The sequence below is a fragment of the Silicimonas algicola genome, assembly GCF_003148765.1.
Lineage (GTDB): Bacteria > Pseudomonadota > Alphaproteobacteria > Rhodobacterales > Rhodobacteraceae > Silicimonas > Silicimonas algicola.
On sequence record NZ_QGGV01000004.1, the window covers coordinates 1 to 224,523 of the forward strand.

Sequence of the window (224,523 nt, forward strand, 5' to 3'; positions counted from 1 at the left end):
TTCGTCAGCGCCGCCGTCAGTGTCGTCTTGCCGTGGTCGACGTGACCGATCGTGCCGATGTTGCAGTGCGGCTTCGCGCGGTTGAACTTTTCCTTGCCCATCTCTGGTTCCTTTTTGTCTCACGGTGCGTGCGTGGCACGCACCCTACAGGGTGGTAGGGTGCGTGGTTTCCCACGCACCGCGGGTTATGCGTACTTGGACTGGATCTCTTCCGAGATGTTCTGCGGAACGGCTTCGTAGTGGTCGAACTGCATCGTGAACTGTGCCCGTCCCGAGGACATCGAGCGCAGGTTCGAGACGTAGCCGAACATGTTGGCCAGCGGTACCATGCAGTTGATGACGTTCGCGTTGCCGCGGCTGTCCTGGCCCTGCACCATCCCGCGACGGGAGGTCAGGTCGCCGATGATGTTGCCCGTGTATTCCTCGGGCGTCACGACCTCGACCTTCATGATCGGCTCGAGCAGCTTGGCGCCGGCCTTCTTCATGCCTTCGCGCATGCACATCCGCGAGGCGATCTCGAAGGCGAGAACCGAGGAGTCCACGTCGTGGAACTTGCCGTCAACGAGCGCCACCTTGAAGTCGATGACCGGGAAGCCCGCCAGCGGACCCGAGTCCATGACCGACTTGATGCCCTTCTCGACGCCAGGGACGTATTCCTTCGGAACCGTACCGCCGACGATGCGGCTTTCGAACGAATAGCCTTCGCCCGGCGCGGTCGGCGAGATCTCGAGCTGGACCTCGGCGAACTGACCCGAACCACCCGACTGCTTCTTGTGGGTGTAGGTGTGGTTCACCTGCTTCGAGATCGTTTCGCGATAAGCGACCTGCGGCGCGCCGATGTTGGCGTCCACCTTGAACTCGCGGCGCAGACGGTCGACGAGAATGTCGAGGTGAAGCTCGCCCATGCCCTTCATGATCGTCTGGCCCGACTCGATGTCGGTCTCGACGCGGAAGGACGGATCCTCGGCGGCAAGACGCTGGAGACCGGCAGACATCTTCTCCTGGTCGGCCTTCGTCTTGGGCTCGATCGCGATCTCGATGACGGGATCGGGGAAGGTCATGGTTTCCAGCACGACCGGCTTCGAGCCGTCGCACAGGGTATCGCCCGTGGTCGTGTCCTTCAGACCGGCCAGCGCGATGATGTCTCCGGCGAAGGCTTCGTCGATCTCTTCCTGCTTGTTCGAGTGCATCATGACCATGCGGCCGACGCGCTCTTTCCGACCCTTGGTCGAGTTCAGGAGCTGGTCGCCCTTCTTGAGCTGACCCGAGTAGACCCGCGTGAAGGTCAGCGAACCCATGAAGGGGTCGTTCATGATCTTGAACGCAAGACCAGAGAACGGCTCGGAGTCATCGGCGTGACGCTCGATGTTCCGGGTCTCGGTCTCGTCATCCGGCAGGAAGCCGACGTAGGCCGGAACGTCCAGCGGACCGGGCAGGAAGTCGACGACGGCGTTGAGCAAGGGCTGGACGCCCTTGTTCTTGAACGCCGAGCCACCGAGCACGGGGACGAACGACAGGTTCAGCGTGCCCTTGCGGACCAGCTTGCGCAGGGTCACCTCGTCGGGCTCCTCGCCCTCGAGATAGGCCTCCATCGCGGTGTCGTCCTGCTCGACGGCGTTCTCGATCAGGTTCGAGCGCCACTCGTCGGCGAGGTCCTTCAGGCTGTCGCGGATCGGCTTGCGCACCCAGGACGCGCCCAGGTCTTCGCCTTCCCAGACCCACTCTTCCATGGTGATCAGGTCGACGATGCCTTCGAGCTTGTCTTCGGCGCCGATCGGGAAGTTGACCGGAACCGGGATCGCGCCCGTGCGGTCCTTGATCATCTTCACGCAGTTGAAGAAGTCCGCGCCGATCTTGTCCATCTTGTTGACGAACACCATCCGCGGAACCTTGTAGCGGTCGGCCTGGCGCCAGACGGTCTCGGTCTGGGGCTCAACGCCCGCGTTGCCGTCGAGAAGCGCCACGGCACCGTCGAGCACGGCGAGCGAACGCTCGACCTCGATGGTGAAGTCGACGTGTCCCGGGGTGTCGATGATGTTGAAGCGGTACTTCGTGTCGGACGTGCCCTCGGCGGTCGGATCCTCCTGGCGCTGCCAGAAGGTGGTCGTCGCGGCGGAGGTGATGGTGATCCCGCGCTCCTGCTCCTGCTCCATCCAGTCCATGGTCGCGGCGCCGTCATGGACTTCGCCGATCTTGTAGGACTTCCCGGTATAGAACAGGATGCGCTCGGTCGTCGTGGTCTTGCCGGCGTCGATGTGCGCCATGATCCCGAAGTTGCGGTAGCGCTGAAGCGGATATTGGCGGGCCATCTGCCTGCTCCTTGACTCTGAATTACCAGCGGTAGTGGCTGAACGCCTTGTTGGCGTCGGCCATCTTGTGGGTATCTTCGCGTTTCTTGACGGCGGTGCCTCGGCCGTTGACGGCATCCGCCAATTCGCCCGCAAGACGCTCTTCCATCGTGTTCTCGTTCCGCGCACGGGCGGCATTGATCAGCCAACGGATCGCCAGCGCCTCGCGACGCTCGGGTCGAACCTCGACGGGAACCTGGTAGGTCGCACCGCCGACGCGGCGCGAGCGAACCTCGACCGACGGCTTGATGTTGTCGAGAGCCTCGTGGAAGACCTCGACCGGCGACTTCTTCAGGCGGCCTTCGACACGCTCGAAGGCGTTGTAGACGATGCGCTCGGCGACGGACTTCTTGCCGTCGGTCATCAGGTTGTTCATGAACTTGGTCAGAACCCGATCGCCATACTTGGCATCGGGCAGGACTTCACGTTTCTCGGCGGCGTGACGGCGGGACATTCTTTGTCTTCCTCTTACTTCGGACGCTTCGCGCCGTACTTCGAGCGGCGCTGACGACGGTCCTTGACGCCCTGGGTGTCGAGGACACCGCGCAGGATATGATAACGGACGCCGGGAAGGTCCTTCACCCGGCCGCCGCGGATCAGGACCACGGAGTGTTCCTGAAGGTTGTGGCTTTCGCCGGGAATGTAGCTGATGACCTCGAAGCCATTGGTCAGGCGCACCTTGGCAACCTTCCGCATGGCCGAGTTCGGCTTCTTCGGCGTCGTGGTGTAGACGCGCGTGCAGACACCGCGCTTCTGCGGGCAGGACTCGAGGTGCATGGACTTCGAGCGTTTCACTTTGGGCTGCCGGGGATTCCGGATCAGCTGCTGGATCGTGGGCATTGGGTGGTATTCCCCGTGTTGCAACACTTCAGTTCGTGGGGCGCGCGCCCCGGTTCATCTTCCCAGCGGTCCCGTGCGTCCACGAAAACGCGATAAGCCGCGAAGCTCCCAATTGGGGAACCTGCGGTGGGTTTCCAGAGGATCGGAGCAAGGCGCCCGGATCGTGACCACTACATTCCGTTAAAGGGCGGCCAGACCTGTGGCAGCACCCGGAGTGGGCGCCGTATAGAGGGAGTCGCATACCCTGTCAACAGCACCACCCCCGACATATGGGGTGCCTTACGCCACCCCGCCAGCCCTGCGTTCAGATCGCCGCGCCGGGGCCTTTCACCACCTGCTTCGCGGCGAAGGCACGGCGCAGGGCGCGCTCGCGCCAGAGGGTGAAAAGCCCTGTCGCGACGACGATCGACGCGCCGACCAGGGTCATCGCATCGGGCCAGTCGCCGAAGACGAGAAAGCCGAGGATGAGCGCCACGATCAGGCTGGCATAGCGGAACGGCGCGACGAAGCCGATCTCGCCCACGCGCATCGCCGAGACCGACGCGAGGTAGCCTACCATCACGAAAAGAACGGCACCCGTCAGAAGGCCCCAGTCCGCCGTCACCATAGGCTGCCAGTCGGTGAAAAGCGCTCCGACGCCCGAGAAAACCAGAACGCCCGCCGCCGTCGAGAAGGCGACGAGAAGCGATGGCACGTCGGGCGACAGACGGCGCGCAGCAAGGTCGCGCACCGTGACGAAGACCACCGAGGCGAGGCCGAGGACCGACCACTCGGTAAAGCCGTCGCCGCCGGGCCGCACGATCAGGTAGACGCCCGCGAAGCCGATGGCGATGGCCGCGAAGCGCTTCCAGCCCACCGGCTCTCCCAGAAACAGTGCGGCTGCCAGCGTGACCGTCAGCGGCAGGGCCTGGAGGATCGCCGAGAGGTTGGCGATCGGCATGTGGATCAGCGCCGTGATGAATGTCCAGGCGGCCGCGACCTCGGCCACGGTGCGGATTGCGATCAGGGTCCAGTCGCGGCGCGAGACGGGTTGACGCCAGGCGCCCACCGCCAGCACGACGCCCACGAGCAGGATGGTGACGCCGAGGCTTCTCAGCACGAGAAACTGGAACAGCGGCAGCGTCTCGCCCAGCACCTTCAGGCAGGTGTCGTTGATCGTGAAGGCTGCCATGGAGGCCGACATCAGGGCCGCGCCCTTCATGTTCGCTGAAAGCTGCACGCAAGCGCCCCTATGGTTTTGCGCAACAGGTGTCACTTTTCTGCCGCCGCCGCCAGTGAGAACCAGGCATTCCGTTGCTAGGGTTTGCGCAAAGACCGCGAACGGCGGCGCGACGACGAAGCGAGGGCAGATGGCGCAAGAATCCTGCTTGCTGGTCACCACCGTCAAGGACGAGGGAGCCAACATCCTGGAGTGGGTGGCTCACCACCGGCTGTGCGGCTTCGACCGCATCCAGATCTACCAGAACAATTCCACCGACACGACGGTCCAGACCCTGCGCATCCTCGACCGATTGGGGATCATCGAGTTCCACCAGAACAATCAGGGCGGCGACGCTTTCCAGATCCGCGCCTATCGCCGCGCGGCGCGATCCGAAGCCTTTGCCGCGGCCGACTGGTGCATGGTGCTGGATGGCGACGAGCTGTTGAACGTGAAGGTCGGCGAGCACCGCGTCCAGGATCTGATCGCAGCATGCCCCGACACGGCCCAGACCATCATCGTCAACTGGCGTATCTTCGGGTCGGGCGGAGAAGGGGAAATCAAGCACGACCTCGTCAGCGAGCAGTTCACCCGCGCCGAGGCGAAGACGGACATCCTCGAACGGCTGACGGCCTTCAAGCCGCTGTTCCGGACGGACAGCTTCCGCAAGCCCGGCATCCATCTGCCGCGAGATCCGGTGGGCGGAAGCGCGGACAAGGTCCTGTGCAACGCCTCGGGCCTCATGGACGGCGAGTTCCGCCGCAAGCACTGGCGGTCCTGCGATCCGGGGATGCGGCAGTTCGCGCAGGTGAACCACTACATCCTGCGCGACCTGACGAGTTTTCTTGTGAAGCACGCCCGCGGCAGCGCCAATGCCCCCCACCGCGACCTTGGGCTGAACTACTGGCGGACGCACAATCGCAACGAAGCGGTCGTCACCTCTCTCGCCGACCGCGCGCCGGCGATCCGCGACGAGATGCGGCGGCTGAACGAGCTCTCGGACGGGCGCCTGATGCCGCTTCGCGCGCGCGCCGTGCGGCAGCATCGCCTGAGGGTCGAGGAGATGCTGAAGGACGACGCCGTCGCAGCGCTTCGTGATGCCATCCTGGCCGAGATGGAGGCCGCGCCCGTGCCACCGGTCGAAGAAGCCGAGGTCCCTGCCTCGACGTCGCGCGCGATCGGCGTCACCCCGTTCCGCCTGCCGGACGCCGTCAAGCGTCAGGCGGTGTTCCACTCCGTCAGAGCGCCCGCGCCGGACACCGCCACGCCCGGCTCGTCTCGCAAGAAGACCGTTCGCGCCTGATCCGTGCCCACGGCTTCAGCGGACGGCAGGACAAGCCACAGCGCCCCTCCCAGAAGGGCGGCGACGAGGGCGGTCCAGAGGGCTGTCAGCATCGGTGTCTCCGGCAATTCTTGCGAAGGGATAGCTGCTGTCGGCGCGAGTTCCGTGCAGCGCCGGTGCATCCGGCACCCTCATTGGTGCAGCGCAAAGAAAACGGGCCCCGCCGAAGCGAGGCCCCACAGTTTCCACGAGGGTAACGTCAGTCCCGGCTTTCCGGGGTCTGCACGAGATCGGCGTCCACCGTCTCGGAGTCGTCGAAGCTGATGGGCGATGCCAGCGCCGCTGCGGCTTCCGCTTCGGCGCGAGCTTCGTTGATCACCTTCAGGTCGCGCTCGGCGGCGATGCGGCGCACGCGCTGCGTTGCTCCGCCCGTACCCGCCGGGATCAGGCGTCCGACGATCACGTTCTCCTTCAGGCCCACCAGCTTGTCCCGCTTGCCCTGCACCGAAGCCTCGGTAAGGACGCGCGTGGTCTCCTGGAACGAGGCCGCCGAGATGAACGACCGCGTCTGGAGCGACGCCTTGGTGATGCCGAGAAGGATCGGCTCGCCCAGTGCAGGACGGCGGCCATCGGCCTCCGCCTTGGCGTTCACGGCTTCCAGCTCGGACTTGTCGACATGCTCGCCCTTGAGCAGCGTCGTCTCGCCCGAGTCCTGGATCTCCCACTTCTGGAGCATCTGCCGGACGATGACCTCGATGTGCTTGTCGTTGATTTTCACGCCCTGGAGGCGATAGACGTCCTGCACCTCGTCGATCATGTAGTCCGCCAGAGCCTCGACACCCATGATCGACAGGATGTCGTGCGGCGCCGGGTTGCCGTCCATGATGTAGTCGCCCTTCTGGATGAAGTCGCCCTCAGCCACCGGGATGTGCTTGCCCTTCGGAAGCATGTACTCGACAGGCTCCATCGACTCGTCGGCGGGCTCGATCGAGATCCGGCGCTTGTTCTTGTAGTCGCGCCCGAACTTAACGTAGCCGTCGATTTCCGCGATGATCGCGTGGTCCTTCGGACGCCGCGCCTCGAAGAGCTCCGCCACCCGCGGCAGACCGCCGGTGATGTCCTTCGTCTTGGCACCCTCGCGCGGGATACGCGCAACCACGTCGCCCGCCCTGATGTCCGCGCCTTCCTCGATCGAGAGGATGGCGTCCACGGACATAGGATAGGTCAGCGGGTTGCCCTGATCGTTGCGCACGGGTTCGCCGTCCGCGTCGACCAGGATGATCTCGGGCTTGAGGTCGCTTCCCTTGGGCGCTGAGCGCCAGTCGGTCACGATCTTCTGGGTCATGCCCGTCGCGTCGTCGGTTTCGTCGCGGACCGAGATGCCCGAGATGAGGTCCACGAACCGTGCCGCACCCGCCTTCTCGGCGATGATCGGCAGGGTGTAGGGATCCCACTCGAACAGCTTGTCGCCGCGCGCGACCTTGGCGCCTTCCTTCGGGAAGACCTTGGTGCCGTAGCCCAGCTTGTGGCTGGCCCGCTCGGCGCCGGCCTCGTCGACGATCACAAGCTGCATGTTGCGGCCGATCACGATCTGCTCGCCGGCGGCATTCTGGATCAGGTTCGCGTTGCGATACTCGATCTTGCCCTCGGCCGAGCTCTCCATGAACGACTGCTGACCGCCTTGGGCGATGCCGCCGATGTGGAACGTCCGCATCGTCAGCTGGGTGCCCGGTTCGCCGATCGACTGCGCCGCGATGATGCCCACGGCCTCGCCGATGTTGACGAGCGTACCGCGTGCAAGGTCACGACCATAGCACATGGCGCAGACGCCTTCGTCGGCCTCGCAGGTCAGCGGCGAGCGGATGCGCACCGACTGGACCGCCGCCGTCTCGATGGCGTCGGCCTTGCGTTCGTCGATCAGCTCGCCCTTCGCCACGACAACCTCGTCGCTGCCGGGGGCGATGACGTCCTCGGCCGAGACACGGCCCAGCACACGCTCGGCCAGCGACGCCACAACCTCGCCGTCGTTGACGGCGGCTTCGGCGGTGATCGCCTTTTCGGTTCCGCAGTCAGTCAGGCGCACGATGCAGTCCTGCGCGACGTCAACCAGACGGCGGGTCAGATAGCCCGAGTTCGCCGTCTTCAGTGCGGTGTCGGCCAGACCCTTCCGGGCGCCGTGGGTCGAGTTGAAGTACTCGAGCACCGTCAGGCCTTCCTTGAAGTTCGAGATGATCGGCGTCTCGATGATCTCACCGGACGGCTTCGCCATGAGACCTCGCATACCGCCCAGCTGCTTCATCTGCGCCGGCGAACCCCGCGCACCTGAGTGCGACATCATGTAGATCGAGTTGGGCTCCATTTCGGCGCCCGCGTCATCCCTGCGCATGGCCGAGATGTCGGCCATCATCGCGTTGGCCACATCGTCCGAGCATTTGGACCAGGCGTCGACCACCTTGTTGTACTTCTCGCCCTGGGTGATCAGGCCGTCCATGTACTGCTGCTCGAACTCCTTGACCTGCTCGCGCACGTTCTCGACGATTTGCCACTTGGCTTCGGGGATGACCATGTCGTCCTTGCCGAACGAGATGCCGGCCTTGAAGGCCTCCTTGAAGCCCGTCGACATGATCTGGTCGCAGAAGATGACCGACTCTTTCTGGCCGCAGTAGCGGTAGACGTTGTCGATGACCTGCTGCACTTCCTTCTTGCGCAGAAGACGGTTCACGAGCTCGAACGGAGCCTTGGCGTTGAGCGGCAGAAGCGCGCCCAGCTTCACGCGGCCCGGCGTGGTCTCGTAGCGCTTGAACATCTCAAGCCCGTCCTCGCCGATCTGCCTGATCCGCGCGGTGATCTTGGTGTGCAGGTGCACTTCGCCCGCGTCGAGCGCGTGCTGAACCTCGTCGGCGTCGGCGAAGATCATGCCTTCGCCCTTCATGCCCTCGCGCTCCATCGAGATGTAGTAGAGGCCGAGGATCATGTCCTGCGACGGCACGATGATCGGCGCGCCATTGGCGGGCGACAGCACGTTGTTCGTCGACATCATCAGGACGCGCGCTTCCAGCTGGGCCTCGAGGCTCAGCGGGACGTGGACGGCCATCTGGTCGCCGTCGAAGTCGGCGTTGAAGGCCGAGCAGACCAGCGGGTGAAGCTGGATCGCCTTGCCCTCGATCAGGATCGGCTCGAACGCCTGGATGCCCAGACGGTGCAGCGTGGGCGCCCGGTTCAGAAGAACCGGGTGCTCGCGGATGACCTCGTCGAGGATGTCCCAGACCTCGGGACGCTCCTTCTCGACCAGCTTCTTCGCCTGCTTCACGGTCGACGACAGACCCTTTGCTTCCAGCCGCGAATAGATGAACGGCTTGAACAGCTCGAGAGCCATCTTCTTCGGCAGGCCGCACTGGTGCAGCTTCAGTTCCGGGCCCGTCACGATGACCGATCGACCCGAGAAGTCGACCCGCTTGCCCAGAAGGTTCTGGCGGAAGCGGCCCTGCTTGCCCTTCAGCATGTCCGACAGCGACTTCAGCGGACGCTTGTTGGCGCCCGTGATGACGCGACCGCGGCGGCCGTTGTCGAACAGCGCATCGACCGACTCCTGCAGCATCCGCTTTTCGTTGCGGACGATGATGTCGGGCGCACGCAGTTCGATCAGCCGCTTCAGGCGGTTGTTCCGGTTGATGACCCGGCGATAGAGGTCGTTCAGGTCCGAGGTCGCGAAGCGGCCGCCGTCCAGCGGGACCAGCGGGCGCAGTTCCGGCGGAATGACCGGAATGACGGTCAGGATCATCCATTCGGGCCGGTTGCCCGACTCGATGAAGTTCTCGACGATCTTCAGACGCTTGATGATCTTCTTCGGCTTCAGTTCGCCCGTCGCCTCGGCGAGGTCAGCGCGAAGCTGCTCGGCCTCGGCCTCGAGGTCGATGGCGGCCAGCATCTCGCGGATGGCTTCCGCGCCGATGTTCGCCGTGAAGGCGTCCATGCCGTACTGGTCCTGGGCGTCGAGAAACTCTTCCTCGGTCATCAACTGGCCGTAGGACAGGTCAGTCAGGCCCGGCTCGATCACGACGTAGTTCTCGAAGTAGAGAATCCGCTCGAGATCCCGCAGCGTCATGTCCAGCATGAGGCCGATCCGGGACGGAAGCGACTTCAGGAACCAGATGTGCGCGACCGGCGAGGCCAACTCGATGTGGCCCATGCGCTCGCGACGCACCTTCTGAAGCGTCACCTCGACGCCGCACTTCTCGCAGACGACGCCGCGATACTTCATGCGCTTGTACTTGCCGCACAGGCATTCGTAGTCCTTGATCGGTCCGAAGATGCGCGCGCAGAACAGGCCGTCACGCTCGGGCTTGAACGTGCGGTAGTTGATCGTTTCGGGCTTCTTGATCTCGCCGTAGGACCACGAGAGGATCCGCTCGGGCGACGCCAGAGAGATCTTGATCTCGTCGAAGGTCTGCGGCTGAGCGAGCGGGTTGAACGGGTTGGTTGTCAGTTCCTGGTTCATCTTCGAATCCTGTTTTGTCGGTTGCAGGTGTGGCGGGTGAAACCCGCCCTACCTCGACATTTTCCGGTGCGGGGCGGGGGTCACCCCGCCCGCCCGTTCATCACTCGGCTGCAATCCCGCTCTCGTCGTCGTCCACGGCATCCAGAAGTTCCATGTTGAGGCCGAGGCCCCGGACTTCCTTGACAAGAACGTTGAACGACTCCGGCACGCCGGCTTCGAAGTTGTCCTCGCCCTTGACGATCGACTCGTAGACCTTGGTCCGGCCTGCCACGTCGTCCGACTTGACGGTGAGCATCTCCTGCAGCGTGTAGGCCGCGCCGTAGGCTTCCAGCGCCCAGACCTCCATCTCGCCGAAACGCTGGCCGCCGAACTGGGCCTTGCCGCCCAGGGGCTGCTGCGTGACGAGGCTATAGGGCCCGGTGGAACGTGCGTGGATCTTGTCGTCGACAAGGTGGTGCAGCTTCAGCAGGTACTTCACGCCGACGGTTACCTGGCGCGAGAACTTCTCGCCCGTGCGTCCGTCGAACAGGTCGGACTGGCCCGACTGGTTGAAGCCCGCCTTGACCAGCGCCTCGTTGACGTCGGCTTCCTTGGCGCCATCGAAGACCGGGGTCGCGATCGGAACGCCACGGGTGGCGTTCGAGGCGACCTCGACGAGATGAACCTCGTCCAGATCCTTGATGCCCTCATCGTAGACGTCGTCGCCATAGGCGATCTTGAGCGCGTCACGGACCGGGGTCATGTCGCCCGACCGGCGGTATTGCCCAAGGGCTTCGTCGATCTGGATACCCAGACCGCGCGAGGCCCAGCCCATGTGCGTCTCGAGGATCTGGCCCACGTTCATCCGCGACGGCACGCCGAGCGGGTTGAGAACGAAGTCGACCGGAGTGCCATCGCCGAGGAACGGCATGTCTTCGATCGGGACAACCTTCGAGATGACGCCCTTGTTGCCGTGACGTCCGGCCATCTTGTCGCCCGGCTGAAGCTTGCGCTTCACCGCGACGAAGACCTTGACCATCTTCATCACGCCCGGGGGCAGGTCGTCGCCGCGGCGGACCTTCTCGACCTTGTCCTCGAAGCGGTGATCGAGAGCGCGCTTCTGCGCCTCGTACTGCGCGTTCAGCGCCTCGATCGCCTGGGCCTCTTTCTCTTCGCCGATGGCAAGCTGCCACCACTGGCCACGCGAAAGCGTCTCCAGCAGATCATCGTCGATCATGGACTTCGGCTTGATCTGCTTCGGCCCCTTAACGGCGACCTTGCCCATCAGCATGTCCTTAAGGCGCCCGTAGATGTTGCGCTCGAGGATCGCCAGCTCGTCGGCCCGGTCGCGCGACAGGCGCTCGACTTCCTCACGCTCGATCTGAAGCGCGCGCTCGTCTTTCTCGACGCCGTGGCGGTTGAAGACCCGAACCTCGACGATGGTGCCGAAGTCGCCCGGCGGCAGGCGCAGCGACGTGTCGCGCACGTCCGAGGCCTTTTCGCCGAAGATGGCGCGCAGAAGCTTCTCTTCCGGCGTCATCGGGCTTTCGCCCTTGGGCGTGATCTTACCGACGAGGATGTCGCCCGGCCCCACTTCGGCGCCGATATAGACGATGCCGGCCTCGTCGAGGTTGCGAAGCGCTTCCTCGCCAACGTTCGGGATGTCGCGGGTGATCTCTTCCGGCCCGAGCTTGGTGTCGCGGGCGGCGACTTCGAATTCCTCGATGTGGATCGAGGTGAAGACGTCGTCGCGCACGATGCGCTCGGAGATAAGGATCGAGTCCTCGTAGTTGTAGCCGTTCCACGGCATGAAGGCGACGATCACGTTCTTGCCCAGGGCCAGCTCGCCCAACTCGGTCGACGGGCCGTCAGCGACGACTTCGCCGCGGGTGACAGTGTCACCGACCTTCACCAGCGGACGCTGGTTGATGCAGGTGTTCTGGTTCGACCGCTGGAACTTGCGCAGACGATAGATGTCGACGCCCGGATCGCCCGGCTCGAGGCTTTCGGTGGCTCGGATGACGATACGCTGCGCATCGACCTGGTCGACGACGCCCGCACGGCGCGCCTGGATGGCGGCGCCCGAGTCGATGGCGACCTTCTCTTCGATGCCGGTGCCGATCAGCGGGGCTTCGGCCTGAAGAAGAGGCACGGCCTGTCGCTGCATGTTCGACCCCATCAGCGCGCGGTTCGCGTCGTCGTTCTCGAGGAACGGGATCAGCGAAGCCGCGACCGACACGAGCTGCTTCGGCGAGACGTCGATGAGGTCGACCTGCTCGGTCGGCGTCAGCGTGTACTCGCCCGCCTGGCGGGTGTTCACCATCTCGTTCTCGAACCGGCCCTTGCTGTCGAGCTTCGCGTTCGCCTGCGCCACGACGTGACGCATTTCTTCCGTCGCCGACATGTAGACCACGTCGTCGGTGACGGTCGAATCCTTCACGCGGCGATAGGGCGTCTCGATGAAGCCGTACTTGTTCACGCGGGCGAAGGTCGCCAGCGAGTTGATGAGACCGATGTTCGGGCCTTCCGGCGTCTCGATCGGGCACATCCGGCCATAGTGCGTCGGGTGAACGTCGCGGACCTCGAAGCCCGCACGCTCCCGCGTCAGACCGCCCGGTCCAAGGGCCGAGAGACGGCGCTTGTGGGTGACTTCCGACAGCGGGTTGGTCTGGTCCATGAACTGCGACAGCTGCGATGAGCCGAAGAACTCGCGCACCGCGGCCGCGGCGGGCTTGGCGTTGATCAGGTCCTGCGGCATGACGGTGTCGATCTCGACCGACGACATGCGCTCCTTGATCGCGCGCTCCATCCGCAGAAGGCCGACGCGGTACTGGTTCTCCATCAGCTCGCCGACCGACCGGACGCGGCGGTTGCCGAGGTGGTCGATGTCGTCGATGTCGCCCTTGCCGTCGCGCAGCTCCACCAGCGCCTTGATGCACGAGACGATGTCTTCCTTGCGCAGGGTTCGGTGGGTGTCCGGCGCATCGAGGTCGAGGCGCATGTTCATCTTCACGCGGCCGACAGCCGAAAGGTCATAGCGCTCGGAATCGAAGAACAGCGTGTCGAACAGGGCCGACGCGGCGTCGACCGTGGGCGGCTCGCCCGGACGCATCACGCGATAGATGTCCATGAGCGCGGTGTCGCGGTTCATGTTCTTGTCCGCGGCCATCGTGTTGCGGATGTACGGACCCACGTTGATGTTGTCGATGTCGAGAACCGGGATGTCGGTCACGTCGGCATCCATCAGATCCTTCAGAGTTCCGCCGGTGACGTTGCCTTCCTTGTCGGTCAGCCAAGTCAGCTCGTCGCCCGCTTCGGCATAGATCGCGCCATTCTCTTCATTGACCATGTCCTTCGCGACGTAGCGACCGACGATGTTGTCGAACGGCACGAGCAGCTCCGAGATGCTACCCTCTTCGATCATTTGCTTGACGGCGCGCGGCGTGACCTTCTTGCCCGCCTCGGCGATCACTTCGCCCGTCTTCGCGTCGACGAGGTCGTACGTCGGCCGGGTGCCGCGGACGCGCTCGGGGAAGAACTTGGTAACCCAGCCCTTGTTCTTCTTCAGCTTGAAATCGACGGTGTTGTAGTAGGCGTCCATGATCGCCTCCTGGTCCATGCCGAGGGCATAGAGCAGGGTCGTCACGGGCAGCTTCCGGCGGCGGTCGATCCGCGCGAAGACGCTGTCCTTGGCGTCGAACTCGAAGTCGAGCCACGAGCCGCGATAGGGAATGATGCGGCAGGCGAAGAGCAGCTTGCCCGACGCGTGGGTCTTGCCCTTGTCATGGTCGAAGAACACGCCCGGCGAGCGGTGCATCTGGGACACGATCACGCGCTCGGTGCCGTTCACGATGAACGTCCCGTTCGGCGTCATCAGGGGCATGTCGCCCATGAAGACGTCCTGTTCCTTGATGTCCTTGACCGACTTCGCGCCGGTATCCTCGTCCACATCGAACACGATCAGGCGCAGCGTCACCTTCAGCGGCGCCGAATAGGTCATGTCGCGCTGCTGGCATTCCTCGACGTCGTACTTCGGCTTCTCGAGCTCGTACTTGACGAACTCCAGCACCGCGGTCTCGTTGAAGTCCTTGATCGGGAAGACCGACTGGAAGACACCCTTGATGCCTTCGCCGTCCTGCGGATCGGACTGGTCGCCCGAGTTCAGGAACAGGTCGTACGAGGATTTCTGAACCTCGATGAGGTTCGGCATCTCCAGGACTTCGCGGATCTTGCCGAAGTATTTGCGGTAGCGTTTCTGGCCGAGATAGGACGTCGCCATGCGCGTATGCACCTTTCGTTTTCAGGGGTCCGACCAGCCGCCGGGGTTCGGCAGTCGACCCGAGAAACAGCCGGAACCCGACAATACCTGGCCGCCCTCCCACAGGCAGCCTCCCGTCAGGGTTCCGCACCTTAGGAAACGCAGTCGCCGAAACTGCCCTTCCTGAGACGCGGAAAGCCGGACCCGGATATGCCGGGTCCAGCTTGTCTTGGATGAGGGCGGACGGACCGCCCCCCGATCACTTGAGCTCGACTTCGGCGCCGGCCGCTTCGAGTTTCGCCTTGATGTCGTCGGCTTCCGATTTGGAGACCTGCTCCTTCACGGCCTTGCCGCCGGCCTCGACGAGGTCCTTGGCTTCTTTCAGGCCCAGACCGGTGATCGCGCGCACTTCCTTGATCACGTTGATCTTCTGGGCGCCCGCGCTCTTGAGAATGACGTCGAACTCGGTCTTCTCTTCGACAGCGGCACCGGCATCGCCGGCAGCCGGACCGGCCATCATCACCGCGCCGCCGGCGGCGGGCTCGATGCCATATTCGTCCTTGAGGATTGTTTTCAGTTCCTGGGCCTCGAGAAGCGTGAGACCCACGATCTCTTCGGCGAGTTTCTTCAGATCAGCCATTTCTGTCTTCCGTTTCCTAAGATGTGTTCCAACGCGAGGTGGTTCAACCCCACGCGGGCCTCATGTCGTCAAGCGGCTTCCGCACGCTCCTCGATGGTCGAGAGAATGCTCGCGATGTTCGAAGCAGGCGCGCCAATGGCACCGGCGATGTTCGCGGCCGGGGAACCGATCTGCGCCACGATCTGAGCGATGAGCTCTTCCCGCGACGGCAAGTCGGCGACGGCTTTGACACCAGCGGCGTCCAGCGACGTGTCGCCCATCGCACCACCCAGGATCACCAGCTTCTGGTTGTCCTTGGCGTACTTGTCCATGACCCGGGCCGCGGCCGTCGGATCTTCGGAATAGGCGAACACGGTCATACCCGAGAGAAGGTCCGAAACGGATGCGTTCGGCTTCCCCTGAAGGGCGATTTTGGCGAGCCTGTTCTTGGCGACGCGAACGGCACCGCCGGCGGCGCGCATCTGCGCCCGGAGGTCCGTCATCTCGCGAACCGTGAGACCCGCGTAGTGGGCAACCACCACGACGCCAGAGCTTTCGAAGATCTGGCCGAGCTCGTCGACCAATTTCTCTTTCTGGGCTCTATCCACAGTTTCACTCCAAGTTTGGAGGGGTGACCCTCCGGCTCTGCAATGCCGGGCAAGGCGCCCGACACTTCGGGTCCTTACGGGTCCGTCGCAATCGCGCCGTCGGGGGAAAGGCCCTCGAAAACGTATTCCTCTGTTCCCGTCTCAGGCAGGAATTACAGGCGCAATGCCAACCCACCGTCTCGGACGAAATGTCGGGGGGCTACGTGACCGCAACCCCCAGACCGCCGCGTCTTAGAGCGAATCGCAGGGGATGGAAAGATCAAATGTTACTGTGACGTCAAAGTCGCGGTCTCGTGACCGCGGCTGTGCCGCGCGTTCGCAGGACGCGAATCGAATTGTTGAGCGTCAGCATAGCGCCTACGTATCGCCTCCGCCAAGGTATGTGGGTCAGGGGGTTGCGGTCGGATGGATGTGTCGCGGAAGCTCGAGTCGTTCCCCCGGGAAATGCCGCCCGACCACGAGGTCACCCTGAAGAACCCTCGGCGCCTGGCGGCGTTGACGGCGACGGGACTGCTCGACACCGGCGACGAAGACGCCTTCGACCGGGCGGTGCGCCTGGCCACGCGGCTTGTCGGCGCGCCGGTCGGCCTTCTGTCCCTCGTCGACGGCCGGCGTCAGTTCTTCAAGGCGCACTCCGGGCTTCCGGGCGAGGTCGCGGCACGACGCGAATCCGCCCTCAGCCATTCGCTGTGCCAGTATGTCGTCACCACCGACCGGCCCCTCGCCGTGGCCGACGCACGGCAGCACGACCTGTTGCGGCACAACCTCGCCGTTCCCGACCTGGGCGTGATCGCCTATCTCGGCGTCCCGGTCCATGCGCCCGACGGCGAGACGCTGGGCTCCTTCTGCGCCATCGACACCCGGCCCCGGGACTGGACCGAGGGTGATCTCGAAGCGCTGGCGGACATCGCAGCCTTCTTGGAGGACGTGATCGCACTGAGGGAAGCGGCGCGCGGCCGCCAGATCCTCGTCATGGAGCTGAACCATCGTGTGAAGAACATCTTCTCGATGGTAGGCGGCATGATCGGCCTCTCCTCGCGGACCGCGGGTACGGCCGCCGACCTGGCCTCGTCGCTCCGCAGCCGTCTCGTCGCGCTGTCGAAGGCGCACGACCTCGTGTTGCCGGCCGGACGCGAGGGTCAAAGGGCGGAGGCGACACTGCAGACCATCGTCACCACCCTCATCGAGCCGCATCAGAAGAACGAAAGCTCGCAGTTCGTCATCGAAGGCCCCGCGATCCACCTGGGCGGCTCGGGCACCACCAACCTCGCGCTGGCGCTGCACGAGATGGCGACGAACGCCGCCAAGTACGGCGCGCTCGGCGACCCGGAGGGCACGCTGCGCGTCTGCTGGACGGTCGAGGACGAAACGCTGACCCTAACGTGGACCGAAGAAACAGCGAGCTCCGCGCCCGACGAAGACCTCGATGAAGGTTTCGGGTCGACCCTGATCGACACGGTCGTGCGCGGAAGCCTCGGAGGCGACGTCCGGCTCGATCGGAGGTCCAACGGCTACGTCTACACCCTGCGGCTTCCGATGGCGTCGCTGACCGAGGGCTGAGCGTGCCCGCGGGCTATCTGAACGACGTGTAGGGAATATACCGAACCGGATCGCCCGGCACAATGTCGCGGGCGTCGTCCCCGATCTCGACCAGCCCGTCGGCCCAGGCGAGGCCCGAGATGCGACCGGACCCCTCGCTCCTGAAGACCTCGGCGGAACCCTCCGGCGTCATCCGCGCCCGCAGGTATTCGCGCCGCCCCGGCTTCTTCCGCTTCGAGAAGGCGGCGGGGACGGTGAATCCCTGCGGCGTCCGCCACCCTTCCCCGCCCATCAGCGCGAAGGCGGGCCGCGCGAAGATCAACGTGCAGACAAGCGCCGCCACGGGATTGCCAGGAAGACCGAAGACCGGAACCCCCTTCCACATCCCCAGCGCCAGCGGCCGCCCAGGCTTCAGCGCGATGCGCCAGTCGCCTCGCGTGCCGGTCTCGCCCAAAAGCGCCGAGACGTGGTCCTCGTCGCCTGCCGAGGCCCCGCCCGAGGTCAGGATGGCATCCGCCGTCTTCGCGCCTGCGTCCAGCGCGGTGCGCAGGCGGTCCAGGTCGTCGGGCACATGACCCAGGTCCACCGCCTCCATCCGCCAGTCGCGCAGGAGCGCCAGAAGCATCGGCCGGTTCGCGTCGTAGGTCCGCGCGGGATCGGGTGTGGCTCCGCTCGCCACGATCTCGCTGCCCGTAGACAGGACGCCGACGCGAAGCGGACGGAACACCTCGACCTCGGTCACCCCCGTCGCAGCCAGCAGCGCAAGCTCGGGAGGACCGAGGCGCACACAAGGGGCCAGCGCCTCGTCCCCCTCGTTCACGTCCTCGCCCGCGCGCCGAGTGTTCGCGCCCGGCTTCACCTTGCCCCGGAACGCAACCTGCCGCCCGTCGGTCGCGGTATCCTCGTCCAGCACCACCGTGTCGACGCCATCTGGCAGAAGGGCCCCCGTCAGGATGCGGATGGCGTGTCCCTCCGGCACGCGGCGTCCGTACGGCGCCCCCGCCGCGGCGCGACCCTCGATCAGGGGCAGCGTGACGTCAGCAGGCCCGAGCGCCGCGTGGGCAAACCCGTATCCGTCGACGGCAGAGTTCGCCGCCGGCGGGTTCGCGCGCCGCGCGACGGCGGACCGGGCGAGGATCCGCCCCTCGGCCCCCGCGAGCGGACGAACCTCGGCGCCAACAACCGGATGCAGCCGCGCCCGCAACCGCTCCAGTGCCTCGTCGACCGGCGTCCAGTCGATGCCGGGCGGCAGGGCGAAACAATCGTCGCGGAGCGGCGGGGGTCGCAACGGAGAATTCGGCATCGAAAGCGCCTCGATCAGGGTCGTCGCCGCGCCGGCACCTAAAATCCAGGCTTCCTCCCTTGCTTCGGGTGGCGCGTCCATCAACTTTGCAAGAATGTCCGTTCGTAATCGCGAGAGCGCCACGGCAAGCAGCGTCACCTGCGCCCTATCGCGGATTTTGTCTTCGGACAACCTTACCGCCGATTCAATGATGCCTGGCCAAATCTCGGCGAGGACGACTTGGCCCTCGTCCCAACACTGGTCGAGAGGCCATACTGTGACGCCTTCGCGACGGCGGAGTCTTGCGAGGACGGGTAGCCCAGTAAGGACCTGCCCACCGACCGTGGGATGGAAGGCTAGTTGGAAGCAGCTGGACGCGGCCTTGGCGACGCGGTCCGTTTCTCGCTTCTCCGCAAAAGGCCCGAAGATCACACCCTGCTTCCGATAGGGTACGCCAGGAAAGTTATCCTCGCCGTGCTTGCCCCAGAACGGGCCGGGATCGGCAAACAGACAATTGATCTCCTCCGCAACTTCGAAGCGATTGTTTGCACCATCCTCGGTGTCGGTGATGCGCGCCTCGAGCCAGTCCCAGAGGGCGAACGGGTCGTTAGACCCGGTAACGGCGGACGCAAAGCCTTTGGGGTAGCCGAAGGGGAAGTCGAACCCCGCCAATACACGTCGTCCTTCAGTGCGCTCGGCGCCGAAGGTCTGGTCGAGCCAGCGCTCCGCCTCCATGCGACTTCTGAGATATACGGGCTCAGCAACTTCTCCCTGCCGGACCACACCCGCCCAAATCGCATCCTTTTGAGGACGCTTGGACTTCGCGCGGCCCGCCGACCAGTCCACGACGATGAAGGTATCGAACCCCCTCACACGCCCAGCTCCGCCGCGATGAAGTCCGCGATCCCCGGCGTGTCGTCGAGGTGGAACGTCGGCCGACCCTCTGCCTGCGCGTCGCTGTCGGACGCGATGGCGCGGATCGTCGGGTCGTCAGCGGCGATCAGGGGGCTTCCGGTCGCTGAGCGGTGCGCCTCGATCTTCGGGTGCCGGTCACGCTTGAACCCCTCGACCAGCACGAGGTCCACGGGCGACAACCGGCCCAGCAGGTCCTCGAGCGTCGGCTCGTCGTCGCCCCGCAACTCGTGCATCAGCGCCCACCTGTTCCGGCTGGACAGCAGAACCTCGGTCGCGCCCGCCACGCGATGCCGGTGGCTGTCCTTGCCCTCGTGGTCGACGTCGAAGCTGTGGTGCGCGTGCTTGACCGTAGAAACCGTCAGGCCCCGCCCGCGAAACTCGGTCACAAGACGCTCGACCAGCCCTGTCTTCCCGGAATTCTTCCATCCCGCCACGCCCCAGACCTTCATGCGCCCCCCAGCAGGCGCGCCGCCTCGGCGAGGTCCTCGGGGGTGTTGACGTTGAAGAACGGGTCGAAGCGATCCACGGCGAACTCCGCCGACGCCGTGCCGTGCCCGTCCGTCCACAGCACGACCTTGCGCACGCCCTCGGCCAGCGCGCGCCGCAGGTCGTCGCGCAATACGACCGGCCAGAGACCGAAGGTCGGATGGCGGCCGTTCTCGGTCGTCGCAAGCGCGATCGGCTTCCCCTCGCGCTCGACGGCGAGAAGAAGCCGCGGCACGAGGTCGGCCGGAAGAAAGGGCGTATCGGCGGCAGCGGTGACGATGTGGCTCGCCCCCTGCCCGGCCGCCCAGTCGAGCCCGGCCAGCACACCGGCCAGGGGACCCGCATACCCCTCGATGCTGTCGGACAGCACGGGCAGGCCGAGGTCCGCGAAACGCGTCGGATCCCCGTTCGCGTTCAACGCCAGCCCCCCCACCTGCGGACCCAGGCGGTCGATGACCTGCGACAGGATCGTTCCGGCGCCGAGCGGCAGCAGCCCCTTGTCGCCGCCGCCCATCCGCGTGGCGAGACCGCCTGCAAGGATCACGCCCAAAGGCGCCATCACTCCGACCTCCATCCCGCGATGCGGGCCCGGAACGCCCGCGCGTCAAGGCCCTCCGGCAAGGCCGCGTCGGGGACCGCCACCATCGAGATGCCGGAGCGGAACACCGTTCCACCCCGCACCGCAGCGACCGCATCGACCGCGGCCCAGGTCAGGTTCCGCTGCGACACCCGGTCGGTCAGGGTAATGCCTTCGGGCCCGAACACCGCTTCGGTTTCACCCGCCGCGTCCCAATGTCGGCCGATCACGTCCCAGAAACGCGCCATCCGCGTCCGCTGGAAATAGACGAAGACCGCCAGAAAGACCCCCGCCCCCGCAAGCCCCGCCGCGACGTGATACGGCGTCAGCCCCCACAGCGTGACCGCGCCCGCCAGCATCCCTACGCCGGCCCAGACCACGGCCCAGAACAGCGCACGCTGGATGAACGGCGTGGGCGGCACGACGCTTTGCCACCAGCCGGTCATGGCGCGGCGCCAGAGCGCGCGGTCATAGGCGAACGTCACCCGCACGGTCCGGTCGACGGCGTCGTCCCTCAAGTGTCCTCTCCCTTGCGCCCGTGCTTTCTGTCCTCTGCCTTGACGTGTGCCGGGTCCGCATCGCGGATCAGCCGGTCCTCGCCCGCCAGGCAGGTGAACCTGTTGCCCCGCATCCGCCCGATCAGCGTCAAACCCACCTGCCGGGCGATGTCGACCCCCCACGCGGTGAATCCCGAGCGCGAGACCAGCACGGGAATCCCCATGTGCGCGCACTTGATGACCATCTCCGAGGTCAGCCGACCGGTGGTGTAAAGGATCTTGTCCGCTCCCCCGACACCCTCGGACAGCATCCAGCCAGCGATCTTGTCCACCGCGTTGTGACGGCCCACGTCCTCCATGTAGACCAGCGGGCGGTCCTTCTCGCACAGCACCGTCCCGTGGATCGCCCCGGCTTCCAGATAGAGCGAGGGCGTCGTGTTGATCGTCTTCGCGAGCGCATAGAGCCACGAGGTCCGAACCGGGGCTTCGGGCAGCGTCAGCTCTTCGAGACCCTCCATCATGTCGCCGAAGACCGTGCCCACGGCGCAGCCCGACGTGCGCGTCTTCTTCTTCAGCTTCTCCTCATAGGTCGTGGCCCCATCGGTCCGCACCACGACGGTTTCGAGCTCTTCGTCGAAGTCGACGCCCTTCACCGTCTCGCCGTCGCGCAACATGCCCTGGTTGCGCAGGAAGCCGAGTGCGAGGTACTCCGGAAAGTCCCCTATCGTCATGGCCGTGACGATCTCCTGGCCGTTGAGGAAGATCGTCAGCGGACGCTCCTCGACGACCTGGATGGTCTGCCGGACGCCCGCTTCGTCGACGCCGTCGACCGTCCGGGTCAGACCGGCGCGCGCCGGGTCCGGCGCGATGAGGAATTGATGGGGGTCATCACGACCCATGATTTGCCGTCCGTTGTCCGGTGAGGTATCGCGTCCCGAGACTAAGGGCAGGCCATGACCTCCACCACCCGAAAATCCGCCTTCGTCCGGGGCACGCTCGACAGCGTGCCCTTCCTCGTGGTGGGCGTCCCCTTTGCCGTTCTCTTCGGCGTCGTCGCGACCGAGGCTGGCCTCGACGTGGCGCAGGTTCTCGGCATGTCGATCCTGGTGATCGCCGGCGCGTCGCAGTTCACCGCCGTGCAGCTCATGTCGGACAACGCGCCCGTGTGGACGGTGCTGGCCGCCGCTCTCGCCGTGAACCTCAGGATGGCGATGTATTCGGCCAGCCTTCAGCCCCACCTCGGCGCGGCACGGTTCCGGCAGCGGGCGCTGGTCTCCTATCTCAACGTCGACGGAAGTTACGCCCTGTCGATCCAGGAATACGAGGCCCGGCCCGCGATGACCCTGGGCGAAAAGCTGGGCTACTTCTTCGGCACAATGGTCCTGATGACGCCCTTGTGGTTTGCCGGATCCTGGGTCGGCGCGGTCGCGGGACAGGCCCTGCCCGAGAGCCTAGCGATGGACTTCGCCATGCCGATCCTGTTCCTCGCGCTCGTCGGCCCGATGCTGAGGACGCTCGCGCACCTGGGCGCTGCGGTCACATCCGTGTTGGCCGCGATGCTGCTGTCATTCATGCCGCAGGGCACCGGAATCCTCCTCGCCGGACTCGTCGCCATGGCCGTGGGCGCCGAAATCGAACGGAGGATGAAACGGTGAGCTATTCCGACGCGACCGTCTGGACCATCATCGCGATAATGGGGATCGGGACCTACCTGATCCGCTTCTCGTTCCTCGGGCTGATCGGCAACCGGCAGATGCCCGAATGGGTGCTGCGCCACCTTCGCTATACCCCCGTCGCCGTCCTGCCCGGCCTCGTGGCACCGCTTGTCGTCTGGCCGGACGCGACCGGAGGCTCGCCGGACCCGGCGCGCATGGCGGCGGCCCTCATAACGCTCGCGGTGTCCTGGTGGCGCTCGTCGATGCTTCAGGGCGCGGTCGTGGGAGCCGCGACGCTGGCGCTTCTGCTCTGGATCAGTTGAAGCCGAAGCCGGCGACGAGAAGCACGTTGTGGTTCTTGTCGGCATCGTCGTCGGTGATCTCGCGCGTCGTGGCACCCGGCAGCGCGCCGAAACTCTGCATCAGGGACTTCGGATAATATCCGACGCGAACGGACCCAAAGCCCTTCACCTCGTTCAGGATGCGCGAGATCGAAAGCGCGCATTGCGCCTTCGGTACGGCGCCATAGCCTTTAGCCAAGGCTGCGATCAGCCGTGCCTCGTCTGCGGTGACTGGCAGCTTCTGCTCGATCACCTTGTGCGTCTCTCGCGCGTGATAGTCGATGTAGACCGCCAGCGCCCGGTCGGTCATGCCGTAAACCACGTCGTTGCGTTCGGGTGCGAAGGGCAGCTTGAAGCTCCCGGCGGGGTCGAAGAGGATCCGCTCGCCCGGCGAAGCGATCAGCAAACCCGAGTGAACACCCGAACCATTGCGCAGGCCGACGACCGTATAAAGCGTCAGCTCGGTCGGACCCCGATAGTCATAGGCGAACTTCCGGACTTCGGAATCGGGCGCCCAGACCGGTTCGGCGGGGCCGCCGCATCCCGCGAGCGCCGCGAGGCACATCAGGATCGCGACGAGCCTCGGCGCGACCATCGTCAGGAATTGAATATCGCGAGGAAAATAAGGATCAGGATCGACAGGATGGCGACGTTCTTCGACCAGCGCACGAAGCCCTCGAAGGTCTTCTCATGCGTGCTGATGTCCATCTCGCCGTGCTTGTGCTCAGCCATCTTGGGCTCCCCGAAAACCATTCCGCGCCTGACTAGCTCAGGACGCGGGCGATGTCACCACCCGAGGCTCGGCGCGCTTTGACGCAGAGCCCCGAGCGATGCCTCAGGCGGCTTTGGCCGCCGGACCGAAGCGGCCATAGAAGGTCTGGCCGGAGTTGGCCATGTCGCGCAGAAGCTTCGGCGCCTCGAAGCGCGGACCGTGGTCGGCCAGGCTCTCGCAGATCTCCACCGCCCGCCCGGCGCCGATCATGTCGAGCCACGAGAACGGCCCGCCCGACCAGGGCGCGAAGCCCCAGCCAAGAATCGCGCCCACGTCGCCCTCGCGGATATCCTCGAGCACACCTTCTTCGAGGGCGCGCACCGCCTCCAGCACCTGCGCCATCATCAGGCGGTGCTGGACCGTCGACAGCTCCGGCTGCTCGTCCGCGACGGGATACCGGTCGCCGAGGCCCTGCCACAGCCCCGTCCGCTTGCCCGCCTCGTCATAGGCATAGAAGCCGGCCTTCGACTTTCGCCCCAGCCGGCCCTGGTCGGCCATCCAGAACAGCACCTCGTCCACTGCCGCGTCCGGATAGGCCTCGCCCATCCCTGCCCGCGTCGCCTTGGCGATCTTCACGCCAAGATCGATCGAGGTCTCGTCGACAAGCTGCAACGGCCCCACAGGAAAGCCCAGAAGCCGCGCCGCGTTGTCGACCAGCGCGGGCTCCACGCCCTCGCCCACCATGCGGATGCCCTCGTTGATATAGGGAATGATGCAGCGGTTGGCGTAGAAGAAGCGCGCGTCGTTCACCACGATCGGCGTCTTGCGGATCTGGCGGACGTAATCCAGCGCCTTCGCCACGGCTCGCTCGCCCGTCGCCTTGCCCTTGATGATCTCGACCAGCATCATCCTGTCGACCGGCGAGAAGAAGTGGATGCCGATGAACTGCTCGGGCCTGACGCTGGCCTTCGCCAGATCCGAGATCGGGAGGGTCGAGGTGTTGGTGGCGAAGATGCAGTCGTCACCGACGAGTGCCTCGACCTTCTTCGTCATCTCGGCCTTCACGCCCGGATCCTCGAAGACCGCCTCGACGATCAGGTCGCAACCCTTCAGAGCCTGAAGATCCGTCGTCGCTGTAATTCGGCCCAGAACCTCGGCTTTCTTCTCGTCCGTCACGCGGCGACGCTGAATGCCTTTGTCGAGGATACTTTCCGAGTAGGCCTTGCCCTTGTCCGCGGCATCCTGCGCCTGGTCGACCAGCACGACCTCGATCCCGGCATTCGCACTGACATAGGCGATCCCCGCCCCCATCATGCCCGCGCCCAGCACGCCGACCTTGGCCACCTTCTGATCGGGCACGTCGGGGCGGTTCGCGCCTTTCTCCAGCGCCTCCTTGTTGATGAAGAGAGACCGGATCATCGCGCTCGACGTCGGGTCCAGAAGAACGCTGGTGAACCACCGCGCCTCGATCCTCAGCGCCGTGTCGAAGGGCACCATCGCGCCCTCGTAGATCGCCGAGAGAAGTGCCTTGGCCGCCGGATAAACACCTTTGGTCTTGCCGTTGATCATCGCGTTCGCACCGACGAAGGTCATGAACCCCTGCGGGTGATACGGCTCTCCGCCGGGCATCTTGAAGCCCTTCTGGTCCCACGGCTTCACGATGTCCGCGTCCGACGCGCCCAGAACCCAAGCTTTCGCCTTCTCAAGAAGCTCGCCCGGTTCGACGACATCATCGACCAACTGAGCCGATTTCGCCTTCTTCGCGTCCAGCATCTTGCCTTCCAGCAGCACCGGAGCCGCCGCCATCGCGCCCACCATGCGCGAATAACGCGTCGTCCCGCCCGCGCCGGGGAACAGGCCCACGAGGATCTCGGGCAAGCCGATCCGACCCTTCGGCGTGTCGGCCATGAAGCGGCGGTGACACGCCAGGGCGATCTCGGTCCCGATCCCGGCGCAAAGACCGGATATCGCGCAGGCAATGGGCTTCCCGCCCTTGTTGGTCTTCGGGTCCATCCCCGCGCGCTCGATCTTCCGAAGGATGCGGTGTCCGTCCATGATGAAGTCGAAGATCGACTGCGCCGGGTCGTCCCCGCCCTCGGCCTTGACGTTCGCCAGCACCTTCAGGTCCATGCCGCCGGCAAAGCTGTCCTTGCCGCTGGTGATGACGATGCCCTTCACCGTCTCGTCTGCCAGCGCCTTGTCCAGAAACGACTCGACCAGCGCGAAGGCCTCGCGCGTCAGCACGTTCATCGACTTGCCGGGAACGTCCCAGGTGACGACCGCAACGCCGTCTTCGTGAAGGTCATAGGTGAAATCAGCCATGGGTCCGGCCTCCTGACACAGTGAATTGCTTGGGGGTCCGGTCGTCCCGGACGCTCAGTGGACGATCTTCTCGACGTCTTCCAGCGACAGCGGAGACGAAATGTATTCGATCATCTCGACCTCCAGCCGGTCCGGCCGCTCGAGAAGGAAATAGCGCACCACGCTGGTCGAAATGGCTTTGCCCTCGGCGTCGTACCCGAACGTCCGGCACAAGACCCGCATGCGGCCGTCCGAAGGCGTTTCCCGCGACTCGATGCGGATGCCGGCCGACACGACGCGGTTCTCGGTCAGGGCCTGACGGTAGCGGCTGACCACCCGCTCCAGCTCTGCTTCCTCCCGGACGACCACGACACCCGCCTTGGTGTAGACGACAAGCGGCACCGCGAAGCAGGACTTCAAGGTCTCCAGATCCATCGCCATGAAAGCCGCATTCACTCGTGACAGGAACCCGTCGGTGTGATCCTGCGTCACAATTTTCCCCGCCCGACGCGTTGACCGCGCCGATGATAGCCTGCCGCTCTCCAGGCAGGATGCAGACTAACCCTGTTGCACGCATTGGCAATACAATTGCGCTGTTACACACGTTCAACGATTGTCGCCGCACCCATCCCGCTGGCCACGCACAACGTGGCAAGCCCGGTCGACAGGTCGCGGCGCTCCATCTCGTCGAGAAGGATGCCGAGGATGATCGCGCCCGACGCCCCGAGGGGATGCCCCATGGCGATGGCGCCTCCGTTCACGTTGACCTTGTCGTGCGACACGCCGAAGGCCTGCATGAAGCGCAGAACCACGGCCGAGAACGCTTCATTTACCTCGAAGAGGTCGATGTCGCCGATCTCCATTCTGCTGCTGCGCAGGATCCTCTCGGTCGCGGGCACCGGACCCGTCAGCATGATCGTGGGATCGGTGCCGACCTTGGCCGTGGCCCGGATCCGCGCGCGGGGCTTCAGCCCATGCACCTCGCCGAACTCCTTGGACCCGATCAGCAACGCCGCAGCACCGTCCACGATGCCTGACGAGTTGCCGGCATGGTGGACGTGGTCGATCGCCTCGAGATGCGGGTACTTCATCAGCGCGACCGCGTCGAAGCCTGGCATGACTTCGCCCTGCTCCTTGAACGCGGGCTTCAGCGCGCCGAGCGCCTGCATGTCCGTGCCAGGGCGCATGTACTCGTCCGTCCCGAGGATCATCAGCCCGTTCCGGTCGCGGATCGGCACGACGGATCCGGCAAAGCGCTCGTCGGCCCAAGCGGCGGCGGCCCGCTTCTGACTTTCGACCGCATAGAGATCGACGTCGTCGCGCGAAAAACCGTACTGCGTCGCGATGATGTCGGCCGAGATGCCCTGCGGTACGAAATAGCTCGTCATCGCAACCGTGGGATCGACCGCTATCGCCGCGCCGTCCGAGCCCATGGGCACGCGGCTCATGCACTCGACGCCGCCCGCGATATAGCCCTCTCCCGCGCCGCCCTTGACCTGGTTCGCAGCGAGGTTCACCGCCTCCATGCCGCTGGCGCAGAAGCGGTTGATCGACAGACCCGGAATCCGCTCGTCCAGCTCGCTCGCAAGAACGGCGGTCCGCGCAAGGCAGCCGCCCTGCTCCTTGACCTGGGTGGCGTTGCCCCAGATCACGTCCTCGACCGCGTGGCCCTCGATCCCGTTCCGCGCCTTCAGGGCGTTGAGCATGTCGGCGGAAAGCTTGACCGGCGTGACCTCGTTCAGGCTGCCGTCGGTACGGCCCTTGCCGCGTGGCGAACGGATCGCGTCGTAGATATAGGCATCGCGCATCGGCCTTGTCTCCTCGGTCAGCTCTTCGCCGGCGGCCAGGCGCGCGGCATCAGGTCATAGGGATGTTTCCACCCGTCGAGCGCTTCGATCCGTCCGAGCCAGGCGTCGATCGCCGGCCAGTCGGCGCGGGTGAACCCGAAGGGCTCCGGATAGAAAAGGTAGCCACAGCAGGTGAGATCCGCATTGGTGACGCTGCGTCCGGCGATCCAGTCACGCTGCGTCAGCCGCTCCTCGAGAACCTTCAGCCCCGCAAGGCCACGGCCCTGCAGGAAACGGATGACTTCCGCCGGGCGCTTGTCCTCGGGAACGAAATTCAGCAGGAACCGCGCCGTGCCGAGCTGGCTCGAGAACTTGTGGTTGTCCCAGAGGATCCACCGCAGGATCTCGCGCTCCTCCTCCTTGCTCTCGCCTCCGAAACGGCCGGTCTTCTCCGACAGATATCCCTGGATCACACCGGACTGGGTCAGCCGCAGATCGCCGTCGACCAGCACCGGCGCCTCGCCCATCGCGTTGACGCTCTCGCGGTACGCGGGGCTTCGTGCGGCACCGTTGAAGAAATCGACGAACACAGGCTCCCAGTCCAGGCCCGACAGCTCCAGCGCCAAGGCCACCTTGTAGCTGTGCCCGCTCTCTCCGAAGCAATGAAGTTGGATGGTCATGTCGTGCGGCCTCCCCGGCGCTGTGTCTCTTTTGACGTCGGCCCATGCGTATTTAGAGCAAGATGAAGCCGCCAGCCTTAACTGCCCATTAACCCTGATCGCCGACCACTGGAGATGCGGTACAGGCTGGCGAGCCGATGACCGCGCAAGGTGAAGTCCTGCTGTCCCGGCCAGGTTTGAGCCCAGGGACGGCAGGCGACTTCAACTTGCCCTAAATACGCAACTCCACACTCACCGCTTCCGCGCCTCCAGCTCGGAATTGAAGAGCCTCAGGCGCGCGGTCAGGTTCTCGTGGTTCATCACGCTTGAGAAGTTCTCGAACAGGAACGACAGCGCCTCGCCTTCGTCCAGCCCCGCCTCCTGCGCGAATTTCTTGAGCCGGCGATAGCCGTCCTCGGTCATCGCGACCGGAAAACGGCGGGTCAGGCGCAGGCGTTTCGGCATCGGCTCTCCCCAGGGCGGGGATTGCCCCGCCTCGCTCAGAAGTTCGCCGCGTCGAGCGCCATGACAGTCTCGGCCCCGCTCGTGATCCGTGCGAGGTGCATCGCCGTCGCCGGAAGCTGGCGCGCCATGTAATAGCGGCCCGTCGCGATCTTGGTCCGGTAAAACTCCTCGTCCCCCGCGCCCGCGTCAAGCGACTCCTGCGCCGCCTTCGCCATCTTCGCCCACATGAGGCCCAGGCAGACATGTCCGAAAAGGTGCATGAAGTCGTAGGATCCCGACAGCGCGTTCAAGGGGTTCTTCACCCCCTCCTGCATGAAGTACATCGCCGCCGACTGAAGATCCTTCGACGCCGCCTTCAGCGGATCGAGGAACCCTTCCTTCAGCGCCGCGTCGACCTCGTTTTCCTTGACGAAGCCCTTCACCATCTCGAAGAACGCCATGATCGTCTTGCCGCCGTTCGACGGCAGCTTGCGGCCCACGAGGTCCAGCGACTGGATGCCGTTGGTGCCCTCGTAGATCATCGCGATCCGGGCATCGCGCACGAACTGCTCCAGCCCCCACTCCCGGGTGAAGCCCGACCCGCCCAGCGTCTGCTGCGCCAGCACCGTCGTCTCGAAACCCTTGTCGGTCAGGAAGCCCTTCATCACCGGGATCAGAAGCGAGATCATCGCCTCGGCCTCGGCGTCGCCCATGCGCTGCGAGCGGTCGATCATCTCGGCGCCCCAGTAGACCAGCGCGCGCCCGCCCTCGACGATCGACTTCTGGTCCATCAGGTTCCGCCGCACGTCGGGATGGACGATGATCGGATCGGCGGCCTTCTCGGGCGCCTGCGCTCCCGTCACGTCACGCCCCTGAAGCCTGTCGCGCGCGAAGCCGAGCGCATTCTGGTAAGCGACCTCGCCCTGAGTGTAGCCCTGCAGGGCCACCGACAGCCGCGCCTCGTTCATCATGGTGAACATGGCGCGCATCCCCTTGTGCGCCTCGCCCACAAGCCAGCCAGTCGCCCCGTCATAGTTCATCACGCAGGTGGCGTTGCCGTGGATGCCCATCTTCTCTTCCAGCCCGCCGCAGCTCACGCCGTTCCGGTCGCCCAGGCTGCCGTCCTCGTTGACGAGGAACTTCGGCACCACAAAGAGGCTGATGCCCTTGATGCCGTCCGGTCCCCCCGGGATCTTCGCCAGCACCAGGTGGACGATGTTGTCCGCCATGTCGTGCTCGCCGGCCGAGATCCAGATCTTCTGCCCGGTGATCCGGTACGACCCGTCCTCCTGCGGCTCGGCCTTGGTGCGGATCAGGCCAAGATCCGTCCCGCACTGCGGCTCGGTCAGGTTCATGGTGCCCGTCCACCGGCCTTCGTAGATTGGCGGAAGGTATGTCTCTTTCTGCTGGTCCGACCCGTGCGCGTACAGGGCGGACGCCGCTCCGTGCGACAGGCCCACATACATCTGGAACGCCATGTTCGCGGCCGAGAACAACTCGCCCGTCGCCGTGTTCAGAAGGTGCGGCATCCCCTGCCCGCCGTACCGGGTGTCGGCGTCGAGCCCCATCCAGCCGCCGTCCGCCATCTGCGTCCAGGCGTCCTTGAACCCCTCGGGCGTGCGGACCACGCCGTTCTCCAGCCTGCACCCCTGCCGGTCGCCGACGGCGTTCAGCGGTTGCAGCACGTTCGCCGCGATCTTGCCCGCCTCTTCCAGCACCGCTGACGTGAAGTCGCGATCCAGCTCATCGTAACCCGGGATGTCGCTGTCCGCGATCTTCAGCACGTCATGCAGGATGAACTGCTGATCCTTGATGGGCGGGGTAAAGGTCGGCATTCAGGTCGTCTCCCTTGGATGGTCAGGCGGCTCGCGTCGCCTGTGCGGCCTCGTCCATGCGGCCGCAGGTCTCGATCTCGGCGCTCAACTCGCCGATGACGGCATTCAGCTCGTCGCGCCGCGCGGTCAGCTCGTCCAGCTTCAGGCGGGCCACCTCGCGGGCGCGGGACTGCTGGTCGCAGCTCTGTCTCTCGGGGTCGTAGAGGTCGAGAAGCTGGCGAATTTCCTCGAGGCTGAAATTGTAGCGCTTGCCGCGCAGGATCAGCTTGAGACGGGCGCGGTCGCTGCGGGTGAAAAGGCGGCGCGTGCCTTGCCGAAGCGGCGAAAGAAGCTCTTTCGCCTCGTAGAACCGCAGCGTCCGGGGCGTCACGTCGAACGCCTCGCACATCTCGCGAATGGTCATATGGGTCTCGGTCATGAATCTGCTCCAGATTGCTGGCGGCGCTGACATGCTGTCCGAGACCCGTTCGTTCAATGAATGACTTAGGCTAACGCGAGGTAACGTAGCGTTACTGTAAAGGCAGAGAAATTATTGGAAACAGGGACGCGGCGTCACGGCAATTTTACCAAACGGTAAAAACACCGGCTCACGTCACGAGATGGATTTCTCGACGTCGTCGCGGGCCCGCCGCAGGTCCTCGATGACACGCTCCAGGGACTCGCGCTCGCCCTCCAGCGTCGCAAGCTGGCGGTCTGCGGCCTCGACGAAGGTGCGGTACTGCTCGCTGGTGCCGGCCTTGCCATAGATCTCCAGCCACTGCCGGATCTCCTCCAGCGAGAAGCCCCACTTCCGCCCGCGCAGGATCAGCGTCATCCGCGCCACCTCGCGCGGCGAATAGAACCGCGAGCGGCCTTCTTTCTCCGGCGCGATCAGCTCGATGTATTCGTAATACCGAAGCGTCCGCGGCGTCACGTCGAAGCGCGAGCACATGTCCTTGAAGGTAAGACGTTCAGACGGCACCCGGATCCTCCTGGCGGTGCAACCTAGTGCCTGCACCTATCCGGATCAATCGGCTTGCTCTCGCATCGGCGATGGTCCGTTATGCGGGGACCAAGGAGACCGCCCGTGACGGACGACTACGAAACCCGGAAGGACCGCGTGGCCCGCTTCATGCAGGCGCTGCCCCATTGCCGCGCCCTGAACATGACCCTGGTCGACATCGGCCCCGGAGAAGCGGTGATGTCGATGCCTTGGGACGAAAAGCTGGTCGGCGACCCCGCGACCGGCGTCATCCACGGCGGCGCAGTGTCCTCGCTGATGGATTCCTGCGGCGGCACGGCCGTTATGGTGCATCCCGACGGGCCCGGCGGCACGGCGACCCTCGATCTGCGGATCGACTATATGCGGCCCGCGACGCCCGGTCAGACGATCACGGCGCGCGCGACCTGCTATCACATCACCCGCACCGTGGCTTTCGTGCGCGCCGTCGCCACCGACGACGACACCGAGCGTCCCGTCGCCACCGCATCCGGCGCCTTCACGGTCACCGGCGCGGGGGCCTGAGCGATGCGGCCCCGTCCCGAACCCGTCCAGGTCGTCAAGCAGCGCCGCGACCGCGCGCTCAAGGCGCTGGTCGAGAACATCCCTTACGTCCGTTTCCTGAACATCCACTTCGAACGCCACGGCAACGAACTGACCGCCGTCCTCAACTTCCACGACGAGCTGATCGGCAATCCCGCCCTGCCCGCCATCCACGGCGGCGTGACGGCGGCCTTCCTCGAAACCTCGGCGCTGATCGGCCTTGCCTGGCAGAACCTGTGGGAGAAGATCGAAACCGGCGCCATCGACGCCGAGGCGCTGTCGGCCGAGACCTTGCCCCGGATGCCCAAGACCATCGACTTCACCGTCGACTACCTGCGCACGGGCCTGCCGCGCGATGCCTATGCCCGCGCCCGCGTCAACCGCTCGGGCCGCCGCTATGCCAGCGTCCACGTCGAGGCCTGGCAGGACGACGTGACCCGTCCCTTCGCGCAGGCGACCGGTCACTTCCTGATGCCCATGCCCTCACCGGGCTGACGCGACATGGCCGAGACGCGGCTGACGCACCGCCGGGTGCTGGCCATCGCCCTTCCCATCGTGCTCTCGAACGCCACCGTCCCGATCCTGGGCGCGGTCGACACCGGCGTCGTGGGACAGCTGGGCGAGGCCGCGCCCATCGGTGCGGTCGGCATCGGCGCGGTCGTGCTGTCGATGTTCTACTGGCTCTTCGGCTTCCTGCGCATGGGCACCTCGGGCATGGTCGCCCAGGCCCACGGCGCCGGAGACACCGCCGAGACAGGCGCGCTCCTGACGCGCTCGCTCCTCTTCGCCGTCGGGGCGGGCGTCACGCTCATCATCCTGCAAGTCCCCATCTTCGCCCTCGCCTTCTTCCTCGCGCCGGCCTCGGACGAGGTGGAAACCCTCGCCAGCGCCTATCTCGCCATCCGCATCTGGGGCGCGCCCGCGACGATTGCCCTTTATGCCGTCACCGGATGGCTGATCGCGCTCGAACGCACGCGCGGCGTCCTCGTCCTGCAACTCTGGATGAACGGCCTCAACATCGTGCTCGACCTGTGGTTCGTCCTCGGCCTCGGCTGGGGCGTCGAGGGCGTCGCGGTCGCCACGCTTATCGCCGAATGGACCGGCCTCGCCCTCGGCCTCTGGCTCTGCCGGGCGGCCTTCTCGGGCGACCAGTGGAAGGACTGGCCGCGCGTCTTCGACCGGGCCCGCATCCGCCGCATGGTCGGCGTGAACGGCGACATCATGGTGCGCTCGGTGGTCCTGCAGGCGGCTTTCACCAGCTTTCTGTTCCTCGGCGCGCGCCACGGCGACGCGACCCTCGCCGCGAACCAGGTGCTCCTCCAGTTCCTCGAGATCACCGCCTTCGCGATGGACGGCTTCGCCTTCGCCGCCGAGTCGCTCGTCGGCCAGGCCTATGGTGCGCGCTCGCGCCGCCGGGTGCGCGACGCCTCGATCCTGACCAGCCAGTGGGGCGTCGGCGGCGCGGTGGCGCTCGGCCTCCTCTTCTGGTTCGCCGGACCCGCTCTGATCGACCTCATGGCCAAGGCCCCCGAAGTGCGGATCGAGGCGCGAGACTTCCTGCCCTGGGCCGCCATCGCCCCTGTCATCGGGATCGCAAGCTGGATGTTCGACGGCATCTTCATCGGCGCGACCCGCACCCGCGACATGCGCAACGCCATGCTCCTGTCCGGCCTGATCTACCTCGTCGTGCTCGTTCCTCTGATCGCCGCCTTTGGCAACCACGGCCTCTGGGCCGCGCTCATGGTCCTGAACACCGCGCGCGGCCTGACCCTGTGGCGGGCCTATCCGGCGCTGGAACGCGCAGCCGAGACCTGAGCCTCACAGCCAGTCGTCGACCCGCGTGCCGACAGCGTCCGACACGTTGGCGAACCCGTCGTGCGCCAGCATCTCGTCCAGACCGCGCGCGATGCGCCGCGCCAGCGACAGCCCGCCATAGACCATCGCGGTGTAAAGCTGCACCGCACTCGCCCCGGCCCGGATCTTGGAATAGGCGTCCGCCGCACTCGACACGCCGCCGACCCCGATCAGCGGTAAGACGCCCCCCGTCTCGTGATAGAGCCTCGCCAGCACGCGCGTCGAAGGCCGGAACAGCGGTCGCCCCGACAACCCGCCCGCCTCGTTCCGGCGGCGCCCCACCAGCCCCTCGCGCGACAGCGTCGTGTTGGTCGCGATCACCCCCGCGACGCCGCTCTCCAGGGCGACCCCCGCGATGGCCGCGATCTCGGCGTCCGAAAGGTCCGGCGCGATCTTCAGGAACACCGGCACCTGCCCCGTCTCTGCCAGCACACCGGCCAGAAGCGCCCTCAGCGCCTCCGGCCCCTGAAGATCGCGCAGTTTCTCGGTGTTGGGCGAGGACACGTTGACCGTCGCGAAATCCACCACCGTCCGCGCGACCCGCATCACCGCCGCGAAATCCCGCGCGCGGTCCGCGCTGTCCTTGTTCGCCCCGATGTTCAGCCCAACGGGCACGCCCTCGGGCCGGTCCGCCAGACGTTCGGCGATGACCTCGATCCCGTCGTTGTTGAACCCGAAGCGGTTGATCGCCGCCCGATCCCGCCGCAGCCGGAACAGCCTCGGCCGCGGATTGCCCGGCTGCGGCCGGGGCGTCGCGGCCCCGACCTCGACGAACCCGAACCCCGCCCGCATCAAAGGCCCCACCGCCGTCGCGTTCTTGTCGAAGCCTGCGGCCAGACCTACCGGGTTCGGCAGCGCCAGCCCCGCCAGCGTGGTCGCCAGACGCGGCGACTCCACCGGCCCCGGCAACGGCGCGAACGGCGTCCGCAGCGCCGCAAGCGCCAAGCCATGCGCCCGCTCGGCGTCGAGCCGGTTCAGGACGCCGACGGCCAGCCGCTCGATCATCCGACCAGACCGTCGAACCGATGCCGCCCCTCCCGAAGCGGAAGGTCGTGAACGAACAGCACGTCGTCCATCGTCAGCGCGCGGTACAGATGCGGAAATAGCGCGCCGCCCCGCGACGGCTCCCATCTCAACTCCGCCCCCAGCGTCTCGGACTCGATCCCCAGCAGCTTCAGCCCGGTTTCGCCCGCGAAATGCTTCGCCGCCGTCTCCTCGACCTGCTCCGCCGTCGACATGTGGACATAGCCGTCCGCCACGTCGATCGGCGCGCCGTCGGTCTGACCGTCGCGGACGAAGGCCGCGTATTCCTCCGCGCGGAATATCTTGTAGATGATTGCCATGCCTGCCCACTTGCGCGGCACCGACTTCGTCCGTCCGACGAGTGACGCGGCGTCCGCCTGTCTCCCTTTTGACACCTAGGACGGATACCGGCAATCTCGACCGATATAAAACACCTCACAGGGGGATTCCCGAAATGATCAGCAAACTGCTTCTCGGCAGCGCGGCGCTCGCCGTCAGCGCCGGGGCGGCCATGGCCGACTTCAGCCTGACTATCCTGCATACCAACGACTTCCACGCCCGGTTCGAGCCGATCAACGCCTTCGACTCCGGCTGCGGCGCGGAAGATGCGGCCGAGGGCAAGTGCTTCGGCGGCTCGGCCCGCCTCGTCACCGGCATCGAGGCTGCGCGCGAGCGCGCGGGCAACACGCCCGTCCTTCTCGTGGATGGCGGCGACCAGTTCCAGGGCACGCTCTTCTACACGTACTACAAGGGCGCCCTCTCGGCCGAGATGATGAACAAGATGGGGTACGACGCGATGACCGTCGGCAACCACGAGTTCGACGACGGCCCCGAGGTCCTGAAGGACTTCATCGGCGCCATCGAGTTCCCGATCCTGATGTCGAACGCCGACGTGTCGGGCGAACCGCTCCTCGCGGACGCCATCCAGAAATCCACCGTGATCGAGAAGGGCGGCGAGAAGATCGGCCTCATCGGCCTGACGCCGCAGGACACCGACGAACTCGCCTCGCCCGGTCCCAACGTGATCTTCACCGATCCCGTCGGCGCCGTGCAGCAGGAGGTCGACAAGCTGACCGCCGAGGGCGTCAACAAGATCGTCGTCCTCAGCCACTCGGGCTATGGCGTCGACCAGCGCGTCGCCGAGGGCACCACGGGCGTCGACGTCATCGTCGGCGGCCACTCGAACACGCTCCTGTCTAACACCGTCGAAGGCGCGGTCGGGCCCTATCCGACCGTCACCAACGGAGTGCAGATCGTGCAGGCCTATGCCTACGGCAAGTACCTGGGCGAGCTGAACGTCACCTTCGACGACGACGGCAACGTGACCGAGGCGACCGGCGACCTCGTCGTCATGGACGCGAGCGTGGGCGAGGACGAGACGACCGTGGCGCGCATCGCCGAGGCAGCGGGACCCCTCGACGAGATCCGGAACAAGGTCGTGGCCACCACCACCGAGGCCATCGGCGGCGAGCGCGACGTCTGCCGCGCGAAGGAATGCCAGATGGGCTCGCTCATCGCCGACGCCATGCTCGATCGCGTCAAGGACCAGGGAGTTCAGATCGCGATCGCGAACGGCGGGGGCATCCGCGCCTCCATCGACGCGGGCGAGGTCACGATGGGCGAAGTTCTGACGGTCCTGCCGTTCCAGAACACCCTCTCGACCTTCCAGGTCACCGGAGCCACGGTCGTCGAGGCGCTCGAGAACGGCGTCAGCCAGATCGAGGAGGGCGCGGGCCGCTTCCCGCAGGTCGCCGGCATCACCTTCACCGTCGACCCGTCGGCGGAACCCGGCAGCCGCGTCTCCGAGGTCATGGTGGACGGCGCGCCGATCGAACCGGAAAAGGTCTACGGCGTCGTGTCGAACAACTACGTCCGCAACGGCGGCGACGGCTACAAGATGTTCGTCCAGGCCGAGAACGCCTACGACTTCGGCCCCGACCTGGCCGACGTCACCGCCGAATACATCGCGGCGCAGGGCGACTTCACGCCCTACACGGACGGGCGCATCACCGTGAAGGAGTGATCCTTCGCGCAAGAGAACAACGGGGGCCGCTGCCAGCGCAGCGGCCCTTTGCTTGAGGAGTTGGGCCCCCGCAATGCTGCGCTACGGCGAAAGGCAGCTTTGAGCACGGAGCAGGCTTGGAAAGAATTCAATCGGCGATGACTGCATCAACCTCGATCTCGACAAGCCATTCCGGATTCACGAACCGATTGATAGCCATGATCGTGTCGACTGGCCGAGAGTCTCGACAATACTCCTTGCGCGCCTCGACGGCGTCCTTCCAGTTATCAATGTCTGTCAAGATGACTCGCGTTCGAACGACATCGTGAAGTCCCGATCCCGCTTGTTCGAGCGCTGCCTTGATGATCTCAAAGCACTGCTTGGTCTGTGCGTACACGTCGCCAACTCCGACAGTCTTGCCGTTGGTATCGACGGGCGCTGTGCCGCCGACCGAGATGTAGGGTCCAACTCGGACCGCACGACTGAAGCCCACAATCTCCTCCATTGGGTTGCCATTGGAGATCAGTTGCCGCTGATGACCCATTTTTCCCTCCCCAAATGCTGAAGCCGACCTTACTCGAAATGGACTGAGGAGTCCCCTTCGTCCCGCAAAGCAGACCCTGAGCCCACCGAAACCCCACCCCAACCGCGCCAAAGGGCGAAGGCCCGTTCCCGCCCCCTGAACTCACCGCACCCTCCGGTAACCACCCTCCCGGTACCGATACCCGCACCGACGCGATACCGACGTGATACAGACGCAATACCGAAGCCCGTTTCCCGGCAAAACAAGGCCGTTAACCTGAATGTCCGAAAGGTTACGCTCTCAGGCGCGCCCCGCTGCGCTCGACAGCGACAGGGGATCGACGCCCAGCGTCTTGAGCGCCGCCGTCCACTTGCCCGGATCGTCGCGCCCGAACACGATGTCGGGCGTCGCGTCGCAGGTCAGCCATCCGTTCTGGAGGATCTCGGCCTCCAGTTGCCCCGGCCCCCACCCGGCATAGCCAAGCGCCAGAAGCGCCCTCTCGGGTCCCGCACCCCGCGCGATCTCCTCCAGCACGTCCAGCGTCGCGGTCATCCCGAAGGTGCCGCCGACCCGCAAAGTCGACGTGTTAGAGACGTAATCGCCCGAATGCAGCACGAACCCCCTGCCATTCTCGACAGGCCCCCCGAAATGCACCCGGATGTCCCGTTCCGGCGGCCCTGTGTCGATGTCGAGCTGCTGGAGAAGGTCCGCAAACCGCAGGTCCGGCGTAGGCTTGTTGACGATCAGCCCAAGCGCCCCGTCATCCGAATGGGCGCACACGAAGACGACGCTCTTCTCGAAACGCGGGTCGCCCATTCCGGGCATCGCGATCAGAAGCTTGCCGTCGAGCATATCGGTCGGGGCCGCGATCATGGCGGGAAACATGGGGCAATGGGCCGAGACCATCAAGTGCCGCCCCGCAACAGTCACGGGCCATTACCGGAATGTGATTTCCTTGAGCGCAACCCTGCGCCTAACTGTCGGCCATGATCCGCGCGCTTCTCATAGCCCTCTGCCTGCCTGCCGCAGCGGCCGCTCAAATCCCGTCCGAGCTGGCCCGTGCCGACCTCAACCTCGGCTGGCGCGAGGATGGCGTCCATGTCGCTGGCCTTCGCATCCGGATGCTGCCGGGGTGGAAGACCTACTGGCGCGCGCCGGGCGACTCCGGCATACCGCCCACCTTCAACTGGTCGGGGTCCGATAATCTCAAGGCGGTAAGGGTGCAGTACCCCGTCCCCGAGGTGTTTTACACCGACGGGATGCGCAGCTTCGGCTACCACGACGAGGTGACCTTTCCTCTCTGGATCGAGCCGCAGGACCCCTCTAGGCCCGTTACGTTGAAGGGCGAGATGGAGCTTGGCGTCTGCGACGATGTCTGCGTTCCCGTGACCCTGCGGATCGGCGGCGCCCTGCCGCCCGGCGGCCAACGCGGTCCCGACCTCTCCGCCGCGATCCAGGATCGGCCCGAGCGTGCGCACGGCCTGCGCTGCGACATTCTCCCCATCGAGGACGGCCTGCAGCTTTCGGTCGAACTCGACTCGCCCCGCCTCGGAACCGAGGACGTGGCGGTGGTCGAGACCAGCGATCCGACGATCTGGGTCTCCACACCCGAGGTCAGCCGCTCAGGCGGCCGGCTGCGGGCCGTGGTCGACATGGTCCCGCTCCAGGCGAAACCTTTCGCCCTTGCGCGGTCCGACGTCCGGCTGACCATCCTCGGCGGCGGTCGCGCGGTCGAAGCCCTCGGCTGCGACTAGACGCGCAAGCGCCGTCCGAAGCGCAGCGCGGCCACGGCCCAGACGACCAGACAGATTGCCCCGCTTCCCGCCACGAAGAGGCCAAGCGCCTGCCCGAGAGACATGTCTCCAAGTGCTGCGGGCAACGCGCCCTCTGCCAGGACAGGCAGCATCGTCACGGCGAACCAGGCCAGGATCGCAAGGCCCGCGACACCCACGGCAGTCCTCAGACCGGACGCCCTGTGGCCGCTCCGCGCCGCGCGGCGCAACGCCCGCACGTTGCGGCCAAGGTCGTGACCGATGGCGATGAGCGACGGCACCACCAGAAGCACAAGGACGAAGCCGAAGCCGAGTCCGTAGGTCAGCGTGATGACCGTCGGCTTCAGGAACAGCGCGTCCTTCGACGTCTCGTAGAGAAGCGGCGCAAGGCCAAGGACCGTCGTCGCAGTCGTCAGGAACACTGGCCTTAGACGGTCTGCCGCCCCGTCGACGATGGCGGGGAACAGGCCACGCTCCTCGGCGTACTCGTCGATCGTCGTCACCAGGACGATGGAGTCGTTGATGATGATCCCCACCATCCCGATCAGCCCGACGACCGAGAACATGGAAAGCGGCGTCTCCCAGATGTAATGCCCCCAGACCGCACCGACGAGGCCGAAGGGAATGATCGCCATGACCACGAGAGGCCGTGTCCAGGACGCGAAAACCCAGGCCAGCGTCAGGTAGATGCCTGCAAGGCACAGCACGAGGCCGGTCAGCGCATCGGACAGGAAGTCACGCTCGTCCTCGGCAAGGCCCGCCGTATAGGTCGAGATGCCGAAGTCCTCTTCGAGCGTCGGCAGAATCTCGTCGTTGATGATCGTCTGGATTTCCTGCGCCCGCTCCGGGTCGTCCTCGGACAGGTCGCCGTTGACGCTGACGACGCGAATTCCGTTCTCGCGCCGGACGGTCGAAAAGCCGGTCTGCCGGTCGACGGTGACAATGTCGGCGAGAGGGACATAGACGCCTTCTCCCGCCGCAGCACTGCCCGTGCGGATCAGCATGCGGTCAAGAAAATCCGATGTCAGCTCGCCCTCGGGCAGCTCCACGCGGATCGACGCGGATCGCGGGCCCACCGGATAGGTCGCCGCCTCGATGCCGTTCAGGCGCGCGCGCAGCAAGGTCCCCAGGTCGTCGATGGTCAGGCCAAGCGCCTGCCCCTGCGGCGTTAGCTGAAGAACCAGCTCCTCCTTGTCGTAGGCGAGCGAATCCTCCAGTGCCGAGACCTCGCCGAACCTCGACAGCCGCGTCTTTAGAGCCTCGGCCGCCTCCTTGAGCGTCGCCGAAGAGGCGCCCGACAGCTCGATGTCGATGGCGTCTCCGCCTGGCCCCGATCGCCCGCCCCGGAAGCTGATGGTCTCGAGAAGCGGATGCTGCGGCATGGCCTCCTGCAAGGCCTCGACGAAAGCGAAGCTGGAATAGGGCCGCAAATCCGCGTCGACCAGTTCGATCGAGATCGAACCGAGCTGATAGCTCTCCTTCGTTTCCTGACCCGACAGCCCCCGACCCGCGGACCCTCCGATCTCGGCAAGGGAATAGCGGATCGGGTTCTGGCCGTGCTCGGCCTCGTACGCGGCACCCACCTCTTCGACCGTCGCCTGCAATGTCCGCATGACCTCGATGGTGTCGGCCCGGGTCGCGCTGGGTACCATCGCGAAGTTGCCAGTCACCGACCCCTGCTCGGGCGCGTTGAAGAAGCGCCACTGCACGTCCCCGCGGATGAACAGCGTCATCTGGCTGGCGAGGACGAGGAACGACGCGGCCAGCACCGGGTAACGCGCCCACAGGACAAATCGCATGAAGGGACGGAACAGGCGCTCCCGGACCCACCTGAACCCCCGGTTCACCTGTCGGGACGGCCAGTCGTACCAGTGCGCCTGCGCGGTGTGGTGAAGCGCGTGGCGCATGTGGTGCGGCAGGATCAGGAAGCACTCGACCAGCGACGCGGTGAGAACGATGATGACGGTAAAGGGAATGTCGTCGATCAAGTCGCCGAAGCGTCCGCCGATAATCACGAGCCCGAAGAAGGCGATGACGGTGGTCAGCGTGGCAGAAAAGACCGGCATGAACATCCGCCGCGCCGCATTTTCTGCCGCCTCGGTCGGTCCTTCGCCCAGTCGCCGCGCACGGAAATCGGCATGTTCGCCCACGACGATGGCGTCATCGACCACGATGCCAAGCGTGATGATCAGCGCGAAGAGCGAGATCATGTTCAGCGTCATGCCGGCGGCGTACATGATTGCGATGGCGGCGGTCATCGAGACCGGAATGCCGGCCGCCACCCAGAGAGCCGTGCGCGCGTTCAGGAACAGGAACAGCAGGGCGACGACAAGGACCAGTCCCACCGCGCCGTTTTCCAGAAGGATGTTCAGCCGCGCTGTGATGGATTCCGCCAGGGTGCGGATCAGGTCGATCTCTACCCCCGTCGGAAGGGTCAGTTCCATCTCGTCCGCGACCGTCTCGACGATGCGCTGCATCCGGATCGCGTCGCCCGAAGCCGAGCGGTCGACACGGATCGAGATCGCAGGGTCATCGCCTACGAAGTAGGCCCTGTCGCGGTCGATGCCCTCGACCCGGACACGCGCGACGTCGCCGATGGTCAGCTGCGTCCCGTCGCTTTCGGACCGCAGGACGATGGCCTCGATCTGGTCCGCGCTTCGCTTGGCGACGCCGGTCCGCACGCGGGCCGCGCCGCTGACGTCGCCGGCGGGGTCGGCTGCGACTTCCGACTCAATGGCGTCCGAGATCTGCCGCATCGACACGTCGTGGCGGATCAGATCCAGCGTGGTCACTTCTACGATGGTCTCGGGAGCCGCAAGACCCTGGATGGACGTGCGTGTCACTCCCTCGGCGAACAGGCGCGTGACGAATTCGTCGGCGAAGTTGGCAAGCTGGTCGACGCCCACGGGACCCTTGATGATGACGTCGGTCACACGGTCGGTCCATCCGCCGCGCCGAAGCTCGGGCTCGTCCGCGTCCTCCGGCAGGTTCGTCACGGCATCGAGCGCGGTGGTGACATCCTCTTGCGCCTGGTTCATGTCCCAGCCCGGCTCGAACTCGAGGCCGATGGACGCGCTGCCTTCTCGCGCCCGCGAAGAGGTGGACGTCACGCCCTCTATCGCCTGAAGCGTCGGCGCCAGCACCTCGATGATCGCCGTGTCGACGTCCTCGGCCCCGGCGCCGTCCCACGATACGCTGATGTCGATGTCGTCGATGACGATGTCCGGAAAGAACTGCGCCCGCATCTTGGGCACGGCGTAAAGGCCCGCGCAGATGAGGAGCAGCAGGAGAAGGTTCGCCGCCGTGCGGTGACGGGTGAAGTAGGACAGGATGCCCCCCGCTGTCTTGCCGAGATCACGCGCCATGCCTAGCCACCCATCCGGCTCTCGATGCGCTCGACGACACGGACGGGCACCATTTCCTCGCGAAGCTGGGCGAGAACCCGCTGCTTGGCGTCGTCAGGCATCCCGGTGTTGGCCTCGACGAAGGCGACGAGGCGGGCGCGCCGTTCGGGGTCGAGGGACAGAAGCTCGGGCACCTCCTCGGAGGCGACCTCGGCCCCCGGACGGACCGGGCGCACCTTGATGCCCGCACCCAAAAGCGGGGTCCGTTCGGCCACGATCTCGCGGCCATCCAGGTCTGGGGCGCGCACGATCACGTCGTCTCCCTCGCGCCGAAGGACCTCGACCGAAGCGCTTTGCAGACGATCTTCTTCGCTGATGGCAAGCACGGTGCCCCCTGCGTCCACCGCCGTCGCGGGAAGGCGCGCCACGCCGTCCAGAGGGGGTTCGACGATGGTCACCGCGACAAAATCGCCGGGCCGCATTCCGGGCGCGCTGTCGAGACGCGCGAAAAGCAGACGTCCGGTCTGTCCTTCGCCCACTGCCGCGCTTTCGCGGCTGATGATGCCGCTGGCGGTCAGATCCACACCAAAGATGTCGACCGAGGCCGTCACCTCGGCGCCGATCACCCCGCCACCGTTCGCCACAAAGCGGGTGTATTGCGATGTCGAGATGCGGAAGGCGACTTCGAGCGCGTCGGGATCGATAAGCTGCGCCAGGCTCTCTCCAGACGAGACCAGGCGCCCTTCAGCGACATCGACTTCCGACAGGACGCCCGAGAACTCGGCCTCGATCTCGGTATCCGCCAGGCGCCGCCCTGCTTCGGCCACGGCGATCTGCCGCCGCTCACGAGCGATGCGCGCCGCATCAATCCGCGCTTCAGCCGTCGCCTGCGCCTGACGGCGCGACAGAACCGACTGCTGGGCCGAGGAAAGCGCCAGTTCGGCCGTCTCGACCGCTGCGGTGGATCCCACGCCGCGATCCAGCAGGTCCTGCTGGCGCGACAGGGCGCTTGCACGCAGCCGCACCTGGTCCTCGGCCGACGCAATCTCGTCGGCTGCAAGCCCAAGCGCACGCTCCGCGTCCCTCAGATCGGCCTCGGCCTCGGAAAGATCGGCCCGGGCGGTGTCGAGCGCCGATTGCGCGTCCGACGGGTCGATGCGAACGAGCACCTCCCCCGCCTCGACCTCGCCGCCCTCCTCGAACTTGTCCGACAACCAGATCACAGGTCCGGACGCGCTCGCCCGCAACTCGAGCGTCCGGCGCGACCGCACTTCGCCGAAGGTCGACAGGACCGGATTGATCGTCTCGGGCGAGACGGTCACGACGTTCGCCGCAAAAATCCTCTCGCGAGCCGGCCGCGCTTCGGGTTCGTCCGACCAGCTCGCCACGAGGGCCGACCAGACCATGGACCCCGAATAGGTCAGAAGACCCAGCGTCGCCGCGAGGAGGAACAGACCGACAAGAGAGCGTCTCAGGAATTTCACGTCCGTTACCCCGGATGACAGGAACGCCGCATCATGCAGTCCTTTCAGCGGTTTCGCAAAAGGACACAGGTAAAACGTGCGCGAGCGTCACTTCCGTCGCAGGTGTTCGTCCAAACGCGGCATGATCTCGACGAAATTGCAGGGCCGGTGCCTGAAATCCAGCTGGAAGCCCAGGATTTCATCCCAGGCGTCCCTGCAAGCGCCCGGACTTCCGGGCAGCGCAAAAAGGTACGTACCCTGCGAAACGCCGCCACAGGCACGGCTCTGGACAGCGCTGGTGCCTATCTTGGCCATGGAGACGTGGGTGAAGACCGTGCCGAAGGCTTCGATCTCCTTCTCGTAGACGTCGCGATGCGCCTCGACCGTCACGTCGCGTCCCGTCAGCCCGGTCCCGCCCGTCGAGAGGATGACGTCGATGCCATCGTTCGCGCACCAGTCGCGCAGCTTCGCCGAAATTAGGTCCCGATCGTCCGTGACGATGTCGCGCGCGGCCAGAACATGTCCCGCCTCGGTCAGCCGCTGGACCAGCGTGTCGCCCGACCGGTCGTCCGAAAGGCCGCGCGTGTCCGAAACGGTCAGGATCGCGATCCGGACCCGGATGAACTCTCTCGTCTCGTCGATGCGACTCATGCCCGCCGCCCTTCCAGCGCCAGCCTGACGGCAAGCCCGCCGAAGACCGTCGCGGTCACGATGCGAAGAATGCGTTCGATCCGCGCATCGCGCGCCATATGCCGTCCGATGCCGCCCGCAAAGACGCCGACGAGACCGTTCACGACGAACCCGCCCGCGGCAATGACCGTGCCGAGGACAAGAAACTGCGCAAGGACAGGCCGCGCGGGGTCGACGAACTGTGGCACGAAGGCGAGGATGAAGAGGATGACCTTGGGGTTCGTCAGGTTGACGACCAGCCCGTCTCGGAACGCCCGCGACGGCCGGACCGCTGGCCCGCCTCCCGCGCCGAGAGGCGACCGCAGCGTCCTCCACACGAGCCACAGAAGATAGGCGACACCCGCGTATCTTATGGCGTCGAACGCCGCCGGGTGTGCGGCGACAAGCGCGCCCAGACCGAGACCCGCAAGCGTGACGTGGACTATCGCGCCGGTCGAGATACCCGCCGATGCGGCCAGAGCCGGCACGGGTCCGCCGCGTGTCCCTTGCGCGAGGCAGAACAGCATGTCGGCCCCCGGTGTCAGGTTGAGCGCCAACGCCGCGGGAAGGAAGGCAAGGAGAAGGATCGGGTCGATCATGTGCGCAACCTCGCCTTGAGCGACAGGAGATCCGCCCAGGCCTCGCGCTTCGCCTCGGGGGTGCGCAGAAGGTAGGACGGATGAAACATGGGCAGAACGGGTCGACCGAAGGCCGTCGTCCAGTTGCCGCGCAGACGCGTGATGCCGCGCTGGCCCAGAAGCGCCATGCAGGCATGATTGCCGCTGGCGACGATCAGCTCCGGATCGGCCAATTCGACGTGACGCTCGAGGAACGGCAGCATCATCGCCATCTCCTCCGGCAGCGGGTCGCGGTTCTGCGGCGGCCGCCACGGCAGCACGTTGGTGATGTACAGCGCGCGCTCGGTATCAGGTGACGACCGCAACAGGCCGATTTGCCGGAACATCAGATCTAGAAGCTGACCCGCGGGGCCAACGAAGGGCTTGCCCTGAAGGTCCTCCTCGCGCCCAGGCGCCTCACCCACGATCATCACGCGCGCTCCGGGAACGCCGTCCGCGAAGACAAGCTGCCGCGCTCCGCGCTTCAGCTCGCAGTGGTCGTAGGCCTCCATGGCGGCACGAAGAGCGTCGAGGTCCGGGGCCGCCGCGGCCATGTCGCGCGACACGGCGACGGCATCGACGTCGAGCAGCGTCGACATGGCCATCGGCGACTGCGCAAGCGATGGCTTGGCCTCGGGCGGGTCCGAGACCACGACCGTGCGATCCACAGGCGCATCAAGGATCGACTCGTCCGCACCGCAGGCGATCTGCCATTCGAGGGCTGCTTTCATCTCCCAGAATCCCATGGCGCCACGCTATTCGCGGGCCGGGATCAGGGCAATGGGGCCTCAGTCGGCAGCGACACCGAGGATGAACCCGATCACCTTGTCCGCAGGCATTTCGCATGGCTTCAGAAGGGCGGTTCCGTCGGCGAGGCGGTAGAGGTTCAGGCTGACGTAATCGTTGCCCCCCAGTTCCTCGGCCACCAGCTTTTGCGACCGTCCCGTGACCATGACGGTCTTGGTGATCCTGTACCGGCGCCCCCCATAGCTGCCACCGTATGCTCCGGTCGGCAGCGCGTCGAACGCTCTAATAAACGCAGGCGTCGCCTTCACTTCCTGCCGATCCTCGGCTCGGTTCCGTCACGCAGTCGGGTGATGTTCCCCCGATGACGCCAGATGAGGATGACCGAGAGAACGATCAGCAGGACGACCTTGTCGCCGTGGCCGAGAAGCGCCGCCCCCATTGGGGTCGCCACAGCCGCGACGATGGCGGCAAGCGACGACAGACGAGACACGACGGCCGTCACGAGCCAGGTCACAGCCGCGACAAGGCCGACCACCGGCGACAGCGCGACGAGGATGCCCAGAAGTGTCGCCACGCCCTTGCCGCCCTTGAACGTCAGGTAAAGCGGCCAGACGTGCCCGGCGAAGGCGCCAAGCGCGGCAAGCTGGGCTGCATCCTCACCCCCCAACTCGCGGGCGAGAAGGACGGCGACCGTGCCTTTGAGAGCGTCGAGGAGAAGCGTGAGAAGGGCGGCGGCCTTCGATCCGGAGCGAAGAACGTTCGTGGCGCCGATGTTCCCCGATCCGATGGTCCGCGGGTCCGCCAGGCCGAACAGCCGCGACAAGACGACCCCGAAGGGCACCGATCCCAGAAGGTACGCCCCGACACCGATCGCGATCAGGATGCCGAGCGGTGTGACCAGTTCAGGCATGTCCCCATCTCCCGCCGGCCGGAGCATAGAATCGCGCTTGCGATTGGCAAGGCGTTTGAGGGTCAGGCTTTGTCGTGACGATAGACCTGCGTCCCCGCGACCCAGGTGCCGATGATGCGGCCTTGCATCCGCGCCTCGTCGAAGGGCGTGTTCTTCGACTTCGACCTCAGCGCGAAGCGGTCGAGGATGAAGGGAACGTCGGGATCGAAAAGCACCAGATCCGCTGGAGCCCCGGCCGACAGCCGTCCACAGTCGAGACCGAGACGCCGCGCCGGATTCAGGGACAGCGCGCGCCACAGGGTCGGCAGGTCCAGGTGACCGCCATGCACGAGGCGCATCGACGCCGGAAGCAGAGTCTCGAGCCCGATGGCGCCCGAGGCGGCTTCCTCGAACGGAAGGCGCTTCGACTCCTCGTCCTGCGGCGTGTGCATCGAGGAAATGACGTCGATCAGACCCGAGGCGACCGCTTCGACGGCCGCCAGCCTGTCGTCCTCGGACCGAAGCGGCGGCTTGACCTTGAAGAAGGTGCGATAGTCGCCGACGTCGAATTCGTTCAGCGTCAGGTGATGGATCGACACGCCCGCCGTGATGTCGAGGTCCGCTTCCTTGGCGCGCGCCAGCCGCCGCAGGGCGCGCGCCGTCGTAACCTGGTCGGCGTGGTAACGTGCCCCGGTCATCTCGACGATGGCGATGTCCCGGTCCAGACCCATCCTCTCGGCCATGGGCGAGACCGAGGGCAGCCCCTTCAGCGCTGCGAACTTCCCGCTCGTCGCCGACGCGCCATCCGACAGGATCGGCTCCTGCGGGTGGCCCACGACCAGCGCACCGAGAGAGGCGGCATATGTGAGGCAGCGCGAAAACACCTTGGTGTTCGTGACCACATGATCGCAGTCGGTGAAAGCCACGGCGCCGGCGTCGAGAAGAAAGCTGATCTCGGCCATCTCGCGCCCCTCGCGGCCGCGCGTCAGTGCCGCCATCGGAAGCACCCGGACCGGCGCGGCTTCGTTCGCGCGGCGGCGCACGAATTCCAATGTCTCGGGCGTGTCAATTGCGGGGATCGTATCGGGTCTGGTGACAATCGTTGTCACGCCCCCCGCCGCGGCGGCGAGACCGGCCGACCGGAAGCTCTCCTTGTGGCGTTCGCCGGGTTCGCTGACCTTCACGCCGATGTCGACGATGCCTGGGGCCAAGCAGCGGCCGCTGCAATCTACGGTCTGGGCGCCGTCCAGACCCTCGGGGCCGACGATCTTTCCGCCCCGGACGCCAAGCTCTCCCAACCGCTCCGTGCCCGTCTCGGGGTCGATGAGGCGCGCGTTGCGAAACAGGATCGGGGTCATGCCCCTTCAGGTGTCAGATGACGACGTAAAGCACAAGTGCGGCGGCGATCAGCAGCGCGCCAAGCGCGATGACCCAAGAACTCATGCGCTGTCGCGGCTCAGGGTCGATCCGCGTCTCGCGAGGCTCGATGTAGTCCTCCGCCTCGGCAGGCGCCATGCGCTGCGGCGGCTCGGGATCGGGTTCTCGGAAGCTGCCTACGAACCTCAGGCCGGGGTTGGGTTCGAGAACCTGCGTCCGTCCTTCGAACGCGGATGAGGGGATCAGGATGACAAGCCCCGACAGTGCGTCGAGCGCGGCCGCCTTTCCCGAAAGCGCCTCACGCGGGACGCCGTAGCCTTCCTGCAGGTAGGACGACAGGCCAAGCCCCTCTATCACCGACGACGGAAAGACCTCGACCTTTTCGGCATCGAGCGTCACGTCCGGACCCAGAAGCCGCTGAAGATTGCCCGGCGTGATGGCCGCGTCGCCTTCCGGCTCGAGGTCCGTGGTGAACACGCGCACGACGCCGCGTTCGCCTGTCGGGATCGTGAAGGGATCGCTCGTCATGTCATCACCTCTTTGCCGCGGGACGTCAGCCGGTCAACGGTCACTCCCCCGGATCCGGTTCCGTCGCTTCCGGCCGAGACGGATCCTTCCGAGCCTGGATGCCTCGCAAAAGGCGATAGACCACAGCTGCGTCCGCGATGTTCTCGAACCCCTTCCGCGTGGTCGTGCGGTCGCCGTCGCTGTCGCGCCCGACCAGGGTGTGGAAGAACACCGAGCGCCCGTCCTCGACCTCGATCGGCGCTCCGGTCGAGATCGTCAGCACCTCCATCTTTCGGTTCCACCAGCTTGTCGCCACGTAGGCGCGTCGGTCGCTGAGTGCATAGCGGACATGGCGCGGGGCCTGTGATTGAAGGTAAAGCGGCCCCGCCACCATCCCCAGTCCGGCGGCGAGGAACGGCAGCCCGAAGCAGAAGGCGACAAAGCGTCCAAGGACACCGACCACTCCGAAATGGAAGGGTCCGCCGACCAGAATCGCACCGCCCGAAACGAAGAGACCCGCGGCCAGAAAGGGAACGCCGAAGGCGGCAAGGAAGAGAAGGCCGGGCGTGAGGGTCCATCGACCCTCGGGCGACCCTTCCCAAACCAGTCGCTCGCCGGGCTCGAACCAGTCTTCCCAGCATTCGGCCATCTCAGACCATGACCTCCGGCGAAGACCTCGCGGCCCGCAGGTTGCGTGCCAAAAGGTCCATGGCAGCCATCCGCACCGCGACCCCCATTTCCACCTGGTCCTGAATGACCGACCGGTTGATGTCGTCCGCGAGGGTGCCGTCGATTTCCACACCCCTGTTCATCGGACCGGGGTGCATCACGATGGCATCGTCCTTCGCATGAGCCAGCTTCTCGGCATCGAGGCCGAAGCGATGGAAATACTCGCGCTCGGAGGGGATGAAGGCACCGTCCATACGTTCCCTCTGAAGCCGCAGCATCATTACCACATCCGCGTCCCTCAGACCCTCTCGCATGTCGTAGCAGACCTCGACGCCCCAGTCCGCGGCGCCGGCGGGAAGAAGGGTCGGCGGCCCGACCAGCCGAACGCGGTTCTCCATCTTCCCCAGAAGCCAGATGTTCGACCGCGCGACGCGGCTGTGGGCGACATCGCCGCAGATCGCCACCGTCAGCCGGTGCAGCCGCCCCTTCGCCCGCCGGATCGTCAGAGCGTCCAGCAGAGCCTGTGTCGGATGCTCGTGCCGCCCGTCGCCTGCGTTCAGCACTGCGCAGTTCACCTTCTGCGCCAGCAGCGCCACCGCGCCCGAACTCGGGTGCCGCACGACCAGCAGGTCGGGGTGCATCGCGTTCAGCGTCATCGCGGTGTCGATCAGCGTCTCGCCCTTCTTCAGCGACGACCCCTGCATGTTCATGTTCATCACGTCCGCGCCCAGCCGCTTGCCGGCCAACTCGAAGCTGGCCTGTGTGCGGGTGGACGCCTCGAAGAACATGTTGATCTGGGTGAGCCCGGTCAGCGCCGTGTCGTGCTTCACGTCGCGCCGGTTCAGGTCGACGTAGCGATCGGCGAGGTCCAGAAGCAGGGTGATCTCGTTCGGCGCGAGATGCTCGATGCCGAGAAGGTGGCGGGCGCGAAAGCTCATGGCCGCTGTATAGGCTTCAACGCCCGCACCGGAAAGACCCGCAGGCCTAGCCGCGCCGCTCCAGAAGGTCGGCCATCCGCTTGGTGTTCTGATAGATGCCCAGGCCCAGGTACATCAGGCCGCCGACGAAGATGATGTAGATCGCCCCGCCGATCAGGATGAACAGCGCGCCCAGAAGGCCATTCGGGCCACCCGGTCCGCCAGCCCCGAACAGCGCGGCAAGAGCACCCACAACCACCCCGATACACAACAGAATGACGATGACACCCACGAGTTTCTCGAACGAGTTGATGAAGAAGTCGCGCATTTGTCCGCTCCGGCGTTGATCCTGCACGAACCCTTAACCCGGAACGCCAGCCTGACAACGGGGGTCGGATTCAGCGCAGCCCGAGTGTGCCGCGCGGGACTCAGTAGCTGTAATCCGCGAAGACCCGCGTCACGTCCCCGTTCCAGTCGGTCTCGAAGTGGCGGATCAGCTCGTCCGCGGGAACCTCGCCCGAGACGATGGATTCCTTCAGCGCGTTCAGGAAGTGCGTCTCGTCCGGGACGAGGCCGCCCGCGCCGGGGCGCGCACGCGCCTTGAGCCCGGTTTCGGCGATGCTCACGACTTCCCGCGCCAGCTCGTGCATGCGGAAGCCGTCGACCTCGGCGTGCAGACCCTGGATCGACGCGGCGACGCGAAGACCTTCGCGTGTCTCGGCGCTCCACCCCTTCGCCACGTCCCATGCGGCGTCGAGAGCGCCGCCGTCGTACATCAGCCCGACCCAGAACGCCGGGAGGGCGCACAGCCTGCGCCACGGTCCGCCGTCCGCGCCGCGCATCTCGATGAACTTCTTCAGCCGCGCTTCCGGAAAGAGGGTCGTCAGATGGTCGGCCCAGTCACTCATCAGGGGCTTTTCGCCCGGAAGCGCCGGAAGTTCGCCCTTCAGGAAGTCGCGGAACGACTGTCCAAGCGCATCGATGTAGCGCCCGTCGCGGTAGACGAAGTACATCGGCACATCGAGCGCGTATTCGACATAGGCGTCAAACCCGAAGCCGTCCTCGAAGGCGAAGGGCAGCATCCCCGTGCGCGTGTCGTCGAGCGACCGCCAGATGCGGCTGCGCCACGACTTGTGCCCGTTCAGCCCGCCTTCCCAGAACGGCGAGTTGGCGAAGAGCGCCACGGCGACCGGCTGAAGCGCCAGCGCGACGCGGAACTTCTTTACCATGTCGGCCTCGGACCCGTAGTCGAGATTGACCTGAACGGTACAGGTCCGACGCATCATCGCCGTGCCGGTCTCACCGACCTGGCGCATGTAGCTGTCCATCAGCTTGTAGCGGCCCTTCGGCATCAGGGGCATCTCGTCGTGCATCCAGTGGGGCGCGGCGCCCAGACCGATGAACCCCACTCCGATGGCATCGGCGATGGATTTGACCTCGCGAAGGTGTTCGTTCACCTCGTCGCAGGTCTGGTGGATGGTCTCGAGAGGCGCGCCCGACAGCTCCAGCGCCCCGCCTGGTTCGAGGCTGACGTTTGCGCCGTCCTTCGTGAGCCCGATCAGGTGGCCGCCCTCTTCGACCGGGGCCCAGCCATAGCGGTCGCGCAGGCCCTCGAGCACGGCGCGAATGGACCTCTCGCCCTCGTAGGGCAGGGGCTTCAGGGTATCCTTGCAGAAGCCGAACTTCTCGTGCTCGGTGCCTATACGCCAGTCGGCCTCGGGCTTCGAGCCCGAAGCCAGGTACTCCGCGAGTTGTTCGTGGCGTTCGATCGGCGCGCCGCCGGACTGGGGTATGGACATGTGGGGACGGCCGCTTTTCTCTGCATCAGAGCCGAGGACTTGCGCGAAACGCGGGGCAAGTCAATGCAGCCGTCCGGATGGTCTGTGCCACACGATCGCCAGGCCCTCGTCGGGCCGACCGCTGGCGGCGATAATGGCCTCGTAGTCGACACCGGGAAGCGCCGCGAGCGCATCGAACAGCGCGTCCGCATTCTCGGCATCCCCCGGCACGGACAGGCTGTTGCCGTCGGTGTCCTCGAACTCCCAGAAGAAGTCCGACGTCGCGGAGCCGGCGTGGGTCCGCCTGATCGCGATCAGCCTAAGCGCGTCCAGCGAAACCGAACCCCCACCCGTCGGCCCGAACCAGGTGATCTGGCGCTCGTCGATGTCCACGACACCGGGTCCGCCGCCTTGCCGGGGAAACCGTGCGCGAAGCACGCCCTCCCATACCAGAAGCGCGCCGATCGCGACCGCGATCCACCCACCTATGCCGTAAAGCCCATATCCCGTCAGGACGAACCAGCCACCGCACAGGAACAGCAAAAGGCCCAGAAGAGCCTCGCGCCAGCGGACAAGGGCCTCGACGACCTCGGGACGGACGAAGCTCACGCCGGAATGCCGTGGGCGGACAGGCGGATGAACGGTTTCTCCATCATCCGCCCCTCAGCATGTCAGTTCAGCAGGCCCGCATGAACCATGGCGTCCCGGATCGCGGCTTTCGTCGGCTCGGTCACAGGCATCAGCGGCAGCCGTGTTTCGTCCGAGCATCGGCCAAGCAGGGCAAGTCCGCACTTCACGCCGGCAAGCCCCGGCTCCATGAAGATCGACAGGTGCAGCGGCATCAGCCGATCGGTGATCTCGAGCGCCATGCCATAGTCGCCGCGCCGTGTCGCCGCCTGCATTTCGGCGCAGAGCGCGGGCGCCACGTTCGCGGTGACGCTGATGCAGCCGACGCCGCCGTGCGCGTTGAACCCCAGCGCCGTCGCGTCCTCGCCAGAAAGCTGGACGAAGTCCTTGCCGCAGGCGATGCGCTGCTTCGGCACGCGCGACAGGTCGCCCGTCGCGTCCTTGACGCCGATGATGCGCGGCAACTCGGCCAGCCGCGCCATCGTCTCGACGCTCATGTCGACGACCGAGCGCGGAGGAATGTTGTAGATGATGATCGGCAGGTCGGCGGCGTCGTGCATCGCCTTGAAGTGCTGGTACAGCCCTTCCTGCGTCGGCTTGTTGTAGTAGGGCGTGACGACCAGCGCCGCATCCGCGCCCGCCTTCTCGGCGGCCTTCATCAGCCGCACGCCTTCCGCCGTATTGTTCGACCCGGCGCCGGCGATGACCGGCACCCGGCCGGCGGCGGCCTGGACTACGGCCACGACGACGGCGTCGTGTTCCTCGTGGCTCAGGGTCGGCGACTCTCCGGTGGTGCCGACCGGTACAAGGCCCGACGAACCCGATTCGATCTGCCAGTCGACCAGCGATTTGAGCGCGTCGAAATCCACGGAACCGTTCTTGAACGGGGTCACGAGAGCCGGCATGGATCCCTGGAACACGACGCACCTCCTAGCGTTTTTGCTGCCACGAACTGCGGCGGGCGGACACTATAGCGGGTCCCGGTGATTGCCAAGACGACGCCATCGTGCTTTCCTGTCATGGCTGAGGGGCAAGGACAAAACGGACGCTGCCATGTTCAAAGCCCTGGTCACGGCCATCACCCTGATCGGGTTCACGACGACGACGGGCGACGCCCAGACGCAGACCGAGATCGCCGCGTACAAGCGGGCGAGCGAGGTTATGCGCGGCGGCGACTGGCCCGCTGCCCTATCCTGGGCCGAGCCTGCGGGCTCGGTGGCGCAGGACATCGTCGAGTGGCACCGTCTCCGCGCCGGAAACGGCAGCTTCGATCAGGTCGTGAGCTTCCTCGAAACCCATGCGGACTGGCCCGGCCTGAAGCTTCTTCGGCGCGAAGCTGAAGATTCGGTGCCGACGCGATCCCGCCCCGACGAGGTCATAGCCTTCTTCGCCGCCGAACCGCCGCAAACCGGCGCCGGAGTGCGCGCCCTGATCGCCGCCCATCTGTCGCGCGGCGAAGACAACCTGGCCGAGGCCGAGGCGTTGCGGGCCTGGCGCACGATGATCCTGTCGGACGTCGACCAGACCGCGCTTCTGTCTCTCTTCGCGAACACGCTTGCCCGGCACCACGGCGACCGGCTCGACATGCTTCTCTGGCGCGGCGCGCGTGGCAATGCCGAGCGGATGTATCCGCTCGTCTCGCCCGGGTGGCAGGCTCTGGCGCGTGCCCGTCTCGCCCTCCGCGCCAATGCTGACGGCGTGGATACCCTGATCGCCGCCGTCCCGGCCGCTTTCGCCAAGGACGCGGGGCTGTCCTTCGAGCGGATGCAATGGCGTGCCCGGAAGGGCCGCAACGACGACGCCATCGCCCTGATGCTGGAAGTCTCGCCCGACCATCTGGGCGACGCCGGGCAGTGGGCCGGCTGGCGCCGCAGCCTCGCGCGCCGGCAGATGCGAGACGGGAACGCCGACGTCGCCTATCGCCTGGCGTCACAACATGGTCTTGCGGACGGCTCTGACTTCGCCGACCTCGAATGGCTCGCGGGCTATATCGCGCTGACCTACCGCGATGATCCCAAGACGGCCCTGACGCACTTCCTGCGCTTCCGGGGCGCCGTCGAAAGCCCGATTTCCCTCGGCCGGGCCGGCTACTGGGAAGGACGGGCGCACGAGGCGGCGGGCGACCGCGAAAGCGCGCGCCAGGCCTATGCCTTCGGCGCCGAGTACCAGACCAGCTTCTACGGCCTGCTCGCCGCCGAGGAGGCAGGACTTCCGCTCGATCCCGCCCTCGCCGGCCGTCAGGAATATCCCGCCTGGGAGGAGACCTCGTTCGCCAATACCTCCGTCTTCGCCGCAACCCGTCTCTTCATCGCGGCCGGGCAGAGAAACCTGGCCGAACAATTCCTGACCCACATGGCCGAGACGCTGGACGAGGACGAGATCGGCGCCCTGGGCGACTATGTCCTCGCCCGCAACGAACCGCACCTCGCCGTGATGATCGGCAAGGAAGCCGCCCGGCGCGGCATCGTCGTGCCCCGCTCCTATTACCCGATCGCCGCGCTTGGCGTCGGGGACGCGCCCGTGCCGCCAGAGCTGGCGCTGTCCATCGCGCGGCGCGAAAGCGAATTCGATCCCGTCGTCCAGTCGGGCGCGGGTGCCCGCGGTCTGATGCAACTCATGCCCGCGACCGCAAAGGCCGTGGCGCAGTATCTTCAGGTCGCCTACTCGGTCGACCGTCTCATTACCGATCCGGCCTACAACGCAAGGCTCGGCACAGCCTATCTGGACGAGTTGATGGAGATCTTCGGCGGCAACGTCGTGATGACCTCGGCGGGATACAACGCCGGCCCGGGCCGCCCCCTGCGCTGGATGACCGAGCGGGGCGATCCCCGAAACGGCGACGTCGACATCGTCGATTGGATCGAACACATACCTTTCGATGAAACCCGCAACTACGTCATGCGCGTGACCGAAAGCCTGCCCGTCTATCGCGCCCGCCTGTCGGGCTCGACCGGCGCAGTGACGCTGACGGCCGAGTTGGTCGGCAGACCCGGCCACGCGCGCTCGGCTCGAAAGGGCGAATTCATCCGGCCCCGCCCTCGGCCGAACGCGCTGATCGACTGATCACCGAAGGGCCCGGCCTTTCATGATGGCATCGGGACCGAACCGCGCGCGGATCGCGTCCGTCGCGCGCTCGGCGCCCGCCCTCTTCACCGCCTGAGGGTCCAGCAGGTCGCCGCCGGTATCGGCGTCGGCCGCCTCCGCGAGATGCGAGATGCCGACGCCGATCAATCGGTAAGGCCCTTCGTCGCCCACCTGCTCGAACAGGGTGCGCGCCGTGCGATAGATGCGATCCGCGATCTGCGTCGGCTCGGTCAGACTGGCCTGTCGCGACAGGATGCGATGGTTCGCGCGCTTCAACTTCAGCGTCACCGTGCGACCCGCTTTGCCCTTGGCCTTGGCACGGTCGGCGACGTTCTCCGCCAGGCGCCAGATATGACCGTCGAGGATGTCTGCGTCCGCGGTATCCTCGCCGAAGGTCGTCTCGTTCGAGATCGACTTCACGGGCGCATTGCGCTGCACGAGCCGCCGATCCTCGCCCCGCGCGAGGTGCCACAGACGATCTCCCATGCCCCCGAATCGCGCGACAAGCTGCGGCTTCTCCCATCTCAGCAGGTCGGCAAAGGTTCGGATTCCTGCCTGGTCCAAAGCCGCCTGGGTGTGCCCGCCCACGCCCCAGATCAATCGAACGGAGCGGTTGCGCAGGAAGTCCTGCGTCTCGGCCAGCCCGATCACCGAAAAGCCCCTCGGCTTGTCCAGGTCCGACGCGACCTTGGCGAGAAACTTGTTATGTGACAGGCCGACCGAGCCCGAAAGCCCAAGCTCGGTCTCCATCCGACGCAGCAGCGTGGCCAGCATGACAGCTGGCGGCTTGCCGTGCAGGCGCGCTGTGCCCGAAAGATCCATGAAGGCCTCATCCAGCGACAGCGGCTCTACAACCGGCGTCAGGTCGTCCATAAGGGCGCGGATCTGCCGCGAAACCTCGACATAGGCCGACATCCTGCCCTTCACGACTACCGCGTCGGGACAAAGCTTGAGCGCCTGAAACATGGGCATCGCGGACCGCACACCCCGGATGCGGGCGATGTAGCAGGCCGTCGAGACGACGCCCCGTCTTCCGCCGCCTATGATGACCGGCTGGTCCCTCAAGGACGGATCGTCGCGCTTCTCGACACTGGCGTAGAAGGCGTCGCAGTCCATGTGAGCGATCGACAGGTCGAAGAGTTCGGGATGCGACAGGACGCGCGGCCGCCCGCAGGCCGGGCAGCGCGTTCCGGCATCGAAGGTCGTCAGGCAATCGCGGCACAGCGCAGGCATGTTGGCCCAGTATCGCGCCAAAGCGCGTCAAGAGTAACAGAAATGTTCTGTTTATGTCCGCGACGGCGGTGAATGGCTTTTGATCAGAGAATCGTCTCTAAACCGACGTCATCCGTCATCTGGTGCCTGTCTCAAGTCAGCCTTCGAAGCGACGGGAGTGCAGGAAAGTCCCCCGTTGTCCTGCGTGTCGCTAGAGTGACAGCCTCCGCGAATCGGCAGAGCCGACAATCCCGCTCGTTGAACGGATCGTCACGACCTCTCATCTCTTTCGCGGGGACGTCGTGAAGGGACATCGACATGGACCAGTTCTTTGACACCATCGGCGGCGGCGGCATAGCCACGCTCCTGCTGGCGGCAGTCATCATCATCAGCGTCTTCAAGGGAGTGCGGATCGTTCCGCAGGCCGAGAAGCACGTCGTCGAACGGTTCGGACGACTGCGCACCGTGCTCGGACCCGGCATCAACTTCATCGTGCCGTTCTTTGACAGGGTCGCACACAAGATCTCGATCCTCGAACGGCAGCTTCCGACCGCCAGCCAGGACGCCATCACGACCGACAACGTGCTCGTTCAGGTCGACACCAGCGTGTTCTACCGCATCCTCGAGCCCGAAAAGACGGTCTACCGCATCCGGGACGTTGACGCGGCCATCGCCACCACGGTCGCAGGCATCGTCCGGGCCGAGATCGGCAAGATGGAACTGGACGAGGTTCAGGCGAACCGCGCCGCTCTGATCGCCACGATCAAGGCCAGCGTCGAGGACGCGGTCGATGACTGGGGAATCGAGGTGACGCGGGCCGAGATCCTGGACGTGAACCTCGATCAGGCGACGCGCGAGGCGATGCTGCAACAGCTTAACGCCGAGCGCGAGCGCCGGGCCCAGGTGACGAAGGCCGAAGGCCAGAAACGCGCGGTCGAGCTTCAGGCCGATGCGCAACTCTATGCGGCCGAGCAGGCCGCCAAGGCGCGCCGGATGCAGGCCGACGCCGAGGCCTATGCGACCGGCGTCGTGGCCGCGGCGATCCAGGACAACGGTCTGGAGGCGGCGCAGTACCAGGTCGCACTGAAACAGGTCGAAGCGCTGAACGCTCTCGGCAACGGGCCCACCAAGTCGACGATCGTTGTGCCGGCCAATGCCCTGGAAGCCTTCGGCGATGCCTTCAAGATGCTGCGGGGGAGGACGTCGTGATGCCGCTCTGGTCGCTCTGGTGGGCGTGGATGGCAGGCGCGCTTCTGCTCGCCATCCTCGAAGTCGTGGCGCCGGCCCAGATCTTCCTCGGATTCGCGGCAGGCGCGGCAGGAACGGGGCTGCTTTTGCTGTTCGGCCTGCCGGGCTTGGCGGGGTCGCTGCCCGCCACAATTCTGGTCTTCGCCGTCTTGTCTCTGATCGCCTGGCTGATCACGCGGCGCATCGCAGGCGTGCGCGAAGGCCAGGTCAAGCTCTTCAACCACGACGTCAACGACAACTGATCGAAACGGGGGGCGACACGGTTGTCGCCCCCCTTTTTGCCTAGCCTTCCAGAACCGCCCGCAACTTGCGCAGGGCGCTGTCCGCTTCTTCCTGATAGCGGATCGGATCCGAGAATTGCCCGTCTCGATTGAAAAGCAGGACGTAGGCCGAGTGATCCATGGTGTAGTCTCCGCCCTCCAGCGGCACGCGCGATGAGAAGACTCGGAACGACTGGATCGCCTTGTCGATCTCCTCACGCGACCCGGTGACGCCGACCACGCCCGGCGCCCATCCCACGTAGTCACCCAGGATGTCCGATGTATCGCGTTCGGGGTCGACGGTCACGAAGTACACCCGCAAGGCGTCGGCGTCCGGACCAAGTTCCTCTTTCCATGTCATGATGTCGCCCAGGGTCGTCGGGCACACCTCGGGACAGTGGGTGAAGCCGAAGAAGACTGCTGACGGCCCATCCTCGAGTGTCTCTTCGGTGAACGCCGTGCCGTCCGTGGCCTGAAGCGTATAGTCTCCACGCCCCAGGGTCGTCGCCACCTCTGCCTCGCGCGGGGCGATGACCAGGAACCAGCCCCCGACCATGACGACAAGGGCCAGTACGGCCGCGATAAGGGCCAGGATCACGTCCCGCCGCATATTCATGTCAGCCATCGGAGTGCCTCATGCCGTGTGCGCCGCTCATGCCGCGCGGACCGATATCGACCGTGACGGTGACCTCGCCCGCCTTCTCGAAAGTTAGCGACAACTCGAAGGTGTCGCCTTCGGTGAGGGCGTCCGTCAGTTCCATGAGCATCAGGTGGTAGCCACCCGGCTCCAGAACAACCGTCTGACCAGCGGGGATCGGCAATCCGTCGGTCACGGGGCGCATCCGCATCACGTCGCCATCCATCTTCATTTCGTGGATTTCGACACGGCCTGCGATGGGTGTGCTGGCGGCGACAAGCCTGTCATCCTCATCGCCTCCGTTCGTGATGGTCAGAAAGCCGCCGCCCACGGGCGCGTGCGGCGGTGTGGCGCGCGCCATTGCGGCGCTGATCGTCAGGCTTCCCAAGGTCGTATCGTCCTGGGCGAAGGTCGGGGCCGCGGCAAGCATCAGGGCTGCGGCAAGGGTCGGGATCCATTTGAACGGCATGTCGTCTCTCCTATCTGTCCGAATGTGCGTCGCTCTTGCGACGCGCGCAGTCGATCAGGCGGACGAAGGAGGCGCTCTGACGGGAGGTAGGTATGTCGGGATCGGACCCGCTTTTGCAGTTGGAATACCCTCCGCAAAATCGTCACGCACCGGCTCGACATCGTGCGAAACCGCACTTGGAGACGAAAGGGCCGCGCTGGCATGCGCCACGGCCCAGTCGCAGAGCCCATCCCCCGCCTCTCCCGGCGCTCCGCCACTGCCAAAATCCGAGCAAAGGACTGCGGACACTCCATCCGGACCGACCGAAGGCATCGTACCGGGCGCGAAGGCCTGCACGGCAAGCCACGGCAGGACGAGAAGCATCAGCCACGTCCGGCGGAGTATCGTCGTGATATCTGACCGAAGTCGGTTCATGCTGCCCCAGCTAATCCGAGGCGATGCAATTGGAAACGTGCCACGGCGCCGCGCTGCCTATTGGATGTCCCGAAACGCATCTTCAAGCCGACCGATCGCCGTCTCGAGTGTCGGCCGCGGAAGGGCGAAGTTGAAGCGCATGTGCCCGGCGCCCCCGGTGCCGAACTGCGTGCCCGGACTGGGCACCACACCAGCTTCAACGATCCGCCGAAGGATCTCGGGATCGCTCATCCCGAGAGGGGCGAAATCGACCCAGGCGAGATAGGTGGACGTCATGTCCATCACCGAGATGCCTGCCAGCGCGTTCATCCGGTCGGAGAACACGCGGAAGTTCTCGGCAAGATAGGCCCGCACCGCATCGGACCAGTCGTCACATTCCGTGAACGCGGCGGTCAGTGCCGCCATGCCGAAGCGGTTCGGCGTCGATTCGCGATCGAGGATCACGGCGTCGAGTTTCTTTCTCAAGGCCCGGTCCGGCGTCACCAAGAATCCGGTCTCGGCGCCAGCAAGGTTGAAGCCCTTCGAGGCGGCAGAGAGAACAACGAGGCGTTCGGCGATCTGCGGAGCAGCGACGGCCGTCGGAACGAAGGTCTCTCCTGGAAACAGAAGATCCATGTGGATCTCGTCCGAGATCAGGAAAAGCCCGCGTTCGAGACAGAAATCGGCGACCTGACGGATTTCCTCTGCACTCCAGACCCGTCCGCCGGGGTTGTGGGGTGAACACAGCACGACCAGCCGAACGTTCTCGGTGAGTGCAACGGAAAGACCGTCGAGGTCCAACTCGAACCGACCGTTCTCGATCCGAAGGGGGCTTTCCAGAACCTTGCGCCCCATCGCGTCCGCCTGACGGTAGAAGGCATGATACACGGGAGAGAAAAGTACGATGGCATCGCCCGGCGCAGTGCAGGCGGCAAGGGCGTCGCCAAAGCCGCTGATCACACCATGTGTGTAGCGGACCCAGGACGCATCGAATGTCCATCCATGTCGGCGGCGATACCAGCCTGCGACTGCATCGTTTGCCGCATCCGGCCCGCCAAAATAGCCGAAGTAACCCCGCTCGACTTCCTTCGACAGGGCCGTGCGGATCGCGGGTGCGGCAGGAAAGTCCATATCCGCCACCCACATCGGTATGGCGTCCGGATCGTCGACGCCGAAAACCTTCATGAGCGAATCGTACTTCGAGGCATGAGTGCCGCGCAAAGCAAGCTGATCTTCGAAGCCGTATGTCATTGATGCCCATGCCCTTTAAAGTGGCGGCGAACTTACCACCGCGCCCAAGGCCCGCAAGGCCCCGACGCTTGCGGGACGGCAAAGCATCGCCTAGATCAACGCAATGGCGATCCGTGACATCCTCATTCACCCTGATCCACGGCTGAAGACCGTGGCCGATCCTGTCGAGGCGATCGACGACGCCGTTCGTAGGCTGTCCGAGGATATGCTCGAGACGATGTACCATGCACCCGGCATCGGGCTGGCCGCGCCTCAGTTGGGCGTAATGAAGCGCCTGCTGGTGATGGATTGCGAGAAGGACGAGACGGCGCCTCCGCAACCGATGGTGCTTCTGAATCCGCGCGTCACCTGGGCGTCCGAGGAGATCAACGTCTACGAAGAGGGCTGCCTCTCCATCCCCGAACAATATGGCGAGGTCTCCCGCCCGGCCGAGGTCGATGTCGCTTGGGTCGGACTGGACGGAAGCGCTCAGAGTGCGCGCTTCGACGGTCTGTGGGCAACCTGCGTACAGCACGAGATCGACCATCTCGACGGACGCCTGTTCATAGATTACCTAAAGCCGCTGCGGCGCCAGATGATCACGCGCAAAATGCAGAAGCTGAAGCGCGAAAAGGCGCGGGCGTGATCCGTTCCATCCTGCGCTGGCCCGACCCGATGCTGTCTCGTCGCTGCGATCCTGTTGGAGAGATCGACGACCGGGTCCGTACTTTGGCCGAGGATATGCTCGAAACGATGTACGACGCTCCGGGTCGGGGGCTGGCCGCGCCGCAGGTCGGCGTGCCGCAACGGATATTCGTCATGGATTGCTCCTGGAAGGACGGCAGGCCCGAGCCGAAAGTGGTCATCGACCCCGAGATAGTGACATTTTCGGAGCGTCGCGCGACTGGCCCTGAAGGCTGCCTGTCGATCCCCGGCGTCACGGCGGACGTCGAACGGGCGACGGACATCGTTCTGCGCTGGACCGATCTCGAAGGCATATCCCATGAGGAGGCCTTGACCGGCTTCGAAGCGATCTGCGCGCAGCATGAATTTGACCATCTGAACGGCATCGTGACCTTCGACCGCGTGTCGCCCGAGATGCGGGCGCTTCTTGAAGCCGAGTACAACCATTGACCGTTCGGCCTTTCCTCCTCTGGCCGGACCGTCGCCTTCGAACCGCTGCATCGCCTGCAGGCCCCGTCTGTGACGACCACTGGGCCATATGGTCGGACATGATCGAGACGATGGACGCGATGCCCGGCTACGGTCTTGCCGCGCCGCAGATTGGCGTGATGCTGCGCCTTGCCGTCGTGGATTGCTCGGACGAACGGGGCCGCGCCCTTCGCCTGGCGGATCCCCTCATTGTCGTGGCCAGCGACGAGACCAGCGACTGGGACGAGGCTCCGCCGAACCTGCCAGGCGTTTCGGCCCGCGTCAGCCGCCCAGCGCGCGTGACGGTGGCGTTCACCGACGCGGAGGGCGACCGGGTGCGACAGGACTTCGAGGGACTCTGGGCGACGAGCGTACAGCATCAGATCGACCACCTGGACGGGAGGATGTTCTTCGATCGTCTCAGCCGCACGAAGCGCGAGATGCTTCTGAAGAAGGCGCTGAAACGGTGAGGCTGGTTTTCATGGGCACGCCGGACTTCTCGGTCCCGGCGCTGGATGCGCTCGTGGCGGCGGGCCACGACGTTGCGTGCATCTATACTCAACCGCCCCGCCCGGCAGGACGAGGCAAGAGGGATCGCCCGACTCCCGTGCATCGACGGGCGGTCGAGCTTGGGCTTCCGGTGCGCCATCCGGTCAGCCTGAAAGAGGCGTCGGAACACTCGGATTTCTCTGATTTAGAGACAGATATCGCCGTCGTGGTCGCGTACGGCCTTCTCCTTCCCCAGGCCGTGCTGAATGCGCCCGTGCGTGGATGCCTGAACATCCACGCGTCGCTCCTTCCGCGCTGGCGCGGGGCCGCGCCCATCCATCGCGCCATCCTGGCAGGCGATGCCGAGACGGGCGTCTGTATCATGCAGATGGACGCCGGCCTGGACACTGGACCGGTTCTCCTGCGCGACGTGACCGCAATCGGCCCCGAGGACACGACCGGCGATCTGCATGACCGCCTCGCGGATCTTGGGGCAACACTTGTCGTCAGGGCGCTCGAAGAGCTGGAGGCCCTTACGCCCGTTCCGCAGTCCGAAGAGGGCATCACCTACGCACGAAAAATCGACAAGGCCGAGGCCCGCATCGACTGGACGCGACCCGGACAGGACATCGACCGGCAGATCCGCGGACTCTCGCCCTTTCCCGGGGCCTGGTGCGACGTGAACGGGGAACGCGTGAAGCTGCTTCGATCCAGGCTGACCAACGGCTCGGGCGTCCCGGGCACCCATCTGGGCGGCTTTTGCATCGTCTGCGGGGAAGGTGCCGTCCAGATCGTGGAAGCGCAGCGCGAGGGCAAGCGGCCCATGACCGCAGTCGAGATACTGCGCGGAATGGACCTGCCCCAGCGTCTGGGTTAACCCGCGTCAGGAAGACGACCGGCCAAAATCCGGTCGATCAGCATACTCAGCAGTTCGGCGCGGCTATGAACGCCGGCTTTCCGGAACACCGCGTTGAAATGCGCCTTGATCGTTCCTTCGGCGCTTCCGCGCATCTCGGCGATTTCGGCAGTGCCCAAACCCTTGACCAGAAACATCGCGACGTCCGACTCGGCGGGCGACAGCTTCCAGTCCTTGAACTGGGCGCGGATCGCCTCGTGCACCTCGGCGGCGGCCACGGCCAGATCCTGTTCCAGCGCCACTTCGTGACGGAGAAGGGACACAAAGAATCGAGCCTCGAGAACCATGGCGGCGATCAGCGTCAGCGTCGCCAAAGTTTCGACCGCCATGTGGACGGTCAGGTGCGACATGCCCCCCTCGGCCGCGATGTCGGCGAAGACGTCGACGATGAAGAAGACGGCGCAGATCCCCTGCACCGCCATGAGGAGGACAAGCCCCCAGTTCCGCGTCGCCATTGAGCCGCCCGACATGCCGCCGGTTTAATCCGACGGAAGGACCTTGCAACCCGTTACCATCGCCCGCGGCAAATTCACGCTTGTCCGCCAGCTTTCGTACAGGACGGCCACGATATGAAGAACGACCGAGATCTCGGCCCAGGTCACGGCAACCTCGTGCAGTTCCTCGGGCCATTCCACGCCCCAGAACATGTTCGTCGTCATCAGGTAGCCGGACAGGCCGATGACCAGAAGCGTCGCGAGAATATTGTAGATCATCAGAGCGCCCAGCGGCGTGTGACCGACGTGACGATGCGTCTCGCCGCCCGCCATTTCGCGTATCTGGTCCAGCGAGCCCGACAGGCTGGGCGGAAAATTGGCGAAGCGCGCATACCGGGTGCCGACGACACCCCAGAGGACGCGTATCGCGACAAGCCCGAGGATCGCGTAGCCGATCCATTGGTGCAGCTTGCTGTCGTCGTCTACGAAAAGAGCGTTGGCCGCGAAACCGGCAACCAGCGTCCAGTGAAAGACCCTGACGACAGGGTCCCAGACCTTGATGCGTTCCATCCTGCGACTCCTGAAAAATGGCCGCAGACCGGGGGATGGTCGGTCTGCGGCCGCGCTGCCTGATCAGTCGTCGTTCTTGACTTCGACGATCTCGAATGCAGCGTCCAGGAACACCTCGAACTTGCTGCCGTCCTTCTTGGCATACGCCTCGTACATGCCGTCCTCGATCTTGATCTTGGCCACTTCGTAGCCTTGCTCGGTCAGAAGCTGGCGGATGTGATTGGTGTTGGCGTCGGTCAGCTCGACCGAGTTGGCCGCGAAGGCGCCGGTCGCAAGCAGGGCAGCGACCAGAGCGGGGGCGATGAGTGTCTTGAACATGAGTAATCCTTTCCAGTGAACGTCCGGCGGCAGGGGTTGGGGGAAGTGGTCGCCGGTGCCTGTAGGTCGCCGAGAACGGCGGAGGTGGAAACTAACCCGATGGGTCGGATGCGGGGCTTAGGTCCCTCGCTCACGTTTCTATACCTTCGGGTTAGGTTGGGTGCGCAGGATGCTGCCGGCGGTCGGCTGCATGACGACGGTCATGCTCTGCCCAGGTCCCGCGCAGCCTGATAGGCAGGGGCATGGACACCCCGATTCTCCACCAACGGCTGCCCGAGGCGCCCTGGCTTGACCCCGCGATGAGGCGGCTGCCGGGTATCAGGCCCCGGCCGGTCGAGGAATGGATCCTGAGAGATGAGGCCTTCACCGGTCAGATGGCGCTGCGAGATACCTTGATCGCGGAGGAGAGGTCGCGCGTCCACGAGCTTCTGCCAGGAGGAGAGGCTGCCGCGCGCGAACTTCTGGACATGGTCCTCGGCACTCTGTCCACGGATGCGAGCTATCAGATCGGCGCCCAAGTCGTGACCCGACCCGATGGGCGCATCGTGGACCTCGACACCACACTGCCCCTCGTGACGCTCGGGCGGCTGGTGCAGTCGGATTTCTGCATCCTCGAGGCTGGGCCGGAGGGTCACGTCATGTCAGGCGCCATCCTGTGCTTTCCCGCCGGATGGACACTGGCGCAGAAGATCGGTCGTCCGCTCGACGGCATCCACGGTCCGGTGAAAAGCTATGACGCCGATGTCGGTCGACGGGTGCAGCGGCTGTTCGACGCCATACGACCCGATCAGATCCTCTGGCGAGCGAATGCCCATCTCTACGATGACCCGACCCTTTTCGCGCCGCGGACCGAAGCGATGCCCCGGCCCTATGTCGGGCTTGGGGCCGCGAAATACGTCCGTTCGGAGCGCCAGACCCTTCGGCGGCTTCCCAAGACAGGAGCTGTCGTCTTCGGCATCCACACCCTGATGGTTCCGCTGGCCGGGCTGACCGAGGAACAGCGGGCCGAGCTTCATAGGCTCGAGACCCGGGCGTCGGTCAGACCGGAAGAAGCGTCGACAGGGTAAGGCCCGCCCCCGCCTGATCCAACGCCAGGAACAGGCCGGTCAGTGCAAGAACATGCGCCGTGGTCCGAAGGTTCTCGCCGCCCAGAATGTTGAGGCAAAGGAGGGCCAGGCCCACCGGCATCGCAAAGATCAAGACGATCATGTTGATGACATAGACCGTGGCCCTGGCCACGGGGTCTCCATGCTCCGGATGGCTGGAGGGCTCGAACACGTCTTCCATCGCGGACTGGTGCGTCAGCGAAATCGAGTCGGCACGGAAGATGCTCGTCTTCTCGCGGCGAAGACGGTCTTCCGGGGGCTCGAGGTCGGGAAAGAGATCGCGGCTTGTGACCGCGACGCGGGAAATCCTCAACCCTGCAATTCTATGGACTTTTGTCATCCTGTTGTTGGCGCCAAGCGCCCCTCTCTGGAGAAAGTCTCTTTGTCTGCAAACCGTCCGCCAGACGTGCGCCACGATTGTGAAGAGATTGGGGCGACTTTGTGGACATCAGGGCGACTTTGGCGCGAATGCGCAGCTTTCCTCCTATGTTCGGACGAGGGTCTGCAACAATAGGATTCAAAAAGCAAAATTGTATCTGCGTAAGGGCCAATGGCCCCGCGTAAGCGGGGCCATTCCAGGAACAATCAGACGTCAGTGGACGACTGCGTCCGCAGGCTTTGTCCGGTTGGACGACGCGACCCGATCGCCGATCATCAGCCCGTCCACGCCGGCGCTGACCTTGACCGTGTCGCCCTCGCCCACGTCGCCCGACAGCAGCAGCTCGGCCAGCTCGTTCTGTAGCGAGCGCTGGATCACGCGCTTGAGGGGACGCGCGCCGTAGACCGGATCATAGCCCTCGTCCGCCAGCCATTTCACCGCCGCCGCATCCAGTTCGAGAGCGACGTTCTGCTTTGCCAGACGCGACGTGAGCCTCCGAAGCTGGATCTCGACGATGGCGTCCATGTCCGCACGCGAGAGCCTGTCGAACACGATCATGTCGTCCAGCCGATTCAGGAACTCGGGCCGGAAGTGCGACCGCACGGCATCCATCACATCGCGCTTGGCGGCGGCGGCGTCGGCCCCTTCGGGAAGCTGGCTCAAAGCCTGCGACCCGAGGTTCGAGGTCAGGATGATCAGCGTCTGCTTGAAGTCGACCCTGTGGCCCTGACCATCCGTCAGAACGCCGTCGTCCAGCACCTGAAGCAACACGTTGAACACCTCGGGATGTGCCTTCTCGACCTCGTCGAACAGGACAACCTGATACGGTCTGCGCCGTACGGCCTCGGTCAGCACGCCGCCCTCGTCATAACCGACATAGCCCGGAGGGGCGCCGATCAGTCTCGAAACCGAGTGCTTTTCCATGAATTCGGACATGTCGATGCGGACCATCGCCTTGTCGTCATCGAATAGATACTCGGCCAGCGCCTTGGTCAGCTCGGTCTTGCCGACGCCCGTTGGCCCGAGGAAAAGGAACGACCCCAGCGGCCGGTTCTCATCCTGCAGACCCGCGCGCGCGCGCCGGACGGCGTTCGCCACAGCGGTGACCGCCTGCGACTGACCGATGACGCGCTTGCCCAATTCTTCTTCCATCTTGAGAAGCTTGTCGCGCTCGCCTTCCAGCATCTTGGACGTGGGAATGCCCGTCCAACGCTCCACGACCTCTGCGATATGCTCCGGTCGCACGGATTCCTCGACCAGAACGTCGGCATCCTCGACCTCGGCCGCCGCCAGCTTTTTCTCGAGCGCCGGAATTACCCCATAGGATAGTTCGCCCGCCCGCTGGAGGTTGCCTTCGCGTTTGGCCTGCTCCAGTTCGATCCGGGCACGGTCCAGCTCTTCACGCGCACGTCCGGCATCCGCCATCTTGTCGCGCTCGGCTTGCCACTGGGCGGTCATCTCGGACGACCGCTCCTGGAGGTCCGACAATTCCCGTTCGATCTTCTCGAGCCGATCCTTCGAAGCGCGGTCGTCTTCCTTGCGCAGCGCTTCGGCCTCGATCTGCATCTGAAGGATGTTGCGGTCGAGCTGGTCCAGTTCTTCGGGCTTCGAGTCGAGCTCCATCTTCAGCCGCGACGCCGCCTCGTCGACAAGGTCGATGGCCTTGTCGGGCAGGAAGCGGTCGGTGATGTAGCGCTGCGAGAGGGTCGCGGCGGCAACAAGTGCGGAGTCCGAGATCTTCACGTCGTGGTGCAGCTCGTACTTGTCCTTGATACCGCGCAGGATCGAGATCGTATCCTCGACCGTGGGCTCGCTTACCAGGAGCGGCTGGAAACGACGGGCTAGGGCCGCGTCCTTCTCGACGTACTTGCGGTACTCGTCCAGCGTCGTGGCGCCGACGCAATGCAACTCGCCCCGCGCCAGTGCGGGCTTGATGAGGTTCGCGGCATCCATCGCGCCGTCGGTCTTGCCGGCACCCACAAGGGTATGCATCTCGTCGATGAACAGGATCACCTCGCCAGCGGCTGCGGTGACTTCGTTCAGAACGCCTTTCAGACGCTCCTCGAATTCACCCCGATACTTCGCACCGGCGATCAGCGCGCCCATGTCCAGCGCCATCAATCTCTTGTTGCGCAGCGAATCCGGCACGTCGCCGTTTACGATGCGAAGCGCCAGGCCCTCGGCGATGGCGGTCTTGCCAACACCAGGGTCGCCGATCAGGACGGGGTTGTTCTTCGTCCGCCGGCTGAGAACCTGCATGGTCCGCCGGATCTCTTCGTCACGTCCGATGATGGGGTCGATCTTGCCCTGCTCGGCGGCCTCGGTCAGGTCGCGGGCGTACTTCTTCAGCGCGTCGAATGTATCCTCGGCGGACGCGCTGTCGGCGGTGCGGCCCTTGCGGACGTCGTTGATCGCCGTGTTCAGCGTCATCGCGGTGACGGCGCCGGCGTCGAGAGCGTCCTTCGCCTTCGAACTCACCACCGCCAGCGCGGTCAGAAGCCGCTCGACGGCGACGAAGCTGTCGCCGGCCTTCTTGGCGATCTTCACCGCCTCGTCCAGAACCTTGACCGTCTGCTGGTCCATGTAGGTCTGGCCGGCGTCGCCCTTCACCTGGGGAATCTTCGACAGCGCGAGGTCGACCGCTTCAGACACGCGCTCGGGCGACCCGCCCGCGCGGCGAATCAAGTTCGAGGCGAGCCCCTGCTCGTCGTCCATCAAGGCTTTCAGAAGGTGCTCGGGCGAAAGCCTCTGGTGGCTTTCCCGGGCGGCTATCGTCTGCGCGGCCTGAAGGAACCCGCGCGACCGTTCCGTGAACTTCTCCAAGTCCATCGTTCTCTCCTTATAAAGCGCCCTATCGTGGCGACACCCGCGTTGCGGCGTGCCCCTCTCGGGCCTCACGTCTCATTTGTGATCTGCATGGGGTCTGCGCAAGGGCATGGGAACCGGATTCCACCATCGGAGTTGCCCCATCGGATCGCAAAGCAAGGAGCGTCCCGGCTATGTACTCAACCCAGGTCGGACCGGTGGTCTACAACCCCGCCACTCGCGCCTTCGAGGCGCTTGTCACCCTCAACGAAGGTCTGGACGGCATTCGCATCCCTTGCAGCCTGCGCTTCCCGATCGACGCGCCCGCATCCGTCGTCGTTCCCGCCCTGATCCGTCAGGCGAAGGAAAAACGTCAAAGCAACCGGGCTCCGCTCGTATCGCGCCTCTCACGGCTCGCGGAAGGCTCGATCGCCGCCTGATCTTGCGTCCCCGCCCGTCGCGGTCTAACCCGCACGAAATCGGATAGGGGATGCGACCATGCTTCAGGCGGACGACAGGCTGATCGTGGCCCTGGATGTCGGCGACGCCCTTCAAGGGCTCGCCTTGGCCGAACGGCTCGGAGATAGCGTCAGCTTCTACAAGATCGGTCTGGGGATGCTGACGGGGGGAGGCCTCGCCCTCGCCAACGAGTTGAAGTCCGATCACGGCAAGCGCATTTTTCTCGACATGAAGCTCTTCGACATCGGGGCCACCGTCGAGGCTGCGGTGCGCGGTATCGCCCAGTTCGACCTCGACTTCCTGACCGTCCACGGCGACCCGAACGTGGTTCGCGCCGCGCGGGAGGGGGCCTCCGGGTCGAACATGAAAATCCTCGCCGTGACCATCCTCACTTCGCTCGACCGCCAGGACCTTGACGCCGCGCTCATCCGCAAAGGTTCTGTCCCGGAGCTTGTGATCGAGCGCGCGGGCCGTGCCCTCGAGGCTGGCGCGCAGGGAGTTATCTGTTCTCCGTTGGAAGCGCGCGGCGTTCGCGCCTTACCGGAGGCCGCCGGACGTCTGATCGTGACGCCCGGAGTTCGCCCGGCGGGATCGGACGTGGGCGACCAGAAGCGCGTGATGACGCCGGCCGAAGCCATCGCCGAGGGCGCGGATCACGTCGTCATCGGGCGCCCGATCCACCGCGCCGTCTCGCCTCGCGCAGCCGTTCAAGACATCCTGGCCGAGATGTCGGCACCCCAGGCGATGCAGCCGAACCGCTGAGGCGCCACGATCCAGAAGTCGCGTCAGACGTCCACTGTGTCGCTCTTTTGAACGATCATTGTCGCCGCTCGCGCGACTCCGAAGTCGCTACGCTTATAACTGTTTACGTTTTTCGAACAGTCTCGCTGCACAATGCGGTCTCAGCGCGGATTCACCACCGCGGGTCCCTATTTCCGTCACATTTCGTTGCATGGCTGGGATCACTGGACGGAACCAAACCGTGGACGAGGCCGAACGATGACTATGGTCAAGAAGATCACCGACGGGCAGGTCGCAACCGCTGGTGTGACCGGCCTCTGTGCGGGGGCCAATGTCCGCACTCCCTGCGGCGAACGTCACGTCGAGTTCTTGCGCAAGGGCGACTTGATCGTCACGCGCGACAATGGCCTGCAACCCGTCAGGCTGGTCTGGACACGGACCGTGAGCGGGGCGGAACTGGCGGCTGACCCTTCCCTCGCACCTGTCATGCTTTCGCCCCGCCTCGTCGGACCGATGATGCCTCAGAAGGCCCTGTCGGTCGGAAGCGCGCACCGTCTGCTGATCCCCGGATGGCGGCTCGAGGACGAGGAAGACCACGTGAGCTGCCTCGTTGCCGCACGCGATTTCCCCGGAACAGAGACACATGTGCCGCAGGGCGACGTCACCTACTACAACGTCGTTTTCGACAGCGCGCAGGTCTTCGCCGCGAACGGACTGCCTGTCGAAAGCTTTGCTCCGTCGCAGGAGTCGCTCCGGTTCGTCGCGAAGTCAGTGCAAGAGCAGCTTCGCGTCGCTTTCCCGGACCTGGGCCCCCGGTTCAAGGATTACCCAGCCCCGCGTTACAAGCTGCGCGAGCGGGTTTCCTACACTCCGCAATTCGCCTGACGCTCAGGCCTCCTCCAGCCGGTCATGCGCCGGGGGAGGGGCCGGGGTAAGCGCCGAAAGTCGAGCGTACAGATCCTCGTCCATTTCGAAGTTCATGGCAGCCAGCGACGGTGCCAGCTGTTCGGCCGACCGCGCCGACACGATCGGTCCCAGGACGCCTGCGTGTCGCGCGACCCAGGCAACGGCCAGCGTCGCGGGATGCACTCCAGCTTCTGCCGCGATCCTGGCAAGCTCCACTGCCGCGAGGTGCATCCATTCGGGAGCGTAGCGCGCGGCATAGAGCGTGTCCGTCCGAATTCGCCCTTCGCCGCCCGAACCGTACTTGCCGGTCAAAAGACCGCCGCCGAGCGGTGAATACGGACAGACCCGGACTCCTTCCGAAATCGCCATCGGCAGGATCTCGACCTCCGCCTGCCGCTTGACGAGGTTGTACATGGGCTGAAGGAAATCCACCTCGATCCCAAGGTCCGCCGCGACCCTTCGCGCCTTCATCACCTGCCATGCCGCAAAGTTCGACACCCCGACATATCGGACCGCACCCGACCTGACGTACTCCGCGATGCATCCAAGCGAGACCTCGAGAGGCGTCACCGGATCCCACTGGTGGATGTAGAACAGATCGACGGTCTCAAGCCCCAGCCGCCTGCGGCTCTCGGCGAATTCGGTGTGGATGACCTCGGGCGTGGCGCTCTTCTTGTTGCCCGCCTTCGTCGCCACGAACACCTCGTCCCGCTCCCCGGACACAAGACGCCCGAGAATTTCCTCGGACTTGCCGCCGGTATAGGCGTAGGCCGTGTCGAAGAAGTTGATCGCGGCCGCCCGGCAGGCGTCGTACATCGCGGCGCTTCCGGCGTCGTCCGCGTTGCCCCCGAACTGCATCGTTCCGAAACTGAACCGGCTGATTGGCGTGCCGCTGATGGTCTGCATCTTCTCTCTCCCTGAAATCGAAAGGCCGCCTCGAAGGCGGCCTTTCTGAAGCTCTTGTCGCGGATCAGTTCGGGATTTCGCCCGTGATCCCCTCGACGTAGAAGTTCATCCCCGCGAGCGTGCCGTCGTCCGCCGTCTCGCCCTCGGCCAGCCAGTCACTGCCGTCCTGCTTCTTCAACGGACCGGTGAAGGGATGGTATTCCCCCGCCGCGATGCTGTCGCGCAAAGCTTCCGCTTCGGCCTTCACCTCGGCCGGAACAGCGTCCGAGATCTCGCCGATCTTCACCATGCCCGGCCCGATCCCGTCCCAGGTGTTGTCGCTGGTCCAGGTCCCATCGATAACCGCCTGCACGCGGTCGATGTAGTAGGGCGCCCAGTTGTCGATGATGGACGACACGCGCGGCATCGGCGCGTATTCCGCCATGTCGGACGCCTGCCCGAAGGTATAGACGTTCCCCGCCTCGGCGGCCGCGGCCTGCGGCGCGGTGGAGTCGGTGTGCTGAAGGATGACGTCCGCGCCCTGCTCGATCAGCGCCTTGGCCGCGTCGGCCTCCTTCGCCGGATCGAACCAAGTATAGGCCCAAACAATGGCAAACTCGACGTCCGGGTTCGCTTTCTTCGCGTGGATGTAGGCCGAGTTGATGCCACGGATGACCTCGGGGATCGGGAAGGACGCGATATAGCCGACCTTGTTCGACTGGGTCAGCTTGCCCGCGATGTGCCCCTGCACGGCACGCCCCTCATAGAACCGCGCCGAATAGACGCCGACGTTGTCGGCGGTCTTGTAGCCCGTCGCATGTTCGAACTTCACGTCCGGGAACTTGGCCGCGACGTTGATCGTCGGATCCATGTAGCCGAACGACGTGGTGAAGATCAGGTCTGCGCCCTGCAAGGCCATCTGCGTCAGCGCCCGCTCGGCATCGGCGCCTTCCGGCACGCTCTCCTGATAGATCGTTTCGACCTGGTCGCCGAAATGCTCCTCGACCGCAAGCCGCGCCTGGTCATGCTCGTAGGTCCAGCCGCCGTCGCCGATCGGCCCGACATAGATGAACCCGACCTTGACCGGGTCCTGCGCAAGCGCGGGATTGGCGGCAATCAGCGCCGCTGCAGCAGCGGCCGAAGCCAGGAATGTACGTTTCTTCATTGGTGAACTCCCCATTGGTAACTGTATTGGCCTCACGACGAGGCGTGGAAGGATCGCCCGAGCGACGCGGGCGCGTTGGCAGCCGCCCGTCGCCGGTCGGACGAAATGATGACCAGCACGACGATGGTTATCAGGTACGGCGACATCGACAAGAGCTCGACCGGAATGGCCACGCCGGCGGCCTGAAGGTTTAGCTGCAACACCGTCACGCCGCCGAAAAGATAGGCGCCCAGCAGCACGCGCCACGCCCGCCAGCTTGCGAAGACCACGATGGCAAGGGCGATCCAGCCGCGGCCCGCCGTCATGCCCTCGGTCCATTGCGGAACGATGACAAGGCTCAGGAATGCGCCGCCCAGTCCCGCGCAGGCGCCACCGAACAGGACCGCCGCGAAACGCGTACCGCGTACCGAATAGCCAAGCGCATGGGCCGAGTCGTGGCTCTCGCCGACGGCGCGAAGGATCAGCCCTGGGCGGGTCGAGCGCAGGACCCACCAGACCGCCACGACGAGCAGAAGCGAGATGTAGACCATCGGATGCAACGCGAAGACCGGAATGTCGGAAAGCCCTGGAATAGTCACTCTTGGCGACGAGGGCGGGCGTACCCCGTTGTATCCCTGCCCCATCAACGACGACACGCCGAGGCCGAACAGGGTCAGGCCCAGACCCGTCGCCACCTGGTTCGACAGGAACACCAGCGTAAGCACGGCGAAGAGCGCCGACAGGATCGCCGCGCCGACCGCCGCCGCGATGAACCCCAGGGCAGGAGAGCCGGTCTCGACCGCCGTGATGAAACCTGCCACCGCGCCCACGATCATCATGCCTTCGACGCCCAGGTTCAGGACGCCCGACTTCTCGGTCACAAGCTCGCCCATTGCGGCAAGAAGGATCGGCGTCGATGCGACCATCAGCGAGGCGATCAGGACAAGAGGATCGATGGAGCCGAACATCAGGCGTGCGCCTCCCTGCCCAAACGGACCCGGAAGCTCGTCAGCACATCGAACCCGAGAAGGAAGAACAGAAGCATCCCTTGGAACGCCTGGATCGCCGCCGCCGGCAGGCCCATCGTCGCCTGTGCCGCCTCACCACCGATATAGGTCAGCGCCATCAGGAGACCCGCGAGCAGGATGCCGATAGGATGCAGGCGGCCCAGGAACGCCACGATGATCGCCGTGAAGCCGTAGCCCGTGTTGAAGTCGATGCTGATCTGCCCCGCCGGTCCCGCGACCTCGAAAAGCCCTGCGAGGCCCGCCAGCGCCCCGGAGATCCCGAGGCAGAACAGGATGAGCCGCTCGGGGTTCACGCCCGCGAACCTCGCCGCCCGCGGGCTCTGCCCCGCAAGCCGGATGTGGAAGCCCATGAGGTGCCGGGACAGAAGGATGTAGGCGAAGATCACCGCGATCAGCGCCGCCACCACCCCCCAGTGCATCCCCGATCCTGCAATCAGCTCGTTGTTCGCCGCCGCCTCGTACTGCCGCAGGTTCCGCGATCCGGGAAAGCCCGACCCGTCCGGGTTGCGCAGCGGCCCCAGCGCCATCCAGGCGAGGATCTGCTCGGCGACATAGACCAGAAGCAGCGACACGAGGATCTCGTTGGTGTTGAACCTCGTCTTCAGCACGCCGGGAATCATCGCCCAGAGGAGCCCTCCCAACGCGCCCGCGGCGATCATCAGCGGAAACACCAGCCACCGCGCCTCGAGCGGATAGAGCGCAAGTCCCACCGCCGCCCCGCAGATCGCGCCGATGATGTACTGCCCCTCGGCTCCGATGTTCCAGATGCCCGCCCGGAACCCCAGGCTGAGGCCCACGGCGATCAGGATCAGCGGTCCGGCCTTCACCAGAAGCTGGCCTCGATAGTAGAAGGCGTATTCACCCAGGATCGGATCCCAGAAGATCGTGCGGATCGCCTCGACCGGGTTCTTGCCGAGAGCGGCGAACATGATCCCGCCCGCGACCATCGTCGCCAGGACCGCCACCACCGGCGTCGCCCAGGCCCAGACCCGCGAGGGCGTGGGACGCTTCTCAAGCCGGATCATGGCGCGTCTTCTCTTTCCGGGTACGCAGCGCGCAGCGCCTACACATGCGCCACCTCCATCCCGTGCGCGCCGCCCATCATCAGGCCGATCTCTTCCATCGTCAGCGCCTCGGTCAGCCGCGCGGCGCTCAGCCGCCCTTCGTTCAAGGCGGCAAAGCGCCCCGCGATCTCCATGAGCTCGTCTAGGTCCTGGCTGATGACCACGACCGCCGCTCCTTCTCCCGCTAGGTCCAGAAGCGCCTGCCGGATGGCCGCGGCCGCACTTGCATCGACGCCCCACGTGGGTTGGTTGATGACCAGAACCTCGGGCTTCTGAAGTATTTCGCGCCCCACCACGAACTTCTGGAGGTTCCCGCCCGACAGCGACCGCGCCGCGTTGTCCGGCCCCGGCGTCCTGACGTCGAAGGCTGCAATGACCTCCTCGGCGTAGCGCCGCGCCCGTTTCCAATCCACGAACCCTCGTGAGACCAGGTCCTTGCGCACCCAAGCGGACAGCACGCCGTTCTCCACAAGGCTCATGTCCGGCGCCGCCGCGTGACCCAGACGTTCCTCGGGCGCGGCCAGAAGTCCCAACCGTCTGCGGGCGTTGGGGCCAAGTGCACCGATGTCGCGCCCCTTAAGCGCAACGGCACCCGGTGCCGTGCCGATTTCACCCGACAAGGCACCCAGAAGCTCATCCTGCCCGTTGCCCGCGACGCCGCCGATCCCCAGGATCTCGCCCTCGCGCACCTCGAAGGACACCTCCCGCAGGGCGGTCCCGAATTCCGACGGCGAGGCCACCGACAGCTTGTCGACCTTCAGCGCCACCGGGCCCGGCGCCCCCGCCCGGACGGCGGGCGCCGTAAGCTCGGTGCCCACCATCAATTCGGCCAACTCGCGCGCCGACTTCTCGCGCGGATCGCAGGAGCCAACGACGCGGCCCAGGCGAAGGACCGTCGCGCCTTGGCAAAGTGACCGAATTTCCTCGAGTTTGTGACTGATATAGAGGATCGACGTGCCTTCGGACTGCAGCTTCCGCAGGGTGTCGAACAGGATGCCGACCTCCTGCGGTGTCAGCACGCTGGTCGGCTCGTCCATGATCAGAAGCTTCGGATCCTGCAACAGGCAGCGAATGATCTCGACCCGTTGCCGCTCGCCCGCCGACAGATCGCCCACCAGACGCGACGGGTCCAGCGGCAGACCGTAGGTCTCGCTGACCTCGCGGATCGACGCGGCGAGCGTTCGCATCGGCGGCGGCGTCTCCATCCCCAGCGCGACGTTCTCGGCGACATCCAGCGCTTCGAAGAGGCTGAAGTGCTGGAAAACCATGGCCACGCCCGTCGAGCGCGCCTCGTGCGGGCTGGACGGCGCATAGGGCTGCCCGGCGAAGGTCATGCGTCCCTCGTCGGGCCGCACGAGTCCATAGACCATCTTCACCAGTGTCGACTTGCCGGCACCGTTCTCACCCAGAAGGGCATGCACCTCTCCTGGACCGACGGAGAAGCTGACGTCGTCGTTCGCCACGACACCGGGATAGGTCTTGCGCAGGCCGCTGACCTCAAGAAGAGGCCCCGCGCTCACGCGCCCGCTCCGGTCCGAGCCGTCATGTCCGTCCCCCGTGTCCCTTCCGCCAGTATGCGCGTCGCAACGCCCAAGGCAATTGCCTGCGGATGCTTGCCCAGCGCAGGATCCCCGATAGGACAGACCATGCGCGATATCGTGGCGTCGGGATGACCGAGCGCCGCAAGACGCGACCGGAACCGCGCGCGCTTGGTCGCCGACCCGATCAGGCCGAGCGCGCCGAAGGGCCGCGACAGGATGCGGTGGCAGAGTTCCAGGTCAAGCGCGTGGGAATAAGTCAGGACGAAGTGCTCCGCACGAGGTCCGGATAACGTCACTAACTCGGCAGGATTTTCCGCGACAAGGGTCTCGACACCGGCAGGGACGTCCTCAGGGAAGCGATCGCGCCCGCTGTCCGCCCAACACAGGCGCAGGCCCGGCAAGGGTGACAGGACCGACACCAGCGCCCGCCCGACATGCCCTGCGCCCCAGATCCAGACCTCGCGGGACGGGCGCGACACAGGCTCGATCATCCAGCCGGACAAGAGACCGGGCTTGGGCAGCAGACCCGATCCACGCACGTCTGCGAGAATGGCGCGGACCGCCAGCGGCATCTCGCCCGAAGCCCCCGGAATCGGCCGCGCGACGACCTCGCCGCCGAGTCCCGCCAGCCGCGCTTCGTCCCAGACCTCGGTCAGCAGACTCACCGCCCCGCCGCAGCACTGTCCCAGCGCGGGCCCGAGCGGCACCCGGTCGAACCTGTCGCGCCCCACCGCCAGCGCCTCTCGGGCGCGTCGGATGGCCTCGAACTCCAGGGTCCCGCCGCCGATCGTCCCCGAGGTCGACCCGGCCGTCACCAGCATCGCCGCCCCCGCCTCGCGCGGCACGGAACCCTTCGTCTCTGCGACGACAATCCGTGCGACGGGCGCCAGGCGCCGGATATCCTCGACGGCGAAACTCATCGGCAGTCTTCTTGGCGGAAATACTCCGGGGAGCGCGAGGGGCAGAGCCCCTCGCCCGACACGGCGCCGACGGCGACGCACCTCATGCCTGCACCCTGCGAACGGCGGCCAGCACCGCCTCGGGCGTCGCCGGCGCCCGCAAGGCGGGATAGCCCGAACCGCAGGACGCCACAGCGTCGGACAGCGCGAGAAACGCGGAGATCCCCAGCATCAGCGGAGGCTCTCCCACCGCCTTCGAGCGGTACACCGTCTCTTCGCGGTTCGCGCCGTCCCACAGCGCCGCGTTGAAGACTTCGGGCCGGTCGGAACACGCGGGGATCTTGTAGGTCGACGGCGCGTGCGTCCGCAGCCGCCCCTTGTCGTCCCAGACCAGCTCCTCGGTCGTCAGCCATCCCGCGCCCTGGACATAGCCGCCCTCGATCTGCCCGATGTCGATGGCCGGGTTCAGCGACGTTCCGCAGTCATGCAAGATATCCGTCCGCAGGATTCGGTACTCACCCGTCAGCGTGTCGATGACGACCTCGCTCACGGCGGCACCGTAGGCGAAATAGAAGAACGGCCTGCCTTGGCCCTTGATCCGGTCCCACTGCACCTTGGGCGTGGCGTAGAATCCCGTCGACGACAGGCTGACGCGCGCCTGATAGGCATCCAGCACGACCTTCTCGAAGGGGATGCGCTCGCTGCCCACATGCACTTCGTTGTCCTCGAAGCGCACCGACCCGGGATCGGCCTGGGCCCGCTCGGCCACAAAGACGGCAAGGCGGTCGCGGATGGCGTCGCAGGCGACCTGCACCGCCATGCCGTTCAGGTCCGATCCCGAGGACGCCGCCGTGGCGCTGGTGTTCGGCACCTTCCCGGTGTCCGTGGCCGTGATCTTGACGCGTTCGGGTCCGACGCCGAACCGGCTCGCGGCGACCTGGGCGACCTTCTGGAACAAGCCCTGGCCCATCTCGGTGCCACCGTGGTTCAGGTGGATAGAGCTGTCCTGGTAGACGTGAACCAGTGCGCCGGCCTGGTTGAGATGAGTCAGCGTGAAGCTGATCCCGAACTTGACCGGCGTCAGCGAAATCCCCTTCTTCAGAAGCGCGTTGGACGCGTTCCATTTCGAAATCGCCGCTTTTCGGCTGGAATAGTCACTGGTTTCCCGAAGCCGTTCGACCATGCCGTTCAGGATAAAATCCTCCACCGGCATTCCATAGTGCGTCGTCTGCGTCTCGAACTCGGCGCGTATTGGCGAATGCGCGCCACCGAACCGCTTGCCCGAGCCTGCGCTCCTGACCGCCACGTCGCGGTAGAAATTCAGCGTGCGAACCTCGGCCGGATCGCGACCCACGGAATGGGCGACGTGATCCAGCACGCGCTCGATGCCCAGCATTCCCTGCGGACCGCCGAACCCCCGGAAGGCCGTGGCGGATTGGGTATTGGTCTTCAGTCGATGAGATTCCACGCGCATGTGGGGGATGTCATAGGCGTTGTCGGCGTGGAGCATCGCCCGGTCGGCCACAGGCAGCGACAGGTCCATCGACCAACCGCAGCGGCAGAACTGCACGAACTCGACGCCCGCAATCCGTCCCTTGCCGTCGAAGCCCACACGATAGTCGATACGGAAATCGTGGCGCTTGCCGGTGATCGTCATGTCGTCGTCACGGTCGTAGCGCATCGAACAGGGTAGCCCCGTCAGTCTCGCTCCAATCGCACAGGAGACGGCCAGCGCGTTGCCCTGGCTCTCTTTCCCGCCGAATCCGCCGCCCATGCGACGGACCTCGACCCGGACGGAATTCATGTGCCGCCCAATGGCCTCGGCCACCTTGTGCTGAATCTCGGTCGGATGCTGGGTCGAGGAATGGACGACCATGTCGCCGCCTTCCTGCGGCAGCGCGACGGCGGCCTGACCTTCCAGGTAGAAGTGCTCTTGTCCGCCGATCTCCAGCGAGCCTTCCAGACGGCGCTCGGCCTCTGCGATGGCCCGTGCAGCATCGCCTTTCTGGTAAAGACGCGGTCCGTCCTCGAACCTGCTGTCCGCCGCAATGGCGTCATCGATCGTCAGGATGGCCGGCAGGGGCGCGATCTCCGCCAGACCCAGACGCGCGGCCCGACGCGCCGCCAGATGGCTCTCGGCGATGACGAGGAACAGCGGTTGCCCGATATACTCGACGGTGTCCGTCGCCAGCAGCGGTTCGGGCGAGGGCGAGGGCGAAACGTCGTTGGCGAAAGGCAGATCTCCAGCCGCAAGCACCGCGACCACCCCCGGCGCGGTCTTCACCGCCTCGAGGTCCAGCGCCAGAAGCCGCCCATGCGCCTCTTCGCTCATGCCAAATGCCAGGTGCAACGCACCCTTCGGCAGCGGGATGTCATCGACATAGCGTGCCTGCCCCGTGACATGCAGGGGCGCCGCATCGTGCGGCAGGGGTTTCGCGACACTCATGCCCGCACCTCGCGCACGCTGACGGTCTCGCCCGCCATGTCGTGGAAGTAGCGGACCAGCATGTTCCGCGCCGTCTCCAGCCGATACCCGGCCGAGGCGCGCATGTCCGACATCGGCTGGAAATCGTCACTGAACCGGGCCAATGCCGTCTCCACGGTCTCTTTTGCCCAAGGCTGGCCCACCAATGCCGCCTCGACTGCGGCTGCTCGCTTGGGAATGCCCGCCATGCCGCCGAAGGCGATGCGCGCCGATGAGACGACTTCCCCGTCCACCTCGACGTTGAAACAGCCGCAGACGGCCGAGATATCCTGATCGAACCGCTTCGACAGCTTGTAGCACCTGAGAGCCGTCGCCTTCTTGGAGATCGTGACAGCCTCGACGAACTCGCCCGGTCGCCGGTCCTGCTTGCCGTAGTCGAGAAAGAAGTCCTCGATCTTCACGTCGCGCCGGCCCGACCCATGCCGAAGATGAAGCGTCGCACCGAGCGCGATAAGGGCCGGAGGGTTGTCCCCGATGGGCGAGCCGTTCGCGATGTTCCCCCCGATGGTCGCCGCCTGCCTGACCTGTTCGGATCCGTAGCGTCGCACCAATTCCGCATAGGATGGATGATGCCGAACGAGAACCGGCAGAAGCGCTGCCATCGTCACGCCGGCGCCGATCCGCAGCGTCGCGCCCTCGTCGTCGATGCCCTGAAGATCGCGGCAGCGATTCAGGAAGGCGACCTCCGGCAGCTCCCGCAGCCCCTTCGTCACCCACAGACCCACATCCGTGGCCCCTGCAATCAGGGTCCCGTCGGGATGCGCCTGATACCACGCCGCAAGCTCGTCCGACGTCTCGGGTGCGTATGAAACTGTCTCTGATGCTGGCACTTCGTCCGACATCCATGCGGGCACCTTCGCCTTTGCCGCCGCCTCCGCCGCACGAACGATGGGGGCATACCCCGTACAGCGGCACAGGTTGCCCGCCACCACATCGTCGTGGTCGCGCCGCCCCTGCATGTGTCCCACCGCCATCGAAACGACAAAACCCGGCGTGCAGAATCCGCACTGGCTGCCGTGGTGATCGATCATCGCCTGCTGCACTGGGTGCAGCGCGCCCTCCGGTCCCGACACACCCTCGACCGTCCGCACCGCGCGACCGTGGACTTGAGGCAGGAACAGGATGCAGGCGTTCAGCGCACGCGCACCCGCCTCGTCCGTCACCATCACGGTGCAGGCGCCGCAGTCGCCTTCGTTGCATCCTTCCTTCGTGCCCGTGAGACCGCGCTCCTCGCGCAGCCAGTCGAGAAGCGTCCGCGTCGGCGGCGCGTCGACCTCAACAGTTTCCCCGTTGAGAAGAAACCTGACCTGCATGTGAAATCCCGCCGCCTTACCCGAAGTCCGTGCCGCGCGCCGTCGATGCGGCGTAGAGAACGCGCGAAGTCCCTGTTGCTTGCGATGAAAGCGCGGAAAGTCGCCCTTGGCAAGCCCATCACGCCTCTGTGACCCTTGGGGCGTCGTTCGACGTGCAAGCCTTTCGGCTGCAAAACTAGCGGAGGGAATCGCATGACGCGGATGACGGCCAAGGACTTCGACCAGGACCTACTGGACCTCTACGACTTCTACGCCCACGGAAAGATCACCAAGCGCGAGTTCCTCGACCGCGCCGGAAAGTATGCGGTCGGCGGGGTCACGGCCCTGGCGCTGCTCGAGATGCTCAGTCCCAACTATGCGATGGCGCAGCAGGTCAACTTCAACGACGAGACCATCGTGCCGGAGTACGTCACCTATCCTTCGCCCAACGGCACCGGCGACGTGCGCGGCTATCTCGTGAAGCCCGCGAACGCCCCGGCCAAGCTGCCGGCGGTCCTCGTCGTGCACGAGAACCGGGGTCTCAATCCCTACATCGAGGATGTCGCCCGCCGCGTCGCCAAGGCCGGGTTCATGGCGCTTGCCCCCGACGGGCTGACCTCGGTCGGCGGCTATCCCGGCAACGATGCCGAGGGCCGCGATCTGCAGCAGACCGTCGACGGCGAGCAGTTGATGAACGACTTCTTCAACGGCTTCGACCACCTGCTGGCCCGTGACGATTCCACGGGGAAATGCGGCGCGGTCGGGTTCTGCTATGGCGGTGGCGTCTGCAACGCGCTTGCTGTGGCCTTCCCCGAAATGTCTGCCAGCGTGCCCTTCTACGGCCGCCAGGCGAACGCCGCGGATGTCCCGAAGATCCAGGCGCCGCTCCTCCTCCACTATGCAGGACTGGACGAGCGTATCAACGAAGGCTGGCCGGCCTACGAGGCGGCGCTGAAGGAACACGGCAAAGTCTATGAAGCCTACATCTACGAGGGTGTGAACCACGGCTTCCACAACGATTCGACGCCGCGCTACGACGAGGCTGCGGCGAAACTGGCCTGGGACCGCACCATAGCCTGGTTCAACCAGCACCTGGTCTGAGGGGCAGAACGGGGGGCGCGGATCGCGGTCCGCGCCCTTCGGCTTGTCACGTCAGAGACGTCGCCAACTCGTCCAGTTGCCGCAGCGTCGTGCCCCACCCGTCCTGGAAGCCCATCTCCTCGTGCCGTTTCCGGATTTCCTCCGAACTGTGCAGCGCGGTCGCCTTGTAAAGCGTGCCGCCGTCCTTTGGCTCGAACTCGATGATGGCGGTCAGGAACGGCTCGCCACGCGGACGATACCCACTCCCCAGAGCATCCGTGGTCACCAGCCGACGCGCCGGCTCGACTTCCAGCACGCAGCCTTCAAGCGGCATGACCGTCCCGTCCGGCAGCGTCATCGTCAGGTTCGCCTTGCCGCCCGGCCGGAACTCGTACTCGATGTCGGTGATCTTGACGGGCTTGGGCGCGAACCATTCCGCGAAAAGCTTCGGGTCGGTCCAGCAGCGCCAGACGGTTTCGGGTTTCGCCTTGATGTGGCGCTCGATGTAAAGGTCCAGCTCTGGATTGAAGTCGGTCACGGGAAAACTCCTTTCAGTGACTGTCATTGGGATTATCGCCCTCGCGTTCCAGCCTCTCGGCCAGTTCGGTCAGGCGGTCGGTTCGGGCTTCCCAGAGAGCGCGCTGGCGCGAAAGCCAGTCCTCGGCACGCGCCAGTGTCGCGGCTTCGATATGCACGGTCCGGACGCGTCCGCTTTTCTCGGTACGAACCAGACCTGCCTTCTCCAGCACCTTGAGGTGCTTCAGGAAGGTCGGCAGCGCCATGTCATGGGGCGCGTGCAACTCGCTGACGCTGGCCGAGGCCCGCGCCAGTCGCTCGATAACCGCGCGACGGGTCGGATCGCCCAAGGCGGAAAAGTATGCATCAACTTGGTTAGCCATTTGGCTAACCTTTAGGCGTCTCCCATCGCCGCGTCAAGGCACCGCGTAAGGCTCGACCTCTTCGGGCGCGAGCGTCAACCCGGCCGTGACATCGCCAATGCGGCGCCCCGCCACTTTCCTATCGCCCGCGATCTCGGCCAGCGGCACCATGACGAAGGCGCGGTTGAACATCTCGGGATGCGGCAGCGTCAGCGCGGGCGAAGCGAACTCCTCCTCACCCAGAAACAGCAGGTCCACGTCGATCAGGCGCGGACCCCATCGCTCGCCCGGCGTACGGCCCAGTTGGACCTCTATCTCCTTCGCGGCCCGCAGCGCTTGGTGCGGCGTCAGGCTGGTCTGCCCCACCGCGCAGGCGTTGACGAACCAATCCTGGTCTTCCTTGCCCCAGGGCGCCGTCTTGTAGAAGGACGACACCTTCTGGATCTCCATCCCCTCCACCGCTTCGAGAAACGCCAGAGCCGCCCGGATCTGCGAAGACTTCTCGCCCACGTTGCTGCCCAGCGCGAATCCCACCGTCCTTTGCCGCAACCGCGTCAGCTCGACGCCGACGGTATCGAAGCTTGCCGAGATGGGTGCGCCCGGCTTCCGGATCCGCACCAAGACAGCCGTCGCCGCGTCGAACCGCGCCAGGATTTCAGCGATGACACGCTCGGCGAAGGTCTCGATCAGGCGGTAAGGCCCTTTGTCAGACACCGTCTGCGCCAGTTCGCACAGCGTCGCGTAGCAGATCGCCTCGCGATAGTCGTCGTGCTCGGACGCTCGCCGGGCATCGGTCTTCACCTCGATGTCGAGGAAGAACCGCTGGCCGAGGATACGCTCCTCCTCGTTCACGCCATGCCGTCCGACGATGCAGAGGTTCGTCACGAAGATCGTGTCGTTCATGCCCTGCCCTCCTGAAACGTCGCCTGCACCATTCTGACCGCCTCGACATGTGGGGCGACATCGTGAACCCGGATGACGCGTGCGCCCTTCGCAAGGCCCAGCGTATTCGCAACCAGCGTTCCCGTCAGCCGCGCGTCGACCTCGGCGGCAAGAACATGCCCGATGAACTTCTTGCGCGAGAGACCCAGCAGAACCGGACGCCCATACCACGCGCCGAGCTCATCCAGCCGGTTGAGGCAGGTCAGGCTTTGCGCGGGCGTCTTGCCGAAACCTATACCCGGATCGACCAGGATGCGCTCGGGCAAGACGCCGGCCCGCGTCGCCAGGTCCATCGACCGGTCGAGGAACATTCGCATGTCCGCCATCACGTCCCTGTCCGGATCGACGTCCAAACGGTTGTACATGAGGACAACGATCGCACCCGTCTCGGCCATCGCGTCGGCCATGCCTGCGTCGCGCTGACAGCCCCAGACGTCGTTGACGATCACCGCCCCCGCCGCCACGGCCGCCCGCGCCACCGACGCCTTGTAGGTGTCGATCGACACCGCCACGTTCGACCGCGCCGCCACCGCCTCGACCACCGGCATCACCCGCGCCATTTCCTCGTCAGCCGAGACAGCGTCCGAGCCGGGCCGCGTCGACTCGCCTCCGATGTCCAGGATGTCGGCCCCTTCGGCCTCCATCCGCGCCGCCTGGGCCAAGGCCTCGTCGAAGCCCTCGAACCGCCCGCCGTCCGAAAAGCTGTCCGGCGTCACGTTCAGGATGCCCATGACAAGGGGACGCCCGGCCATCGCGGCCAGGACCGCGTCGCGCCTTTGCGGGAAGGGGGTCATTGCGGGCGATCAGGCCCAGGTCGGATGAAAGCGGCCGCCCGGCGACAGGGTAAAGATCTCGACCCCGTCGTCCGTCACCCCGACCGAATGCTCGAACTGCGCCGACAGCGACTTGTCCCGCGTGATGGCGGTCCAGTCGTCGGCCAGCACCCGCGTCTCGGGCCGACCGAGGTTCACCATCGGTTCGATGGTGAAGATCATCCCCGGCTCCAGCGTGGCCCCCGTGCCCGGGCGCCCATAATGCAGCACGTTCGGCGGCGCATGGAACACCCGCCCCAGCCCGTGGCCGCAGAAATCGCGCACCACGCTCATCTTGTGGGCCTCGACATAGGTCTGGATGGCATGGCCGATATCGCCGAAGGTGTTGCCCGGCTTCACCGCCTCGACCCCCACCATCAGCGCGTCGTAGGTCACCTGGATCAGCCGCTCGGCGAAAGGCTTCAGCTTGCCCGCGACGTACATCCGGCTGGTGTCGCCGAACCAGCCGTCGACGATCACCGTCACGTCCACATTCAGGATATCGCCATCCTTCAGCGCGTCGCTCGAGCGGCCGGGGATCTTGCCGCCGGGGATGCCGTGGCAGACGACATGGTTCACGCTGATGCAGCTCGCGTGCTCGTAACCCTTGTATCCGATGGTGGCGCTTGTCGCGCCCGCCTCGTTGACCATCCGTTCGATGGCGGCGTTGATCTCGGCCGTGGTGACGCCCGGTTCGATCATGTCCGCCACATCGTCGAGGATGCGCGCAGCGAGGGCACCCGCGCGGGTCATCCCCGCAAAGGCGTCCGCCTCGTAGATGCGGATGCCGTCTTTCGTCAGACGGCCGTCTCTGTGATCGTCCACGGGTCGTTCCTTTCCTTCAAACGGCATATAGGCCGTTCAGGCGAAAAGTGCCAGCATCGACAGCCTTGGGCCCATCACACAGGACGACGCCTCAAGGACGCGCGCGCAGGCCGCGCCGGGACCAAAGCCGTTTGAAAGCGCATGGCCCGGGCCCTATACCCACAGGTCAAAGGGGACAAGGAACGACAATGGCCAATCCCACCGCCGCCATGCTGGTGATCGGAGACGAAATCCTGTCCGGCCGCACCCGCGACGCAAACATGCACCACCTTGCGGGCCGCCTGACCGAGGTCGGCATAGACCTGCGCGAGGTGCGCGTCGTGGCCGACGACCGGCCCGCCATCGTCGCCGCCCTGCGCGCCCTGTCCGCGGCCTTCGACCACGTCTTCACCTCGGGCGGGATCGGCCCGACGCACGACGACATCACCGCCGACTGCGTGGCCGAGGCGATGGCGGCCCGGATCGACGTGCGCGAGGACGCGCGAGCGCTCCTCGCCGCCCACTACGACCGGCAGGGACTGGAGTTCACTGCCGCGCGGATGCGCATGGCCCGCATTCCCGACGGCGCGACGCTGATCGACAACCCGGTCTCCGTGGCGCCCGGATTCTCGCTCGGCAACGTCCACGTCATGGCGGGCGTGCCGTCGATCTTCACCGCCATGGTCGCAAGCCTTCTGCCGACACTCACCGGCGGCGAGCCCCTGCGCTCGGTCACCGTCCGCATCGACCGCGGCGAAGGCGACGTCGCGGCGCCGCTGGGCGATCTCGCCGCCCGCTTTGACGACCTCGCTTTCGGCTCCTACCCGTTCCAGCGCGACGGTCGATACGGCACCAACATCGTGATCCGGGGCACCGACGGCGACCGCCTCGCCGCTGCCGAGGCCGATCTGCGCCGCCTCTTCCCCGGCGTCGCCGCATGACCCCCGACTCCCGGCGCCTCTTCGCGGCCCTGGATGCCACCTGGCCCCCCGCCCGGCTCATAACGGACGGACCCTGGACGCTGCGCGAGGGCCGGGGTGGCGGCAAGCGCGTCTCGGCCGCCACCGCGAATATCCCCGTAACAGAGACAGATATCGCGACCGCCGAGGCCGGAATGACCACCCTCGGTCAGCAACCCCTCTTCATGATCCGTCAACAGGATGCCGACCTCGACCACTGGCTGGATGCGCGGGAATACTCCGTCGTCGATCCCGTCGTCATGTACCTCTTCCCCGTCGCAGCCCTTGCCGATCCCCAGCCGATGACCGCCATCGTGCCGACCTGGCCCATGCTCGCCATTCAGCGCGATCTCTGGCAGATGGCCGGCATCGGCCCTAGCCGGATCGCCGTGATGGAGCGCGCCGCTGGCCCTCGCTGCGCCCTTCTCGCCCGCCACAAGGACACGCCCGCGGGCGTCGCATTCGTGGCCGCCGACGGCGCCATCGCCATGATCCACGCGCTCGAAGTCGTCCCCTCCGAACGGCGGAGCGGCGTCGCGCGACGCGCCATGAAGGCGGCCTCGCAGTGGGCCGCCGACAACGGGGCCGAATGGCTGGCCCTGGCCGTTACCCGAGCGAACGAAGGCGCCAACGCACTTTATCGCGGCCTTGGCATGACAGAGGCCGCCACCTATCATTATCGCCTCGCGCCAGGGGTCGGGCCGTGATCCGCGCGGCAGTCGTGACGGCACTCCTCTGCGCGTGGCCCGCCTTCGCGGCCGAACTCGACCTGCCCTCCGCCTCGATGACCGCGACCGACTCCACGCCCGCCGGCACCGTCCGCCTGCCCGAGGCGCCCTGGGCGCCCGGCGCCGCAGTCCCTGCGACCGAGGGCGCCATTCGCCGGTCGGTCTTCGTCGTTCCCGAAGCAGGGTTCACGACCCTTCAGCTCATCGCCCCCATGCGGGACGCGCTCGGGCAGGACGGCTACACCCAGGTCTTCTCCTGCGCCGACGCCCAGTGCGGCGGCTTCGATTTCCGTTTCCAGCTTGACCTGATCGGCGAGCCCGACATGCACGTCGATCTGGGCGACTATCGCTACATCCTCATGCGCAAACCCGGCGGTGACCCGCACAGCGTGGCGATGGTTGCCTCCTCGGCAGGGCGTACCGGCTTCGTCCATGTCACCGAGGTGTCGGACAGCGAGCTTCGCGACATCGCCGTCGATCCCATGCCACCCGAGACCGAAGTCGAACTAGCCGAAAGTCCCAATATCAGTGACGTTCCGGACATCCTCGAGACCATGACGAGCACCGGCCGCGCCGTCCTCGCGGACCTCCAGTTCGGCACGGGTGCGGCCACGCTGGACGACGAGGCCTATGCCTCGCTCACCGCACTCGCCGACTGGCTCGACGCCAATCCTTCGGCCCGCATCGTCCTCGTGGGCCACACCGATGCCGTGGGTTCACTCGCCGCGAATACCTCGCTGTCGCAACGCCGCGCCGAGGCCGTCGCCGACCGTCTGAGGCAGCGATACGGCACCGATGCGACGCAGGTGCAGGCGGCGGGCGCGGGGTATCTGGCGCCGCTGTCATCCAATCTCACCGCCGAGGGGCGCGCCGCGAACCGGCGGGTTGAAGTCGTGCTCCTGTCCCTCGAGCAATGAAAAGTGGGGCGCCGCAAGGGCGCCCCAGTTCACAAGGGCAGTCAGTCGGGGGAAAAGTCGTTCTGGTACGGTCAGACCGTCACCACTTGTCCGGTCCCTTCTCGGCGAAGGCATGGACGAGGAAGTCGATGAAGGCGCGGACCTTGGGCTGGGTGAAGCGTCCCGGCGGATAGACCGCGAAGATGCCCTGCGTCTCGACCGGCAGATCGGGAATGGCTTCCTCGATCAGCTTGTGTTCCATCGCGTCGGCATAAAGGAAGGACGGCAGGTAGGCGATCCCAAGCCCGGCGATCGCGGCGTTCAAGAGCGACTGCCCGTCGTTCACCGTCAGCCAACCGGCAGTCCGCACCTGGCGCTTTTCACCCGAGGGCGCCGTCAGCTTCCAGACGTTGCCGGACGAGTTGTTCGAATAATGCAGCAGCTTGTGTTCGTTCAGGTCGTCGATCTTCTGCGGCCGCCCGTACTTGTCGAAGTAGGAGGGCGCCGCGATCATCCTGCGGTTCGTCTCGCACAGCTTGCGCGCACGCAGGGTCGAATCTTCAAGCTCGCCGATCCGGATCGCAAGGTCGAAGCCCTCGCTGATCAGTTCGACATAGCGGTTGTTCAGCACCATGTTCACGGTGATATCCGGGAATTCCTGAAGGAATTCGCCAAGCACCGGCGACAGGTGGTTCACGCCGAAGTCGGTCGCGACCGAGATACGCAGCAGCCCCGAAGGCGCCGACTGCATCGAGGTGACCAGCGCATCCGCCTCGCCGGCATCGTTCAGCACGCGTCGCGCGCGATCATAGTAGGCCAGTCCGATCTCGGTCGGCGACACGCGGCGCGTGGTCCGATTCAGAAGCCGCGCACCAAGGCGCGCTTCCAGAGACGAGACATGTTTCGACACCGCGGACTTCGAGATCCCCATCTTCTTGGCGGCATCGGTGAACCCACCCTGATCCACGACGGTTGCGAACGCTTCCATTTCCGTCAGACGGTCCATCAGGTTTCATACCCTTGTATCTTTTGCCCCCAAGGCCCGTTCCTTCTGCAGGTCAATTCGGGCGAGAATGGGGAAAGACCCCGACAATTACCCGGTATTATCGGGATTGTTTTACGGATGTAGACGAGGACGGCGCCGGGAACCACGTGCGTCAGGGGCGCCTGCGCTTCGATCCCACGGGCAAGTTGGCAGCATCACGCAAGAAAAAGGGGGCGGATCTCTCCGCCCCCATAAGGGATAACAACCCACCAATTACACACGAGGGTTCGTTGGTTAGAAGCCGTAGACCAGCGACACACCGAGGGTGTTGTCGGTGCTCTCGAGGCCCGGCAGCGGATCGCTGTCGTATTCCGTGCGGTACGAGAAGCGCGTGGCGAGGCGATCGGACATCTTGAAGTTGACGCCCAGGTCGTTGGTCGCGGCGGTATTCTCGTCCGACACCAGGATGTCCGTGTCGTTGGTCAGGAACGTGGTCTCGCTGAACTTGTAATAGAACCGCGACGACGCGATGCCTGCGACCTCGGTCGTGTCGTCGCCGAGCTGGTCCTCGATGTAGCGAGCACCCGGACCGGCCTGGATCCGCCACGTCATCTGATCGGTGTTCACGATCCGGTAACCAGGGCCAAAGCCCAGGAAGGCGTCATACCGGTTCGACGCGAAGTCGTCGTAGCGGATCGAGCCCAGGCCGAACATGTAGAAGCGGTCGGTGAAATACCGGTTCGCGTCGTAGGTCGCGAAGACCTCTTCCTTGTTGCGGATGCCATCGTCCTCGGAAAATTCACCCGCGAAGCCCAGCGTGTGGTTCCAGGGACCGCTGCCATAGCGGAACCGGCCGCCGAACGACAAGTCGCCGGTGTCGGTGTTGCCCGAGGTGGCCGAAAGGCCGAGCGATACGCTGCCATCCCAGCCCTGGGCGTACTGGTTGTTGCCGAAACGGTTGGCATCTTCGGCTTCGGCGAACTCGTCGCTGACGTCTTCCTGAATGTCGTCGATACGGTCGTCGAGGTCTTCGATGCCGACGATAGCGCTCTGTCCGATGGCCGGAGCGGCGGCGAGCAGCGCCATCAACGATGCGGCGATGACGGTTTTATGGGTCATGGTAATCCATCCTGTCTGTCTGGTGGCCGTCCGAAAATGGACGGAAGCGATGTAGCCTCAACCTCAGATAGGGCGGGGTGATGCGTAAGGAAAACTCAAAACATACGACCGTGACATGATTATCACTTATGTATTTCAGGCCGGATTCCACCCAACACATGAGGCGCGTGAAAGTTCACATCTGACAAACAGCCATGAGAGGGGCCTGTTCCGACTCCAGTGCTTCACCTGCGCTCACAAGAGTGTGAGCCGCGACCCGCATCAGGTCGTCCGGGATTTCCTGGCGAAACACCGCCCAGATCGGGAAACGGAAGGTCGGAGTCCCGGCGACAAGGTGCAGCGCGCCCTCGTCGATGAAGCGCTTGACGTAGCGCGCCGGCAGGTATCCCGCGAAGGCTCGGTTCATAATGAACTCCGCCGCCAGCGTTCCCAGCGACAGCGTCAGTCCGGGGTTTGTCAATTCGGGCAGGCCCACCGCATGCGCCTGCAGAAACTCCGGACCCCAGTCGACAAAGACATATCGCTCCCCGAGGAGTCCATCCTCCCGCGAGGCTCCGGCCCAGGACGCGACCATGACCAGCTCGTCGTTCATCGCCTTGATGACGGTAAGGCCCGGCCTCTGCTGCGGCGTGTATGTCAGTGCCGCATCCGCCATGCCCTCGATCAGGAACCGCGTCAGCCGGTCCGGCCCGCCAAGCTCGGCCCGGATGCTCAACGTCGGACGAGCCGCGCGCAACGCGTCGATCCAGCGAAATCCCAGTCGGGGCCAAAGCGAGGACTCCGCCCCGATCGTCAGGCGTTCGGAAAATCCCTCGGGGATCGCGACCTGCTGCCGCGCCTCCTCCCACACCCGGATCATCGACAGCGCATAGCGCTCGAACTCGCGCCCGGCCGCGGTCATTTCGGCCCCCGCCTTCGACCGGGTGAACAACGGGCGTCCCAGCGACTCCTCAAGCCGTCGGATGCGCAGGCTTACCGCCGACTGCGTGACCTGCAGCCGCGCGGCGGCCCGAACGAAACTGCCGGTCGCGGCGACATCCAGAAAGGTGCGAACAAGGGCGTAATCCAAGGTGTGTCTCCATGAGGAAAGCTCACCTCATCCCTACAACCCATGCGCAGAGGCAATCAACCGCCCAACATCCCCAGACCCGCGCAGACCGCCAAAGTCAGGGGTATCCCGGCCCTGAGCTTCAACAACAGGATCGCCGCTACGCCCGTCAGAGCGACGGCGACCGGCTCGACCGTTCCGAAGTCAGGCAACCACACGCCCAAGTGATCCCAGCCGACCCGCGTCACCTCGCGGAACAGGACATGCAGCGCGAACCAGACCGAGAGGTTGAGAATGACCCCGACCACGGCAGCGGTGATCGCATCCAGCGCGCCCTTGAGCCGCCGCTGGGCTGTCAGCCACTCGACGTATGGCGCGCCTGCGAAGATCCACAGGAAGCACGGCGCGAAGGTCACCCAAAGCGTCATCGCGGCCCCCGCAAGTCCCATGACAGGGTCGATTCCGCCCCCCTCGCGCGCCGCCGCAAGGATCCCCACGAACTCGGTCACGAGGATCAGCGGACCCGGTGTCGTCTCGGCCAGCCCCAGCCCGTCGACCATCTCGGCCGCCGACAGCCAGCCCTTCGCCGCCACGGCATCCTGCGCCATGTAGGCCAGCACGGCATAGGCCCCGCCGAAGGTCACCGTGGCGAGCGTCGAGAAGAAGACGCCGATCTCGGTCAGGATCGCAGGTCCTCCCGTAACCTCCACCAGGATCAGCGGCGCCACCCAGATCGCGCCCCAGATCGCCACCGTGCGCGCCGTCTGGCCAAGGGGAACGCCTGCCGGCCCCGCCACCTCGGCCGCACCGCCTCGCGTCGAGGCATAGCCCCACAGGCCTGCGGCAAGGATCAAAAGCGGAAACGGCAGCGCGAAGACGAACAGCGCCACGAACGACAGCGCCGCCGCCACCCAGTGCGCGCGTTCCTTCAGCCCCTTGCGGGCCACGCGCAGCAGCGCCTCCAGCACGATGACGAGCACCGCAGCCTTGATGCCCAGGAACGCCGCCTGCACCATCGGCACGGTCCCCCACGCCAGGTAGACCCCCGATAGCGCAAGGATGACGACCGCGCCGGGAAGGACAAACAGAAGGCCCGCCGCCAGACCGCCCAATGTGCCGTGAAGGCGCCAGCCCGAATAGGTCGCAAGCTGCATCGCCTCCGGTCCCGGCAGAAGCATGCAGAAGGAGAGCGCGCTCAGGAACTGGCTCTCGCTCAGCCAGCCCTTCTCCTCGACCACTTCGCGGTGCATCAGCGCGATCTGCGCAGCAGGCCCGCCGAAGGACAGCACCCCGATCCGCGACCAGACCCGTACCGCCTCGCCGAGGCTCGGCGCGGGCGTCATTGCGGCCTCCCTGCCGGCCAGTCATGGCCTTCCTCGAACCCGTCCCGCGCCCAGCGGTACAGCGCGTCGTACATCCCCATGCCGGCCTCGAGCTGCGCGATATCGTCACTATACAAGCGGGAAAGCCCCACCGACAGCGCCAGAAGCCCCGCTGCCTGAGGCGCAAGATCGTGTCGATCCGTGTCTGCCGCCCGCACCACCAGTGCCAGCCGGTCCAACGCATTCGACCTCAGCCCGAACTCTTCCAGAAGCGTGTCGAAGGTGCAGGCCTCGCCCCGGTGGCTGTAACGCACGCCCTCGACATCGAAGGCCTCGGCCCCGAACCGCGCGGCGACCTCGGTCACGTCCTGGGACGGCACGAACAGAAACCGCGCCTCGCGGTCGATAAAACGCCGGATCAGCCAGGGACAGGCGATGCGGTCGATCTTTGGCCGCTGCCGCGTCACCCAAAGGCTGCGCGGGGCTGGCACATCCGTGACCGTAAGCAACCCGGCCTCGGCCCAGGCGACGAACCCGCCTTCCAGGACCTCGGCGGCGACACCCTCGGCCCGAAGCTGCGCCGCGACCCCCTGCGAGATCTTGCGGCCCCGGTGACAGATCGTCACGACGCGCGTGCCCGGCGCGATGCCGATTGCTGCACGATAATCCTGACGGACAGATCCCGGCACCATCCGGGGATCGGCGGCATAGTCCTCGTCGACGCGCAGGTCCAGAAGCACCGGAGCTTCCGGCGTTCCGATCAGACGCGACAGTTGCGTCGGCGAGATTTCCTGAAGTGACGGCATGGCCCTCTGAACCTCCCTGTCCCGCCGACAGGGGCGGGATGTCTAGGAAGCGAACTTGGGCCTCGGCCTCACGGGGCGTTCGCGCTCAACCCCTTGGCTCTTCTCTAGCATGGGTCGCGCGCCGGTCCACAGCTAGATTCGAGCCGCCAGACGGCTGCCCTGGTCGATCGCCCGCTTGGCGTCCAGCTCCGCCGCGACATCCGCGCCTCCGATGACATGGGTTGCGATGCCCTCCGCCTCCAGCGCCTCCGCAAGGCGTCTCTCGCTGACCTGTCCGGCGCAAAGCACGACCGTGTCGCACGCCACGACTTCGGTCGTCCCGTCCTGCCGCCGGATATGCAGCCCGTCTGCGTCGATCTTGTCGTAGGCGACGCCGCTCAGCATCCGAACGCCCTTCATCTGCAACGACGCCCGGTGAATCCATCCCGTCGTCTTGCCCAGACGCTTGCCGGGCCTCTCGGCCTTCCGTTGGAGCAGCACCACCTCGCGCGGACTGCGCGCGGGCTGCGGTCCCTCGGGCGCCAGCCCCGACCGGTGCGCCTCGGGGTCGGTCACGCCCCATTCCCGCATCCACTCCGGCAGGTCGAGCGTCGGGCTCTCCCCCGTGGTCAGAAACTCGGCCACGTCGAACCCGATGCCACCGGCGCCCAGCACGGCGACACGCTTTCCCGCAACCTCGCGCCCGGTCAGGACGTCGACGTAACTCACCACATGCCCGCCCGCGACCGGCACGCCTGGATCGCGCGGATGGACACCCGTGGCCACGATCACCTCGTCAAAGCCGCGCAGCATATCGACACCGGCCTCGACACCCAGCCGCACATCGACGCCCCGTTCCTCGAGCATCGTCCCGAACCAGTCGATCAGCCCGTGGAACTCCTCTTTCCCCGGCACCGCCTTGGCCAGGTTCAACTGCCCGCCGATCCACTCGGCGCGGTCGAACAGCGTGACCCGATGACCCCTCAGCGCCGCCACCAGCGCCGCCGACAGCCCGGCCGGACCCGACCCCACCACCGCCACCGTTTTCGTCACTGTTGCAGGCAAATAGACCAGCTCCGTCTCGTGCGCCGCCTGAGGGTTCACGAGGCACGTCGCCACCTTCAGCTCGAACGTATGATCCAGGCAGGCCTGGTTGCACGCGATGCAGGGCGCGATGGTCCGCGCCCGACCCGCCGCCGCCTTCTTCACGAAATCAGGATCCGCAAGGAACGGCCGCGCCATCGACACCATGTCGGCGCAGCCCTCGGCCAGCACGGCTTCGGCCACCTCGGGCGTGTTGATCCGGTTCGACGTGATGAGCGGTATGCCCACCTGACCCATCAGCTTCTGCGTCACCCAGGCGAAGGCCCGGCGCGGCACACTGGTGGCGATGGTCGGGATCCGCGCCTCGTGCCAGCCGATGCCCGTGTTCAGGATCGACGCCCCCGCCGCCTCGACCGCCTGCGCCAGCATCACCACCTCTTCGAAGGTCGAGCCGTCGGGCACGAGGTCGATCAGGCTGATGCGATAGATCAGGATGAAGTCCCGTCCCACCGCCTCGCGCACCCGCCGCACCACTTCGACCGGCAGCCGCATCCGGTTCTCGTAGGGCCCGCCCCAGCGATCCTCGCGCCGGTTGGTGTGGGTCACCAGGAACTGGTTCAGGAAGTACCCTTCCGACCCCATCACCTCGACGCCATCATAGCCCGCCTCGCGCGCCTGCACGGCGGCCGTCACGATGTCCGCGACCTGCTGTTCGATCCCCGCCTCGTCCAGCTCGCGCGGGACGAAGGGCGAAATCGGCGACTTGATCGCCGAAGGCGCCACGCACTCCGGCGAATAGGCGTAACGCCCGGCGTGAAGGATCTGCATCGCGATCCGCCCGCCCGCGTCGTGAACGGCCTCTGTCACGCGCGCATGGTTCGCGATGTCCCTATCCGAGAACAGCCCCGCCGCCCCCGGCAGCACGCCCCCCTCGCGGTTCGGCGACATGCCCCCCGTCACCATCAGCGCGACGCCGCCCTCGGCCCGCCGCGCGTAATAGGCCGCGACCCGGTCGAAATCCCCCAGCTCCTCCAGCCCCGTGTGCATCGAGCCCATGAGGACGCGGTTCGGCAGGACGACGTGGCCTAGATCGAGCGGCGACAGAAGGTGCGGGTAAGCAGTCATGGCGCGGACAATGCCGCCGCGCCATGACCCTGTCACCTGAAACCCGGCGTCAGACCCGGAACAGTCCCTATTCCGCGGGAATCGCCCGCTTCACGTCCACCGGAACCGCCAGCTTGTTCAGCATTTCCTTCGGCACGATCTGGAGGAAGAAGCCCTTCTCCTCCTCCCAGTTCTGCAACAGCGTCGCGGCCTTCCGGCTGCCGGTCTCGGCCAGGTGCATCTCCAGAAGCTCCTCGAGCTCCTGCATGTAATGCCCCTCCTGCACCGGGATCATCACCACTGTCTCCATGTTGATGACCGCCCGCGTCGCGCCCTCGGGGTCATAGAGATAGGCCATGCCGCCCGTCATCCCTGCGCCGAAGTTCGCCCCGATCCGGCCAAGGATCACCGCCACACCGCCCGTCATGTACTCGCAGCCGTTCGACCCGCAGCCCTCGACCACCACCTTCGCGCCCGAGTTCCGGACCGCGAAACGCTCGCCCGCCCGGCCGGCGGCGAAAAGATAGCCGTCCGTCGCGCCGTAAAGCACGGTGTTGCCGATGATGACGTTCTCGTCCGCGACAAGCGGCGAGGCCATCGGCGGACGCACCACGATGGTGCCGCCCGACAGACCCTTGCCGACATAGTCGTTGGCGTCGCCCGACACCTCCAGCCGCAGACCCGGCGCCGCAAAGGCGCCCAGCGACTGGCCGGCCGAACCCTGAAGCTTCACCGTCAGGTGGTCGCGCTGCAGGTTGTTCTTCATCCCGAAACGTTTGACGATGTGCGACGAGGTCCGCGTGCCGATGGTCCGATGCGTGTTCCGCACCGCATACGAAAGCTGCATCTTCTCGCCGTCGTCGAGGAAGCGCGCGGCGTCCTTGACGATCTCGGCGTCCAGCGTGTCCAGCACCGGGTTCCGCGGCTTGTCGCGGTCATAGCGGATCGCATGCGCCCCATCGACCGTGATCAGAAGCGGGTTCAGGTCCAGGTCGTCCAGATGCGCCGACCCCCGGCTGACCTGGCTCAACAGGTCCGCGCGTCCGATCACCTCGCCCAGCGACCGCGCCCCGATCGAGGCAAGGATGTCGCGAACCTCCTGCGCATAGAAGGTGATGAGGTTCACTACCTTGTCGGCGTTGCCGGTGAACTTGGCCCGCAGGCGTTCGTCCTGCGTGCAGACCCCCACCGGGCAGGTGTTCGACTGGCACTGGCGTACCATGATGCAGCCCATCGCGATCAGCGCGGCGGTGCCGATGCCGTATTCCTCGGCCCCCATCATCGCCGCCATGACGATGTCGCGGCCCGTCCGAAGGCCGCCGTCGGTCCTCAGCGTCACCCGCTCCCGCAGATTGTTCATCGCCAGGACCTGATGCGCCTCGGTCAGCCCCATCTCCCACGGCAGGCCCGCATACTTGATCGAGGTCGCGGGCGACGCGCCCGTGCCACCGTTGTGGCCCGAGATCAGGATGACGTCGGCCTTGGCCTTCGCCACGCCCGCCGCGATGGTGCCGACGCCCGAGGACGCCACCAGCTTCACGCAGACCTTGCAGCGCGGGTTGATCTGCTTGAGGTCGTAGATCAGCTGCGCCAGGTCCTCGATGGAATAGATGTCGTGGTGCGGCGGCGGGCTGATGAGCGTCACGCCCGGCGTCGAGTGCCGCAGCCGCGCGATCAGTTCCGTCACCTTCATGCCGGGCAATTGCCCGCCCTCGCCGGGCTTGGCGCCCTGCGCAACCTTGATCTCCAGCTCTTCGCACTGGTTCAGGTACTCGGCCGTCACGCCAAAGCGGCCCGAGGCCACCTGCTTGATCTTCGCCGACGGGTTGTCGCCGTTCGATTCCGGCAGGAAGTGCGCCGGATCCTCGCCGCCCTCGCCCGAATCCGACTTCGCTCCGATCCGGTTCATCGCCACGTTCAGCGTCTTGTGCGCCTCGGGCGACAAGGCCCCCAGCGACATCCCCGGCGTCACGAACCGCTTCCGGATCGAGGTGATGCTCTCCACCTCCTCGATCGGCACCGGCTTGCCCATCGGCTTGATCGCCAGAAGGTCGCGCAGGTGGATGGGCGGCATCGCGTGCATCTTCGCGGTGTATTGCTGCCACATGGCATAGGACGCCTTGCTGCACGCCGCCTGAAGCATGTGCATCGACGTCGCTTCCCAGGCGTGCGTCTCGCCGGTGGTCCGCGCCTTGTAGAACCCGCCGATGGGCAGGACCGAAGACCCCGAGAAGCCCAAGGCGTGAACCTCCTCGGCCTTCTTCTGGATGCCCAGGATGCCGATGCCGCTGATCCGGCTGTGCATTCCGGGGAAATACTCGTTGACCATGGCGCGCGACAGCCCCACGGCCTCGAAGTTCAGCCCGCCCCGATAGGACGAGATCACCGAGATCCCCATCTTGGACATGATCTTGAGAAGACCCGCGTCGATGGCCGCGCGATAGCGCGCCACGGCCTCGGTCAGCGACCCCTCGATCAGCCCGCGCCGGATGCGGTCCGCGATGGAATCCTCGGCGAGATAGGCGTTCACGATGGTCGCGCCACAGCCGACCAGCACCGCGAAGTAATGCGGATCGATGCATTCCGCCGACCGCACGTTGAGCGAGCAGAACGTCCGCAGGCCCTTCCGCGTCAGCCACGAATGCACCGCGCTCGTCGCCAGGATCATCGGCATCGCGATCTTGTCGGCGTCCTGATGGTGGTCGGTCAGCACGATGTGACCCGCCCCCGACCGCACCGCGTCCTCGGCCTCGCTCCGCACCCGCGTCAGCGCGGCCTGAAGCGCGCCGTTGCCGCCGTCCGCCGGGAAGGTGCAGTCGATCTCGACCATCTCGGACTTGAACAGCTCGCACAGCCGCCCGTACTGGACGTTCGCCACGAAGGGACTGTCCAGCACGATGATCTCGGTCTGGCTCGAATCCTGGTCCAGCACGTTCTTCAGGTTCCCGAAGCGCGTCTTGAGGCTCATCACCCGGTACTCGCGGAGCGAGTCGATGGGCGGGTTCGTCACCTGGCTGAAGTTCTGCCGGAAGAAATGGCTCAGCGGCCGGTACTTATTCGACAGCACCGCCGAGGGCGTGTCGTCGCCCATCGAGGCCAGCGTCTCCTTTCCGTCCTCGGCCATCGGCGCCAGGATCTGCTCCAGCTCCTCGACCGTATAGCCCGACGCGATCTGCCGCTGCCGCAGCGCCTCGCCCTCGAACATCGGCGCCTCGGTCAGCCCCGACAGCTCGACGTCCAGCTCGGCGATCTTGCCGACCCATTCGCCGAAGGGCTGGCTCGCCGCCAGCGCATCCTTGATCTCGACGTCGTGGAACAGCTTGCCCGCGACCATGTCGACGGCGATCATCTGTCCGGGCCCCAGCGCGCCCTTCTCGATCACGCTCGACTCCTCGACCGGGACCATTCCCGTCTCGGACCCGGCGATCAGAAGACCGTCACCCGTCACGGTATACCGCATCGGCCTCAGCCCGTTCCGGTCGAGCCCCGCGCAGACCCAGCGCCCGTCGGTCATCGCCAGGGCCGCCGGACCGTCCCACGGCTCCATGACCGCATTGCAATAGTTGTACATGTCGCGCCACGGCTCGGGCAGCTCGGTCGCCTGCTTCGACCAGGCCTCGGGCACCAGCATCGTCTTCGCCATCGGAGCGTTCCGCCCCGCCCGCACCAGCACCTCGAACACCGCGTCCAGCGCCGCCGAATCCGACGCCCCGTTCGCGATGATCGGCTTGATGTCCTCGGCCAGCTCCCCGAACGTCGACGACGCCATCCGGATCTCGTGGCTCTTCATCCAGTTGGTGTTGCCCTTCAGCGTGTTGATCTCGCCGTTGTGCGCCAGCATCCGGAACGGCTGCGCCAGCCACCATTGCGGGAAGGTGTTGGTCGAATAGCGCTGGTGATAGATCGCGAAGGCGCTCTCGAAGCGCTCGTCCATCAGGTCGGGATAGAAGACGGCCACCTGCTCGGCCAGCATCATGCCCTTGTAGATGATCGACCGGCACGACAGCGAACACAGGTACAGCGTCGGCACCTGGGCCGCCGCCGCCGCCTTCTCGATCCGCCGCCGGATGACGTAAAGTTCGCGCTCGAAGGTCTCCTCGTCGACGCCCTTCGAGTTGGAGATCAGGATCTGCTCGATCTCGGGCCGCGTCGCGTTGGCCTTCTCGCCCAGCACGCTGATGTCCACCGGCACATGCCGCCAGCCATAGATGTAGTATCCCATCCGCAGGATCTCGGTCTCGACGATCGTGCGGCAGGTCTCCTGCGCCCCGAAGTCCGTCCGCGGCAGGAACACCTGCCCCACCGCCAGAAGCTCTTTCGGCCGAGGCTGGTGCCCGGTGCGCTCGACCTGGTCATAAAAGAACGGAACCGGGATCTGCACATGGATGCCTGCGCCGTCCCCGGTCTTGCCGTCGGCATCGACAGCACCCCGGTGCCAGACCGCCTTCAGCGCGTCGATCCCGTTCTCGACCACCTTCCGGGACTTCGACCCATCGATCGACACGATCAGCCCCACGCCGCAGGACGAATGCTCGGTATCCTCGGAATAGAGACTGTTTTCCGCCATCCATGCACGCTTCGCCTTTTCGGCGGCGGCCCAGTCTGCGTCGAACTTGGTCATTGCAGGTCTCCCTCTGCGATCCCGAACTTCGCAAGTGTCTCCTTGCGGGTCAGGCGGGTACGGTCGCCGGCATAGGCAAAGCTGTCCGGCTTGTTGTCGATATAGATCTCGTTGGTGAACACGAACCCCGACGGGTCGTCGAACAGGCCAATGGGCATCTCGAGGTTCTCGGCCATCGGCCCTTCGGCCGTGACGTGGTAATACAGCGGCGAGCCGCAGCGCGAACAGAAGGCGCGCTCGGCCCAGTCCGAGCTTTGCAGCCGCCCGATGCTGTCCGCACCCTCCCAGGTCACCGACTCGAGCGGCACCGTCACGCCCAGCAGCGCCGACCCTGTCCAGCGCCGACACATCTCGCAATGGCAGGCGCCGAAGGTCTCCGGCACCTCGGTCGCTTCAAAACGCACCGCACCGCAAAGACATCCACCTGTCCGCGCGCTCATGCCCCACCCTCCACATGCGGTTTCCCGGCCTCGTACTCGGCCTTGGTGACGCGCTCATGATCCCCCGAAAGTTGGGCGCAGGCAAAAGCGCGGTCGGCATAGACCTCGCGCACCAAGGGCATGTCGCGCGCACCCTCGAAAATTCCTGGAACGAACTCGTATGGGCCGCCGTCGTCGCGCAGCCACAGGTGCGAACCGCAGACCGGACAGAAGGCCCGCTCGGAGAAACTCGTAGAACGGTAGGTGCGGACCTCGCCAATGACCGTCACCGCCTCGTCGGGCGCATCGAACCCCCACTGGGGACCGCCGGTCCACCGCCGGCACATCGAACAGTGGCACGCGCTGGCGGAATGCTCATGCGCCGTCGCCGTGATCGTCACGGCGCCGCACAGGCAATGTCCTTTCAGCACTCCGGCCATTCCGTTCATGTCTTCTTCATTGATCGGGTCAGCCCTGCTGACCTTGGTTCATTTCAACGCACCGACGCGATACCGACGTAATACCGACGTGATACCGAAACCTATTCCGCCGCCACCGCCGCCGGTTTCGCGACGTACGACAGGATCGAATCCGCCGCCTCGCGCCCGTCGCGGATCGCCCAGACCACAAGGCTCGCCCCCCGCACGATATCGCCCACCGCGAACACGCCTTCGAGGCTTGTATGGTGCGTCCGGAAGTCGGCCTTGATGGTGCCCCAGCGGGTCACCTCCAGCTCGTCGACGCCCCACAGCGTCGGCAGGTCCTCGGGCTCGAACCCAAGCGCCTTCACCACCAGGTCCGCGTCCTCGACATAGTCCGATCCCTCGATCAGCTCCGGCATCTGCCGTCCTGTCGCATCGGGCGCGCCAAGCCGCATCCGCTGGGTCATCACGCCCGTCACGCTGTCGCCCGCGAACCCCTTGGGCGCGGACAGCCAGACGAATTCCACGCCCTCTTCCTCGGCATTCTGAACCTCGCGCTGCGAGCCCGGCATGTTGGCCTTGTCCCTGCGATAGAGACACTTCACGCTCACCGCACCCTGCCGGATCGCGGTCCGCACGCAGTCCATCGCGGTGTCGCCGCCGCCCACCACGACCACGCGCTTGCCCGCTGCGTTCAACTCGCCCGTGTCGTATTCCGGCACCTCGTCGCCGAAGCTCTTCCGGTTCGAGGCCGTCAGGTAATCGATGGCCCGCACGATGCCCTTGGCCCCGCTGCCGGGTCCGCCCAGGTCGCGGCTCTTGTAGACGCCGGTGGCGATCAGCACGGCATCATGCTTGGCGCGGATGTCGTCGAACGACAGGTCCACACCCACGTCGCAGTTCAGCACGAAGGTCACGCCGCCCTGCTCCAGCTGCTCGACGCGGCGCATGACCACGTCCTTCTCCAGCTTGAAGCCCGGAATGCCATAGGTCATCAGCCCGCCCGCGCGGTCATAGCGGTCATAGACCGTGACCTGCACGCCCGCACGCCGCAGCCGGTCCGCCGCCGCCAGCCCGCCGGGCCCCGCGCCGATGATACCGATGCTTTCCGACCGCTCGACCTTCGGCGCGATGGGCATGACCCAGCCCTGCTCCCAGGCCGTATCGGTGATGTACTTCTCGACCGATCCGATGGTGACCGTGCCGTGGCCGGACTGCTCTATGACGCAGTTGCCTTCGCACAGCCGGTCCTGCGGACAGATCCGCCCGCAGATCTCGGGAAAGGTGTTTGTCGACTGGCTGACGTCGTAGGCCTCGCGCAACCTTCCCTCGGCCGTCAACATCAGCCAGTCGGGAATGTTGTTGTGCAGCGGGCAATGCGTCTGGCAGTAGGGCACGCCGCACTGGCTGCAGCGGCTCGACTGCTCCTGCGCCTTCCGGTCCGCATACTCGGCATAGATCTCGTGAAAGTCCGTCCGGCGCTCGCTCGCGTCACGCTTCTGGGGCATGTCGCGTGGTACGCTGACAAACTTGAGCATGGGATTCTCTGCCATCGTCCATCTCCCTGTGGCACGGCCCTCTTACGTCGGTTCGAAAGTAATTAAAAGTCATATGTGCTGACCTATATGCGAAAGTTTTCGCCTGTCGCGGCGCAACTTTGCACCTTTCGAAGTATAATTAGGTCCGGTATGCGACCAATTCTTTCTCTTTCCTCGGAGTCACAAAGGGTTAGAGTGCGGCCTCCTTGACTCACTTCGCGGATCCCGATGCCCCTCCTTCACCTCATGCTCATCGCACTCGTCCAGGGCATCACGGAATTCCTGCCCATTTCCTCGTCCGGGCACCTGATTCTCCTCCCCTATCTCACCGGGCTCGAGGATCAGGGACAGGTCATCGACGTCGCCGTCCACGTCGGCACCTTGGGCGCTGTCGTCCTCTATTTCTGGCCCGACGTCCGCCGTGCCATCTTCGGCACGCTCCAGTTGGCCACCTTCAGAACCGACACGGAGGACGCCCGCCTCGCCCTCAACCTCGCCATCGCCACCGTTCCAGTCGTCATCGTCGGCCTGATCCTCTCGGTCACGGGCGCCGAGGACGCGATGCGCTCGGTCAAGGTCGTCGCCTGGGCCACCATCGTCTTCGGCATCGTCCTCTGGTGGTCCGATCGCAGCGGCCCGACGACGCGCGTCGCCGAAGACTGGACGATGCGCCACGCCCTCGTCATGGGTCTCTGGCAGGTCATCGCCCTGATCCCCGGCACCTCGCGCTCCGGCATCACCATCACCGGCGCGCGCTTCCTGGGCTACGAGCGTTCGGACGCGGCCCGTCTGTCGATGCTGATGTCGATCCCCACGATCCTCGCCTCGGGCGTGCTGCTCGGCGCCGAAGTCGCCGCCGACATGAACACCGCCGCCGCCCGCGACGGCGCCATCGCAGCCGCCTTCGCCTTCGTCGCCGCCCTGGGCGCGTTGCACGTCATGATGCGGCTATTGCGCAGCGTCAGCTTCACGCCCTACGTCATCTACCGTCTGGTGATGGGGGCCGTGCTGCTGGCGATCGCCTACGCCTAGTGGCGCAGGTTCCGCTTCCCGCGCGTCAGGTCGGAATACTGGCCATCGGGCCGGAACTGCCAGAGGTAGGACGGGATGACCGCCTCGGCCGCCATCGGCGCAACGCCAAGCTCCGCGAAACCCCTGGCATTCTCGGACACCACGTTGTCGTGGCGCAACTGGATCAGCTGGTCGGACGTCACCGGAGCCTTGAACAGCCCGCCCGTCACGAAGGACAGCGCCCCCGTCACCGCCGCGATGATGCGCCCCGCCCAGAACGGCAGGCCGACAATCAGCGCTCGCCTGCGGATCACGTCCAGCATGGTCCGGATCACCTCGCGGAAGTCCATCACGTCCGGTCCGCCAAGCTCATAAATCCCGGGAGCCGCCTGCCCGGTGACGCCCGCCACAGCAGCTTGGGCGACGTCATCGACATAGACTGGCTGGAACTTGGTCGACGCGCCGAACAGCGGCAAGACCGGCGACATCCGCGCCATGCCCGCGAAGCGATTGAAGAACTGGTCCTCGGGTCCGAAGGCGACCGAGGGACGCAAGATGACGGCGGTCGGAAAGGCCGCGAGGACATCCTCCTCGCCCCGGCCTTTCGACCTGGCATAGGCGCTGTCGCCCTCGGCATCGGCCCCGATGGCCGAGATATGGACGAGCCGCGCCACGCCCTCCTCGGCCGCGATCCGCGCAATCCGCTCGGCGCCCAGGTGCTGAAGCGCGTCCATCGAGTTCCGCCCCCTGGTCTCGAAGGTCCCGACGCAGTTCACCACAGCTTCCGCACCCCGCGTCGCGGCGCGCACGCTGTCGTCGTCGCGGATATTGCAAAACACCGCCTCGACCTGTCCGACGGTGCCATAGGGCTTGACGAAATGAGCCTCGTTCGGGCGGCGGACGGCCACGCGGACGCGCCATCCCTGGCGCGCCATGCGGCGGGCGACATAGCGGCCGACGAAGCCCGAACCCCCGAATATCGTGACAAGTCTGGCCATCGTCTGACCCTCCGTCCGTTCCGCCCGAGGGTGTAGCCGCCGCACCCCCTCCGGGCAAGGCGCATTTCGCCGCGAATGCCGTTGACAGCCTTTCGAGTCATGCCTATTTCACGCGCTCACGACACCTGCCCAGGTGGCGGAATTGGTAGACGCGCTGGCTTCAGGTGCCAGTGTCCTTACGGACGTGGAGGTTCGAGTCCTCTCCTGGGCACCAGTCGTTCCCCACCGGCGTTTGCGGCGTAGACATAACGGCTGATCTCGCCCGCACGGGTCAGCCAGATCGACTCCCGCTGCCCTGCGATATGCGCCAGGGCACCGCGCAGCCGCCGAAGACGATGCGGCTGTCCGACGATGTAGGGGTGAAGCGCGACCCCCATGACCAGGGGCTGGTCGGCGGACTGAAGCAGCATCTCTTCGAAGGCATCCACGATCATCTCTGCGAACTGGGACGCGCTGTCCTTTCTGGCGACGATGGCCGGGATGTCGTTCAGCTCCTGCGGATAGGGGATCGACAGGATGCGGCCCGTACGGGTCGTCATCCACACCGGCTGATCGTCCATGCACCAGTTGAGCGTATAGGTGTAGCCGGCCTCGACGAGCAGATCAGGGGTGACCGGGCTCTCCGCGATCCAGGGGCTGAGCCAGCCTTGGGGTGCGACGCCCTCGGCGACCCGGATGGTCCTGGTCGCCTCCTCGATCATCCGACGCTCGGCATCTTCGGACATAGTGCTCTGCCGCTCGGAGTTCGTTCGACCGTGTCCGGCGATCTCGTCGCCACGAGCCCGCACAGCTGCCATCAACTCCGGGGCGAAATCGTACATGGCGCTGTTCGCGAGGACGGTCGCGGGCAGACGCAAGTCGTCGAACAGTCGAAGAAGTCGCCACGCCCCCACACGATTGCCATAGTCGCGCCAGGCATAATTTAGAACATCGGGCTGAGGTCCGGCGGGCGCAAGCTCGGCGCCGAGCCCTTCGCCGAAAGCGAAGTGCTCGAGGTTCACGCCCAAGTAGACCGCCAGACGCTTTCCCTCGGGCCAGGAAAAGTCGGCGCGGTCAGTGATCGCACTGTAGCCATAGCGCGCGTGCGTTGGCAGCGTCACAGCGGCGCTTCAGCAAGTCCGTGCCGGTCGAGCAGGATCTCGGCGCTGTCGTTCCAGACCTGGCTTTCGACGATCAGCCCGTCGCGGACGGTGAAGATGTCGATGTAGCGATTCGTCTCGAAGGCCGTGCCATCCGGCCATTCACCATAGAGATACCCGGTGTTGAAGACCCTGACCTCTCCCGTGGTCTCGTCGAAGGCGGCATCGGTGCGCAGGAATCGCTTCTTCACCCATTTGTAGCGTCTGGCGTTGAACGCCGCGCTGTCCGCGGGGGAGGTGAAGGTCCGCCCGCCCGTAAAGATCAGACGGAAACCCGGCGCGATGTGCCGCGCGGCGCCCTCCGGGTCGGGCACCATGGAAAGCTCGAGGTAGGTCTCAACCGTCCGGCGAGCGGCGGCGAGGAGGCTGTGGGTTTCACTCATGGTCATCGCCTCCGTTCGATCATTGAAGCGCGAGGGCTGCCGCTGCGACGGCGAGGACCGCAGACGCCGCGACACCGTCGATCAGCCGTGCGCCCGTCCGCATTGCAAGCTCGGCGCGCAGATGCGCCATCCCGGCACACCCCAGCACGACGGTCTCGGCGCCGTCGGCGAGGGCTCGTTTGATCTCGTCCGTCAGGATGTCCAGTGTCTCTGGCCTGCCTTCTTCGATCGTGAGCACGGGAAGCCCACTGGCCCGAACCGATACGCAGTTTTGCCCGAAACCCTGCGCATCGATGTTTCCCTCGATGACTGGCACGGAGGCCGCCGTCGAGGTTACGACCGAAAAGCGCTGCCCCAGAAGCGCGGCAGCGAGGTAGGACGCCTGCCCGATTCCCAACACCGGACACGACGCGACCTGCCGCGCTTCGGCAAGACCCGTGTCGTCGAAACACGCAATGACGATGACGTCGGCGCCGCCCTCCGCCGCGTCCGACAGACGCGTCAGCATCCCTGGAACCGCCGCAAGCCCGTCCTCGAAGCCTTGGATCGATGAGGGACCGTCGTCGTTGGTGACTCCCGACACGGTCGCCTCGGAGGCCGCCGAACGGGCAACCGCGACGACGCTTTGGGTCATGGCGTCGGTCGAGTTAGGGTTGACGTACACCAGGCGCATCACACGCCTTTGCCAGCATCCGACCCAAGGCGGGCCCTACGCCTTTGAATGATCAGGACGGTCGCGATGAAGCTTCCGATGATCGCGAAGGAGAACAGCGTCGTCAGCGTGCCGAGGGCATAGATGACGGGCGTCGTCACATTCGTCGTCATTCCGAAGATCTCCAGCGGCAGCGTGTTGTAACTGCCGGCGGTCAGAAGAGTGCGCGCGAATTCATCGTAGGACAGGGTGAAGCCAAAGAGCGCCACGCCCAGCAACGATGGCGCGATGATGGGGAGGACGACGTACCTTATCGTCTGCCAGGCCGTCGCTCCCTGGTCGCGGGCGGCCTCCTCGTAGGATTTGTCGAAACGGTTGAAGACAGCAAACATGATCAGCAACCCGAAGGGCAGCGTCCAGGTGAGCTGCGAACCGAGGCCGGAGGTCGCCCAGTGAATCTTCAGGCCGAGTTGGGAAAAGATCAGCCCTACGCCAAGCGAGATCAGGATAGAGGGGATTACGAGAGAGGCGATCGCGAGGTAGAACAGCACCCCCGAGCCCGCAAACCGCTTCCGGAACGCGAGCCCGGCCATGACCGAGATCACGACGGTCGTGACCATGACGATCAGCCCAAGCGCGAAGGAGCGTCGGAACGCCCCCCAGATGTCGCCCACAGCCTGCTCCTGGAACAGGTCCGCGAACCAGTGCAGTGACACGCCTCGCATCGGGAAGGTCAGCCCGCCGCTCGGCCCCTGGAAGCTGAGAATGCCGATGGTGATCGTCGGGCCATACAGAAACAGGACGAACAGGCCGAAGAAGGCGGAAAGGACGTAGAAGCTTCGCGGGCGCGGCTCCATCTCAAAGCTCCTTCCGGATGTTCACGAAGCGCAGAAGGATGCCGATCACGATCAGCACGGTGCACAGCAGCACAACGGCCGTCGCCGCCGCCGAAGGATACTGCAGCAGTCCGATGTCGTTCGAAATCAGCCGGCCGACGTTGGCCTTCTGCGACCCCGACATGAAGCGGACGGTGATGAAGTCGCCCATCACCAGCGTCACGACGAAGATGGTGCCGATCATTATCCCCGGCTTGGTCAGCGGCAGGATGACATGCACCAGCGTCTGCAAACCCGAGGCGCCGTTGTCGCGGGCAGCCTCGAGGAGCGACTTGTCGATCCGCATCATCGTGTTGAAGACCGGCACGACCATGAACAGCGTGTAGAGGTGCACGAAGGCGAGGATCACCGCGAAATCCGAGTAGAGCAGCCACTCCAGCGGCTGGTCGATCACGCCCCAGTCGATCAGAGTCTGGTTGGCGATGCCGTTGCGTCCAAGGAAGGGGATCCAGGATATCATCCGGATGATGTTCGAGGTCCAGAAGGGGATCGTGCATAGCAGGAACAGCGCGATCTGCATGGTCTGGCTGCGGATGTGGAAGGCGAGGAAGTAGGCCACGGTGAAGCCGATGGCGAGGGTCACGGCCCAGGTAATGGAGGCATACTTGAAGGTCGCGAAAAAGACCCGGTAGGTGACGTCCGATCCGAACAGGAACTCGTAGTTCTCGAATGAAAAGGCCGGGATGATCGAAAACTCGGTCGCCCGCCAGAAACTGACCGTCACGATCATCGCTATGGGAGCGACAAGGAACGCGAGGAGGACGAGCGTCAACGGCGCCGCCTGAAGCCAGCCGCCCACGTTTGCCCCAATCCCGGCTCCGCGACGCGCCGGCCTTGCGGCAGCAACATCGCCCGGGGCTCCGCTTATGGCCCTGTCTGTCAGCGTTTCGGTCATCGGCCCTTCCCGGCGAGAGGCTGGCGCGGGGCGACAGCCCCGCGCCAAAGATCATCAGGCTGCGATGAACTCGTTCCACTTGCGGACCATGTACTGGTTCTCGTCCATCACCGCGTTCCAGCAGGCGACCGCGCCCATGCGCGAGTAGAAGTCGCCGCCATCGCGGACCTCGCCCGCCTGGGCAAGAGTGTCGCCGGTGGGCGAGGTGATGACGTCGGTGGCTTCCTTGCCCTCGAACCAGTAGCCCCACTCGTTCTCGGACATGAACTCCTTCGAGGTCTCGGGCACGGCCGAGTAGTAGCCCTGCCGCATCAGATAGCCGCCGACCCACCCGGAGAGATACCAGTTGATGTAGTCATACGCTGCATCCAACTCCATGCCGCTCAGCGACTTTGAAAGCCCGATTCCACCGCCCCATGAGCGGTAACCCTCTTTCAGCGGCTGGTAGACGCAGGGGATCCCGCGCGACTTGACCGCAGTGATCGCGGGCGACCACATCGACTGGATCACCACCTCGCCCGATGACATCAGATTCACGCTCTCGTCGAAGGTCTTCCAGAAGGCGCGGAACTGGCCGTTCTGCTTGGCTTCCGTGAAGATCGCCATGGTCTTGTCGATCTCCTCCTTCGTCATGTTGCCCTTGTCGCCGTACTGGACCTCGCCCATGGCCTCGCAGACCATCGCCATGTCCATAATGCCGATGGACGAGATGTCGAGGATCGAGGCCTTGCCCTTGAACTCGGGGTTCAGAAGCTCGGTCCAGCTTTCGATGGGACGTCCGATCAGGTCGGGGCGGATCCCCAGGGTGTCGGCGTTGTAGATGGTCGGGATCAGCGTCATCCATCCCGTCTCGCTATCGGCGAATGTGGTGCCGTCGGGCCCCTCGACGAAGCCCACGCTATGCGGCGCCGTGCCCTGCGCAATCACGCTTTCGGGCGTCAGTTTCCCGTCGCGGAAGATGCCGACGATCTTGTCGTAGTTGGCGATCTTCGAGGTATCCATGGCCTGGAGGTTGCCGGTCGGCCAGACCTTCTTGCAGATCCAGTACTCGATGTCTGCGATGTCGAAGCTGTCGGGCTGAGTGGCCGCGCGCTGCGTCACGCTGTCGGAATCGAGGGCTGTCATTTCCAGCGTGAAGCCCAGGTCTTCCTTCACCTTCTGTGCCACGTCGTTCAGGTTCGACACCCCTGTGCCGAACTGGCGCAACGTGATGTTCTTGATCTCCTGCGCCCAGATCATCGGCGCGGGAAGCGCGGTTGCCGCCACGGCGGCGGCGCCGCTCTTCAGAAGCGACCGGCGGGTGTATCCTACTTTTGCCATTTTATTCTCTCTGTCCGTTCGTGAGTTGTTTGTCTGGAGGCCGTCAGGCCATGAGGCGGTAAAGCCGCCCTTCGTCCCAGGCGAGGCCGACGGCATCGCCTGGGGTTTTCGGATCCGCAAAGAACGCGCCCTCGGGGACCAGTGCCAGGACCTCGGCACTTCCGAGCTTCGCCGTCACCGCCACCCTGTCGCCCTGGTACTCGACCTGGGAGACCGTCGCGGGCCGACCGTCATCGGTCAGCCTCACCTCATCGGCGCGGAGCGCAAAGCGGCCGCCGTCGAGGTCCATGATGTTGTGTCCACCGATGAAGCGAGCGACGAACTCGGTCTTTGGCGCGCCGAAGACATCGCGCGCCGATCCGGCCTGCTCGATCACCGCGTTGTTCATCACCACGATCTCGTCGGCGAGAGCCAGCGCCTCGTCCTGCGAGTGCGTGACGTGGATGAAGGATATGCCAAGCTCCCGCTGGAGCCGCTTAAGCTCGCCCCGGACACGGATGCGGAGGAACGGGTCAAGCGCCGACAGCGGTTCGTCGAGCAGCAGGACGCGCGGTTTCGTCACAAGCGCACGCGCCAGCGCCACGCGCTGCTGCTGACCGCCGGAAAGCTGCGCGGGCAGACGCTCGGCGAGGTGCGTCATGTCCACGAGCGCCAGCATCTCGTCCGCGGCCCTGTGGCGCGCAATCTTCTCGACACCCTTCATCCGCAGCGAGAAGGCGACGTTGTCCCGAACTGAAAGGTGCGGGAACAGGGCGTAGCTTTGAAACATCATCGCCGTTCCGCGCTTTGCCGGCGGCAGGACCGTGATGTCCTGACCGTCGAGCACGATCTCGCCCTCGGTGGCACTCTCGTGCCCGGCGATCATGCGCAGCGTTGTGGACTTGCCGCATCCAGAGGGCCCGAGAAGGCAGACATAAGTGCCGTTCCGAAAGACGTGATTGATGTCCTTCACAGCCAGCGTGTCGCCGTAGCGTTTAGTCAGGTGAACAAGTTCGAGATCCTTGCCCGTCCGCATCGCACGCCCCCTCGTTCGCTGCCTCTGTGGAAAGGTTGGTGTGAGTCGGCTGCGGAAGTGCAGGCGAAAGCGAAGCCGAACAGGTCTCTGACAGAGAGTGCGCAAACCCTGGGCTGACAAGAAGGGTCGGTGCCTACAATTGCACCCTTTTGTGTATACAATCAGAGGGCGGATGATCGACGCGCCTTGCCGGCGTTGGTTAGGGCGGTCACGGTGAGATTACTCAAAGGCAAAGAAGGACGGCATGGACGGCGAAGAAGCGACGATCACCAGCGACAGGATCGCCCACGAACTTGCCGACGCGATCCACGAACATCGCATCGCGCCGGGGTCGAAGCTGAACGAGGATGAAGTCGGCGTCATCTTCGGAGTGAGCCGCACCGTGGCGCGGGCCGCACTCCAGTCGCTGTCGCACCAGCGCCTTGTCGATCTGCGCAGAAACCGTGGGGCCTTTGTCGCGCAGCCGTCGGTGCGCGAAGCGCATGAGGTCTTCGAGGCCCGCGCCCTGCTTGAACCCAGAACCGCCAGATCCGCCGCCGAGCGCATGACTGATGACGCAGTGCTTCGCCTCCGCCGTCACCTGGAGGACGAGCACTCGGCGCTCAGGGAAGACCGCCTGGGCCGGGCTCTGCACCTCTCAGGGCTGTTTCACATCGAAATCGCGCGCATCGCCGAGCAGACGACAATCGAGGAGATCATCAAGCAACTGGTCTCACGATCCTCGCTGATCATCGCGCTTTACTGGAGAAGAAAGCTGGCGGTCTGCGAAAGCCACGCACACAACGCCCTGATCTCGGCCTTGGCACAGCATGACGGAGAACTGGCAGAAGAGCTCATGAAAAACCATCTCCTCGATCTTCTCGCATCGCTCGACCTGAGCAACCCGGTAAGAACTCCCGGTCCCCTGAAGGAAGCCCTTCGCCGATGACGGCGCCAGAAATCCGGGTCGCCGGTATCGAAGAGGTGCGCGCCATGCTCGATTGGGCCGAGGCCGAGGGTTGGAATCCCGGTCTCGATGACGCCGAAGCCTTCCTTGCTGCCGACCCAAGCGGATTTTTCCTCGCGCAGGTCGATGGCGCGCCTGTCGCGGCGATCTCGGTCGTCAATCATTCGGACGCCTTCGCCTTCCTTGGCCTTTACATCTGTCGCAAGGATTTTCGTGGCCAAGGCATCGGCTTCGCTCTCTGGAAGCACGCTCTCGAACACGCGGGCTCCCGCACCGTGGGACTGGACGGTGTAGCCGCTCAGGAAGCGAACTACGCAAAATCCGGCTTCGTTCGTTCGGGCGCCACTGTGCGCTACGAGGGATGCATCGAACCTCTCGACGCGGTGACAGTCCGCGATCTGCGACCGACAGACCTGGCGGCCATCCTGACGCTCGATGCCGATGCGAACGGATACTCGCGGACGGCGTTCCTCGCCGCGTGGCTGACACCCACGGACCTCCGGAAAAGCGTCGTCCTGTCCAGTGGTGCTGCTCTGAGAGGCTTCGCCACCATTCGCAGATGCCACGCCGGGGTGAAGATCGGTCCGATTGTCGCGCCGGACCCGGAAGCAGCGTTTGCCCTGATGAGGGCAGTCCTGCTGCGACTTCCATCCACCCGTGTGATCGCGGACGTACCCTCGGGCAACACGGCATTTTCGACGCTTCTCACACGTGAAGGCTTCTCCGAGACCTTTGCCACGGCGCGGATGTATCGCGGACGTGACCCTGTTGAGTCGGATGCACTGAGGGCGATTGCGACAATGGAGCTGGGCTAAGGCGATCACGTCTGCCGGCATAACCGCACTGTTCGCGGCAGTTGACCCCTTAAACCCTGTCAGAGTGAACATTAGCTTCAAATTGATTTCATTCTGCGTCATATAAGAAATCTCGAATATGATAGTCCGGGAGCGGAGCGGTGCAACCGATGACCAGCAAGACGGATGCGACCTGGCTCGACCGCTTTGCCGGGCTCTCACGCCTTGAGCCCCCAATCAAGGAGCTCCTCCTGCGGCGAAGCCAGATCATCGAGGTACCTGCCGACACAGTGATCTTCGGTCCCGGCAAGTCGCCCGAGAACATGCTGTTCCTGCTTGATGGAACGGTGCGTGTGCAGCAGGTGTCGGAATCGGGGCGCGAGATCGTGCTCTATCGCATCAACGCCGGCGAAAGCTGCGTGCTGACGACCGCCTGCCTTCTCGCCTACGACGACTATTCCGCTGAAGGCTATGCCGAGACGGCGGTCCGCGCGGCCGCTGTGCCACGCCAGGTGTTCGACGACCTCGTCGCGCAATCGAAGACCTTCCGGCAGTTTGTCTTCTCGGCCTTTTCCAAGCGCATCACAGACCTGTTCCTCGTTATCGACGAGGTTGCGTTCCAGAGGATGGACGTTCGCCTTGCGCAGAAGCTGATCGAGTTGTCACATGGCGAGGACACCATAGAAACGACGCACCAGAAGCTGTCGGTCGAACTGGGCACCGCGCGCGAGGTGGTGTCGCGCCAGCTTCAGGAATTCCAACGGCGCGGCTGGGTCGAACAATCTCGCGGCACAGTCCGTCTTCTCGACCGGAGCGCGCTGAGCGACCTCGCCGCCTGAACGCGCGTCGAGCGTGACTTAGTCACGGAAGACCGGATCGCGACTCGTTAGAACGACAGGCATCGACAGGACACATGACCATGCAATCGCTTCGACTTCACCAGATGGACCCGGCCCCGTGACAATGGAAACCGCATTCACCCCCCTTCAGTCGCTGAGCGGCGGCGTCCTGATCGGACTGGCCGCCGTCCTCCTGATGGCCGTCATGGGCCGCGTCATGGGGGCGACCGGCATCCTCGCCGGCGTGATGAGCCCTTCGGATCGCTCGGACTTCGCCTGGCGCGCGGCCGCCGTACTGGGGATGGTCAGCGGTCCCGCCGCTGTGTGGGCTATGACGGGCGCCCTGCCCGCCGTGCAAGTCCCGGTTTCGACGCCAATGCTTCTTGTCGGCGGCTTCGTCGTCGGCGTCGGCGTCACGTACGGGTCGGGCTGCACCAGCGGCCACGGCGTCTGCGGCATGGCGCGCTTGTCGCCCCGGTCGATCGCCGCGACCCTGACCTTCATGGTGACGACCTTCGCCACCGTCTTCGTCGTCCGCCATGTCGTGGGAGGCTGAATCATGCGTATCCTGGCAAGCTACCTGATCGGTCTCGTGTTCGGCGTCGGCATCTCGATCTCCGGCATGGCGAACCCGGCGAAGGTCCTGAATTTCTTCGACCTGTTCGGGACCTGGGATCCGAGCCTGGCCTTCGTCATGGGTGGCGCGGTTGTCACGGCCTTCATCGGCTACCGCTACGCTCTGAAGCGTCCCAAGCCCATTCTCGAAGGTCGGTTCCAGCTTCCGACGCGTCGCGACCTCGACCGGCCCCTGATCCTCGGTTCCGCCACCTTCGGTGTGGGCTGGGGCATCGCGGGCTTCTGCCCGGGCGGCGCGATCCCCGCGCTCGGCACCGGGCGCACCGAAGTGGTCCTGTTCATGGCGGCGCTCCTCGCCGGCATCCTGACCGCAAAGACATTGCAACGCCGCCGCGCCTCGCGACTTGCGGCGACCTGACCCTGAGGAGGGAAGACATGACCTACCCTGTCAACATGAGCGTTCATCCCGACGTTTCGGCCCACTTCGACCCGGCGACCAACACGATCAGCTACATCGTGAAGGACCCCTCCAGCGACCATTGCGCCATCGTCGACAGCGTCATGGACATCGACTACGCCGCCGGGCGGATCACCTACGATCATGCCGACAGGCTGATCGACGAGGTGCGGAGTCGCGGTCTGACGCTGGACTGGATCATCGAGACTCACGTCCACGCCGACCACCTGTCCGCCGCGCCCTACATCCAGGAGAAGCTGGGCGGCAAGATCGGCATCGGTTCGAAGATCATGGTCGTGCAGGAGACCTTTGGGAAGATCTTCAACGAAGGCACCGAGTTCCAGCGCGACGGATCGCAGTTCGACGCGCTGCTCGAGGACGGCGACACCTATAGGATCGGCAACATGGAGGCCTTTGCCATCTACACGCCAGGCCACACGCCGGCCTGCATGACGCATGTCATGGGCGACGCTGCCTTCGTGGGCGACACTCTTTTCATGCCGGACGGCGGATCAGCGCGCGCGGACTTTCCGGGCGGAGACGCCGGAACGCTCTACGACTCGATCCAGAAGGTCCTGGCGCTGCCGGACGACATGCGGCTTTTCATGTGCCACGACTACGGCCCGAACGGTCGCGACATCCAATGGGAAACCTCGGTCGGCGACGAGAAGGCGCACAACATCCACGTCGGGAAGGGCGCGACGCGCGAGGAATTCATCAAGTTCCGGACCGAACGCGACGCGACGCTCGACATGCCCAAGCTGATCCTGCCTTCGCTGCAGGTGAACATGCGCGCGGGCGAAGTGCCTCGCGACAAGGACGGGAACCCGATGCTGAAGGTTCCGCTGAGCGGTCTCTGAGTTTCGGTCCCGGGCCTCACTGGCCCGGGACACCACCCCCATCCCGAGGAACCATCATGAGCGACGTCGACCTGAAGCCAGTGACCGCCAAGCTGTCCGTGTCGCCGCAGATCGGCGTCGAGGACCTTCCGGTCCTGAAAGACGCGGGGTTCCGCGCCATCATCTGCAACCGTCCGGACGGCGAGGGCCCGGACCAGCCGACCTTCGACGAGATCGCGTCGGCAGCGCAGAGCCTCGGTCTGGAGGCCCGCTATCTCCCGATCGTCGCCGGCAAGGTTTCCGACGAGGACGCGATCGACTTCGGACGGACCCTCGACGCCCTTCCCGGCCCCGTCCTCGCCTATTGCCGGACCGGGACGCGGTCGATCACGCTCTGGTCGCTCAGCCAGGCCGACCGTCTGTCCGTCGCCGACATCCTCGCAACGACCCAGGCTGCGGGATACGACATGGGCGGCGTGGTGCGCCGTATCGCGAACGGCGGACGCACCCCGACCGACCGGGCCGACGTGTCCTACGATGTCGTCATCGTGGGCGCCGGCGCGGCAGGGATCGCGGTTGCCTCAAGCCTCAAGTCCCGCAAGCCCGACCTCGACGTCGCCATCGTCGACCCAGCCGATATCCACTACTACCAGCCCGGCTGGACCATGGTCGGAGGCGGCATCTTCGACGCCAAGGACACGGTCCGCACCATGGGCTCGCTGATCCCGAAGGGCGTCGCCTGGATCAAGGCCGCTGTCGCGGCGTTCGAGCCGAAGGACAACGCCGTCATCCTGGACGGCTGCCGGGTCATAAAATACGGTCGTCTGATCGTTTGCCCTGGTCTGAAGCTCGATTGGAACAAGATCGAGGGCCTGGTCGACACGCTCGGCAAGAACGGCGTCACGTCGAACTATCGCTACGACCTGGCGCCCTATACCTGGCAGCTTGTGCAGGGCATGACGAAGGGCCGCGCGGTGTTCACCCAGCCTCCGATGCCGATCAAATGTGCGGGCGCGCCTCAAAAGGCGCTGTACCTGTCGGGCGACCACTGGTTCCGCCGCGGCGTTCTCAAGGACATAGACATTCAGTTCATGAACGCCGGCGGGGTCCTCTTCGGTGTGAAGGATTATTTGCCCGCGCTCGAGGAGTACATCCGCAAGTATTCTGCGACGGTCAACTTCTTCCACAACCTCGTCGCCATCGACGGACCGTCGCGGAAGGCGTGGTTCGCCGTCTCGAAACCCGACACGGCCGTGGAGAAGGTCGAGGTGGAGTTCGACATGATTCATGTCGTCCCGCCCCAGACTGCGCCAGACTTCATCCGCGTGTCGCCGCTTGCCGACGCCGCAGGGTGGATTGACGTCGATCAGGCGACGCTGAGGCACAAGACCTACGACAATATCTGGTCGCTGGGTGACGCAATGAACGCGCCCAACGCCAAGACCGCCGCCGCCGCCCGCATTCAGGCACCGATCGTGGCCGAGAACGTTGTCGCCGACATCGCCGGCAAGGCGCCCGTCGCCCAGTACAACGGCTACGGATCCTGTCCCCTCACCGTCGAGCGTGGCAAGATCGTTCTAGCCGAGTTCGGGTATGGCGGCACCATGCTTCCCAGCTTCCCCAAGGCCGTCATCGACGGCACAAAGCCCTCGCGCCTGGCGTGGCTTCTGAAGGAGAAGATCCTGCCGCCGGTCTACTGGCAGGGTATGCTGAAGGGTCGGGAATGGATGGCGAAACCGACACCGCTTCGCACCTCAGCCAAGTGACGGTCGCCGCAAACTCAAAGAAGTCAGGCAAGGGCCGCATGATCGCGCTCAGACGATACCTTCCCATAGCGGACTGGGGACGCAGCTACGACCGTGGGGCGTTCTCGAACGACCTCGTGGCTGCCGTGATCGTGACGATCATGCTGATCCCGCAGTCGCTGGCCTACGCGCTTCTGGCCGGCCTGCCACCCGAGGCCGGTCTTTACGCTTCGATCGCGCCGATCCTTCTCTACGCCGTCTTCGGCACCAGCCGCGCGCTGGCCGTGGGTCCGGTCGCCGTCGTCTCGTTGATGACCGCCGCCGCCTTGGGGCAGATCGCCGAGCAAGGCACGATGGGCTATGCCGCCGCGGCGCTGACGCTGGCCTTCCTGTCGGGCGCGATGCTGCTGGCCATGGGCCTGTTCCGTTTGGGTTTCGTTGCGAACTTCCTGTCGCACCCGGTCATCGCAGGCTTCATCACGGCCTCGGGCATCCTGATCGCCGCAAGTCAGCTGAAGCATATCCTCGGAGTCGCGGCCGAGGGGCACACTCTGCCCATCATGCTGGGTTCGCTCTTCGAACATCTGGGCGAGACGAACCCGATCACCCTTGTCATCGGCATCGCTGCGACGGCCTTCCTGTTCTGGGTGCGCAAGGGCCTGAAGCCCATGTTGAGGAACATGGGCGTCGGACCGAAGGCTGCCGACTTCGTCACCAAGGCCGGTCCGGTCGCCGCCGTCTTCGTGACGACGTTTGCGGTCTGGGCGCTAGGGCTCGAAGAGCGCGGCGTCAGGATCGTGGGCGAGGTGCCGCAAAGTCTGCCGCCGCTCACGCTGCCGCCGATGTCGCTCGACCTGCTCGAAGCCCTCGTCTTGCCGGCCTTCCTCATTTCGATCATCGGCTTCGTCGAATCCATCTCGGTCGCCCAGACACTCGCCGCAAAGAAACGACAGCGCATCGACCCCAATCAGGAGCTGATCGGCCTCGGCGCAGCCAACCTCGGCGCGGCCTTCACCGGCGGCTATCCCGTCACCGGCGGCTTCGCGCGATCCGTCGTCAACTTCGACGCCGGCGCCGAGACCCCTGCGGCCGGCGCATTTACCGCCGTCGGACTGGCCATCGCTGCCGTCGCGCTGACGCCGCTGGTCTATTACCTGCCGCAGGCCACGCTGGCCGCCACGATCATCGTTGCTGTCCTCAGCCTCGTGGACTTCTCGATCCTCAAGCGTGCATGGATCTACTCCAAGTCGGACTTCGCCGCTGTTCTCGCCACCATCCTCCTGACCCTCGTTGCGGGGGTCGAGGTCGGCGTGTCGGCAGGGGTCGGACTGTCGATCCTGCTGCACCTCTACCGCACCTCACGCCCGCATATCGCCGAGGTCGGCCGCGTGCCGGGCACCGAGCATTTCCGCAACATTCACCGCCACAAGGTCGAAACCGATCCGCGTGTCCTGACCCTTCGGGTCGACGAAAGTCTCTACTTCGCCAACGCGCGCTTCCTCGAGGATTTCCTGCACAACCGCATCGCGCGCGACCCGCAGATCAAGCACGTCATCCTGCAATGCACGGCCGTCAACGACGTTGACCTCAGCGCGCTCGAGTCGTTGGAGGAGATCAACCGGCGGCTGGCGGAGATGGGTGTGACCCTGCACCTGTCCGAGGTGAAGGGTCCGGTGATGGACCGCCTGCAGAAGGTGCATTTCCTGCAGGATCTGACCGGGAAGGTTTTCCTGACCCAGTTCGAGGCCGTGAAGGCGATCACCCGGCCTGCGTGACGACCATATCGGCCGGCAGACGATGCGCCGCAATGCGCCGGGCATTCGCCATGTCGTTGCCTTCGGCCCGCGCCTCGGCGGCGTCAGGATCAAGGCCGTGGTCCAGCCATCGTTGCACCAACCGCCGCTTCAGCACCGCCTCGGGGACATCGATCCAAATCGATACGTCCCAGTGCGAGGCCAAGTCGCGCCATCCGGGTTCGTCCAGCAGCAGATAGTTGCCCTCGATCACCACGACCCTGTCGTTTGGTGACACACGCGCCGCTCCCGGCACGGTGCAATCGCGCGTTCGGTCGAAGACCGGCACCGGCACCACGTCCTCCTGGGGCAGTCGCGCGATGAGGTCCGCGAAGCCTGCCAGGTCGAAGGTCTCGGGCGCACCCTTGCGGTGGAGCAGTCCCATCTCGACTAACCTGGGGTTCTCGAGGTGAAAGCCGTCCATCGGCACAAGCGTTGCGGGACATCCGCGTGCCCGCAGGTCAGACACAAGCGTCTCGGCCAGGGTAGACTTGCCAGAGGCGGGTGGGCCAGCAAGAGCCACAAGCCGCCGACGGTGTTCCCAGTCCAGCGCAGAAATCCTGTCCAGGATCACGCTGTCAGCTTCGATCATCGGTGTCTCCCGTTTCATTGCGCACCCTGGGTCTCAACCCCCTTGATGCCAAGCGGGAGGCTGGTGCATCAAGCCCCAGACCTTCAGGAGACAGCGCGTGGCCAACCATCTTCACAAGAACGATCTGCCGGATGGCCTCGACCTCGGGCGTTCGGTCGCCATCGACTGCGAGACGATGGGGCTAAATCCGCACCGCGACCGGCTGTGCCTCGTCCAACTGTCGTCCGGTGACGGCAACGCGCACCTCGTGCAGATCGACCGGGGGCAGACTTCGGCTCCAAACCTGGAACGGCTGTTGCGCGACCCGGATGTCCTCAAGCTGTTTCATTTCGGCCGCTTCGACATTGCGGTGATGTATCATGCCTTCGGCGCGTTGGCGGCGCCGGTCTACTGCACCAAGATCGCGTCCAAGCTGATCCGGACCTACACCGACCGTCACGGGCTGAAGAACCTGCTGGAAGAGCTTCTGAACATCGACATCTCGAAGCTCCAGCAGATGAGCGATTGGGGCGCCGCAACGCTGACCGACGGACAGCTTGCCTATGCAGCTTCCGATGTTCTCTACCTCCACCGCCTCAAGGAGAAGCTCGACGCGCGTCTCGACCGCGAAGGCCGCACCGACCTTGCGCAAGCCGCCTTCGACTTCCTTCCCACCCGCGCCCGGCTGGATCTCGCCGGCTGGCCGGAAGACGACATCTTCGCGCACTGAGCGAAACCGCCTATATGGACCCGCATGGATGCCGCCGACAGATACTCCCGCCTCGTTCACTGGCTGAAGATCGCGCTGCCTCTGGCGGCCCTGGCGATCCTGTCGACGCTATTCTTCGTTGCCGAGACCCTGAACCCCGAAGCCGCCATTCCTTATGCCGAAGTCGACGTCGACCGCATCCTGCGTGAGCAGGGGGTGACGCGGCCCTCTTTCGGCGGTGTCACCGCAGGCGGAATCGCCATCGCGGTCACTGCAGATTCCGTGCGACCTTCGCCCGACGCGCCGCAGACGATGGACGGCACGACGCTGAACGCCACACTCGACTTGCCGTCCGGCGGCCACATCGAGATCACCAGCCCCTCGGGCCGGGTCGATGGCACGACCCAGACGGCGGCGCTGTCAGGCGGGGCGCGGCTGGAAAGCTCGACCGGCTACACCGTGACGACCGACCGCATCACCGCTTCGGTCATCGACGGAAGCGTCGTTTCCGAGGGTGGCGTGTCCGCCACCGGCCCAGCAGGACACATCGAGGCCGGCAGGATGGAACTCAGGCGCAGCGAGGACGGTACCTATCGCCTTGTCTTCGGCGACGGCGTCCGGTTGATATATCGGCCAACTCCGTGAAGGATGCTTCCGTGAACCAACGTCTTCTCCCTCTCGTCCTGTGTCTCGTCGCGGGGACCGCCTTCGCGCAGGGTGCCGACATCGCGCTCGGCACGCAAACCTTCGACCGTACACAGCCGGTGGAGGTGACGGCCGACGAGCTTTCCATCGACCAGGCAAGCGGCCAGGCCGTCTTCGACGGTAATGTCCTTGTCGTTCAGGGCGAGGTCAGGCTGTCGGCCGGCAAGGTGACGGTCGAGTATTCCACCGAGGGTACAGCGCCGAACGGCGTGTCCCGTCTCATCGCCTCCGACGGCGTCACCTTCGTCACGCCCGCCGAAGCGATCGAGGCGCGGGAGGCAACCTATTCTGTCGCCGATGGAACGGTTCGACTGTCGGGCGACGTCATCCTGACCCAGGGTCAGAATGCGATCGCGGGCGAAACGCTGACCCTGGACCTCAACGCCGGCTCCGGGCGGATGGAGGGTCGTGTCCGCACGGTCTTCACGCCGGGGGGAAACTGATGCCCGCACCGGCACTTACCGTCTCGGACGGCGATCAGGGCCTGAAGGTCCGGAACCTTCGAAAGTCCTACAAGCGACGGCCCGTCATCCGGGACGTCAGCCTCGATTTGCACCGGGGCGAGGTAGTGGCGCTGCTGGGACCGAACGGCTCGGGCAAGACGACCTGCTTCTATTCCATCGCCGGCCTCGTCATGCCGGACGGCGGACAGGTCACCATCGACGGCCGCGACGTGACAACTTTCCCGATGTACCGCCGCGCACAGCTGGGAATCGGCTACCTGCCGCAGGAGCGCTCGATCTTCCAGGGCTTGAATGTCGAGGACAATATCCTCGCAATTCTCGAGATTGTTGAGAAAGACAGGACAAAGCGGCGCGAGCGGCTAGAGGAACTTCTGAACGACTTCTCCATCGCCCACCTCCGACGCACGCCCTCGGTCGCCCTTTCGGGCGGTGAGCGCCGCAGATGCGAGATCGCGCGCAGCCTTGCGGCGAATCCGAAGTACCTGTTGCTCGACGAACCATTCCCCGGCATCGACCCGATCGCCGTCGGCGACATCCGCGACCTGGTGTTCGAACTGAAGGATCGCGGCATTGGCGTCCTGATCACCGATCACAACGTCCGAGAGACGCTCGAGATCGTGGATAGAGCTTATATCCTTCACGACGGCGCAGTCCTGATGAGCGGAACCGCAGACGAGGTGGTGAAGGACGAGAAGGTTCGTCGGGTCTACCTCGGCCAGAGCTTCAGGATTTCCTGACAACCGGAACCTAAGGATTTGTTGACAGTTACGGGCGCTTTGTCGCCAAATGAGGGGAATGAACCACGCCGTCCTTGACCTGGGTCGTGTCACGAACACTGCAGCGCAAACCCGCTGCGAGGACGGTCGGCTTTCGTGACGTATGACAGTCCCGGTCCGCACTTCCGCGGGCCGTAACGGATGGGAGACGCAGATGCAGTACCAGATCACCGGCAAGCAGATCGACATTGGCGAGGCACTTCAGACCCATGTCAAAACCTGTATCGACGAGGTGGTCGGCAAGTACGCAGGACGTCCGACGGACGCAGGCATCGTCTTTTCGAAGAGCGGTCACGAGTACGTCTGCGAAGCGGTCATTCATCTCTCGACGGGCCTGACGGCTCAGGCCAAGGGGCATGATCACGAAATCTACGCCGCCTTCGACAAGTGCTGTGCAAAGATGGAAAAGCAGCTTCGACGCTACAAGCGTCGGCTGAAAGATCATCACAGGGAGCGGCCGGTTGAATCCTTCGGCGTGTCCTCTTATATCCTCGCCTCGTCGGAAGACGGGGGTGACGCGGAACCTGAAACGCTCCAGCCCATGATCATCGCCGAAATGCAGACAAAGATTCCCTCTTTGTCTGTCGGCGAAGCGGTCATGCAGATGGAGCTTGCGGGGGCGCCGGTCCTGATCTTTCAAAACGAAAAGCAGGGGTCCGGCGTGAATGTGGTTTATCGCCGGGAAGACGGTAACATTGGCTGGATCGATCCGAACTAGGGGATAGCTCGGGTACGGCGCCACTTGTCGGCGGGACGCGATAAGTTCATGGACATAGCGACCATTCTAAGGACGGAGGCCGTCAAGACGGTCTCCGCCATCAGCAGCAAGAAGCGTCTGTTCCACGAACTTGGCGACCTTGCCGCTCAGGTGTACGGACTGAAGTCCGCCGAGGTCGCAACGGCCTTGCAGGAGCGTGAGAGCCTGGGCCCCACGGGTGTCGGCGGCGGAATCGCGCTGCCTCACGCGCGTCTCGACGGTCTTCCGCAGGTTCACGGCCTCTTCATTCGGGTGGAAAAGCCACTCGACTTCGAATCCGTGGATCGCCAGCCCGTCGATCTGGTTTTCGCCCTCCTTGCGCCACAGGACGCGGGTGTCGAACATCTGAAGGCGCTCGCCGTCGTGTCGCGGACGATGCGCGACCCGGCCCTGTGCGCAAAGCTGCGAGCGAACTCCGACCCGCAGACTCTGCACACGCTCTTGACTGCCCAGCCCCGCGTTCAGGCCGCCTGACCCTCGGGCGTCCAGTCCGTGAAGCCGAACATCACGTAGTCACGCCTGTACGCCGCTTCGCAGGCCTCTCCGATCTGGCGCGTCACTACGTCCGACAAGCCGTGGACGTCTTGAACCAGAAATGAGCCCGCCACAGCCGGCATGGCAACGCCCACATCCCGGCAGAGATCGGACAGGGCTGCGTCGAGGTGGCTTTCGCGGACCACCCGGTCGGGCATCTGGAACTGTCCGATCGCGAACAGGAGCGTCGCCTGACTGGCCCAGGAGTTGTCGACTCGAACGGCCGTCTGTCCGCCCAGATTTCCCGCAAGGAACTTGAGGAACTTCAAGAAAGCTGCCCTGTGACGGTCCAGGGTCCAATCGGAGTCCGGCCAGCTGGACGGGAGAGGCACTCCATAATGTTCCACCAAGGCCGCTCGGATGTCGGCGTGCGTGTCGGCATCCGTAGGAAGAACGAAGCGGCAGAAGGCGTCGTGCGCTCGCGGCAGCGGATGACGCAGGACGGTGAAGGACCGATGTCCCGGATGCTGCCGCTTCCAGCGCCGCATGTCCTTCTGAGACATCCCCGTTTCTGTTTCTCCGTCCGGATCGACCTGGGACAGCCAATCGGGAATCGGGTCGAAACCGGCTCCCCGGATCGGCATGTAAAGAAGCGGCGTCGTCTTGCACACGCGGAAGAAACGAAGGCCTGGTCCCCTCTCGGGTTCGTGGATCGGCACCCGCCCCAGGTCGGGCATGAGCATTGTCTGCAACGCCTCTTCGGCGACGGTCGGGTTTGTCAGCCGCGCGGCGACAGGCGTTGGGTTCTGGACCTTCGCACGCACCTTGGCCGGATCGGGCGGGCCTTCCGCGCCGATGAAAGTCCCGAGTCCAGCCAGCACGTCGTCGTCCGACAAATCCTCGTAACCGATATGGAAAGCTGTCTGCCCGGTTACCTGCAGCGCGCGGGCGACACGAGACTGAAAGGCCGACAGTTCTTCGACGAACTCCACGTATTCCTCTGCGTCGAAGGGCACCTTGGCCGCGCGCGCCGTCGTCATGTCGCCCAGCCACCACTGTCCCGTCTTGCGCGCGATCTTGAGCGAGACATAGCTGTCGATCGGGCGCCGGGTGAGCACGATCTTCGCCGCCTTGGGGTCCTGAAGGACAAGGTCGATCGCCCGCGGATCGTGATCGTAAAACAGGCGAAAGCCCGGCAGGCCGCCTGCCGCCGTGCGCATTGCCGCAATGACGCGCAACGGATCTCTGTCCCGCGCGGTCATCGACAGGCCCCACATCGACGTCACTTCCGGCTTTCCGAAAAAGTGAGGATTGAACAGCTCTCCAAACGATTCGACGCCCGGCATGGCCGCGAGCTGCTCTTCCAGAAGATTCGATCCGGTGCGCATTCCCGCCAGCACCACGAAATAGTCGAAGCGTCGGGTCATCCGGCCTCCAGTCGGTCACTCGTCACGGGAACCTGTGCGACCTGCAGGCGCGATCCGGTTTCTCCGGCAAGGTGCGGGTTCATCCCGGCGTTGCGCAGGGCCTGAAGGAAATCGGCCAACCCCTCGACCGGTTGCAGGGCCGGCAAGCCCGTCAGCATGTGGTGTTCTGCACCTGAAAGGCTGTCGACGATCTCCTGCATCGGGTCCATCGGGCGTTCGAGGAACTCGGCCAGAGACCAGACCCGCGTTCGCGCCCTCGATCGACGTTCGTGCAACCGGGCCAGAAACGCCGCCTCGATCTTCTGAAGTCGCGCCGCCGCCCCACGCACCTCCGGGATCGGAAGTCCGGACCGAAGGAGAGGCAGCGCCCAGGCTCCGCTGACGACCGAAATCGTGGCGTTTCGATCGCGGGCGAGAAATGAGCCGATCCCCTGAGCGTCGCGGGGAGAGAACAGGAACGACTGGTGTTCGCCGCGCGTGTTCCAGACCAGGTTGCGCAGGAATGCCTCCGGGTCATGGTCCCGGACCGCTGCCTTATCGCAAAGCGCACCGGCGAACCCGGTCTGACCTCCGAAGAATTCCACACGTCCCTTGCCGAACAGATGTCCATGAACGCGGCTGCCTGTCGTCTGACCGATCCACGCTGCGAAATCCTTGAAGATATCGTCGAAGCCGTGAAAGACGGCATAGGGCGCTGCCGTCAGCCCGTTCTCGTAGCCTTCGCCGGGAAAGCGGCTCGCCATGACCAGCCCAGGCCGCCCGCGCGTCCGCCTCGTCACCGCCTGCGCGAAGGTCCGGTCGATCTGGCCCGCCGTCTCTCGCGGCGGAAGGTCGGGCCGGCCCATTTCGAGGAAGGCGCGGTAAAGTCTGTTGGCTCCGGGCCAGATCTTGCGCGCAAAGTATGCCGGGCTTTGGCGGAGAAGAAGGAGGTGGTCATCGTAGAAGACGTGTGGCTTCCCCTGGAAATCGAACTTCGACAGCGTCAGCGACCGGCTTTCGACTGTCGTGCCATAGTACCGGACCAGAGACTGAAAGTAGCTTTCGTCGGGAATCCATACCCGCCGGAAGTACCGGTCAAGGACGGGACGATCGGGATCGCTCAAGATCCGTTCCAGCGTCGCGCGGGTCAGGCACCACCATTGAGAACCCATATGCGGCTCTATTCCAGGGGGAATGCGTCTTTTCCGGCCTACGAGGCGCTGTAGTTCGACCCAGGCGTCGAACAGGCGCTGGTGCCTTTTCCAGGCGAAAGGAAAGCTGAGGGTGAAGCGTTCCTCGCTCAAGCCACCCTTGGTCCAAGGGACGTCCCCTATGGTCACGCTTTCAATGAAATCGGTTTTCGGATGCCGCGCCAGGAAGTCCGTCAACTGGTCGATCTGCTTGATCGGAAGGCAAGCGCCCGAAATCAGCGCCACGTGACCGATGTTCGGAGCCGTTGCCAGAAGTTGCTCCGTGGCGTTCCGGCTTGCGGACACCAGTGACCACGTCCCCCAATCGCAGACCTGCCTGGACGCGAAGGCGACGTTGTCCCTGTCGCCGACGGATTGGACGAAAGCCTCGTACCGCCGGACGGGGACGCGGCGGTCTACATGGATAACCACCGGGCAACCCGCGTCCGAGATAACTCGCGCTACCTGCGCGGCCCTGTGAAGCGCCTCGTGCGCCAGCATGACGAAGCCGACGCTCAAGCCCAGTTTCCCTTGGACATGAGGCCAAGCTGTTCAAGCTGCCGCCAGTTGATGTATCGCTCGGACCATTCGCACCAGAGACCGTTCTCGCCCTGCGTCTTCAGGTGATAGGCGTCGTATTCCCGGCCTCTGGCGAAGTGCTCCCGCCGGTGCGTTTCTTCGGCGGCCTTCGCGTCGAAATCGTTCAGAAACTTCGCGTGAAGCAGACAGCCCGACAGCTTTTCGCCGCCCGCCTCATCATAGACCTGGTTCAGTCCCCGCGGCAGCAGCATGTGGGTCGACGACACATAGGCGAAGCGGCGGTCCCACCTGACAAGCGGTATCTTGTTGAGCGACGGGGCGGCTTCGGGAGCCCCCTCGAAGAAGACGCGCGCCCGAGGTCCTCCCTGAATCCATAGGTTCCCGTACTTGGGATTCTTGCTGAACTGGTAGTTGCCGGCATCGAACCAGGCGGCAATCCTGAACGGATCGTCGCCGGGCTCATAGGGGTGTTCCGACGGTTGACCCTTAGGGTACATGTCCAGAAGCAAGGTTCCGAAAGACCTGATGCCAGACTGATCCAGCCAGTCGCACAACGCCGCGACGGGGCGACTGTCGCAAAAGGGATAAATCAGAAACTCGTCCGGATCGACCGTAAGCGTCCATCGCCCGTGTCCATGCCTGAAGCGAAGCCAGTTCAGCCAGTCGGTCCCGAACCGGCTTTTCCTATAGCTCGCCTCGGTGCGCCAGATCGAGACGTCAGGTTCAGATGAAAGCAGATCGATTCCGCCATCGTCAGAGCCGTTGTCGACGACGAAGAAATGTCCGATCCCGAGGCGACGGTAGTACGACAGAAAATACGGCAGACGCGGCTTTTCGTTCCGGATCGTCACGAAAGCCAGGACGGCGCCATTCGGAACGGATGACGTGCGGTCGGCGACGACTTCCAGCTCACGCCGTTTGCGGATGGCCCGGACCTGCCAGCGGCGTCGTTCGACCCGCAACCGGTATGCCGAGATCGCGCCCAGAGCCCCACTCCCCCAAGACCACGGGTCAGCGCGGTCCTCAGATCAAACCGAAGACCCGGTCGAAGTGCTTTTCCCAGGTCGGAAGCCTGTAGGCCCTCAGGGCCGCATGACGCCTGGACCGCTCTGCCAAGTCCTCGCTGGCCAACTCTCTGATGGCCCTGAACCATGCATACATGTCGCTTGTATCTGCGTAAATGGCCATGTCCCCTAGGTGGATCTCGGTCGTCCGTAGCGGCGCGGCGATCGTCGGAACACCCAATGTCGCCGCTTCGAACGGCGGCAGGCCATAGCCCTCGGCCAAGCTGGGAAAGAGCAGGGCCGTCGCACCTGTCAGATGCCGCTTCATCTCGCGATCCGGGAGCGGTCCAAGTTCGAAGACGGTGCGCCCCATCATCGGAGAGGTGTCCAGACGGTGGAACAACTCCTCGTTCTTCCACCCACGTGCGCCGATGATCCGCAGTTCGGGAATCCGCGCCTCATCCATCTTGCGATGCATCCGCTCCCAGATATCCAGAAGGAGCGCGTGGTTCTTTCGCGGCTCGATCGTCCCTATCGCGACAAAATACGGCTTTTCGGACACCTCGCGATCGATCGGCGGCGCGCCGATGTCGACCCCCAGAGGCGACACGACAACCGGTACGCGGTGGCCGGTGCCGATCATCCGTTGCTCGACCCTTTCGCGAACATCGTCGGACGGCACGACGATATGGTTCGCGAAGTTGATGACGGTCGTCAGCCGCTCGACGAACTTCGCCCGAGAGGCCTCGGTCTGGAATTCGGGGAAGTCGATGGGGATGGTGTCGTGGATCATTACCACCTTGGAATGATCCGGCATCTCCATCATCGCCCGCATCGTCTGCGGGTTGAGGTTCGTGTGACCGACGTTGAGATAGGCCAGCCCGTTCGGCATCCGCCACATGAACTTGCGGATCGACAGGCTTGGCATCCGCAGCGAAGCGATGGCGCGGATCGTCGACGCCTGATCGGCTCCGTCAAGATCCTCGCGGTCGAAGTATTCGGGAAGGCGACCCAGGCGATCCGGTTCGAAAAGAAGAAATCCGCGAGGCGTTCGGATGATGCCCCATCCCCCGCGCCGGATAACTTCTTCAAGGTAAGCACGTTCGACCCGATCGATGCCGGTCGCTGTCCCGTGTCCAAGTCGTGTAAACGACCTGCTCAGATCAAGAACCGGAGTAGCCAAGTTACGTGCTCGTTCTTCTTATCGCCCGTCGCAGGTCATCTTACTCGGCAGCGCGCGAGAGTGAGACAACCTCATTCAGATAGCGGGCAAATTCGTCATGCAGATCGTCACGCGCAAGCGCGAAACTGACCGTCGCCTGAAGAAACCCCGCCTTCGAGCCGCAGTCGAACCGCGTGCCTTCGAATTGCAGGCCATGCACCGGACGCTCGGCCTCGATCTCGGCAGCGATGGCGTCGGTCAACTGGATTTCTCCGCCGATCCCGGTCTTCGCCTTGTTGAGGTTGTTCATGACATCGGGCGTCAGGATATAGCGGCCGATCACCGCCAGGTTCGACGGTGCGTCGCGCTCCGGCTTCTCGACCATGCCCTTTACCTTGACCAGTCGACCGTGGGAATCCCCCTCGATGTCGAGAATGCCATAGGCCGAAGCCTTTTCTTCGGGCACCCGCATCGTGGCGACCATCGAGCCGCCGACCTCTTCGTAGGCTTCGGTCATCTGGGCGAGGCACGGCGTATCGGCCGCAATCACGTCGTCCGGCAGGATCACCGCGAAGGGCTCGTTTCCGACGAGGCGACGGGCGCACCAGACGGCGTGCCCAAGGCCCATGGGCTTGTGCTGGCGGATATAGGCGATGGCGCCGGAATCCATGTTGGTCGTCTTGAGGACCTCCAGAAGATCGGTCTTGTTCTTCTTGCGAAGCTCGCTTTCAAGCTCGGGGGCGTGGTCGAAGTAGTCCTCAAGCGCGGACTTGCCGCGCGAGGTCACGAAGATGAATTCCTTGATGCCTGCAGCGCGCGCTTCGTCGATCGCGTACTGGATCAGGGGACGATCCACGAGCGTCATGATCTCTTTCGGCACAGCTTTCGTCGCCGGAAGAAATCGCGTTCCCAGACCGGCGACAGGAAAGATCGCCTTCGTCACCTTACGCTTCATGCGTCTCTCACTCCACCGATGTCGCGCTTTTCACGCGTCTTATGACCAGCCCCGTTAACAATCTCACGGATCCCTCTCACATTTGCAACGCGACGCACTTCAACTTTCTTCCGGTAGGCAAATCGGCACCACTTGATCCACGGATCGGACCGTTCGGCACGACCGAACTGACCGCCTGTCTGAAGCCAGAACCCGGGGTCGACGTAACGCACACGATGGCGACGGTTGGTTAAAGAAAAGCTGAAGACACTGCATCGCTGGCCCGATGCGACCAGCTGACTGGCGTGCTCCACGAGACCGCGACGAGAGGCCAGCCTGCCTGTCAGAACCTCGTGCCCGGATGGAACCGCCATCATTGGAACGAAGGCATCAGGACTTTTCCCAATAGGCTCTAAGCTGGGCAAAGGCATCGAAAGCCCCACCTGCCACCCCTCTTTGAAGGTTCTCAGGATGCGACTTACGTCGCCGGGCTCGCAGCCTCCGTCGATCATGTGCCGCAACAGGCGCGCGCGTTCTCGGATCTCGATGCGGGCAACCAATTCGGACACATCGACACCTGGGTGCCGACGAAAGTAGAGCGCCGAACTTCGACCTATGTCGTGAAGGTCGAGAGGCACACGATCCGCCGTCCGTCGGACCGAGGCACCGAAGCCATGGTGAACTTCCGCCAACGGCGCCACCGCTGTGATATGGCCGGCATGGCAAAGGCGCATGGACAGGTCGGCGTCGTCCAGAAACCAGGCAAATGCTGGGTCGAACCCACCAAGTGACATCAGGATATCGCGTCGAACGGCCATGTTCGTACCGACCAGCTTCAACGCTCTTCCCGCCGAAAGCCTGGGCACGAACGCCTGTTCGCCTCTGTCCTCCTCGACATGTGTTTCCGCTTCCCGGTCGATCGACGTCACACGCGATTGAAAGCTCAGCCCGTTGCGGCCGCGTACGAATCCGACGGAGGCCGCCGCGCGCGTGGTGGCAAGGGCTTCGACGTGGTGCGCAAGCCAAAGAGGCTCCGGCACCGCGTCATCATCGATGAAGGCGCAGATCTCGCCGGCGGAGGCAGCGATCCCTGCATTCCGCGCCCTGGACAGGTTCGGCTCGTCGAACCTGACCCATTTCAGCGAGGAGACCTCGCCCGACGCCTGGCTTTCGGAGTCGGCCACAACGATCACTTCGAATGCGGGATAGTCGACCTGGCGCAGGGCCGTCAGACAGCGTCGAAGCCAATTCGGCCGGTGCCGGCTTGCAACGATGACGCTGACCCGGGGACCGTCCGACATCGGCCAGCCGTCATTCCTCGGCGAGCGTCACGCCCGGTGCGTAGGCAAGGAAGAACGGGTTCCGGAACGACGCCTTGCCATAGACAAGAGGGCGGTGGCTTTCCTTTTCGACGACCTGCCCACCGGCCGCGGTCAGAACCGCCTGTCCGGCTGCGGTATCCCATTCCATCGTCGGGCCGAGACGCGGATAGAAGTCGGCCTCACCCGCTGCGACCAGGCAGAACTTCAGGGACGAGCCTGCGCTGACAAGATCCGCGACGCCGTAGCGGGCGATATAATCGTCCGTCGCCTGATCCCGGTGCGACTTTGACGCGACAACGCGAAGGCCGGAATTGATCGGTTCAGAGACAGAAATGGCTCGGGTCTCGCCCATCTTCTCAAGATCGAAGCTCCCGCTCTCCTCGACCGCGCCGCCGTCCGCGCGGGTCAGGAACATACGTTGCTTGGCGGGCGCATAAACCGCGCCAAGCGTGGGCACGCCGTCCTCGACAAGGGCGATGTTGACGGTGAAGTCTCCGCGACGCTGCACGAACTCCTTGGTGCCGTCGAGCGGATCGACAATCAAAAAGGTTCGGGCGTCGAGACTGTGGGTTGCGGCCTGCTCTTCGGTCACGAGCGGCAGATCGGGAAATTCGGCGCGAAGGCCAGCCGAGATCAGGCGATCCGCGGCCTCGTCCGCTTCGGTCACGGGAGAGGCGTCTTCCTTCGACCTCACACCCATGTCGTCACGCTCATAGACTTCCATGATCGCGGCACCGGCCTCAATGGACAGGCGGCGCATTGCCGAAACCAGGGCTTCCCGGTCGTAAGTCATCACTTTTTCCATTTCGCGTGCTGTCCTTCACCACCGACACGGCTTATGATCGCGCGAACCTCGACAGACAACCCCGAAGCCCCTGGCGGGCACGTTGAGTACAGGCATGTTCCGACACGAACACAATCCATCGCTGGTCTATGGCGCCTATCGCCTGCTCGACCTGACGTATCACAACACCGTCCGTTCGGTCCGCAAGGGACACCGGGACGCTGTATTCGCCATTCTCTCAAGCATCCTGCAGACGCTTGTGATGGTTGCCGCGTTCTACCTCTTCATGTCCGTGATCGGGCTGCGACAGATGGCGATCCGCGGCGATTACGTCCTCTACATCATGTCGGGCGTCTTCGTCTTCATGGTCCACATCAAGGCGATGAGCAGCGTCGTGTCGTCCGAGGGTCCGACCGCTGCGATGATGCAGCATCTTCCGATGTCACCCACGATCTCGATCTGGTCGTCGGCCTTCAGCGCGCTGTACACCCAGATCATCGCAATGGCCGCCATCCTCGTCGGATATCATCTGCTGTGGCACCCACTGGTCGTCCACCAACCGGTCGGCGCCTTCGCGATGCTTCTGCTCGCATGGTTGTCGGGCGTTGCGATCGGCACGGTGTTGCTGGCCGCCAAGCCTTGGGTTCCGCAGCCAGTCGGCGTCGCGCAGCAGATCTATTCGCGTTTCAACATGTTCGCGTCGGGCAAGATGTTCGTCGCCAACGCCCTTCCCGCGAAGATGATCGCCATATTTTCATGGAATCCGCTGTTCCACATCATCGACCAGGGACGCGGCTACATCTTCATCAACTACAATCCCCTGAAGTCCTCTCTGACGTACCCGATCGTGGTCACAGCCATCCTTCTGATCATCGGCCTCATCTGCGAAAGCCAGACACGCAAGCACGTCTCGCTTAGCTGGACCGCCGGAAAATGATGCGCCTCGCTGTCGTCATCGCCTGCTTCGCCGCACCGGCGGCAGCGACGCAGGATGGCTGGCCTGCCCTCTATGACGTCTCGGGAGTTGCGGCGAACGACAGTCTCAATATCCGAAGCGAACCCGGAACTGGCGGCGATGTCATCGGGACGATCGAACCAGATGCGCGAGGGATCGAGGTTGTCAGGCCCAGTCAGCATCAGACATGGGGCCTCGTGAACCATGGCGAGACGACGGGGTGGGTTTCGCTCTCCTTCCTTGCGCGTCGACCGGGTCAGTGGCTGGGTCATGTGCCCGAGATACGCACTTGCTTCGGAACAGAGCCATTCTGGAACCTGTCGTTCGACGGCAATGCCATCGCCTGGTCGACCCCCGACGAAACGGCCGTCGGAGAACGTCTAGAGACATGGTCGACGCTGAACAGGCGCGATCTCCACGCTTTCGGTCTGCGGATCTCGCCGGACGATGAACCAGAGCGCGAGGGTGTCGCGATGCTTTCCCTCGCCTCGTGCAGCGACGGGATGAGCGACCGCGAGTTCGGCCTGAGGCTTGACCTTCTCCTCGGCACCTCCGACGAGCGAACTCTCCTGTCGGGATGCTGCTCCATTCAGCCGCCAGACGAGCGCCGGTGAACGGCAGGCGTCACCTCGCCGTGATCACGGCGCTCGCCGCCGCCTGCCCCGTCAACGCCGCCGACACTCTTGGCCAGATGACGGGCTTTCTCGACCAGGAAAGGCATACGTGGCACTTCATCGCCTTTGACCAGCGACAGAGACACGTCTCGAGCGCCAGCTTCCGCCAGACGCCCTACAAGGCGGAGCTGATCCTGCACGGACATGCCGAGCCGCATTTCGCCAGCCGCGGCGGGCTGTCCATCGAGGTGCGCTACAAGGGCACCTTCGACATGGGAGCGACACCCGTTGGACTGGACATCCTGTATCTGCCTGAAGGCCTGCGCGGTCCCATCTGGACCAGCAGCAACGCTGACGCGGCCCCAACGTTCGAGATCACGGACTTCACCGTCTGGGGAGAGGTGGGTCATGTCGAGGCTGTATTCTTCGCGCGACTCTGCCTGCGGCGCACGATCTACGCTCCGACCGATCGCAACACCTGCAAGACGCTCAACGGGCAGATCGCAACGGCACTTGTGGCGGAAGGGTCCTAGCCCGCAACGCGGAGGGTCACGTTGATGCGCCCTCCCTCGGGCAAAAGCGACGACGATCCGAACCGGATGCGGTCGATGCCGTGAAAGGCGAGACGCGCCGCCCCGGCAAGGACAGCCACGTCGCCGGAATCGAGCCACACGCTTTCGGTCGCGCCACCTCGCGAAGTGCCGCCGACACGGAACAGCGCCGAGTCTCCAAGCGAGATCGATACGACGGGCCAGGACGTGTCCGTCTCGTCTCGGTCCTGATGCATCCCCATTTTCGCGCCCTCGCCGTAGAAGTTGACGAGACACGAATCGGGTGGACGCGACGTGCCGGACACCGTGTTCCAGACGTCCAGGATGGACGTCGGTATTCCCGGCCAGCGATCCCCGTCCGGCTGCATCGGGTCATAGCGATATCCGGAACGATCCGTGACCCAGCCAAGGTCGCCCGCCGCCGTCATCCGGACGCTCATTCTGCGACCGCCGGGCGTCTCGTAGCGCCGGAACGGTGCAGCCGTCGCGACCTCTCGCAGGTCGGCGACCATCGCGTCCTGCGAAGGCTTGTCCAGAAGGCCTTTCCAGATCGAAACGCCCCTGACATCAAGAACGGACTCCGTCACCTTCCCGGCTCCTTCAAGTGACTCGCATTGCAGGCACTTCGCCGCCTCACCGCGCTTGCAGCACCGAAAGGCCCTCCCTATATAGCGCCGGGAAGCCGTGATGCCCCATGGCATCGCAAAATCACACTCCGGGATGGGACCGCGGCGCCGCAACGGGCCAACGTCCCTCATATCGCCGCAAGAGAGGACATGAGCATGGGTAAAGTTATCGGTATCGACCTCGGGACCACCAACAGCTGCGTCGCCATCATGGACGGATCGCAACCCCGGGTGATCGAGAACGCAGAAGGCGCGCGGACCACGCCGTCTATCGTCGCTTTCACCGAAAGCGAAAGGCTTGTGGGACAGCCCGCCAAGCGCCAGGCCGTCACCAACCCCGAGAACACCGTTTTTGCCGTGAAGCGTCTGATAGGTCGCCGCCTGGGCGACGCCGAGGTCGAGAAAGACAAGAAGCTCGTCCCCTACAAGATCATCGACGGCGGCAACGGCGACGCCTGGGTCGAAGTGCGCGGCGAGAAGTACTCTCCCTCGCAGGTCTCGGCCTTCATCCTTCAGAAGATGAAGGAAACCGCTGAATCCTACCTTGGCGAAAAAGTCGACCAGGCCGTCATCACGGTTCCGGCCTACTTCAACGACGCTCAGCGTCAGGCGACCAAGGACGCGGGCAAGATTGCCGGCCTCGAAGTCCTGCGCATCATCAACGAGCCGACGGCGGCGGCGCTCGCCTATGGTCTCGACAAGAAGGAATCGCGCACCATCGCGGTCTACGACCTCGGCGGCGGCACCTTCGACATCACCATCCTCGAAATCGACGACGGCCTGTTCGAAGTAAAGTCGACCAACGGCGACACGTTCCTCGGCGGCGAAGACTTCGACATGCGGATCGTCCACTACCTGGCGGACGAGTTCAAGAAAGAGCACGGCGTCGACCTGACGCTCGACAAGATGGCGCTTCAGCGCCTGAAGGAAGCGGCCGAGAAAGCCAAGATCGAGCTTTCGTCCTCGAACCAGACCGAGATCAACCAGCCGTTCATCTCGATGGATCGCAACACCGGCCAGCCTCTGCACATGGTCGTCAAGATGACCCGCGCGAAGCTGGAGTCCCTCGTCGGCGACCTCATCAAGAATTCGATCAAGCCGTGCCAGGCCGCGCTCAAGGACGCGGGCCTGTCGACGTCGGACATCGACGAAGTGGTGCTGGTCGGCGGTATGACCCGCATGCCCAAGGTCGTGGAAGAGGTGACGAAGTTCTTCGGGAAAGAGCCCCATAAAGGCGTCAACCCGGACGAAGTCGTGGCACTTGGCGCGGCGATCCAGGCCGGCGTCCTGCAGGGTGACGTGAAGGACGTCGTCCTTCTGGACGTCACGCCGCTGTCGCTTGGCATCGAGACGCTCGGCGGCGTCTTCACGCGCCTGATCGACCGCAACACGACGATCCCGACCAAGAAGTCGCAGATCTTCTCGACCGCCGAGGACAACCAGAACGCCGTGACCATCCGGGTCTTCCAGGGTGAACGCGAGATGGCGTCCGACAACAAGATGCTCGGCCAGTTCAATCTCGAGGATATCCCGCCCGCGCCCCGCGGCCTGCCCCAGATCGAGGTCACGTTCGACATCGACGCCAACGGCATCGTGTCGGTCAGCGCCAAGGACAAGGGCACGAACAAGGAACAGAAGATCACGATCCAGGCGTCGGGCGGTCTGTCCGACGAAGAGATCCAGAAGATGGTCCGCGACGCCGAGGAGAACGCCGAGTCCGACAAGAAGCGCAAGGACCTGGTCGAGGCCCGCAACGCGGCCGAAAGCCTTGTCCACCGGACCGAGCGCGACATCCAGGAGCATGGCGAGAAGGTCGATCCCTCGACGGTCGAAGCGATCGAGCTTGCCGTCGCAAACCTCAAGGAGCAGATGGAAACCGATGACGCGGGCAAAATCCGCGGCGGAATCCAGAATGTGACCGAGGCCGCGATGCGTCTGGGCGAGGCGATCTACAAGGCCCAGTCCGAGGGCGGCGAAGAAACCTCCGGCGACGAGGGTCCCCGCGGCGTGGACGACGACATCGTCGACGCCGACTTCGAGGACCTTGGCGACAACAAGCGCGGCTGAGGCGCATCCGAACGCGATCCAGGCCGGCCCAGCCCGATTGGGCCGGCCTTCGCGTTCAGAAGGGGATGAGACATGGCTAAGCGCGACTACTACGAGGTTCTCGGGATCTCGAAGGGCGCATCCGCCGAGGAGATCAAGAAGGCCTACCGCACCAAGGCGAAGGTTCTTCACCCTGACCGGAACGCCGATAAACCGGACGCGGAAGCGCAGTTCAAGGAAGTGAACGAGGCCTACGAGGTCCTCAAGGATGCCGACAAGAAGGCCGCGTACGACCGGTTCGGTCACGGCGCCTTCGACGGCAGCATGGGAGGCCCGCGCCCAGGACCGGGCGGCGCCTACGCAGGCGGCGATTTCGCTTCAGCCTTCTCGGATGTCTTCGACGACCTCTTCGGCGACATCATGGGCCGCCGTGGCGGCGCCGGCGGCCAGCGCGCGGTCCGCGGCTCGGACCTCCGCTACAGCCTTCGGGTGAGCCTCGAAGAAGCCTACAAGGGAATGCAGAAGACGATCAGCGTCCCGACCGCCTTGACCTGCGACACTTGCAAGGGCACGGGCGCCGAGGGCGGGACCGAGCCGCAGACCTGCCCGACCTGCTCGGGCATGGGCAAGGTCAGGGCAAGCCAGGGGTTTTTCACGGTCGAGCGCACCTGTCCGACGTGTCAGGGCTTGGGCAAAATCATCAAGAACCCGTGCAAGGTTTGCGGCGGCGCCGGTCGGATCGAGAAAGAGCGTTCTCTCTCGGTCAACATCCCGGCGGGCGTCGAAACCGGCACGCGCATCCGGCTGGCGGGTGAGGGCGAAGCGGGACTGCGCGGCGGACCCGCGGGCGACCTCTACATCTTCATCGAGGTGAAGGACCACGCCATATTCCAGCGCGACGGCGTCAATCTTTACTGTCGTGTTCCGGTCTCGATGACCTCTGCCGCACTTGGCGGCGACATCGAGGTGCCCACGATCGACGGTGGCCGCAGCCGGGTCAAGGTGCCCTCCGGCAGTCAGTCCGGCCGTCAGATGCGCCTGCGCGGCAAGGGGATGCCGTCGCTGCGGGGCGGCGCGTCCGGCGACATGATGATCGAACTCGCCGTCGAGACGCCCGTGAATCTGACGGGACGCCAGAAAGAGCTTCTGAAGGAATTCGAGAAGCTGTCGGAAGAGAACAACCCCGAAAGCGCGGGATTCTTTCGGACGGTGAAGAACTTCTGGGACGGCATGAAGGGCTGATCGTCCCCGACTTCGCGACAAAACTGGCCGATCTCGTGAACCGGGGTCGGCCTTTCGCATAATGCGCCGCAATTTCCCCGTAAACTTTGTAGAATGTGACCGAATGTGGTCTCAATTGGGGCGTTAATCGGTTCTGCACCTGTCCGGTGCTTGTCGCGAGTGAAGCCCATGACCCCTATCGAGCGCGTGTCCGCGAAATCCCGAGCCTTGGCCACCCTCGGTCTCGAGACGCATGTGAACCAGGGGGATTTGAAGGCCGCCTTCCGCAAGCTCGCTTTCGAAAAGCATCCCGACCGTGCGCAGGGGACGGGAGACGAATTCGCCCGGATCACCGACGCCTTCCGCTTCCTGTCGGACAACGCGGGTCAACTGGGAATCCCCGAAGCCCCGCCGGCGCCCCGCGTCGTGTCCACCCGCCGGGTCAGTCGTCCGACCGTCGAGCCGACGGAATCGGTGCTCGACGATCTTGCCATGGCTGAGTGCCGAGCAGCGTTCGAAGGCGACGTCAGCGGCACGGTCCATGTCGCCAGCCGGCTATACCGCACCGGCCGCCGGCTGACCTACTACGTCGCCACGCCAGCCGGTCAGGGGCTTAACCGCGTTTCGGTCCCGACGGGAGACCTGATAGACACGCGCCGCGTCTGCCCGGTCATCGTCACACTCGATTCGCGCGAGATTTTCGGCTGTGTCTATGAAGTGCCCGCGGCGGACTGCGCAAAGAGCTTCCCGGGCGCGCGCAGCGTCAGCTTCCGCTTCTCCCAGTAAGCCTTCCTTAACCGGACATCGCGCACATCTTCGGCATGGATCAAGCCCATGCCTTCGATGATGCGCCGCTTCCGCTCTTCACCGCGCCCGCTACGCCTGGCCGCCTGCCATCCTACCTGAAGGACCATCGCGCGCGGTTGCGGCAGCGATTCCTGGATGGCGGCGCGACAGCCATGCCGGACTATGAGCTGCTTGAACTCGTGCTCTTCCGCGCGATCCCTCGTCAGGACGTGAAGCCCCTTGCGCGAATGCTTCTGGACATGTTTGGGGATTTCAGCAGCGTCCTGTCTGCGTCGCGCGAAAGGCTTGCCGGGATCGACGGCGTCGGCGGCGCGGTGATCGTGGAGTTGAAGATCGTCGAAGCTGCGGCGCACCGCCTGGCACGCGCCCGCGTCATCGACCGCCCGGCGATCTCGGGCTGGGACGCGTTGCTCGCCTACTGCCGCACGACGATGGCGCACCGCGAGACCGAACAGTTCCGCATCCTGTTCCTCGACCGCAAGAACGTCCTGATCGCCGACGAGGAACAAGCGAGCGGAACCGTGGACCACGTCCCGGTCTATCCGCGAGAGGTCGTGAAGCGCGCGCTCGAACTCAACGCATCGGCCATCATACTGGTCCACAACCATCCGTCCGGTGACCCCTCTCCGTCAGAGGCCGACATTGCCGTTACCCGCCAGATCGGCGAGGCGGCGCGCGCTTTGTCGATCGTACTGCACGATCACCTCGTGATCGGCGCTGCACAGGAATTCTCTTTCCGGGCCGAAGGCTATCTCTGACGCACCCAGACCTCGACGCGGGCGTTGACGCGCCGTCCCCAAGCTGTGTCATTGCAGGCCATCGGCATCGCCTCTCCGAAGGCAATGGTTTCCAGTCGGGCTGGTTCTCCGTTGAGGGTGGCTTCCACGGCGCTCCGAACCACCTCGGCGCGTTTCTGGGACAAGCGCAAATTGTCGTCCTGTGCCCCAGTGCCGTCCGAGAAGCCTGCAAACACGATCGCCTCGCCATCGAACGCGCCGGCTGCAATCGCTTCGCCCAGGCGGCGGACGCTGGACGCGGACTGAGGATCGAGTTGGCTGGACCCCTCGAGGAAGCGGAACGTCAGGGTAAGGCGATCCATTGAAAGGAGGATGCCGACCATATCGCGAACGGCAGCCATCGCCGCGGGTTCTTCTCCGGCGGACAGGACCGCGTTCGCCACGCGGTCGCCTTGTCGGTCGAACCCGATGCGTTCGATGGACTGGTCGACGAAGCCAGCCGCGCGCACCACACGCTGTGCATCCTCGCTTCGCGCGAAAGCGATGAAATCGCGCAGGACCTTGGGCTGCCGGGCTCCAAGGCGCTGGAGGAAGAGAGGCTGCGTCAGAGGATAATCCTCGGCCTTGATGGTGGCGCGCGTGGCCGGCACGGCGAGGCCGCAGGCGCCGCCGATCACAAGGGGCACGGCACTCCCCATCGTGGAGAAGCTTGCGATTCCGAGAGCCTGGGGGTCGGCCGCCACGACCGAAGACAGCGCGGTGCCATCCGCGTGCAGCTGGGCGGAGGCAAAGGGTGCTCCGGGGTTCAGCAAGGACGGCAGGCGGTCTGCGTCCTGAGGAAGATGAAGCACCACGGGGATGTCAGGACCTCCGAGGTCCGCCCACGACGCTAGCCGACCCGACAGAAGCTCCGAGAGTTGCGTCGCCGACACCATGGCCCTTGCGTTGTCGGGCGCCACGACAGGCACGAAGGCGTCGAGCGCGATGACGTCTTGCCTGACGGCATCCTGGCCCGCGCGCGGCCCAAGGGACACGTCGACTTCGCGCGCAGCAAGCCGGGCAAGGGAATCACCGTCGACCGCTGCATCGACTACGGCGACGAGGCGGTCGGAGGTGATTTCGGTCAACTCCCAGATATGCCCGGAATCGTCACCGTTTCGGGAGGAAAGGCGCAGTCCTTGCCGATCGGCGAACGCCTGCATGAGGCGCGGCATGAGGCGATGCACCGCAGAACTGGTCCCTGCGACCCGCGCCCTCGCAACCAGTCCGGAGAGGTCGGGACAGTCGACACCCGCACAGGTGACGTCGCCGCTGTCCAGGGTTACGGCGCCGAAGCCCGTGTCGATGCGGAAGAACTCGCCATCGAAAGAAAGAAGCTCGCCTTCCATCGAAAGGCTGCCGTCGAGCGTCGTCAGCACGACAGACCCTGCTGAAACCGGCGACGCCAATCCAAGGCCAGCCATGAGAATGAGGCAACGCAGGATCATGGGTCCGACCCGTTCAGCGTTCTGCGATCCTGGTGTGGTCGAACAGGTTTTTCAAGCGCGTCACCTGGCCGACATGTCTGCACCCCGGCATCTCCATCTCGAACGCCCGCACGGTCGGCAGTCCCGAAGCGCGTGACTGTATGGCCGTCGCGCTGACCGTGCGGCCGCAATTCGCAGATGTGACCTCGGCAACGACGACGAGTTCTGTCGTCTCTGACCCGGAATAGACTTCGGCGGACGCTCCACCGCTACCATCTCCCAGACGATAAGACCTTTCTTCGCCGAGGGTGTCGGGGGCCTGCATGCGCAAGACTTGCGGTCCCGACCAAGAGAGCACGGCGTGATGCGTGATGCGTGCATCAGGCATGAAAAGCGATGCCGCCACAGGGGCTCCGTCGACCTCGGCAGCGACCCGGACATCAAGGGAAAGCGCGGGGATCGTCACGGAATAGGCGCCACGCCCGTCAAGCCTTCCGTCCAGACGAAATGTGCCGTCCGTAAGCGAAACGCCTCGGCCGCCGCCGCACGGAGCCAGGATGGCAACGGCGACCGCGGCATCACCGGCGGCCGACAGCGTCATTAGCGGGTCGCACGCGGCATCGACGCGACTGCCGGGTGAGTGGATGATCGGAACCAGGGTCGCTGCCGGAGGAACGGGAAGAGGCCGGGGAACGTCGCGTCTGCGAAGCTCTGGCGCCGCGTCGGGAGCCTCGTCCATCCGAACGACGGGGTCGCGGTCCGCCAGCACGGTTTGCATGATGTGGCCGGTCAGAAACGCGATGAGCAGCACGACAGCAACTGTCGCCGCCCTGCGCCGATCCGGCGGGAAAGGTATGCCCATCTCTGCCTCCGTCCGGCCCGCTCTGCGACGGGTCCGAGTTCTTCTCCGACAGACTAGGGAAAATCGGCAAGGACGCCCGCCCGCAAGTGCTGCCGGCGGGATTTCACCCGGTATTGAGACGATTGGGCCACAGGCCGAAGGTCAGAGAGCTCCGTGGCAATGCTTGAACTTCTTGCCCGATCCGCAGGGACAGGCGTCGTTCCGGCCCGGATTGCCCCAGGTCGACTGATCCGTCTCGTCGAAGCCCTCGACCGCCCCTGTCGGCGCCGGATCGGCGTCGTTGGAGACCGGGGTCGCCGCCGCTGCCTGTGCCTGCCTCTGGGCGACCATCTGCTGCAACATCGCCTGTTGCTCTTCTTCGGTCATTGGCCGGATATGCGCCAGCTTCTCGGAGACCTCGCCTCGCAGACCGTCGATCAGGCTGCCGAAAAGCTGGAACGCCTCGGTCTTGTACTCGTTCACCGGGTCGCGCTGCGCATAGGCACGGAAGCCAACGACGGACCGAAGATGCTCGAGCGTCAGGATGTGCTCCCGCCACTTCGCATCCATCGTCTGAAGCAGGATCTGCTTCTCGATCGACCGCATGTTCTCGGACCCGAAGGCATCCGCCTTTGCGGCCATGAACTCGTCGGACTTCTCATAGAGACGCTCACGGATGTCGTGGTCGTCGACGCCCTCTTCCTCGGCCCATTCAACGATCGGGACGGTGATGCCCACCTTCTTCTCGATCTCGGCCTTCAGCGCGACGGTGTCCCATTGGTCCGCATAGGACTTGGGAGGCATGTAGGTGTCGACCAGATCGTCGATGACCTCGTGCCGCATGTCCTGAAGGATTTCCTCGACGTCATTCGTCTCCATGATCTCGCGGCGCTGCTTGAAGATGACCTTGCGCTGGTCGTTCAGAACGTCGTCGAGCTTCAGAAGTTGCTTGCGGATGTCGAAGTTGCGGCCCTCCACCTTGGCCTGCGCGCGCTCCAGCGACTTGTTGACCCAAGGGTGCTGGATCGCCTCTCCTTCCTGCATCCCGAGAGTGTGCAGGACCTTGTCCAGACGCTCGGATCCGAAAATGCGCATCAGGTCGTCTTCCAGCGACAGGGAGAACGCCGAACGGCCGGGGTCGCCCTGACGGCCCGAACGGCCGCGAAGCTGGTTGTCGATCCGTCGGCTTTCGTGGCGCTCGGTGCCGAGGACGAACAGGCCACCCGCCTCCAGCACCTTCCGCTTGTCGTCGGCGTGCTCGGCCTCGATGCGCGACCGGATCACTTCGGGATCGGCGTCGGGATCCGCCTCCAAAGCTTCCAGCACCCGCAGTTCGACGTTACCGCCAAGCTGGATGTCGGTACCGCGGCCGGCCATGTTCGTCGCTATGGTCACCGCGTTCGGCTTGCCGGCATCTGCAACGATCTGCGCTTCCTGCTCGTGGTGCCGGGCATTCAGCACCTTGTGCGGGATGCCTTCCTTTTCCAGCAATCCGGAGAGGAATTCGGACCTCTCGATGGAGGTCGTGCCGACCAGCACCGGCTGGCCCTTTTCGTGCGCGGCGCGGATTTCCTTGACGATGCCATCGTATTTTTCGCGGGCCGTGCGATAGATCTGGTCGTCCTCATCCACGCGGGCGATATCGCGGTTCGTCGGGATCTCGACCACGCCAAGGCGATAGATCTCGCCGAACTCCTCGGCCTCGGTCGCCGCCGTGCCGGTCATACCGGCAAGCTTTTCGTAGAGGCGGAAGTAGTTCTGGAATGTCACGCTGGCGAGCGTCACGTTCTCGGGCTGGATCTGGACGCCTTCCTTGGCCTCGATCGCCTGGTGGAGACCGTCGGAAAGACGCCGACCGGCCATCATCCTGCCCGTGAACTCGTCGATCAGGACGATTTCGTCACTGCGGACGATATAGTCCTTGTCCTTCGTGAACAGCTTGTGCGCACGTAGACCCTGGTTGATGTGGTGAACCAGCGTCGTTGACTCGGGATCGTAAAGCGATTGCTCTTCCGGCAGAAGACCGGCGCTGTGGAGCCGCTGCTCCAGGAACTCGTTGCCCTCTTCCGTGTAGGTCACGTTTCGGGTCTTCTCGTCGAGCGTATAGTGCTCGGGCAGGACCTCGGGAATGATCTCGTTGATCGTCCTGTAAAGCTCGGAGCGGTCCTGGCTCGGTCCCGAGATGATCAGCGGCGTCCGCGCCTCGTCGATCAGGATCGAGTCGACCTCGTCGACGATGGCGTAATAGTGCCCTCGCTGCGCCATGTCGGCCAGCGACGCCTTCATGTTGTCGCGAAGGTAGTCGAAGCCAAGCTCGTTGTTCGTGGCGTAGGTAATGTCGGCCTTGTAGGCCTCGCGCTTCTCGGCTTCGTTCTGGCCGGGATAGACCACGCCGGTCGTCAGGCCGAGCTGCGCATAGACCTTCCCCATCCAGCTTGAGTCCCGCTTCGCGAGATAGTCGTTCACCGTCACGATATGGACGTTCTTGCCCGTCAGCGCGTTCAGGTAGGCCGGGAAGGTGGCGACAAGGGTTTTGCCCTCGCCGGTCTTCATCTCGGCGATGTTGCCCTGGTGCAGGAAGATGCCACCGACGAGCTGTACGTCGAAGGCCCGCAGACCCAGGGCGCGCCTGGCGGCCTCACGGCAGTTCGCAAAGGCTTCGGGAAGCAGGTCGTCAAGGCTTTCGCCCTTCGCCACACGCTCCTTGAACTCGGCCGTCTTCGCCTTCAGACCGTCATCCGACAGCGCCGCGAACTCGGGCTCCAGTGCGTTGATCCGCGCGATGAGAGGGTCTGTTGCCTTGATCCTGCGGTCATTGACCGTTCCAAAGACCTTCTTTGCAATCGTTCCGAATCCGAGCATTCAAACCGCCTTTTCGCGTGAACCTGACGAGATCGTGTGAGGGGATGCGCTTGCCCGTGCCACCGGCCCGCCATAGAACGGCGAAGCGATTGCCGCCTCACCACAACGTTCAGCGATGTAAGGGGCGGGTTTCAGACTGTCAACGTCGCGGACCCGCGCGGCTTCGAGCGAGGAAAACAAATGACCATCAGGCCAACCCTGCCGGCCCTGGCGACCGCCGTCGCCCTGTGCCTGCCTACATTTGCAGCAGCCCAGGACACTCCGGTCGCGGAAACCCCTTCCACCGACGCCCCGGCCGCCGAAGCGCCCGCGACCGACGCCCCCGTCGCCGAGGCCCCGGCGGGCGAAGCGCCGGATGCAGAGACCGTTGTCGCCACAGTGAACGGCACGGATATCACGCTTGGACACATGATCGTGCTTAAGCAGCGCCTGCCGGAGCAGTATCGCCAGCTTCCGCCGAATGTCCTTTTCGACGGGATCCTCGACCAGCTCGTGCAGCAGACCCTTCTCGGTCAAGAAGTCGAGCAGCTATCGGCTGGGTCGCAATTGACCATCGACAACGAAATGCGTGCGCTTCGCGCCAATGAAGAGCTGTCGCGTCTGGCCCAGTCCGCGGTGACGGACGAGGCCCTGCAAGCCGCCTATGACGCAAGCTATGGCTCGGCCGAGCCTGGGACGGAGTACAACGCGTCCCACATCCTGGTTGCGACCGAGGATGAGGCGAAGGCGCTCGTCGAGGAAATCAACGGCGGCGCCGACTTCGCCGAATTGGCCAAGACCAAGTCGACCGGCCCATCCGGCCCCCGCGGTGGCGAGTTGGGCTGGTTCGGCGAAGGCGCGATGGTCGAACCCTTCGAAGTTGCCGTCAAAGCCATGGAGCCCGGCAGCGTGTCGGCTCCGGTCCAGACGCAGTTCGGCTGGCATGTCATCAAGCTGAACGAGACGCGCCAGGCAACGGCGCCGGCCCTCGATGACGTTCGCACCGAGCTTATGGATCAGGTGCAGCGCAGCGCCATCGAGGCGCGGATCGAAGAACTGACCTCGGCGGCCGATGTGACGCGCAAATCCTCGGCCGACATCGACCCTGCGGTCCTCGACGATCTGAGCCTCCTGGGGGAATAGATGGCTGGAAAATATCCCGTCTCTCCGCTTGCGCCGAAGGACGGGTTTCCCGCCCTTCCCCCTATTGCCGGCGTCCGTTTCTCGACGGTCGCCGCTGGCGTCCGCTACGCTGGCCGCACCGACGTGATGCTGGCCGAGCTGGCGCCGGGCACCGTCATGGCGGGCACGTTCACGCGCTCGAGGACACGGTCGGCGCCCGTTCTGGACTGCGAAGCGAAGATCGGGGGTGGGTCTGATGAAGGCGCCGCCATTCTGGTCAACTCCGGCAACTCGAACGCCTTCACCGGCATCCGGGGTGTCGAGGCGGTGAGGGCGGTGACCGCCAAGGTGTCGGACGCCCTCGGCATTCCCGAGGGTCGGGTCTTCACCTCCTCTACTGGCGTCATCGGCGAGCCGCTCCCCCATGACCGCATCACTGCTGTCATTGCGGCCTTGCGTGACACCCTCACCGAGACGGGCATCGCGGACGCCGCACGTGCGATCATGACGACAGACACCTTCCCCAAGGGATCGGTCAGAACGTTCGAAGTGAACGGAAAAATAGTCACTATCGCCGGGATCGCGAAGGGTTCCGGCATGATTGCTCCCGATATGGGGACGATGCTGGTCTACATCTTCACCGATGCGATGACCGACCGTGCGCACCTTCAGTCGCTCGTCTCGCGGTCCACGGATCGCACGTTCAATTGTATCACCGTCGACAGCGACACCTCGACTTCGGATACACTCCTCTGCGCGGCCACCGGGGCGTCGGGCGTCGACGTTCGGGAAGACGACGCGTTCGCTCAGGCGCTCGAGGAGGTGATGGACGACCTCGCCAAGCAGGTCGTCAAGGATGGCGAGGGGGCGACTAAATTCGTGACGGTCAACGTCTTGGGCGCAGCATCGGATGCCGACGCGCGCCGTGTCGCCATGGCCATCGCCAACTCCCCTCTCGTCAAGACCGCAATTGCTGGCCAGGATCCCAACTGGGGCCGCGTCGTCATGGCCGTTGGCAAATCCGGCGCCGAAGCCGACCGGGACCGGCTTTCCATCCGCTTCGGTGATATTCTCGTCGCGGAGAACGGCATGGTCGCGGACGGCTATCGCGAGGCCGATGCGGCGGCGCACATGAAGGGTGAAAACGTCACTGTTTCGGTGGATTTGGGCCTCGGTCAAGGGACATCGACCGTCTTCACCTGCGATCTGACCGCGCAATACATAGCGATCAACGCAGACTACAGGTCGTGAAGACAGTCCTTGTTTCGGCCGTTGCGCTGATCGATCCCGACGGGCGGATTTTGCTGGCGCAACGCCCGGAAGGGAAAAGCCTGGCTGGTCTGTGGGAGTTCCCGGGCGGAAAGGTCGAACCCGGCGAAACGCCCGAGGCAGCCTTGATCCGCGAGCTTCACGAGGAGATCGGGATTGAAACCTGGCAAAGCTGCCTCGCCCCCCTGACCTTCGCAAGCCACAGCTATGACGACTTTCACCTGCTGATGCCGCTGTTCGCATGCCGCAAATGGCAGGGCACACCTACGGCGCGCGAGGGCCAGGTGCTGAAATGGGTTCGGCCGACAGCACTTCGCGACTATCCCATGCCGCCCGCCGATCTGCCTCTGATCCCGATCCTGCGCGACTGGCTCTAAGGCCCTATCCGAAAGGTGAGCAGATTTTGGGTGATTTCACCCAAGGCTTCGTGTAGCTCGGTAGATGCCTGCCTGGGGGGGACGTCGGCACATGCTCAAAACAATTCTGCTTGGCAGCTGCGTGTCAGCGCGGGGTATCTTCGTACAGACGCTCGCCGATGGCCGCGTGTCGGTCCGCATCGGCAACCGCATCGTAAGCGGCCAGCCCGTCTGACGCCCTCCTGAACGAAAAAGGGCCGCCGAACGGCGACCCCTCAAGCACTTCAGTTCCCGCCCGATCAGGCGAGCCTGCGCTCGACCTCTTCCCGCTCGAAGATCTCGATGACGTCGCCGGGGCGAATGTCCTCGTAGTTCTCGAACGCCATGCCGCATTCCTGGCCAGAGATGACTTCGGCCACCTCGTCCTTGAAGCGCTTGAGCGTCTTGAGCGTACCCTCGTGGATCACGACGTTGTCGCGCAGAAGACGCACGCCGGCAGACCGGCGCGCCACGCCTTCGGTGACGAGGCAGCCCGCGACCTTGCCGACGTTGGAGACCTTGAAGACCTCCTTGATCTGGGCGTAGCCGATGAACTTTTCTCGCACTTCGGCGGACAGAAGACCCGAGGCGGCCTGCTTCACGTCGTCGACGAGGTCGTAGATCACGCTGTAATAGCGGATCTCGACACCCTTCTGGTTCGCGGCCTGGCGCGCGGGCGCGTTTGCCCGGACGTTGAAGCCGAACACGGGGGCACCGGACGCCTCGGCCAGGCCGATGTCGGACTCGGTGATCGCGCCGACGCCCGAGTGCAGGACGCGCACGCGGACCTCGTCGTTGCCGATCTTCTCCATCGCCTGAACGATGGCTTCGGCCGACCCTTGGACGTCCGCCTTCACGACGATCGGCATCTCGGTGACGCTCTCGTCTTCCTTGGCCTTCAGCATCAACTGCTCGAGAGTCGTCGCGGCGCCGGCGGCTGCGCGCTTTTCTTTCGCCAGGCTGGCACGATAGTCAGCGATCTCGCGGGCCTGTGCCTCGGTCGAAACGACGTTCAGGACGTCGCCCGCCTCGGGCGTGCCGTTGAGACCCAGGACCTCGACCGGGACCGACGGGCCCGCGTCCTTGACGCGCTCGCCCTTGTCGTTCTCCAGCGCACGGACCTTGCCCCACTGTTCGCCGACGACGAAGATGTCGCCCTGCCGCAATGTGCCGTTCTGCACGAGGACAGTCGCGACAGGACCGCGGCCCACGTCGAGCTTGGCCTCGATGACGGCGCCAAGAGCGTTGCGTTCCGGGTTCGCCTTGAGTTCAAGAATCTCGGCCTGAAGGGCGATGGCTTCCAGAAGCTGGTCCAGTCCCTTGCCGCTGATCGCGGAAACCTCGACGTCCTGCACGTCGCCGGACATCTTCTCGACCACGACTTCGTGCTGAAGAAGGTCTGTCCGCACCTTGTCGGCATTGGCGGCAGGCTTGTCCATCTTGTTGATCGCAACGATCATCGGGACCTTGGCGGCCTTGGCGTGGTTGATGGCTTCGATCGTCTGCGGCATGACGGCATCATCGGCCGCCACGACCAGCACCACAATGTCCGTCACCTGCGCGCCACGGGCCCGCATGGAGGTGAAGGCGGCATGGCCCGGCGTGTCGAGGAAGGTTAGCTTCTGGCCGCTTTCTGTCGTCACCTGATAGGCGCCGATGTGCTGGGTGATGCCCCCGGCCTCGCCGGACACAACCTTGGCGCTGCGGATGGCGTCCAGAAGCGATGTCTTGCCGTGATCCACGTGACCCATGACTGTGATAACCGGGGGACGGGTCTGAAGATCAACCGCGTTGTCCTCGACCGAGTGGATGACCTGCTCTACGTCGGACGCGCTGACGCGCTGCGCCTTGTGACCGAATTCCTCGATGATGACCTCCGCAGTATCGGCGTCGATCGCCTGGTTCTGTGTCGCCATGATCCCGGCGTTCATCAGCGACTTGACCACGTCGGCCACACGCTCGGACATGCGGTTGGCCAGTTCCGACACCATGATGGCCTCGGGAAGCTGAACTGTGCGCATGACCTTTTCGCGATCCTGCTGACCGCCCATTGCCTTCTGGCGCGCGCGCTCCTGCTTGCGCTTCATCGCGGCGAGAGACTTCTGGCGTCCACCCTCGCCGCCGGCCAAGGCCTGATTCAGCGTCAGCTTACCGGAACGGCGGGCGTCATCGCGAACCACGCGGGTGCCTTTTTCGCGCCGGTCGTCGCGGTCGTCGCGCTCACGGCGGGGCGCCGCGGCCGGGGCCGTCTTGGCCGCGCGCGAGGCAGCGTCCTCGGCCGGAACTGCAGGCTGGGCGGCCGCTGCGGCTGCTGCCGCGACGCGCTCTTCTTCCTCGCGTTTCTTTTGCTCTTCCTCTTCGGCCTTGGCGCGAGCCTTCTCGGCGCGCTCGTTCTCTTCGCGCTCCTTGGCTTCGATTTCGGCGCGGCGACGCTCGCGTTCTTCGGCGCGGTCCCGCGCTTCCTGCTCGCGGCGGACGGCTTCTTCGGCGGCGACAGCGTTCGCTGTGGCGACAGCCCTCACACGGCGTTCCAGTTCGGCATCCGAGATGCCCGCAGGACGATTCGACGGATTGGTCGCGGGCGAGTGGACCGCACCTGTCTTCAGGGCAGCCTTTGCGGCACCCGGCTTCGGCACGACGACGCGCTTCCGCTTCGTCTCGACGACGACGTTCTTTGTCCGGCCGTGGCTGAAGCTTTGCTTCACCTGGCCAGGTCCGCGTCCGCGCAGTCCCAGTGTGTTCTTGCCGTCTGTATCGCTCATGTAATCTTCTTCAACTTCCCGCCGTCCCCTTGGACGGCAAATCGCGAACGCCGGATAGCCGGATGGCGTCCTCTCTGATCCGTTCAGTGAGTCCGCCGTGTCCGAGCGCCGCATGTATCACACGTTCGCGCCCGAAGGACAAACCCAATTCTGACGAGGTCAAGACCTCGAAAAAGCTGCCCCGGCCGCCCGGCGGATGGAGCTTCGACTTGCCACGTTCAGAGCCGTCGGTGGCCTGAAACAGGATGCGGGCTTCCTCGCGGCCAAGCCAGTCCTTGACCTTTTCGTATCCCGCTACGGCGGCACCGGCCTTCCGGGCCATCGAAATGCCGTCCGTCAGCCGCTTGGCAAGCAGGGTCTCGACATCGTCGACCAGGGTCTCCGAGACCTCGACCGGCTGCTTCGCGGCGCGTGAGAACAGGCGTTTCGTCACGGCGGTGTGCAGCGCAGACCGCTCAGACGCTATCCAGATGCCCCTTCCCGGGAGTTTTTCAAGGATGTCGGGGACAATTTTACCGTCCGGCGACACCGCAAAGCGGATCAGCCCACGCTTGGGCTGGACTTCGCCGGTCGCGATGCATCGGCGTTCAGGGTCGCCGTGCTCCTTGGGTTTGCCGCCTCGGGTCAATCGAGCTACCTGCCGGGGCCATCAGGCCCCGACCTCCTCGGTTTCGTCGTCGCCTTCGCCTTCGGCGTCTTCATCGGTTTCGGCCTCGAGTTGCGACGGGTCGATCCATCCAAGCTGGGTACGGGCCGTCATGACCATCGCCTGAGCCTCTTCAAGTCCCACGTCGAACTTCTCGAGCAGACCGTCGTCCTTCTTGCGCTCGCCGTTCTCGGTCGTCCAGCCACCAGCCAGCTCCCAGTCGGCGCAGGTCGCGAAATCTTCCAGTGTCTTGATCCCATCCTCGGCGAGAACGACGATCATCTGCGGAGTCAGACCTTCGAACTCGAACAGGCTGTCTTCGGCGCCAAGCTCGCGGGCGCGGGCCTCGGCCTTCTTGTTCTGCTCTTCCAGATAGTCGCTGGCGCGCGCCTGAAGCTCTTGCGCCGTGCTTTCGTCGACGCCGTCGATCACCAGAAGCTCGTCGCGGTCGACGTAGGCCACTTCCTCGAGGTTGGTGAATCCCTCGGATACCAGAAGCTGCGCAAAGAACTCGTCCAGATCCAGCGTGTCCATGAACAGCTGTGTCCGCTCTTCGAATTCCTTCTGGCGGCGCTGGCTTTCCTCTTCCTCGGTCATGATGTCGATATCGAGACCGGTCAGCTGCGACGCCAGCCGCACGTTCTGGCCGCGACGGCCGATCGCCAGCGAAAGCTGCTCTTCGGGAACCACGACCTCGATCTTGCCGGCGTCCTCATCGAGAACGACCTTGGACACTTCGGCCGGCTGGAGAGCGTTGACGAGGAACGTCGGCGCATCTTCGTTCCACGGAATGATGTCGATCTTTTCGCCCTGAAGCTCGTTCACCACGGCCTGCACGCGCGAGCCGCGCATACCGACGCAGGCGCCCACGGGATCGATCGAGTTGTCATAGCTGATGACGGCGATCTTCGCGCGCGAACCCGGGTCGCGGGCCACCGCCTTGATCTCGATGATGCCGTCATAGATCTCGGGCACTTCCATCTTGAACAATTCGGCCATGAATTGCGGATCGGTCCGGCTGAGGAAGATCTGCGGACCGCGCACCTCGCGGCGGACATCCTTGATGAAGCAGCGGATGCGGTCGCCAGGGCGATAGCTTTCGCGCCCGATCTTCTCGTTCCGGCGCAGGACGCCCTCGCCCCGACCGATGTCGACGATGACGTTGCCGTATTCCTCGCGCTTGACGACGCCGTTGATGATCGTGCCGGCGCGGTCCTTGAACTCCTCGAACTGGCGATCGCGTTCGGCCTCGCGCACCTTCTGAAGGATGACCTGCTTGGCCGACTGCGCGGCGATGCGGCCCATCTCGACGGGCGGAACCTCTTCCACGATCGTGTCGCCGGGCTTCGGCTCGTCCAGGTACTGCTTCGCCTGCGCGACGGTAAGTTGTGACTGATAATTCTCCAGCTCATCGTCCGGTCCGATCACGGTGCGGACACGGGTGAAGGTCGCGCGTCCCGTCTTTCGATCGATCGACACGCGGATGTCCATCTCGGCGCCGTAGCGGCTTTTGGCGGCACGGGCGAGGCTCTCTTCCATCGCCTCGACCACCAGGCCCGGGTCGATCATCTTCTCGCGCGCAACGGCTTCCGCCGTCTGGAGAAGTTCAAGCTGGTTTGCGGATGTGATCGCCATGTCTCAGGTCTCCTCGTCGCCATCCATGATGGTCTGTACTTCGTCGAATTGGGTCTCGTCGACGTGGCCGGCATCCTTGCGGGCCCGCAGCACGTCGCGGATAAGGTCGTCGGTCAGGACAAGCTTTGCGTCCGACAGCCAGTCGAACTGAAGGCCGATGACCGTGGGAACGCCGTTCACGTCGATCTCGATCAGGATCTCGCCGTTTTCGACACCTTGAAGCTCGCCCTTGAACCGCTTGCGGCTGTCGATGGGTTCATGCGTCTCGATCTTGGCTTCGTGGCCCTTCCAGACCTCGAAATCCTTCAGGCGCGTCAGGGGACGGTCGATCCCGGGGCTGGAAACCTCCAGCGCATAGGCGTCCTCGATCGGGTCTTCCACGTCCAGCGTCGCACTGACCGCGGTGGAGATCTTCGCGCAATCGTCGACTTCGATCCCGCCGTCGGGCTTGTCGGCCAATATCTGCAACGTCGGCGACTTGCCGCCCATCAGACGCAAGCGCACCAGTTCGAACCCCATGTCCTCGAGGACAGGGGAAACGATCTCGGAGAGCCGTCGGTCGATGCTGGTCTTTGCGATCAGGTCGGACATGGGTTCTGGCGTTCAGGCACAAAAAAACGGGCCAGCGGGCCCGTTGCGGTTTCCGGTGGAGCCTCGGGTTTGGAAGCCGACGCGCCGCTGTTGAAGGGCATATACGACCGGGCGACCCGAATGGCAAGTGACTTCGCAGCTCTCGAATCCCGGCCGTGAGTGTGGTCTCATCACTCAGAGGATGAGGAGGCCGGACATGGACGATGACACCGCGGGAGAAGAGGCTTGTCTCGCGCACAACCTTGTCGCAGGTCAGCCGGTGGATTCGGCCACTGCAAGGGATGTGGCACGGTTCCGCAAGGCCGAGCGCGAGCGTCTTTACGAGGTGCGTCGCTCTCTCCGCCAGACCGAGCGGGCCGAGCTGACGGCCGACTTGGTCAAAACCCTCGATTCCGCGCTGTCCGACGTCGGTGGCATCAGCATAGCCGTCTACTGGCCGATTCGTGGTGAGCCGGACCTGCGTGGCTGGATGGCCAAAGCGCACGAGAATGGCGCGTCCGTTCTTCTCCCCGTCGTGGTCCGAAAGTCGGCGCCGCTCGTCTTTCGCAAATGGTCGCCGGGCTGCGCGATGGAGCGCGGCTTCTGGAACATTCCCGTCCCCGCAGGCGACGACGAAGCGACGCCGCAGGTGGTGATCTCGCCCCTCGTCGGGGTCGACGAGCAGGGCTACCGGCTCGGCAACGGTGGCGGCTACTATGACCGAACGCTTGCAGCACTTGATCCCCGGCCCCGCATCCTTGGCGTCGGATTTCCAGGCTGTCGGATGAAGACGATCTATCCGATGCCCTGGGACATCCCGATGGACGAGGTCGTTCTCGGCGACTAGCCCGGGTTCAAGGTGAAATCCGCCGCAACCGGGTAATGATCGCTTGCCCAGACAGGACCAGTCTTCTCCCGGAACACCATCGGCACGCCAAGGGCCGTCGCGCCGGAGTATCCGATATGGTCGATGGCTCCGAACAGGTTCAGCCCCCGGTCCAGATGATACGTCGCCCCGGCCACGGGAACGAAAGTCAGCCCCGCGTCCTCGAGCATCCGATGCAGGTTCGAGCCCAGGCGAGCATTCAGATCACCTGCAAGAAAGACCGTCTCACCCGCCGCGATCCACGGCCGGATCCTCTCGGACACCAGCGCCACCGATCGCCGCCGATTCTCGCCGCTTGCATAATCGGTGTGAAGATTGACCAGTCTAAAGGCCGCGCCCGTGCGCGCGTCCCTGAACAAGGCCCATGAGGCGAAAGCTGGGTAAGAGCCATCGAAGGTGCGTGAATAGATCGTGTCCGGCGCCTCCGAGAAGAAGAACCATCCCTGATCCAACATCTGGAAACGCTCCGCGCGATAGAAGATCGGCTGCGTGGACGGGAAGGTGCGCCAGTAGCCCATGGCAGCGGCGCGGTACTCCGGGTTCCGCTCCAGCAGGAACGAACGCGCGAGGTTCTCGCTGTCGTCGTCACCGCCCCGGAACGTCTCCATCTCTTGGAACGCGATCAGGTCGGCGTCGAGAGCTTTCACCGCCCGGTCCATCGGATCCTTTCGCGCCTCCCACCCGGACAGGCCCCATCTGCCTTCACTCTGCCGCGCCGAGATGTAGTGGACGTTCAGTGTGGCGATGCGTATGGCCTCCGCAGGCTTTTCCGTCAGGTCCGGCCCACCCGAGTTGCGAACGCTCTGGCACGCAAAGGCGCCTGCCAGAACGGCAAGCGCCAGAAGGATAGACCTGAGAAATTTGCGGACCATGGCGCCAGTCTAGACAACCGGCGTCACCACGGTAAGCGCCAGAGGGTCAGCCGATGAAGTTCTGCGTCAGCCAGAACCGTCCGCAATATTGCGCATTCGGGTCGAAGGCGACTGCCGTGCTGACCTTGTTGACCTTGCGGTCGAGGATGTTCTTGCGGTGGCCGGGAGAGTTCATCCACAGCTCGACCGCGTGGCGCGCAAGAGTGGCGTAGCTGTGCGCCGGCAAGGCCTGACCTTCGTAGCTCGCGAACTGGCACGACCCCGAATTGAGGATTTTGAAACGGCGATTGTCGATCTGGTAGCGGTGGACCATCCCGATGTTCTCGGAGCCGGCGCGAAAGCTGACACCCGCGGCACGAACGCGCTGCTTCAGCGTCGAGGCACCGGGAACGGTGCTGCGGTGCGTCAACTGCTGCGTGCGCGCCATCCACTGGCTGTGCTTCGCCGCTTGCGAGGCCATTCCGTTTCCGGCGTCGCCGACCTTGGGCAGCCCAGCGCGGCAGCGGTGATAGTTCACCTCGGTCCGGATGGCATCGTCGAGAAGACCCTGATCGATGCGCCCGCCCGGCACCACGGTCGTCGCGGCGGCCTTGGACACGGACCGCGAGCAAGCCTCGGCGGTTGTGGGCGCAGCGACGACGAAGGCCAGTGCCGCGCATGCGGCCAGAGTTTTGAATGTCATCCCCAGGTGTCCCTTTTGTCGCTTCTGTCCCGGCCAGTAGATGACCCGGCAAATGAGGCCAAACCTAGGCAAGGTCTCGGCAGGCTTTTGGAATTGATAGCTATTGGGGAAACAGTGCGCAAAGCGGTTCGGCAACAGTCAGCGGCGTTCCGCCAAGACTGTGGCAGGTCTCAGCGCACCCCGGACAGCGCCAGGCGATCCGTGATCCGCACGAGTTCGGCGCTGATCCCCGGCTCGCTGAGCGCGTGTCCCGCGCGGGGGATGATCTTCAGGGACGACGTCGGCCATGCGGACGTCAGGCGGTACGCCGTGACCGGAGGACAGATCATGTCATAGCGACCCTGCACGACGGTGCCCGGAATACGCGCGATGCGGTGCAGGTTGGCTTCGATCCAGCCATCGTGCTCGAGGAACCCATGATTGACGAAATAGTGGTTTTCGAGCCTCGCGAAGGCGCGTGCGAAGTCAGCGGGACTGTCGCCCCCCGGCCCGTCGTTGCCGATCGAGGCCAGCGTATTCTCCCAACTCGCCCAGGCCCGCGCAAAGCGCGTCTCGGACGCAAGATCACCCGAGAACAGGCGCCGGGCATAGGCTCCGATCAGGTCTTCACGCTCGGTTTCGGGAATCATGTCGGTGAAGCGGCGCCAGACATCGGGCCAGAACGCACCCGCGCCCCCGCCATAGAACCAGTCGAGCTCGGCTCGCGTCATCAGAAAAACGCTGCGCAGAACCAGGTTCGACACGCGCTCGGGATGGGTGATGGCGTAGATCAGGGCGAGCGTTGCACCCCAGCTGCCGCCGAAGACGGCCCATCTGTCGATCTCCAGCGTCGTTCGGATCAGCTCGATGTCGCGGACGAGGTGCCACGTCGTGTTGTCCCGAACGCTGGCATGGGGCCGGGACCGTCCGCACCCGCGCTGGTCGAACAGCACGATCCTGAACTTGTCCGGGTCGAAATACCGCCGCATCGCGGGCGAGCATCCCCCGCCCGGTCCGCCATGCAGCACGACGACAGGCAGGCCTGCGGGATTGCCGCACTGTTCGACATAGACCTTGTGACCTTCGCCCACATCCAGCATCCGCTGATCGAAAGGCTCGATCGGCGCGTAAAGATACTGTGACGCAGTCTTCGTGCCTGACTGTCTGTCCATTCGCGACCTATATACTTCGGACGAAGCCGATTCACGTCCCCTTTCAGGAAATCTAGGTGCCGAGCTCAGAAATGTCCCACGCTTCGACCATAGACGCCGCCGAAATCGACAAGTTCCAGGCCATGGCCGCCGAATGGTGGGATCCGAACGGGAAGTTCAAGCCGCTCCACATGCTGAATCCCTGTCGGCTGGACTACATCACGGCCCAGATTGCCGCCGAGTTCGGGCGCGACCTGAACGCGCCCCGACCGTTCGACGGACTGCGGCTTCTCGACATCGGTTGCGGCGGCGGTCTTCTGTCCGAGCCGATGGCGCGACTCGGGGCGACGGTCGTCGGCGCCGACGCGGCCGAACGGAATATTCCCGTCGCGCAGGTCCACGCCCGGGAACAAGGTCTCGACATCGACTACCGCCATACCACGGCCGAGGCTTTGGCGGCAGAAGGCGAGGTTTTCGACGCAGTCCTGAACATGGAGGTGGTCGAACATGTCGCCGACCCCCTCGCCTATCTCACCGCATGCCATGACCTTCTGAAACCGGGCGGCCTGATGGTCTGTTCGACGATCAACCGAAACCCCAAGAGCTTCGCCATGGCAATCGTGGGGGCCGAGGTCGTGATGCGCTGGCTGCCGCGAGGCACTCACGACTGGAACAAGTTCATCACGCCGGATGAGCTGTACGACCTCTTGCGCCGCGCCGCTCTCGACCCCGTCGACCGCAAGGGCTTCGTGTTCAATCCGCTGTTCTGGTCGTGGAGCCTGTCGGACCGCGATCTTTCGGTGAACTATGTGACGACGTCTCTTCGTCCGGAGTCTCGAACCGAACCCTGAGCTCGCGCAGGGTCGGAAGCGCCGCCCTGACCCGATCGGGACCGATGGACCGAACCACCTCGGTCAGGATCGGGGCGATGGCCTCGAGCGCGGCGTCTCGCGCCTTCACTCCCGACAGGCTGATTCCCACGAACTTGCGCCGGGCGTCGTCCCAATCGGGCCGGACATGGACATATCCCGCCCACTCCAACCGGCTGATCGTGTTGGTCATCGCGCCCCGCGTGACATGAAACGTCCGCGCGAGCTGAGCCGGCGTCCGTTCGGCACCGGCACGGGCAAGATGGTGCAGGACCGAGAAATGGCTCAGCTCCATCCCCTTCGGCAAGACCTTCGCAAGGCGCGCCCGAGCAAGCTGGTCCGCCATGAAGATCTCGCTGAAAAGCGCGATGGCAAGCTGGTCTGAACTGTCGGTCTGATCCCGCATCAGGGTCCTGAATAATCTCGGTCGTGGGAAAGCGACGGAAGCCGTCGCCGCACATCATCGACCGCATCGAGGTCCAGATCAACCACGCGCACGGATGGCGCCGTGCCGCTGTCCGACAACACCTGACCCCAGGGGTCGACGGCCAGCGAATGGCCGTGCGTCCGCCGTTCGCGTCCGTCGGTGCGCGGATGCGTCCCGCATTGAGCCGGCGCAAGAACGAAGCACCCGTTCTCGATGGCGCGTGCCCGCAGAAGCACCTCCCAATGCGCGGCACCCGTGGCGGGCGAGAAGGCCGACGGCACGGTCAGGATCCGCGCTCCGGCCTTTGCGAGGTCACGATAAAGATGTGGAAAGCGCACGTCGTAGCAGATCGTCAGGCCAACCTTCACGCCTTCGACCTCGGCCACCACGGCGCGGTCGCCGGGACGATAGCCTTCGCTTTCGCGGTAGGTCTCGGTCTCCGAGATCGTCACGTCGAACATGTGGATCTTGTCGTACCGCGCCGCGATCTCGCCCTGGGGCGTGACAAGAAACGACCGGTTGACGAAGCGTCCGCCCTCCGCCTGCTTCAGCGCAAGCGACCCGATCAGCAACCAGACGCCGCGCCGCGCCGCCTCGTCGCGCAACGCGGCGAGCGTCGTGTCCTCGTCCTCGGTCCGCAGCACATCCGCCTGCCGGGGTCGACTGGCCGAGACGCAATTGGTGACTTCAGGCGTCAGGATGAAACGCGCGCCTTCGACTGCCGCCTCGGCGATCATCGGGCGGATCATGCTGATGTTTTCGCCAGGATCGTCGGTCGACGTCGTCTGAAGCAGAGCGACCCGCATCACGCGGCGAGAAGCGGGTCGAGTTTGCCGGCCCGGTCGAGAGCGTAGAGATCGTCGCAGCCGCCCACGTGCGTCTCACCGATGAAGATCTGGGGGACGGTGTATCGGCCCCGCGCGCGCCCCGACATCTCCTGCCGGCGGGCAGGATCCCGGCTGACGTCGATCTCGGTGAAGGACACGCCCTTGCCCGACAGCAGGCGCTTGGCGGCGTGGCAGAAGCCGCAAAGCGGCGTGGTATAGATTTCGACTGGCTTCATACTGGCGTTCCCGTGCAACGGGGAACATCTAGGTCTCTTTCTCGACCCTTGCCAGCACGAGAACGAAAATCTGATCGGCCCCCGCCCCCCAAAGTGCCTCGGCCGACGCCGCGAGCGTCGCGCCCGAGGTCATCACATCATCGATCAGGCACAGCGTCTTCCCTTCTACCTCGTTCCTGCGTCTTGGGTTCACGCGGATCGCGCCGGTCATGTTGCGGAAACGGTCATCTACCGTCATCCCATCCTGTGGGGGCGTGCGACGCTGCCGGATCAGGGCGTCGGGACAACAGGCCAGACCCGTTCGAGCGGAAAGCGCTCGCACAAGCTCTGCGGACTGGTTGTAGCGTCGCCTCAGAAGCCTCGACCAATGGACCGGTACGGGAACAAGCAGCGTGCCCGGTCGCAGTGCGTCACGACCCGCCCGCTCCATCCACGCAGCGGCCGGTTTCGCCAGGTCCGTGCGATCGCCATGCTTCAGGGACAGCACGATCTTGCGCCCCAGGTCGCGATAGGACAACGCCGCCCGTCCGGCGGCCCACGGGCGCGACATCGACAAGCAATCGTCGCAATGCTCGACCCCCGAGCTTTCGCCCGGCAAGGATGCGCCGCAGGTGTCGCACAAGAGGCCCGTCAGGAAGGGCGTGCGCTTCCAGCAGTCGGCGCAGAGGCCGCCCGTATCCTCGACGAGCCCCGTGCAGAGGATGCACTGGGCCGGAAAGACCCAGGACAACGCGCGTTGCAATCCGCCCATGCTTCACTACCTTCCGCTGCGATGACGTCCCGGCCCCCGCAGATGACCGACCGCAACGCACTTCTGCGGCAGCGCGCCCGCGCGGCGCGCGACCCCGTGCTGTTCCTGCACGACGAAGCGGCCCGCGAGATCGAGGAAAGGCTCGCCGAGATTAACAAAGCGTTCACGTCGCCTGCGCTCGTGGGCAATGTGAGGGAGCCCTTCCGCCGGTTGCTGCCCGACGCCCCGATCGTTCCGGACGCCGACCGTCTGGACTTCACGGGACCGCACGACCTGCTCGTCCACGCCTTCGGGCTGCACTGGGCCGACGATCCGGTGGGTCAGATCGTCCAGTCACGCCTTGCCCTTGTCCCCGACGGACTTTTCCTGGCCGTCCTCTTCGGCGGCCAGACCCTCCACGAGCTGCGTGCCAGCCTCGCCGAGGCCGAGACGCGCCTGACGGGCGGCCTTTCGCCCCGCGTCCTCCCGATGGCAGACGTCCGCGAACTGGGGGCCCTTCTCCAGCGCGGCGGTCTTGCACTTCCCGTGGCGGACAGCGTCAGGCTGACGGTCCGCTATCGCGAGCTTGCCGGGCTGATCCATGATCTGCGCGGCATGGGAGAGACCAACGCTCTTGCCGGCCGACACCGGCGCGTGCCGCCAAAGGCCCTCTTCACCCTCGCAGAACGTCTCTATTCCGAAGCTTTCGCAGAACCCGAAGGGTTTCTTCCGGCGACGTTCGAGCTTGTCTTCCTGACCGGCTGGGCCCCGTCGGACAGTCAGCAAACACCGCTCAGACCGGGCAGCGCCAAGGCTCGTCTTGCCGATGCGCTCAACACGCGGGAAACACCACTGGAAGACTGAGAGGATAGGGCGGCCGTCGTGTCGCGTTGACCTTTCACCCCCCGCGTCTATTTCAGGCGCCAATCAAGGGACGAGGGACGACATGACACCGACCGGCCAGCCGCATCTGCCACAGGATCACCCGCCCGTGCCCGCAGCGAAGATCGGCGTCCTGATCGCCAACCTCGGCACCCCGGACGGCTACGACTATTGGTCCATGCGGCGCTATTTGAACGAGTTTCTCTCGGACCAGCGCGTGATCGACTATGCGCGCTGGAAATGGCAGCCGCTGCTCCAACTTGTCATCCTGTCGAAACGGCCGTTTTCGTCGGGCGCGAACTACAAGCTGATCTGGAATGAAGAGAAGAACGAAAGCCCTCTGATGACCATCACCAGGTCTCAGGCCGACAGCCTGCGCCAGGTGCTTCGGGGCCGGCACGGCGACCGCGTCATGGTCGATTTCTGCATGCGCTATGGCAGACCATCGACCAAGGCCAAGGTGCGTGAGATGGTGGAAGCGGGCTGCACCAGGATCGTGTTCTTCCCGCTCTACCCGCATTATGCCGGCGCCACGACCGCGACCGCGAATGACCAATTTTTCCGCGCGCTGATGGACGAAAAGTGGCAGCCGGCCTCGCGCACCGTGGCCCCCTACTTCGCGAGGTCCTCCTATATCGAGGCGCTCGCCCAGTCCGTCGAACGAGCCTACGGCGCGCTCGAGACGAAGCCCGACATCCTGATCTGCTCCTACCACGGAATGCCGAAACGCTATCTGATGACCGGCGACCCCTACCATTGCCAGTGCCAGAAGACGACGCGCCTGCTGAAAGAGCGGCTCGGGTGGGGCGACGACGCCATCACCACCACGTTCCAGTCCGTTTTCGGGCCCGAAGAATGGCTGAAGCCCTACACCGTCGAGCACGTGGCCGACTTGGCGAAACAGGGTAAGAAGCGCATCGCCGTCGTCGCGCCGGCGTTCTCGGCGGACTGCATCGAGACGCTGGAAGAGATCAACGGCGAGATCCGCGAAAGCTTCGAACACGCAGGCGGTGAAAGCTTCACCTACATACCCTGCCTGAACGACGACGCCGCCCACATCGACATGCTGGCGGAAGTCGTCGACGAGAACCTGTGGGGCTGGATCTGAAACGAAACATCCCGCGCCGGGGCGCGGGATGCGGAACTTCTCACCGAAGGCGCGAGGTTCTCAGATAACGAGGACCTGCGTCCCGACGGGCGTCATGTTGAAGAGCTGTGCGATATGCTCGTTATACAGGCCGATGCAGCCGTTCGACGACCGGCGTCCGATCTTGCGCGTGTCGTGCGTGCCGTGGATGCGGTAGTAGGTCCAGCTCAAGTGCATCGCATGGGTGCCGAGCGGATTGTCCGGACCCGGAGGCACGTAGTCCGGCCAGTCGGGGTTACGCTCTTTCATCGACGGCGTCGGCCGCCAGTCGGGGCCCACCACCTTCTGTGTGATCTTCGTCCGGCCACGCCGCGTCAGCTCTTCGCTGATGGGCACGCTCGTCGGGAACAGGCGGTAAGTGTCGTTGGAGGAATTCCAGTAGTGCAGCGCGCGCGACGAGATGTCGACGAGGATGGCGCCACCGGCGACGCTGCTGAAGTAGGGTTGCCAATCCAGCGCGCGGAAGCTCGAGGCGTTGCGGCGAACGGATTCGGAAAGCGTGCCGCGATAGTCGGTATCGTCCTGCGCGACGGCGGGTAGGGCGACCGTCGCTGCTGTGGCAGCGATGAAACCGCGGCGGCTGAAATTCGTCTTGGTATCGGAAGACAAGAGCGCCTCCATATGTGTGTGTCGGATCGATGGGGAACATAGAGCGGCACACCGGCAGCGGCAAATCAAAGAAGCGTCACATCGTTTATTTTGCAACAGTCGGGGTTTGAACACGGCGGCGCTTGGCTGTAAGCACGGGCAAAACCGACCATAGGCAGGCAGTCATGCTACGCAAATTCCTCATCGTTCCGGCCCTCGCGCTCGCCCTCGCCGCCTGCGCCACGCCCGAGCCGCGTTTCGACTCGGATGGCAGACCCCTGCCGTCGACCTACAAGATCGCCTCTGGCGACACCGGCAAGATCCAGTACCGGATGCTCGACTCGGTCAACGCGCTTCGCCAGGCGCGTGGGGCGCAACCGCTCGAACTCAGCTCGCAGCTCAACGCCGCGGCGCAGACGCACTCACGCGACATGTCGGTCCAGAACCGCCCCTGGCATTTCGGCTCGGACGGCTCGAGCCCCCTCGATCGCGTGACCCGCACCGGATACCAGGGCCGCCTCGTGGGCGAGAACATCTCGGAAACCTACGAGACCGAACTCGAAACGCTTGCCGCCTGGATGGAAGTCCCCGAGACGCGCGACGTCATCCTCGACCCGCGCGCCCGCGACCTCGGCTTCTCGTGGTACCAGGAATCTTCCGGCAAGATCTGGTGGACGCTGATCACGGGCCAGCCCTCCGGCACCGCCGGTCCGACCAGCTGAAGACTCGAGGTCAGGGAAAGATGGTGATCCGCGTTCCGTCGCGGACCATCGCATAGATTTCCTCGATCTCCTTGTTCGTCACCGCGATGCACCCGTAGGTCCAGTCCGGCCTCGGATTGGTCACCTTGGGTCCCCATCCGTGGATGAAGATGTCGCCGCCGGGAGAGCGACCGACAGCAGCGGCCTCGGCCACATCGACCTCGTCCGGATAGCTGATTCCGATCGACAGGTGGTACTCGCTCTCCGGGTTGCGCCGATTGATGAAGTACGAGCCCTCGGGCGTGCGCCCATCGCCTTCCTGCAGCTTGTCGCCCGTCGGCGCGAAGCCGAGGTTGACATAGTACATCTTCAGCACGTTCGAGCCGTTCAGCAGGTACATCCGCCGAAAGCTCTTGTAGACGTGAACTTCCGTCACGGCTGGCCCGTCGTACGAGCGAAATTTGGACGCGCATCCCGTCAGTGCCACCACTGCGAAGATCAGCGCCGCAATTCTTGCGATTGCATGCATTGTTCTGACTGTCCCGAGTCTGCCTCCGAATTTTGATAGCCTATTTCGGGACGTAGGTGAATCGCTTTCAGCGTGTGAAGGCCGCGATGATCTCGACATGGGTCGACCACCTGAACTGGTCGACGACATCCATCCAGGCGATGCCGAACCCTGCTTGGACGAGACGCGCTGTATCGCGCGCGAAGGTGACAGGGCTGCACGAGACCATGGCGACGCGTGAGATGTTGGACGCCGCCAGCGACTCCACCTGACGCTCCGCTCCCGCGCGGGGCGGGTCGATCACGGCAGCCCCGAAATGCGACAGCGCCTCGGCATCCAGCGGGCGCCGGAAAAGGTCGCGCGTCTCTGTCGTCACGGCATGGAGACCCGGCGCATGACGCCAGCCACGATCCAGCGCCTCCAGCATCTCCTCCTCGGCTTCGACCGCGTGAACGTGACCGCGCTCGGCCAGGGGAAGGCTGAACGTCCCGCAGCCCGCGAAGAGGTCGACGATGTCGCCCGTGGCGCCGTCCAGGGCCTCGCGCACGCCTGCAACGAGAGCGGCCTCGCCCTCGGTCGTCGCCTGAAGAAAAGCGCCCGGCGGCGGCGTCACCTGCGCGCGCCCGAACTGCACCAGCGGAGGCCGCTCCATCGCCACGACCTCGCGATCCCATGACAGTCGGGCAAGTCCCGCCTCGGCCGCGACGGCTCCAAAGTGCGCCTGCAACGAGACGTCGATCGGCTTGCCACCCGTCACCGCGACGTCGAGACCGCTGTCCGTTTCGGTCACTGTCAGCCGCACCTCGCCCTTCCGGCTGCCGCCGAGGGTGACGATCCGTTCCAGCACCGGAAGCGCCTCGACAAGCGCCGGACGCACCAGAAGGCAATGCGGCACCTCGCGGATCGCGTCGCTGTAGGGTGCATGAAACCCGATGATAGCGCCGGACTTGGTCCTGCGGCCCGTAAACGTCGCCCGCCGCCGCGATCCGGGCGGGGACGTATGGACACGACGCACCTTCGCCTCGATCCCAACGGCCGACAGCGCCGTCTCGACCACACCCGCCTTCCAATCCGCCACGAAGTCATCCGAGGCGTGCTGAAGCGCGCACCCGCCGCAACCGCGATAGTGTGGACAGGGGGCCGACACGCGGTTCGAAGACGGTGTGACGATGCGCGGCGAAGCTAACCGGTCACCCGAAAGCTCACCCTCGACCACCTCGCCCGGCAGGGTGCGCGGGACAAAAACGGGACCCTCCGCGATGCCGTCCCCAAGGTGACCCAGACGCAGGATGGTCGCCTGCATCTACTCGGCCGCCTCCTGCACGCCAATAAAGCCGCCCGACTGGTGACGCCAGAACTTCGCATAGACGCCGTCCCGCGCCAGAAGCTCTTCGTGCGTTCCCTGCTCGACGATGCGTCCATCCTCCAGCACGACGATGCGGTCCATCTGCGCGATGGTCGACAGCCGGTGCGCGATGGCCAGCACGGTCTTGCCCTCCATCAGCGACGACAGCGACTCCTGGATCGCCGCCTCGACCTCGGAATCGAGCGCACTCGTCGCTTCATCCAGCACGAGGATCGGCGCGTCCTTCAGGATCGCCCGCGCCAGCGCGATCCGCTGCCGCTGCCCGCCGGACAGTTTCACGCCGCGTTCCCCCAGATGCGCCTCGTACCCCATGCGGCCCCTGTGATCCCTCAGCTCCAGGATGAAGTCGTGCGCCTCGGCCAGCTCGGCCGCGTGGATCACGTCCTCCTTGCTGGCCTCGGGCTTGCCATAGCGGATGTTTTCCAGAGCCGAACGGTTGAACATCGAGGTTTCCTGCCGGACCATCGAGATCATCCGCCGCAACCCGTCCTGGGTCACATCGCGAATATCGGTGCCGTCGATCAGGACACGCCCCTCTTCGACATCGTAAAGCCGCAGCAACAGAGACGTGACGGTGCTCTTCCCGGCCCCCGAGGCGCCGACCAGCGCGACCTTTTCGCCAGGCGCGATCTCCAGGTCGAACCCATCCAGCGCCGCCTTCGACGTGCCGTAGCCGAAATGCAGGTTCTCGAACCTTATCGCGCCCTTCGCGCGTCCCGGATTGATGGCGTCGGGCCGGTCGAGGATCGTGTGCGCGGGTGTCAGCGTGCGGATCCCGTCTTCGATCTCTCCGATATTGGTGAAGACCCCAAGGGCGGCGAAGCTGACCCATCCCGTCATCGTGGCCAGCCGCGTCGACACGAGCCCCGCGGTCGCGATGTCGCCGGCGGTCGCCGTGCCCTGCCCCCAAAGCCACAGGGCGATGCCGATCAGCGCCGCGGGAAGCGCGCCCGCCAGAGTGAAGATGAAGATGCGGAACGTCACCACGATCCCGGCCCAGGCCACGCCCGCCTCGCGGAACCCGGCCAGCGCGTCGTCGGTCGCCCGTTCCTCGGCCGTGCCGTAGGCGAACAGCTTGACGGTGGCGACGTTGGTGATGGTGTCGACGATCTGCCCCGTCACCACCGCGCGCCGCGCGGCACGGGTCTGCGAGCGCATTCGGATCCTCGGGATGAAGTAGCGGATCAGCACGACGTAAGAGAGCGACCAGACGACGACCACCGCCGCCAGGCGCCAGTCGATGAAGGCCAGAAGCGCCGCCGAACTGATGACAGCGGTCAGCGCGTTGCCGATGGCGTTCGTCACCTCGGTCACCACGTCGGTCAGGGCCCGTGCCGTCTGCTGGCTTTTCTGCGCGATGCGCCCGGCGAAATCGTTGTCGAAATAGGACAGGCTCTGCCCCAGGGTGTGCCGATTGATCCGCGACAGGACCAGCGAATAGAGGTTCGTGCCCAGGACCACGGTGTTGTACGCCGCGCTCAACACCATCGTGACCGGCCAGAGCACGACGAAGAACAGGACGAACCCGGCGAACACCATCCACTGCTCGGCCAAGAATCCAGGCCCCACGATCTGCGCCTGGTCGATCATCCAGCCGATCAGCCAGTAGCCCATGACGCTGATGACACCCCAGACGACCGAGGTGAGGGCCGACAGCCCGATCTGCGTTTCAGCCCCTTCCAGCGACCAGCGCATGAAGCGCCACAGCGTGCGCGGCGGCGGGCCGTCCGCCGGTCGAAATGGATCGATCCGGTCGGCGAGCCAGCGATAGGGCGCGGGAACGTGACCCAGGTCGCGCTCGAGATGGACGGGATCGGGAACCTTCACTCTGCTGCCTCTGTATTCAAAAATCCGCCCGACTGGCGGGACCAGAACCCTGCATATAGTCCTCCGCCCGACAAAAGCGCAGCATGACTCCCGTCTTCGACGATCCGGCCTTCGTCCAGGACGACGATCCGATCCAGTTGCGAGATGGTCGACAGCCGGTGCGCGATGGCGATCACGGTCTTGCCTTCCATCATGCCGTACAACGTATCCTGAATTGCCGCCTCGACTTCGGAATCTAGGGCGCTCGTCGCCTCGTCCAGCACGAGGATCGGCGCATCCTTCAGGATGACACGCGCCAGCGCGATCCGCTGCCGCTGGCCGCCCGACAGCTTCACGCCTCTCTCGCCGACCTGGGCGTCATAACCGGACCGGCCCTCGGGGTCGCGCAGCGTCAGGATGAAATCATGCGCCTCGGCGCGCCGTGCCGCCTCGACCATCTCGGACTCGGTGGCGTCTGGACGACCGTAAAGGATGTTCTCACGCACCGAGCGGTGCAGAAGCGACGAATCCTGCTGGACCATGCCGATGCGGGCGCGCAGCGAATCCTGCGTCACGTCGCGCACATCCTGCCCGTCGATCAGTATCCGTCCGCCCTCGACGTCGTAGAAGCGCAGCAGCAACTTCACGAGCGTCGATTTGCCCGCGCCCGAACGGCCGACAAGGCCCACCTTCTGACCCGGCTCGATGACCAGTGACAGCCGGTCCAGCCCGTCCGAACCACGTCCGTAATGGTGGCTCACCTCCTCGAAGACGATACGTCCCGACCCGGGCACCAGCGGCCGGGCGTCGGCCCGATCGACCAGGTGGATCGGCTGCGCGATGGTCTCCATCCCCTCGGCCACGACACCCAGGTTGCGGAAGAAAGACGTCAGAGCCCACATCAGCCAGCCCGTCATGGCGGACAGGCGCAGCACGATGGTCGAGGCGACGGCGACGACGCCCACGCTGGCGGCACCGGCAGACCAAAGCCAGATCGCCCATCCGATGACTGCAACCGTCAGGAAGCCGTTGATGACCGTCAGGCTCAGATCCATCGTGGTGAAGATTCGCATCTCGTTCTGGAAGGTGCGCCGCGAATGCTCGATCACGTCGCGCGCATGGTCGAGTTCCGCCGAGGTATGCGCGAACATCTTCACCGAATGGATGTTGCTGTAGGCGTCGACGACCCGCCCCGTGACGGCACTTCGCGCGTCCGACGATATCTTCGACGCAGGCCCCACCCGCCGAACCGTCCAGGTCACCAGGAGACCGTACAGCATCAGCCAGAACGCCAGCGGCACCGCAAGCTGCGAGTCGGCGTCGGACAACAGGATGAAGGCGCCGACGACATAGGCCGTCGCATAGGTCATGGCGTCGAAGACCTGGAACACCGCTTCGCCCGCCGCAGGAGGCGTCTGCATGATGCGGTTCGCGATCCGTCCGGCGAAATCGTTCTCGAACCAGCCGACCGACTGCCGCAGCACATGCGCGTGCGCCCTCCACCGGATCAGCGTGCCGAAATTCGGAAGAATAGTGTTGTTCAGCAGCCCGACGTCCAGAGCCTGGATCGCCGGTCGCACCAGCAGAAGAAGCGCCGCGACCCCCAGCATCTCCAGCCAGTGCTGATCCCAGAAGGTCGAAGGCTCGCTGACGGCCAGCAGATCGACCAGCCGCCCGATGTAGTAGATCAGCCAGATCTCGATCGCGGCCACCGCCACCGACATGACTGCCGCGACACCGAAGATCGGCCAGAACGGCCGGCTTAGACCCTTGATGAACGGCCAGAGCCGACGCGGCGGCGTGTCTTCGGCCGGATAGGAGACGTAAGGATCGACGAGGTTTTCGAAGAAGCGGAACATGAGGCGGAGGCCTTGACGAAGAAATGCGATGAGATGACGGCGGGGACCACAGGCCCATCCACCACAGGATCGGGCCGGTCAGATGCGGCTGTCGGGGATCCTGTCGGTCATCGTGCGCTCCATGTTCTGCAGGTTTCCGATAGCGCAAAGAGCGCCGCTTGTCACCCCGGCTTGTCGTCGAGAAGCGCCTCGCGGTCGAGGACGAACCCGCTCTCGATCCAGAGCCGCTCGAGTCGCTTCAACTCCGCGCCCAGCCGGTGCCCTTCGAACCGCGGCATCAGGTCGGCGGCGACGACGGGAAACTTCTTCGCGGCGCCATGCTCCGCCGTCTCCAATTCGTCCGTCAGGGGCCGCCCAAGGCTCGCCGCCCGAACAAGCATTGCGTCGCGCGCAGTCTCTGACCCGAAGCGATAGCCCGCCTCTCCCGGCGCAAGGCCTCCTGCCTCGACGATTCCGGACAGCCTGTCCGTTTCCTTCCGGGACAGGCGAAGAGCATCTGACGGATCGCCGCCAAGCGCGGCTAGCCGTCGCAACGCATCGGGCTCGACCCCCGCGAGACTTTCGAGCGCGACAAGCGGCGCCAGCGCGGTATCGTCCGAGCCCGGCAGTATGGCCGGCAGTACGCCCGTCACCCGCATCGCAGCCAGCGCCGGCGCCGGGTCAGGTGCCGCCAGAAGCCGCTTCATTTCCGCGCCGACCCTCTCGCGAGAGAGAGTTTCCAAACCCTCGACCGTCCGCGCTATGGCGTCGAGTGCATCGGGATCGAAGCCAAGAGAAGGATCGCCGTACCAGGCATGGAACCGGAAGTACCGAAGGCTCCGCAGGTAATCCTCACGGATTCGCGTCTCGGCGTCCTCGATGAACCGTACACGGCCCGCCCGCAGGTCACCCAGACCGCCGAGCGGATCCACGACCTCGCCCGAAGAATCTGCGTAAAGCGCGTTCATCGTGAAGTCCCGCCGCCGCGCATCGTCGTCCAGACTGTCGGAAAACGCGACGACCGCGCGGCGCCCGTCCGTTTCGACATCGCGCCGAAATGTCGTGATCTCATAGGGCACGCCCTCCGACACCACCGTCACGGTGCCGTGGTCGATGCCCGTCCCCACGGCATGGAGCCCCGCCTCTGCCGCCAGCTCCATCACCCTCTCCGGCCGAGCATCCGTCGAGAGATCCACATCGGTCACGGGCCGCCGCAGAATGGCGTCGCGCACGCATCCGCCCACAGCGAAGGCGTTATACCCCGCGTCGTTCAGAAGCGAGAAGAGCCGCGCCGCGCCCGGCGCGATCAGCCAGTCAGCCTCGATCCGCATCGTCGCTCATCCGGTCCGCCAGGGCGCGAAGCATCCGCGCCGTCGCCCCCCAGATGTAATAGGGTCCCCAGGGCACGGTGAAATAATAACGCCGCTCGCCCCGCCAGCGCCTGTACTGAATGCGATAGTTTGCGGGGTCCAGAACATGGGCGAGCGGAACCTCGAAGACCTCGGCGACTTCGCCCGCCTCGGGAACAGGCTCGAATCCGGGCAAAATGAGCGAAACGACGGGCGTCACCATAAAGCCTGTCACCGTCTCGTGCGGGGGAAGCGTGCCGAGGACGCGCACGCTCGACGACGGCAGCCCGATCTCCTCATGTGCCTCGCGCAGGGCTGCGGCGCTGGCGTCTGTGTCGACGTCTTCGACCTTGCCACCGGGAAAGGCGATCTGGCCCGGATGGTGCTTCAGCCGAGACGACCGCTTCGTCAGGATCAACCCCGGAGACGCCTCGTGATCGACCACGGCGATCAGGACCGAAGCGTCGCGCAGCGTGCGTCCGTCCGGAAGCCGGATCTCGGGGTTCAGGTCATAGTCCGATGAAGGCCGCCCCGCACGGGCCACGGCCGCCCGCAGGGAAGCCTCGGTGTCAGTCATCGTCCTTCGCCTCGAACCCAAGCGTCTTGGGGTCGAACTCGTAGTGCGCGCCGCAGAACTGGCAGTCCGCCGTCACGATACCCTCGTCCGTGGTCATGTGAGCGATATCCTTGGCCGAATAGATCGACAGCGTCTGGCGCACGCGGTCGGGCGAACAGGTGCAGCCGAACTCGACACGCTGCGGATCGAAGACCCGAGGCCCATCCTGATGGAACAGCCTGACCAGAAGCTCGGTCGGCTGGACGCTCGGTCCGATCAATTCGATGTCGTCGGCGCTGTCCAGAAGAATGTTCACATGCTCCCAGTCGCGCGCCGCATCACCATCCATGATGTCCTCGGCCGCAAGCAACCCGCCCTCGCCCGATCCACCGCCCTGCATCAGCGGCGAGGCCTCGGGCATCTGCTGAAGCATCACGCCGCCGGCCCGCCAATGCATCGGCTCGCCGGGCAACTGCGTCTGCCCGTAAGACAGTGCGAACCGTGTCGGAAGCTGCTCTGACTGTGCGAAATAGGTTTGGGCGCAGGCCGAGATCGAATCTCCCGCAATGGGCGTGATCCCCTGATAGGGCGTCGTGCCCGGTCCCTGGTCGATAAGCACGGCGAAATAGCCCTTTCCGATCTGCGGAAAGGGTTCGCCCGAGGGGTCGAGCCGCTGCTCGTCGAAGCTGGCATAGGCGCGGATGCGGGCCGGACCGCCGTCCTCGGTCGGGGCGAAATAGTCCGTCGCCACAAGGCGCGCGGGCCCGTCGCCCCGGACCTGCAGCGACAGCTTCCAGCGCAGCTTGATGGTCTGCCCGATAAGCGCTGTCAGCAGAACCGTCTCGGCTACCAGCGCCTCGATGGCGGGCGGATAATCGTGCTGCGCCAGAACGCGACGAAGGACGCCGTCCAGCCGCGCGACCCGCCCACGCGTGTCGGTGCGGTCAAGCTGGAAGGGCAGGACGGTATCGTCCCAGGCAATTCTCGTTCCAAGATTCATGGGGTTTCCCTGGCGGTCGGCACCATGCCATACCGCGACTATATAGGTGCCCCCGTACGAGGTCCAAGCGATGATCCCCCGCGTCGGCGATCCGGTCCGTCCCGGCATCCGCTATCGCCACCGCCCCGGCGTCTATGCCGTGCTCGTGCGCGATGGCCGCGTTCTTCTGACATTTCAGGCCGATCCGGTGCCCGAGTACCAGCTTCCTGGCGGCGGCATGGATGCGGGCGAAGCGCCGGTCGCCGCGCTGCATCGCGAAGTCCTCGAAGAGACCGGCTGGCGCATCGCCGTCCGGTCCAGGCTGGGCGCGTTCCGCCGCTTCACCTTCATGCCCGACTACGACATCTGGGCCGAGAAGGTCTGCCACATCTATCTCGCCCGCCCCGCCCTGCCCCGCAGCGGTCCGACCGAGCCCGGTCACAGCGCGATCTGGGCGGAGCCCGCCCGCGCCGTCAAACTGGTCGCAAACGACGGCGACCGTCTGTTCCTGGCGCGCGCCCTCGGTCTCTAGAGACGCTCGATCACCACCGCGGACAGGTCGTCGGGAAAGTCATCCGATCCCCGGTGGGCGGCCAGACGGTCGAAGATCGTCTCGACCAGCGCCGGTCCGTGAACACCCGATGTGTCGCGCAGGATCTCCGCCAGCCCTTCCTCTTCCAGCAAGACGCCACCCGGCCCCGGACATTCGGTCAGCCCGTCGGAATAGAGGATCAGCCTGTCGCCCGGCTCCAGCGTCAGACGACGGGTGCAGAACTCCCCCTCATCCAGAAGGCCGATCGGGGTGCTGAACATCTCGACACAGATCACGCTGCCGTCACGTCGCTGCACCATCGGACTGGGATGACCGGCCTGGCACAGGACAACCTCTCCCGTGACCATGTTCAGATGCGCGAGCGACAGCGTCAGATAGTGATCGTTGTCGCCATCCGATTGGAAGATGCGATTCAGCCGCGCCAGCGAGGCCTCGGGCTTCGCCATCCGGTAGCCGCCCTGTCCGTCCGGCTCCAGCGCCACGTTCCGTTCGGGCGCTCCATCGCCCAGGTATCCTGCAAGCCGCGCCGTCATCAGCGCCGAGGCCACGCCGTGACCCGAGACGTCGACGGAATAGAGCCCAAGCTCGCTGTCGTTGACCCTGAAGTGGCCCACGAGGTCGCCGCCCACATGCCCGCTTGGCCGGAACAGCATCGACACCTCGTATCCGCCTAGGACGAAATGCCGGTCCGGCACCAGACCTTCCTGGAACACCCGGGCGCCCCGCAGGTCACGGTCGATGGCGGTATAGGCGTCAGACAGCTTCCGCAGCGCCGCCGACAGCGCCGCGTTCTTCGCCGACAGGTCCTTCTGCGCGTTCACGACCCGCTCGCCCGCCCGCAGCCGGGCCCGAAGCTCGACCGCGTTGAAGGGTTTCGAGAGAAAGTCGTCCGCCCCGCTCTCCAGTCCCTCGGCCAGCACCTCGCTCTCGCTTCGCGCGGTCAACAGGATGAAATACGCCGGCCGCCCCTCGGCCAGTTCGCGGAAGGCGCGGCAGAAGTCGACGCCGGACATCCCCGGCATCATCCAGTCGCTGATGACGATGTCGATCGGCAGCGCTCGCACGAGGTCCAGCGCCGCCTCACCGGAGGCCGCATCGACGGCGTCGTATCCCCAGCGTTGCAGCGCGCGGACCAGCAGACGACGCTGCGCCCGGCTGTCGTCCACAACCAGCACCGGCTGAACCACCATCGCAGCCTTGGAGGGCCCCAGAACGTCACGGCTCTTCATGCCTTTCCTTGGCCTCTCCCGGGTTAAGTTCGGGTGAACGCGCCTGGCTACTCCCCCTTAACCTGACCCTGATTATCTGCCGCGCGGAAGGAGCGCGCCCATGATCGACGCCCGTCGCATCGACGAGTTGAGGGAGGAGGTCGGATGCGACGACCTGGCCGAGGTCGTCGGCCTTTTCTGCGAGGAGGTGGAGGAGGTTCTCGCCACCCTCGACCGCAGTGCGACCGTCGAACAACTCCACTTCCTCAAGGGCAGCGCGCTCAACATCGGTCTCTCCCAGCTAAGCGCCATCTGCCTCGCCGAAGAAGACCGTCTTCGCGACGATCCGCAGTCCCGGCCGAAGATCGAAGACATCCGCGCCGCATACTTCAAGGCTCGTCCCGCGCTGCTCGCCCTGCTCTGACAGCGATTCGCGCCGGAAGGCGATTGACCTCGCCTCAGCGGTATTGCGGACCGAGCCGCCCCAATGTTGCCTCTTCGATGACAATAGAGTGGCGGGGTCGAATAAACCTCGGGCGTATGATGCCGCACACTGGCCCCGGACCCTCGGCTAATCCAAATCTAAACTATAGTTAGACGGCCAAAGTATTCATCACTTTCAATGCGTTACGCTTTCGTCCGGCGCTCGCTCGCCGACCGTAAAAGCAATTGTGGCGTCCTGCCCAAGTCTCGCCATCATGGGTTCCTAGCGTCTGCCTCAAGGCTCACACACGCACCATTCAGGAGGAACAGAATGACCCGTACACTCACCGCAACGATCACCGCCGCGCTTCTCGCGTCGGTCGCGCTGATCCCCGCCGTGACCGTCGTTTCCATCGTCACCGCCGACGCCGCTTACGCCAAATCGGACAATGCGGGCGGCAACGGAAAAAGCGACCGCTCCGAGCGCGGCAACAAGGGCGGCAAATCCGGCGGCGGTGAGACCGCCTCGCGCGGCAACGGCAAGTCGGGCGGCGGCATCGAGGGCATGTTCCGCAAGCTGACCGGACAAGAAAAGAAGGCGGCCCGCGTGGCCCCCGCTCGTTCGAATGCAACCCAGACGGTGAAGGTCTCGAAAAAGGCCGATCCGATGCATCCCTCGAACCTCGGCAACATGAACGGCGCGCTGAACGCGAACACGAACGCCGTTCTCGCCCACATCCGCAATGGCAACACCAACGGGCCCGTCGGCCTCTTGGCCGGTCTCGCCGTGGCCAACGCCAATGCCGAAGGCGCGCAGGAGGTCATCGACCTCGCGGATGACTTCGCCGCCCTGCAAGCAGCGCTGGAAGCGAACGGCTACACCTCGGTCGAGGACTACTATGCCGATCTCGACGGCACCGCGGGCATCGATCCGATCACGTCCATCGACGAGGCGCGCGCGGCCTTCGACGCCGATCCCACGAACGCCGATCTTGAAGCCACCCTGGACCTGGCGCTCTCCGACGCTGGGTACGACTCGCTCATCGACTACGACGACGACCGCGCAGGCGAGGCCGGCATCGCCGAGATCGCCGAGCTCGCCGAGTCCATCGAAGGCCTGGGCGGCGACGTCGAAAATCGCGGCGACATCACGGCCGAAGAACCCCTACCCGAGGATATCGAGACCGCGAACGCGGCGCTTGAGGCCGAAGGCTCGGCGGAAAGCTCGATCCTCGCCTTCTGGAACAAGAACCCCGACTCGACCGACGAGATCTCGGCCGAGGAGCAGGCGCTCCTCGACAAGCTCTACGAACGGCTCGAGGCGGACAGTGCCCTGATCGACGAGGCCATCGGCGCGGGCGACGAGGCGGAAGAAGACGTCGGCTCGATCGAGGACGACGCCGAATGCGAACTGTCCGAAAGCTGCGACGACCCGCTTGACGAGGTCGTCGTCGTCGCCGAGTAGGCGCGCGCGGATACAGCGACACGGGGGCGGCTTCGGCCGCCCCTTTCCTTTGCGGCCCACGCCTTGTTCCCCTCGGGAAATCGTCGTAAACGCGCCCGGACTCCAGAACACGGGAAGCCCCATGTCCGCGCCCAAGAAAGTCGTCCTCGCCTATTCCGGCGGCCTCGACACGTCGATCATCCTCAAGTGGCTCCAGACCGAGTACGGCTGCGAGGTCGTGACCTTCACCGCCGACTTGGGCCAGGGCGAGGAACTGGATCCAGCCCGCAAGAAGGCCGAGCTTCTGGGGATCAAGCCGTCGAACATCTTCATCGAGGATGTGCGCGAGGAATTCGTCCGCGACTTCGTCTTTCCGATGTTCCGCGCCAACGCGCTCTACGAGGGCCAGTATCTTCTCGGCACTTCCATTGCCCGCCCCCTCATCTCGAAGCGCCTTGTCGAGATCGCGGCCGAGACGGGCGCAGACGCGGTCGCCCACGGCGCCACCGGCAAGGGCAACGACCAGGTCCGGTTCGAGCTTTCGGCCTACGCGCTGAACCCCGACATCAAGGTCATTGCCCCCTGGCGTCTGTGGGACCTGACCTCGCGCACGAAGCTCCTCGAATTCGCCGAGGCCAACCAGATTCCGATCGCCAGGGACAAGCGCGGCGAGGCCCCCTTCTCGGTCGATGCGAACCTTCTCCACACCTCGTCCGAGGGCCGCGTGCTGGAAAACCCGGCTGAGGAAGCGCCGGACTACGTCCTGCAACGGATCACCAGGCCCGAGGACGCGCCCGACCAGCCCGAGATGGTCGAGATCACCTTCGAGAAGGGCGATGCCGTCGCCATCGACGGCCGGGCCATGTCGCCCGCCACCATCCTGACCCGCCTGAACGAACTCGGCGGCAAGCACGGCGTCGGCATCTTGGACCTCGTCGAGAACCGCTTCGTTGGCATGAAATCCCGCGGCCTCTACGAGACGCCGGGCGGCACGATCCTCCTCGAGGCCCATCGCGGCATCGAGCAGATCACGCTCGACAGCGGGTCCGGGCACCTCAAGGACTCGATCATGCCGCGCTACGCCGAGTTCATCTACAACGGCTTCTGGTTCTCGCCCGAGCGCCGCATGCTTCAGGCGCTGATCGACGCCAGCCAGGAGCACGTCTCGGGCACCGTCCGCGTGAAGCTGTACAAGGGCTCCGCCCGCACCGTCGCCCGTTGGTCAGAGCAGTCGCTCTACTCCGAGGCCCACGTCACCTTCGAAGAGGACGCCGGCGCCTACGACCAGAAGGACGCCCAGGGCTTCATCCAGCTCAACGCGCTCAGGCTGAAGCTGCTGGCGGCCCGGGATCGTCGGCTGAAGCGCTGACGGCGGCTTTCATCGGTCCCGAAATATCCCGGGGTCCGGGGCAGAGCCCCGGTCCGCCGCAACCCGAAGGCGCACCGACGCAATACCGACGTGATACCGACGTAATACCGATCCCCGTCAGCCCATCTTTTCCGTCGCCATCCGCCCATAGAACGGCAGCGCCGCATCGGCCAGATCCGCCGCCTCGCCCTCGAGCCTAGGCAGAGAACCTTCAGCCCCGGCAAAGCCGGTCGAGCGGTGGACGGCGCCGTACCAGTGCGGCGCCCACGCCCCGTCGAACGGCTTGGGACCGGCAGGCCAGGCCAGCATCACGGGGTCGAAGGACAGCCCGATCCTGTCGCAAAGCCGCCTCAGCATCCTCTCGGGATCGCGGCGAATGTCGTCGCTGTCCAGCACCGGCCCCGGAAACCGCTCGTATAGCTCGACCTGCTGCTGGAAGCCGATGTCACGCAGGGTAGGCCTTTCGCGCTTGGCGACATAGCTCGCCACAACTCTGGCCGGATGACGGATCAAATGGACGTTGACGCACTCCTCCGCCCAGTCCAGCGGGAAGCCGTCGACCATGTGAAACGGCATGTGCTTCATGTACCAATGGGCCTTTCCGCCGGGGTTCGGCCCGCTGATTTCCCGAGCGATCGCAACAGGATCTGTCTCATGTGCGCCGATGATCTCGGTCCGCATCGGATGGTCGATCTCCGTCGCCGCGAGATAGGCCGCATAGAACGGCTCATCCCAGGCTGCAAAGTCCGCCCGGTTGCCGAAGGCGTAGAGCATCGCGGTCGACAGGTTCCGCGGCCCGCTCCACATCGCGATCTTCATCGCGCCACCAGGTCCTTGTACAATGCAAGGAGACGCTCGGTGACCGGCCCGAGGCCGCCTGCGCCGATGACTCGCCCGTCGATTTCACTGACCGGGGTCTGAGCGCCGAACGTCCCGGTCAGAAAGGCTTCGTCGGCGGAATAGGTCTCGACGAGCGAGAAGTTCTTCTCGAAGACCGGGATCCCGTTCGCCCGGCACAGCTCGATCACCTTCTTCCGCGTGATGCCGTTCATGCAATAGTCGCCCGTCGACGTCCAAACCTCCCCCTTGCGCACGATGAAGAAGTTGCAGGCGTTGGTCGTATTCACGAACCCATGTACGTCCAGCATCAGCGCCTCGTCCGCCCCCGCCTTCTCGGCCGCGATGCAAGCGAGGATGCAGTTCAGCTTTGAATGACTGTTCAGCTTCGGATCCTGTGTCATCGGCAATCCGCGCATGTGAGGCACGGTCGCAAGGCGAATCGGGCGCGCGATTTTCGGACGCGAATGTTCCATGATGATGACAACGGTCGGCCCCGACCGCGACAGCGCGGGATGCTGGAAGGGCCGCGTCTTCACACCGCGTGTCACCATCAGGCGTGCATGGGCATCCGTGGTCATCCCGTTCGCTCGCTGCGTCTCCTCCAGCGCTGCCGTCAGGCCGCGTCGGTCGAGGCCGATGTCCAAGTCGATGGCCTTTCCGGCCTCGAACAGGCGGTCGAGATGCTCATCGAGAAACGCCCATGTGCCGTCATACAGCCGCAGCCCCTCCCATACACCGTCGCCCAGCAAGAAGCCCGAGTCATAGACGCTCACCAATGCCTCGGCGCGAGGCTTCACGACACCGTTCACCCAGACCAGGATCGCGTCGTTTCGGGCGTCGTCTTCCGATGCATGGGTTGTCTGCTGATCCATTCGACCTCCGTTTTACCGTGACGCTAGTCATGGTCGGGGTTTGAAACAACTCTCACCATCGCGCGACATCACGCTCGCTTGAGTGGACGTCGTCGCGTCAAGGGCCGCAGGCTGGAAGACGAAAAGGAGAGGTTTAACCATGTTTGATTTTCGTTGGAGATCCGTTCTGGCAATCGTTCTCGTACTGTCGAGCGCCGCGTTCCACGGCTCCCGTGCCGCAGCGGCAGAGGCTCGGGCCTACTTCGCCGGCGGATGCTTCTGGTGCGTGGAGGCCGACTTCGAGAAGGTGAAGGGCGTCAGCGAGGTCGTCTCGGGATTCATGGGCGGAACGGTCGCGAACCCGACCTACAAGCAGGTGACTCGAGGTGGCACCGGCCACTACGAGGCTGTCGAGGTGCGCTACGACCCGAACGTCGTGAGCTATGCGCAGCTTCTGAACCTGTTCTTCCGCAGCGTCGACCCTACCGATGCCGGCGGTCAGTTCTGTGACCGCGGCGAGAGCTACCGAACCGCGATCTTTGTCTCGAACGCTCAGGAAAAGGCCGCCGCGGAGCAGGCAAAGACGAACGCGCAGTCGGATCTCGGCCAGAAGATCGTGACCCCCATCCGGGACGCCGCAGCCTTTTATCCGGCGGAAGCCTACCATCAGGATTACTACAAGGGGTCGAGCATCATCCTGACGCGTCGCGGGCCGAAGTCGCAGAAGGAAGCCTACAAGTTCTACCGTTCCTCCTGCGGGCGCGACGCTCGCGTGAAACAGCTCTGGGGCTCTGCCGCGCCGTTCGCCAGCTGACATTTCGCCTTTCACCCTTGAGTGCCCGCCGTTAGATTCAGGCAGAGCACTTGGGGGTGTGAAGAGTGACCGTCGCCAACGCCGCCGTCACGCCGATGATGGCGCAATACCTCGACATCAAGGCCGCACACGCCGGGGCTCTCCTGTTCTACAGGATGGGCGATTTCTACGAATTGTTCTTCGACGATGCGGTGCAAGCCGCCGAGGCGCTGGACATCGCCCTGACCAAGCGCGGCAAGCATCTCGGCGAAGACATCCAGATGTGCGGCGTGCCGGTCCATTCCGCCGAAGGCTATCTTCTGACCCTGATACGAAAGGGCTTCCGCGTCGCTGTATGCGAGCAGCTCGAAGACCCTGCCGAAGCGAAGAAGCGGGGATCGAAGTCAGTCGTGAAACGCGGTGTCGTTCGCCTCGTCACGCCGGGAACCCTGACCGAAGAAACACTTCTCGAGGCACGGCGCCACAACTTCCTCGTCGCGCTGGCAGAGGTTCGAGACGAGGCCGCGATTGCTTGGGTCGATATTTCCACCGGGGAGCTTCGCGTGATGGAGACGACGGCGAGCCGCTTCGCGCCCGAACTGGCGCGCCTGGCCCCGTCCGAAGTTATCCTGTCGGAGAACCGGTACTCGGACTTGTGCGACCTCATCGGCGACACGGGTGCCGCGATCACTCCGCTGACGCCGGCCAGCTTCGACAGTGCTTCGGCGACGAAGCGGCTCGAGGCGTTCTGGAGGGTCCAGAGCCTCGACGCCTTCGGCACGTTCACGCGGGCCGAAGTGTCGGCGCTCGGCGCGCTGATCGACTATCTCGAGCTGACGCAGAAGGGACATCTGCCGCTCCTTCGCCCCCCGCAGAGGGAAGCGTCGGGCGGTATGGTCCAGATCGATGCGGCGACACGGCGGAACCTGGAACTGACCCGTTCCCTTTCAGGGACGCGCGAGGGGTCCCTTCTCCAGGCCATCGACCGGACTGTCACGGCGTCGGGCGGACGACTGCTGGAGGGACGGATATCCGCACCGTCGCGGGACCTGAACGTCATCCGAGACCGCCTCGACGCGCTGGACTGGTTTCTCGCCGATGCTGCGCGCCTCGACCGTATCCGATCCGCTCTCCGCAACTGCCCTGACATCCAGCGTGCCTTGTCGCGCCTGGCACTCGACCGAGGAGGCCCCCGCGACCTTGCCGCCATTCGGAACGCACTCGCCGAGTTTCCTGCCATCGTTCAGACGCTCAAAGAGCAAGACCCCTCTCTGCTGTCGTCGTGGGAGAAGGCTCTACACGGCTTCGACGGTCTCTCGGCGACGCTCGAAGACCTTCTGGTCGCCGAACCTTCCCTTCTCGTCCGCGACGGCGGGTTCATCGCCGAAGGCTGCGATCCCGACCTCGATGAAGCGCGCCAGCTTCGCGACGAAGGACGGGGTGTCATCGCGACCTATCAGAGGCGATACGCCGACGAGACGGGCATCGGGTCCCTGAAGATCAGGCACAACAACGTTCTGGGATACTTTATCGAGACGACCTCGACCCATGCGGAACGGATGATGGCCGCACCTTTGAACGAGCGTTTCATCCACCGTCAGACGACGGCCAGCGCGGTTCGGTTTACGACGGTCGAGCTGAGCGAGATGGAAAAGAAGATCCTTAACGCTGGTTCTCGGGCTCTGGACATTGAAAAGGGTCTTTATGAAAGGCTTAAGCGGCAGGTTCTCGACCTTGCGCCTCAGCTTCAGCATGCCGCGCAAGCTCTGGCCGAACTGGACGCGGCGGCAGCTTTGGCTTTTCTCTCCCGCAGTGAGGACTGGACGCGTCCCGTCGTGGATGACACTCGCACGTTCCGAATCGAGGCTGGCCGTCACCCGGTTGTCGAAAAGGCGCTAAAGGCGGGCGGCTCTCCTTTCATCGCCAACGACTGCGACCTGTCCGCCGACCTGGGATCGAAACTCTGGCTGCTGACCGGTCCGAACATGGCAGGCAAGTCCACCTTTCTTCGACAGAACGCCCTGATCGCGCTTCTCGCCCAAGTCGGAAGCCACGTCCCGGCCGGGGCGGCGCACATCGGACTTGTCAGCCAGCTTTTCAGCCGGGTCGGAGCGGCGGATGATCTGGCGCGTGGACGGTCGACCTTCATGGTCGAAATGGTTGAGACGGCGGCCATTCTGAACCAGGCCGACGACAAGGCGCTGGTCATTCTGGACGAAATTGGCCGGGGCACGGCGACTTACGATGGCCTTTCCATCGCCTGGGCCACGCTGGAACACCTTCACGACGTCAATCGCTGTCGTGGTCTGTTCGCGACGCACTATCACGAACTGACCGAGCTTGCGGACCGGCTGGACGGCGTTGTCAACGCGACGGTGGCGGTCAAGGAATGGGACGGGGAGGTCATCTTCCTGCACGAGGTTCGACAGGGAGCTGCCGATCGCAGTTACGGTGTCCAGGTGGCGCGCCTTGCCGGTTTGCCCCGGTCGGTGGTCGACCGCGCGCGGGTCGTGCTGGACGCGCTCGAGAAAGGGGACCGAGAGGGTGGTGCGCGCAAGGCCACGCTGATCGACGACCTGCCGCTCTTTTCGGCCGCCGCGTCAGCGGCGCCTGCCAGAACGACACAGGAGTCGATCGTCGAGGACCGCCTCCGCGACGTCCGTCCCGACGAGATTAGCCCGCGAGAAGCTCTCGACGTGCTTTACCGGCTGAAGGCCCTGCTGGATTCCTAGGACGACGGCATCGAGCTGACGCCTACACGTGCCGGCCGGAGCAGCCGGTCGTGCAACATGAAGCCGTCAGCCTCGACCTGGATGATTTCGCCCGCCCTTGTGCCGGGAAGCGGCGCCTCGAACATGGCCTCGTGCTGCTGAGGGTCGAACCGTTCGCCCACCTGAGGGGAAATGGGTTCGATCCCGTGTTTTCTGAACACGTTCAGAAGCTCGCGCATCGTCAACTCGACGCCCTCGATGACCGCCTTGTGCTCTTCGCGACCCTCGTCGGAAATCGACTGCACCGCCCGCTTCATATTGTCGAAGACCGGCAACAGGTCGCGGGCAAGCTTCGAACCGCCGTACTGTTCCGCCTCGCGTCGGTCACGTTCGGACCGCTTCCGGGCGTTTTCGGCATCGGCCAAGGCGCGCATGAACTTGTCGCGCAGGTCGTCACGCTCGGCGATCAGCTTTTGAAGCCGCTCGTCATCCTCGGGATCCTCCAGTGCCTCTGGCGAATCGATGTCGATCAGCTCTTCCTCTTCGACGGTCTTTTTCGGGTCGTTCGTGCTCATTACTGGCCTCGGTCTGCAATAACGCGGCCCAACAGCTGCGCCGTGTAGTCTACGATAGGTACGATTCTTCCGTAGTTCAGGCGCGTCGGTCCGATGACGCCGATCGCTCCGATGATCTTCCGGTCAGCGTTCATATAGGGAGAGACGACCAGAGAGGAACCGGAAAGTGAGAAAAGCTTGTTCTCGGACCCAATGAAAATCCGCACGCCTTCGCCGTCCTGCGTAAGATTGAGGAAGTCCGCGATGTCGCGCTTCCGCTCGAGATCGTCGAATAGCGTCCTGATGCGTTCAAGCTCGGCCTCCTCGGCGCTTCCCGCCAAGAGGTTCGAGCGTCCGCGAACGATCAGCCGTTCCGTCTCGGTGCCCTCGTTTTCCCAGATCACCGTGCCGTTTTCGACCAGGTCGCGGGCCAGGTCGTTCAGTTCCTGCCGACGCTTGCCGATCTCGGCTGCAATCACGCGGCCCAATTCGGACAAGGTGTGTCCGGCGACTATGGAATTCAGGAAGTTTGCCGCCTCGCGAAACGAGCTGGCCGTCTGGCCCGCGGGCGGATTAAAGACGCGGTTTTCGACGTGCCCGTCGTTGAACACCAGCACCACGAGAGCGCGGTCCGGCGCCAGGCTCACGAATTCGATGTGACGCACAGGCGCTTCGTGCTTCGGCGCAAGAACGAGGCTGGCCCCGCGCGTAACGCCGGACAATGCAGCACCCACTCGATCCAGGATCGACGTGACCGAGGAGTCGCTTCCTGTGATCTCGGCATCTATGGCATCGCGGTCCTCGGACGTCGGATCGCCGACCTCGAGAAGTCCGTCGACGAACATTCGCAGACCGAGCTCTGTCGGGATGCGTCCGGCCGACACATGCGGCGACCCGAGAAGGCCCAGGTACTCCAGATCCTGCATGACGTTTCGGATCGTGGCAGCGCTGACCTTCTCGCTCATCTCGCGGGTCAACGTTCGCGAGCCGACAGGGTCGCCCTTGGTGAGATACGACTCCACCACCCGGCGAAAGACCTCGCGCGACCGATGGTTCATTTCTTCCAGCAGCTTTCCGGTGTCCGTCATTGGATCCCACGTCGCAGAAGCGGTGCAATTAAAGGGAAGGCGGGGGTGACGTCAATCGGGGTTGAAGCAATCCGACCGTCCGACTATCAACCGCCGACACTGAGGAGACACCGATGAGACCATCCGGACGGGCCGTGGGCGAAATGCGCCCGGTGTCTATCGAAACCAGCGTGACGCGCCATGCCGAGGGGTCTTGCATGATCCGCTGCGGCGACACGCATGTCCTGTGCACCGCCTCAATCGACGAACGCGTCCCGCCATGGATGAAGAATTCGGGTCTCGGCTGGGTCACGGCCGAATACGGCATGCTGCCCCGGGCGACGCACACGCGTGGCAAGCGCGAAGCCAAGAATGGCCAATCCGGCCGCACTCAGGAAATCCAGCGTCTGATCGGCCGCGCCCTTCGCGCCTGCGTCGATCGCCCTGCTTTGGGCGAACGCCAGATCATCATCGACTGCGACGTGATCCAGGCCGACGGTGGCACGCGCTGCGCCTCGATCACGGGGGGATGGGTTGCGCTTCGGCTTGCGGTGAACAGCCTGATGAAGGCCGGTCTCGTGCGGACCGATCCACTGACTGACCACGTCGCGGCAGTATCATGTGGCATCTATGCCGGTCAGCCGGTGCTGGATCTCGACTATCCCGAGGACAGCGAAGCCGGCGTCGACGGTAACTTCGTTCTCACAGGGCGCGGCCGTCTGATCGAGGTGCAGATGTCCGCCGAAGGCGCGACCTTCGCGCGAGACGAGATGTCGACGCTTCTCGACCTCGCCTCAGCCGGGATCGACACCCTCGTGGCCGCGCAAAAGACCGCGCTGGTCTGATGCGGCGCTTCGTCGACGACCGTCTTCTCGTCGCGACCCATAATCGGGGCAAGCTGGAAGAGATCGCCGACCTCCTGTCGGATCACGGCATTTCGGTTGTGGGCGCTGCAGACATGAACCTGCCCGAACCGGACGAGACGGGCACGTCCTTTGTCGAGAACGCCCGCATCAAGGCCCATGCGGCGGCGCAGGCGACCGGAATGCCCGCCCTCTCGGACGACTCCGGCATCGAGATCGATGCGCTGCAAGGGGCCCCGGGTGTCTATACCGCGGACTGGGCCGAAACTCCGAATGGTCGCGACTTCGGTCTGGCCATGACGCGCGCTCACGACGAGCTGATTGCGTCCGGGGCCCCTGAACCCTGGACGGCGCAGTTCTGCGCCACCTTCGTTCTTGCCTGGCCCGACGGACATGACGAAGTCTTTCCTGGGAAGGTCGAGGGACGTTTCGTCTGGCCGATGCGGGGCGATCAGGGACATGGATACGATCCGGTCTTCCAGCCTGATGGCCACGACACCACTTTCGGCGAGATGGACCGTTGGCAAAAGAACCGCATGAGCCATCGCGCGGATGCCTTCCGCAAGCTCAAGGCCGCCATCGGCCATGGATGAGAGGCCCGGCTTCGGGCTCTATGTCCACTGGCCCTTCTGCCAGTCCAAGTGCCCCTACTGCGACTTCAACAGCCATGTGTCGGCTTCCGTCGACCATGTGGCCTGGCGAGAGGCGCTTGCGTCGGAAATCAGGCGTAGCGCTGCCGAAACCGGATCACGCGTCATCGACACGATCTTCTTCGGCGGCGGCACGCCCAGCCTGATGCCGCCCGAAACGGTAGGCGCCGTCATCGAAGCGGCGAGGTCATCCTGGACCGCGTCGAATGACATGGAGATCACGCTCGAGGCGAACCCGACCTCGGTCGAAGCCGGACGCTTCCAAGCTTACGCCGACGCAGGTGTCAATCGCGTGTCCGTTGGCGTGCAGTCGCTGGTCGAAGACGACCTCCGCGCCCTTGGCCGTCTTCACAGCGTCGAAGAGGCGCGGGCAGCGGTGGCGACGGCTCAGCAGATCTTTCCGCGCGTATCGTTCGACCTAATTTACGCCCGGCAGAACCAGACGCTTGAGTCGTGGCGAAACGAACTGGCCCAGGCTCTTTCGATGTCGTCCGGTCACCTGTCGCTTTACCAGCTTACCATCGAACCCAGTACCGCGTTCGGCGATCGTTTTAGTAAAGGATCGCTCCGTGGTCTGCCCGACGAGGACCTGGGCGCGGACATGTTTGACCTCACGCAGGACATGACCGAAGCAGCTGGGCTGCCGGCATATGAAACGTCGAACCACGCGTCTCTGGGCCACGAAGCGCGTCACAACCTCATCTACTGGCGGTCTGGCGAGTGGGTCGGCGTCGGGCCTGGCGCGCATGGGCGACTGTCCTTGCCTGAGGGCCGGACGGCAACTGAGACGCATCTGGCGCCCTTGAAGTGGCTGGCTGCCGTGAGAGATGAAGGAAGCGGCGAAAGCCTTCGCATCCAGCTTTCGCCCGAGGATGTTCGGGAGGAAGCTGTCCTGATGGGGTTGCGGCTTGGCGAGGGCGTGTCTCTCGACGGTCTGAAAAACGTCAAGGCAATCAACGAGTTGACCGAACTTGGGCTCATCGAAGTTGCGTCGGACCGCGTTCGTCTGACCCGCAAGGGCAAGCCTCTCCTGAATGCGATCCTGAGGCAGCTTCTGACTTAGACTTCACCTGCGCCCGTCGTCACGGACAGGCGTCTGCACACTTCGTCCAACTCGGTCAGGTCACGGTATCGGATGGTCAGCGTTCCGTTCTCGGTTCCCGCCGCGTGATCGATTGTCACCTTCATACCAAGAGCGGCAGCAAGGTCGCGCTCGATTTGCCTTGTGTCAGCATCTTTTTCGGTCCGGTTCGCTACGCCTTTCGCCTTTGATCCCGAACCCTTCGCCAGACGCTCGGCCTGACGCACCGAGAGGCTGCTCTTTGCGATTTGCCGCGCGAGTGTGACCGGATCTTCAGCTGTCACGAGTGCGCGCGCGTGGCCTGCGGAGAGGGTTCCCTCGCGGACAAACGACAGGACTTCGTCGGGCAGATTGAGCATGCGCAGGAGGTTCGCGATGTGGCTGCGGCTTTTCCCCATTGCCTCGGCCAGCTTTTCTTGCGTGTGCCCGAAGCGGTCCATCAGTTGGCGATAGCCAGCGGCCTCTTCCACCGCGTTCAGATCGGCCCGCTGGATGTTCTCGATGATGGCGAGCTCCAAGACCTCGGTGTCGTCGAGCTCCCGCACGATGGCTGGCACTTCGTGAAGGCGCGCGCGCTGCGCCGCACGCCAGCGCCGTTCGCCCGCGACGATCTGATATCCGCCGGGGTTCCTGGGATCGGGTCGCAGGATCAAGGGCTGGATGATGCCCTTCTCCCTGATCGATGTGGTCAGCTCCTCGAGTGCGTCCTCGGTAAAGGTGCGGCGGGGCTGATCCGGATTTGGCAGGATGCGGTCGATGGCGACCGTTGCTTCGGCCTTCCGCGATCCTGAAGATCCTGCAGCAGAGGGTGCCTCCACATCCGCCATGAGGGCCGAAAGCCCACGACCTAATCCCCGACGCTCGACTTTTGCCTGTGCCATTGGCCGCTACCCTATGATGCGGAGTGCTCGATCTTCTCTACCACTTCTTGTGCCAGTGCGCGATAGGCCAAAGCACCTTTCGACGTAGGATCGTAGCTCAGGACTGGCATCGCGTACGATGGCGCTTCCGACAGCCTGACGTTCCGGGGAACCACGGTGTCATAAACCAATGCCCCCAAAGTTTGTCGCGCGTCGGTCTCGACCTGCTGGCTCAGGTTATTGCGGGCGTCGTACATCGTCAGAAGGACGCCCTCAATCCGAAGGTCCGGATTCGCCGATTGGCGAACTTCTCGGACCGTTCTCATTAGCTGCGACAAGCCCTCTAGCGCGAAGAACTCGCTTTGAAGCGGAATCAGCACCGAGTCCGACGCCACCATGGCGTTGATCGTGAGAAGGCTCAGGGATGGCGGGCAGTCTATTAAGACGAAATCTAGCTCGTAACCGTCGATGGCCGGCTGTCGCAGGGCATCATGAAGTAAAAAGCTTCGCTTTTCGATCGACATCATCTCGATATCTGCAGAGCTCAAATCGGTTGTCGACGGGGCGATAAGCAAACCTTCGACCGACGTCTGCCGGATGACCTTTTCGATCGGCGTCTCATCCAGGATCAGGTCATATGTCGTGTAATCGCGATCCTCTGCCGCAATTCCCAAGCCTGTGGATGCGTTTCCTTGAGGGTCGAGATCGACGAGCAGGACGTTGTAACCTTCTTCGGCCAACGCAGCGCCCAGATTGATTGCAGTGGTCGTCTTTCCCACGCCGCCCTTCTGGTTGGTGATCGAGATGATCCGCGGCGGCGGCGTCCTTGTCGGATCAGACACGCTCGATATCTCCGATTTTCAATATGACCGCTGCGGGATCAGTGGCGCTTACGGTCTTCTCGCAGCGGAACTTCCATCTATCAAGGGCAGTCGCGATTTCATCATCCGCCTTTGCGCCCTTCATGAAAAGCGCCGTCCCACCAGGAGCCATGTGACGTTTGGCGTATTCGAGCAGCTTGTCGAGCGATCCAAGGGCGCGGGCTGAGATGATGTCCGCATTCAGCGGATCGATCTCTTCGATGCGATGTGCGGCAACGTTAAACGCCACTCCCGTTTCGCGAGCGACGGCACGAAGGAAGGCGGCCTTCCTTTGGTCCGACTCGATCAGAGTAACTCTCATCTCCGGGCACGCTTCAGCCGCAATGATGGCAATCACCGCGCCCGGGAACCCCCCTCCACTCCCCAAGTCCGCCCAGACCTTGCCCCCGTCAGGACCGAGCTTCCAGAGTTGCGCGGAGTCGACAAAGTGTCGCTGCCACACATCAGCCAGAGTGCCTGAGCCAACCAAGTTTATGCGAGCTGTCCACTTCTGCAGGAGGTTTTCGTAAATACTCAGCCGAAGGTATGTTTCACGTGAAACATTATCGCTCCAGTCATAGTCTTCCGCCCTCATCACGCAGATTTCTTAGCACCCTGGCGAAGCTTCGCGAGGATGAGGGTGAGCGCGGCAGGGGTCATGCCTTCGACCCGCCCAGCCTGTCCGAGACTTTCTGGCCGCGTCGCTTTGAGCTTTTGGCGAAGTTCATTGGAGAGCCCAGTCATTCGCTCGTAGTCGAAGTCCAAAGGGATGAGATGAGCCTCGTCGCGCTTCAGGCTTGCCGCTGCCGAAGCTTGGCGCCCCAGATACTGTGCGTAGAGCGCGTCATTCTTCAACTGCTGGCGGACAGTAGGATCGACCTTCTCAAGCTCAGGCTTTATTCGAAGGAGAAGCGCGAAGTCGACGTCGGCGAAGGACAGGTACTGGTCTGCCGTCCGCCGTTCGCCTCCCGCAGCAACACGCACTCCAACCGCAGCAGCTTCACGTGCTTCAATCTCGGTTTCGGCCAAAAGCGTGCGGCCCTGCCCGATGAGCTCCATCTTTCGCACGAAACCGGCCTGCCTGCTCTCGCCGACGCAGTCGGCCGCAATTCCCAATGGCGTAAGGCGCTGATCGGCATTGTCCGCCCGTAGCGACAGCCGAAATTCCGCGCGCGAAGTGAACATCCGGTACGGCTCGGTCACGCCCCGTGTAATCAGGTCATCGACCATCACGCCCATGTAAGATGTATCGCGACCGAACGAGATCGGGCCCAAGTCCAATGCGCAGCCTGCCGCATTCAGTCCAGCTACCAGCCCCTGAGCCGCAGCCTCCTCATAGCCGGTAGTGCCGTTGATCTGACCTGCAAGATAAAGGCCTGGCACATCCTTCAGCCTGAGGGATGACGTCAGCGCACGGGGGTCGACGTAGTCGTATTCAATGGCATACCCGGGCTGAGCGATGATGGCGTCCTCAAGTCCATTGATCGAACGAACATATGCCTCCTGCACCTCCTCGGGAAGCGACGTCGAGATGCCGTTGGGATAGACGAGATCGCTGGTATGTCCTTCAGGCTCCAGGAAAACCTGGTGCGAGGCTTTATCGGCGAAACGGACTACCTTGTCCTCGATCGACGGGCAATAGCGCGGGCCCACGCCATCAATGTGACCGCCATACATGGCTGATCGGGCGAGATTGGTGCGTATGATGTCGTGGGTCTTCTCATTGGTATGAGTTATTCCACACGACACCTGAGGCGCGGTAACGCCCGTCGACAGGAATGAGAACAGCGAAGGCTCCTCGTCACCCGGCTGCTGCTCCAAACCTTCCCAGTCGATGGAACTCTTCTTGAGTCGAGGTGGCGTGCCTGTCTTCAGTCGGCCAAGAGGCAATCCGAAATTGTCGATCCTCTCGGCCAACCGCACAGACGCGCGGTCGCCTACACGCCCGCCGGCCCGAGAGACGTCGCCGATGTGAATGACACCACGAAGGAACGTACCGGTGGTCAGGATAACAGCGGCAGAGCGAATCTCGGATGCATCGGACAATGCGACGCCGGCAACGGTGTCGCCGTTCATAAGAAGGTCGGTAACCTCCCCCTCCACGACCTCGATTCCCGGATGCGAGTCGATTTCACGCAGCATGGCCCTCCGATACAGGTCACGGTCTGCCTGCGCACGCGGCCCCTGAACAGCGGGGCCCTTGCGACGATTTAGAAGGCGGAACTGGATCCCCGCCTCGTCGGCCACACGCCCCATCAGACCGTCCAAGGCATCGATCTCGCGAACGAGGTGGCCCTTACCCAACCCTCCGATTGCAGGATTACAGGACATGACGCCGATGCCGTCGCGACGCAATGTCACCAGGATAACCTTCGCACCACGACGTGCGGCAGCATGAGCCGCCTCGCATCCGGCATGTCCGCCCCCAACCACCACTACATGCGTCTCATGATGTTTCACGTGAAACATGGGCCTACTTTCCAATACAGAAGCTCGAGAATATCTCGTCGAGCACATGCTCGACGTCTACCCGACCCACCAGGCTATCCAGCGACCCGATTGCATACCGCAAGTCTTCGGCGGTCAGATCCACGCCGTCCGACGTCATTAACCGATCGCGCGCGATTCCCAAAGAGGTAGCGGCATTCACCACGGCACGCGCTTGCCGCTCACGAATGATTAAGCCCGCACCAGCCGACCGGCCCTCAAGGACGGAGGTGATGCGCTCGATGAGTTGATTGATGCCCGCGCCTGTCAGCGCCGAGAAGTCACCGGGTACAAGATCCGACTTCGACACGACCACGACATCCTCATCGCGAGGCTGGACTGCAGGCGCATCCTCGGCCGAGGCTTTCAAGATCACCCTCAGGTCCGCAGCGTCTGCCCGGCGCCGAGCGCGGTCAACGCCCATGGCTTCGATCTCGTCCTGCGCCTCACGAAGTCCAGCGGTATCGACCAGCGTCACCGGAAGCCCCGAGAGGTTCATCCTGACTTCGATCACGTCGCGGGTCGTGCCCGCGATCGACGAGGTGATCGCAGCCTCTCGTCCCGCCAAGGTATTCAGCAGAGTGGACTTGCCGACATTGGGAGGGCCGACGATCGCGATCTCGAAACCCTCGCGTACCCGTTCCGCTGCCTTCAGGCCCGACGCTTCCTCTATTAGCTCACGCTGAACACTTTCGATCAAAACCGTCACTTCGGGGATCACATCGACCGGAACATCCTCGTCTGCGAAATCTATCGTCGCCTCCAAAAGCGCTGCGGCGCGAATTAACCGCTCCCGCCAGGACTGCGCCCTAGCACCCAGAGCGCCGGAGAAAACGCGAAACGCCTGTTTGCGCTGAGCCTCGGTTTCCGCCTCGATGAGATCCGACAGGCCTTCAACCTGTGACAGGTCAAGCCGCTCGTTCTCGAGCGCTCGCCTAGTGAACTCGCCTGCCTCCGCCAGCCTCAAGCCACTCCGTCTACCCAGATCACGCAGCACCGCATCGACCACGGCGACTGAACCGTGCAGGTGCAATTCGACGACGTCTTCCCCCGTAAAGCTGTCCGGCTCGGGAAACGTCAGAACAAGCGCCTTGTCGAGGATCCCTTGAGCGCCCAGAAGCGTACGAAGAGAGGCACGGCGCGGCGCAGGCAATCGTCCCGCCATCTGCTCCAAGGCCGAGAATGCCTGCGGTCCTGACAGGCGCACCACGGCAACGCCGGAGCGACCCCGCGCGCTCGCCAGGGCAAAGATCGTGTCCATAAGCCTAACCTACTGTTCTAAAACAGAGATTCACGCGTTCATGGAGTCAAAGAATTCCGCGTTCGACTTCGTTTGCTTCAGCTTCGACAGCAGGAACTCGACAGCATCCGTGGTGCCCATTGGGTTGAGGATGCGGCGCAGCACAAAGGTCTTCTGAAGGTCGTTCTTGTCCACCAGAAGGTCCTCCTTCCGAGTGCCGGACTTGAGGATATCCATCGCAGGATAGACCCGCTTGTCGGCAACCTTGCGGTCCAGAACGATTTCCGAGTTACCCGTTCCCTTGAACTCTTCGAAGATGACCTCGTCCATCCGGCTACCGGTATCGATCAGCGCAGTCGCAATGATCGTAAGGCTGCCGCCCTCTTCGATGTTCCGTGCAGCACCAAAAAAACGCTTGGGCCGCTGGAGGGCGTTCGCATCGACACCGCCGGTCAGAACCTTGCCCGACGAGGGAACGACGGTGTTGAACGCACGGCCAAGACGCGTGATCGAGTCGAGCAAGATCACAACGTCGCGCTTGTGTTCCACCAGGCGCTTTGCCTTTTCGATGACCATCTCCGACACAGCGACGTGACGGGTGGCAGGTTCGTCGAACGTCGAGGACACGACCTCGCCCTTGACCGAGCGCTGCATGTCCGTCACCTCTTCCGGCCGCTCGTCGATCAGAAGGACGATCAGGTAGCACTCCGGGTGGTTGGTCTCGATCGAGTGAGCGATGTTCTGCAAGAGCACCGTCTTACCCGTCCGCGGCGGTGCCACGATCAGACAGCGCTGACCCTTTCCGATAGGAGCAACGAGGTCGATAACGCGGGCAGAGCGATCCTTGACCGTCGGATCCTCGATTTCCATCGTCATACGCTCGTCGGGATAGAGCGGGGTCAGGTTGTCGAAGCTGACCTTGTGGCGCGCCTTGTCGGGATCTTCGAAATTGATCGTCTCAACCTTCGTCAGCGCGAAATATCGTTCCTGATCGTTCGGCTCGCGTATCACGCCCTCGACCGAGTCCCCGGTGCGCAACGAATGCTGCCGGATCATGTCGGGAGAAACGTAGATGTCGTCAGGACCCGGCAGATAGTTCGCCTCGGGCGAGCGAAGGAAGCCGAAGCCGTCCTGCAGGACCTCCAGCACCCCGTCGCCCCCGATGATCCAGTCTTCATCCGCCCTCTCGCGCAGAATCGAGAACATCATCTCGCCCTTGCGCATGGTCGAGGCGTTCTCGATCTCGAGCTCCTCTGCCATGGACAGCAGCTCTTTGGGCGACTTCGACTTGAGGTCGGCGAGATTCAGACGGTCGGTCATTAGAATGCCTTTCGGACGCCGTGCCCCGGGCAGACGAAACGGTAGGGAGTGGGAGAGTTACGAACACGAGGACCGCGTCCGGTCGCGTAGATATGCAACTAACAAGCGCGAGTCAAGAAGTGTCAGAACTTCACGATGACCGAGAAAACGATGATGATCACGAGCAGCGTCGGGACTTCGTTCATCATACGGAACGCCCGACCGCTCCTCGTATTCGTCCCCGCCGCCAGTTCCTTGCGCCGGTACCCCAGCCAATGGTGAAACCAGGTCATCGCCAGGACGCCCGCCGCCTTCGTCCACGGCCAGACCAGCGACCAGTCGACGATGCCCGGTGTGAAGACCAACATGAGCCCGAAGACCCAGGTGGCGATCATGGCGGGGTTCATGATGAGGCGGAACAGCTTTCGCTCCATCATCGAGAAGGTCTCATGGATATGGCTGTCTCGCCCTGCCTGCTCGACATGATGCACGAAGAGCCTCGGGAGATAGAACAACCCCGCCATCCAGGAAATGACCGAGAGGACGTGAAGCGACTTCGTCCAGGGATAGAGGCTGGCCAGTATCTCGGACATGCGGCGTCTCCGTAAGCTCGGAGCCTCTTAAAAGAAAAAGAGAATGAAAGAAAAGATGATGTGATGATAGGGCACAGGGACAAGTGGAGTTCATGCGTTGCGCGCCGAGTTGTGCACAGGGAGCATGGCGACATCCCCACTTCACAACGCGGAACGGGAAAAACAGAAATTCATGAGGAATTCATAACTCTTAAAGTTTAGCTGCACACTCGCTGGCATGTGGATAACCGGGGGAAATCCCAGTGAACGTTGAGGAAGCGCACAGGGTCGGCGATGACGAAACCCACGGTGGAAAACACTCGGACTTTTCGACCGGCACATGCTAGATCGTTCGCTGTTCTGGGAATCCTTCGAGTCTCGGCGGTATCGTCCCTAGGTTCCAGGCCTCGCCTTTCACAGGTTTATCCACATGGTTCAGCCGCTTATTTTGGCATCAGGCTCGGCGATCCGCGCTGAACTTCTACTTCGCGCGAACGTCCCGATCGAGATCTTGCCCGCAACCGTCGACGAGAGCGCGATCAAGGCGTCGCTTCTAGCCGAAGGTGCGTCGCCGCGCGACATCGCCGATGCGTTGGCTGAAGCGAAGGCGCGAAAGATCGCGTCAAAGCGCCCGGAGGCGCTGGTCCTGGGCTGCGACCAGGTTCTGGAGTTCGACGGCACCATCCTCTCGAAGCCCGCGACGGCGGACGATGCTGTTGCGCAGATCCAAGGCCTCCGAGGAAAGCGGCACGACCTTCACTCGGCGGCTGTGGTGTACGAAGGTGCGACCCCCCTTTGGCGCTATGTAGGACACGCTCGGATGTGGATGCGCGACATCTCGGACGCCTATGCCCGCGACTATGTCGACCGCAACTGGGAGAGCATCAGCACCTCTGTCGGCGGCTACAAGATCGAGGAGGAAGGCGTGCGCCTGTTCTCGCGCATCGAAGGTGACCACTTCACGATCCTGGGCCTTCCGCTTCTGCAACTCTTGCCTTGGCTGACAGCCAGAGGCACCCTGCCGGAATGAGCACAAAGCGCATTCCTCTGGCCGGCGTCATCGGGACTCCAATCTCGCATTCGAGATCGCCGCGGCTGCATCAGCATTGGCTGCGGCGCTATGGGATCGCCGGCCACTACATCCCTATGGATATCGCGTCCCCCGACCTCGAAGACGCTCTGAGGGTGCTTCCGAAGGTGGGTTTCGTCGGCCTGAACGTGACGATTCCGCACAAGGAGCACGTCCTCACGATGGCCGACAGCGTCACCGACCGCGCCGCTCTCATCGGGTCGGCGAATACGTTGACCTTTCGCGAGGATGGCAAAATCGTCGCGGACAACACGGATGGTTACGGATTCATCGAGAACCTTCGACAGGGCGCGCCTGACTGGAACGCCGCCGACGGACCGGCGGCTGTCATAGGGGCAGGCGGAGCGGCGCGCGCCGTCATTGCGTCGCTTATCGACGCAGGCGCACAGGAGATCCGGCTGACCAATAGAACCAAGGCGCGGGCGGACACGCTGCGGCGCGAGTTCGGGCACAAGATCGAAGTCATTGACTGGGTGCAGGCGGGCAATGCGCTCGACGGCGCTGCAACCGTGGTGAATGCGTCTTCGCTCGGCATGGTCGGCAAGTCCGAAATGCGGATTCCCCTCGACGGACTGTCCCGCGACGCCGTCGTCACAGACCTTGTCTATGCCCCTCTCGAAACGCCGCTTCTTCAATACGCCCGCGCCTTGGGGTGTCGGACGGTCGACGGCCTCGGGATGCTGCTGCACCAGGCTGCTCCCGGCTTCGAGCGCTGGTTCAACATGAAACCCGAAGTCGACGACGCACTGCGCGACGCTGTTCTGAGGTGAGCCGACCGATCGTCATCGGACTGACCGGCTCGATCGGGATGGGAAAATCGACAACGGCGGCGATGTTTCGCGATCTGGACGTGCCTGTCTGGGACGCCGATGAGGCCGTCCACCGTCTCTATTCAAAGGGAGGCGGCGCTGTTCCACGACTTCGCGCGCTCTGCCCCGACGCTGTCGTCGACGGCGCAATCGACCGAGAGACGCTCTCTGACGCGATAGGGAAAGACCCTGACCTTCTCGCGCTTGTCGAGGCGGCAGTTCACCCGCTGGTCGCAGAGGATCGCGCAAAATTCGTGGCCGGAACGAACGCACCCGTTGTCGTGGTCGACATTCCGCTCCTCTTCGAAATCGGCGCCGAAGCTACAGTGGATATGATCGTCGTCGTCTCCGCACCCGCCGAGGAACAGCGACGGCGCGTCTTGTCGCGTCCGGGCATGACGCCGGACAAATTCGAGCTGATCCTGAACCGCCAGGTTCCTGACGCCGGAAAGAGGGCACGCGCGGACGCCGTGATCGAGACCACATCGCTTGAAGCCGCCCGCGCCGCTGTCCATGATGTGGTCGAGCAGGCAAAGGCATTCGGCAGATGATGCGCGAGATCGTTCTCGACACCGAAACCACCGGACTGGATCCCGAGACTGGCGACCGCATTGTCGAAATCGGCGCGGTCGAACTGCATGGGCACGTCCCGACGGGACGGACCTTTCACCAGTACCTCAACCCCGAGCGCATGGTTCCAAAAGAAGCCATAGACGTCCATGGCCTGACAGACGACTTCCTGCGCGACAAACCTCTGTTCCGCCATGTCGCGAAGGAGTTTCTAGACTTCATCGGTGACGCGAAGCTTGTGATCCACAACGCCGCGTTCGACATGAAATTCCTGAACGCCGAATTGCGCTGGCTCGGGCTTCCCCAGATCCCGTGGGAGCGCGCCGTCGACACCCTGGACATCGCTCGGCGGAAGTTTCCCGGTTCGCCGGCATCGCTGGACGCACTTTGCCGCCGCTACTCCATCGACAACTCGGCAAGAACGCTGCACGGCGCTCTTCTCGACAGCGAGATTCTGGCAGACGTTTATCTTGAACTGATCGGCGGGCGTCAGCCGGACCTTGTCCTAGCCCCAGTCGACCAGAAGCGGACGGGAAGCGATGTGACAGAAGCGTGGCGTCCCCAGCCGCGCCCCCGTCCCCTTCCCGCCCGGCTGACCGAGGCCGAGGTAGCGGCACACGAGGCATTCGTCGGGAAGATGGGGAGTGGGGCGCTTTGGCTGACGTTCAGTTCGCCGGCGTAGGCGTTTCGGTCTTTCCAGCCTGCGCCTGCTGTCTCTGGGCGAGCTGCTGACGGTAGAGTGCGACGAAATCGATCGTGTCCATGTTCAAGGGCGGGAAGCCGCCGTCGCGGGTCACGTCGCTGACGATCCGGCGGACGAACGGGAAGATCATCCGCGGGCATTCGATCAGAAGAAACGGGTGAAGCTGGTCGTCGGCTACGTTTTCGATCTGGAAGAGACCGGAGTACTCGAGCTCGAGCACGAAAAGCACGGCATCGGTGCCCTTGTTCTTCGAGGTGATGTTGAACTTGGTGACCACCTCGTACTGGTTCGCATTCGAGCCCTTGCGAGCGTCGAGGGCGACCTGGACCTGGATGTCGGGCTGCACCTGACCTTCGACCGGTTTGCGGGCCAGGATGTTCTCGAAGGACATGTCGCGGATGAACTGTCCCAGCACCTTCATCTGCGGCATCTGGGGTGTCTGCGGCGCGGCGCCGTTTCCATTTTCGGCCATGAGGCTCTCCGTCTGGATAAAATTCTTGTTCGGACCTCTATAGCGGCGTGGCAGCCTCCCCTCAATGGCGGGTCCAGCCAGAGGGTCCCTTCCGTGGCTCGATCTCCTCGAACTCACCTTCGATCACGTTCGGATCGACTGGGGCCTGCGGCGGCGTACCGTAGTTGAACCGTTCAATGACGACCCGTTTTCGAACGGCACGAAAGATGGATTCGCGGATGCCGGGCACGAGAAGGGCGAAACCGACTGCGTCGGTGAAAAACCCCGGCGTCAGAAGAAGTGCGCCCGAAAACAGGATCATCGCTCCATGCGCGAGAGGTCCGGTCGGATCGCTCAGACGTTCCATCGATCCGCGAAGCTGGGCAAGAACGGCCATGCCCTGGCTTCGGACGAGGAAGGTTCCCAAGACCGCTGTGCCGATCACGATGGCCAGCGTCCACCACAGCCCGATCAGTCCGCCGACCTGGATGAAAAGCGCAATCTCGATGAGCGGAACGAGAAGGAACGGAAGAAAGAGCCGCATGATGTCCTCTTGGTCGCAGGGGGTCCGGTGGACTCGCACCCAATCAGCACCTACATATGGACCCTGATGTCAGAATGCCAAACCCTGTCCCGAGAGAACGCATGAGCTCCTCCTTGATCCAGCTTCTGGTCCTTGCCGGCATTGCCGTGTTTCTGATCCTGCGCCTGCGCAGCGTTCTCGGCACCAGAGAGGGCTTTGAAAAGCCCGCAGTGACGCAAGCCCCCGGCCGTCCGTCTCGTCGCGCCGACTTCGACGTGATCGAGGGCGGACCCGATCACGACATCACCGACCACGTCGAGGATGGGTCGCAAAGCGCCAAGGCTCTGGCAGCCATGAAGATGGCCGAGCCAGGCTTCATGGTGAAGTCGTTCCTCGAAGGGTCCCGTTCGGCCTATGAGATGATCCTCATGGCATTCGAAAGTGGTCATCTGACGCCCGTCCGCGACTTCCTGTCCGACGATATCGAGCAGACGTTCCAGTCCGTCATCGACGCTCGGAAGGCAGAAGGTCTGTCGATTGACGCGAATTTCGTTGGCGTCCGTGAAGTTACGCTGAAGGAAGCCGAGTTCGACCGCCAGACGAGCGAGGGAGAGATCACCGTCCGCTTCGTGGGTGAGCAGACCTCGGTCGTGCGGAACGCCGCAGGCGAAATCGTCGAGGGCAATCCAAGCGAGATCAAACGTCAACGCGACGTCTGGACCTTTGCTCGCAAGATGGGCGTTAACGATCCCAACTGGCAGTTGGTGGCTACCGGCGAATGACCCCTGGCAGCGGTCTTGCTGCGTTCCTGCTCCTGACAGTGTCCGCCCTTCCCCTTCCCCTTTCTGCCGAAGTTAGCCTTCTGGAGTTCTCCGCCTTGAAAGGGTGGGAGTCCGACAACCACGAGGCGGCGCTTGAGGTTTTCCGGTCCACCTGCGAGGACATGACCTTCGGGGACTGGTCCGCCGTGTGCGCTTTGGCAGATCGTGCAACGGACGCCCGCACCTTCTTCGAAACCGTCTTCCGTCCCCTCCTCATCACGGACGGCTCTCCAGCGCTTTTCACTGGATACTACGAGCCCGAGCTTGTCGGATCTCTCAAAGAGAGCGAGCGCTTCAGCGTTCCCCTTTACCGTCGTCCACCCGAGGCGCCCGAAACAGGCGAGTGGTTCAGCCGCAAGGAGATCGAGGACCTGTCCGTCTTGAAGGGGCGCGGCCTGGAAATAGCCTGGGTTGAGGATCCCGTCGAAAAGTTCTTCCTCCAGGTCCAGGGGTCCGGACGGATCAGGCTGGAAGACGGAAGAAGCATTCGCGTCGGCTATGGCGGCAAGAACGGTCACCCTTACCGGTCGATCGGAGAAGAACTGATCCGGCGCGGCGTCTTCGAGGCTCATCAGGTCTCGGCACAAGTCATCCGGACCTGGGTTCGGGACCACCCCGAGGAAGGTGCCGATCTTCTGAACCATAACCCCTCGTACGTCTTCTTCCGCGAAGTCAGCCAGGTTCCCGCCCACATGGGTCCGCTCGGGGCGATGGACCGTTCGATCACGGGCGGCCGCACCATCGCCGTCGATCCCGAGTTCGTGCCCCTCGGGGCACCCGTCTGGATGGAGAAGGACGGCGCTTCGCCCATGCGGCGTCTCATGGTCGCGCAGGACACCGGCTCGGCAATCAGGGGCGCGCAGCGCGGTGACATCTTCTTCGGCACCGGTGGGCAGGCGGGACGACGGGCCGGTCGGGTGCGAGACGGCGGCAGGATGATCGTCCTCTTGCCGATCGAGGAGGCCCTTGCCCGGATCGACGGGTCATGAGCCGGCGTCCCCGGCGGCTGGCTCCAGAGGAGGAGAAGCTGTGGCAACGCGTTGTCCGCACGGCCTCCCCTCTTGATCCGCACAAACCTTCCAGCGCGCTGTCCATGAAACAGCGGCTCGAGTCACGGCCGAAGCCGCTGATCCCCGAACCCGATTTCGACATCAAGCCTTTCCGCGTCGGTGAGACCAGTCAGGCCGCGCTCTCTGGTCCCGCCCGCAGCGACGAGCCTGTCGACCGCCCGATGCGGATGGATCGCAAGGGATTCGGGCGCATGAAGCGAGGCAAGGCAATCCCTGAAGCGCGCATTGATCTCCATGGCATGACGGCCGCAGCGGCCGAAGTCGCGCTTCGGTCTTTCCTCTTGCGTGCGACCTCCGAGGGCCGGCGCCTGGTCCTTGTTATCACCGGTAAAGGCCGCCCTGCCCCCGAACATGACCCAGTTCCCCGGCAGACCGGCGTGTTGAAGCGAGCCGTTCCAGAATGGTTGACGCGACCGCCCCTGTCCCATCTCGTCCTGGACTGGACCGAGGCGCATAGACGTCACGGGGGCTCAGGCGCGCTTTACGTCTACCTCGCCCGCGCTCGGTAACCGACGCCGGGCGGTATCGACGGCTGTCCACAACAGGACGCCTGACGCCGCGAAGTAAACGACGATTCCCAGCATCTGTGTCGGGAAATCAAGCCCCTGGTCGATCAACACGCCCGAGAGGCCCGGACCGACAGCGGATCCGAAGACCATCAGGCTTGTCGCCGCTGCCTTGATCGACCCGATGTGCCGCGTGCCGAAGAACTCGGCCCAGAAGGCCGTCATGATGGTGGCCTGTGTTCCGTGCGCCACCCCGAACAGGACAAAGGCCAGGGCGGCCACGGGAAGCGTTGGCGCCAATGCCAGGACAAGAAAACCCAGAAGCCACGGCACCAGGACGACCCGGATAAGCACTGCCGAGCCAAGCAGGTCGATAAGATACCCCGCGACGAAGGTCATCGCGACCGACACGACGGTCATCAGCGGAACGAGCGCAAGGTATTCTGTCAGCCCCCATCCCTTCACGTCGGCGATATGGACCTGTTGGAAGAACAAGGCCGTGCCCCACGCGGGCGGGCCTAGAAGCATGGGCACGAGCATCCAGAAGAATGCGGATCGAAGGACTTCGGGGCGGGTCCAGTGCCGTCCGTCCATACCGGCCGCGTCGTCTGAATGAGCGAGAGACTGCGGCGTCCGTTCCAAGGTCAGAAGCCACAGGATCAGTGGGAACGTGACCGCGACAAGCGCAGCGGCAAGGAACCACAGGGCGCGCCACCCGTGGGACGGCAAGAGGCTCGCGAAGACCAGCGGCAACGTAGCCTGCCCGATCCAGAAGCCCATGCCGGCAATCGACAACGCAATGCCGCGACGCGCCACGAACCACCGTGCCATCGAGACCGACGCAAGTTGGAACATCATGCCTTGCCCCAGGATTCTCAGAAGGAAGATGGCCGCCAGCAGGCCCGCGACGGACCCGCTCGCCCCCATGACCACGCATGACAGAGCCAACCCGGGCACCACCAGCCAGGCCAGTTGACGAACGCGGAAACGGTCGCTGAGGGCGCCCGCGAAGAACATCACGACGGCAGAAGCCGTCGTCGCGGCAGTATACACCAGGCCCCACTCCCCGTCCGACAGCGCGAAGTCGGCCATGATCGACGCCGCGAAGACCGAAATGAAGAAGGTCTGGCCGTAGCTGGAATTCAGCGTCAGCACGACACCCACGGCCAGGAAACGGGCGTTGTCGCGAACGAAGGTCAGAGCGGTCATTGCCTTCGTCTCTGCCTCTTACCCGTCGATGAAAAGAGACCTTTCCTTGGCTCTACTGCGATAGTGGCGACAGTATCACCTCGGTGACGTTCCGGATTGTCACGACGGTCCCTGGGATGAGCCCGGTACGCCGCCTGTCCTCGTCCCTGAAGGACGAATCCAGGTTGGCCATTCGTCGAAGGATCGGGATCAGGGCAGGAGAGTCCCCAAAGGTGAAATGCCCGGTCCCGAAGGCAGAGATGTCCAGGAGGATAATGTCTAGATCGGCGAGCGCGGACGCGTCGGTAATGCTCCCCAACCGCCCGCTCTCGCCAGAAATGAGGGCCGAAAGTCCGAGCGCTGCATCGCGGTTGGATACGAAGATCACGAAGGGCTGGGGCAAGGGCGATATGCGCGCGACCTGCTGCCGGAAAACTTCCACGTCGATGTCCGGAGAGACCAGAACGACTCCACCGAGCGTCCGCGCGCCCCAGCCCGGATCCGCGATCTCGATCTGGCGCAGGGTCTCCATCGTCAGGTGCGCGCCCAGGGAGTGGGCCACGACCACGAGCCGCTTGTTGGTCACGGGCAAAGACCGAAGCAGGCGCTCAAGCGCATCGCGCGAATACAGCGTGCTGTCCCGGTCATAGGCGTATCCGAGCGGGCTGTTGGCGGAGGGCCAGGCGAACTCAACCGACACACCCGGCAAGTCGAGATCGTGGTTCAATTGCGCCATCCGCATCACACTTTCCGCGTAGGTCGTGTTGAAGCCGTGGATGAACAAGGTGATGGTCCGGTCGTCGACCTTCATTCGGGCAAGGTCCTGCGCGATGGCCGCGGCGAACTGTTCCTCTCCCCGAAATTCCTCGGCCTTCAACGCCATGAAGTGGCGAGCGGGGTCGGGAGCGTTGGTCGGCATCGCAAGCTCACCGGGCGTGTGAGCCTCCGGGATGCGTACCTGATAGCGGAAATGACGGGTCGTCTCACCACGACCTCGCGCAGGCCGACTCTCGATATCACTTCGGTTCGTTGCGACGTAGACCATCGTCGCCGTGCCCTCTGGTGTTCCTTGGGGCACCGACGCCACGGGCAATCGCGGAACACAGGCCGCAAGGATGAGAACGAAGAAAAGGGGTAGCAGACGCATCGAGAGGCAGCCTGACGAAGGGTGTGGCCACTCTGCCCCTTATGCGATTGTCGCGCTAGAGGACGAAGCGGCTCATGTCTGCGCTGCGGGCAAGTTCACCGAGGTTCTTCTCGACGAAGTCGGCATCGACCACAACTTTGTCGCCGGCCCGGTCCGGCGCGGTGAAGCTCAGCTCTTCGAAGACACGCTCCATGACGGTGTAGAGCCGGCGCGCACCGATGTTCTCGATCGACTGGTTCACTTCCGCCGCGATCTTGGCCAGGGCGGCGATCCCCTCTTGGGTGAAGGACACCTCGACCTCCTCGGTGTTCATCAGCGCCGTATACTGAAGCGTCAGAGCGTTGTCCGTTTCAGTCAGGATACGGACGAAGTCATCCTCGGTCAGAGCCCGCAGGTTGACCCGGATCGGAAGACGGCCCTGAAGCTCGGGAAGAAGATCGGACGGTTTGGCGATGTGAAACGCACCCGAAGCGATGAACAGGATGTGGTCTGTCCTCACCGGCCCGTACTTTGTCGATACCGTCGTACCCTCGATCAGAGGAAGCAGGTCGCGCTGAACACCTTCCCGACTGACATCTGCACCCCGAGTCTCTGCCCGCGCGGTGACTTTGTCGATCTCATCCAGGAACACGATGCCGTTCTCCTCGACCGCGAAAATCGCCGCTTTAGTGACTGTTTCGTCGTCGAGAAGCTTGTCTGCCTCTTCTCCGATCAGGATGTCGTAACTTTGCGCGACGGTCATGCGCTTCTTCACGGTGCGTCCGGGGAAGCCCTTTCCGAATAGCGATCCGAGGTCGAGAGCCATCCCCCCCTGCCCCGGCGGCATTCCGGGCATTCCCAGATTCTGGAACGGGTTCGACTGGTCCTTCATCTCAAGCTCGATGACGGTGTCGTCCAGCTCGCCGCGCTTTAGCTTGTCGCGGAACATGTCGCGCGTCTGTTCGCGCGCGCCCTCGCCCGCGATGGCGGCCAGAACACGATTCTCGGCGGCGGCACGGGCGTTGGCCTTCACGTCCTCACGCATATGTTCGCGTGTCATGGTGATAGAGGCTTCGACCAGATCCCGCACGATCTGTTCGACATCACGGCCGACGTAGCCGACTTCGGTAAACTTGGTCGCCTCGACCTTCAAAAACGGCGCGCGGGCAAGCTTCGCCAGACGACGCGAAATCTCGGTCTTGCCGACGCCCGTGGGTCCGATCATCAGGATGTTTTTCGGATACACCTCATCGCGGAGGTCGTCGGGAAGCTGCCGGCGGCGCCAGCGATTTCTCAGCGCGACAGCGACGGCCCGCTTCGCGTCCTTCTGTCCGATGATGAAACGGTCAAGCTCCGAGACGATTTCTCGCGGGGTCAGGTCGGTCATTTCGAGATTGTCTCCACGGTCAGATTGCCGTTGGTGTAGACGCAGATGTCGGCGGCAATGGCCATTGCCCGTCGTGCGACGGACTCTGCGTCGCCATCGCCGTCCATCAGCGCTCGCGCGGCGGCGAGGGCATAGTTTCCACCCGATCCGATCGCGGCGACGTCATGTTCGGGCTCGAGCACATCCCCTGCCCCCGTCACGATGTAAAGTTCTGCGCCATCCGTGACGATCAGCATGGCCTCCAACTTCTGAAGGTACTTGTCCGTGCGCCAATCCTTCGCCAGTTCAACGCAGGCGCGCTGCAACTGACCGGGCGTCGCCTCGAGCTTGGCTTCAAGGCGTTCCAGCAGCGTGAAGGCGTCGGCGGTCGACCCGGCAAAGCCCGCGACCACGTCATAGCCGCCCGGCGAGAGACGACGCACCTTGCGCGCGGTGCCCTTGATGACTGTCTGACCCAGGCTGACCTGTCCATCGCCCGCAACGACGACCGATCCTCCCTTGCGGACCCCGATGATCGTCGTCCCGTGCCAGCCGGGAAAGTCGCTGTCCGCCATGAATGCCTCCATTGTTTGGGGCTATATGCGTACCGGGGCTGGCGACTGCAACCCGGACGCCGACATGCAAAGGGCCGCCCAAAGGCGGCCCTGCGACACGGCACGAAGCCGGTCAGATGGATTCGTCTATCCAGCCCTTCAGTGCTGCCTTGGGTGCGGCGCCCGTCTTGTTCGACACGACCTGGCCGTCCTTGAAGAGGAACAGCGCCGGGATCCCGCGAACACCAAGCTGCGCAGGCGAGTTCGGGTTCTGGTCGACGTTGACCTTGGCGATCTTGATCTTGCCGCCGTATTCGTCCGACAGCTCTTCCAGAGCCGGGCCGATCATCTTGCAGGGACCGCACCATTCGGCCCAGAAGTCGACGACGACCGGAACATCCGAATTGCGGACCTCGGCGTCGAAGGTGTCATCGGTAACGGCAACGGTGGCCATGGCAGGATCCCCTTGTGACTAGGACAACGAACCTAGGAAGCGCTGCCCAGAAGGTCAAGATATGGTGGCGCGACCCAAAGCCGCCCTCACGATACCGTGGGGTAGCGGCATCAGCGTCGCTGTCGCGGTCCAGAGCACCGCGACCTCCACCTCGCGGGCAGGATAGACCTGCTCCAGTGCAAGAAGGTAGGCTCCCATCTGACGGAGGATTCCTTCCGGCGTGTCCTCGGGTCGCGACGGCACGATCGCGTTGGTCTTGAAATCGACGGCCTGCACACGCCTGTCGCCAACCAGCAGGCGGTCGATGGTCCCCGCGATCTCGCGCTCGAAGCCGGGCAAACGAACGGCGATCTCGGCCTCAACCAGCGCTTCGCTAGTGAAAAGGTCCGGCTGCAACGCGAGGTTCCGCAGTGCCTCGTCGAGCAGCTCGTCCACCTCTTCGGTATGCGCAGCATCTGGTCCGCGAGAGAGGAGGCTGTGCGCGAACGCCTCTGGGTGCAGCTTGCCGGGAAGATGCTCGAGGAGAAGGTGAAGCTGGCGTCCGCGACGCTTCGCGGCGTTCTCCGCCAAGGCGCCGCCGCCCAGGACCTTTGCGCCGCCAAGATTGGAGGGAGAAAGAGGCTGAAGCGGCTCGAACAATGGCGCAGGTTGGGTCAGGAAATGCGGCATTTCTCGAGCATCAGAGACCTTTTCGGACGTCGGCAGCTCGTCCAGAGTGGGCCACTCCCCATGTGCCAGACGGAGAATGGTTCCCTCCGGGGTCTCGACCTCGACCCCTCCCGCTGAAGTCACGCCTTCACGCACCAGCCGATGCCAGTCGACGTTTCGAGATGGCGCGCGCGCTTGCTCAACCCCGCAGACGATCAGCCACTTCTCGGCACGCGTCATCGCGACGTAGAGAAGCCGATCTCTCTCTTCATCCTCCGCCGCACGCACGCGGTCACGCGCTTGAGCGATCTCCTCCGTCTCGTGACCGCGCTTGAGCGGCGGCAGAGTGATGCCGTCCTCTGCCACGAGAAGATCGCTCGCGTTTGGACGCGGCGGCGCGGTGGTGTCGGGCAGGATGACGATGGGGCGCTCAAGACCCTTCGCTCCGTGAACGGTCATCACACGGATAAGATCGTCGGCACCATTAGCCTGACGCTTTACCACGATGTCTTCGGTACTCAATCGGTTCAGAAAACCGGTCAGGCTGGGCACATGATCTCGCTCGTACGCCAGCGCCTGGTTCAGAAGTTCGTCTATCCCCTCGCGCGCCTCCAAGCCGATGTGTCCCAGAAGCTTGCGTCGACCGTCATGTCGCGTGAGGATCCGTTCAAGCAACTCGTAGGGTCTCAGGAAGTCGATATCGTCCCTTAGAGACCGGAGAATAGTCACTGTTTCGGGAAAATCGTCGTTTCGACGCAGAAGCTCGCGCCAGAGCGTAGGGGCTGTCCGTCCGTGTGCGAGGTCGAAAAGCTGGCCTTCGCTCCACCCCAGGAGAGGAGATTTCAGTGCTCCCGCTAGGGCAAGGTCGTCGTCGGGAAGAGCCAGGAAAGACAAGAGCGCGGTGAGGTCTTTTACGGCCAGTTCCGCTGCGATCTTCAGACGATCCGCGCCGGCGATCGGCAGTCCCGCCGTCTTGCAGGCAGAGATGATCTGCTCGAACATTTCGCCCCGACTGCGCACGAGGATCATGATGTCCCCCGCCGAAACACACCGCACCCGTCCGGTCTTGTCGCTGATGGCCTCGCCTTCCAGAATCCTGCCGATGAACCTGGCGAGCGACCGGGCGAGGGTGACCTGTGCGCCATCCGGCAAGGGCCGGTCCGCCGGGTCGTGCCACGGGTGAACCTCGGGCTTTTCGGGCGGCGGAACGAGGGGCCACACATCGATGCGGCCCGGCATGTCGCTGTGGAACGCCAGGTGGCTGGCGTCGCTGCCTGTGCCGGTCACACCGTCAAGCGCGAGGGTCGCATCGACGGCGCTCAGGATCGCGGGCGAAGATCGGAAGGAGTGCCTGAGCTCCCGTCGGGACAGCCCTCCGGCCAGTTGCCGCCCGAAGGCGTCGGCCATCCGGTCAAAGCCAGCGGCATCCGCACCCTGGAAACTGTAGATCGACTGCTTCTTGTCTCCCACCACAAACAGTGTTCGCGGTCGGTCTGGCCGCGCGCCTGACGTCAGTTCCTCGGCGAGCGCCCGAATGACCTGCCACTGGCGCGGGCTCGTGTCCTGCGCTTCGTCGACAAGAATGTGTTCCAGCCGCGCATCAAGGCGAAACAGCACCCACGGCAGGGTCGGATCGGTCAGAAGCCGCTGCGCGCGACGGATCAGGTCGTCGAAGTCCAGAAGCGCGCGCTCCTCCTTGGCTGCATTGTAGGCGGGCAACAGGATGCGGGCGAACTCGTGCAACGCCGACATCCGGCGCGCGGCATTCAACGGCACCCAGGCGGCACGCGCCTCCTCGACGCGCAGCATCAGGTCATTGAAGCGGTCGAGGTGCGACTGGAAGGCGCCGTCCCTGAGCGCCCGCGTCGGCTGCCCGTTTATCTTGGCCCGGCACGCGTTTTCGCCCGACTGAAACAGAAGGAACTCGGTCAGTTCCAGAAGAGTGCGCACCGTCTCTCGCGAGCCGCACTCCGAAATCCGGGTGGCCAGCTTCACGTCGTTCGCGCCGCCGGTTGAAAGGAGGGGAACCAGCGACTTGAGGAACGCCAAGTCGCCCGGCTGCAAGGCGCGCGCTACGATGTCCGCTTCTGTCGTCCCCGGCGTCACGCCGCAGCGCGCCGAGATTTCGTCCCGGGACAGGGAGGGAGTGAAGCCGTCCGCGTTCGAGATGACGTCCTTCGCAAGAGAGGAGAGGCTGTCGGCGTTCATGCAGGCCGAGGCTTCGGCCAGGACAGCAGGATGCGATCGGGCGAGGTCGTCGAGGATCTCGGAAATCAAAGCCTCCTGCGCCGTATCGTCCATTTCGACGAACTGGGGTGACGTGCCCGACTCCAGCGGAAATTGGCGCAGGATCGACGCGCAGAGGGAATGGATCGTCTGGATCTTCAGCCCCCCCGGTGCTTCGATGGCGCTTGCGAAAAGTGTTCGCGCCCGGGCGAGGTTGCGGGGCAGGGCCTCGCCAAGGTCGGACAGCGCTAGTCTCAGGCTTGCATCGTCGAGCATCGCCCAGGCCCCAAGCGTCTTGAACAGACGATTCTGCATCTCGCTTGCCGCGGCCTTGGTATAGGTCAGGCAGAGGATGTTCTGCGGTTCGACACCGTTGAGAAGAAGTCGAGCGACGCGGTTCGTCAGCACGCGCGTCTTGCCCGATCCAGCGTTTGCCGAAAGCCAGGTCGATACGGCCGGATCGGCGGCAAGGTTCTGTACGAGCGTCGCCTCGTCCGTCATCCGATCTTCTCCGGAACCGTCGGCTGCGACGGGTCCCATTCGCCTACGCGGGCAAGGTGATCGTAGTCGCCGTCATAGGGAACGAAATCCATCCCGCGTCTCGACGCGAAACCGGTCCCGGCCCGCCCGTAGGCGGTGACGAGGTCGACAAGCTCGCTTAGCACGTCTGCCGTTGTGAATTCGGGAGTATCGATCCCATGTAGGAGGATGCTTGCCTCTTTCGGGCTTCGCCCCGTTCCGATATGGACGATTTCCGCCACGATATCGGGGTCCACGCCCGGAAAGCCGCTGCCCTCGGCCATGACGGCCTCGACGAGAAGCTGCCTGTCGAAGTTGCGAACGTCCTTTGAATCGGGCGGAGAGCCCGTCTTATAGTCGTAAATGACAAGCCCCCCGTCGCGAAGGCGGTCGATGCGGTCGGCCTTGCCGACGATTTCGACCGCTGTCCCGGGAATGACGAATCTGCCCCGCGCCTCGCGTGCGACGCCTGTTGATCGCGCCATGCGGCGGAGCTCACCGTCGATGAGCCAATCGGAGTTCTCGGCAAGTTGACCCCACCAGTGCTGCCGCACCGCGGGCATCGGCACGTTGTGCGACAGCCGGTCTTCGGCGATGTCGCGCAACCGTTTTGCGGCGGTGTCCGCATCGGCAAAGTCCGCGTCCAGAGCAAAGAAACGTTCGAAGATTTCGTGGAAGACCGTCCCCTTCATCCGCGCGTCGGGTCGCGTCAGGAACGGCGGCAACGGGTTCAGGCCCAGAATCCGTCGCGCATAGACGGCGTAGGGGTCGAGCACGAGGGTGCGCAACTCGGTCACCGAGTATTTCTTCGCACGGGCCGCAACGGGCGGGGCGGGGCAGGGGCGTCTTGGAGCCTGGGTCCGCCTGACGGTCGGAGAATCCAGGGCCGCGGAGTGCGACAGGAAGACGTCGCCGCGCAGACGCATCTGGCGAAGCGCCTCAGGTCCGTTCTGCTCGGGCAGTCCCGAAAGAAGGTTCGTCAGACGATTGAGCCAACGCGACGGGACGGTCTCGCTCTCTTCGGTTCTGGCCGCGCGGGACAGGACAACCTCGGGTGCTGCGACGGCCTGCTGATAGTCATGCGCCGCAAGGCCGATCTCGCGTTCCGGCAAGAGAAGCCCCAGGGCCGCGCGCATCCTTCTGTTCAACCACGGATCGGGCGATGGCTGCTCGGGCCACACGCCTTCGTTGAGACCGCCGAGGATCACCCGTTCCGCACCCTGAACGCGCGCCTCGAGGGTGCCCCAGATCATGACGCCTGTATGCGCGCGGTCCAGTTCACGCGCGCTTTCCGCCGCCAGGGCCTTGTCGAGAAGCCGGCCGTAATCGAACAGCGCGATGTCGCCGGTGAAGCTCGTCTCGGCCAGGAAGGTGTCGATGACGGCGCGGACGGCGCGCCCGGTGGCATCGTCCCAGAGGGACGGGGGGTGGCTGCCGAATCCGGACGCAATCTTCTCGGCCAGTGAGACATGCAGCGCGGCGAGTCCCGCAAGGTCACGCGGGGGCGCATCTGCCAGCGCGTCGAGGACCCCTGAGAGCCACCTCGTCCATGCCTCGGGCAAACCGGCGCCTTCGGCCAACGTCCCGACGCTGTCCAACGTGACAAAGGCAATGTTCTTCCGACGCAGCGCCACTTCAAGCGACTGCGCCGCAAGCATGTGAGGACCGCGTTCGGGCCCGGCGGCAACAAACGGATGCTTGAGCAGCGCGATTAGGTCGGCGGCGTGGACGGGCTTCGCGATCAATTGAACGGTCTGACGCAGGAAACGCCCCGACGCCGTCAGCGACAGGGGCACTCCCGCGCTGTTGTCGGGCACGATATCCCATCTCTCCATGGCAGCTGCGACGCGTCGTCCCAGCATCAGGTCGGGTGTGATGAGCGCCGCTGTCCGACCTTGATGAACGGCTTCCCTCAATGCAACGGCGATGGCTCCGGCTTCGTCCGCAGGCTGGGGCGCCTCGATCAGGGCAAGGCCCGACGTGGCAGACAAGAGATCACCCAGATCAGGCCCTTCGGACAGCCATTGGTCGGACACATGGGCGGGGCGAAGCGATAGCGAGATCAGGCGGTTGCGCGCGGGGTCGGGCGGCGTGCCAAGAGGCAGGACATCGCCGGCCGTCAACTCCAACGAATGCAAGAACATCGCGAATCTGTACTGGGGATGATCGTCCGAGCCGGGGCGCGACAGCAAAGACGACCAGATGTTCTCCGGCAGGTCCCGATCGAACCCCGGCAACACGACGGCGCCGAGGGGGAGCCCGGCGACAGTCCGCATGAGTTCGGCTGTCGGCGCCCTCGATCCCGTGGAACCAGCGACGATGACGGGATAGGGCGGCGGGGTCCTCCGCCATGCGTCGCACAGCATGAGGATGGCTTGGCGGCGCCTCGCCTCCGCGTCCATACCGTGTTCGGAAATACTGTCGAGATAGGTTCCGGTCACCTTCAGGAAGGCGAGGCTGCGCGCCCAGTGTGCCGACTCGTCGCCGACGTCGATGGCGTCGAGAGCCTCCACCGGCACGCCTTCGCCCTGCATCTCGTCCAGAAGCCGCGCCAGGCTGTCAGCCAGGTCAATCGCTGCGGCGCGTGGCGCAAGGGTCGGATCGCGGTCGATCAGCGCCTTCACCAGTTCCGCCATTTCCAGTCTGCGCCGCAAAGAAGAGACCGCGGACGGCAGGTCGAGGCCGGGAAGGACCCGATCGACCTCGGTCACCAGTCCGATTCGGGGCAGTAGAAGGGGTCCTGCCTTTGCGAAAAGTGACGAAAGCCTGCGCTGCATGCGCCGCGTGTTTACCAGGATGCGAACACGGGCCAATTCCTCTGGGGAACGCCCTGCGTGATAGGCCAAAAGCCTTTCGACCAGAAGCTTCGGAAAGTCGGCTCCGGGCGGAACGCCGAAGACGCGAGGCGTGTCGCGGGGCTCAAACATTGCTCAAGAGGCGTTCCGCTTTGGCAAGGCCCGCAGCATCCCCGGCCTCGCAGAAGACCCCGTCATAGACGACGCCATGCAGCCCGCCATCCTCCGCCAGAAGGTCCCAGTAGCGGTTGAGTGAAAAAACCTCGTCTCCGATTTCGTCCAGCCTGTCGGTCCGGATGATCTGGAGGCCCGTGTAGACATAATCGCCCCTCCGCTCGAGTCGGCCGCCATTCAGGCCGAAATCTCCCCGGGCGCCGGCAGCGGGCGAGACCAGAAGCAAGGCGTTCATGTCAGCCTTCCAGGCTTTGATCAGCGTGGCGGCCGGATTGCGCCCGATCCAGATCGCGTCCGAGTTGGCCGTCATGACCGGGCCGGGACCAAGAAGGGGCAGCGCCGCCTTCAGACCGCCGCCCGTCTCCAGGATCTGCGGATCTTCGCGGCTTATAACGACACCGGAAGCTTCGAGATGCGGGGCGATGCGGTCGTGCAGATGGTGCGTGTTCGCGACGATGCGCGTAAGGCCCGCCTCTTTCAGGATGCCGATGGTATGGTCGATCATCGGGCGCCCGCGAAGGGGAAGCATCGGTTTGGGCGTGTGGCGCGTCACATCCCCCATCCGCGTCCCGAAACCGGCGGCAAAGATCATGGCGGCCCGTGGTCGCGTCATGCGGGAACGCCTTCGGGCAGCGCGGCGAGAGTGGCCTCTCGAACCGCATCGAATTGCGGATGGTCCAGAGCCTCGACCAGATAGCGACGGACGCGCGGAACCTTCGGCAAATGTTGCGGACGCCCCTGCGCGGCGGCGCGATGGAAGATGCCGAGGATGCGAAGGTTGCGCTGCGCGGAATAGGCGGAGAAAGCAGGAAGCAGTGTCCGCATGTCGTCCCCGCTTCGGCGGGCATAGTTTTCTATGACCCTGGCGCGCCTGTCGCGCGGCACCTCGGTACGTGCGTCTGTGAGCAGGGACACCAGATCGTAGACGGGATGGGCGAGGAAGGCGTCCTGGAAGTCGATCAGACCCATCCGCCGCACGCCCTGCCGGTCCGGAAGCCACAGGATGTTGTCGGCGTGGAAATCGCGCAGCGAGACGGTGACGGGTCCGTCCAGCTTCAACAGGATGGCTTGAAGACAATCGCGGAAAAGCGCGAGCGCGTGACCGTCTGCCCCGGGATAGAAGTCGTCGGCAAGCGACGTCATGGCGGCAAGATCGCGCGGGTCGGGGCAGGGCAGGTCGGGCGGAATACCGTTTCGAAGCGTCAGAAGAAGGTCGACGGCGGCAGTGTCGAACTCGGCTTCGAATGCAGGGTCGGACGCCAGCAGTTTCGTCGCCGAGTAATTGCCGAAGTCTTCGCAGAGAAGCAGACCGTCGTCCTCGCGTCCGAACAGGATCGCTGGCGCTGACACCCCGGAGACAGTCAGCCAGTCGCCGACGCGCACAAAACGCCGCGCGACATCCCGGTCCGAGCGTGAATCCATCAGGATCGCACTCTGTCTGCCCTCCTTCAGGCGGAAATAGCTGCGTGGGGACAAGTCGCCCTCAACGGCCTCGAACGAGGCGCGGCTCCATCCTGCGTCCGTGGCGAAATCGCGCAGCGCTTCGTCCGGCTCAGGCATCGACCGTCCCGAGGCGCCCGACCCAGGTCCAGCGAGGGTCGCGCCACGCAAACGAAGCGCGCCGGCCGTCGCCCTCGATGGACATCGTGACGCTCAAGGCGTCTTGCGGTACATCCGAGCCAAGGCGGTCTGGCCATTCGACCAGAACGACCGCGTCTTCGAACGCCGCGTCGAGACCCAGTTCCGCGACCTCGCCCGCCTCGGACAGCCGATAGAGGTCGGCGTGCCAAATCTCGGACTCGCCGTCGTCGTAGGTCTGAACAAGAGTGTATGTCGGCGAGGGCACATCCTCGACCTGACAGAGACGCGACATCCGGGATTGAATCACCGCGCGCGCAAGACTTGTCTTGCCGGCGCCGATCGGACCGTCCAGCAAGACGACGCAGCCCGGACCAAGCTTTCGGGCTAGTGTTTCGCCTAAGGCGCGGGTGTCCTCGTCGGTGGCGAGATAGACGGATGCGGTCGTGTCCATGACCCCGCCAAGATGGAGTCGGGGACGCCGGGCCGCAAGACGCGATCAGACCGCGTGTCGGAAACGTACCTCGACCGGACTGGAGGTCTGGACGCGGAAGATCGCCAAAGTCTCGCCGCCCTTCTGCGGTACGAAGCGGCAGGCCAGGTGGCGGCCATCCAGCATGGTGACGTTCGCTGTCCACTCCTCGCGATCATGCGAACGCTGTGCGTAGTCGCGGAAATCGCCCCAGGCCGGGCTCGGCTGGCTCAAGGCGTGCCAGCGCCGCATCACATCGCCGATTTCACGGCCGACAAGGCCGTCCGCACCATCGTCTCCCCAGAGGTCGCGGTAGGCGCGGTTGGTCAGCGCCAGGCGTCCCGCGGCCGAGAAGGCGGCAACGGCGTCATCCATCGCGTCGATGATGGCCTGCGACCGCTCCAATTCGGCACGGAAGCGGCGGGTAAGGGACATCTCGGCGCTGATGTCCTCGAACAACAGGGCAACCGCTCCGTCCGGATGCGGGCGACCGGTGACGTGGTACGTCTGGCCGTCCGGCAGCGACCAGGTTTCGCTGTAGGTGCCGTCGGCTGCAGCCGCCTCGAGTTCCGCGATGGACGTGCGCCACGAGCGATAGTCGCGCGGTTCCGGCATGACGCGGTTCTCCCGCAGCCGGTCGAGGAACCCGACGAGGCTGGGTTTGGACGTCAGGAAATCGGACGGCAGGTTCGTGAGGTCCAGAAGTGCTGGATTGAACAGGACAAGGCGACGCTCGCGGTCGAAGATGGCAAGTCCGGTGGCCAGTTCAGCAAATGTCTTGGTCAGGGTCTGGGTGAACTCGCGACGCCTGTTCTCGGAGCGGACGGCCTCGTCGGCCGGGATGGCGGTGCACAACAGGTCAGGGCCGACGGGGGCGACGTGACAGTCGTACCACGCTTCGTCGTGACCATTGGCATCATGGAGCGATATTCTCTGTCCGTCGCGAGAAAGGGCCGTCGTGCGCAGCGACGGAAAGAGCGTGGGCAGCGGCCAGACCTTGTGCGGCGCTCCCTGTGAGGTTTCGATCGCGGTCATGTAGGCTCGGTTGGCCCAGGTGATCTCGCCGTCCGCATTCTGCCGCCACAACAGGAAGGGCGCGGCGGCGGTATTGGCGCGAAGGGTCTCGAGCTCGGACTCGATGGCGCGCTGCACGTGGATGTCGTCACTGGAAGGCGTACCATCGACAATTTGTCTCAGTTTAAGACGTATCGATTCGCCGACAACATGGCGTGTGGCCTGAAGCCGCCCGTCTCGCGATTCGGCCGTGATGTCGCCTTCGCTGTCCGGTGGGGCGATCAGCCTGCCGGGATTGTCGAAGCCGCGGGTCAAAAGCAGCCTGAGCCTGTCGATTGCGGCGTCGGGTCCGTCGATATGGACAAGGGCGTGCCCGCCGGCAAAATTTGCGTCGGTGACGGCGCCATCGCGGATCAGGAACAGAAGGGGGGCCGCGTCGTGGTCACCCTTGATTGCACTTCGATTCGACAGGAATAAAAGAGCGGCATAGGCCGCGAGCCCGGCGCCAAGCACGTAGCCGGCCACGGTTACGATATTGAACAACAAGTGACTTCCCCCGGTAACGACGCGCCCAGACTGCGTGGCGATGGTTAACGGCTGGTTAACGCGGGGCAGACGAGGGAACGCTCACGCCTCGATGGGGCGGTTCTGACCGAGTGCCGCGCGCTCGGAATCCTCGGCGCGTGCGAAGGTCTGGCGTTTCCAGCGTGTTTCGACGACGGCGCCGGTCCTATTCCCCGCGCCCTCGTCTCGGTCGAGAGGGTCGCTTGCGTTGGCGAAGCTCAGTTCCGCGCCGGACCTTTCCAGAAGCGTCTTCGCTATGAAAAGCCCAAGTCCCATCCCTTCGTATGCCGGACGCCGAGGATCACGGCGGCGTTTCCGCACGAAAGGGTCGCCGATCCGGCTCATGACCTGTGGAGAGTACCCAAGTCCATCGTCCATGATCCGCACGGTGATGACGTCGTCGTCCCATTCGACGTCGATCCAGACTTCGGATCGCGCGAAATCGACGGCATTCTGCACCAGATTTCTCAGGCCGTGGATGATCTCGGGGCGCCGGTCCACGACGGGCTGTCGTCCGTCATCGTCGCCGAGGATGGCGTAGTGCAGGGTCTTGCCACGGTTGGCATGAGGTTCCGCCGCCTCCCGCACCACCGCACCGATCGGGGCGCGTCGCATGTGAAGGTCGTCCTTCCCGATTCGGCCCATGGACCTCAGGATGTCCCGGCAGCGGTCGGCCTGGTCGCGGATGAGGCGCGCGTCCTCCTGCAACTCGGGGTGTTGATCCAGTTCCTCAATCAGCTCTGCGCTGGCGAGCTTGATGGTGGCGAGCGGCGTGCCGAGTTCGTGCGCCGCCGCAGCGACCACACCGCCCAGGTCGGTCAGCTTCTGCTCTCGCGCCAGCGCCATTTGCGTCGCGGTCAGAGCCTGCGACATGGCGTGTACTTCGGACGTGACGCGGCCGGCATAGACGGACAGGAACAGGATGCCGATGACGATGGCGACCCAGAACCCCCAGACGAAGACCTTGGGCATCTGCATGACGAAACCGGTGGTCGTGACGAGCGGCACGTTCCAAAGGGCCAGCGCCGTGACGAGGGTGACCGATACGGCTGCGACGATTGCAGTCGTGCCGGGCCGCAGCGCCATTGCCGAAATGGCGACGGGGGCGAGGATCAGAAGCGCGAAGGGATTGTTGAGGCCGCCGGTCAGGGCAAGAAGAAAGGCAAGCTGGACGATGTCAAAGAGCAGCATCGCAGCAACCTCGAATTCGGCCAGCCGCTTGTTCTCGGGATAGATGAACACCGCCACGAGGTTCGCCACGATAGACGCGCCAATGGCAAGGAAACAAAGGCCTACGTCCAGGTTGAGCGCGAACAGACGCTGCGCGATAGTGATGGCGGCGAGCTGTCCGAAAATGGCGATCCACCGCAGCACGATCAGCGTGCGCAGGCGGACCCAGTCCGACCGTCGCAGGTGGGGCGCAAGCTCGGGATCGGCGGCGAATTCCGATTTCATGTCCGGCATCCTGCGCGCGCCGCGAGGCGGGATCAATCCGGAGAGACTGGTTTGACCGTATGTGTAGGGCAACCTAGAGTGCGCGACGCGAGGGAAGAGGGTGAACCATGAGCGAGTTCGAGGACATAGGTCCCGACAAGTCCCTGTTGATTGTCGATGACGACGAGCCGTTCCTGAAACGGCTTGCGCGGGCGATGGAGAAGCGGGGCTTCGAGGTCGAGACGGCCGAGACCGTCGCGGCGGGAACGGCCATCGCCTCGGCGCGTCCGCCGGCCTTCGCGGTTATCGATCTGCGGCTGGAGGACGGCAACGGGCTTGACGTTGTTGAGCGCATCCGGGAACGCAGGCAGGACGCGCGGATCGTTGTATTGACTGGCTATGGAGCCATCGCGACGGCTGTGGCTGCGGTCAAGATCGGGGCGACGGACTACCTCTCGAAGCCTGCCGACGCCAATGATGTCACGGCCGCGCTTCTGGCGCGGGGCGACAGCCTGCCGCCGCCGCCGGAGAACCCGATGAGTGCGGACCGGGTGCGGTGGGAGCATATCCAGAGGGTCTATGAACTGTGCGACCGCAACGTGTCCGAGACGGCACGGCGGCTGAACATGCACCGGCGGACGTTGCAGCGGATCCTGGCGAAACGGTCGCCGAAATAGCTTCGGTATCGCGTCGGTATCACGTCGGTATTGCGTCGGTGCGCCCGGCTTCCTCGAAGGTGCTCACCAGCCAGTCCAGGAACAGGCTCAACGCACGGCTGCGGGACCCCGAGCGGACGAGAGCGTAGTAGCTGGACTGGCGGCTGATCTCGACCGGGATGCGAACGACGCTGCCTTTCCGCAGCGCGTCGCGATAGACGATTTCGGATCCGTAGGCGGCGCCGATCCCCCGCAGGGTCGCCTGGAGCTCGAGACCGGGCGCGCCGATCTCCCGGATGCGCACGCCCGATAGCCCGGACTCGGCCAACACCTCGCGTTCCCACGGAGTATCCAAACCCAGCCAATCGGCGCTGTACCAGTCGGTGACACGCGCGGCGAGGGAGGGCGCGGCGACGGCGATGAACGGCGAGACCATCAGGGGGATCGCGCGCGGATCATCAGGCATGGGGCCGGTGGTGCTGCGGACGGCGACGTCGAAGCCCTCTGACTCGATGTCGATGACGCGGGCGGTCGGCGCGAAGGCGATCTCGATGCCCGGATGCTGACGCCAAAACTCGCCGATCGCCGGCAGGATCACGGCGTCTGTGATGAAGGTCGTGGTCGTGACGCGCAGACTGTCGCCCGTCGAGCGGCGCGCAAGGTCCACAGCGGTGGCGATGCGGCCGAAACCGGCCGAGGTGGCGTCGGCGAGGCGGCGGCCTGCCTCGGTCAGCTCGATCCCGCTCGGCGCACGCACCACGAGCGCGAGGCCAAGATCCTTCTCGAGAGCGCGAACCTGCTGGGCGATGGCGGCGTGGGTCACGTTCAACGACCGGGCGGCGGCGGAAAAGCTGTCGTGGCGCGCCGCAGCGTCGAAGGCGCGGAGCGCCGAGAGCGAGGGAAGGGACTTCCAGTCGAGGTCGGACATGTTAGCTGAGCTTACAACGCCGAATTCTTCCTGACTAGCTGGCAGGACGAGCCAGGGTGTATCCGGTGTGAAGAAGCATTCAGTAGAGTCACGATCATGCTACCCAACCTGACACCAAGAGAGACCCTGAGAGGGAGTGCGCGTTCCGACGAGCTGGAAGCTGCGCTTGCATCCGCACGCCTGCGTCAGGACATCTTGCCCGATGAGGAAACACCCGCACCCGCGCGTCGCCCAGCCTTCCGCCTTTTCGACTGGTTCAGGATGTCAGATCGAACCGCTTGAGCACCTTGTCGACAACCGTGCCGTCGGCCATCCGGTAGCCCTCGATCCGGCCGTAATCCTCGAACCCGCGGCTTTGATAGTAGGCGAGGCCGCCGATGTTGTCGGCGCGGATGTTGGCGTTGATCCAGCGGTAGCCAAGGTCGCGGGCCGCCGTTTGCGTCGCGCGGAAGAGGGCGGACCCGATGCCGAGGCCCGTCTTGCCGGGCTGTGCGAATGTGGCGATCTCGGCCGCCTCGGGCGGGAGGTAGCCGGCGGGTTCGATCCACTGGAAGCCCAGCACCTGACCGCCGTCGCTTTCGGCGACGTGCCATGCGGATCGGTCGTGCGTCATCCATCCCCCGATCTCGTCGGCCCTCACCGTTCCGGTCAGGGCGGTGGTGCCGCCGATCCGGATGACGTCGTTCAGGATTTCGGCCATTCCGCCGGCATGGAGACGGCCCGCCCGCGACACGATCACCTGCATTGCGCAATCAACTCCTCGTGCCGGGCGACGAAGGCTTGGCGCACGTCCCGTGGCGGGCGCAGCGTGACCTCGATGCCCTCCATCAGCTCCAGTCGGGAGGGTTTGAAATACCGGTCTGCCTCGGTCTTCGAGAAGCCCGCGATGCGCGTCGCTTCGAACCACGCCGACACGCGATCCGCCGCCTTGATCCGGGCCTTTTCGGCCTCGGGGGGATGAGCCGGAAGGCCGAACCTGATGTGGATGGCCGCCGCGAGACGCTTGTCGAGATCGGCATAGCCCGGACCGACGGCGGCCTTCACGGGAGAGATCATGTCGCCGATGACGTATTCGGGGGCGTCGTGGAGCAGCGCGAACAGCCGGTTCCGCGCCGACGCGTCGGGTTGCAGGCGACCGTAGATCTCTTCGACGAGCAAGGAATGCTCGGCGACGGAATAGGGGAAGTCGCCCCGGGTCTGGCCGTTCCAGCGCGCGACGAAGGCCAGGCCGTGGGCGATATCCTCGATCTCGATGTCGAAGGGCGTCGGATCGAGAAGGTCGAGTCGCCGTCCCGACAGCATCCGCTGCCAGGCGCGGGCTGGAGTCCTTGTCGTTGCCATGGGGGGATTTGCGATGGCGGCGCCGCCTTGGTCAAGCGCCGAAACAGTCCGCAAAAGACCGCAGTCTTTCCCTCATTCCGGCAAAGTTGCGCGTTTTCCTGACGGCGTATCGGTTCCGTGTCCGTCGGTCCATTCCACCGGGCGACAACAGGCGGTCCTTCGTGCGAGTGCTTCCAGGGGAGGTCACGCAACGCCTTCGGCTCCGCCGGAAAGGAAAGACCGATGCCCTGTTTGAAATCGCTGGCGGTCGCTGCCGCCTTTCTGCCCACAGTCCTTCATGCCCAGGTCAACTGCGCCTCGCGCGATCTTGTCGTCGACAAGCTGGCCGTGAAGTACGGCGAGGCCTTCGCCGGCGGCGGCCTGCAGAACACCCAGCACATCTTCGAGGTCTGGATGTCCGAGGAGAAAGGAACCTGGACCATCCTCATGACCCGCGCCGACGGGATGACCTGCGTCATGGCGTCGGGGACCAACTGGCGGGGCGGCGATCCGAGCGTAAAGACTCCGGCAGGCATACCAGGCTGACCTTGGTTGCCGGGCGAGGGGCCCGGTGCTAGATGACCCGCGAACCAGAACGGAGCGGGTCATGCCCAAGGATTACGTCGTCAAGGACATCTCTCTGGCCGGGTATGGCCGCAAGGAAATCGAAATCGCCGAGACCGAGATGCCGGGTCTCATGGCGCTGCGCGAGGAATACGGGACACGCCAGCCGCTGAACGGCGCGCGCATCGCCGGGTCGTTGCACATGACGATCCAGACCGCCGTGCTGATCGAGACGCTGAAGGCGCTGGGCGCCGATGTCCGCTGGGCGTCGTGCAACATCTTCTCGACCCAGGACCATGCCGCCGCGGCCATCGCCGAGAGCGGGACGCCGGTGTTCGCGATCAAGGGCGAGACGCTGGTCGACTACTGGGCCTACACCGACATGATCTTCCAGTTCCCCGAGGGCGGCGCGAACATGATCCTCGACGACGGGGGCGACGCGACGCTGTACATCCTGATGGGTGCGCGGGTCGAGGAGGGCGAGGACGACCTGATCGCCGTGCCGGCGAGCGAGGAGGAGGAGGCGCTGTTCGCGCAGATCCGCAAGCGGGCGAAGGAAAGCCCCGGCTGGTTCGTCAGGCAGCGCCACATGATCCAGGGCGTGTCGGAAGAGACGACGACCGGCGTTCATCGTCTCTACAAGATGATGGAGAAGGGCCACCTGCCGTTCCCGGCGTTCAACGTGAACGACAGCGTCACGAAGTCGAAGTTCGACAACAAGTACGGCTGCAAGGAATCGCTGGTGGACGGCATCCGCCGCGCGACCGACACGATGATGGCGGGCAAGGTCGCCGTGGTCTGCGGCTATGGCGACGTGGGCAAGGGCTCGGCGGCGTCGCTGCGCGGTGCGGGTGCGCGGGTGAAAGTGACCGAGGTCGACCCGATCTGCGCGCTTCAGGCGGCGATGGACGGCTACGAGGTGACGCTGCTGGAGGATGAGGTCGCTAGCGCCGACATCTTCATCACCACGACCGGCAACAAGGACGTCATCCGCATCGAGCACATGCGCGAGATGAAGAACATGGCGATCGTCGGCAACATCGGCCACTTCGACAACGAGATCCAGGTCGCCAGCCTGAAGAACCACAAGTGGACCAACATCAAGGACCAGGTGGACATGATCGAGATGCCCTCGGGCAACCGGATCATCCTTCTGTCCGAGGGGCGGCTTTTGAACCTGGGCAACGCGACGGGGCATCCGTCGTTCGTGATGTCGGCGAGTTTCACCAACCAGGTGCTGGCGCAAATCGAGCTTTGGACCAGGGGCGACGAATACCAGAACCAGGTCTACATCCTGCCGAAGCACCTGGACGAGAAGGTGGCGCGGCTGCACCTGGGGCGGATCGGGGCGAAGCTGACCGAGCTGAAGCCGGACCAAGCCGAGTACATCGGCGTCGCGCCCGAGGGACCGTTCAAGCCGGAGCATTACCGGTACTGACGGATCGGGGGCTCTGCCCCCGAACCCCCGGGATATTTCTTGACCGATGAAGACCTTAGCGGATCAGGATAGCCCTGAAATCGTTGACGTTCGTGCCGGTCGGACCGGGGGCGAAGATGTCGCCTGCGGCGTCGAAGGCGGTCCATGCATCGTGACCGGCGAGCAGGGCGCCGGGGTCGCGGCCGATCTTCCGCAGCCTTGTCCAGGTCGTCCCGTCCGCGAAGGCGCCGGCGTTGTCCTCGGACCCGTCGATGCCGTCGGTGTCGGCGGCCAGCGCCGAGACGGCCAGGCCTTCGATCCCGCCGGCGAACGCGAGGAGGAACTCGCTGTTGCGCCCGCCGCGTCCGCCGTCGCCTCGGATGGTGACCGTGGTCTCTCCGCCCGAAAGAATGACGACAGGGGTCTCGAACGGACGATTGCGGGTCGCGACCTCGCGCGCGATGGCGGCATGGACGCGGCCCACGTCGCGCGCCTCGCCCTCGATAGCGTCTGAGAGGATGACGGGGGTGATGCCTTCGGCACGGGCGGCGTCGGCGGCCGCCTCGAGCGAGAGAGCGGCGGAAGCGACGACCGTGACCGTATTGTGCGCGAAGACGGCATCGCCGGGGCGCGGAGCGTCTGGCGAAGTCTCGAGGAAGCGCGCGACGCGGTCGGGCAGGACGATGCCGTAGGTGGAGACGAGGCGCAGCGCGTCGGCGCGGGTCACGGCGTCGGGTACGGTCGGGCCGGAGGCGACCTGGGCCGGATCGTCGCCCGGCACGTCCGAGACCACGAGGCTGACGACACGAGCCGGATGCGCGGCCGCGGCGAGGCGTCCGCCCTTGATGCGGCTCACCTGCTTTCGGATCGCGTTCATCACGGAAATCGGAGCGCCGGAGGCCAGAAGCGCCTTGTTCAGTGACTGTTCGTCTTCGAGCGAGAGGCCTTCGGGCGGCGCGGGCAGGAGGGCAGAACCCCCGCCGCAGACGAGCGCCACGACGAGATCGTTCTTCGTAAGCCCGGACACGGCGGCGAGAAGCGCCTCGGTCGCCACAATACCGGCGGCATCGGGGACGGGGTGCGAGGCCTCGAGAACCCGGATGTGACGCGTCGCGCAGGCATAGCCGTAGCGCGTGACGACGACGCCTTCGAGCGGATCGCCCCAGAGGTCTTCCAAGGCGGCGGCCATCTGTGCCGCTCCCTTGCCGGCGCCGATGACAACGATGCGGCCTTTTGGGCGGTCCGGCAGATGCGGGCGCAGCGCCTCGAGCGGATCGGCGGCGCGGACGGCGGCGTCGAAAAGGCGGGTCAGGAAGGACTTGTCGTCGGGCGTCACGGGATCAGAACAACCCCAGGACCGCGCCCATGATGGCGCATCCAAGGGTCGCATAGCCACCATCGATCAGCGGGAGGGTGAATGGCCGGCCGGGGTAGGCGTTGTTGATCATGATCCAGGGCGAGATGAAGAAAAGCCCTATGCCGAGACCGCCGACCAGACCTGCGCCCACCGTGTCGATCCCGCTGGTGACGAAGGTGTGCCGCATCATTCCTGCGACAAGGATCATGGCGATGGCTGACAGGACGAAGGGCGTGGCGCTGCCGTTGCCCTTGGGACGGCCCGCGTCGTCGGTTTCGATCCCGACGGCGGCGATCCAGGGTTTCGAAAGCGCCATGTACCATGCCGCACCGACCGCGAAGCCCGCGGCAGCGGCGACGAGAACGGCCAGAATGCCCATGTCGGTGTCCCTCCCCAAGGCGTTCGGCCGGACTATGCCGGAGGCGCGGGCGCGTGACTACAGCTTTTCGGGCTCGAGTCCGGCCATGCCGCAGACGATCTTCCATTCCTCTTCGGTGACGGGCTGGACCGACAGGCGGGTGTTGTTGGCGAGGACCATGTTCTTCAGCCGAGGCTCGGCTTTGACGTCGTCGAGCGTGACCGGGGAACGTACAGGGCGCACCGCAACCACGTCGACGCAATCCCACCTGTCGTCGTCCGTGGTGCTGTCCGGATGCGATTCCGCCGTCACGCGCACGATGCCGACGACGGCCTTCTCGGTCTGCGAGTGGTAGAAGAAGCCAAGGTCGCCGGTCTTCATGGCGCGCATGTTGTTGCGGGCCTGGTAGTTGCGGACGCCGTCCCACTCCTGGCCGATATCGCCTTTTCCGACCTGGTCTTCCCAGCCCCAGGTCGAGGGTTCGGTCTTGAACAGCCAGTAGGCCACTGCGGTCATTCCTTTCGCATGGGACGCGCGAGAAGCGCGTCGGTCGCATCTATGACGCCCATGTCGCCGCGCGTCACGGCGGCGACGGCATGGGTGATCGGCATGTCGTCGGGCGTCGAGGTCTCGGCCAGTGCCTGCGCGGTCGCGACGCCTTCGACGGTGACGGACGAATCCAGCGTTTCTCCACGCCCCAGCGCGCAGCCGGCGGCGAAGTTGCGGGACTTGTCGGAGGTGGCGGTGAGGACCAGGTCGCCAAGGCCGGAGAGGCCGGCGAGGGTTTCGGGACGCCCGCCGCCGCGCACCGTGAACCGCGTCATTTCGGCGAAACCGCGCGCGATTAGCGCGGCGCGGGCGCTGTCGCCCAGGCCGGCGCCGATGGCCATGCCGGCCGCGAGCGCGATGACGTTCTTCAGTGCGCCGCCAAGTTCGGCGCCGGCCACGTCGTCGGTGCGGTAGACGCGCAGGGCGGGACGCGACAGCGCCGCCTGTTCGTCCTCGGTCACGTCCGGCATGGCGAGCACGAGGGCGGTCGGCAGCCCGCGCGCGATGTCGACGGCGAAGCTGGGGCCGGTGAGGATGCCGGCGCGCGTGCCGGGCAGGGTGTCGGTGACGACCGAGACGGGGCCGAGGCCCGTGCGACGCTCGATCCCCTTGGCGCAGGTGACGAGGCTGCGCGAGGCAAGGGTGTGCGCGTGGCGCTCGAGGAAGGCGCGGACGGTCTGGGCGGGGACGGTGAGGAGCGTGAGCTCGGCGTCGGGCATGTCAGAGGTGACGGCGAGGGACGGGGGCAGGTCGAGGCCGGGTAGGCGACGGCCGGTCCGGCGCGAGGCTGTCATGGCGCCGGC

At 64.7% G+C, this 224,523-nt stretch carries 221 protein-coding genes and 1 tRNA gene (1 of these 222 only partly in view); 75 read left to right on the forward strand and 147 right to left on the reverse strand.

The window, feature by feature from the left end; all coding sequences use genetic code 11:
- From C8D95_RS09910 to C8D95_RS09930, 5 genes are all read right to left on the reverse strand, one after another.
- A partial coding sequence (locus C8D95_RS09910) for a GTP-binding protein (RefSeq protein WP_249033317.1) occupies positions 1 to 101 on the reverse strand: 101 nt, incomplete at its 3' end.
- A gap of 84 nt (positions 102 to 185) precedes the next feature.
- Positions 186 to 2,309, reverse strand: a complete 2,124-nt coding sequence (fusA, locus tag C8D95_RS09915; RefSeq protein ID WP_109759033.1) for an elongation factor G — start codon at positions 2,307 to 2,309, stop codon at positions 186 to 188.
- A gap of 22 nt (positions 2,310 to 2,331) precedes the next feature.
- Entirely contained in the window at positions 2,332 to 2,802 is a 471-nt protein-coding gene (rpsG, locus tag C8D95_RS09920; protein ID WP_109759034.1) for a 30S ribosomal protein S7, read from the reverse strand.
- A 14-nt stretch (positions 2,803 to 2,816) separates the two neighbouring features.
- Entirely contained in the window at positions 2,817 to 3,188 is a 372-nt protein-coding gene (gene rpsL / locus C8D95_RS09925) for a 30S ribosomal protein S12 (protein ID WP_109759035.1), read from the reverse strand.
- A 304-nt stretch (positions 3,189 to 3,492) separates the two neighbouring features.
- Positions 3,493 to 4,407 (reverse strand): DMT family transporter, encoded by a 915-nt coding sequence (locus C8D95_RS09930; protein WP_109759036.1) that lies wholly within the window; start codon positions 4,405 to 4,407, stop codon positions 3,493 to 3,495.
- Between the two features lie 148 nt (positions 4,408 to 4,555).
- Between C8D95_RS09930 and C8D95_RS09935 the strand changes: the two genes are divergently transcribed.
- Positions 4,556 to 5,689 carry a glycosyltransferase family 2 protein gene (locus C8D95_RS09935; RefSeq protein WP_164721772.1) on the forward strand — a complete coding sequence of 378 codons (1,134 nt, stop codon included), beginning with the start codon at positions 4,556 to 4,558 and terminating at the stop codon, positions 5,687 to 5,689.
- Positions 5,690 to 5,927: 238 nt separating this feature from the next.
- Here the strand turns inward: C8D95_RS09935 and rpoC are convergent, their stop codons facing one another.
- The 4 genes from rpoC to rplJ all read right to left on the reverse strand — a co-directional run bounded on the left by rpoC (position 5,928) and on the right by rplJ (position 15,630).
- Positions 5,928 to 10,166 carry a DNA-directed RNA polymerase subunit beta' gene (gene rpoC / locus C8D95_RS09940; RefSeq protein WP_109759037.1) on the reverse strand — a complete coding sequence of 1,413 codons (4,239 nt, stop codon included), beginning with the start codon at positions 10,164 to 10,166 and terminating at the stop codon, positions 5,928 to 5,930.
- Positions 10,167 to 10,266: 100 nt separating this feature from the next.
- Positions 10,267 to 14,424, reverse strand: a complete 4,158-nt coding sequence (gene rpoB / locus C8D95_RS09945) for a DNA-directed RNA polymerase subunit beta (protein WP_109759038.1) — start codon at positions 14,422 to 14,424, stop codon at positions 10,267 to 10,269.
- Between the two features lie 238 nt (positions 14,425 to 14,662).
- Positions 14,663 to 15,043, reverse strand: a complete 381-nt coding sequence (gene rplL / locus C8D95_RS09950) for a 50S ribosomal protein L7/L12 (protein WP_109759039.1) — start codon at positions 15,041 to 15,043, stop codon at positions 14,663 to 14,665.
- Positions 15,044 to 15,111: 68 nt separating this feature from the next.
- Complete coding sequence (rplJ, locus tag C8D95_RS09955) at positions 15,112 to 15,630, reverse strand: 50S ribosomal protein L10 (protein WP_109759040.1); 519 nt, start codon at positions 15,628 to 15,630, stop codon at positions 15,112 to 15,114.
- A gap of 405 nt (positions 15,631 to 16,035) precedes the next feature.
- Between rplJ and C8D95_RS09960 the strand changes: the two genes are divergently transcribed.
- The gene (locus C8D95_RS09960) at positions 16,036 to 17,190 is read left to right on the forward strand and encodes a sensor histidine kinase (RefSeq protein ID WP_109759041.1); all 1,155 of its coding nucleotides are present in this window, start codon (positions 16,036 to 16,038) and stop codon (positions 17,188 to 17,190) included.
- 13 nt (positions 17,191 to 17,203) lie between these two features.
- On the opposite strand, the gene C8D95_RS09965 is transcribed toward C8D95_RS09960, so the two are convergent.
- The 5 genes from C8D95_RS09965 to fdhD are packed head-to-tail and all read right to left on the reverse strand — an operon-like array spanning position 17,204 to position 21,825.
- Positions 17,204 to 19,324 carry a molybdopterin-binding protein gene (locus C8D95_RS09965; protein WP_109759042.1) on the reverse strand — a complete coding sequence of 707 codons (2,121 nt, stop codon included), beginning with the start codon at positions 19,322 to 19,324 and terminating at the stop codon, positions 17,204 to 17,206.
- A complete protein-coding gene (mobB, locus tag C8D95_RS09970; RefSeq protein WP_109759043.1) occupies positions 19,321 to 19,815 on the reverse strand; it encodes a molybdopterin-guanine dinucleotide biosynthesis protein B in 495 nt (164 codons plus the stop codon). Before mobB ends, C8D95_RS09965 begins: the two co-directional genes overlap by 4 nt.
- The gene (mobA, locus tag C8D95_RS09975) at positions 19,812 to 20,414 is read right to left on the reverse strand and encodes a molybdenum cofactor guanylyltransferase MobA (protein ID WP_109759359.1); all 603 of its coding nucleotides are present in this window, start codon (positions 20,412 to 20,414) and stop codon (positions 19,812 to 19,814) included. Before mobA ends, mobB begins: the two co-directional genes overlap by 4 nt.
- Entirely contained in the window at positions 20,411 to 20,947 is a 537-nt protein-coding gene (locus C8D95_RS09980) for a hypothetical protein (RefSeq protein WP_109759044.1), read from the reverse strand. The genes mobA and C8D95_RS09980 overlap by 4 nt, the downstream gene beginning before the upstream one ends.
- Positions 20,944 to 21,825 carry a formate dehydrogenase accessory sulfurtransferase FdhD gene (gene fdhD, locus C8D95_RS09985; protein WP_109759045.1) on the reverse strand — a complete coding sequence of 294 codons (882 nt, stop codon included), beginning with the start codon at positions 21,823 to 21,825 and terminating at the stop codon, positions 20,944 to 20,946. Before fdhD ends, C8D95_RS09980 begins: the two co-directional genes overlap by 4 nt.
- 54 nt (positions 21,826 to 21,879) lie before the next feature.
- Between fdhD and C8D95_RS09990 the strand changes: the two genes are divergently transcribed.
- Together C8D95_RS09990 and C8D95_RS09995 are read left to right on the forward strand one after the other, a co-directional pair.
- Complete coding sequence (locus C8D95_RS09990) at positions 21,880 to 22,581, forward strand: AzlC family ABC transporter permease (protein ID WP_109759046.1); 702 nt, start codon at positions 21,880 to 21,882, stop codon at positions 22,579 to 22,581.
- Positions 22,578 to 22,904: an AzlD domain-containing protein gene (locus C8D95_RS09995; protein WP_109759047.1), complete on the forward strand. Its 327-nt coding sequence runs from the start codon at positions 22,578 to 22,580 to the stop codon at positions 22,902 to 22,904. The genes C8D95_RS09990 and C8D95_RS09995 overlap by 4 nt, the downstream gene beginning before the upstream one ends.
- Here the strand turns inward: C8D95_RS09995 and C8D95_RS10000 are convergent.
- The 10 genes from C8D95_RS10000 to C8D95_RS10045 all read right to left on the reverse strand — a co-directional run bounded on the left by C8D95_RS10000 (position 22,897) and on the right by C8D95_RS10045 (position 31,621).
- Positions 22,897 to 23,517: a hypothetical protein gene (locus C8D95_RS10000; protein WP_109759048.1), complete on the reverse strand. Its 621-nt coding sequence runs from the start codon at positions 23,515 to 23,517 to the stop codon at positions 22,897 to 22,899. The genes C8D95_RS09995 and C8D95_RS10000 overlap by 8 nt on opposite strands.
- 2 nt (positions 23,518 to 23,519) lie before the next feature.
- Positions 23,520 to 23,654 (reverse strand): aa3-type cytochrome c oxidase subunit IV, encoded by a 135-nt coding sequence (locus C8D95_RS10005; protein ID WP_109759360.1) that lies wholly within the window; start codon positions 23,652 to 23,654, stop codon positions 23,520 to 23,522.
- A gap of 103 nt (positions 23,655 to 23,757) precedes the next feature.
- Positions 23,758 to 25,956: a 3-hydroxyacyl-CoA dehydrogenase NAD-binding domain-containing protein gene (locus C8D95_RS10010; RefSeq protein ID WP_109759049.1), complete on the reverse strand. Its 2,199-nt coding sequence runs from the start codon at positions 25,954 to 25,956 to the stop codon at positions 23,758 to 23,760.
- Between the two features lie 54 nt (positions 25,957 to 26,010).
- Complete coding sequence (locus C8D95_RS10015) at positions 26,011 to 26,376, reverse strand: hypothetical protein (RefSeq protein ID WP_164721774.1); 366 nt, start codon at positions 26,374 to 26,376, stop codon at positions 26,011 to 26,013.
- A gap of 155 nt (positions 26,377 to 26,531) precedes the next feature.
- On the reverse strand, positions 26,532 to 27,743 hold the full coding sequence (locus C8D95_RS10020) for an acetyl-CoA C-acetyltransferase (RefSeq protein WP_109759051.1): 1,212 nt from the start codon (positions 27,741 to 27,743) through the stop codon (positions 26,532 to 26,534).
- Positions 27,744 to 27,760: 17 nt separating this feature from the next.
- Positions 27,761 to 28,402 carry a glutathione S-transferase family protein gene (locus C8D95_RS10025; RefSeq protein WP_109759052.1) on the reverse strand — a complete coding sequence of 214 codons (642 nt, stop codon included), beginning with the start codon at positions 28,400 to 28,402 and terminating at the stop codon, positions 27,761 to 27,763.
- Between the two features lie 231 nt (positions 28,403 to 28,633).
- A complete protein-coding gene (locus tag C8D95_RS10030; protein ID WP_109759053.1) occupies positions 28,634 to 28,846 on the reverse strand; it encodes a hypothetical protein in 213 nt (70 codons plus the stop codon).
- Between the two features lie 35 nt (positions 28,847 to 28,881).
- Positions 28,882 to 30,660 carry an acyl-CoA dehydrogenase C-terminal domain-containing protein gene (locus C8D95_RS10035; RefSeq protein ID WP_109759054.1) on the reverse strand — a complete coding sequence of 593 codons (1,779 nt, stop codon included), beginning with the start codon at positions 30,658 to 30,660 and terminating at the stop codon, positions 28,882 to 28,884.
- A gap of 22 nt (positions 30,661 to 30,682) precedes the next feature.
- On the reverse strand, positions 30,683 to 31,078 hold the full coding sequence (locus C8D95_RS10040) for a MerR family transcriptional regulator (RefSeq protein WP_109759055.1): 396 nt from the start codon (positions 31,076 to 31,078) through the stop codon (positions 30,683 to 30,685).
- Positions 31,079 to 31,252: 174 nt separating this feature from the next.
- Entirely contained in the window at positions 31,253 to 31,621 is a 369-nt protein-coding gene (locus tag C8D95_RS10045; protein WP_109759056.1) for a MerR family transcriptional regulator, read from the reverse strand.
- Between the two features lie 150 nt (positions 31,622 to 31,771).
- Between C8D95_RS10045 and C8D95_RS10050 the strand changes: the two genes are divergently transcribed.
- The 3 genes from C8D95_RS10050 to C8D95_RS10060 are packed head-to-tail and all read left to right on the forward strand — an operon-like array spanning position 31,772 to position 33,997.
- Entirely contained in the window at positions 31,772 to 32,164 is a 393-nt protein-coding gene (locus tag C8D95_RS10050) for a PaaI family thioesterase (protein WP_241239923.1), read from the forward strand.
- A gap of 3 nt (positions 32,165 to 32,167) precedes the next feature.
- On the forward strand, positions 32,168 to 32,677 hold the full coding sequence (locus C8D95_RS10055) for a PaaI family thioesterase (RefSeq protein WP_109759058.1): 510 nt from the start codon (positions 32,168 to 32,170) through the stop codon (positions 32,675 to 32,677).
- A 6-nt stretch (positions 32,678 to 32,683) separates the two neighbouring features.
- The gene (locus tag C8D95_RS10060; protein ID WP_109759059.1) at positions 32,684 to 33,997 is read left to right on the forward strand and encodes an MATE family efflux transporter; all 1,314 of its coding nucleotides are present in this window, start codon (positions 32,684 to 32,686) and stop codon (positions 33,995 to 33,997) included.
- A gap of 3 nt (positions 33,998 to 34,000) precedes the next feature.
- On the opposite strand, the gene C8D95_RS10065 is transcribed toward C8D95_RS10060, so the two are convergent.
- A complete protein-coding gene (locus tag C8D95_RS10065) occupies positions 34,001 to 35,041 on the reverse strand; it encodes a quinone-dependent dihydroorotate dehydrogenase (protein WP_109759060.1) in 1,041 nt (346 codons plus the stop codon).
- The gene (locus C8D95_RS10070) at positions 35,038 to 35,379 is read right to left on the reverse strand and encodes a DUF952 domain-containing protein (protein ID WP_109759061.1); all 342 of its coding nucleotides are present in this window, start codon (positions 35,377 to 35,379) and stop codon (positions 35,038 to 35,040) included. The genes C8D95_RS10065 and C8D95_RS10070 overlap by 4 nt, the downstream gene beginning before the upstream one ends.
- Positions 35,380 to 35,513: 134 nt before the next feature.
- On the opposite strand from C8D95_RS10070, the gene C8D95_RS10075 reads away from it, so the two are divergent.
- Positions 35,514 to 37,082, forward strand: a complete 1,569-nt coding sequence (locus C8D95_RS10075; RefSeq protein ID WP_109759062.1) for a bifunctional metallophosphatase/5'-nucleotidase — start codon at positions 35,514 to 35,516, stop codon at positions 37,080 to 37,082.
- Between the two features lie 127 nt (positions 37,083 to 37,209).
- Here the strand turns inward: C8D95_RS10075 and C8D95_RS10080 are convergent, their stop codons facing one another.
- A complete protein-coding gene (locus C8D95_RS10080) occupies positions 37,210 to 37,605 on the reverse strand; it encodes a RidA family protein (RefSeq protein WP_164721775.1) in 396 nt (131 codons plus the stop codon).
- Between the two features lie 279 nt (positions 37,606 to 37,884).
- Positions 37,885 to 38,457: a YqgE/AlgH family protein gene (locus C8D95_RS10085; RefSeq protein ID WP_241239750.1), complete on the reverse strand. Its 573-nt coding sequence runs from the start codon at positions 38,455 to 38,457 to the stop codon at positions 37,885 to 37,887.
- 113 nt (positions 38,458 to 38,570) lie between these two features.
- On the opposite strand from C8D95_RS10085, the gene C8D95_RS10090 reads away from it, so the two are divergent.
- Positions 38,571 to 39,338 carry a protein-disulfide reductase DsbD domain-containing protein gene (locus C8D95_RS10090; RefSeq protein WP_109759063.1) on the forward strand — a complete coding sequence of 256 codons (768 nt, stop codon included), beginning with the start codon at positions 38,571 to 38,573 and terminating at the stop codon, positions 39,336 to 39,338.
- Here C8D95_RS10090 and C8D95_RS10095 read toward each other — a convergent pair.
- From C8D95_RS10095 to dapA, 15 genes are all read right to left on the reverse strand, one after another.
- Positions 39,335 to 42,721: an efflux RND transporter permease subunit gene (locus C8D95_RS10095; protein ID WP_109759064.1), complete on the reverse strand. Its 3,387-nt coding sequence runs from the start codon at positions 42,719 to 42,721 to the stop codon at positions 39,335 to 39,337. The two genes, C8D95_RS10090 and C8D95_RS10095, sit on opposite strands and share 4 nt — an antisense overlap.
- A gap of 2 nt (positions 42,722 to 42,723) precedes the next feature.
- Positions 42,724 to 44,184 carry an efflux RND transporter periplasmic adaptor subunit gene (locus C8D95_RS10100; protein ID WP_109759065.1) on the reverse strand — a complete coding sequence of 487 codons (1,461 nt, stop codon included), beginning with the start codon at positions 44,182 to 44,184 and terminating at the stop codon, positions 42,724 to 42,726.
- Between the two features lie 87 nt (positions 44,185 to 44,271).
- Positions 44,272 to 44,814, reverse strand: a complete 543-nt coding sequence (gene moaB, locus C8D95_RS10105) for a molybdenum cofactor biosynthesis protein B (protein ID WP_109759066.1) — start codon at positions 44,812 to 44,814, stop codon at positions 44,272 to 44,274.
- Positions 44,811 to 45,431 carry a LysE family translocator gene (locus C8D95_RS10110; protein ID WP_109759067.1) on the reverse strand — a complete coding sequence of 207 codons (621 nt, stop codon included), beginning with the start codon at positions 45,429 to 45,431 and terminating at the stop codon, positions 44,811 to 44,813. The genes moaB and C8D95_RS10110 overlap by 4 nt, the downstream gene beginning before the upstream one ends.
- Entirely contained in the window at positions 45,428 to 46,195 is a 768-nt protein-coding gene (locus tag C8D95_RS10115; RefSeq protein ID WP_109759068.1) for a uracil-DNA glycosylase, read from the reverse strand. Before C8D95_RS10115 ends, C8D95_RS10110 begins: the two co-directional genes overlap by 4 nt.
- Before the next feature lie 42 nt (positions 46,196 to 46,237).
- The gene (locus tag C8D95_RS10120) at positions 46,238 to 46,504 is read right to left on the reverse strand and encodes a hypothetical protein (protein ID WP_241239751.1); all 267 of its coding nucleotides are present in this window, start codon (positions 46,502 to 46,504) and stop codon (positions 46,238 to 46,240) included.
- The gene (plsY, locus tag C8D95_RS10125) at positions 46,501 to 47,106 is read right to left on the reverse strand and encodes a glycerol-3-phosphate 1-O-acyltransferase PlsY (protein WP_109759069.1); all 606 of its coding nucleotides are present in this window, start codon (positions 47,104 to 47,106) and stop codon (positions 46,501 to 46,503) included. Before plsY ends, C8D95_RS10120 begins: the two co-directional genes overlap by 4 nt.
- A gap of 62 nt (positions 47,107 to 47,168) precedes the next feature.
- Positions 47,169 to 48,443 (reverse strand): dihydroorotase, encoded by a 1,275-nt coding sequence (gene pyrC, locus C8D95_RS10130; RefSeq protein WP_109759070.1) that lies wholly within the window; start codon positions 48,441 to 48,443, stop codon positions 47,169 to 47,171.
- A 13-nt stretch (positions 48,444 to 48,456) separates the two neighbouring features.
- On the reverse strand, positions 48,457 to 48,990 hold the full coding sequence (locus C8D95_RS10135) for a hypothetical protein (RefSeq protein WP_109759071.1): 534 nt from the start codon (positions 48,988 to 48,990) through the stop codon (positions 48,457 to 48,459).
- Between the two features lie 40 nt (positions 48,991 to 49,030).
- Complete coding sequence (locus tag C8D95_RS10140) at positions 49,031 to 49,618, reverse strand: hypothetical protein (RefSeq protein WP_109759072.1); 588 nt, start codon at positions 49,616 to 49,618, stop codon at positions 49,031 to 49,033.
- A gap of 1 nt (position 49,619) precedes the next feature.
- Entirely contained in the window at positions 49,620 to 50,576 is a 957-nt protein-coding gene (locus C8D95_RS10145) for an aspartate carbamoyltransferase catalytic subunit (RefSeq protein ID WP_109759073.1), read from the reverse strand.
- 46 nt (positions 50,577 to 50,622) lie between these two features.
- The gene (locus C8D95_RS10150; RefSeq protein WP_109759074.1) at positions 50,623 to 50,883 is read right to left on the reverse strand and encodes a hypothetical protein; all 261 of its coding nucleotides are present in this window, start codon (positions 50,881 to 50,883) and stop codon (positions 50,623 to 50,625) included.
- Between the two features lie 100 nt (positions 50,884 to 50,983).
- Positions 50,984 to 52,354 (reverse strand): glutamate--cysteine ligase, encoded by a 1,371-nt coding sequence (locus tag C8D95_RS10155; RefSeq protein ID WP_109759075.1) that lies wholly within the window; start codon positions 52,352 to 52,354, stop codon positions 50,984 to 50,986.
- 60 nt (positions 52,355 to 52,414) lie between these two features.
- Entirely contained in the window at positions 52,415 to 52,942 is a 528-nt protein-coding gene (locus tag C8D95_RS10160; RefSeq protein ID WP_109759076.1) for a hypothetical protein, read from the reverse strand.
- A gap of 62 nt (positions 52,943 to 53,004) precedes the next feature.
- Entirely contained in the window at positions 53,005 to 53,880 is an 876-nt protein-coding gene (gene dapA / locus C8D95_RS10165; protein WP_109759077.1) for a 4-hydroxy-tetrahydrodipicolinate synthase, read from the reverse strand.
- 133 nt (positions 53,881 to 54,013) lie between these two features.
- On the opposite strand from dapA, the gene C8D95_RS10170 reads away from it, so the two are divergent.
- Entirely contained in the window at positions 54,014 to 56,023 is a 2,010-nt protein-coding gene (locus C8D95_RS10170) for a lytic transglycosylase domain-containing protein (protein WP_109759078.1), read from the forward strand.
- Here C8D95_RS10170 and C8D95_RS10175 read toward each other — a convergent pair whose 3' ends face one another.
- On the reverse strand, positions 56,024 to 57,277 hold the full coding sequence (locus C8D95_RS10175) for a DNA polymerase IV (protein ID WP_109759079.1): 1,254 nt from the start codon (positions 57,275 to 57,277) through the stop codon (positions 56,024 to 56,026). It lies immediately after the preceding gene.
- Between the two features lie 297 nt (positions 57,278 to 57,574).
- Here C8D95_RS10175 and C8D95_RS10180 point away from each other — a divergent pair, with 297 nt between their 5' ends.
- On the forward strand, positions 57,575 to 58,465 hold the full coding sequence (locus tag C8D95_RS10180; protein ID WP_109759080.1) for an SPFH domain-containing protein: 891 nt from the start codon (positions 57,575 to 57,577) through the stop codon (positions 58,463 to 58,465).
- Positions 58,465 to 58,746: a hypothetical protein gene (locus tag C8D95_RS10185; RefSeq protein WP_109759081.1), complete on the forward strand. Its 282-nt coding sequence runs from the start codon at positions 58,465 to 58,467 to the stop codon at positions 58,744 to 58,746. Before C8D95_RS10180 ends, C8D95_RS10185 begins: the two co-directional genes overlap by 1 nt.
- Positions 58,747 to 58,786: 40 nt before the next feature.
- On the opposite strand, the gene C8D95_RS10190 is transcribed toward C8D95_RS10185, so the two are convergent.
- From C8D95_RS10190 to C8D95_RS10200, 3 genes are all read right to left on the reverse strand, one after another.
- Entirely contained in the window at positions 58,787 to 59,389 is a 603-nt protein-coding gene (locus C8D95_RS10190; protein ID WP_109759082.1) for an SCO family protein, read from the reverse strand.
- Positions 59,382 to 59,870 carry a copper chaperone PCu(A)C gene (locus C8D95_RS10195; protein WP_109759083.1) on the reverse strand — a complete coding sequence of 163 codons (489 nt, stop codon included), beginning with the start codon at positions 59,868 to 59,870 and terminating at the stop codon, positions 59,382 to 59,384. Before C8D95_RS10195 ends, C8D95_RS10190 begins: the two co-directional genes overlap by 8 nt.
- A gap of 471 nt (positions 59,871 to 60,341) precedes the next feature.
- Positions 60,342 to 61,514 (reverse strand): MalY/PatB family protein, encoded by a 1,173-nt coding sequence (locus C8D95_RS10200; protein WP_109759084.1) that lies wholly within the window; start codon positions 61,512 to 61,514, stop codon positions 60,342 to 60,344.
- A 103-nt stretch (positions 61,515 to 61,617) separates the two neighbouring features.
- Between C8D95_RS10200 and def (C8D95_RS10205) the strand changes: the two genes are divergently transcribed.
- From def (C8D95_RS10205) to fmt, 4 genes are read left to right on the forward strand one after another with little or no spacing between them, the layout of a single operon-like run.
- On the forward strand, positions 61,618 to 62,139 hold the full coding sequence (gene def, locus C8D95_RS10205) for a peptide deformylase (RefSeq protein WP_109759085.1): 522 nt from the start codon (positions 61,618 to 61,620) through the stop codon (positions 62,137 to 62,139).
- Positions 62,136 to 62,627, forward strand: coding sequence for a peptide deformylase (gene def, locus C8D95_RS10210; protein WP_282957632.1), 492 nt, complete (start codon positions 62,136 to 62,138; stop codon positions 62,625 to 62,627). Before def (C8D95_RS10205) ends, def (C8D95_RS10210) begins: the two co-directional genes overlap by 4 nt.
- The gene (def, locus tag C8D95_RS10215) at positions 62,624 to 63,115 is read left to right on the forward strand and encodes a peptide deformylase (RefSeq protein WP_109759086.1); all 492 of its coding nucleotides are present in this window, start codon (positions 62,624 to 62,626) and stop codon (positions 63,113 to 63,115) included. Before def (C8D95_RS10210) ends, def (C8D95_RS10215) begins: the two co-directional genes overlap by 4 nt.
- The gene (gene fmt / locus C8D95_RS10220) at positions 63,112 to 64,011 is read left to right on the forward strand and encodes a methionyl-tRNA formyltransferase (protein WP_109759087.1); all 900 of its coding nucleotides are present in this window, start codon (positions 63,112 to 63,114) and stop codon (positions 64,009 to 64,011) included. The genes def (C8D95_RS10215) and fmt overlap by 4 nt, the downstream gene beginning before the upstream one ends.
- On the opposite strand, the gene C8D95_RS10225 is transcribed toward fmt, so the two are convergent.
- From C8D95_RS10225 to C8D95_RS10235, 3 genes are all read right to left on the reverse strand, one after another.
- A complete protein-coding gene (locus C8D95_RS10225; RefSeq protein WP_109759088.1) occupies positions 64,008 to 64,520 on the reverse strand; it encodes a helix-turn-helix transcriptional regulator in 513 nt (170 codons plus the stop codon). The genes fmt and C8D95_RS10225 overlap by 4 nt on opposite strands.
- A 9-nt stretch (positions 64,521 to 64,529) precedes the next feature.
- Positions 64,530 to 65,054, reverse strand: a complete 525-nt coding sequence (locus C8D95_RS10230; RefSeq protein WP_109759089.1) for a cytochrome b/b6 domain-containing protein — start codon at positions 65,052 to 65,054, stop codon at positions 64,530 to 64,532.
- Positions 65,055 to 65,117: 63 nt separating this feature from the next.
- A complete protein-coding gene (locus C8D95_RS10235; protein WP_109759090.1) occupies positions 65,118 to 65,372 on the reverse strand; it encodes a PepSY domain-containing protein in 255 nt (84 codons plus the stop codon).
- A gap of 242 nt (positions 65,373 to 65,614) precedes the next feature.
- On the opposite strand from C8D95_RS10235, the gene C8D95_RS10240 reads away from it, so the two are divergent.
- On the forward strand, positions 65,615 to 66,439 hold the full coding sequence (locus tag C8D95_RS10240; RefSeq protein ID WP_109759091.1) for a heme-dependent oxidative N-demethylase family protein: 825 nt from the start codon (positions 65,615 to 65,617) through the stop codon (positions 66,437 to 66,439).
- Here C8D95_RS10240 and C8D95_RS10245 read toward each other — a convergent pair.
- Complete coding sequence (locus tag C8D95_RS10245) at positions 66,411 to 66,818, reverse strand: hypothetical protein (protein ID WP_146202989.1); 408 nt, start codon at positions 66,816 to 66,818, stop codon at positions 66,411 to 66,413. The genes C8D95_RS10240 and C8D95_RS10245 overlap by 29 nt on opposite strands.
- Positions 66,819 to 67,070: 252 nt before the next feature.
- Positions 67,071 to 69,686 (reverse strand): ATP-dependent chaperone ClpB, encoded by a 2,616-nt coding sequence (gene clpB / locus C8D95_RS10250; RefSeq protein ID WP_109759093.1) that lies wholly within the window; start codon positions 69,684 to 69,686, stop codon positions 67,071 to 67,073.
- A 170-nt stretch (positions 69,687 to 69,856) separates the two neighbouring features.
- On the opposite strand from clpB, the gene C8D95_RS10255 reads away from it, so the two are divergent.
- The 3 genes from C8D95_RS10255 (at position 69,857) to C8D95_RS10265 (ending at position 71,747) form a co-directional block, all read left to right on the forward strand.
- Positions 69,857 to 70,102 (forward strand): hypothetical protein, encoded by a 246-nt coding sequence (locus tag C8D95_RS10255; protein ID WP_109759094.1) that lies wholly within the window; start codon positions 69,857 to 69,859, stop codon positions 70,100 to 70,102.
- A 58-nt stretch (positions 70,103 to 70,160) separates the two neighbouring features.
- Positions 70,161 to 70,883 carry an orotidine-5'-phosphate decarboxylase gene (gene pyrF, locus C8D95_RS10260; protein ID WP_109759095.1) on the forward strand — a complete coding sequence of 241 codons (723 nt, stop codon included), beginning with the start codon at positions 70,161 to 70,163 and terminating at the stop codon, positions 70,881 to 70,883.
- Between the two features lie 237 nt (positions 70,884 to 71,120).
- On the forward strand, positions 71,121 to 71,747 hold the full coding sequence (locus C8D95_RS10265) for a Hint domain-containing protein (protein WP_164721776.1): 627 nt from the start codon (positions 71,121 to 71,123) through the stop codon (positions 71,745 to 71,747).
- A 3-nt stretch (positions 71,748 to 71,750) separates the two neighbouring features.
- Here C8D95_RS10265 and C8D95_RS10270 read toward each other — a convergent pair whose 3' ends face one another.
- The 8 genes from C8D95_RS10270 to xdhA form a co-directional block, all read right to left on the reverse strand.
- The gene (locus C8D95_RS10270; RefSeq protein WP_109759097.1) at positions 71,751 to 72,674 is read right to left on the reverse strand and encodes an aldo/keto reductase; all 924 of its coding nucleotides are present in this window, start codon (positions 72,672 to 72,674) and stop codon (positions 71,751 to 71,753) included.
- 64 nt (positions 72,675 to 72,738) lie between these two features.
- Complete coding sequence (locus tag C8D95_RS10275; RefSeq protein ID WP_109759098.1) at positions 72,739 to 73,818, reverse strand: BMP family ABC transporter substrate-binding protein; 1,080 nt, start codon at positions 73,816 to 73,818, stop codon at positions 72,739 to 72,741.
- A gap of 32 nt (positions 73,819 to 73,850) precedes the next feature.
- Positions 73,851 to 74,765 carry an ABC transporter permease gene (locus tag C8D95_RS10280; RefSeq protein WP_109759099.1) on the reverse strand — a complete coding sequence of 305 codons (915 nt, stop codon included), beginning with the start codon at positions 74,763 to 74,765 and terminating at the stop codon, positions 73,851 to 73,853.
- Positions 74,765 to 75,850, reverse strand: coding sequence for an ABC transporter permease (locus tag C8D95_RS10285; protein ID WP_109759100.1), 1,086 nt, complete (start codon positions 75,848 to 75,850; stop codon positions 74,765 to 74,767). Before C8D95_RS10285 ends, C8D95_RS10280 begins: the two co-directional genes overlap by 1 nt.
- A 38-nt stretch (positions 75,851 to 75,888) precedes the next feature.
- A complete protein-coding gene (locus C8D95_RS10290) occupies positions 75,889 to 77,409 on the reverse strand; it encodes an ABC transporter ATP-binding protein (protein ID WP_109759101.1) in 1,521 nt (506 codons plus the stop codon).
- Positions 77,406 to 78,350 (reverse strand): xanthine dehydrogenase accessory protein XdhC, encoded by a 945-nt coding sequence (gene xdhC / locus C8D95_RS10295; RefSeq protein WP_109759102.1) that lies wholly within the window; start codon positions 78,348 to 78,350, stop codon positions 77,406 to 77,408. Before xdhC ends, C8D95_RS10290 begins: the two co-directional genes overlap by 4 nt.
- A gap of 82 nt (positions 78,351 to 78,432) precedes the next feature.
- Positions 78,433 to 80,775: a xanthine dehydrogenase molybdopterin binding subunit gene (xdhB, locus tag C8D95_RS10300; RefSeq protein WP_109759103.1), complete on the reverse strand. Its 2,343-nt coding sequence runs from the start codon at positions 80,773 to 80,775 to the stop codon at positions 78,433 to 78,435.
- Positions 80,772 to 82,127 (reverse strand): xanthine dehydrogenase small subunit, encoded by a 1,356-nt coding sequence (gene xdhA / locus C8D95_RS10305; protein WP_109759104.1) that lies wholly within the window; start codon positions 82,125 to 82,127, stop codon positions 80,772 to 80,774. Before xdhA ends, xdhB begins: the two co-directional genes overlap by 4 nt.
- A gap of 192 nt (positions 82,128 to 82,319) precedes the next feature.
- Between xdhA and yghX the strand changes: the two genes are divergently transcribed.
- Positions 82,320 to 83,207: a YghX family hydrolase gene (yghX, locus tag C8D95_RS10310; RefSeq protein ID WP_109759105.1), complete on the forward strand. Its 888-nt coding sequence runs from the start codon at positions 82,320 to 82,322 to the stop codon at positions 83,205 to 83,207.
- A gap of 46 nt (positions 83,208 to 83,253) precedes the next feature.
- Here the strand turns inward: yghX and C8D95_RS10315 are convergent, their stop codons facing one another.
- From C8D95_RS10315 to map, 5 genes are read right to left on the reverse strand one after another with little or no spacing between them, the layout of a single operon-like run.
- Entirely contained in the window at positions 83,254 to 83,724 is a 471-nt protein-coding gene (locus C8D95_RS10315) for an SRPBCC family protein (RefSeq protein WP_206508380.1), read from the reverse strand.
- 13 nt (positions 83,725 to 83,737) lie between these two features.
- Positions 83,738 to 84,085, reverse strand: a complete 348-nt coding sequence (locus C8D95_RS10320; RefSeq protein WP_109759107.1) for an ArsR/SmtB family transcription factor — start codon at positions 84,083 to 84,085, stop codon at positions 83,738 to 83,740.
- Between the two features lie 33 nt (positions 84,086 to 84,118).
- The gene (gene folK / locus C8D95_RS10325; RefSeq protein ID WP_109759108.1) at positions 84,119 to 84,967 is read right to left on the reverse strand and encodes a 2-amino-4-hydroxy-6-hydroxymethyldihydropteridine diphosphokinase; all 849 of its coding nucleotides are present in this window, start codon (positions 84,965 to 84,967) and stop codon (positions 84,119 to 84,121) included.
- Complete coding sequence (gene folP / locus C8D95_RS10330) at positions 84,964 to 85,800, reverse strand: dihydropteroate synthase (protein ID WP_109759109.1); 837 nt, start codon at positions 85,798 to 85,800, stop codon at positions 84,964 to 84,966. The genes folK and folP overlap by 4 nt, the downstream gene beginning before the upstream one ends.
- Before the next feature lie 9 nt (positions 85,801 to 85,809).
- Positions 85,810 to 86,643, reverse strand: a complete 834-nt coding sequence (map, locus tag C8D95_RS10335; RefSeq protein WP_109759110.1) for a type I methionyl aminopeptidase — start codon at positions 86,641 to 86,643, stop codon at positions 85,810 to 85,812.
- Between the two features lie 188 nt (positions 86,644 to 86,831).
- Between map and C8D95_RS10340 the strand changes: the two genes are divergently transcribed.
- From C8D95_RS10340 to C8D95_RS10350, 3 genes are read left to right on the forward strand one after another with little or no spacing between them, the layout of a single operon-like run.
- Positions 86,832 to 87,563 (forward strand): competence/damage-inducible protein A, encoded by a 732-nt coding sequence (locus C8D95_RS10340; protein WP_109759111.1) that lies wholly within the window; start codon positions 86,832 to 86,834, stop codon positions 87,561 to 87,563.
- Positions 87,560 to 88,288, forward strand: a complete 729-nt coding sequence (locus tag C8D95_RS10345) for a GNAT family N-acetyltransferase (RefSeq protein ID WP_109759112.1) — start codon at positions 87,560 to 87,562, stop codon at positions 88,286 to 88,288. Before C8D95_RS10340 ends, C8D95_RS10345 begins: the two co-directional genes overlap by 4 nt.
- Positions 88,285 to 89,226, forward strand: a complete 942-nt coding sequence (locus C8D95_RS10350; RefSeq protein ID WP_109759113.1) for an OmpA family protein — start codon at positions 88,285 to 88,287, stop codon at positions 89,224 to 89,226. The genes C8D95_RS10345 and C8D95_RS10350 overlap by 4 nt, the downstream gene beginning before the upstream one ends.
- Before the next feature lie 79 nt (positions 89,227 to 89,305).
- Here C8D95_RS10350 and C8D95_RS10355 read toward each other — a convergent pair whose 3' ends face one another.
- The 10 genes from C8D95_RS10355 to C8D95_RS10400 form a co-directional block, all read right to left on the reverse strand.
- Positions 89,306 to 90,211 carry a LysR family transcriptional regulator gene (locus C8D95_RS10355; protein WP_109759114.1) on the reverse strand — a complete coding sequence of 302 codons (906 nt, stop codon included), beginning with the start codon at positions 90,209 to 90,211 and terminating at the stop codon, positions 89,306 to 89,308.
- 273 nt (positions 90,212 to 90,484) lie between these two features.
- Complete coding sequence (locus C8D95_RS10360; RefSeq protein WP_109759115.1) at positions 90,485 to 91,309, reverse strand: DUF481 domain-containing protein; 825 nt, start codon at positions 91,307 to 91,309, stop codon at positions 90,485 to 90,487.
- Positions 91,310 to 91,484: 175 nt separating this feature from the next.
- On the reverse strand, positions 91,485 to 92,378 hold the full coding sequence (locus tag C8D95_RS10365; RefSeq protein WP_109759116.1) for a LysR family transcriptional regulator: 894 nt from the start codon (positions 92,376 to 92,378) through the stop codon (positions 91,485 to 91,487).
- 56 nt (positions 92,379 to 92,434) lie between these two features.
- A complete protein-coding gene (gene chrA / locus C8D95_RS10370; RefSeq protein WP_109759117.1) occupies positions 92,435 to 93,700 on the reverse strand; it encodes a chromate efflux transporter in 1,266 nt (421 codons plus the stop codon).
- Positions 93,697 to 94,485: a chromate resistance protein ChrB domain-containing protein gene (locus C8D95_RS10375; RefSeq protein ID WP_109759118.1), complete on the reverse strand. Its 789-nt coding sequence runs from the start codon at positions 94,483 to 94,485 to the stop codon at positions 93,697 to 93,699. The genes chrA and C8D95_RS10375 overlap by 4 nt, the downstream gene beginning before the upstream one ends.
- A gap of 132 nt (positions 94,486 to 94,617) precedes the next feature.
- Positions 94,618 to 96,633 (reverse strand): NADPH-dependent 2,4-dienoyl-CoA reductase, encoded by a 2,016-nt coding sequence (locus C8D95_RS10380; RefSeq protein ID WP_109759119.1) that lies wholly within the window; start codon positions 96,631 to 96,633, stop codon positions 94,618 to 94,620.
- A 67-nt stretch (positions 96,634 to 96,700) separates the two neighbouring features.
- Positions 96,701 to 101,233: a glutamate synthase large subunit gene (gene gltB / locus C8D95_RS10385; protein WP_109759120.1), complete on the reverse strand. Its 4,533-nt coding sequence runs from the start codon at positions 101,231 to 101,233 to the stop codon at positions 96,701 to 96,703.
- A complete protein-coding gene (locus C8D95_RS10390; RefSeq protein ID WP_109759121.1) occupies positions 101,230 to 101,673 on the reverse strand; it encodes a GFA family protein in 444 nt (147 codons plus the stop codon). The genes gltB and C8D95_RS10390 overlap by 4 nt, the downstream gene beginning before the upstream one ends.
- Positions 101,670 to 102,101: a GFA family protein gene (locus tag C8D95_RS10395; protein ID WP_338143042.1), complete on the reverse strand. Its 432-nt coding sequence runs from the start codon at positions 102,099 to 102,101 to the stop codon at positions 101,670 to 101,672. The genes C8D95_RS10390 and C8D95_RS10395 overlap by 4 nt, the downstream gene beginning before the upstream one ends.
- Before the next feature lie 92 nt (positions 102,102 to 102,193).
- A complete protein-coding gene (locus C8D95_RS10400) occupies positions 102,194 to 103,627 on the reverse strand; it encodes an NAD(P)-dependent oxidoreductase (RefSeq protein WP_109759122.1) in 1,434 nt (477 codons plus the stop codon).
- A gap of 213 nt (positions 103,628 to 103,840) precedes the next feature.
- On the opposite strand from C8D95_RS10400, the gene C8D95_RS10405 reads away from it, so the two are divergent.
- Positions 103,841 to 104,644 carry an undecaprenyl-diphosphate phosphatase gene (locus tag C8D95_RS10405; RefSeq protein ID WP_109759123.1) on the forward strand — a complete coding sequence of 268 codons (804 nt, stop codon included), beginning with the start codon at positions 103,841 to 103,843 and terminating at the stop codon, positions 104,642 to 104,644.
- Here C8D95_RS10405 and C8D95_RS10410 read toward each other — a convergent pair.
- On the reverse strand, positions 104,641 to 105,621 hold the full coding sequence (locus tag C8D95_RS10410; protein ID WP_109759124.1) for a complex I NDUFA9 subunit family protein: 981 nt from the start codon (positions 105,619 to 105,621) through the stop codon (positions 104,641 to 104,643). The two genes, C8D95_RS10405 and C8D95_RS10410, sit on opposite strands and share 4 nt — an antisense overlap.
- Positions 105,622 to 105,748: 127 nt before the next feature.
- On the opposite strand from C8D95_RS10410, the gene C8D95_RS10415 reads away from it, so the two are divergent.
- Positions 105,749 to 105,835: transfer RNA gene (locus C8D95_RS10415), tRNA-Leu, on the forward strand.
- On the opposite strand, the gene C8D95_RS10420 is transcribed toward C8D95_RS10415, so the two are convergent.
- The 7 genes from C8D95_RS10420 to C8D95_RS10450 all read right to left on the reverse strand — a co-directional run bounded on the left by C8D95_RS10420 (position 105,798) and on the right by C8D95_RS10450 (position 111,921).
- Positions 105,798 to 106,721, reverse strand: coding sequence for a polysaccharide deacetylase family protein (locus C8D95_RS10420; RefSeq protein WP_109759125.1), 924 nt, complete (start codon positions 106,719 to 106,721; stop codon positions 105,798 to 105,800). The genes C8D95_RS10415 and C8D95_RS10420 overlap by 38 nt on opposite strands.
- Positions 106,718 to 107,143: a nuclear transport factor 2-like protein gene (locus tag C8D95_RS10425; RefSeq protein ID WP_109759366.1), complete on the reverse strand. Its 426-nt coding sequence runs from the start codon at positions 107,141 to 107,143 to the stop codon at positions 106,718 to 106,720. Before C8D95_RS10425 ends, C8D95_RS10420 begins: the two co-directional genes overlap by 4 nt.
- Positions 107,144 to 107,162: 19 nt before the next feature.
- Positions 107,163 to 107,816: an aspartate/glutamate racemase family protein gene (locus tag C8D95_RS10430; protein WP_109759126.1), complete on the reverse strand. Its 654-nt coding sequence runs from the start codon at positions 107,814 to 107,816 to the stop codon at positions 107,163 to 107,165.
- Positions 107,816 to 108,652, reverse strand: a complete 837-nt coding sequence (locus C8D95_RS10435) for an ABC transporter permease (protein WP_109759127.1) — start codon at positions 108,650 to 108,652, stop codon at positions 107,816 to 107,818. Before C8D95_RS10435 ends, C8D95_RS10430 begins: the two co-directional genes overlap by 1 nt.
- A gap of 1 nt (position 108,653) precedes the next feature.
- On the reverse strand, positions 108,654 to 109,490 hold the full coding sequence (locus C8D95_RS10440) for an ABC transporter permease (RefSeq protein ID WP_428842849.1): 837 nt from the start codon (positions 109,488 to 109,490) through the stop codon (positions 108,654 to 108,656).
- Positions 109,491 to 109,640: 150 nt separating this feature from the next.
- Positions 109,641 to 110,906: an ABC transporter substrate-binding protein gene (locus C8D95_RS10445; protein ID WP_109759129.1), complete on the reverse strand. Its 1,266-nt coding sequence runs from the start codon at positions 110,904 to 110,906 to the stop codon at positions 109,641 to 109,643.
- 43 nt (positions 110,907 to 110,949) lie between these two features.
- Positions 110,950 to 111,921, reverse strand: a complete 972-nt coding sequence (locus C8D95_RS10450; protein WP_109759130.1) for an ABC transporter ATP-binding protein — start codon at positions 111,919 to 111,921, stop codon at positions 110,950 to 110,952.
- A gap of 244 nt (positions 111,922 to 112,165) precedes the next feature.
- Between C8D95_RS10450 and C8D95_RS10455 the strand changes: the two genes are divergently transcribed.
- The 8 genes from C8D95_RS10455 to C8D95_RS10490 all read left to right on the forward strand — a co-directional run bounded on the left by C8D95_RS10455 (position 112,166) and on the right by C8D95_RS10490 (position 119,892).
- Positions 112,166 to 112,849 carry a GntR family transcriptional regulator gene (locus C8D95_RS10455; RefSeq protein WP_109759131.1) on the forward strand — a complete coding sequence of 228 codons (684 nt, stop codon included), beginning with the start codon at positions 112,166 to 112,168 and terminating at the stop codon, positions 112,847 to 112,849.
- Positions 112,846 to 113,682 (forward strand): GNAT family N-acetyltransferase, encoded by an 837-nt coding sequence (locus tag C8D95_RS10460; RefSeq protein WP_109759132.1) that lies wholly within the window; start codon positions 112,846 to 112,848, stop codon positions 113,680 to 113,682. Before C8D95_RS10455 ends, C8D95_RS10460 begins: the two co-directional genes overlap by 4 nt.
- Before the next feature lie 149 nt (positions 113,683 to 113,831).
- On the forward strand, positions 113,832 to 114,500 hold the full coding sequence (locus tag C8D95_RS10465; protein WP_109759133.1) for a Crp/Fnr family transcriptional regulator: 669 nt from the start codon (positions 113,832 to 113,834) through the stop codon (positions 114,498 to 114,500).
- A 124-nt stretch (positions 114,501 to 114,624) separates the two neighbouring features.
- A complete protein-coding gene (locus C8D95_RS10470; protein ID WP_109759134.1) occupies positions 114,625 to 115,056 on the forward strand; it encodes a YeeE/YedE family protein in 432 nt (143 codons plus the stop codon).
- A gap of 3 nt (positions 115,057 to 115,059) precedes the next feature.
- On the forward strand, positions 115,060 to 115,494 hold the full coding sequence (locus tag C8D95_RS10475; protein WP_109759135.1) for a DUF6691 family protein: 435 nt from the start codon (positions 115,060 to 115,062) through the stop codon (positions 115,492 to 115,494).
- 17 nt (positions 115,495 to 115,511) lie between these two features.
- Positions 115,512 to 116,393, forward strand: coding sequence for an MBL fold metallo-hydrolase (locus tag C8D95_RS10480; protein ID WP_109759136.1), 882 nt, complete (start codon positions 115,512 to 115,514; stop codon positions 116,391 to 116,393).
- A 56-nt stretch (positions 116,394 to 116,449) separates the two neighbouring features.
- A complete protein-coding gene (locus C8D95_RS10485; protein WP_109759137.1) occupies positions 116,450 to 118,138 on the forward strand; it encodes a bifunctional protein tyrosine phosphatase family protein/NAD(P)/FAD-dependent oxidoreductase in 1,689 nt (562 codons plus the stop codon).
- Between the two features lie 38 nt (positions 118,139 to 118,176).
- On the forward strand, positions 118,177 to 119,892 hold the full coding sequence (locus C8D95_RS10490) for a SulP family inorganic anion transporter (RefSeq protein WP_109759367.1): 1,716 nt from the start codon (positions 118,177 to 118,179) through the stop codon (positions 119,890 to 119,892).
- Here the strand turns inward: C8D95_RS10490 and C8D95_RS10495 are convergent.
- Positions 119,876 to 120,502, reverse strand: coding sequence for a nucleoside triphosphate hydrolase (locus C8D95_RS10495; protein ID WP_109759138.1), 627 nt, complete (start codon positions 120,500 to 120,502; stop codon positions 119,876 to 119,878). The two genes, C8D95_RS10490 and C8D95_RS10495, sit on opposite strands and share 17 nt — an antisense overlap.
- Before the next feature lie 97 nt (positions 120,503 to 120,599).
- Between C8D95_RS10495 and C8D95_RS10500 the strand changes: the two genes are divergently transcribed.
- The 6 genes from C8D95_RS10500 (at position 120,600) to C8D95_RS10525 (ending at position 124,366) form a co-directional block, all read left to right on the forward strand.
- Positions 120,600 to 121,211, forward strand: a complete 612-nt coding sequence (locus tag C8D95_RS10500; RefSeq protein ID WP_109759139.1) for a ribonuclease D — start codon at positions 120,600 to 120,602, stop codon at positions 121,209 to 121,211.
- 24 nt (positions 121,212 to 121,235) lie between these two features.
- The gene (lptC, locus tag C8D95_RS10505; protein ID WP_109759140.1) at positions 121,236 to 121,835 is read left to right on the forward strand and encodes an LPS export ABC transporter periplasmic protein LptC; all 600 of its coding nucleotides are present in this window, start codon (positions 121,236 to 121,238) and stop codon (positions 121,833 to 121,835) included.
- Between the two features lie 11 nt (positions 121,836 to 121,846).
- Positions 121,847 to 122,338: a lipopolysaccharide transport periplasmic protein LptA gene (gene lptA, locus C8D95_RS10510; protein ID WP_109759141.1), complete on the forward strand. Its 492-nt coding sequence runs from the start codon at positions 121,847 to 121,849 to the stop codon at positions 122,336 to 122,338.
- Complete coding sequence (gene lptB / locus C8D95_RS10515) at positions 122,338 to 123,096, forward strand: LPS export ABC transporter ATP-binding protein (RefSeq protein WP_109759142.1); 759 nt, start codon at positions 122,338 to 122,340, stop codon at positions 123,094 to 123,096. Before lptA ends, lptB begins: the two co-directional genes overlap by 1 nt.
- 193 nt (positions 123,097 to 123,289) lie before the next feature.
- The gene (gene hpf, locus C8D95_RS10520) at positions 123,290 to 123,853 is read left to right on the forward strand and encodes a ribosome hibernation-promoting factor, HPF/YfiA family (protein ID WP_109759143.1); all 564 of its coding nucleotides are present in this window, start codon (positions 123,290 to 123,292) and stop codon (positions 123,851 to 123,853) included.
- Positions 123,854 to 123,901: 48 nt separating this feature from the next.
- Positions 123,902 to 124,366 carry a PTS sugar transporter subunit IIA gene (locus C8D95_RS10525; RefSeq protein WP_109759144.1) on the forward strand — a complete coding sequence of 155 codons (465 nt, stop codon included), beginning with the start codon at positions 123,902 to 123,904 and terminating at the stop codon, positions 124,364 to 124,366.
- On the opposite strand, the gene C8D95_RS10530 is transcribed toward C8D95_RS10525, so the two are convergent.
- From C8D95_RS10530 to cysQ, 7 genes are read right to left on the reverse strand one after another with little or no spacing between them, the layout of a single operon-like run.
- A complete protein-coding gene (locus C8D95_RS10530) occupies positions 124,354 to 125,793 on the reverse strand; it encodes a nodulation protein NodH (RefSeq protein ID WP_109759145.1) in 1,440 nt (479 codons plus the stop codon). The genes C8D95_RS10525 and C8D95_RS10530 overlap by 13 nt on opposite strands.
- On the reverse strand, positions 125,790 to 127,481 hold the full coding sequence (locus tag C8D95_RS10535; protein WP_109759146.1) for a DUF5927 domain-containing protein: 1,692 nt from the start codon (positions 127,479 to 127,481) through the stop codon (positions 125,790 to 125,792). Before C8D95_RS10535 ends, C8D95_RS10530 begins: the two co-directional genes overlap by 4 nt.
- On the reverse strand, positions 127,478 to 128,488 hold the full coding sequence (locus tag C8D95_RS10540; protein WP_109759147.1) for a glycosyltransferase family 2 protein: 1,011 nt from the start codon (positions 128,486 to 128,488) through the stop codon (positions 127,478 to 127,480). The genes C8D95_RS10535 and C8D95_RS10540 overlap by 4 nt, the downstream gene beginning before the upstream one ends.
- Positions 128,489 to 128,525: 37 nt before the next feature.
- Positions 128,526 to 129,689 carry a glycosyltransferase family 4 protein gene (locus C8D95_RS10545; RefSeq protein WP_109759148.1) on the reverse strand — a complete coding sequence of 388 codons (1,164 nt, stop codon included), beginning with the start codon at positions 129,687 to 129,689 and terminating at the stop codon, positions 128,526 to 128,528.
- A gap of 40 nt (positions 129,690 to 129,729) precedes the next feature.
- Positions 129,730 to 130,623 (reverse strand): UTP--glucose-1-phosphate uridylyltransferase GalU, encoded by an 894-nt coding sequence (gene galU / locus C8D95_RS10550; protein ID WP_109759149.1) that lies wholly within the window; start codon positions 130,621 to 130,623, stop codon positions 129,730 to 129,732.
- Positions 130,620 to 131,903: a glycosyltransferase family 2 protein gene (locus C8D95_RS10555; protein ID WP_109759150.1), complete on the reverse strand. Its 1,284-nt coding sequence runs from the start codon at positions 131,901 to 131,903 to the stop codon at positions 130,620 to 130,622. The genes galU and C8D95_RS10555 overlap by 4 nt, the downstream gene beginning before the upstream one ends.
- A 10-nt stretch (positions 131,904 to 131,913) precedes the next feature.
- The gene (cysQ, locus tag C8D95_RS10560; RefSeq protein WP_109759368.1) at positions 131,914 to 132,717 is read right to left on the reverse strand and encodes a 3'(2'),5'-bisphosphate nucleotidase CysQ; all 804 of its coding nucleotides are present in this window, start codon (positions 132,715 to 132,717) and stop codon (positions 131,914 to 131,916) included.
- Between the two features lie 106 nt (positions 132,718 to 132,823).
- Between cysQ and C8D95_RS10565 the strand changes: the two genes are divergently transcribed.
- From C8D95_RS10565 to C8D95_RS10575, 3 genes are read left to right on the forward strand one after another with little or no spacing between them, the layout of a single operon-like run.
- Positions 132,824 to 133,645 (forward strand): ABC transporter permease, encoded by an 822-nt coding sequence (locus C8D95_RS10565; RefSeq protein WP_109759151.1) that lies wholly within the window; start codon positions 132,824 to 132,826, stop codon positions 133,643 to 133,645.
- Entirely contained in the window at positions 133,642 to 134,277 is a 636-nt protein-coding gene (locus tag C8D95_RS10570) for an SH3 domain-containing protein (protein ID WP_109759152.1), read from the forward strand. The genes C8D95_RS10565 and C8D95_RS10570 overlap by 4 nt, the downstream gene beginning before the upstream one ends.
- A complete protein-coding gene (locus tag C8D95_RS10575) occupies positions 134,274 to 134,810 on the forward strand; it encodes a hypothetical protein (protein ID WP_109759153.1) in 537 nt (178 codons plus the stop codon). The genes C8D95_RS10570 and C8D95_RS10575 overlap by 4 nt, the downstream gene beginning before the upstream one ends.
- On the opposite strand, the gene C8D95_RS10580 is transcribed toward C8D95_RS10575, so the two are convergent.
- Entirely contained in the window at positions 134,807 to 135,415 is a 609-nt protein-coding gene (locus tag C8D95_RS10580) for an alpha-ketoglutarate-dependent dioxygenase AlkB family protein (protein ID WP_241239753.1), read from the reverse strand. The genes C8D95_RS10575 and C8D95_RS10580 overlap by 4 nt on opposite strands.
- 195 nt (positions 135,416 to 135,610) lie before the next feature.
- On the opposite strand from C8D95_RS10580, the gene dnaK reads away from it, so the two are divergent.
- The 4 genes from dnaK to radC all read left to right on the forward strand — a co-directional run bounded on the left by dnaK (position 135,611) and on the right by radC (position 140,286).
- A complete protein-coding gene (dnaK, locus tag C8D95_RS10585) occupies positions 135,611 to 137,521 on the forward strand; it encodes a molecular chaperone DnaK (RefSeq protein ID WP_109759155.1) in 1,911 nt (636 codons plus the stop codon).
- Positions 137,522 to 137,593: 72 nt separating this feature from the next.
- Positions 137,594 to 138,742 carry a molecular chaperone DnaJ gene (gene dnaJ, locus C8D95_RS10590; protein WP_109759156.1) on the forward strand — a complete coding sequence of 383 codons (1,149 nt, stop codon included), beginning with the start codon at positions 137,594 to 137,596 and terminating at the stop codon, positions 138,740 to 138,742.
- A 168-nt stretch (positions 138,743 to 138,910) separates the two neighbouring features.
- Complete coding sequence (locus tag C8D95_RS10595; RefSeq protein WP_109759157.1) at positions 138,911 to 139,507, forward strand: J domain-containing protein; 597 nt, start codon at positions 138,911 to 138,913, stop codon at positions 139,505 to 139,507.
- A 35-nt stretch (positions 139,508 to 139,542) separates the two neighbouring features.
- Entirely contained in the window at positions 139,543 to 140,286 is a 744-nt protein-coding gene (gene radC, locus C8D95_RS10600) for a RadC family protein (RefSeq protein WP_109759158.1), read from the forward strand.
- Here radC and C8D95_RS10605 read toward each other — a convergent pair.
- The 3 genes from C8D95_RS10605 to secA all read right to left on the reverse strand — a co-directional run bounded on the left by C8D95_RS10605 (position 140,277) and on the right by secA (position 145,434).
- Positions 140,277 to 141,752, reverse strand: a complete 1,476-nt coding sequence (locus C8D95_RS10605) for a phosphate ABC transporter substrate-binding/OmpA family protein (protein ID WP_109759159.1) — start codon at positions 141,750 to 141,752, stop codon at positions 140,277 to 140,279. The genes radC and C8D95_RS10605 overlap by 10 nt on opposite strands.
- Before the next feature lie 13 nt (positions 141,753 to 141,765).
- The gene (locus C8D95_RS10610; protein WP_164721777.1) at positions 141,766 to 142,332 is read right to left on the reverse strand and encodes a hypothetical protein; all 567 of its coding nucleotides are present in this window, start codon (positions 142,330 to 142,332) and stop codon (positions 141,766 to 141,768) included.
- 402 nt (positions 142,333 to 142,734) lie between these two features.
- Positions 142,735 to 145,434: a preprotein translocase subunit SecA gene (gene secA, locus C8D95_RS10615; protein ID WP_109759161.1), complete on the reverse strand. Its 2,700-nt coding sequence runs from the start codon at positions 145,432 to 145,434 to the stop codon at positions 142,735 to 142,737.
- A gap of 180 nt (positions 145,435 to 145,614) precedes the next feature.
- On the opposite strand from secA, the gene C8D95_RS10620 reads away from it, so the two are divergent.
- From C8D95_RS10620 to C8D95_RS22760, 4 genes are all read left to right on the forward strand, one after another.
- The gene (locus C8D95_RS10620; RefSeq protein WP_109759162.1) at positions 145,615 to 146,556 is read left to right on the forward strand and encodes a peptidylprolyl isomerase; all 942 of its coding nucleotides are present in this window, start codon (positions 145,615 to 145,617) and stop codon (positions 146,554 to 146,556) included.
- Positions 146,557 to 147,786 (forward strand): bifunctional glutamate N-acetyltransferase/amino-acid acetyltransferase ArgJ, encoded by a 1,230-nt coding sequence (gene argJ / locus C8D95_RS10625; protein WP_109759163.1) that lies wholly within the window; start codon positions 146,557 to 146,559, stop codon positions 147,784 to 147,786.
- Positions 147,783 to 148,181 carry an 8-oxo-dGTP diphosphatase MutT gene (gene mutT, locus C8D95_RS10630; RefSeq protein WP_109759164.1) on the forward strand — a complete coding sequence of 133 codons (399 nt, stop codon included), beginning with the start codon at positions 147,783 to 147,785 and terminating at the stop codon, positions 148,179 to 148,181. The genes argJ and mutT overlap by 4 nt, the downstream gene beginning before the upstream one ends.
- A 91-nt stretch (positions 148,182 to 148,272) precedes the next feature.
- Positions 148,273 to 148,395: a hypothetical protein gene (locus C8D95_RS22760; RefSeq protein ID WP_277601027.1), complete on the forward strand. Its 123-nt coding sequence runs from the start codon at positions 148,273 to 148,275 to the stop codon at positions 148,393 to 148,395.
- A 64-nt stretch (positions 148,396 to 148,459) separates the two neighbouring features.
- Here the strand turns inward: C8D95_RS22760 and infB are convergent, their stop codons facing one another.
- From infB to rimP, 4 genes are read right to left on the reverse strand one after another with little or no spacing between them, the layout of a single operon-like run.
- Positions 148,460 to 150,961 (reverse strand): translation initiation factor IF-2, encoded by a 2,502-nt coding sequence (gene infB, locus C8D95_RS10635; RefSeq protein ID WP_109759165.1) that lies wholly within the window; start codon positions 150,959 to 150,961, stop codon positions 148,460 to 148,462.
- Between the two features lie 10 nt (positions 150,962 to 150,971).
- On the reverse strand, positions 150,972 to 151,589 hold the full coding sequence (locus C8D95_RS10640) for an RNA-binding protein (protein WP_109759166.1): 618 nt from the start codon (positions 151,587 to 151,589) through the stop codon (positions 150,972 to 150,974).
- Positions 151,590 to 151,610: 21 nt separating this feature from the next.
- A complete protein-coding gene (gene nusA, locus C8D95_RS10645) occupies positions 151,611 to 153,242 on the reverse strand; it encodes a transcription termination factor NusA (RefSeq protein WP_109759167.1) in 1,632 nt (543 codons plus the stop codon).
- A 3-nt stretch (positions 153,243 to 153,245) separates the two neighbouring features.
- On the reverse strand, positions 153,246 to 153,833 hold the full coding sequence (gene rimP, locus C8D95_RS10650; protein WP_109759168.1) for a ribosome maturation factor RimP: 588 nt from the start codon (positions 153,831 to 153,833) through the stop codon (positions 153,246 to 153,248).
- A gap of 196 nt (positions 153,834 to 154,029) precedes the next feature.
- On the opposite strand from rimP, the gene C8D95_RS10655 reads away from it, so the two are divergent.
- A complete protein-coding gene (locus C8D95_RS10655) occupies positions 154,030 to 154,659 on the forward strand; it encodes a 5-formyltetrahydrofolate cyclo-ligase (RefSeq protein WP_109759169.1) in 630 nt (209 codons plus the stop codon).
- On the opposite strand, the gene C8D95_RS10660 is transcribed toward C8D95_RS10655, so the two are convergent.
- From C8D95_RS10660 to pip, 3 genes are all read right to left on the reverse strand, one after another.
- Entirely contained in the window at positions 154,656 to 155,570 is a 915-nt protein-coding gene (locus C8D95_RS10660) for an endonuclease/exonuclease/phosphatase family protein (protein ID WP_109759170.1), read from the reverse strand. The genes C8D95_RS10655 and C8D95_RS10660 overlap by 4 nt on opposite strands.
- A gap of 46 nt (positions 155,571 to 155,616) precedes the next feature.
- Complete coding sequence (locus C8D95_RS10665; RefSeq protein WP_109759171.1) at positions 155,617 to 156,252, reverse strand: CAP domain-containing protein; 636 nt, start codon at positions 156,250 to 156,252, stop codon at positions 155,617 to 155,619.
- A 170-nt stretch (positions 156,253 to 156,422) separates the two neighbouring features.
- Positions 156,423 to 157,403, reverse strand: a complete 981-nt coding sequence (gene pip, locus C8D95_RS10670) for a prolyl aminopeptidase (protein ID WP_109759172.1) — start codon at positions 157,401 to 157,403, stop codon at positions 156,423 to 156,425.
- Between the two features lie 71 nt (positions 157,404 to 157,474).
- On the opposite strand from pip, the gene ubiG reads away from it, so the two are divergent.
- Positions 157,475 to 158,233, forward strand: coding sequence for a bifunctional 2-polyprenyl-6-hydroxyphenol methylase/3-demethylubiquinol 3-O-methyltransferase UbiG (ubiG, locus tag C8D95_RS10675; RefSeq protein WP_109759173.1), 759 nt, complete (start codon positions 157,475 to 157,477; stop codon positions 158,231 to 158,233).
- On the opposite strand, the gene C8D95_RS10680 is transcribed toward ubiG, so the two are convergent.
- From C8D95_RS10680 to C8D95_RS10695, 4 genes are read right to left on the reverse strand one after another with little or no spacing between them, the layout of a single operon-like run.
- A complete protein-coding gene (locus C8D95_RS10680; protein WP_109759174.1) occupies positions 158,136 to 158,657 on the reverse strand; it encodes a MarR family winged helix-turn-helix transcriptional regulator in 522 nt (173 codons plus the stop codon). The genes ubiG and C8D95_RS10680 overlap by 98 nt on opposite strands.
- Positions 158,657 to 159,484 (reverse strand): carbon-nitrogen hydrolase family protein, encoded by an 828-nt coding sequence (locus C8D95_RS10685; protein WP_109759175.1) that lies wholly within the window; start codon positions 159,482 to 159,484, stop codon positions 158,657 to 158,659. The genes C8D95_RS10680 and C8D95_RS10685 overlap by 1 nt, the downstream gene beginning before the upstream one ends.
- Entirely contained in the window at positions 159,484 to 159,741 is a 258-nt protein-coding gene (grxC, locus tag C8D95_RS10690) for a glutaredoxin 3 (RefSeq protein ID WP_109759176.1), read from the reverse strand. The genes C8D95_RS10685 and grxC overlap by 1 nt, the downstream gene beginning before the upstream one ends.
- A gap of 28 nt (positions 159,742 to 159,769) precedes the next feature.
- Positions 159,770 to 160,492 (reverse strand): ComF family protein, encoded by a 723-nt coding sequence (locus tag C8D95_RS10695; protein WP_109759177.1) that lies wholly within the window; start codon positions 160,490 to 160,492, stop codon positions 159,770 to 159,772.
- Between the two features lie 21 nt (positions 160,493 to 160,513).
- On the opposite strand from C8D95_RS10695, the gene C8D95_RS10700 reads away from it, so the two are divergent.
- Positions 160,514 to 161,335, forward strand: coding sequence for a methyltransferase domain-containing protein (locus C8D95_RS10700; RefSeq protein ID WP_109759178.1), 822 nt, complete (start codon positions 160,514 to 160,516; stop codon positions 161,333 to 161,335).
- Positions 161,336 to 161,417: 82 nt separating this feature from the next.
- Complete coding sequence (hemH, locus tag C8D95_RS10705) at positions 161,418 to 162,461, forward strand: ferrochelatase (RefSeq protein ID WP_109759179.1); 1,044 nt, start codon at positions 161,418 to 161,420, stop codon at positions 162,459 to 162,461.
- A 60-nt stretch (positions 162,462 to 162,521) separates the two neighbouring features.
- Here the strand turns inward: hemH and C8D95_RS10710 are convergent, their stop codons facing one another.
- Positions 162,522 to 163,121 (reverse strand): L,D-transpeptidase, encoded by a 600-nt coding sequence (locus C8D95_RS10710; protein WP_109759180.1) that lies wholly within the window; start codon positions 163,119 to 163,121, stop codon positions 162,522 to 162,524.
- Positions 163,122 to 163,273: 152 nt separating this feature from the next.
- Between C8D95_RS10710 and dalA the strand changes: the two genes are divergently transcribed.
- Positions 163,274 to 163,810 carry a divisome-associated lipoprotein DalA gene (gene dalA, locus C8D95_RS10715; RefSeq protein ID WP_109759181.1) on the forward strand — a complete coding sequence of 179 codons (537 nt, stop codon included), beginning with the start codon at positions 163,274 to 163,276 and terminating at the stop codon, positions 163,808 to 163,810.
- Positions 163,811 to 163,820: 10 nt separating this feature from the next.
- Here dalA and C8D95_RS10720 read toward each other — a convergent pair whose 3' ends face one another.
- From C8D95_RS10720 to hslO, 7 genes are all read right to left on the reverse strand, one after another.
- Complete coding sequence (locus C8D95_RS10720; RefSeq protein WP_109759182.1) at positions 163,821 to 164,318, reverse strand: L,D-transpeptidase family protein; 498 nt, start codon at positions 164,316 to 164,318, stop codon at positions 163,821 to 163,823.
- Between the two features lie 67 nt (positions 164,319 to 164,385).
- Positions 164,386 to 165,600: a class I SAM-dependent RNA methyltransferase gene (locus C8D95_RS10725; RefSeq protein ID WP_109759183.1), complete on the reverse strand. Its 1,215-nt coding sequence runs from the start codon at positions 165,598 to 165,600 to the stop codon at positions 164,386 to 164,388.
- Positions 165,601 to 167,454, reverse strand: a complete 1,854-nt coding sequence (locus tag C8D95_RS10730) for an ABC transporter ATP-binding protein (RefSeq protein ID WP_241239924.1) — start codon at positions 167,452 to 167,454, stop codon at positions 165,601 to 165,603.
- A gap of 32 nt (positions 167,455 to 167,486) precedes the next feature.
- Complete coding sequence (locus C8D95_RS10735; protein WP_109759184.1) at positions 167,487 to 169,328, reverse strand: ABC transporter ATP-binding protein; 1,842 nt, start codon at positions 169,326 to 169,328, stop codon at positions 167,487 to 167,489.
- Positions 169,329 to 169,489: 161 nt separating this feature from the next.
- Entirely contained in the window at positions 169,490 to 170,638 is a 1,149-nt protein-coding gene (locus C8D95_RS10740; RefSeq protein WP_109759185.1) for a CCA tRNA nucleotidyltransferase, read from the reverse strand.
- The gene (locus C8D95_RS10745) at positions 170,622 to 171,233 is read right to left on the reverse strand and encodes a CoA pyrophosphatase (RefSeq protein WP_109759186.1); all 612 of its coding nucleotides are present in this window, start codon (positions 171,231 to 171,233) and stop codon (positions 170,622 to 170,624) included. Before C8D95_RS10745 ends, C8D95_RS10740 begins: the two co-directional genes overlap by 17 nt.
- Complete coding sequence (gene hslO / locus C8D95_RS10750; RefSeq protein ID WP_109759187.1) at positions 171,226 to 172,212, reverse strand: Hsp33 family molecular chaperone HslO; 987 nt, start codon at positions 172,210 to 172,212, stop codon at positions 171,226 to 171,228. Before hslO ends, C8D95_RS10745 begins: the two co-directional genes overlap by 8 nt.
- A gap of 70 nt (positions 172,213 to 172,282) precedes the next feature.
- On the opposite strand from hslO, the gene C8D95_RS10755 reads away from it, so the two are divergent.
- Entirely contained in the window at positions 172,283 to 172,723 is a 441-nt protein-coding gene (locus C8D95_RS10755; RefSeq protein WP_109759188.1) for an NUDIX hydrolase, read from the forward strand.
- On the opposite strand, the gene C8D95_RS10760 is transcribed toward C8D95_RS10755, so the two are convergent.
- Positions 172,720 to 173,973, reverse strand: coding sequence for a PP2C family protein-serine/threonine phosphatase (locus tag C8D95_RS10760; protein ID WP_109759189.1), 1,254 nt, complete (start codon positions 173,971 to 173,973; stop codon positions 172,720 to 172,722). The genes C8D95_RS10755 and C8D95_RS10760 overlap by 4 nt on opposite strands.
- A 100-nt stretch (positions 173,974 to 174,073) precedes the next feature.
- On the opposite strand from C8D95_RS10760, the gene C8D95_RS10765 reads away from it, so the two are divergent.
- From C8D95_RS10765 to C8D95_RS10775, 3 genes are all read left to right on the forward strand, one after another.
- On the forward strand, positions 174,074 to 174,376 hold the full coding sequence (locus tag C8D95_RS10765; protein WP_109759190.1) for an Hpt domain-containing protein: 303 nt from the start codon (positions 174,074 to 174,076) through the stop codon (positions 174,374 to 174,376).
- Between the two features lie 330 nt (positions 174,377 to 174,706).
- Entirely contained in the window at positions 174,707 to 175,840 is a 1,134-nt protein-coding gene (locus tag C8D95_RS10770; RefSeq protein WP_109759191.1) for a hypothetical protein, read from the forward strand.
- Between the two features lie 121 nt (positions 175,841 to 175,961).
- A complete protein-coding gene (locus tag C8D95_RS10775; RefSeq protein ID WP_109759192.1) occupies positions 175,962 to 177,188 on the forward strand; it encodes an argininosuccinate synthase in 1,227 nt (408 codons plus the stop codon).
- Between the two features lie 117 nt (positions 177,189 to 177,305).
- Here the strand turns inward: C8D95_RS10775 and C8D95_RS10780 are convergent, their stop codons facing one another.
- Together C8D95_RS10780 and C8D95_RS10785 are read right to left on the reverse strand one after the other, a co-directional pair.
- The gene (locus tag C8D95_RS10780; protein ID WP_109759193.1) at positions 177,306 to 178,007 is read right to left on the reverse strand and encodes a sulfotransferase-like domain-containing protein; all 702 of its coding nucleotides are present in this window, start codon (positions 178,005 to 178,007) and stop codon (positions 177,306 to 177,308) included.
- The gene (locus tag C8D95_RS10785; RefSeq protein ID WP_109759194.1) at positions 178,004 to 178,900 is read right to left on the reverse strand and encodes a D-amino acid aminotransferase; all 897 of its coding nucleotides are present in this window, start codon (positions 178,898 to 178,900) and stop codon (positions 178,004 to 178,006) included. The genes C8D95_RS10780 and C8D95_RS10785 overlap by 4 nt, the downstream gene beginning before the upstream one ends.
- 139 nt (positions 178,901 to 179,039) lie before the next feature.
- Between C8D95_RS10785 and msrA the strand changes: the two genes are divergently transcribed.
- Positions 179,040 to 179,693 (forward strand): peptide-methionine (S)-S-oxide reductase MsrA, encoded by a 654-nt coding sequence (gene msrA, locus C8D95_RS10790; RefSeq protein ID WP_109759195.1) that lies wholly within the window; start codon positions 179,040 to 179,042, stop codon positions 179,691 to 179,693.
- Positions 179,694 to 179,788: 95 nt separating this feature from the next.
- Positions 179,789 to 182,404, forward strand: a complete 2,616-nt coding sequence (mutS, locus tag C8D95_RS10795) for a DNA mismatch repair protein MutS (protein WP_109759370.1) — start codon at positions 179,789 to 179,791, stop codon at positions 182,402 to 182,404.
- Here the strand turns inward: mutS and C8D95_RS10800 are convergent.
- Both C8D95_RS10800 and hrcA read right to left on the reverse strand, forming a co-directional pair.
- Positions 182,401 to 182,958, reverse strand: a complete 558-nt coding sequence (locus C8D95_RS10800; protein WP_109759196.1) for a nucleotide exchange factor GrpE — start codon at positions 182,956 to 182,958, stop codon at positions 182,401 to 182,403. The genes mutS and C8D95_RS10800 overlap by 4 nt on opposite strands.
- The gene (gene hrcA, locus C8D95_RS10805; RefSeq protein ID WP_109759197.1) at positions 182,958 to 184,025 is read right to left on the reverse strand and encodes a heat-inducible transcriptional repressor HrcA; all 1,068 of its coding nucleotides are present in this window, start codon (positions 184,023 to 184,025) and stop codon (positions 182,958 to 182,960) included. Before hrcA ends, C8D95_RS10800 begins: the two co-directional genes overlap by 1 nt.
- A 113-nt stretch (positions 184,026 to 184,138) precedes the next feature.
- Between hrcA and rph the strand changes: the two genes are divergently transcribed.
- The 3 genes from rph to hemW are packed head-to-tail and all read left to right on the forward strand — an operon-like array spanning position 184,139 to position 186,580.
- Complete coding sequence (gene rph / locus C8D95_RS10810; protein WP_109759198.1) at positions 184,139 to 184,849, forward strand: ribonuclease PH; 711 nt, start codon at positions 184,139 to 184,141, stop codon at positions 184,847 to 184,849.
- Entirely contained in the window at positions 184,849 to 185,460 is a 612-nt protein-coding gene (gene rdgB, locus C8D95_RS10815; RefSeq protein ID WP_109759199.1) for an RdgB/HAM1 family non-canonical purine NTP pyrophosphatase, read from the forward strand. Before rph ends, rdgB begins: the two co-directional genes overlap by 1 nt.
- Positions 185,453 to 186,580 (forward strand): radical SAM family heme chaperone HemW, encoded by a 1,128-nt coding sequence (hemW, locus tag C8D95_RS10820; RefSeq protein ID WP_109759200.1) that lies wholly within the window; start codon positions 185,453 to 185,455, stop codon positions 186,578 to 186,580. Before rdgB ends, hemW begins: the two co-directional genes overlap by 8 nt.
- On the opposite strand, the gene C8D95_RS10825 is transcribed toward hemW, so the two are convergent.
- The 7 genes from C8D95_RS10825 to C8D95_RS10855 all read right to left on the reverse strand — a co-directional run bounded on the left by C8D95_RS10825 (position 186,577) and on the right by C8D95_RS10855 (position 193,937).
- Entirely contained in the window at positions 186,577 to 187,479 is a 903-nt protein-coding gene (locus C8D95_RS10825) for a ParB/RepB/Spo0J family partition protein (protein WP_109759201.1), read from the reverse strand. The two genes, hemW and C8D95_RS10825, sit on opposite strands and share 4 nt — an antisense overlap.
- Before the next feature lie 11 nt (positions 187,480 to 187,490).
- Positions 187,491 to 188,300: a ParA family protein gene (locus C8D95_RS10830; RefSeq protein ID WP_109759202.1), complete on the reverse strand. Its 810-nt coding sequence runs from the start codon at positions 188,298 to 188,300 to the stop codon at positions 187,491 to 187,493.
- Positions 188,293 to 188,913 (reverse strand): 16S rRNA (guanine(527)-N(7))-methyltransferase RsmG, encoded by a 621-nt coding sequence (gene rsmG, locus C8D95_RS10835; protein ID WP_109759203.1) that lies wholly within the window; start codon positions 188,911 to 188,913, stop codon positions 188,293 to 188,295. The genes C8D95_RS10830 and rsmG overlap by 8 nt, the downstream gene beginning before the upstream one ends.
- Positions 188,913 to 190,787, reverse strand: coding sequence for a tRNA uridine-5-carboxymethylaminomethyl(34) synthesis enzyme MnmG (mnmG, locus tag C8D95_RS10840; RefSeq protein ID WP_206508381.1), 1,875 nt, complete (start codon positions 190,785 to 190,787; stop codon positions 188,913 to 188,915). The genes rsmG and mnmG overlap by 1 nt, the downstream gene beginning before the upstream one ends.
- A gap of 4 nt (positions 190,788 to 190,791) precedes the next feature.
- Positions 190,792 to 192,066 (reverse strand): tRNA uridine-5-carboxymethylaminomethyl(34) synthesis GTPase MnmE, encoded by a 1,275-nt coding sequence (mnmE, locus tag C8D95_RS10845; RefSeq protein WP_109759204.1) that lies wholly within the window; start codon positions 192,064 to 192,066, stop codon positions 190,792 to 190,794.
- Between the two features lie 30 nt (positions 192,067 to 192,096).
- A complete protein-coding gene (gene rho, locus C8D95_RS10850; protein ID WP_109759205.1) occupies positions 192,097 to 193,365 on the reverse strand; it encodes a transcription termination factor Rho in 1,269 nt (422 codons plus the stop codon).
- 122 nt (positions 193,366 to 193,487) lie between these two features.
- Positions 193,488 to 193,937: a CopD family protein gene (locus tag C8D95_RS10855; protein WP_109759206.1), complete on the reverse strand. Its 450-nt coding sequence runs from the start codon at positions 193,935 to 193,937 to the stop codon at positions 193,488 to 193,490.
- A gap of 409 nt (positions 193,938 to 194,346) precedes the next feature.
- Between C8D95_RS10855 and C8D95_RS10860 the strand changes: the two genes are divergently transcribed.
- From C8D95_RS10860 to dnaQ, 4 genes are read left to right on the forward strand one after another with little or no spacing between them, the layout of a single operon-like run.
- Positions 194,347 to 194,946, forward strand: a complete 600-nt coding sequence (locus C8D95_RS10860; protein WP_109759207.1) for a Maf family protein — start codon at positions 194,347 to 194,349, stop codon at positions 194,944 to 194,946.
- A complete protein-coding gene (locus C8D95_RS10865; protein WP_109759208.1) occupies positions 194,943 to 195,776 on the forward strand; it encodes a shikimate dehydrogenase in 834 nt (277 codons plus the stop codon). Before C8D95_RS10860 ends, C8D95_RS10865 begins: the two co-directional genes overlap by 4 nt.
- The gene (coaE, locus tag C8D95_RS10870) at positions 195,773 to 196,366 is read left to right on the forward strand and encodes a dephospho-CoA kinase (RefSeq protein ID WP_109759209.1); all 594 of its coding nucleotides are present in this window, start codon (positions 195,773 to 195,775) and stop codon (positions 196,364 to 196,366) included. The genes C8D95_RS10865 and coaE overlap by 4 nt, the downstream gene beginning before the upstream one ends.
- Entirely contained in the window at positions 196,366 to 197,067 is a 702-nt protein-coding gene (gene dnaQ, locus C8D95_RS10875) for a DNA polymerase III subunit epsilon (RefSeq protein WP_109759372.1), read from the forward strand. The genes coaE and dnaQ overlap by 1 nt, the downstream gene beginning before the upstream one ends.
- On the opposite strand, the gene secB is transcribed toward dnaQ, so the two are convergent.
- Both secB and C8D95_RS10885 read right to left on the reverse strand, forming a co-directional pair.
- Positions 197,051 to 197,560 carry a protein-export chaperone SecB gene (secB, locus tag C8D95_RS10880; RefSeq protein ID WP_109759210.1) on the reverse strand — a complete coding sequence of 170 codons (510 nt, stop codon included), beginning with the start codon at positions 197,558 to 197,560 and terminating at the stop codon, positions 197,051 to 197,053. The two genes, dnaQ and secB, sit on opposite strands and share 17 nt — an antisense overlap.
- Before the next feature lie 61 nt (positions 197,561 to 197,621).
- Positions 197,622 to 198,083, reverse strand: coding sequence for an FxsA family protein (locus tag C8D95_RS10885; protein ID WP_109759211.1), 462 nt, complete (start codon positions 198,081 to 198,083; stop codon positions 197,622 to 197,624).
- A 101-nt stretch (positions 198,084 to 198,184) separates the two neighbouring features.
- Here C8D95_RS10885 and C8D95_RS10890 point away from each other — a divergent pair, with 101 nt between their 5' ends.
- From C8D95_RS10890 to C8D95_RS22505, 3 genes are all read left to right on the forward strand, one after another.
- The gene (locus C8D95_RS10890; RefSeq protein ID WP_109759212.1) at positions 198,185 to 198,844 is read left to right on the forward strand and encodes a Tim44/TimA family putative adaptor protein; all 660 of its coding nucleotides are present in this window, start codon (positions 198,185 to 198,187) and stop codon (positions 198,842 to 198,844) included.
- Positions 198,841 to 199,872 (forward strand): murein transglycosylase A, encoded by a 1,032-nt coding sequence (mltA, locus tag C8D95_RS10895; RefSeq protein ID WP_109759213.1) that lies wholly within the window; start codon positions 198,841 to 198,843, stop codon positions 199,870 to 199,872. The genes C8D95_RS10890 and mltA overlap by 4 nt, the downstream gene beginning before the upstream one ends.
- 320 nt (positions 199,873 to 200,192) lie before the next feature.
- Positions 200,193 to 200,462, forward strand: a complete 270-nt coding sequence (locus C8D95_RS22505) for a Smr/MutS family protein (RefSeq protein WP_241239926.1) — start codon at positions 200,193 to 200,195, stop codon at positions 200,460 to 200,462.
- Here C8D95_RS22505 and C8D95_RS10905 read toward each other — a convergent pair.
- From C8D95_RS10905 to regB, 12 genes are all read right to left on the reverse strand, one after another.
- Positions 200,424 to 201,668 (reverse strand): MFS transporter, encoded by a 1,245-nt coding sequence (locus tag C8D95_RS10905; RefSeq protein ID WP_109759215.1) that lies wholly within the window; start codon positions 201,666 to 201,668, stop codon positions 200,424 to 200,426. The two genes, C8D95_RS22505 and C8D95_RS10905, sit on opposite strands and share 39 nt — an antisense overlap.
- Before the next feature lie 52 nt (positions 201,669 to 201,720).
- Complete coding sequence (locus C8D95_RS10910) at positions 201,721 to 202,794, reverse strand: alpha/beta hydrolase (protein ID WP_109759216.1); 1,074 nt, start codon at positions 202,792 to 202,794, stop codon at positions 201,721 to 201,723.
- A 55-nt stretch (positions 202,795 to 202,849) separates the two neighbouring features.
- Complete coding sequence (gene hslU / locus C8D95_RS10915) at positions 202,850 to 204,160, reverse strand: ATP-dependent protease ATPase subunit HslU (protein WP_109759217.1); 1,311 nt, start codon at positions 204,158 to 204,160, stop codon at positions 202,850 to 202,852.
- A complete protein-coding gene (hslV, locus tag C8D95_RS10920; RefSeq protein ID WP_109759218.1) occupies positions 204,157 to 204,714 on the reverse strand; it encodes an ATP-dependent protease subunit HslV in 558 nt (185 codons plus the stop codon). Before hslV ends, hslU begins: the two co-directional genes overlap by 4 nt.
- A 112-nt stretch (positions 204,715 to 204,826) precedes the next feature.
- Positions 204,827 to 205,147, reverse strand: coding sequence for a thioredoxin (trxA, locus tag C8D95_RS10925; protein ID WP_109759219.1), 321 nt, complete (start codon positions 205,145 to 205,147; stop codon positions 204,827 to 204,829).
- A 54-nt stretch (positions 205,148 to 205,201) separates the two neighbouring features.
- The gene (gene addA, locus C8D95_RS10930) at positions 205,202 to 208,522 is read right to left on the reverse strand and encodes a double-strand break repair helicase AddA (RefSeq protein WP_109759220.1); all 3,321 of its coding nucleotides are present in this window, start codon (positions 208,520 to 208,522) and stop codon (positions 205,202 to 205,204) included.
- Complete coding sequence (locus C8D95_RS10935; protein WP_206508382.1) at positions 208,519 to 211,251, reverse strand: PD-(D/E)XK nuclease family protein; 2,733 nt, start codon at positions 211,249 to 211,251, stop codon at positions 208,519 to 208,521. Before C8D95_RS10935 ends, addA begins: the two co-directional genes overlap by 4 nt.
- 208 nt (positions 211,252 to 211,459) lie before the next feature.
- Positions 211,460 to 212,122 carry a nucleotidyltransferase family protein gene (locus C8D95_RS10940; RefSeq protein ID WP_109759222.1) on the reverse strand — a complete coding sequence of 221 codons (663 nt, stop codon included), beginning with the start codon at positions 212,120 to 212,122 and terminating at the stop codon, positions 211,460 to 211,462.
- Positions 212,119 to 213,069, reverse strand: coding sequence for an aminoglycoside phosphotransferase family protein (locus C8D95_RS10945; RefSeq protein WP_109759223.1), 951 nt, complete (start codon positions 213,067 to 213,069; stop codon positions 212,119 to 212,121). The genes C8D95_RS10940 and C8D95_RS10945 overlap by 4 nt, the downstream gene beginning before the upstream one ends.
- Positions 213,062 to 213,541, reverse strand: a complete 480-nt coding sequence (tsaE, locus tag C8D95_RS10950; RefSeq protein ID WP_109759224.1) for a tRNA (adenosine(37)-N6)-threonylcarbamoyltransferase complex ATPase subunit type 1 TsaE — start codon at positions 213,539 to 213,541, stop codon at positions 213,062 to 213,064. The genes C8D95_RS10945 and tsaE overlap by 8 nt, the downstream gene beginning before the upstream one ends.
- A 45-nt stretch (positions 213,542 to 213,586) precedes the next feature.
- Positions 213,587 to 215,116 (reverse strand): PAS-domain containing protein, encoded by a 1,530-nt coding sequence (locus C8D95_RS10955; protein ID WP_109759225.1) that lies wholly within the window; start codon positions 215,114 to 215,116, stop codon positions 213,587 to 213,589.
- An 84-nt stretch (positions 215,117 to 215,200) separates the two neighbouring features.
- Positions 215,201 to 216,592: a sensor histidine kinase RegB gene (gene regB, locus C8D95_RS10960; RefSeq protein ID WP_109759226.1), complete on the reverse strand. Its 1,392-nt coding sequence runs from the start codon at positions 216,590 to 216,592 to the stop codon at positions 215,201 to 215,203.
- A gap of 107 nt (positions 216,593 to 216,699) precedes the next feature.
- Between regB and C8D95_RS10965 the strand changes: the two genes are divergently transcribed.
- Entirely contained in the window at positions 216,700 to 217,248 is a 549-nt protein-coding gene (locus tag C8D95_RS10965) for an ActR/PrrA/RegA family redox response regulator transcription factor (protein ID WP_109759227.1), read from the forward strand.
- Between the two features lie 19 nt (positions 217,249 to 217,267).
- Here the strand turns inward: C8D95_RS10965 and C8D95_RS10970 are convergent, their stop codons facing one another.
- The 3 genes from C8D95_RS10970 to C8D95_RS10980 all read right to left on the reverse strand — a co-directional run bounded on the left by C8D95_RS10970 (position 217,268) and on the right by C8D95_RS10980 (position 219,496).
- Positions 217,268 to 218,155, reverse strand: a complete 888-nt coding sequence (locus C8D95_RS10970; RefSeq protein ID WP_109759228.1) for a LysR substrate-binding domain-containing protein — start codon at positions 218,153 to 218,155, stop codon at positions 217,268 to 217,270.
- A 256-nt stretch (positions 218,156 to 218,411) separates the two neighbouring features.
- Positions 218,412 to 218,900 (reverse strand): GNAT family N-acetyltransferase, encoded by a 489-nt coding sequence (locus tag C8D95_RS10975; RefSeq protein ID WP_109759229.1) that lies wholly within the window; start codon positions 218,898 to 218,900, stop codon positions 218,412 to 218,414.
- Positions 218,891 to 219,496 carry an HD domain-containing protein gene (locus C8D95_RS10980; protein WP_109759230.1) on the reverse strand — a complete coding sequence of 202 codons (606 nt, stop codon included), beginning with the start codon at positions 219,494 to 219,496 and terminating at the stop codon, positions 218,891 to 218,893. Before C8D95_RS10980 ends, C8D95_RS10975 begins: the two co-directional genes overlap by 10 nt.
- 222 nt (positions 219,497 to 219,718) lie before the next feature.
- On the opposite strand from C8D95_RS10980, the gene C8D95_RS10985 reads away from it, so the two are divergent.
- Positions 219,719 to 220,021, forward strand: a complete 303-nt coding sequence (locus C8D95_RS10985; RefSeq protein ID WP_109759231.1) for a hypothetical protein — start codon at positions 219,719 to 219,721, stop codon at positions 220,019 to 220,021.
- Between the two features lie 61 nt (positions 220,022 to 220,082).
- Positions 220,083 to 221,477, forward strand: coding sequence for an adenosylhomocysteinase (gene ahcY / locus C8D95_RS10990; RefSeq protein ID WP_109759232.1), 1,395 nt, complete (start codon positions 220,083 to 220,085; stop codon positions 221,475 to 221,477).
- 55 nt (positions 221,478 to 221,532) lie between these two features.
- On the opposite strand, the gene C8D95_RS10995 is transcribed toward ahcY, so the two are convergent.
- The 4 genes in view from C8D95_RS10995 to C8D95_RS11010 are tightly spaced (at most 57 nt apart) and all read right to left on the reverse strand, a layout consistent with a single transcriptional unit that may run on beyond the window.
- Complete coding sequence (locus C8D95_RS10995) at positions 221,533 to 222,792, reverse strand: glycerate kinase type-2 family protein (RefSeq protein WP_109759233.1); 1,260 nt, start codon at positions 222,790 to 222,792, stop codon at positions 221,533 to 221,535.
- Between the two features lie 4 nt (positions 222,793 to 222,796).
- Positions 222,797 to 223,192: a DUF1761 domain-containing protein gene (locus C8D95_RS11000; protein ID WP_109759234.1), complete on the reverse strand. Its 396-nt coding sequence runs from the start codon at positions 223,190 to 223,192 to the stop codon at positions 222,797 to 222,799.
- Between the two features lie 57 nt (positions 223,193 to 223,249).
- Positions 223,250 to 223,678 (reverse strand): EVE domain-containing protein, encoded by a 429-nt coding sequence (locus C8D95_RS11005; RefSeq protein WP_109759373.1) that lies wholly within the window; start codon positions 223,676 to 223,678, stop codon positions 223,250 to 223,252.
- A 5-nt stretch (positions 223,679 to 223,683) separates the two neighbouring features.
- Positions 223,684 to 224,523 carry the 3' portion of an NAD(P)H-dependent glycerol-3-phosphate dehydrogenase gene (locus C8D95_RS11010; RefSeq protein ID WP_109759235.1) on the reverse strand. It continues 105 nt past the right edge of the window, so the window shows 840 of its 945 coding nt (coding positions 106-945); the start codon falls outside the window, past its right edge; it ends in the stop codon at positions 223,684 to 223,686.

Excerpts from the sequence above, each read along its gene's own strand:
- lptC (WP_109759140.1), top strand. The coding sequence starts at position 121,236 with ATGGATGCCGCCGACAGATACTCCCGCCTCGTTCACTGGCTGAAGATC.
- radC (WP_109759158.1), top strand. The coding sequence starts at position 139,543 with ATGGATCAAGCCCATGCCTTCGATGATGCGCCGCTTCCGCTCTTCACC.
- C8D95_RS10495 (WP_109759138.1), bottom strand. The coding sequence starts at position 120,502 with ATGATCGAAGCTGACAGCGTGATCCTGGACAGGATTTCTGCGCTGGAC.
- C8D95_RS10180 (WP_109759080.1), top strand. The coding sequence starts at position 57,575 with ATGGACCAGTTCTTTGACACCATCGGCGGCGGCGGCATAGCCACGCTC.
- C8D95_RS10910 (WP_109759216.1), bottom strand. The coding sequence starts at position 202,794 with ATGCGTCTGCTACCCCTTTTCTTCGTTCTCATCCTTGCGGCCTGTGTT.
- rdgB (WP_109759199.1), top strand. The coding sequence starts at position 184,849 with ATGCGGCGCTTCGTCGACGACCGTCTTCTCGTCGCGACCCATAATCGG.
- argJ (WP_109759163.1), top strand. The coding sequence starts at position 146,557 with ATGGCTGGAAAATATCCCGTCTCTCCGCTTGCGCCGAAGGACGGGTTT.
- C8D95_RS10075 (WP_109759062.1), top strand. The coding sequence starts at position 35,514 with ATGATCAGCAAACTGCTTCTCGGCAGCGCGGCGCTCGCCGTCAGCGCC.
- C8D95_RS10605 (WP_109759159.1), bottom strand. The coding sequence starts at position 141,752 with ATGATCCTGCGTTGCCTCATTCTCATGGCTGGCCTTGGATTGGCGTCG.
- C8D95_RS10020 (WP_109759051.1), bottom strand. The coding sequence starts at position 27,743 with ATGCGCGATGCCTATATCTACGACGCGATCCGTTCGCCACGCGGCAAG.
- ubiG (WP_109759173.1), top strand. The coding sequence starts at position 157,475 with ATGTCCCACGCTTCGACCATAGACGCCGCCGAAATCGACAAGTTCCAG.
- C8D95_RS10185 (WP_109759081.1), top strand. The coding sequence starts at position 58,465 with ATGCCGCTCTGGTCGCTCTGGTGGGCGTGGATGGCAGGCGCGCTTCTG.
- C8D95_RS09990 (WP_109759046.1), top strand. The coding sequence starts at position 21,880 with ATGACCTCCACCACCCGAAAATCCGCCTTCGTCCGGGGCACGCTCGAC.
- C8D95_RS10570 (WP_109759152.1), top strand. The coding sequence starts at position 133,642 with ATGATGCGCCTCGCTGTCGTCATCGCCTGCTTCGCCGCACCGGCGGCA.
- C8D95_RS10055 (WP_109759058.1), top strand. The coding sequence starts at position 32,168 with ATGCGGCCCCGTCCCGAACCCGTCCAGGTCGTCAAGCAGCGCCGCGAC.
- C8D95_RS10025 (WP_109759052.1), bottom strand. The coding sequence starts at position 28,402 with ATGACCATCCAACTTCATTGCTTCGGAGAGAGCGGGCACAGCTACAAG.
- C8D95_RS10470 (WP_109759134.1), top strand. The coding sequence starts at position 114,625 with ATGGAAACCGCATTCACCCCCCTTCAGTCGCTGAGCGGCGGCGTCCTG.
- hemW (WP_109759200.1), top strand. The coding sequence starts at position 185,453 with ATGGATGAGAGGCCCGGCTTCGGGCTCTATGTCCACTGGCCCTTCTGC.
- C8D95_RS10355 (WP_109759114.1), bottom strand. The coding sequence starts at position 90,211 with ATGGACCGTCTGACGGAAATGGAAGCGTTCGCAACCGTCGTGGATCAG.
- C8D95_RS10770 (WP_109759191.1), top strand. The coding sequence starts at position 174,707 with ATGACCCGTACACTCACCGCAACGATCACCGCCGCGCTTCTCGCGTCG.
- msrA (WP_109759195.1), top strand. The coding sequence starts at position 179,040 with ATGTTTGATTTTCGTTGGAGATCCGTTCTGGCAATCGTTCTCGTACTG.
- rpoB (WP_109759038.1), bottom strand. The coding sequence starts at position 14,424 with ATGGCGACGTCCTATCTCGGCCAGAAACGCTACCGCAAATACTTCGGC.
- C8D95_RS10245 (WP_146202989.1), bottom strand. The coding sequence starts at position 66,818 with ATGACAAAAGTCCATAGAATTGCAGGGTTGAGGATTTCCCGCGTCGCG.
- C8D95_RS10190 (WP_109759082.1), bottom strand. The coding sequence starts at position 59,389 with ATGGCTGACATGAATATGCGGCGGGACGTGATCCTGGCCCTTATCGCG.
- C8D95_RS11000 (WP_109759234.1), bottom strand. The coding sequence starts at position 223,192 with ATGGGCATTCTGGCCGTTCTCGTCGCCGCTGCCGCGGGCTTCGCGGTC.
- C8D95_RS10700 (WP_109759178.1), top strand. The coding sequence starts at position 160,514 with ATGACGTCCCGGCCCCCGCAGATGACCGACCGCAACGCACTTCTGCGG.
- secA (WP_109759161.1), bottom strand. The coding sequence starts at position 145,434 with ATGCTCGGATTCGGAACGATTGCAAAGAAGGTCTTTGGAACGGTCAAT.
- C8D95_RS10135 (WP_109759071.1), bottom strand. The coding sequence starts at position 48,990 with ATGACGAGCGATCCCTTCACGATCCCGACAGGCGAACGCGGCGTCGTG.
- mobB (WP_109759043.1), bottom strand. The coding sequence starts at position 19,815 with ATGAAGGTCTGGGGCGTGGCGGGATGGAAGAATTCCGGGAAGACAGGG.
- C8D95_RS10890 (WP_109759212.1), top strand. The coding sequence starts at position 198,185 with ATGAGCTCCTCCTTGATCCAGCTTCTGGTCCTTGCCGGCATTGCCGTG.
- hslV (WP_109759218.1), bottom strand. The coding sequence starts at position 204,714 with ATGGCGGACAGCGACTTTCCCGGCTGGCACGGGACGACGATCATCGGG.
- C8D95_RS10320 (WP_109759107.1), bottom strand. The coding sequence starts at position 84,085 with ATGGCTAACCAAGTTGATGCATACTTTTCCGCCTTGGGCGATCCGACC.
- galU (WP_109759149.1), bottom strand. The coding sequence starts at position 130,623 with ATGAAGCGTAAGGTGACGAAGGCGATCTTTCCTGTCGCCGGTCTGGGA.
- moaB (WP_109759066.1), bottom strand. The coding sequence starts at position 44,814 with ATGAGTCGCATCGACGAGACGAGAGAGTTCATCCGGGTCCGGATCGCG.
- C8D95_RS10380 (WP_109759119.1), bottom strand. The coding sequence starts at position 96,633 with ATGACTGCTTACCCGCACCTTCTGTCGCCGCTCGATCTAGGCCACGTC.
- C8D95_RS10170 (WP_109759078.1), top strand. The coding sequence starts at position 54,014 with ATGTTCAAAGCCCTGGTCACGGCCATCACCCTGATCGGGTTCACGACG.
- C8D95_RS10525 (WP_109759144.1), top strand. The coding sequence starts at position 123,902 with ATGGACATAGCGACCATTCTAAGGACGGAGGCCGTCAAGACGGTCTCC.
- C8D95_RS10010 (WP_109759049.1), bottom strand. The coding sequence starts at position 25,956 with ATGGCTGATTTCACCTATGACCTTCACGAAGACGGCGTTGCGGTCGTC.
- hemH (WP_109759179.1), top strand. The coding sequence starts at position 161,418 with ATGACACCGACCGGCCAGCCGCATCTGCCACAGGATCACCCGCCCGTG.
- C8D95_RS10145 (WP_109759073.1), bottom strand. The coding sequence starts at position 50,576 with ATGAGCTTTCGCGCCCGCCACCTTCTCGGCATCGAGCATCTCGCGCCG.
- C8D95_RS10065 (WP_109759060.1), bottom strand. The coding sequence starts at position 35,041 with ATGATCGAGCGGCTGGCCGTCGGCGTCCTGAACCGGCTCGACGCCGAG.
- tsaE (WP_109759224.1), bottom strand. The coding sequence starts at position 213,541 with ATGGACACGACCGCATCCGTCTATCTCGCCACCGACGAGGACACCCGC.
- hslU (WP_109759217.1), bottom strand. The coding sequence starts at position 204,160 with ATGACCGACCTGACCCCGCGAGAAATCGTCTCGGAGCTTGACCGTTTC.
- C8D95_RS10030 (WP_109759053.1), bottom strand. The coding sequence starts at position 28,846 with ATGCCGAAACGCCTGCGCCTGACCCGCCGTTTTCCGGTCGCGATGACC.
- C8D95_RS10280 (WP_109759099.1), bottom strand. The coding sequence starts at position 74,765 with ATGTTCGGCTCCATCGATCCTCTTGTCCTGATCGCCTCGCTGATGGTC.
- C8D95_RS10095 (WP_109759064.1), bottom strand. The coding sequence starts at position 42,721 with ATGGCGCGTGATCTCGGCAAGACAGCGGGGGGCATCCTGTCCTACTTC.
- C8D95_RS10970 (WP_109759228.1), bottom strand. The coding sequence starts at position 218,155 with ATGTCCGACCTCGACTGGAAGTCCCTTCCCTCGCTCTCGGCGCTCCGC.
- C8D95_RS10265 (WP_164721776.1), top strand. The coding sequence starts at position 71,121 with ATGACTATGGTCAAGAAGATCACCGACGGGCAGGTCGCAACCGCTGGT.
- xdhC (WP_109759102.1), bottom strand. The coding sequence starts at position 78,350 with ATGAGTTTCGCCGTCGAGGATATCCGGCGCCTGGCGCCCGTCGCACGG.
- C8D95_RS10620 (WP_109759162.1), top strand. The coding sequence starts at position 145,615 with ATGACCATCAGGCCAACCCTGCCGGCCCTGGCGACCGCCGTCGCCCTG.
- gltB (WP_109759120.1), bottom strand. The coding sequence starts at position 101,233 with ATGACCAAGTTCGACGCAGACTGGGCCGCCGCCGAAAAGGCGAAGCGT.
- C8D95_RS10200 (WP_109759084.1), bottom strand. The coding sequence starts at position 61,514 with ATGACATACGGCTTCGAAGATCAGCTTGCTTTGCGCGGCACTCATGCC.
- C8D95_RS22505 (WP_241239926.1), top strand. The coding sequence starts at position 200,193 with ATGACGGCCGCAGCGGCCGAAGTCGCGCTTCGGTCTTTCCTCTTGCGT.
- cysQ (WP_109759368.1), bottom strand. The coding sequence starts at position 132,717 with ATGACTTACGACCGGGAAGCCCTGGTTTCGGCAATGCGCCGCCTGTCC.
- dnaK (WP_109759155.1), top strand. The coding sequence starts at position 135,611 with ATGGGTAAAGTTATCGGTATCGACCTCGGGACCACCAACAGCTGCGTC.
- C8D95_RS10465 (WP_109759133.1), top strand. The coding sequence starts at position 113,832 with ATGACCAGCAAGACGGATGCGACCTGGCTCGACCGCTTTGCCGGGCTC.
- C8D95_RS10720 (WP_109759182.1), bottom strand. The coding sequence starts at position 164,318 with ATGCATGCAATCGCAAGAATTGCGGCGCTGATCTTCGCAGTGGTGGCA.
- C8D95_RS10015 (WP_164721774.1), bottom strand. The coding sequence starts at position 26,376 with ATGGCGATGGATCTGGAGACCTTGAAGTCCTGCTTCGCGGTGCCGCTT.
- C8D95_RS10270 (WP_109759097.1), bottom strand. The coding sequence starts at position 72,674 with ATGCAGACCATCAGCGGCACGCCAATCAGCCGGTTCAGTTTCGGAACG.
- C8D95_RS10800 (WP_109759196.1), bottom strand. The coding sequence starts at position 182,958 with ATGAGCACGAACGACCCGAAAAAGACCGTCGAAGAGGAAGAGCTGATC.
- trxA (WP_109759219.1), bottom strand. The coding sequence starts at position 205,147 with ATGGCCACCGTTGCCGTTACCGATGACACCTTCGACGCCGAGGTCCGC.
- mnmG (WP_206508381.1), bottom strand. The coding sequence starts at position 190,787 with ATGTTTCACGTGAAACATCATGAGACGCATGTAGTGGTGGTTGGGGGC.
- pyrF (WP_109759095.1), top strand. The coding sequence starts at position 70,161 with ATGCTTCAGGCGGACGACAGGCTGATCGTGGCCCTGGATGTCGGCGAC.
- C8D95_RS10110 (WP_109759067.1), bottom strand. The coding sequence starts at position 45,431 with ATGATCGACCCGATCCTTCTCCTTGCCTTCCTTCCCGCGGCGTTGGCG.
- C8D95_RS10050 (WP_241239923.1), top strand. The coding sequence starts at position 31,772 with ATGCAGGCGCTGCCCCATTGCCGCGCCCTGAACATGACCCTGGTCGAC.
- rplL (WP_109759039.1), bottom strand. The coding sequence starts at position 15,043 with ATGGCTGATCTGAAGAAACTCGCCGAAGAGATCGTGGGTCTCACGCTT.
- C8D95_RS10740 (WP_109759185.1), bottom strand. The coding sequence starts at position 170,638 with ATGCGGATCGAGGCTGACTGGCTGATCGCGCCGGGCGCGGCGCGGCTC.
- C8D95_RS10780 (WP_109759193.1), bottom strand. The coding sequence starts at position 178,007 with ATGAAGATCGCGATGTGGAGCGGGCCGCGGAACCTGTCGACCGCGATG.
- xdhA (WP_109759104.1), bottom strand. The coding sequence starts at position 82,127 with ATGCAGGTCAGGTTTCTTCTCAACGGGGAAACTGTTGAGGTCGACGCG.
- rsmG (WP_109759203.1), bottom strand. The coding sequence starts at position 188,913 with ATGAGGGCGGAAGACTATGACTGGAGCGATAATGTTTCACGTGAAACA.
- C8D95_RS10760 (WP_109759189.1), bottom strand. The coding sequence starts at position 173,973 with ATGAAGAGCCGTGACGTTCTGGGGCCCTCCAAGGCTGCGATGGTGGTT.
- folP (WP_109759109.1), bottom strand. The coding sequence starts at position 85,800 with ATGACCCCCTTCCCGCAAAGGCGCGACGCGGTCCTGGCCGCGATGGCC.
- C8D95_RS10225 (WP_109759088.1), bottom strand. The coding sequence starts at position 64,520 with ATGTCGGGCGGCTCAATGGCGACGCGGAACTGGGGGCTTGTCCTCCTC.
- rpsL (WP_109759035.1), bottom strand. The coding sequence starts at position 3,188 with ATGCCCACGATCCAGCAGCTGATCCGGAATCCCCGGCAGCCCAAAGTG.
- C8D95_RS10155 (WP_109759075.1), bottom strand. The coding sequence starts at position 52,354 with ATGTCCATACCCCAGTCCGGCGGCGCGCCGATCGAACGCCACGAACAA.
- rimP (WP_109759168.1), bottom strand. The coding sequence starts at position 153,833 with ATGTCCGACCTGATCGCAAAGACCAGCATCGACCGACGGCTCTCCGAG.
- C8D95_RS10710 (WP_109759180.1), bottom strand. The coding sequence starts at position 163,121 with ATGGAGGCGCTCTTGTCTTCCGATACCAAGACGAATTTCAGCCGCCGC.
- C8D95_RS10085 (WP_241239750.1), bottom strand. The coding sequence starts at position 38,457 with ATGATCGCGGCCCCGACCGATATGCTCGACGGCAAGCTTCTGATCGCG.
- addA (WP_109759220.1), bottom strand. The coding sequence starts at position 208,522 with ATGACGGACGAGGCGACGCTCGTACAGAACCTTGCCGCCGATCCGGCC.
- C8D95_RS10240 (WP_109759091.1), top strand. The coding sequence starts at position 65,615 with ATGGACACCCCGATTCTCCACCAACGGCTGCCCGAGGCGCCCTGGCTT.
- dalA (WP_109759181.1), top strand. The coding sequence starts at position 163,274 with ATGCTACGCAAATTCCTCATCGTTCCGGCCCTCGCGCTCGCCCTCGCC.
- dnaJ (WP_109759156.1), top strand. The coding sequence starts at position 137,594 with ATGGCTAAGCGCGACTACTACGAGGTTCTCGGGATCTCGAAGGGCGCA.
- C8D95_RS10445 (WP_109759129.1), bottom strand. The coding sequence starts at position 110,906 with ATGGCAAAAGTAGGATACACCCGCCGGTCGCTTCTGAAGAGCGGCGCC.
- C8D95_RS10765 (WP_109759190.1), top strand. The coding sequence starts at position 174,074 with ATGATCGACGCCCGTCGCATCGACGAGTTGAGGGAGGAGGTCGGATGC.
- lptB (WP_109759142.1), top strand. The coding sequence starts at position 122,338 with ATGCCCGCACCGGCACTTACCGTCTCGGACGGCGATCAGGGCCTGAAG.
- C8D95_RS10395 (WP_338143042.1), bottom strand. The coding sequence starts at position 102,101 with ATGAACGGAATGGCCGGAGTGCTGAAAGGACATTGCCTGTGCGGCGCC.
- C8D95_RS10735 (WP_109759184.1), bottom strand. The coding sequence starts at position 169,328 with ATGTTCCGCTTCTTCGAAAACCTCGTCGATCCTTACGTCTCCTATCCG.
- C8D95_RS10475 (WP_109759135.1), top strand. The coding sequence starts at position 115,060 with ATGCGTATCCTGGCAAGCTACCTGATCGGTCTCGTGTTCGGCGTCGGC.
- C8D95_RS10140 (WP_109759072.1), bottom strand. The coding sequence starts at position 49,618 with ATGGCCGAATGCTGGGAAGACTGGTTCGAGCCCGGCGAGCGACTGGTT.
- C8D95_RS10425 (WP_109759366.1), bottom strand. The coding sequence starts at position 107,143 with ATGAGTGAAACCCACAGCCTCCTCGCCGCCGCTCGCCGGACGGTTGAG.
- fusA (WP_109759033.1), bottom strand. The coding sequence starts at position 2,309 with ATGGCCCGCCAATATCCGCTTCAGCGCTACCGCAACTTCGGGATCATG.
- C8D95_RS10725 (WP_109759183.1), bottom strand. The coding sequence starts at position 165,600 with ATGCAGGCGACCATCCTGCGTCTGGGTCACCTTGGGGACGGCATCGCG.
- C8D95_RS10450 (WP_109759130.1), bottom strand. The coding sequence starts at position 111,921 with ATGCGGACGGGCAAGGATCTCGAACTTGTTCACCTGACTAAACGCTAC.
- C8D95_RS10410 (WP_109759124.1), bottom strand. The coding sequence starts at position 105,621 with ATGGCCAGACTTGTCACGATATTCGGGGGTTCGGGCTTCGTCGGCCGC.
- clpB (WP_109759093.1), bottom strand. The coding sequence starts at position 69,686 with ATGGACTTGGAGAAGTTCACGGAACGGTCGCGCGGGTTCCTTCAGGCC.
- C8D95_RS10275 (WP_109759098.1), bottom strand. The coding sequence starts at position 73,818 with ATGAAGAAACGTACATTCCTGGCTTCGGCCGCTGCTGCAGCGGCGCTG.
- C8D95_RS10855 (WP_109759206.1), bottom strand. The coding sequence starts at position 193,937 with ATGTCCGAGATACTGGCCAGCCTCTATCCCTGGACGAAGTCGCTTCAC.
- C8D95_RS10115 (WP_109759068.1), bottom strand. The coding sequence starts at position 46,195 with ATGGGATTCTGGGAGATGAAAGCAGCCCTCGAATGGCAGATCGCCTGC.
- ahcY (WP_109759232.1), top strand. The coding sequence starts at position 220,083 with ATGCCCAAGGATTACGTCGTCAAGGACATCTCTCTGGCCGGGTATGGC.
- C8D95_RS10255 (WP_109759094.1), top strand. The coding sequence starts at position 69,857 with ATGTACTCAACCCAGGTCGGACCGGTGGTCTACAACCCCGCCACTCGC.
- C8D95_RS10435 (WP_109759127.1), bottom strand. The coding sequence starts at position 108,652 with ATGGAGCCGCGCCCGCGAAGCTTCTACGTCCTTTCCGCCTTCTTCGGC.
- C8D95_RS10375 (WP_109759118.1), bottom strand. The coding sequence starts at position 94,485 with ATGCCGTCACTTCAGGAAATCTCGCCGACGCAACTGTCGCGTCTGATC.
- C8D95_RS10860 (WP_109759207.1), top strand. The coding sequence starts at position 194,347 with ATGGTTCAGCCGCTTATTTTGGCATCAGGCTCGGCGATCCGCGCTGAA.
- C8D95_RS22760 (WP_277601027.1), top strand. The coding sequence starts at position 148,273 with ATGCTCAAAACAATTCTGCTTGGCAGCTGCGTGTCAGCGCGGGGTATC.
- C8D95_RS10885 (WP_109759211.1), bottom strand. The coding sequence starts at position 198,083 with ATGCGGCTCTTTCTTCCGTTCCTTCTCGTTCCGCTCATCGAGATTGCG.
- C8D95_RS10825 (WP_109759201.1), bottom strand. The coding sequence starts at position 187,479 with ATGGCACAGGCAAAAGTCGAGCGTCGGGGATTAGGTCGTGGGCTTTCG.
- infB (WP_109759165.1), bottom strand. The coding sequence starts at position 150,961 with ATGAGCGATACAGACGGCAAGAACACACTGGGACTGCGCGGACGCGGA.
- grxC (WP_109759176.1), bottom strand. The coding sequence starts at position 159,741 with ATGAAGCCAGTCGAAATCTATACCACGCCGCTTTGCGGCTTCTGCCAC.
- C8D95_RS10695 (WP_109759177.1), bottom strand. The coding sequence starts at position 160,492 with ATGGGCGGATTGCAACGCGCGTTGTCCTGGGTCTTTCCGGCCCAGTGC.
- C8D95_RS10195 (WP_109759083.1), bottom strand. The coding sequence starts at position 59,870 with ATGCCGTTCAAATGGATCCCGACCCTTGCCGCAGCCCTGATGCTTGCC.
- C8D95_RS10405 (WP_109759123.1), top strand. The coding sequence starts at position 103,841 with ATGCCCCTCCTTCACCTCATGCTCATCGCACTCGTCCAGGGCATCACG.
- hpf (WP_109759143.1), top strand. The coding sequence starts at position 123,290 with ATGCAGTACCAGATCACCGGCAAGCAGATCGACATTGGCGAGGCACTT.
- hrcA (WP_109759197.1), bottom strand. The coding sequence starts at position 184,025 with ATGACGGACACCGGAAAGCTGCTGGAAGAAATGAACCATCGGTCGCGC.
- C8D95_RS10940 (WP_109759222.1), bottom strand. The coding sequence starts at position 212,122 with ATGACGCGACCACGGGCCGCCATGATCTTTGCCGCCGGTTTCGGGACG.
- plsY (WP_109759069.1), bottom strand. The coding sequence starts at position 47,106 with ATGCCTGAACTGGTCACACCGCTCGGCATCCTGATCGCGATCGGTGTC.
- C8D95_RS10745 (WP_109759186.1), bottom strand. The coding sequence starts at position 171,233 with ATGACTGACACCGAGGCTTCCCTGCGGGCGGCCGTGGCCCGTGCGGGG.
- mutS (WP_109759370.1), top strand. The coding sequence starts at position 179,789 with ATGATGGCGCAATACCTCGACATCAAGGCCGCACACGCCGGGGCTCTC.
- C8D95_RS10530 (WP_109759145.1), bottom strand. The coding sequence starts at position 125,793 with ATGACCCGACGCTTCGACTATTTCGTGGTGCTGGCGGGAATGCGCACC.
- C8D95_RS10400 (WP_109759122.1), bottom strand. The coding sequence starts at position 103,627 with ATGGCAGAGAATCCCATGCTCAAGTTTGTCAGCGTACCACGCGACATG.
- fdhD (WP_109759045.1), bottom strand. The coding sequence starts at position 21,825 with ATGGGTCGTGATGACCCCCATCAATTCCTCATCGCGCCGGACCCGGCG.
- C8D95_RS10060 (WP_109759059.1), top strand. The coding sequence starts at position 32,684 with ATGGCCGAGACGCGGCTGACGCACCGCCGGGTGCTGGCCATCGCCCTT.
- C8D95_RS10485 (WP_109759137.1), top strand. The coding sequence starts at position 116,450 with ATGAGCGACGTCGACCTGAAGCCAGTGACCGCCAAGCTGTCCGTGTCG.
- C8D95_RS10965 (WP_109759227.1), top strand. The coding sequence starts at position 216,700 with ATGAGCGAGTTCGAGGACATAGGTCCCGACAAGTCCCTGTTGATTGTC.
- mnmE (WP_109759204.1), bottom strand. The coding sequence starts at position 192,066 with ATGGACACGATCTTTGCCCTGGCGAGCGCGCGGGGTCGCTCCGGCGTT.
- C8D95_RS10090 (WP_109759063.1), top strand. The coding sequence starts at position 38,571 with ATGATCCGCGCGCTTCTCATAGCCCTCTGCCTGCCTGCCGCAGCGGCC.
- secB (WP_109759210.1), bottom strand. The coding sequence starts at position 197,560 with ATGGCCGAAAATGGAAACGGCGCCGCGCCGCAGACACCCCAGATGCCG.
- C8D95_RS10360 (WP_109759115.1), bottom strand. The coding sequence starts at position 91,309 with ATGACCCATAAAACCGTCATCGCCGCATCGTTGATGGCGCTGCTCGCC.
- C8D95_RS10230 (WP_109759089.1), bottom strand. The coding sequence starts at position 65,054 with ATGGAACGCATCAAGGTCTGGGACCCTGTCGTCAGGGTCTTTCACTGG.
- chrA (WP_109759117.1), bottom strand. The coding sequence starts at position 93,700 with ATGACGCCCGCGCCGAGCCTCGGCGAGGCGGTACGGGTCTGGTCGCGG.
- C8D95_RS10945 (WP_109759223.1), bottom strand. The coding sequence starts at position 213,069 with ATGCCTGAGCCGGACGAAGCGCTGCGCGATTTCGCCACGGACGCAGGA.
- C8D95_RS10905 (WP_109759215.1), bottom strand. The coding sequence starts at position 201,668 with ATGACCGCTCTGACCTTCGTTCGCGACAACGCCCGTTTCCTGGCCGTG.
- C8D95_RS10000 (WP_109759048.1), bottom strand. The coding sequence starts at position 23,517 with ATGGTCGCGCCGAGGCTCGTCGCGATCCTGATGTGCCTCGCGGCGCTC.
- mltA (WP_109759213.1), top strand. The coding sequence starts at position 198,841 with ATGACCCCTGGCAGCGGTCTTGCTGCGTTCCTGCTCCTGACAGTGTCC.
- hslO (WP_109759187.1), bottom strand. The coding sequence starts at position 172,212 with ATGAATCTTGGAACGAGAATTGCCTGGGACGATACCGTCCTGCCCTTC.
- C8D95_RS10555 (WP_109759150.1), bottom strand. The coding sequence starts at position 131,903 with ATGTCGGACGGTCCCCGGGTCAGCGTCATCGTTGCAAGCCGGCACCGG.
- C8D95_RS10595 (WP_109759157.1), top strand. The coding sequence starts at position 138,911 with ATGACCCCTATCGAGCGCGTGTCCGCGAAATCCCGAGCCTTGGCCACC.
- rpoC (WP_109759037.1), bottom strand. The coding sequence starts at position 10,166 with ATGAACCAGGAACTGACAACCAACCCGTTCAACCCGCTCGCTCAGCCG.
- rpsG (WP_109759034.1), bottom strand. The coding sequence starts at position 2,802 with ATGTCCCGCCGTCACGCCGCCGAGAAACGTGAAGTCCTGCCCGATGCC.
- C8D95_RS10080 (WP_164721775.1), bottom strand. The coding sequence starts at position 37,605 with ATGGGTCATCAGCGGCAACTGATCTCCAATGGCAACCCAATGGAGGAG.
- dnaQ (WP_109759372.1), top strand. The coding sequence starts at position 196,366 with ATGCGCGAGATCGTTCTCGACACCGAAACCACCGGACTGGATCCCGAG.
- def (WP_109759085.1), top strand. The coding sequence starts at position 61,618 with ATGGCGATCCGTGACATCCTCATTCACCCTGATCCACGGCTGAAGACC.
- C8D95_RS09960 (WP_109759041.1), top strand. The coding sequence starts at position 16,036 with ATGGATGTGTCGCGGAAGCTCGAGTCGTTCCCCCGGGAAATGCCGCCC.
- C8D95_RS10980 (WP_109759230.1), bottom strand. The coding sequence starts at position 219,496 with ATGGCAACGACAAGGACTCCAGCCCGCGCCTGGCAGCGGATGCTGTCG.
- C8D95_RS10480 (WP_109759136.1), top strand. The coding sequence starts at position 115,512 with ATGACCTACCCTGTCAACATGAGCGTTCATCCCGACGTTTCGGCCCAC.
- C8D95_RS10785 (WP_109759194.1), bottom strand. The coding sequence starts at position 178,900 with ATGGATCAGCAGACAACCCATGCATCGGAAGACGACGCCCGAAACGAC.
- C8D95_RS10430 (WP_109759126.1), bottom strand. The coding sequence starts at position 107,816 with ATGCGCCTGGTGTACGTCAACCCTAACTCGACCGACGCCATGACCCAA.
- rph (WP_109759198.1), top strand. The coding sequence starts at position 184,139 with ATGAGACCATCCGGACGGGCCGTGGGCGAAATGCGCCCGGTGTCTATC.
- C8D95_RS10610 (WP_164721777.1), bottom strand. The coding sequence starts at position 142,332 with ATGACGCTGTCGGCCGCCGGTGATGCCGCGGTCGCCGTTGCCATCCTG.
- C8D95_RS10685 (WP_109759175.1), bottom strand. The coding sequence starts at position 159,484 with ATGCGGGTCGCTCTGCTTCAGACGACGTCGACCGACGATCCTGGCGAA.
- C8D95_RS10070 (WP_109759061.1), bottom strand. The coding sequence starts at position 35,379 with ATGGCAATCATCTACAAGATATTCCGCGCGGAGGAATACGCGGCCTTC.
- C8D95_RS10775 (WP_109759192.1), top strand. The coding sequence starts at position 175,962 with ATGTCCGCGCCCAAGAAAGTCGTCCTCGCCTATTCCGGCGGCCTCGAC.
- C8D95_RS10340 (WP_109759111.1), top strand. The coding sequence starts at position 86,832 with ATGGCCAATCCCACCGCCGCCATGCTGGTGATCGGAGACGAAATCCTG.
- C8D95_RS10460 (WP_109759132.1), top strand. The coding sequence starts at position 112,846 with ATGACGGCGCCAGAAATCCGGGTCGCCGGTATCGAAGAGGTGCGCGCC.
- C8D95_RS10035 (WP_109759054.1), bottom strand. The coding sequence starts at position 30,660 with ATGCCGACCTTTACCCCGCCCATCAAGGATCAGCAGTTCATCCTGCAT.
- C8D95_RS10490 (WP_109759367.1), top strand. The coding sequence starts at position 118,177 with ATGATCGCGCTCAGACGATACCTTCCCATAGCGGACTGGGGACGCAGC.
- C8D95_RS10175 (WP_109759079.1), bottom strand. The coding sequence starts at position 57,277 with ATGCCTGCGCTGTGCCGCGATTGCCTGACGACCTTCGATGCCGGAACG.
- C8D95_RS10660 (WP_109759170.1), bottom strand. The coding sequence starts at position 155,570 with ATGGTCCGCAAATTTCTCAGGTCTATCCTTCTGGCGCTTGCCGTTCTG.
- yghX (WP_109759105.1), top strand. The coding sequence starts at position 82,320 with ATGACGCGGATGACGGCCAAGGACTTCGACCAGGACCTACTGGACCTC.
- C8D95_RS10235 (WP_109759090.1), bottom strand. The coding sequence starts at position 65,372 with ATGTTCAAGACACTCATCGCCCCCGCTCTGGTCGCTGCCCTGCTTGCG.
- C8D95_RS10865 (WP_109759208.1), top strand. The coding sequence starts at position 194,943 with ATGAGCACAAAGCGCATTCCTCTGGCCGGCGTCATCGGGACTCCAATC.
- rho (WP_109759205.1), bottom strand. The coding sequence starts at position 193,365 with ATGACCGACCGTCTGAATCTCGCCGACCTCAAGTCGAAGTCGCCCAAA.
- C8D95_RS10345 (WP_109759112.1), top strand. The coding sequence starts at position 87,560 with ATGACCCCCGACTCCCGGCGCCTCTTCGCGGCCCTGGATGCCACCTGG.
- C8D95_RS10665 (WP_109759171.1), bottom strand. The coding sequence starts at position 156,252 with ATGACATTCAAAACTCTGGCCGCATGCGCGGCACTGGCCTTCGTCGTC.
- C8D95_RS10985 (WP_109759231.1), top strand. The coding sequence starts at position 219,719 with ATGCCCTGTTTGAAATCGCTGGCGGTCGCTGCCGCCTTTCTGCCCACA.
- C8D95_RS10755 (WP_109759188.1), top strand. The coding sequence starts at position 172,283 with ATGATCCCCCGCGTCGGCGATCCGGTCCGTCCCGGCATCCGCTATCGC.
- C8D95_RS10040 (WP_109759055.1), bottom strand. The coding sequence starts at position 31,078 with ATGACCGAGACCCATATGACCATTCGCGAGATGTGCGAGGCGTTCGAC.
- C8D95_RS10005 (WP_109759360.1), bottom strand. The coding sequence starts at position 23,654 with ATGGCTGAGCACAAGCACGGCGAGATGGACATCAGCACGCATGAGAAG.
- pyrC (WP_109759070.1), bottom strand. The coding sequence starts at position 48,443 with ATGACCCCGATCCTGTTTCGCAACGCGCGCCTCATCGACCCCGAGACG.
- xdhB (WP_109759103.1), bottom strand. The coding sequence starts at position 80,775 with ATGAGTGTCGCGAAACCCCTGCCGCACGATGCGGCGCCCCTGCATGTC.
- C8D95_RS10390 (WP_109759121.1), bottom strand. The coding sequence starts at position 101,673 with ATGAGCGCGCGGACAGGTGGATGTCTTTGCGGTGCGGTGCGTTTTGAA.
- C8D95_RS10285 (WP_109759100.1), bottom strand. The coding sequence starts at position 75,850 with ATGATCCGGCTTGAGAAGCGTCCCACGCCCTCGCGGGTCTGGGCCTGG.
- regB (WP_109759226.1), bottom strand. The coding sequence starts at position 216,592 with ATGAAATCGGAATTCGCCGCCGATCCCGAGCTTGCGCCCCACCTGCGA.
- C8D95_RS10655 (WP_109759169.1), top strand. The coding sequence starts at position 154,030 with ATGGACGATGACACCGCGGGAGAAGAGGCTTGTCTCGCGCACAACCTT.
- C8D95_RS10455 (WP_109759131.1), top strand. The coding sequence starts at position 112,166 with ATGGACGGCGAAGAAGCGACGATCACCAGCGACAGGATCGCCCACGAA.
- nusA (WP_109759167.1), bottom strand. The coding sequence starts at position 153,242 with ATGGCGATCACATCCGCAAACCAGCTTGAACTTCTCCAGACGGCGGAA.
- C8D95_RS10680 (WP_109759174.1), bottom strand. The coding sequence starts at position 158,657 with ATGCGGGATCAGACCGACAGTTCAGACCAGCTTGCCATCGCGCTTTTC.
- folK (WP_109759108.1), bottom strand. The coding sequence starts at position 84,967 with ATGAACGACACGATCTTCGTGACGAACCTCTGCATCGTCGGACGGCAT.
- C8D95_RS10150 (WP_109759074.1), bottom strand. The coding sequence starts at position 50,883 with ATGCGCGACTTCTTCATCAACTCGTTCGAGAAACTCGTGGGTGTCATC.
- C8D95_RS10565 (WP_109759151.1), top strand. The coding sequence starts at position 132,824 with ATGTTCCGACACGAACACAATCCATCGCTGGTCTATGGCGCCTATCGC.
- C8D95_RS10975 (WP_109759229.1), bottom strand. The coding sequence starts at position 218,900 with ATGCAGGTGATCGTGTCGCGGGCGGGCCGTCTCCATGCCGGCGGAATG.
- pip (WP_109759172.1), bottom strand. The coding sequence starts at position 157,403 with ATGGACAGACAGTCAGGCACGAAGACTGCGTCACAGTATCTTTACGCG.